The following is a 229,680-nucleotide window of genomic DNA, read 5'->3' as shown; positions in this document are numbered from 1 at the left end:
AATGCCCGGCCAAACGCTCGGCATCATCGCTCTGGGCGATCTGCCGCATGGATGGCAACCTGACGAACCCTTCACGCAAGCGTTGCACCCGCCCACCTTCCTGATCGACCGCAATGATCAGGTCAGGGCGCAAAGCACGTACCGAAGCGCACAGCTCCCGCACCTGACGCGGGTGGGCAATATTACGAGCAAAGATGATCAAACCAGCTACTTCAGGCTGGAGCAATAACCGACGATCCTCAGGCGTCAGCCCCGTGCCTTCGATATCGACCATCAAGGCCCCCTGCATACAAACTGTCATTACAAAATCCTCTAATCGAATATCAGAAACCCATTACGGGCGAAGCGGAGAAATCTCCGCTTTGCCCGAGTCTCTGGAATGCGTGCTGCCTGGTACACCGGGGCACATTTCCCGGTGTACTCACGCAATACGCACATCGAAAACGCAGGATATTGTCTCGGACCGAGCAGGGTGGAGCCTCGTCAGTCGACCAGTTGAGCGTCCTTCAACGCGGACAATGCCTGCTGCCAACGAGGCTGCTGACGATAGTCAGTCCGCGCAAACCCTTGCCCGCGCATGCCTGCGATGCGTGGCGAAGGTTTTACCTTCATGCGTTGTGCCGCACTCAGTGCCAGCTCCGCAGCCGCCCGATCATTGCAAACCAGCCCCATATCACAACCGGCGCTCAGTGCTGCTTCGATGCGGCTCGCCGCATCCCCGACAACATGTGCGCCGGCCATCGACAAATCGTCACTGAAGATCACCCCGTCAAAACCCAGCTCGCCACGCAGGATGTCCTGCAACCAGCGCCGCGAGAAGCCAGCCGGCTGGTTGTCGACCTGCGGGTAGATGACATGCGCCGGCATCACTGCCGCCAATTGCCCGCTCAGGCGGGTGAACGGCACCAGGTCGGCCTGGCGCAGCTGTTCGAGGCTGCGCTCATCGGTCGGGATGGCCACATGCGAGTCCGCTTCGGCCCAGCCATGCCCCGGGAAGTGCTTGCCACAAGCCGCCATGCCCGCCGCATTCATGCCACGGATGAACGCCCCGGCCAGTTGCGTGGCACGCAGCGGGTCACCCTCGAAGGCGCGGCTGCCCACCACGGCGCTGCGCTGGTGGTCCAAGTCGAGTACCGGGGCAAAGCTGAGGTCCAGGCCAACCGACAGCACCTCGGTCGCCATCAACCAACCGCACTGCTCGGCCAGGTACTCGGCGTTGTCATTGTCGGCCAGCGCTCGCATGGCCGGCAGGCGCACAAAGCCCTGGCGCAGGCGCTGCACCCGGCCGCCCTCCTGGTCCACCGCCAGGATCAGGTCGGGCCGGATGGCACGGATCGACGCGCACAGTTCACGCACCTGGCGCGGGCTGTCGATGTTGCGGGCAAAAATGATCAGGCCAGCCACTTCAGGTTGGCGCAGCAGGTGACGGTCTTCGGCGGTCAGCCATTTACCGGCGATATCCACCATTAGGGAGCCTTGCAGGCTGACAGTCATGGGTAATCCTTCATTGAAGACTGAGAGAAGCCCACTGGGGGCAGGCGGCCTGCTCGATGCGCACCGGGCAATGAGCCGGCACCTGCTCGAACAGGCTTAGCAAATCGATGTTGCGCAGGCGTATGCATCCATGGGACAGCGCTACGCCCAAGGGTTCCGTATCCGGGGTGCCGTGCAGGTAGATATAACGGCGGAAGGTGTCGACCGCACCCAGGCGGTTGACACCCGGCTCGCAGCCACTAAGCCAGAGGATGCGGGTGAGGATCCAGTCCCGGCCGGGGTATTGCGCATGCAAGGCCGGCGACCACACCTCGCCGGTCCAGCGCCGCCCGGCCAATACCGCATTCAGCGGCAAGCCCGCGCCGATCTTCGCTCGCACCTGGTGCAAGCCACACGGCGTGCAACCCGAGCCGTTGCGCTCGCCGGCGCCGTTGCGCGCCGTTGAAACCGGCAGGCGTACGCGCAGCTGGCCATCGGCGAAACCATAAAGGCGCTGATCGGCGAGGGAAATGTGCAGGAAGTCGAGGTCGGGCATGGGCGCTAGCTTAGCCGAAGCGCCCTGCCCCGCCCAGCCTTCAGGCCTTGGCGGTGGTGGCGCCTGCGCTGGTCTTGGTGCGCGGGCGCAGCTGCGCGGCGGCCATGGCGTCGTCGGTTACACCGCTATCGGCACGCATGCCCGCAGCCAGGAACGGCACCATCAGGCGCATTACCTGCTCGATCGAGGTATTGATGCCGAAATCGGTTTCGGCAATCGCCCGCAGGGCCTTGATACCAGACATGCTGAAGGCGGCAGCACCAAGCATGAAGTGCACGCGCCAGAACAGCTCCAGCGGCGGAATGCGCGGCGCGGCCTCGTTGACCAGCAGCATGTAGCGGCGGAACACCTTGCCGTACATGTCTTCCAGGTAACGCCGCAGGTGGCCCTGGCTCTGGCTGAAGGCCAGGCCCAGCAGGCGCATGAAGATCGACAGGTCGTTGTTGCTGCGCGGCTGCACGGCCAAAGCCTGCTCGACCAGCATTTCCAGCAGCTCCTCGAGGCTCGGCTTGTGCTCAGGCTTGGCCTGGCGCCGCTCCAGCTCACGTTCGAGGCTGGCGCAGAACGGCCCGAGGAAACGCGAGAACACTGCCTGGATCAGGGCCTTCTTGGAACCGAAATGATAGTTGACTGCCGCCAGGTTGACCCCGGCCTTGCTGGTAATCAGCCGCAACGAGGTTTCTGCGAACCCCCTTTCCGCGAACAGCTGCTCGGCAGCATCGAGAATGCGTTCAACGGTTTCCGATTGGGCCATGACTACTCCGACTACTCCGCCAGACAAACAGGTGTTTGAAACATACGTTTCAGCCCTGCTTCTGTCAAGGCTCGGTGACCGGCCGGTCGCCATTTAAAAGCGCCAGGAGGGCGGCTGCAAGCGCCATTGCTGCTGTTTATTGCAGGTTTTGGCTTGCAGCGCATCCAGTACTGTATATAATCCCAGTCACTGTACAAAAAGACAGAGCGCTCACCATGTTGAAACTGACGCCACGCCAAGCCGAAATTCTCGCGTTCATCAAGCGTTGCCTGGAAGACAACGGCTTCCCGCCGACGCGCGCCGAGATTGCTCAGGAGCTGGGCTTCAAGTCGCCCAACGCCGCCGAGGAACACCTCAAGGCCCTCGCCCGCAAGGGCGCGATCGAGATGACCCCGGGCGCCTCCCGTGGTATTCGCATCCCCGGCCTGGAAGCCAAGGCCGAAGAAAGCGGCCTGCCAATCATCGGCCGGGTTGCCGCCGGCGCGCCGATCCTTGCCGAACAGCACATCGAGCAATCCTGCAACATCAACCCCGACTTCTTCCACCCCCAGGCCGACTATCTGCTGCGCGTACACGGCATGAGCATGAAGGACGTCGGCATCTTCGATGGCGACCTGCTGGCGGTACACACCTGCCGCGAAGCCCGCAATGGCCAGATCGTCGTGGCCCGCATCGGCGACGAAGTCACCGTCAAGCGCTTCAAGCGCGAAGGCAGCAAGGTGTGGCTGCTTGCCGAAAACCCCGAATTCGCCCCCATCGAAGTCGACCTGAAAGAACAGGAGCTGGTGATCGAGGGCTTGAGCGTCGGCGTCATTCGCCGCTGATCCAGGAGGCGTCATGCAGCAGTTCATTCACGTACCCGAGCAAGCTCAGTTGCCATTGTTCGAAGCATTCCTCGCCCAGCCCGTACTGCCTGGCCTGAAAACCAGCGAAGTGGCGCGCAAGAGCAGCCAGCCCGAGCTGTTCAGCGAACTGTCGCTGCGCGGAGCCCCCGGGCATTGCCAAAGCCTGCTGGCACCCGTGCTGCGCGAACTGAGCGAAGAGGACGAGACCCGCTGGCTGACCCTGATCGCCCCGCCGTCAAGCCTGACCCAGGCCTGGCTGCGCGATGCCGGGCTCAACCGTGAACGCATCCTGCTGCTGCAACCTCGTGGCAATCAAAGCCCGCTTCAACTGGCCTGCGAAGCCTTGCGTCTGGGCCGCAGCCACACCGTCGTCAGCTGGCTGGGCAATGTCAACGCCACTGCGCGCCAGCAATTGCTGCGCGCTGCCAGTGCCGGAAACGCACAAAGCCTGAACATCCGCCTCGGCTGATGTTCAGGCTTTGCCTGTCACTGCATGAAACCTGATGCCCTGCTGCACGTCAGTGCAGCACTCGCGGCCCTTCATCACGCTCAAGCTCGCCATCCATCAGGCGACCGGCCATCTGTACGCCCACGCTGAGCATGGCCTTGGCCACTTCCACATGCTGACCCTGCAGGAACGCCTTGGCGTCTTCCGAGAAATCCAGGGTTACCAGAGAGCCCTCATCCTCGGCGCGACGCAGTTCGATGCGGCCATCAGGCAACTCGACAATTTCCAGAAACGACGTAGACATAAATGGCAGTTCTCCGCGAAAGGCCAGCATTGTACCAGCCGTAGCAGCTATCAGCACTCACTCAACGCGTCACGGAAACGTCTCACCAGGCCTTTGAGGTCGCTGCGCCAGCTTTCCAGTTCGGCATGCGACAGCGCCGGATGCTCGGGCTCATCGAGATTGACCGCCTGGATCAATGGCTGGGTAACGTCGGTTTTCGGCGTTTTTTTCGCGACCGGTGGTCGGAACAAATCGGCATAAGCACCAAGCATTTGTGCCAGCCAGGTTTCGCGCTGGCGGGCCAGCTCCAACAGCTCGGCCACTTCCGGGATGGCGATACCGTTCAGGGCGTCGTCAGCCAGTGCTTGCTCGACAGTTGCAACAACTGGCAGGCGGTAGAAGCCACCAATTTCATGACACAGGCCCAGCAGTGCGCCGTAGAGATGGAACAGCGCCGACTCGCGCTCGGCCTGGACCAGGCCCTGGGCATTCATGGCCTGGCTTTGTTCGGCCTTGGCCATGGACTCCAGGGCGAGGCCGGCAAAGAACAGTTTCTGATTGGTGCGGGTGTAGAGTTCCTGGGCCATTTCAGTGACCTCCCTAAGGCTGCAAGGCGGATAGCTGCATCATAAATGATTGGGGCCGCTTTGCGCCCCTTCGCGGGCTTGCCCGCTCCCACAGAATTGCATCAAGCCCAAGGCTTGCGCTGTACCTGTAGGAGCGGGCAAGCCCGCGAAGGGGCGCGAAGCGGCCCCAATTACAGCACTGACAGATCAGCGCTTGTCTTCAACCTTCCACGCATTGCCGTCGTAAAACGCCTTCCAGCCGGTCGGCTTGCCATCAACCTCGGACTGCACATACTGCTCCTTGGTCTTGCGGCTGTAGCGAATCACCGCCGGACGGCCTTCCGGGTCTTTCTGCGGCGCATCGCACAGGAAGTGGTACTTCGGATCGATCTCATGCTTGTGCGGCACGATCTCCAGCACCAGCGGTGCGCGGGTTTCGCGGTTCTTGGGGAACTGGCTGGCTGCCAGGAACAGCCCCGAAGCGCCATCACGCAGCACGTAGGTATCGTCGACCTTCTCGCACTTGAGCTCCGGCATGTCCACCTTGTCCATCTTCGGTGGCGCCGCCTCGCCGCTCTTGAGCAGTTTGCGAGTGTTCTTGCACGCCGGGTTGGTGCAACCGAAGAACTTGCCGAAGCGGCCAGTCTTCAACTGCATCTCGCTGCCACACTTGTCGCACTCCAGGCTCGGCCCTTCGTAACCCTTGATGCGGTAGTTGCCTTCCTCGATCTCGTAGCCAGCGCAATCCGGGTTGTTACCGCAGATGTGCAGCTTGTGCTTCTCGTCCAGCAGGTAGGCATCCATCGCCGTGGCGCAGATCGGGCAGCGGTGCTTGCCCAGCAACACGCGGGATTCCGATTCGCCCTCGTCGTCGGCGGCAATCTCGTCGCCCGGCACCAGGTTGACGGTGGCCTTGCAGCGCTCTTTCGGCGGCAGGCTGTAGCCCGAGCAACCGAGGAACACGCCGGTGGAGGCGGTGCGGATCATCATCGGCCGGCCACATTCCTTGCAAGGAATATTGGTCATGGTCGGTTGGTTGGCGCGCATGCCGTCTTCGCTGGACTCGGCGGTCTGCAGTTTCTTGCTGAAATCGCCATAGAACTCGTCGAGCACGTTCTTCCAGTCACGCTCGCCCTGGGCCACGTCGTCGAGGTTCTCTTCCATGTCGGCGGTAAAGCCGTAGTCCATCAGGTTGGAGAAGCTTTCGGACAGGCGCTCGGTGACGATGTCGCCCATCTTCTCGGAATAGAAGCGGCGGTTGTGCAGAGTCACATAGCCACGGTCCTGAATGGTCGAAATGATCGCCGCATAGGTCGACGGGCGACCGATGCCGCGCTTTTCCATTTCCTTGACCAGGCTAGCTTCGGTGAAGCGCGCCGGTGGCTTGGTGAAGTGCTGGCTCGGGTCGATCTGGATCAGCTTCAGCGCTTCGCCCTGGACCATTTCCGGCAACACGTCGTCTTCGCCAGGCTTGCTCTGTTGCGGCAGCACACGGGTGTAACCGTCGAACTTGAGGATACGGCCCTTGGCACGCAACTCGAAGTCGCCTGCAGCCACGGTGACGCTGGTGGACAGGTACTGCGCCGGCGGCATCTGGCAGGCCAGGAACTGGCGCCAGATCAGCTCATACAGGCGCTCGGCGTCACGCTCCATGCCACTGAGCTTGCTCGGGTGGGTGTTCACGTCGGAAGGACGAATCGCTTCGTGCGCCTCCTGGGCGCCTTCCTTGCTGCCGTACACCAGCGGTGCCTCGGGCAGGTACTGCTTGCCGAACTCGCGCTCGATGTAGCTGCGCGCCATATCCAGGGCGTCGGCCGACAGGTTGGTCGAGTCGGTACGCATGTAGGTGATGTAGCCGGCTTCGTACAAGCGCTGGGCCATCATCATGGTTTTCTTCACACCGAAGCCCAGGCGGTTGCTGGCGGCCTGCTGCAAGGTGGACGTAATGAACGGTGCCGACGGCTTGCTGCTGGTCGGGCGGTCTTCGCGCTTGACCACGCTGTAGCTGGAAGCCTTGAGCTTCTCCAGCGCGGCCATGGCCTGGGCTTCGTTCAGCGGTTTGAAGGCCTCACCCTTCTCGCGGGCCACTTCGAAACGCACCTTGGCGTTCTTGGCGGTGCCGAGGTCGGCGTGGATTTCCCAGTACTCTTCCGGGATGAACGCGCGGATTTCACGCTCGCGCTCCACCACCAGCTTCACCGCCACCGACTGTACACGGCCGGCGGACAGGCCACGGGCGATCTTGGCCCACAGCAGCGGCGAAACCATGTAGCCGACCACGCGGTCGAGGAAACGCCGCGCCTGCTGCGCGTTGACCCGGTCGATATCCAGCTCGCCCGGCTGCGAGAAGGCTTCCTGGATGGCCTTCTTGGTGATTTCGTTGAACACCACGCGCTTGTAGCGGGTGTCGTCGCCGCCGATGGCCTCGCGCAGGTGCCAGGCAATGGCTTCCCCTTCGCGGTCCAAGTCGGTTGCGAGATAGATGGTGTCGGCGTCCTTCGCCAGGCGGCGCAGCTCTTCGATCACCTTTTCCTTGCCAGGCAGGATCTCGTACTTGGCCTTCCAGCCGTGGTCGGGGTCGACGCCCATGCGTGCCACCAGCTGGCGGCGGGCCTTTTCCTTCGGCGACAGGGCCGGAGCCTCACCCGCGGCCTTGCCACGCTTGGCGGCTGGCTCTTTGCTGGCGCTGGCCGAACCGCTGGTGGGGAGGTCTCGGATATGGCCGATACTCGACTTCACCACGTACTGGTTGCCCAGGTACTTGTTGATGGTCTTGGCCTTGGCCGGGGATTCCACAATGACCAGCGATTTGCCCATGGATCGGAGTATTCCTGAATCTGAAGATGAAAAACGCGTCAGGTGCCAGACGCGGCACCGCTATATATAGTGGCAAAAGTGTGAGGTCAAGTTCGGACTATCACTCGTGCGACTTGCCCAGCAACCCGGGCAGCCCCTCTTCGGCCTTGACCAAAGCAAAGCGTGGCACCTGCTCGCCGTCAACCTCGACGGACTCCTGGAACATCGAAAGTGGCCGTACCCAGAAGCTGTAATCACCATACAGGCATTGGTAGAACACCATCCACTCTTCGCTCTCGGAGTGCCGCGCAACACTGAAGACACGGTACTCAGGCCCTTTGTAATGCCGGTATACGCCTGGTTGTATCTGCATGTTGCCCACCCTCTTGAATAAAACCTGTAAAAAACAAAACCGGGGCACAAGGCCCCGGTCGCTGTCCCGCTACGCGATCAGACGCGTTCGAAGACAGTGGTGATACCTTGGCCGAGGCCGACACACATGGTCGCCACCCCCAGGGTACCGCCATTCTGCTTCATGACATTGAGCAGGGTGCCGGAAATCCGCGCCCCGGAGCAACCAAACGGGTGGCCCAAGGCAATGGCGCCGCCGTGCAGGTTAACCTTCTCATCCATCTTGTCGAGTACTTTCAAGTCTTTGAGCACTGGCAGGGCCTGTGCAGCGAAGGCTTCGTTGAGCTCGATGAAGTCGATGTCGGCCATGGTCAGGCCAGCACGCTTGAGGGCTTTCTGGGTCGACGGCACCGGGCCGTAGCCCATGATTGCCGGGTCGACACCAGCTACCGCCATGGAACGGATGACCGCCAATGGCTGGATACCCAGGTCCATGGCGCGCTGGCCGGACATGACGATCATGCACGATGCACCGTCGGTGATCTGCGACGAGGTACCGGCAGTGACGGTACCGCCTTTCGGGTTGAACGCCGGCTTCAGCGATGCCAGGCCTTCGAGGGTGGTTTCCGGGCGAATGGTTTCGTCGAAATCGAACACCTTCAGGAAGCCGTTCTCGTCGTAGCCCTGCATCGGGATGATTTCATCCTTGAACTTGCCTTCTACCGTGGCCTTGTGGGCCAGCTGGTGCGAACGCAGGCCGAACAGGTCCTGCTGCTCACGGGTGATGCCGTGCATCTTGCCGAGCATTTCCGCGGTCAGGCCCATCATCCCGGAAGCCTTGGCAGCATGCAAGGACAGGTGCGGGTTGGGGTCGACGCCATGCATCATGCTGACGTGGCCCATGTGTTCCACGCCACCGACCACGAATACATCACCGTTGCCGGTCATGATCGCCTGGGCGGCGGTGTGCAGCGCGCTCATCGACGAGCCGCACAGGCGGCTGACGGTCTGCGCCGCGGAGGTGTGCGGGATCTGGGTCATCAGCGAGGCCATGCGGGCGATGTTCCAGCCCTGCTCGAGGGTCTGGTTGACGCAGCCCCAGATCACGTCCTCGACTTCTTTCGGGTCGACCTTGTCGTTGCGTTCCAACAGCTTGCTGATCAGGTGCGCCGACATGTCTTCGGCGCGGGTATTGCGGTGCATGCCACCCTTGGAGCGGCCCATCGGCGTGCGACCGAAGTCGACAATCACCACGTCTCTTGGATTCAGGCTCATATCAAATCTCTCGCTCTAGCTCGTTGACCGCTCAGTTGAAGAAGCGCTGGCCGTTCTTGGCCATTTCACGCAGCTTCGCGGTCGGGTGGTACAGCGGCCCCAGGTCGGCGTATTGATCGGCCAGGGCAACGAATTCGGCCACACCGATCGAGTCGATGTAGCGCAGCGCACCACCGCGGAAGGGAGGGAAGCCAATGCCGTAGACCAGGCCCATGTCGGCTTCGGCAGCGGTTTCGACGATGCCGTCTTCCAGGCAGCGCACGGTCTCCAGGCACAGCGGGATCATCATCCAGTTGATGATGTCTTCGTCGGTGACTTCACGCTGCTCGAAGACGATCGGCTTGAGCACGTCGAGCACGGTGGCGTCGGCGACCTTCTTCGGCTTGCCGCGCTTGTCGGTTTCGTAGGCGTAGAAGCCCTTGCCGTTCTTCTGGCCCAGGCGGTTGGCCTCGTAAAGTGCGTCAACGGCCGAGCGGCGCTCGTCCTTCATGCGGTCCGGGAAGCCTTCGGCCATCACGTCGCGGCCGTGGTGGCCGGTGTCGATGCCGACCACGTCCATCAGGTACGCCGGGCCCATCGGCCAGCCGAACTTTTCCATGACCTTGTCGATACGCACGAAGTCGACACCGGCGCTTACCAGCTTGGCGAAGCCGCCGAAGTACGGGAACAGCACGCGGTTGACCAGGAAGCCCGGGCAGTCGTTGACCACAATCGGGTTCTTGCCCATTTTCTTGGCGTAGGCCACGGTGGTGGCAACCGCCACTTCACTGGACTTCTCGCCACGGATGACTTCCACCAGCGGCATCATGTGCACCGGGTTGAAGAAGTGCATGCCGACGAAGTTTTCCGGGCGCTTGAGCGCCTTGGCCAGCAGATTGATGGAAATGGTCGAGGTGTTGGAAGCGAGGATCGCATCGTCCTTCACCTGGGCTTCCACTTCAGCCAGCACGGCCTGCTTGACTTTCGGGTTCTCGACCACGGCCTCGACGACGATGTCGACATTGGCGAAATCGCCATAGGACAGGGTCGGGCGAATGGCGTTGAGTGCCTCGGCCATCTTGGCCGGGGTCAGGCGGCCCTTCTCGACGCGATTGCCGAGCAGCTTGGAGGCCTCGTTCAGGCCCAGCTGGATGGCTTCCTCGCGGATATCCTTCATCAGGATCGGGGTGCCCTTGACCGCCGACTGATAGGCGATGCCGCCACCCATGATGCCGGCGCCGAGCACGGCGGCCTGCTTCACGTCGTGGGCGATTTCGTCATGCGCCTTGGCCTTGCGCTTGAGTTCCTGGTCGTTGAGGAACAGGCCGATCAGGCTCTCGGCAACCGAGGTCTTGGCCAGCTTGGCGAAGCCTGCGGCTTCGACTTCCAGGGCCTTGTCACGACCGAAGTTGGCAGCCTTCTGGATGGTCTTGATGGCTTCGACCGGGGCTGGGTAGTTAGGGCCGGCCTGGCCGGCGACGAAGCCCTTGGCAGTCTCGAAGGCCATCATCTGCTCGATGGCGTTGAGCTTGAGCTTTTCCAGCTTGGGCTGGCGCTTGGCCTTGTAGTCCAGCTCGCCACTGATGGCGCGTTTGACCAGGTCAAGGGCACCGGCCATCAGCAGTTCAGGCGCGACCACGGCGTCGACGGCACCCACTTTCAGGGCGTCCTCGGCACGGTTTTCCTTGCCGGCGGCGATCCATTCGATGGCGTTGTCCGAACCGATCAGGCGCGGCAGGCGCACGGTGCCGCCGAAGCCCGGGTAGATACCCAGCTTGACTTCCGGCAGGCCGATCTTGGCGCTGGTGGACATGACCCGGTAGTCGGCGGCCAGGCACATTTCCAGGCCGCCGCCCAGGGCGATGCCGTTGATGGCGGCGACGGTCGGCACTTCGAGGTCTTCGAAGGCGTTGAAAATGCGGTTGGCTTCCAGGTTGCCGGCGACCAGTTCGGCCTCGGGCAGCTTGAAGTTGTCGACGAACTCGGTGATGTCGGCGCCGACGATGAACACGTCCTTGCCACTGCTGACGATCACGCCCTTGACCGAGGCGTCGGCCTGGATGGCATCGACGGCCTGGCGCAGTTCGTTCAGGGTCAGGCGGTTGAACTTGTTGACGGACTCACCCTTGAGGTCGAACTTGAGCTCGACGATGCCACTTTCAAGAGCCTTAACCGTGATGGCTTTACCTTCGTAAATCATCAACTGATCTCCACGATATGGAAGCTGAACTGTACACGCCGATCGCTGCAGCAAAAGCAGGCCTAGCTGCCCTGCCCCAGGCACACCCGTCAGCGCGCTAGTCGGAAGTATGGCTTGGCGTCATGACATACAAACGCTCAATTCATACGCCCGTTTGATTTGGGTGTGCACACATTCTCCGAAAAGATCGGCGTTGTCAAATGCTCGCGAGCAAGGTGAAAACACGACTTTCCGGTCATTTTGTAGCGTCCCGGTACAAAACGTGATGACAGTGATTGCTGGCCATTCATGTCAGCGATTGACCATGAACCGCAGAAGAATGCTGCAGCTTTTGCCTTGCGCGGCGGCCTTGAACGGCTACACTGGCACTTGCTTGAATGCATACCCGGCCTGCCTGGCCTTTTCTGCGCAGCAGAACGCAAAGCGGCGACTTGGCACCCCACCCCTTCAGGGGTCGGCCAAGCCGCCGCTTTGTCGTTTAACGCCGTCAGGAGATGCGCCGTGCCTGTAGGAGCAGCCTTGCGCTGCGAAAGGGTCGACACATCCAGCCATCTGTATCCGGCATACGGGCCTCTTCGCAGCACAAGGCTGCTCCTACAGGCGTCACCAGTGAAGCAGAAGCTGGAGTTCAGGCCAGGGTTTCGAGGACGTGGGCAATATCCTGCAACACAGCGGTATCACCCCGCTCGGTCCAGTACAGCGCGATCATCCGGGCATCGGCCTCGACCTTGTAGACACTCGCCGGCAAGCGTGCCAAGGCCTCCATGAAGCGTGGGTCCTCGCAGGGTTCACGCCACTGGTTCCACCACACCCCCGGGGTGATCTGCCAGAAGCAGAAGCTGTCCTCATGCCCGCGGCGACGGGCCCGGTGGTATTGCGGGCACGGGCTTGGCGGCTGCTTTTCCAGCCAGTGCGGCCACTGCTGCGGCGCCAGCTGCATGGCCAAACCCATGCGCCGAGCCTCCAGGCGCAGCTTCATCTGCTCGCTCTGCTTGCGCGAGGTGCGCAGCCAGGAAAGCGGGCTGAGAATCAGCGCGAGGATTGACACCACCAGCAATACCGTCATATCAGTAGTTCCCATAAAACGTTGCAAATGAGCTGGTTAGCCATTTTTCACGGAAGACCCGCCCGAAAGCGACCATACTTCTTCTATCGCGATTGTCAGGAGTTCCGCTCATGTCCTACGAACATCTTCTGGTCGCCGTCGACCTGACCGAAGAATGCGACCCGGTGATCAAGCGCGCCATGGCGCTGGCCGCGCCGTCGAATGCCAAGGTTTCGCTGGTACACATCGTCGAGCCGATGGCCATGGCGTTCGGCGGCGACGTGCCGATGGACCTGTCGCAGCTGCAACAGCAGCAGTTCGACCAGGCCAAGGAACGCATGGACCGCCTGTTCAACAAATACCCGGACATCCACCGCGGCGACTCGCACCTGACCTATGGCCAGCCGCGCCAGGAAATCCACCAGCTGGCCAAGGACCAGAAGTGCGACCTGATCGTGGTCGGCAGCCATGGCCGTCATGGCCTGGCGTTGCTGCTGGGGTCCACGGCCAATGACGTGCTGCATGGGGCGCCCTGCGATGTACTGGCGGTGCGCTTGCAGAAGAAGGAATGATTCAACCGGTGCCGGCCCTTTCGCGGGTGAACCCGCTCCCACAGGTACTGCACCGTGCTCAACAGCGGTGCGGTCCTTGTGGGAGCGGGTTCACCCGCGAAGAGGCCGGGCCAGGCTAACGCCGATCAGCCTTCCAGCTCGGCCCAGCGCTCCACCAGCACATCCAGCTCACCCTGCAGCTTCTCGATCTTCGCCAGCACTGCCGACGTTTCCGCAATCGGCCGCTGATAGAAGCCCGCCGCATTCACTTCTTCCTGGGCCTCGGCCATGCGCTGCTCCAGCTCGTCGATCTGCCCCGGCAGCATTTCCAGCTCACGTTGCAGCTTGTAGCTGAGCTTCTTCTTCGAACCATCAGCCACCACTGCAACCTGCGCAGGCGCCGGCTTGGCCTCTACCTTCTCCACCACCGCGCTGTTGAGCTCGGACTTGCCGCCCTTGCTCTCGGTCACGCCCAGCAGCTTCGGTGAGCCCCCTTGGCGAATCCAGTCCTCGTAACCACCGACGTATTCACGCACCTTGCCCTCGCCTTCGAACACCAGGGTGCTGGTGACGACGTTGTCGAGGAAGGCCCGGTCGTGGCTGACCATCAGCACGGTGCCCTTGTAGTTGGACAGCACCTCCTCGAGCAGCTCGAGGGTTTCCACGTCCAGGTCGTTGGTCGGCTCGTCAAGCACCAGCAGGTTGGCCGGCTTGCTGAACAGCTTGGCCAGCAACAGCCGTGCCCGCTCGCCACCCGAGAGCGCCTTGACCGGCGTACGGGCACGCTGAGGGCTGAACAGGAAATCGCCCAGGTAGCTCAGCACATGGCGGTTCTGGCCGTCGATCTCGATGAAGTCCCGGCCTTCGGCCAGGTTGTCGATAACGGTCTTTTCCAGGTCGAGCTGGTGGCGCATCTGGTCGAAATAGGCCACTTCCAGCTTGGTGCCGCGCTCGACCTTGCCTGCGGTCGGCTCCAGGTCACCGAGCATCAGCTTTAGCAACGTGGTCTTGCCGGTACCATTCGCGCCCAGCAGGCCGATGCGGTCCTCACGCTGCAGAACCATGGAGAAGTCCTTGACCAGCACAGGCCCTTCCGGGTGATGGAAGCTGACGTTCTCCAGCACCATTACCTGCTTGCCAGACTTTTCCGCCGCCTCGATCTGGATATTGGCCTTGCCCTGGCGCTCGCGGCGTTCGCTGCGCTCCACGCGCAGGGCCTTCAGTGCGCGTACGCGGCCTTCGTTGCGGGTACGGCGGGCCTTGATGCCCTGGCGAATCCATACCTCTTCCTGGGCCAGACGCTTGTCGAACAACGCGTTGGCGGTTTCCTCGGCGGCCAGTGCGGCCTCCTTGTGCACCAGGAAGCTGGCATAGTCGCCGTTCCAGTCGATCAGGCCGCCGCGGTCCAGTTCCAGGATGCGGGTGGCCAGGTTCTGCAGGAACGAACGGTCGTGGGTGATGAACAATACCGCGCCATTGAAGCCGCGCAGGGCCTCTTCGAGCCAGGCGATGGCACCGATGTCCAGGTGGTTGGTCGGCTCGTCGAGCAGCAGCAGGTCGGGCTCCGACACCAGCGCCTGGGCCAGCAGCACGCGGCGGCGCCAGCCACCGGACAGTTCGGCCAGGGTCTTGTCGGCCGGCAGCTGCAGGCGGCTGAGGGTGCTTTCCACCACCTGCTGCAGGCGCCAGCCGTCACGGGCTTCCAGCTCGTGCTGGACGTGCATGAGTTTTTCCAGGTCTTCATCACCCTGGATGTTCAGGCTCAGGTGATGGAACTGCGCCAGCAGATCGCCCACACCATCCAGGCCTGCGGCCACCACGTCGAACACCGTGCGCTCGTCGGCCACCGGCAGCTCCTGCGGCAGCTCGCCGATCTTCAGGCCCGGGGCACGCCAGATTTCGCCGTCGTCGCCCTTCTGCTCGCCCTTGACCAGGCGCAGCATGCTCGACTTGCCGGTGCCGTTGCGGCCGATGATGCACACCCGCTCGCCACGAGCGATCTGCCAGGACACTTTGTCCAGCAGCGGCATGGCGCCGAATGCGAGGGACACATCGCTGAATTTGAGCAGGGTCATGTTGGTCTCCATAAATCGGGCGCGCATTCTACCTGACTTGGCCCTCGACGGCATCCGCCTGGCCATCCGGCAAGGGCTTTGCGACATCTGGTCGAACTTAATATCCCGATACAAGCACAGTGCTTTCACCCGCCGCCGGCAAACAGCTAAGCTAAGGCAATAGCTTCCAACAGTGCTGGCTCCGCCGTCACTTCCCCATGGTTCAACTGCCCGGACGTATCATGCGCAGCCGCCTGTTACATATTGCATCCTGCCTGCTGCTCACCGCCGCCACCTGCGCGGCGCAGGCCGCCGATCTTACCCTGCAACGCCAGTACTATGACGAGGCCAAGCGCGCGCTGGCCAAAGGCGACAAAGGCCCATACCTGCGCTATGCCCAGGCCCTCAGCGACTACCCGCTGACGCCCTACCTGGCCTACGACGAACTCACCGCCCGCCTGAAAACCGCGAGCAATCAGGAAATCGAAGGCTTCCTTGCCAAGCATGGCGACCTGCCCCAGGCCAACTGGATGAAACTGCGCTGGTTGCGCTGGCTGGCCGAACGCGGCGAATGGAACACTTTCGTCAAGTACTACGACCCCAAGCTCAACTTCACCGAACTGGACTGCCTCAACGGCCAGTACCAGCTCAGCCACGGCCTGCGCGCCGAGGGTTTTGCCACGGCCGACAAACTGTGGAACGTCGGCAAGTCGCAGCCGGCTACCTGCGACACACTGTTCGGCATGTGGGCGGCCGAGGGCCAACTGACCGAGGCCAAGCGCTGGCAACGCACCAAGCTGGCGGCCCAGGCGCGCAACTACGGCCTGGCCAACAACCTGGTCAAGACCCTGACCACCCTCGCGCCGCAGGGGCGCCTGCTGGTAGAGGTGGCGCAGAAACCCGAGCTGCTCAACCAGCCGTCGCGCTTCACCCCGGCCAACGAAGCCATGTCCGACGTGGTCAGCCTCGGCCTGCGCCGCCTTGCCCGACAGGACCCGGAGCGGGCCATGGCGCTGCTCGACGACTACGCCCAGCGCATGCACTTTTCACGCGACGAGAAGGTGGCCATCGCCCGCGAAATCGGCCTGACCCTGGCGCGCCGCTACGACCCGCGCGCGCTCGACCTGATGACCCGTTACGACCCCGAGCTGCGTGACAACACCGTCAGCGAATGGCGCCTGCGCCTGCTGCTGCGCCTGGGCCGCTGGGAAGACGCCTACGAGCTGACCCGCCGCCTGCCCCAGGACCTGGCCAACAGCAGCCGCTGGAAGTACTGGCAGGCGCGCAGCCTGGAGCTGGCACAGCCGAACAACCCACAGATCCCGCTGCTGTACAAGACCGTGGCGCGCGAGCGTGACTTCTACGGTTTCCTCGCTGCCGACCGGGCACAAACCCCTTACCAGCTGAACAACAAGCCGCTGGTGCTCAGCCCACAGCTGGTCAACAAAGTCCGCAACACCCCGGGCATCCGCCGTGCCCTGGAGTTCCACGCCCGTGGCCAGATCGTCGAAGGTCGCCGCGAGTGGTACCACGTCAGCCGCCACTTCAGCCGCGACGAAATGGTCGCCCAGGCGCGCCTGGGCTACGACCTGCGCTGGTACTTCCCGGCCATTCGCACCATCAGCCAGGCGCAGTACTGGGACGACCTGGACATCCGCTTCCCGATGGCCCACCGCGACACCCTGGTGCGCGAGGCCAAGGTCCGCGGCCTGCATTCAAGCTGGGTATTCGCCATTACCCGCCAGGAAAGTGCGTTCATGGAGGATGCCCGTTCCCCGGTCGGTGCCAGCGGCCTGATGCAGTTGATGCCGGCCACGGCCAAGGAAACCGCGCGCAAGTTCAGTATCCCGCTGGCATCACCGGCGCAGGTGCTCAACCCAGACAAGAACATCCAGCTGGGTGCGGCCTACCTGAGCCAGGTGCACAGCCAGTTCAACGGCAACCGGGTACTCGCTTCGGCAGCCTACAACGCCGGGCCCGGGCGCGTGCGGCAGTGGCTCAAAGGCGCCAAGCACCTGAGCTTCGATGTGTGGGTGGAGTCGATCCCGTTCGACGAAACGCGCCAGTATGTGCAGAACGTACTGTCGTATTCGGTGATCTATGGGCAGAAGCTGAACTCGCCGCAGCCGCTGGTGGATTGGCATGAGCGGTATTTCGATGACATGTGATTACTGGTGAGCCTGCGCCGGCCTCTTCGCGGGTAAACCCGCTCCCACAGATATTTCACCGGTCCTGAATGCGGTGCAGTATCTGTGGGAGCGGGTTTACCCGCGAAGAGGCCGGCACAGGCAACACAGCTACTCCAGGATTTCGACCTGCATCCCTACCTCCAACCACCCACTGCCATCCACCGCCAGGTTCTGCCCGAACAGCACATCCCCCTCCTTCTCACGAAAGGTCCTGAGCGTGGCCATCGGCTCGCGGTCCTCGGTACGCTCGCCGGTAGCCGGGTCGATGGTGGTAAAGATGCAGCGCACACTGGGCTTGAGCACGCGAAATTCCAGGCTGCCGATACGGATCCGCTTCCACCCATCTTCGGCAAACGGTTCGGCCCCCTGCACCACCAGGTTGGGCCGAAAACGAAGCACCTCCATTGGCCGGCCGATACGGCGGTCGAGTTCTTCCAGCGATCCCTGGTTGATCAGCAACAACGGGAAACCGTCGGGGAACGCCGCCCGGTCACTGTTGAAGCCATAGCCATTGGGCAGATAACGCGCGCGCTGCTCCGGGCAATACACCAGGCGCACGGCCTTGCCCAGCAACTGGCTGAGCCAGGCCGCCGCCGCATCGCCCGCATCCGGCACACGCAAGGTATCGCGCCAGATGGTCACGCCGCGCAGGGCGTCATCGGCAGGTGGCACAGGCACCCGCAACGGTGCCTGCCCAGGTGCTTCCAGCAGCAACTGGCCGCTGTCATCATCGCTTGCCTTGATCTGGCCTAGATGAGGCCAGGCGCGCTGGGTAAGGAAGCGTCCATTTTCTTCCTCCACCACCATCCAGCGCCGGTCGCCCTGCAACCCCAGCAACCCCACCGGTGAAGCCTGCAGGCGTTGCGCCTGCCCGGACTTCACCGGGTACCGATACAGCTCACTGAGAAACATCCCTGCCGCCTCGCGTCATGCCAAAACGCCAAGCTTATACCCGGCAGGGGCCGGGATCACGCAGTAGCGGCATCCAGCAACAGGCGTTGCTTGACCACGTCGACCAGGCGATCGGGCTGGAACTTGGACAGGAAGTTGTCGCAGCCCACCTTCTTCACCATGGATTCGTTGAAACTGCCCGACAGCGAGGTGTGCAACACCACGTACAGCCGGCGCAAACGGGCATCGCCACGGATCTCGGTGGTCAACCGGTAGCCGTCCATTTCCGGCATCTCGGCGTCGGTGAACACCATCAGCAGCTTCTCGCACACATCCTCACCAGCGTCGGCCCAACCCTTGAGCATGCGCAGCGCCTTCAGGCCATCACTGGCCACGTGCAGCTTCACGCCCAGCTGGGACAGGGTGTCGCGCAATTGCGCCAGGGCCACGCTGGAATCGTCCACCAGCAGCACTTCGCGGCCGCGGGCCCGGGCCAGCACCGGATCGGCGAGTTTGTCGCCGGAAACCCGGGCGTTGTAGGGCACGATCTCGGCCAGCACCTTCTCCACGTCGATCACTTCCACCAGCTTGTCATCGACCTTGGTGATGGCCGTCAGGTAATGCTGGCGCCCGGCGCTGGACGGCGGCGGCATGATCGCCTCCCAGTTCATGTTGACGATACGGTCGACACCGCCCACCAGGAAAGCCTGCACCGAGCGGTTGTATTCGGTGACGATGATGGTGCTGTCCGGCCCCGGCTGCAGCGGGCGCATGCCGATCGCCTGGGACAGGTCGATCACCGGCAGGGTCTGGCCGCGCAGGTTGACCACACCGCAGACGAAAGCGTGGCGCTGGGGCATCAGGGTCAACTTGGGCAGCTGCAGCACTTCCTGCACCTTGAACACGTTGATCGCGAACAACTGGCGGCCGGCCAGGCGAAACATCAGGATTTCCAGGCGGTTCTCACCCACCAGTTGCGTGCGTTGGTCTACTGTGTCGAGAATGCCAGCCATTGGAAAGCCCCCAGGCTTGAGTCGGAAAAAGTGAAATCATCCACCCTGTATCGGCGGCTTCACGCACACCTTGACCCTTGCGGGAAAATGCCGTGAAGGCAATTGATATCACTTTACCATCATGCTTTACTGCGGGAAGCGCGGGGTGATTCAGCGGGACAGCAAAAGTTCCCCACCTGAGGCCCTTATCAGGGAAACCCTTAGCTACAATCGGGTGCGACCTGATGTTCGCGATATCCTTTAGCCATTAATGTGACGCCATTCTCATTGCATGAATGGAGTCAGGCTTTTGCTAGCTATCGTTTTGGCGTGCCCGTCCCCTGTGCCAGCCCCACGCGCGGGGGCATCATGATGGACAGCGCCTTGTCGTTCGATAACGCCCTGCAGGGGTTCCTGCTGGATGCGCAGGTACTGCTGACCCAGGCTCAGGAATGCCTGCAGCATCTGGAACTGATCGACAACGACCCGGATGCTTGCCACTGCCTGGAAAATGCCCTCGACAACCTCGCTCGACAGGCCGCACATCTGGGCCTGCGCGAAGTCGCCCATTACACCACCGCCCTGCAGCAAACGCTGGCACCGGCCTGCCAGGTCGGTTGCCTGCAGCGCGAAGCCCTGCCCGCGGTAGGGGCCTGCCTGACCTTGCTGGCCTGGCAGCTGGAACTTGTAGACCCTTGCACCGGACGGCTCAACCTGGACATCGGCGAGCAGTTGGTGCTGCTGGGTGAACTGGCCAAGGCCGTGCAGCAAACGTTTGCACAACCTTGCACACCCTGCGACGAGCAAGGCAGCGTGTGCATTCACCCGCATTCCGAGACGGCAGGCAGCACGCACTCCGGCCGCTCATCTGCCACCTATTGAACTGGCGCAAAATGCAGCCGGGCACGTTCATTCAGGCCCATCCTGGCCGAACCTGGAAAATTCTCGAGGTTTTTCAGGTTGCGGGGGGCCAAGTTGAATCAACAGCGCACAAGTTCGATGGCAAGTGCATGTTGCGCGATCAAGCAAAGCGGCACTTTGCCACCCTCCCGCGCCCGCCTCGTCGGCGTTTCATGGCGTTAGCCGACCGCGACCGATGCACTGCGAAGTGGTAATATGCGCCCCCACAAACGCTTGCGGCCTGCAGCAAGGTCGCAAGATCACGTGTTTGAAAGAAAACGGCAAGTACTGCTCCAAAGCCTCTGACATGGATTGTGCAAGGCCTCCATCAGCAATACTTCAGTGGCTTCCCTACCTATGCTTCCACGCTTGAAGACTTCTTTGCTGTGCTGCTCCCGTACTACCCTGCTGCGCTGGGCGACTGTCGGGCTGTGCATTGCCTCGCTGGTCGCCAACCTGTTGCTGTACCTGGCCGATCAGGTGATCCCGGCCAGCCTGCTGGTGCTGCAACTGGCCGCCACTCTGGGCGCTACCGTGCACCTGGCCCTGGGTGCCAGGTCGATCAGCCTGCGCCCGGCGGAACTGGCCGAGCGCATGCTCAAAGTCCAGGAAGGCGAGCGCCAGCACCTGAGCCGGGAACTGCACGACGACATCGGCCAGTTGCTCACCGCCGCCAAGCTGCAGCTGCAGTGGCTGCAGAAGCGCATGCCCGACGAGCTGCAAGGCCACTGCGACGCCCTGCGCAGCACGCTGGATGACACCTTGGGCAACGTGCGCGATGTCTCCGCCCTGCTCAACCCGCGGCAGTTGGCCAGCCTGGGCCTGGAAGCCAGCCTGCGCGCACACCTGGTGCGCACCCTGGGCAACAGCGACGTTCACTGGAGCCTGGCCTGCAACCAGCGCCTGGGGGGCATCGACGAGGCCGTGGCCATGGCCGTGTTCCGCATTACCCAGGAAGCTGTGACCAACATGCTGCGCCACGCCCAGGCACGCAATCTGGTCATCCGCCTGCAGCGCACCCCCGAGGGGTTGGCGTTGTCGATCCAAGACGATGGCCGCGGCTTCGTGCCCGCCAGGCAACCGGCCGAAGCAGGCCAGCGGGGCTTGGCCGGTATGCAGGAGCGGGTAACCGCGTTGCAGGGCAGCCTGGACATTACCAGCCAGCTCGGGCTGGGCACGCACATCGAGGCGATGTTCCCATGGCCACCGCGCACCCAGCAACGCGCCAGGAGCACCGCAACCCATGACCTGTAGACTGCTGCTGGTAGACGACCACTCACTGATTCGCGCCGGTGTGCGCGCACTGGTGTGCGACATTCCCGGCTATGACGTGATCGGTGAAGCCGACGACGGCAGCCAGTTGCTCGAACAGGTGCGCACGCTGGCGCCGGACATCGTCTTGCTGGACATCTCCATGCGCTCGACCAGCGGCCTGGACGCCCTCACCCAACTGCGCGCCAGCGGCAGCACCTGCAAGGTGTTGATCCTGTCGATGCACACCGACCCGGACCTGATCATGCGGGCACTGGAGAGTGGCGCCCACGGCTACCTGCTCAAGGACACCAGCGCCACCGAGCTGGAACAGGCCCTGGCCGCGGTGCGCAACGGCGAGCGCTACCTCAGCCCAGCCGTCGCCCATACGGTCATCAACCAGGCGCTGCAGCACACCAGGCAGGGCAAGCAACCAGCTGGCGAGCGGCATAATCTCACGGCGCGACAGCTGGAGATCCTGCGCCTGATCGTGCGTGGCAAGTCCACCCGGGAAATCGCCACCGGCCTGGGCCTGTCGATCAAGACTGTGGAAACCCACCGCTCGCAGGTCATGAAACGCCTGCAAATCCATGACGTGGCCGGCCTGGTGCTGTTCGCCGTGCGCGAGAAAATCATCAGCCTGGACGACTGAGCAACGGAGACCCCTCCGGCAGGTGTAGCCGCAGTGCAGCGGGCTTGGCCTGGAAGCGTAACTTTTCGGCCTGCACTGGCTCGCCATCGAGGTTGATGTCCAGCCCCTGCGAGCACTTGATCTCCACCCAGGGCAACCTGGCCCTGACTAACAACCCGTTGCCAGCCAACAGCTCACGCAGCGCCCCAACCATCTCCTGTGGTGCCGGCAGGATGGCGATATCGAGCAAGCCGTCGTCCACCAGGGCCTCGGGGCACAGCATTTGCCCACCCCCGGCCTGGCGGCCATTGCCGATCCCCAGCGCCAGCAGGTCACCCTGCCAGTCGAAGCCTGGCCCTTGCAGCTCTACCGAGGCTGCCTGCAGTTCGCTGAAGCGCGACAACCCGGTGAACAGGTAGGCGGCCGCGCCCAGTACTTTCTTCAGGTCTTCGGAGGTATTGGCCGTGACCTGGCTGCCAAAACCGCCCGTGGCCATGTTGAGGAACAGCTGGTCACCAGCCTGGCCCAGGTCTATCGGCCGTGCGGGTATGTTCAGCAAGGCCAGGGCCGTGGCAGGCTCCAGGGGTATGCCGGCGGCCTTGGCAAAATCGTTGGCCGTGCCCAGCGGCAACAACGCCAGGCTGGCCTGGGTACCTGCCAGCCCCATGGCCTCGGCGACATCACGCAGCGTGCCATCCCCACCTCCGGCGACGATGTGGTCGTAGCCGGCGGCCAGCGCCTCGGTGACCAGCCGCTGGGCGTCACCGGCCTCCCAGGTGACCCGCACATCCAGCACCCAGCCGCTGTCGCGCAGATCATGCACGGCGCTGCGCAAGTCTTCATTCATCGCCTGCTTGCCATGCAGGATCAGCATTGCCTTGCCCGCTCGCATGTTTGTGCGCCTCCGTGAAGTGATCAACCCAGATCTCGACCCTCCGCAATCGCGGATCGTTGCATGCGCCCCAAAAAATAGCAGGCCAGCGCGATCAATTTTTGTGGGAGCGGCCTTGTGTCGCGATAGGGCCGCAGAGCGGCCCCGGCAATCTCCGCAGCGGAGCTGAAAATGTGGGGCCGCTTCGCGCCCCTATCGCGACACAAGGCCGCTCACACAAAATTGACCGTGTGGGCCGGACGTCAACCGACAAGCGTTGGCCGGTCTTTTCCCACACGCCTGGCAATGCACGGCTATGCTCAGCAAATACACTTTATTGCCACGGACGCGCCCCCGGCAGTGGTTCTACCACTGCTGCCCACGGGCGCGTCTTGCTATCCGCAGCCTTTAGCGAGGATTTCGGGTCATGCGCATTCTCTGGACACTGCCGTACCTGCCTTGGCCGACCACCAGCGGCAGCAAGACCCGGCAATACCACCTGATACGCGCACTGGCACAGCGGGGCCACCGGATTACCCTGCTGGTGCAATCGAAGATCCCCCTCGACGATGCCGCCCGCGAGGCCCTGGAACCGCTGCTCGAGCGCCTGATCGTGCTGCCCCGCCGCCCCCTGCACAGCCCGCTCAACCTGCTGGCCTCGCCGATCATCGCTTACCCCATGCGCGCAATTATCAATGGTCTGGCCCCTTGCCTGCGGCACCGCTTCGAGCAATTGCTGGACGAGCCCTGGGACGTGATCCAGATCGAGCACAGCTACAGTTTCCAGCCCTTCGAAAAAGCCCTGCAGGCACGCGGGCTGCCGTACATGCTCAGCGAGCACACCCTGGAATCAGTGATGGGGGGCGCCAACCACGATCGCCTACCGCTGTGGCTGCGCCCGCTCAACGCCTTCGACCGCTGGCGTTATCGACGCTGGGAACAGCGGGTATTGCACCAACCCACCGAACTGGTGGCAGTCAGCGCCCACGATGCCGAGCTGATAACGCAGATCAGCGGGCGCCCGGTGAACGTGGTGGTCAATGGCGTGGACTGTGATTTCTACCAGCACGTGCAACCGGCGCTGCACAGCCAGCGCCTGCTGTTCGTTGGCAACTTCGAGTATGGCGCCAACCTGGAGGCCATCGAATGGGCGCTGGAAGACATCATGCCGCAGGTATGGATGAGCAACCCGGCGGTACGCCTGGCGATTGCCGGGCATGCCATGCCGACGAGCTGGAAACTGCACTGGAACGACCCACGCATCGAATGGTTCGGCTACCGCCCCGACCTGCGTGAACTGCAGCGGCGCTCGGCACTGTTCTTCGCACCACTGCGCTATGCCGGTGGCTCCAAGGTGAAAATCCTCGAAGCGATGGCCGCCGGCTTGCCGGTAATCACCACCGGCAAGGGCGTTTCAGGCCTGGCCGCGAACAACGGTGAGCACTACCTGGGCAGTGAGGATGGCGACCAGTTGGCGCTGCTGATCACCCAGTTGCTCAACCAGCCCTGGCGCATGAGCCAGTTGAGCGACGCCGGCCGCCAGTTTGCCCGCCAGCGCCACGACTGGAGCGTGGCCGCCCAGCAACTGGAGAACGTGCACATGCGCCTGGCCCTGGCGGCACCGGTCGAGGCCGCGCCGCTGGCCAGTGCCTGGCTGGGCCGTTCAGCCAAGTAGTTCGCTGAAGGGAATGAAGGGCACGCTGTCACCCTGCTTCGGTGTACTGCCTTCACGCACTTCTACCAGCCCCTCGGCCCAGGCCGCACTGCGCAGTACGCCCGAACTCTGGTTCTTGTAGATACGCACTTGGCCTTGCTCGATGCGGGCGCGCAGGTACTCGCGGCGCGTGCCGGCCTTGGGCCAGTCAAAGCCGGCCGGCATGTCAAAGCGCAACGGCGTGACATCGGTCACGCCCTGACGCCGCAACAAGTACGGCCGGGTGAGCAGGCCGAAGGTGACCAGGGTCGAGGCCGGGTTACCCGGCAGGCCGATTACCGGCACGCCCTGGAAGTGGCCGAAGGTCAGCGGCTTGCCCGGTTTGATCGCCAGCTTCCACAAAGCCAGCTCGCCGGCTTCGCGCAGGGCGGCACCGAGGTAGTCGGCCTCACCCACCGAGACACCGCCGGTGGACAGGATCAGGTCGACATCGCCCAGTTCGGCCAGGCTGGTGCGGGTGCGTGCCAGGTCATCCGGCAGGATGCCCGCATCGACCACCTCGCAGCCCAGCCGCTGCAACCAGCTGACCAGCAGTCGGCGGTTACTGTTGTAGATCTGCCCCGGCCCCAGCGGCAGGCCAGGTTCGACCAGTTCGTCACCGGTGGACAACACCGCCACCCGCACCTTGCGCACCACATCCAGCCGGCCGTGGCCCAAGGTCGCGGCCAGGCCCAGCTCGATCGGCCCCAGCCGGGTGCCGGCGCTCATCACCTGTTCGCCCTTGCGGGTTTCCTGGCCCTGGGGACGAATGTTCTGCCCGGTCTTCAGCGCTTCGAGAAAGCGTACCCGCCCATCCTCCGCCACTTCGGTGTTTTCCTGCATTTCGACGCAGTCGGCACCTCCGGGCAGCGGCGCCCCGGTGAAGATGCGTGCGCAGGTACCCGGCTGCAGCGGCTGCGGCGCATGGCCGGCGAAAATCCGCTGGCTGACCGGCAGCGGTTCGCCCTGCCAGTCGGCCAGGCGCAGGGCGTAACCGTCCATGGCGCTGTTCGGCCAAGGCGGCAGGTCGAGCGAGGCCACCAGGTGGGTGGCCAGCACACGGCCTTCGGCCTCGGCTAGTGGCAGGTTCTCTGTGTCACGGATCGGTGCCGCTTCGGCCAATGCCAGCAACTGCTCCAGGGCCTGCTCTACCGGCATCAGCGGCCGGGCCTGGGTAACCTCAGCCACGGCTGTCGCAGGCCGCTGCCTGCTTCAGGTGCGGCACGAAGTTGCACGGGCGATGGCGGGCATCCAGCTGCTCGGCGAGGATACCGTCCCAACCGGTGCGCACCGCGTTGGTCGAACCCGGCAGGCAGCACACCAGGGTACCGTTGGCCAGCCCGGCCAGGGCGCGCGACTGAACGGTGGAGGTGCCGATGTCAGCCACGGAAATCTGCCGGAACAGCTCACCAAAGCCTTCTACCTGCTTGTCCAGCAGGCAGGCCACGGCCTCGGGCGTGCTGTCGCGGCCGGTAAAGCCGGTGCCGCCGGTGATCAGCACCACCTGCACGCTGTCATCGGCAATCCAGGTGGCGACCTGGGCGCGAATCTTGTACAGGTCGTCTTTCAGCAGCACGCGCTCGGCCAGGCGATGGCCAGCCGCGCTCAGGCGGTCGACGAACATCTGGCCGGAGGTATCGGTGTCGAAGGTGCGGGTGTCGCTGACTGTGAGCACGGCGATGTTCAGCGGCACGAAGGGGGTATCTGCCTTGGCTTTCATGGGGGTCCGTCACAAGAAGATGGGATGGCCGCAGTTATAACACAGCACGCGCCCATCACAGCTTGACGCCCGTGGCCCTTGCCCTCGATCAATGCCACAGGTTTGCCGCTATGCTGCACTGTAGACGGAACTTGCGTGGACGCCCTGCGTCTTAATGTCATCTAGCACCATCGCACTGGAGAAACACGATGATTCAACGGACCCTACCCGCCTTTCTGCTCGCCCTGGGCCTGGGCGCCCTCGCTGGCTGCGCATCGCCAACCGTCATTACCCTGAACGACGGTCGCGAAATCCAGGCCACCGACACACCGAAGTACGATGAAGACTCCGGTTTCTACGAATTCGAGCAGCTGGACGGCAAGCGCACGCGCCTGAACAAGGACCAGATCCGCACCGTCAAAGAGCTCTGATCGCAGCCTGTTTTTTGCAAAGGCCCTTTTAACAACAAGGGCTTGCGTGCAAAAAAAGTATGCAGTAGGATTTCCTTCATCGGAGTGTAGCGCAGCCAGGTAGCGCGTCTCGTTCGGGACGAGAAGGCCGCAGGTTCGAATCCTGTCTCTCCGACCAAATCCTCATCAAAAAGCCCGCCTTGTGCGGGCTTTTTGTTGTGCGTTGAAAAGTGCCCGGCCCCAGCGCGCCCCCCGTTGTGGGAGCGGCCTTGTGTCACGAAAGGGCTGCAAGGCAGCCCCCAGCAATTTGTGCAGGTCAGTGCGACACCTCGGCCTCCACCGGCACATACAGCAACTGCAGGCGTTCACTGCTCCATGCCCGGGTCTGGTTGGTCAGCGCCAGATTGTTGTTCAGCTTTTGCCCATAGCTTGGCACGATTTCCTTGAGCCTGGCCTGCCAGGCTGGCGACTGGATACGGTCCTTGAAGGTCTTTTCCAGCACGGTCAGCATGATCGGCGCCGCTGTCGAGGCCCCCGGCGAAGCTCCCAGCAACGCAGCGATGCTGCCGTCCTGCGCCGCCACCACTTCAGTACCGAACTGCAGCACACCGCCCAGGACCGGGTCCTTCTTGATCACCTGCACCCGCTGGCCGGCCTGCAGCAGCTTCCAGTCTTCGTTCTTGGCGTTGGGGAAGTACTCGCGCAGCGCGTTCATGCGGTCATCGAAACTGAGCATCAGCTGCCCCATCAGGTAGGTGCTGAGGTCGATGTTGTCGATACCGGCATTGACCATCGGTAGCACGTTGTGGCTGTTCAGCGAGGCGAACATGTCCAGCAGCGAGCCGTGCTTGAGGTACTTGGTGGAGAAGGTGGCGAACGGGCCGAACAGCAGCACCTGCTTGCCATCGATCATTCGCGTGTCCAGGTGCGGTACCGACATCGGCGGCGCGCCAACCGAGGCCTTGCCGTACAGCTTGGCCTGGTGGCGGGCGACCAGGTCGGGGTTGTCGGTCATCAGGAACTGACCACCGACCGGGAAGCCGGCATAGCCTTCGGCTTCAGGGATGCCCGACTTCTGCAGCAGCTTCAGCGCGCCACCACCGGCACCGATGAACACGAAGCGGGCGTTGACGGCCTTTTCCTCGCCGCCGTTGGCCAGATCGGCCACCCGCACATGCCAGGTGCCGTCGTCGTTGCGCACGATGTCACGCACCTCATGGCGCAGGTTCAGCGACACATTGGGGTTGCGGGTCATCGCCGCGAACAACTGGCGGGTGATTTCGCCAAAGTTCACGTCGGTACCGATGGCCATGCGCGTGGCGGCGACCTTCTGCCCCGGGTCACGGCCCTCCATCACCAACGGCGCCCACTTGCGGATCTGCTCGTGGTCTTCGGAGATTTCCATGCCGCGGAACAGCGAGCTGTGCTGCAGGGCGTCGACGCGCTTGTGCAGGAAGGCGACGTTGTCGTCACCCCAGACAAAACTCATGTGCGGCACGTTGTTGATGAACGACTTCGGGTTGCTCAGCACGCCCTGCTCGACCTGGTAGGCCCAGAACTGCTTGGAAACCTCGAACTGCTCGTTGACCCCCACGGCCTTGCTGATATCGATATTGCCGTCCTTGCCCACACTGGTGTAGTTCAACTCGCAGAACGCGGAGTGACCGGTGCCGGCGTTGTTCCAGGCATTGGAGCTTTCTTCGGCCACCTGGTCCAGGCGCTCGTAGACGTCGATCTTCCAGGAGGGCTCCAGCTCGGTGAGGTAGGTACCCAGGCTGGCACTCATGATGCCACCGCCGATCAGCAGCACGTCGACGGTCTTTTCCGGTTCCGCGGGTTTGGAGCAGCCGATGACGCCCAGGCAGAGGAACGTCAGCAGGAATTTCTTCATTGATGTTATCCAGTTGTTGTATACACGCGCGCCGCCTTGAGCAGGGAACGTGCCAACTGGGACTGGAGCAGTGAATACCGGGGGCGGGCGACGGGGTAGATGGCGGCAATCCGCCAGAGAGCATGGAATGAAGCAGTGGAAGTGGCGGGTTTCCCCAGTAGCCAACCTGGCGCCGCTCCCACAAGAGCCGCGTCAGGCGCTGAGGCGGGAGGTGACTTCACCCAGCTGCCCCGACAACCCATGCAGGCGCTGCCCCGCCTGTTCGGTATGCTGCACCGCCTGCTGGTTGGCCGTGGCGATGCGGGTGATTTCGATCAGGTTGCAGGAGATGTCCTCGGCCACGCTGGTCTGCTCTTCGGCCGCCGTGGCGATCTGCCGGTTCATGTCGCGGATCGCTTCCACTGCCAGGGTGATGCGCTGCAGCATCTGCCCGGCCTGCTGCACCTGCTCGGCACCCTCCTCGCTGCGCTGCTGGCCGCTTTCGATGGCCTTGACCGCCTCCACCGCCCCCGACTGCACCGCCTCGATGATCTGGTGGATCTCGGCGATCGACGCCGCCGTGCGCTGGGCCAGGCTGCGCACTTCATCGGCGACGACCGCAAAACCTCGCCCGGCCTCGCCGGCACGGGCCGCTTCGATGGCCGCGTTGAGCGCCAGCAGGTTGGTCTGCTCGGCAATGCCGCGGATCACTTCAAGGACTTTGCCAATGCGCGCGCTGTCATGCTCAAGGTCGCGAATCACCGCCGCCGTGCCGGCAATTTCGCGGTTGACCGCGCCGATGATGTCGATGGTCTGCTGCATCACCTGCTCGCCCGCCTGGGCACTGTGGTCGGCATCGTCCGCCGCGCGGGCGGCCTCGGCGGCGTGGCGGGCGACTTCCTGGGCGGTGGCGGACATCTCGTGCATGGCCGTGGCCACCTGGTCGGTGCGCTGAAACTGGTCGTGGGTACCACGGGCCATGTCGCCGGCGATGCTGCGCAGCTGGCCGCTGGCCCCTTCCAGTTCCTGGGCGTTGTCCTGCAGCCGGCCGACCGTGTCGGCGAGGAAATCGCGCAGGGTGTTGGCGGCCCGCGCCAGGCGGCCCAGTTCGTCCTCACGGCGGCTGTCTACCCGGGCGGCAAAGCGGCCCTGGCTCAGCTGCGCGACATACTCGATCAACTGGCGGATCGGTTCGATCAGGCTGCGGTTGACCAGCCACAGGCTGAGCAGCCCCACCAACACGGCCGAAGCCAGCATCACCAGCAGACCCAGCCATACCGTGCGCTCGGCACCGGCACTCAGGCTGGCGGCGTGCTGACGGGCTTCGGCACGCAGTTGCTCGACCAGTTCGCTCATCTGCTCGCTGACGGCGCGGTCCACGCCCTTGACCGCCTGGTCGCCGGCCACCGGGTCGCCGCCCGCCGCCAGGAATGCCTGGCGACCCTGCGCATAGGCCTGGCCCAACTGCCGGTGGCTGTCACGCAGTTGCTGCAGCGGCGCCTTGAGCCTGGCGTCGCTGCTGTCGATCAATTGCCCGAGCAGTTGCTGCACCTGCTGCTCGCGAGCCTGGAACTGCTGCCAGTACTTGTCCATGTCAGTCGGCTGGCGCCCGCGCAACAGCACATTCTTCCATTCCTGCACCTGGATCTTGAACTGCAGGTTGGCTTCGTCGATCAATTGCGAGGCCCGCAGCGGCCCATCGACCAACTCGGCATAGCCGCGCACGCTGGACGAAAGGAACTGGAAGCACACCAGGGCGATCAGCAACATCGCCACCAGACTGCCGCCGAGCAGGGAGAGAATTTGCACTCTGAGGGATTTACGCAACATCTTGGATCTCGGAAAGCAGGAGGAAGACCGGAGGGCCGCGCAAGCTGGCAACAAGGCGCAACGCAGCCCGATTGCGGGCAGGCCAAAAAAAGGCTGCCATCAAGCAATGGCAGCCAGGTCGAGCACTTACGCAACAGTTGAGCTAGATACTCTCAGGCAAATACTACAGAAATGTTACAAGGCCACTGCAAGCTACCCCGTGTTGAACTGCAAGGCCGCCAGCCGCGCATAAAGCGGGCTCTCTTCGATCAACTGGCGATGCGTCCCCACCGCCACCAGCCGGCCCTTGTCGATGACCGCGATACGGTCGGCATGCTGGACTGTAGCCAGACGATGGGCGATCACCAGTGTGGTGCGCCCGGCCATCAGGCTGGGCAGCGCCTGCTGGATCAGGTGTTCGCTTTGTGCGTCGAGTGCGCTGGTGGCTTCGTCCAGCAACAGGATCGGCGCATCGACCAGCAACGCACGGGCAATGGCCAGGCGCTGCCGCTGCCCGCCGGACAAGCCGATGCCGCCCTCGCCCAGCGGCGTCTGGTAGCCCTGCGGCAATTGCCGGATGAATGCGTCGGCATGGGCACCCCGGGCGGCTGCCTCGACCTCGGCCAGGGTCGCCTCGGGCCGGCCATAGCGGATGTTGGCCTCGACCGTGCCGCGAAACAGCGAGGGGTTCTGTGCCACCAGGGCGAACTGCTGGCGCAGGTGATCGGGGTCAAGTTCGGTGATCGCCTTGCCATCGAGAAGGATGCGCCCCTGCTGGGGGTCATAGAAGCGCAGTAACAAATCGAACAAGGTCGACTTGCCCGCCCCCGAGGGGCCCACCAGTGCCACGGTCTGCCCCGGCTCGATGGCCAGGCTGAGGCCATCGACAGCCGCCACCGAGGGCCGTGACGGATAGGCGAACACCAACTGCTGCAGCTCGATACGCCCACTGGCCCGCTGCTGCGGCAGCACCTGCGCCACGGCGGGCGGCAGGATTGCACTGCGCGCCGCCAACAGTTCGGCAATGCGCTCGGCGGCGCCCGCCGCCCTTTGCAACTCGCCGATTACCTCGCTGAGGGTGCCGAAGGCACTGCCGACGATCAGGCTGTAGAACACGAACGCGGCCAGTTCGCCCGCGGAAATGCGTCCGGCGATCACATCCATGCCGCCAACCCACAACATCACCCCCACCGCTCCCAGTACCAGCATGATCACCAGGGTGATAAGCCAGGCACGCTGGGCAATACGCTGCCGGGCCACGGCAAAAGCCGCTTCGACCGTACCGGCGAACAGCTCGCGGTCATGCGCCTGGTGGTTGTAGGCCTGCACGGTCTTGATCTGCCCGAGTGTCTCGGCCACATAGCTGCCCACATCGGCTACCCGGTCCTGGCTCTGCCGCGACAGGCTGCGTACCCGGCGGCCAAACAGCAGAATCGGCGCCAGCACCAGCGGCAGGGCCACCACCACGATGCTGGTGAGCTTGGGATTGGTGATAAACAGCAACACCACACCACCGATGACCATCAGCGCGTTGCGCAGGAACATCGACAGCGAAGAGCCGATTACCGATTGCAGCAAGGTGGTGTCGGCGGTCAGGCGCGACTGGATCTCGGAGCTGCGGTTGTCTTCGAAAAACCCGGGATGCAAGCCGATCAGGTGGTCGAACACGGCTCGACGGATATCGGCCACGCAGCGCTCGCCGATCCACGACACCAGGTAGAAGCGGCTGAAGGTACCCACCGCCAGGGCCAACACCAGCAGCAGGAACAGGCCGATGGTCTGGTTGAGCTGATGCGCGGAGCGGGTCATGAAGCCCTGGTCCACCAGCAGGCGAATGCCCTGGCCCATGGACAGGGTGATGGCGGCGGTGACTACCAGGGCCAGCAAGGCCAGCAGCATCTGGCGACGGTAAGGACGGACAAACTGCCAACCCAGGCGCAAGGCGCGGCGTTGACGTGGGGAAACCGATTCGGGCATGGCGCTGACCACAATGGTGGGAAACCGCAGCCTACCACTCATCCACGCCTGTGGAACCCTTGCAGGGTTGCTATAGCCTATCGGTCTAACCAGGCTATGGAGCTTTACTGCCGTTTCTGTTGGACTGTGCCTGCCGTGACCCTGCAGGCACTGTCACAGGCCAGTCACGGCACAGGGTTAACCTGCGCTTGAACCTGATGAGGAGACAATACATGAGCTTGCAGCATGGCAGCGACAACCAGAAGCCCCGGACCACACCACCTCCGCAGGTGTGCGGTTCGATCATCGATGCGAAGGGGCGCGAAGTACCGATCACCGAGCAGATGATCCAGCAGGCCTGCAAGGCCCTGGAAGAAAGCCGGGTAGAGCGCGTACGTAAAGGTTGATCGGCGAATTCCTTGCAACCCGGCGCTTGCGCCGGGTTTTTATTTGCCTGAATCCTGTACCGGCCCTTTCGCGGGTAAACCCGCTCCCACAGGGACAACACAAGCCTTGAGGTCAGCGGGCTACCTGTGGGAGCGGGTTTACCCGCGAAGAGGCCGGCACAGCTTTCAAAAGGCTGTCAGACCAACACCCCACCCAAGGCACTGACCAGCTGCGCCAACTGCGGCGACTCCCCGCGCAAGCGCACCGCCAGCCCCTCGATCTCGCGCCGTGGCGGGTACTGCTTGCGCAACTGGTCGAACGCTGCACGCTGCTGCTGCGGGTCGTCGCTGAGGCTGCGGCGGAAATCGGCATCGTCGCGGCGTGGGTCGTACACTGCGCGGCAAAGGGTGGCCAAGGCCCAGGCCGGGTCGGTGCTGGCATCCAGTTCGATCTGCGCCAGCGGCGGCCGGGGCAGCAGGTCGGCCAGTTGCACCTGTTCATCCACACCGAGGAAGCGGCACAGCGCCTGGTAGATCTGCGCCGTACCACGCTGGCGGCCGTCGAGGCTGTAGCCGGCAATGTGCGGCGAAGCCAATGTGCACAGGTCGGCCAGTTGCAGGTCGACCTGCGGCTCCCCCTCCCACACATCCAGCACCGCATGCAGGTCTTCGCGGTCCAGCAGCAGTTCGCGCAGGGCGGCGTTGTCCACTACAGGGCCACGGCTGGCGTTGACCAGCCAGGCACCGGGGCGCAACTGCGCCAGCTGCGCCTGGCCCAGCAGGTGCCAGGTCGGGTGCTCGCCGCCACGCTGCAAGGGGGTGTGCAGGCTGATGACATCGCACTGTTGCAGGATGGTCTCGAGGCTGACGTAGTCACCGCCCTCGGCGGCCTGGCGCAGCGGGTCGCATACCAGTACCTTCCAGCCAAGGCCGTGCAGCACCCGCACCAGGCGGCCACCCACCTCACCCGCGCCCACTACGCCATACACGCGCTCGGGCAGTGCCACGCCATCCAGCTCGGCCAGGGTCAGCAGGCTGCCCAGAACGTAATCGACCACGCCGCGGGCATTGCAGCCCGGTGCGCTGCTCCAGCGGATGCCGGCTTCGACAAAGTAGTTCAGGTCGAGGTGGTCGGTGCCGATGGTGCAGGTGCCGACGAAGCGCACGCGGCTGCCTTCGAGCAACTGGCGGTCGACCTTGGTCACCGAGCGCACCAGTAGAATGTCGGCGTCCCTTACGCTGGCGGCATCGAGGCTTCGGCCGGGGTAACGGCGGATTTCGCCGAAACCCTGGAAGAATGCATCGAGCAGCGGGATGTTCTCGTCGGCAACTATCAGCATGGCGCTCTCCTGTCTGGGGAACGCAGTGTAGGCGCAACGCCGGGCGTGTTCCAGAGCGGTTCAGTCGGCTTTCTTGCGGATCCAGTACAGGAAGGTACCGGCGTCTTCCTGCTGCTGCAGCAGTTCGTGGCCTAGGAAGTTGCAGAACTTGGGGATATCGCGGCGGGTCGAGGGGTCGGTGGCGATGACCTTGAGCAGGCCGCCAGCGGCCAGGTTGCGCACGTGCTGGTGCAGCATCATTACCGGTTCCGGGCAGTTCAGGCCGGTGGCGTCGAGGATGGCGTCAGGGGTGAAATCGGTCATGGGGGACTCCGCAAATGATCGCTATTGTCGCGCATCGCGCGACGTGGTCCAAGCACCGCCTGTGAAGACAAGCCCTGAGCTTGCTCTTGCTCTTGCTCTTGCTCTTGCTCTTGCTCTTGCTCTTGCTCTTGCTCTTGCTCTTGCTCTTGCTCTTGCTCTTGCTCTTGCTCTTGCTCTTGCTCTTGCTCTTGCTCTTGCTCTTGCTCTTGCTCTTGCTCTTGCTCTTGCTCTTGATCTTGATCTTCGCGACTTCAGGAGGCCGAGCAGAGGTTTTGCGGAGGGAGGTGACGGGCATGGATGCCCGTCAAGCGCTGAGGCCCCATGGATGGGGCCTGCAGCGCGTACTCCCGGGAGCAAGACCGGCGCGAGGGAACCCCGTAGCGTAGCGGAGGGGCCGGATGATGGGAGCGCAGCGTTTTTTGTCGCGTTTGACAAAAAGTGACTCGCCGTAAGGGCGAAAAGGTGAGTAAGCGTCGCCATCGTAAATGGACTATGCGCGAGATCAAGACCAGTACTTTTCCGCTCTTCGCTCTTCGCTCTTCGCTCTTCGCTCTTCGCTCTTCGCTCTTCGCTTTCAAGCGTGGGCATCAACAACAAGGTCAACATTCATTTTCGAAGGTGGCGCTTATTCACCTTTCCGCCCTTACGGCGGGTCACTTTTTGTCAAACGCGACAAAAAGTAACCAAAAAACGCTGGCTCCTATCATCCGGCCCCTACGCTGCGCTCCGGGGTTCCCTCGCTACGGGCCTGCTCCCGGGAGTACGCGCTGCAGGCCCCATCCATGGGGCCTCAGCGCTTGACGGGCATCCATGCCCGTCACCTCCCTCCGCAGTCCCTTCGCTCGGCCTCCTGAAGTCGCAATCGGCGGCGTCTGAACTATCGCGCGCTTAGAAGCAAAAGCCGAAGCAAGAGCAAGAGCAAGAGCAAGAGCAAGAGCAAGAGCAAAGCGGTTCGCTGTGCTAGCGCGGTTTCAAGTCCAACCGGCGCAGATGGCAGGTCACTTCCTCGCGGTCGTGATACAGCTGCTTGCAAGCAATCGACACCTTGATCTTGCGCGCCTTGAAGGTCGCCTCCATGCGGTCGAGCAGCCGGCGTACCTCGGCATAGCGCTGCTTCATCGGCAGCTTCAGGTTGACCACAGCTTCACGGCACAGCCCCTCGCCCAGCCAGGTCTCGATCAGCGAGGTGGTACGGGCCGGTTTCTCGACGATGTCGCACACCATCCAGTCCACCGGCTGCTTCGGTTGCCAGGTGAAACCATCGGCCATCAGGTGCTGAACCAACCCGGTGTCCATCAGGCTTTCGGCCATCGGCCCGTTGTCGATGGCGGTCACCAGCATGCCCCGGCGCACCAGCTGGTAGGTCCAGCCACCCGGCGAGGCTCCTAGGTCGACACCGGTCATGTCATCGCTCAGGCGCTGCTCCCACTGCTCGCGCGGGATGAACTGGTGCCAGGCCTCTTCCAGTTTGAGCGTCGAGCGGCTGGGCGCCTCGCGGGGGAATTTCAGGCGCGGGATGCCCATGGGCCACAGTGCACTGTTGTTGGCCGGGGCAACACCGGCAAATACCCGGCGGCCGCTGATGAAGGTGAGCAGCAGGCGTGGGCGGCTGGCGTCGTCGACCAGGCGGCCAGCCTTTTCCAGGGCCTTGCGCAGCGGCACCTCGAACTTGCGGCAGAAAGTGGACAGTTCCTTGCCTTCGTTGCTGTCCAGCACCTCCAGCCACAGGCTGCCGAACACCGGGAACCCGGCCAGATGCGCCAGCAGCACACTGATACGGTCGCTTTCCGGCAGTTCGACATAACCGCCACGGGCCCACTGCCGCGGGAAAATCAGCTGGTTGAAGCGCAGTTCCCCCATCAAGCGCTCGGCACCGCCCTCCTCGCTACAGACAAACTCGGCACTGGCACTCTGCGGTTTGCCTTTGGCATAGCCGGCAACGCCCAGGCGGGCGGCATGTTCGCTGATTTCGGCGCACACCTCACCCTCGAAACCGGGCCGGCAATGCATGAACAGGGTATTCATTTCTCACTCCACTACGGCTGGCGCGCCACAGGCGCCGGCAGGGCGGCGATGATAAAGGAAGATCGGAACCTGCGACACGCCCCGCCGGTCCAGAAAAGGGTCAGATGACGCAAAGCGGTCTAACCTGACCTTTCAGCCAGGTCCGTGCCGTGCGGATCGATACACAGCGGTGCCACCGGTAGATCTTGCCAGGCACCGGCGCAGAAGGAGTTGGCAATGCCCTCGCTCGATAGCCTGAATACCCTCAAATCCCTCAAGGTCGGCGACCAGACCTACCACTACTTCAGCCTCACCGAGGCCGCCCGCCAACTGGGCGACCTGCAGCGCCTGCCCATGTCGCTGAAGGTACTGCTGGAAAACCTGCTGCGCTGGGAGGACGGCAAGACTGTCACCGGCGACGACCTGCGCGCGCTCGCCCAATGGCTGGGCGAGCGACGCTCCGACCGCGAGATCCAGTACCGCCCGGCGCGGGTGCTGATGCAGGACTTTACCGGTGTGCCGGCCGTGGTCGACCTGGCCGCCATGCGCGCTGCCATGGCCAAGGCCGGCGGCGACCCGCAGAGGATCAACCCGCTTTCACCCGTGGACCTGGTGATCGACCATTCGGTGATGGTCGACCGCTACGGCACGCCGCAGGCCTTCAGCGAGAACGTCGACATCGAAATGCAGCGCAACGGCGAGCGCTATGCCTTCCTGCGCTGGGGCCAGAGCGCCTTTGACAACTTCCGCGTGGTACCGCCGGGTACTGGTATTTGCCACCAGGTCAACCTCGAATACCTCGGCCGCACCGTCTGGACCCGTGAGGCCGATGGCCGCACCTACGCCTTCCCCGACACCCTGGTCGGTACCGATTCGCATACCACCATGATCAATGGCCTGGGCGTGCTTGGCTGGGGCGTGGGCGGGATCGAAGCGGAGGCAGCCATGCTCGGCCAGCCGGTGTCGATGCTGATCCCTGAAGTGATCGGCTTCAAGCTGACCGGCAAGCTGCGCGAAGGCATCACCGCCACCGACCTGGTGCTGACGGTGACGCAGATGCTGCGCAAGAAGGGCGTGGTGGGCAAGTTCGTCGAGTTCTATGGCGACGGCCTGGCAGAGCTGCCCTTGGCCGACCGGGCAACCATCGCCAACATGGCCCCGGAATACGGTGCCACCTGCGGCTTCTTCCCCGTCGACCAAGTGACCCTGGACTACCTGCGCCTGTCCGGTCGCCCCGAGGCGACGGTGCAATTGGTTGAGCAGTACTGCAAAGCCCAGGGCTTGTGGCGGCAGCCGGGCCAGGAGCCACTGTTCAGCGACAGCCTGGCGCTGGACATGCAAGAGGTCGAGGCCAGCCTGGCCGGGCCCAAGCGGCCGCAGGACCGGGTAGCCCTGGGCCAGGTCAGCCAGGCCTTCGACCACTTCATCGAACTGCAACCCAAACCGCTGGCCAAAGAGGTCAGCCGCCTGGAAAGCGAAGGTGGCGGCGGCGTGGCGGTGGGCAACGCCGACCAGGCTGGGGAGATCGACTACAGCCATCAAGGCCAGACCCACACCCTGCGCGATGGTGCCGTGGTGATTGCCGCAATCACCTCGTGTACCAACACCTCCAACCCCAGCGTGATGATGGCCGCCGGGCTGGTGGCGAAAAAGGCCCTGGAGAAAGGCCTGCAACGCAAACCCTTGGTCAAGAGTTCGCTGGCGCCGGGCTCCAAGGTGGTCACCGACTACTTCAAGGCCGCCGGGCTAACCACCTATCTGGACCAATTGGGGTTCGATCTGGTCGGCTATGGCTGCACAACCTGCATCGGCAACTCCGGCCCGCTGGATGAAGCGATCGAAAAAGCCATCGGCAGCGCCGACCTCACCGTGGCTTCTGTGTTGTCGGGTAACCGCAACTTCGAAGGCCGCGTGCATCCGCTGGTCAAGACCAACTGGCTGGCCTCGCCGCCACTGGTGGTGGCCTATGCCCTGGCCGGCAGCGTACGCCTGGACCTGACCCGCGACCCTCTGGGCACTGGCAAGGATGGTCAACCGGTGTACCTGCGTGACATCTGGCCCAGCCAGCAGGAAATTGCCGCTGCCGTGGCCAAGGTAGACACGGCGATGTTCCACAAGGAATACGCCGAAGTGTTCGCCGGCGATGCACAGTGGCAGGCCATTGAGGTACCGCAGGCGGCCACCTACGTGTGGCAGGCCGATTCTACCTATATCCAGCATCCGCCGTTCTTCGACGACATCGGCGGGCCACCCCCGCAGGTCACCGACATCCAGGGTGCGCGGATCCTGGCACTACTGGGTGACTCGGTGACCACGGACCACATTTCCCCAGCTGGCAACATCAAGGCCGACAGCCCGGCCGGGCGCTACCTGCGTGAGCAGGGCGTCGAGCCCCACGACTTCAACTCCTACGGCTCACGGCGTGGCAACCATGAAGTGATGATGCGCGGCACCTTCGCCAACATCCGCATCCGCAACGAAATGCTGGCGGGCGAAGAAGGTGGCAACACCCTGCACGTGCCCAGTGGCGAGAAGCTGTCGATCTACGACGCGGCCATGCGCTACCAGCAGGAAGGCACGCCGCTGGTGGTGATCGCCGGCCAGGAATATGGCACCGGCTCGAGCCGCGACTGGGCCGCCAAAGGCACCAACCTGCTGGGGGTCAAAGCGGTACTGGCGGAAAGCTTCGAGCGCATTCACCGCTCCAACCTGGTAGGCATGGGCGTACTGCCGCTGCAGTTCAAGGCCGGGCATAACCGCAAGCAACTGGGACTGACCGGCAAGGAGAAGATCGATGTGCTGGGCTTGAACGGTACACAGATCCGCCCGGGCATGAGCCTGCCCTTGCGCATCACCCGCGAGGATGGGCAGCACGAGCAGATCGAGGTGCTGTGCCGGATCGATACCGTGAATGAAGTGGAGTACTTCAAGGCGGGGGGAATATTGCATTATGTGTTGCGGCAGCTGATTGCTGGTTGAGGCGCGTATGCTTGGGGCTGCTGTGCACGCCGATCGCCTGTAGGAGCGGCCTTGTGTCGCGATGGGGCGCGCAGCGGCCCCGCTGGATAGCGGCGGCGAAGCTGAAATTTGGGGCCGCTCTGCGGCCCATCGCGACACAAGGCCGCTCCTACAGACGACGCGTAGCGGCCCGTTTCCGTTTACCCGAAAAGGACCACTCGTGCCTCGCTTCCACCTGATCGCACTTTTACTCCTGGCACTCGGCTACACCCTCGCCCTGAGCCAGGGCAACCTCGGCATCACCACCCTGCCAACCTTTCTCGCCCTGCTTGCCAGCGCCCTGCTCGCTCGCCGCCCCCAGCGCTGGCAACAAGCCCTCGGCCACACGTTGTTCATCCTACTGGCCATAGCCCTGGCATTGCACTGGCTGCCCGGCTTCAACGCTGCCAAGGTCATCGACGGCGTTGTCCTCAGCCCTGGCGCCCTGCCTTTCACGATGTACCTGAACCTGGACAAACCCCTGATCGGCGCCTGGCTGCTGCTGGCCTGCCCTTGGCTGTTCCTGTGGCGCAGCCAGGGCCTGGCGACCAGCCTGCTGTACGCCCTGCCCCTGACACTGCTTGCCTGCCTGGGCGGCGCCTGGGCAATGGGCATGCTGGCCTGGGCCCCGAAATGGCCCGACCAAGCCTGGCTCTGGCTGCTGAACAACCTGCTGCTGGTAAGCCTGACCGAAGAACTGCTATTCCGCGGCTACATCCAGGCCGGCCTGCAACGGCTGCTGCGCCACCAAGGGCTGGCATTGTTCGCCGCCGCCTTGCTGTTCGGCCTGGCCCACCTGGGGGCCGGCTGGCAATGGGTGTACCTGGCAACCCTTGCCGGTATCGGCTACGGCCTGGCGTACCGCTGGGGCGGCGTGGCGGCGGCGGTGCTCTGCCATTTTGGCCTGAACCTGATGCATTTCACCCTGTTCAGCTATCCGATGCTGGCTCTTGGCTAGCCATTCGGTCATCATTCGATTTATCCGTCATTAAACAGCAGTAAAAACGAAATAATGACGCTAAATTGCTTGAACGTGCACGTTGGCTAATCCAGATCGACCGATGGCCAGTTGCCACAGATCAAGCACATTAATTATTCATTCAATAAAACCAGCGGCTTGCCGATATCAGTCGAAAGCCCTGCGGACTATCAACCCATGCGTAACAACCAGCCGATTACCCAGAGAGAACGGACTTTCCCTGCCCAGCAGCGGTTGATCTCCACCACCAATGCCAAAGGTGTGATCACTTACTGCAACGATGCCTTCATCGAGATCAGTGGTTTCACCCGCGAAGAACTGACCGGTGCGCCGCACAACCTGGTGCGCCACCCCGACGTGCCGCCAGCGGTGTTTGCTCACATGTGGCAAACCCTCAAGCAGGGCCAGCCATGGATGGGCATCGTCAAGAACCGCTGCAAGTCCGGCGACCATTACTGGGTCAACGCCTATGTCACGCCGATCTTCGACAACAACCAGGTGGTCGGCTTCGAATCGGTGCGGGTCAAGCCCACCGCCGAGCAGGTCCGCCGCGCCGAGGCGCTGTACAAGCGCATCAACCAGGGCAAGCCGCCGGTACCGCGCCGAGACAAGTGGCTACCGGTGCTGCAGGACTGGTTGCCGTTCATCCTGATCAGCCAGGTGGGCTTCCTGATCGGCAACTGGCTGGGCCATTCCTGGGGCTTCGCCCTGGCTGCCGGGCTTTCCGTACCGCTGGGCCTGCTGGGCCTGAGCTGGCAGCAGCGCGGCCTCAAGCGCCTGCTGCGCCTGGCCGAGCAAACCACCTCCGACCCGCTGATCGCGCAGATGTACACCGACAGCCGGGGCGTGCAGGCGCGCCTGGAAATGGCCATGCTCAGCCAGGACGCGCGCATGAAAACCTGCCTGACCCGCCTGCAGGACAGCGCCGAACACCTCAGCGAACAGGCGCGCCAGTCTGACGCGCTTGCGCACAAGAGCTCTTCGGGCCTGGAGCGCCAGCGGGTGGAGACCGAGCAGGTTGCCGCTGCGGTCAACCAGATGGCCGCCACCACCCAGGAAGTGGCCAACCACGTGCAGCGCACCGCCGATGCCACCCAGGAAGCCAACCGCCTGACCAGCCAGGGCCGGCAGATTGCCGGTGAAACCCGCGAGGCCATCGAGCGCCTGTCGGCGGCGGTGGGCGAAACCGGCCAGACGGTGACGCAACTGGCCAAGGACAGCGACGAGATTGGTGGCGTGGTCGATGTGATCAAGGGCATCGCCGACCAGACCAACCTGCTGGCGCTGAACGCGGCCATCGAAGCGGCACGTGCCGGTGAAATGGGCCGAGGCTTTGCCGTGGTGGCCGACGAAGTGCGCCAGCTGGCCCAGCGCACTGCCGAATCCACCGGGCAGATCCACGGCCTGATCGCCAAGCTGCAACAAACCGCCAGCAATGCCGTACTGACCATGGAAACCGGCCATCGCCAGGCGCAGGAAGGCGTAGACCGTGTGATGCAGGCCGACGAGGCGCTGGTGGGTATCAGTGAAGCGGTGGCCAACATTACCGACATGGCTACCCAGATTGCTGCAGCGACCGAAGAGCAGACTGCAGTGGCTGACGAGATCAGCCGCAACATCAGCACCATCGCCGACCTGGCCGACCAGACTGCCGAACAGGCCCAGCACTCGGCGCTGCTCAGCGAAGAGCTGACCAGTACGGCGGGTACCCAGTACTCGCTGGTGGAGCGGTTCAACCGCTAAGGCGGCTTCCACAGGTACGGCATGCACTTTATACCTGCGCCGTACCTGTGAGAGTAACTGTCTTGCTCAAAATCCAAAAGATTGCGCGATCACTGTGGGAGCGGGTTCACCCGCGAACACCGGCGAAGCCGGTGCCATCCAGCGCGCAGGCTTCTTCGCGGGTGAACCCGCTCCCACAGGGGGCCGCGCAAGCCGTCAGAGTGCATTCACGACAGTTGCTCATGCAACGAGCGCGTGAGCATTACCAATCCAGCTGCAAACAGCTCTCGAAGTAGCGTTCTTCCCCGCTCAGCGGGTCTGCAAAGCGCAGGCTCTGCGCCAGCAACTTCAGCGGCCGCTGGTAGTCGTCCTCGTCGTTGAGAAGCTGCGGATAGAACGGGTCATTGCAGATCCCCGCCCCCAGCGCCGCCATGTGCACGCGCAACTGATGGGTCTTGCCAGTTACCGGCGACAGCCCGTAACGCCAAAGCTCGCCATTCTTTTCCAGCACTTCGGCCAGGGTTTCGCTGTTGGCCTCCCCCTCTACCTCGTGCATGCGGAAAAACGGCTCGCCATGTACCAGGCGACTTTTGTGCACCAGCGGGAAATCGTGCTGCGGCATGGCCGCCGCAATTGCCTGGTAGCGCTTGTCGATGCGTCGTTCGGGGAACAGCCGCTGGTAGGCACTGCGGCTCTGCGGGTTGGCGGAAAACAGCACAAGCCCGGCGGTATGCCGGTCGATACGGTGCAACGGCACCAGATGCGGGTTGCCCAGGCGGCGGATCAGGCGGCGCAGCAAGGTCTGTTCGACGTATTCACCAGTCGGCGTCACAGGCAGGAAATGCGGCTTGTCGGCTACCACCAGGTGCTCATCCACATGCAGTATGGCCTCCTGCACCGGGATCGGCCGCTCGTTCGGCACCTCACGGAAGTAGTGCAATCGCATACCGCGCTTGTAAGGCAGTTCGGCAGAAACCGCCCGCCCTTCGGCATCAAGCACCCGGCCACGAGCAAAACGATCGAGCCACTGGGCGCGGTCGATGGCCTTGAAATGGTCACACAGGCAGTCGAGCACCGTCGCCCAGTTACCGGGGGGCAGGCACACCGTGCTGGCTTGCTGGCGGGCGGGGTCGAAAGGCGTGGTCATGGCAGGGCTCGAAACGTTCACGGCCGCGCATTATCCCCCAAGCCCGCGCCCTCAACCAGCCTGGGCAATGACCTCGCAGCGCTCCTTCAACCAGCGCAACACCTGCACCGGCTCCCAGCGCCCAGGGTCGTAGAGGGCATACAGCAACCCCTGATACCCCACCACATCCAGCCCGCGGTGATAGTCGGCACGCTGGAACAGGGCCTCGATCTCGGCGAAGCAGGTATTGAAGTGAACCTTGCCGAACGGCGTGCGGTCGTCGGTCACAAGGCCTTCGAGGCGCAGTTCCAGAACAGCGTCGGCAACCCGCTCGACGGGCATGCGGTTGACGCTGTACTTGAGTTGCTCGACATTGAGCATGGCTTCACCTCGACACTGTATTTATATACAGCATACGAATATCCCCTTGCCGCCGTCAATGCGCTTCATTGCAGGCCCGGCAGATAGCCGGTGCCTTTACGGATGGTCAACACCTGGCGCCGAGGGGCGCCGCGCGACACGGCCAGGTGCACCCAGTCATCGAATTCGAGGATCAGCTGGTCGAAGGGGATGGTGCTTTCGCTGATCCGTCGCACAACCTCGCGCGGGGTCACTTCAATCACCGTGAAATCAGCCGCCAGCCCCTGCAGATGCTTGCTCGTCAGCGCCCCGCCAATGCGCTGATTGACTGCGGGGCTGCGATAGCCACTGCTGACGATGACCGGTGCGCCGAACAGCGCGCGCACCTGCTCCAGTGCATTGCACAGCAACTGCAGGTTGGCACGCGCCTCGGCTGGAGGATTGTTGTCGAGCCCTTCCCTGGCGGCGAGCTGCGAAACAGTCATTTCATCGAGGGTGAAATGGGGGGTAATGCGCATGGCTGGATTCCTGATGACCGGTGAAGGATGCCGGCCTCAACGTGCCGGCAGCGGATCATCACAACGCTGCACACCGCATGGAGCAGGGACAGACCTCCCCTTGCGCAATTACTGCGCGAGAAACGCCACCACCTGTTCGGCATCGAACGGCCAGTGCAGCTCGGCGCCGTTGTCACAACGGCGCAGCACCGGAATGATCAGGCCATAGCGTTCGAACAGAGTTTCGTTCTCGGCAATGTCGACCAGTTCCACCAGCAGGCCATGATCGACGAAGGGCATCAGCACGGCCTCGGCCACTTCACACAGGTGGCAGCCGAGGGTGCCGAACAGTTGGCATTCAGGCAGCATGGGGGCAAGTCCGCTTTGGCAGGGAGAAACCTATTCTAGGTCCGTCCTGCCCACAGTGCACCTGACCTGGCTCAATCCTGGCTGGTGGCGCCGATACGGTGTAGCGACAGGTCCGCGCCCTGGAATTCCTGCTCATGGCTCAAGCGCAGCCCATGCAACGCGCGGATTGCACCATACACGGCAAAACCGCCGGCCAATGCCACCACCACGCCCATCAGGCTGCCCAGCAATTGGCTGACCAGGCTGACACCGCCCATGCCACCCAGCACCTCCTGGCCGAAGATGCCGCAGGCCATGCCACCCCATACGCCGCACAGGCCATGCAACGGCCACACACCCAGCACATCGTCGATCTTCCAGCGGTTCTGCGCCGCGGTGAAGGTCCAGACGAACAGCGCACCCGCCACCAGGCCGGTGGCCAGCGCACCAATCGGGTGCATCAGGTCGGAACCGGCACAAACCGCTACCAGCCCGGCCAGCGGCCCGTTATGCAGGAAGCCCGGGTCGTTACGCCCGGCCAGCAAAGCCGACAGGGTGCCACCGACCATGGCCATCAGCGAGTTGATCGCCACCAGGCCGCTGACACCTTGCAGGGTCTGGGCACTCATGACGTTGAAGCCGAACCAGCCGATGATCAGGATCCACGACCCCAATGCCAAAAAGGGAATGCTCGACGGGGCAAAAGCCACCAACCGGCCATCGCGGTAGCGCCCACGGCGCGCGCCCAGCAGCAACACCGCCGCCAGCGCCAGCCAGCCACCCATGGCATGCACCACCACCGAGCCGGCAAAATCATGGAACGGCGCGCCGAAGCGTGCCTGCAACCAAGCCTGGACGCCCAGGTTGCCGTTCCACACCACGCCCTCGAAGAACGGGTAGATGAACGCTACGATCAACGCCGTGGCACACAGCTGCGGCACAAATCGCGCCCGCTCTGCGATACCCCCGGAGATGATTGCCGGGATCGCCGCAGCGAAGGTCAGCAGGAAGAAGCACTTGACCAGCGCATAACCATGGTCGGCCGCCAACGCTGCCGCCGGCTGGAAGAAGCTGACCCCGTAGGCGATCCAGTAGCCGATGAAGAAGTACACCAATGCCGAAATAGCGAAGTCGCTGAGAATCTTCGACAAGGCGTTGACCTGGTTCTTGTGGCGTACAGTGCCCACTTCGAGAAACGCGAAGCCGGCATGCATGGCCAGCACCAGGATGGCGCCCATGAGAATGAACAGGGTGTTTGAACCGTGGACCAGAGAGTCCATCGCGCTGTGCATGTTTTCCATGAAATAGGCAGACCTGCTGAAAAAGGCACCAGGACAGTTCAAGAACCTGCATCCCTGCACCGAATCGGTGCCAGCTCCCTGCCCCGTTTCGGTGAACCGGGCGGAGCCTGCTTGGTTTTTTCTTGGGTTTGTCGTGGATTGAGTTAAGGTTTATCGGTATCCGCTGCGCTGACGCCCTGAATCGGCGCAATACCCGACCAGGGCGCCCCGCAACGTGGCAAAGCCTTAGCAAGGCCCATACCAGCGCCGGTACTTGAACCTTCCGCGCGTGCTATCACTCGAACTACCAACACTCATCGACAGGGAGATACCCATGGCCAGCAAATCGGCAAAGACTGCACAAGAGATATTGATGGCTGACTTCCAGGCACTGGTCCGCGACACCGAGAAGCTGCTGGCCGACACTGCCAACCTGGCAGGCGACCAGGCTGACGAGTTGCGTGAACAGATCCACGACCGCCTGACCCAGGCCCGCGAAACCCTGCAACTGACCCAGGACTCGGTGCGGGAACGCGGCCAGGCAGCATTGAGCAGTGCCGAACAGTACGTGCAGGAAAAACCGTGGCAGGCGATCGGCATTGCCGCTGGCGTCGGCCTGTTGATCGGCCTGCTGGCCAACCGGCGCTGAGGGGTTTCCATGGAGAACGACGCCAACGGCGCCAGCGCCTCGGGCAAGCGCCTGGGGGCGGCTGCCCTGGGGCTGCTGCACAGCCACATCGAACTGTTCGGCATCGAATTGCAGGAGCAGAAGGGCCGCACCTTGAGCCTGCTGCTGTTCGCCGGCCTCGCCCTGGTGTTCGCCCTGCTTCTGCTGACGGCGTTGTCCGGGCTGTTGCTGGTGCTGCTGTGGGATAGCTATCGCCTGGCCGGCATCATTGGCCTGTGCGTGTTCTACGGCATAGCCGCGCTGTATTGCGGCTTGCGCTTGAAGGCCGCGGTGTTCGACGAGTCGTCGCCCTTCGGCGCCACCCTCGAGGAACTTGCCAAGGACCGGGAGCGCCTGTTGCCATGAGCCTGCCAGAACTGCCAAACACCCGTAACCCGCGCGAACTGCGCAAGGCGCTGCTGCGCCTGCGCATGGAAATGCACCGCCAGGAAATCCGCCACGAATCCGCGCAGTTGCTTGAGCCACTGCGCCGCGTGCGCGGCATGGGCAGCTCGCTGCACGACGGGCTGGGCATCAAGCATGCGCCGCTGTGGGGGATTGGCGCCGTGGTGGCGCTGGGCTTCCTCACCGGCAAGGGCGTGCGCAGCGGCAACCTGGCGCGGCTGTTGCGCCTGGGCACCAGCCTGCTGCCGTTGCTGCGCCTGTACCTGCAAGGCAGCCGCCGCCCCTGACCATCGCGATCCTTGTAGGAGCAGCCTTGTGCTGCGAAGAGGCCGGGAGCGGCGAGGAATTTGTATCGATCAAACGGACCTCTTCGCAGCACAAGGCTGCTCCTACAGGATATGCTGCTGCCTTCGACCTACAGGAGACCGCGCCTTGGACTGGCACACCCTGCTCACCCGCGAACGCCTGGGCAAAGCCCTGTACAGCGCCGATGAACTCGGGCGCAGCCCCTTCCACAAAGACCACGACCGCATCATCTTCTCCGGTGCCTTTCGCCGCCTCGGGCGCAAGACCCAGGTGCACCCGGTTTCGAGCAACGACCATATCCATACACGCCTGACCCACTCGCTGGAAGTCAGCTGCGTCGGCCGCTCGCTGGGCATGCGCGTCGGCGAAACCCTGCGCGACAGCCTGCCGGACTGGTGCGCCCCCAGCGACCTGGGGATGATCGTGCAATCGGCCTGCCTGGCCCATGACATCGGCAACCCACCGTTCGGCCACTCTGGCGAAGACGCCATCCGGCACTGGTTCCAGCAGGCCGCCGGGCGTGGCTGGCTGGACGACATGAGCGACGACGAGCGCGCCGACTTCCTCAACTTCGAAGGTAACGCCCAAGGCTTTCGCGTACTCACCCAGCTGGAGTACCACCAGTTCGACGGCGGTACCCGGCTGACCTATGCCACCCTCGGCACTTACCTGAAATACCCGTGGAGCGCACGCCACGCCGACGCCCTGGGCTACAAGAAGCACAAGTTCGGCAGTTACCAGAGCGAACTGCCGCTGCTCGAGCAGATCGCCCGCAAGCTCGGCCTGCCGCAACTGGAACACCAACGCTGGGCGCGCCACCCGCTGGTCTACCTGATGGAGGCTGCAGATGACATCTGCTACGCGCTGATCGACCTGGAAGACGGCCTGGAAATGGAGCTGCTGCAATACGCCGAAGTCGAAGCACTGCTGCTCAACCTGGTCGGCGATGATCTGCCGGAAACCTACCGTCAGCTCGGCCCTGGCGATTCCCGGCGGCGCAAGCTGGCGATCCTGCGTGGCAAGGCCATCGAGCACCTGACCAATGCTGCCGCCCGTGCCTTCGTCGAGCAGCAGCAAGCCTTGCTGGCCGGGCAGCTGGCGGGCGACCTGGTCGAACACATGCACGGCCCGGCCAAGCGCTGCGTGCTGCAGGCCAAGGACATGGCACGCAACAAGATCTTCCAGGACAAGCGCAAGACCCTGCACGAGATCGGCGCCTACACCACGCTGGAAATCTTGCTGAACACCTTCTGCGGGGCTGCCCTCGAGCAGCACGGTGGACGCACGCCCTCATTCAAGAGCCGCCGGGTACTGGATCTGATCGGCAACAATGCCCCCGACCCACACGGCTCGCTGCACAGCGCCTTCCTGCGCATGATCGACTTCATCGCGGGGATGACCGACAGCTATGCCAGTGAAATGGCCCGGGAAATGACCGGGCGCTCCAGCCCGACCTGAGCCCTGCCGGTGCAGCCCGGACATCGCCCGTAGCTGCACCGCACATTGTGGGAAACTTCCTACATATACTGGCGATAAGTTAAACGGCACGAATAAAAGTAAATGAAAAGTTACCAATCACGCTTTGACAATGAATTAAACGCGCTTATTTCGTAGCCCGAATTGTTTTATCTTGTAAGCCATTTCCCATATAGGGCTAATAGCCCTTCCTCGCATGCCCGATGACTTTCAACTGCGATAAGGTGCCGCCTGTCACCCTCAATCGCCCGCAGGGAAGTTGAACATGCATTCCATATTTATCGTCGACGACCATCCCGTCATCCGCCTGGCCGTTCGTATGTTGCTGGAAAACCAGAATTACAAGATTGTCGGCGAGTCGGACAACGGCGTGGACGCCATGCAGATGATTCGCGAAGCCGCTCCAGACCTGGTCATCCTCGACATCAGTATCCCCAAACTGGACGGGCTGGAGGTGCTTGCCCGGTTCCAGGCCATGGCCTTGCCCCTGAAGGTACTGGTACTGACCGCGCAATCTCCCGCATTGTTTGCCGTACGCTGCATGCACTCGGGTGCTGCAGGCTATGTGTGCAAGCAGGAGGACCTGAGCGAACTGCTCAGTGCAGTAAAGGCCGTGCTGGCTGGTTACAACTATTTCCCCAGCCAGGCAATCAAGCATAACCAGGCGGTAGATGCCGACCTGCAACTTTTCCGTCAGGTGAATGACCGCGAACTGATGGTGCTGCAACTATTCGCCCAAGGCCGCAGCAACAAGGAAATTGCCAAAGGCATGTTCCTCAGCAGCAAGACCGTCAGTACCTACAAGAAGCGCCTCATGCACAAACTTCAGGTCAATACGCTGGTCGATCTGATTGAAATGGCCAAACGCAACGCGCTGGTCTGAGGGTAGTCATGGCGCACAGTATCGCTCGCCTACTGCTCACCCTGCTCCTGTTCAGCGGCGTGGCACAGGCTACCCATCACGAGGCTTCATCCTATACCTTGCTGGCACGCTCATCGGCCAGGCCGGCATTACCAGCGCTCACGGACGAACAACGGCAATGGCTCGAAGGCCGTCAGGAACTGGTGCTGGGTACCTCGGCACCAGACTACCCGCCGTTCGACATCACCAGTGGGGGCCGCGACTACCAGGGCCTTACCGCCGAGTACGCAAGCCTGATCGGCAAGGCCCTGCAGTTGCCCGTGCGGGTGCTGCGCTTTTCCAGCCGGCAAGCGGCGGTCGAGGCGCTCCGGCAGGGCGATATCGACCTCCTTGGCAGCTCCAACGGCTACGAAGCGGCCAGCGATGGCCTGGCCCTGTCGGCCCCCTATGCCATCGACCAACCGGTGCTGGTAACGCGCGAGGACGAAAGCCGGGCGCTGGACACGGGCCTGGGCGGCATGCGCCTGGGCATGCTCTACCATTACCTGCCCCGGCAGGAGGTGAACAGCGCCTACCCCAAGGCCGAGCTTCTGGCCTTCGGCTCGTCCAGCCAGGCCCTGAGTGCCGTGGCGTTCGGCCAGGCCGACGTGTTCATCGGTGATACCATTTCCACCCACTACCAGCTCAATCGCGGCCACCTGCCGCGCCTGCGCATGGCCAGTTTCGGCAAGCACGAGGCCATCGGCTTCGGTTTTGCCCTGCGCCGCGAGGACCGGGTCCTGATGGATCTGGTGAACGCCACCCTGGACAGACAGACCTCGGCCATACGCGCCAGCATCTTCAAGCGCTGGAGCGCTGGTAGCGACCTGCTGCTGACCGACCGCAAGCTGCAACTGACCGACACCGAAGAACAATGGCTGAAAGACCACCCGGTGATGCGCGTTGCAATCGATGACACCGCTGCACCGGTCTCCTATTTCGACGGCTCGGGGCATTTTCGCGGCATCACCGCCGACCTGCTCGAGCTCCTTCGCCTGCGCACCGGTTTGCGTTTCGAAGTGCAGCGCGCCAGCGGCCTTGCCGACATGATTGCCCGCCTCAAGGATGGCCGCGCCGATGTCATTGCTGCACTGGCCAGCGGCGGGATGAACGAAGACGACCTGCAAATCAGCCAACCCTACCTGGAAAGCGCCTATGTGCTGGTCAGCCGCAAGGACAAACAACCCTTCACCTCGCTGGAACAGCTGCAGGGTCATCGCATCGCCATTACCCGCTACAGTGCCATGGACGCCATGCTGTCGCGGCACTATCCGCAAATCGGCTGGGTCGAGACCGAAAGCTCGTTCTATTCCATGGCGTTGCTCAACAGTGGTGCCGTCGATGCGGTGATCACCACCTTGATCGACGCCAACCACGCCCTGGCTGGCAATCCCGAACTGGTCATCCGGGCCACCGTCGGCAGCGAACCCGCCACCTTCGCCATGGCCACCAGCGCCCCGTCACAAGCGCTGGTGTCGATCCTCGACAAGGCGCTGCTGAGCATCTCGCCGGAAGAACTCGGGGTCATCAACAACCGTTGGCGCGGCTTCAGCCTGCACGAGGATGGCAACGACCACGGCTACCGCCGGCTGGCGATACAGGTGGTACTGGGCACCGCCGTGCTGTTGCTGCTGGCCTTGTTGTGGAATGCCCGCCTGCGCCTGCAGATTCGCCAGCGGCAACGCGCCGAACGGGCGCTGAACGACCAGTTGGCGTTCATGCGCGCCCTCCTCAACGGCACGCCCCACCCCATGTACGTGCGTGATCGCGAGGGCCGACTGCAAAGCTGCAACTACAGCTACCTGGAAGCCGTGCAGGCCCGCTCCGAGGAGGTCATCGGCAAAAACCTGGAGGGGAGCCTGTTCGCCGATTACGAGCAGACCCGGCAGATCCACGCCGATTATCTGAAGGTGATGGCCGAAGGCTCGCCGCTGATCATGGACCGGCCACTTCGGATCCAGGGCCGGGAGATGACCATCTACCACTGGATTCTGCCGTACCGCGACTCACTGGGTGAGGTGCAGGGCATCATCGGTGGCTGGATCGACATCAGCGAGCGCCGCCATCTGGTCATGGAGCTGCGCCAGGCCAAGCAGCAGGCCGATGATGCGAACCGCGCCAAAAGCACGTTCCTGGCCACCATCAGCCACGAAATCCGCACCCCGATGAATGCCGTCATCGGCATGCTCGAGCTGGCAGTCAAGCGCGCCGACCAAGGCCGTGTAGACCGCTGTGCGCTGGAGCTGGCCCACCATTCGGCCAAGGACCTGCTGGGCCTGATCGGCGATATCCTCGACATTGTGCGCATCGAGTCCGGGCATTTGTCCCTCGCCCCGGAGGCCGTCGACCTGGCGGCCCTGGTCGAGTCGGTGGGGCGCATTTTCGAGGGCCAGGCCCGGCAGAAAGGCCTGGCCCTGGAGGTGATCATCGCACCGGCCGCCCGCTGCCATGCCATGCTCGACCCCCTGCGTTTCAAGCAAGTCCTGTCCAACCTGGTAAGCAACGCCATCAAGTTCACCGAGCATGGCCAGGTGCGCATATGCGTCGGCCTGGTGGACGACGGCAGCACTACCCCCGCAGTGCTGGAGCTGGAAGTGCGCGACAGTGGCATCGGTATCCACGCCGACGACCTGCAGCGCCTGTTCAATCCGTTCATCCAGGCCAACCCGCATAGCCAGAGCGCCCGTGCAGGTACCGGGCTGGGCCTGGCCATCTGTCGCAACCTCTGCGAGATGATGGGCGGCAGCCTGACCATAAAGAGCCTGGAGGATGTCGGCACCCAGGTGCGCCTGAAGATGCCGCTGCTGCGGGTTGACGCAGCAGCGCAGCCGGCCCCGCTGATCGAAAACCTCGACGTGCCCGACCCACGGCTGAGCGTGCTGGTGATCGACGACCACCCGGCCAACCTGCAACTGATGGCACAGCAGCTTGGCTACCTGGGGCTTGAGCACACCAGCGCCCAAGACGGTCGCGAAGGCCTGGCTACCTGGCGGGCGGGCGACTTCGATGTGCTGGTGCTCGACTGCAACATGCCGCACATGAACGGTTACCAGCTGGCCACTGCCGTACGTACCGAGGAACGCCATGGCAAGCGGCAGCGCTGCACCATTCTCGGCTACACCGCCAACGCACAGCCGGAGGTACGCCGCAAGTGCCTGAGCGCCGGCATGGACGACTGCCTGCTCAAGCCCATCAGCCTGGGCACGCTCAGCCAGCGTCTTGCCAATATCCGCCCACGCTGCCAGCAGAAACCGCGCCGCAAGCTCTACCACCTGGACGGCCTGGCCACGGTGGTCGGGCATGACCCGAACGATCGCCAGCGTTTCCTGCAGGCGTTGCAGCAGAGCCTGCAGGCCGACCTGGCCACCTTGATGGCATTGCATCCGCAGCATGACAGCGATGCCATTGCCGAACAGGCGCACAAGGTGCTCAGTGCCGCGCGGATGCTGGAAGCCCCCGAGCTGATGAAAGCTTGCGAAGCCCTCGAGGCAAGCGGCTTGCCTACCATCCAGTTACGCCTGCGGCGCCAGGCACTGGCGCGGCATATGTGCCGGGTAGAACGTGCCCTGGCCAGGGAACTGGCCACAGGTACCTGCACACAGGCAGGCAGCCAGGCGTGTTAACTGGTAGACTGCGCGGCGTTATTACCTAAGAGGATTGTTTCATGGCCACAAACCGCTCCCGTCGTCTGCGCAAGAAGCTGTGTGTCGACGAGTTTCAGGAATTGGGCTTCGAGCTGAACCTGGAATTCAAGGAAGATCTGGATGACCAGGCAATCGATGCTTTCCTCGACGCGTTCCTGGCAGAAGCCATGGACGCCAATGGCCTGGACTATGTAGGCGGTGACGATTTCGGCCTGGTGTGCTCGGTCAAACGCGGCTCGGTCAGCGAAGAACAGCGTGCAGCCGTTGAAGCCTGGCTCAAAGGCCGTAGCGAACTGACCAAGATCGAGGTCAGCCCGCTGCTGGACGCCTGGTACCCGGAAAAGCCGATCAACAAGGCCGAGTAATACCGGCCCGGCTCGATCGCTGAAAAGGCCACCCTCAGGGGTGGCCTTTTTTATTGGGGGTGCTTTTCCGTCGAACGTGGCGCATCGTCGCTGCGCTTGGGGCATAATGCGTATTCTTTCACCCTGGGGCCATCATTCCTTACAGCCCCAATGCCCTTTTCCCTCGCCGTAGGGTATTTATCGATCATGATCAAAACGCTTCGTCCCCTCGTTCTTGCCGGCCTGCTGTTGCCACTCGCCCTGCCCAGCCAGGCCGCCGCCGTCAACACCACGCTGCCTGCCAAGGTGCAGCAGGCCCTCAAGGCCAACAAGCTGCAGGATTCTGCCCTGTCGCTGGTGATGCTGCCCCTGGACGGCCCCGGCACACCGACCGTGTTCAATGCCGATGTCTCGGTCAACCCGGCCTCGACCATGAAACTGGTCACCACCTACGCCGCCCTCGAACTGCTCGGCCCGACCTTCCAGTGGAAAACCGAGTTCTACACCGACGGCACCCTGAGCAACGGTGTACTCAACGGTAACCTGTACCTCAAAGGTGGCGGCGACCCGAAACTGAACATGGAAAAGCTGTGGCTGCTGATGCGTGACCTGCGCGCCAATGGCGTGCGCACCATCACCGGCGACCTGGTGCTGGACCGCAGCCATTTCGTGCAGCCCAACCTGCCGCAGTTCAACGACGACGGCGGCGATGAGAACAAGCCGTTCCTGGTCAAGCCCGACTCGCTGCTGGTCAACCTCAAGGCCCTGCGTTTCGTGGCCCGCAACGATGGCGGCAAGGTAACCATCGCAGTCGAACCGCCGATTGCCAGCATCCGCATCGACAACCAGGTCAAGGCAGTAGCCTCCAGACAGTGCTCGGGTGACGTGCGCTACAACCCGGTGCAGCAGGCCGATGGCATCAGCGTAACGGTCAGTGGCCAGCTGGGTGACGGCTGCAACTCCCAGACCTATCTGTCGCTGCTCGACCACCAGACCTACGCCGCCGGTGCCGTGCGCGCGATCTGGAACGAGCTGGGTGGCAGCATCCAGGGTGGCGACCGCTTCGAGAACGTGCCCAAGGGCGCTCGCCTGCTGGCCCGAGCCTTCTCGCCAGACCTGGTGGAAGTGATCCGCGACATCAACAAGTACAGCAACAACACCATGGCCCAGCAGCTGTTCCTGAGCCTTGGCGCGCAGTTCCGCACCGATGCCGACGGTGACGACGCCCGCGCCGCCCAGCGTGTGGTGCGCCAGTGGCTGGCGAAGAAGGGCATTACCGCGCCGCACCTGGTAATGGAAAACGGTTCCGGCCTGTCGCGTGCCGAACGGGTCAGCACCCGGGAGATGGCCGCGATGCTGCAGGCTGCCTGGAAGAGCCCTTATGCTGCCGAGTTCATGAGCTCGATGCCGCTGGTGGGTATGGATGGCACCATGCGCAAGCGCCTGAAGCGTACCGCCATGACCGGCGAAGGGCACATCAAGACTGGCACGCTGAATACCGTGCGGGCAATTGCAGGCTTCAGCCGCGACAGCAACGGCCATACCTGGGCGGTGGCGGCGATCCTCAACGATCCGAAACCGTGGGGCGCCTCGCAGGTGCTCGACCAGGTGCTGCTGGACCTGTACCGCCAGCCGAAACTGGCCGGCAGTACTGCGGCCAACTGATCGTTAGCCGGTACCGGCCTCTTCGCGGCTAAAGCCGCTCCTACATGTACAGTGCAGGGTTCAAGACCTGTGATGTCCCTGTGGGAGCGGCTTTAGCCGCGAACGGGCCGGCATTGGCAACTGAAAGCTGTCAGGCCAACTCCCCCTCCACCCGGTCCCGCCCGGCCTGCTTGGCCGCATACACGCCTGCATCAGCCCGCAACAGCAAGGCATCGGCCCCTTCCCCCGGTCGCCAGCCCGCCACACCAAAACTCGCGGTCACCCTGCCCACGCCTTCCACCGGTACATTGCGCACCCCATGCCACAGCTCCAGCGCCAGCAGCCGCGCCTGCTCGGCATCGCTGCCCGGGCACAGCACCATGAATTCCTCGCCGCCCAACCGGCAGAAAACATCGGTACGGCGCAAACGCTGGCTGATACGCAGGCACAGGCTGCGCAGCACGCGATCGCCGACTGCGTGGCCAAAATGGTCGTTGATGCGCTTGAAGTGATCGATATCGAGCATGATGACCGCCAGTGCCTGGCCATCGCGCTGGGCCCGTTCCAGCTCGAGCTTGAGCCGCTCCTGGAAGTAACGGCGATTATGGATGCCGGTCAGTGAATCGGTCACCGACAGCGCGCGCAACTCTTCCTCCACACCCTTGAGGTCGGAGATATCGGTCAGGTAGCCATGCCACAACGTGCAGCCCTGCTCGCCCACCTCCGGTGTCGCCTCGCCACGCACCCAACGCAGCCCGGCACGCGGCAGGCAGACGCGATATTCTTCACGCCAGGGCGACAGGTGTTCGGCCGAGTAACGCACCGAGCGGCGCACGCGCTCGAGGTCATCCGGGTGGATGCGCTCGAACACCGCCGTGGCATCCTCGCGCAATTGCTGCAGATCGACTTCGTAGATGTCGTACAGGCCCTTGCTGGCGTACGGAAAACAGGAATGGCCGTTGCCATCCAGGCGGTACTGGTAGATGCCACCCGGCACCTCGGCACTGAGTTTTTCCAGAAGGCGGTCACGCGCCGCCAGCGCCTCATGCACCCGACGCCGTTCAGTGACATCGATGCAGATCGCCAGGTAACCGATCCATAACCCCTGTTCATCGAGCATGGCGGTGACCAGCATGTTGGCCACCAGTTGGCTGCCATCGGCGCGCAACAAGGTCCACTCCCCCGGCTCGGCTCCATGCTCCTGCACCGTTTCGGCAAACATGGCCTGGCCACCTGCAATCGGCCGGCCGAAACGCAGGCTCAAGGCATGGGCACGCAGGCTCAACTCCTCGGGCAACACCAGGTCCTCCAGGCGCAGCTTGCCGATCGCCTCGCAGGCCGGGTAACCGAGCATGCGCTCGGCACCGGCGTTGAAGGTGCTGACTACGCCCTTGAGGTTGGTGGCGATGATCGCCACCTGGGTTGCGGCATCCAGCACGCTGCGCAGCTGGTTGTGGGTACCACGCAGTGACTGCTCGCTGACCCGCAGCTCGGCGGTACGCTGCTCTACCAGGGCCAAGGCGCGCTGGCGCTGGCTGAACAGGCTGTAGAGCAACACACTGAGCAGCAGGCTCAACAAGCCGCCCAGCAGGCTTACCGCCAGCACCGCGGAGGAGCGGTTGGCGCGCACGAAGGCCAGGCTCGGCCGGATACTCAGCTGGAAGTGGTGGTCAGCCAGGTGCAACAACTGGTTGATGGCCAGCGGCAGAGGTGCAACCGGGTTCTGCGAATCGAACATCACCTCGGGGCCATGCAGCCCGGTGGGGTCGACGATACGCACCACCAGGTTATCGTCTGCCGTAACCGGGCGCCCGTCACTGACCAGTTCCCGCATGCTCAGCAGGGCCATCACATAGCCCATTGCCGCGCCGCGGGGGTTGGCATCGGAAAACACTGGCGCCACCATCAGCAGGCCACGCGCATCCGAGCTGGTATCGAACATGGGTAGTGGCTCGGACACCGCCATGCTGCCGGGCCCCAGCGCCCGCGCCAGTGCCGCCAAGGGCACTTCCTGGCCGGCGAGGTCCAGACCATGGGGCAGCCCGGGCAATTCACCCGACTGGGTATAGAGTACCGGGAAGTAATGGTCGCGCTGGGGGGATGGGTGCCACTGGCCTTGTTCATCCTGGTCGCGGATCACATAGCCCGGGCCGAAATGCACACTGGCCTGGCGCTCGAACTCGGCGCGTTGCGCGGCCTCGACACGCGGCGCCCAGGCGTAGGCCAGGGTCCGCTGCAGCAATGGCCGGGCGTAGCCGTCGAACTCGTGTGGGGTGATTTCGTTGGAAAAGCTGAAAAACCGCCGCAGCCCGTCCAGGCGCTGCTGCTGTTCGTCAAACCGCTCGGCGATCCGGCTGAAACGCTCGCTGGCCAGCAGCTCGAAGCGCTGGCGCAGTTGCTGCTTGTAGAAGGTTTGCGTGGCTAACGCCAGGACGGCCGTCAACAGGCCACCCACGACCAGGGCGACCAGGGCCACCGCCCAGGCGGACATTGCCTCAGTGCACAGGCCAAGCAACCGCGCACGCACGCCACCCTTTGACATACACCCATCTCGTCACGTCAGCGTCCTGCGGATTATCTTGCCCTGCCCTCAGTTATAGCTATTGGCCATTAGCCGCGCAATGTACCTCGTCGCCTCAACGAAGCTGCAGACGCCAGGCGCGATGGATACGGTTATTGCGCGCGAAGTCCGGGTCCAGGGTCTGGGCCGTGATCTCCTCCACCGCATAACGCGCCATCAGGTGCTCGTCCAACTGGAACTTGCGGAAGTTGTTGGAGAAATACAGCACGCCACCCGGCGCCAGGCGGGCCATGGCCAGGTCCAGCAGTTGCACGTGGTCACGCTGCACATCGAACACGCCTTCCATGCGCTTGGAGTTGGAGAAGGTCGGCGGGTCGATGAAGATCAGGTCATAGCTGTCGCGGTTGCCTTCCAGCCAGGCCATCACATCGCCTTGCTCCAGGCGGTTGCGCTCGGAGAAGCCATTGAGCGCTAGGTTGCGTCGCGCCCAGTCCAGGTAGGTTTTCGACAGGTCGACGCTGGTGGTGCTGCGCGCGCCGCCCTTGGCCGCATGCACGGTGGCCGTGGCGGTGTAGCAGAACAGGTTGAGGAAGCGCTTGCCGGCTGCTTCGCGCTGGATGCGCATGCGCATCGGGCGATGGTCCAGGAACAGGCCCGTGTCGAGGTAGTCGGTGAGGTTGACCAGCAGCTTTACGCCGCCTTCGTTCACTTCCTGGAAGCGGCCTTCGGTCGCCTGGCGCTCGTACTGGCGCGTGCCGCTCTGCCGCTCGCGACGCTTGAGCACCACACGCTGCGGCGAAATGCCCAGGGCCTGCGGGATGGCTGCCAGCGCGTCGAGCAGGCGTGCCTGGGCCTTGTCCGGGTCGACCGAACGTGGCGCGGCGTATTCCTGCACGTGCACCCAATCCTGGTACAGGTCGACCGCCAGGGCATATTCGGGCATGTCGGCATCGTACAGGCGGTAGCAATCGACCTGCTCGCGGCGGGCCCACTTGCCCAGTTGCTTGAGGTTTTTCTGCAGGCGGTTGGCGAACATCTGCGCCCCTTCCGACAGGCGCGCCGGCTCGCTGGCCGGTGCTGCCTGCTGGCGGGTTTCCGCGCCTTCAGGCTGCGCTTCGCGGCGCTCGCCGGTAACGAACTGGTCGGGCTGCACCTTGAACAGCAGCAGCTTGCACGGCAAGGCGCCGTTCCAGAACGCGTACTGCTTGTGGCTGCGAATGCCCATGCGCTTGCCCAGCTGCGGCGCGCCAGTGAATACCGCCGCCTCCCAGCCCATGCAGGCCTGGCGCAGGCGCTCGCCGAGGTTCTGGTAGAGGTACAGCAGGCTGGCTTCGTCACCCAGGCGCTCGCCATAAGGCGGGTTGCTGATGACCAGGCCTTTCTGGTTCTGGTCCGGGCGCGGCTCGAAGGTGCTGACTTCGCCCTGGTAGATCTTCACCCAGTCGCCCAGGCCGGCACGCTCGACGTTGTTGCGGCCTGGCTGGATCAACCGAGGGTCGGCCTCGTAGCCACGGATCCACAGTGGTGGCTTGGCCAGGCCGGCCTGTGCCCGCGCCTGCGCCTCGTCATGCACCTTGCGCCACAATGCCGGTACGTGGCCGAGCCAGGCACTGAAGCCCCAGCGCTCACGCTTGAGGTTGGGCGCGATATCGGCGGCGATCATCGCCGCTTCGACCAGGAAGGTACCCACACCGCACATGGGGTCGGCCAGCGCGCCACCTTCGGCAGCAATGCGCGGCCAGCCGGCGCGGATGAGTACCGCCGCCGCCAGGTTTTCCTTCAGCGGCGCGGCGCCTTGCTGCAGGCGGTAGCCACGCTGGTGCAGGCTGTGCCCGGAAAGGTCGAGCGAGAGAATGGCTTCGCCACGGTCCAGGCGCAGGTGCACGCGCACATCAGGGTCGATCTTTTCCACCGACGGGCGCAGGCCTTCACGGTTGCGCAGCTTGTCGACGATCGCGTCCTTGACCTTCAACGCACCGAAGTGGGTGTTGTCGATGCCCGAGCCATGGCCGCTGAACTCAACTGCCAGGGTGCCGTCGGCTGCCAGGTGATCGGCCCAGTCGACCGCGTGCACGCCGTCGTAGAGGTCGTCGGCGTTCTTCATGGAGAAGCGCTTGAGTACCAGCAGCACCCGGTTGGCCAAGCGTGACCAAAGGCACAGGCGGTAGGCGGTTTCGATGTCGGCGGCGCCGCGAATGGCCGAAGTGTGCTCGCGCACATCATCCAGGCCGAGGCTCCGCGCCTCTTCGGCAAGCAGGCCTTCCAGGCCTTTGGGGCAGGTGAGGTAAAGTTCGAAACGGTCCGACATGAGTAATCCAGCGCCTTGGGCTATTTGACTGACGGGGCGACGCATCGCCCCGCGATGTTTGCCCGCACTCCTTTCCAGCAGACGTGCGGGTGGCCCTTCCCGGCACGCGAACGTGCAATGAAAGGCCGGGCCGCCTGACCGATCTGTGCTTGGCCCAGTGGCAAAGACAGCTTAGATCATCAGGCAGTATGAAAAATTCTTGCGATACCAGGGCCGATATGACCCTTCGTCGCATTTCAAATTATTTCTGTCATCCGCAAGCAACGCTGGCGAAATGACGTCAATGATCGGCAAACCCTGATCATAGCGGGCTCAACGCTAAACAAGGTTGAGTCGCATTTATTTACTTATCCCCTCACCCTTGGAAAGGTTACGTGCTTATGACAAATCGATCATTCACACCGTGACTCGCATTCGATAGAACTGGTCTCAGGCCGCTTCGCAACGAGGTGGCACTTTCAGCTCGCCACGCCGGCAGCGAGCGCACACCGGCAGAAAGACTCTGCCCGGCCTCGGAGAGGCCGACGGGACATTACAGTCAACAAGTGAGGGCAACACCCTATGAGAAGACTTAAGCGTGATCCGTTGGAAAGAGCATATTCACGTGGCTACCAATACGGGGTCACCGGCAAATCCCGCGAACTTTGCCCCTTCAATCTTCCTTCTGTTCGCCAAGCCTGGATCAACGGCTGGCGTGAAGGTCGCGGTGATAACTGGGACGGAATGACTGGCACCGCTGGCATCCATAGACTCAACGAAAATCACGCCGTTGGCTGAACGAGGACACTGAATTCGATTCACCATGCACGCCCTATCCGGGCGGCGGGCGAAGGCCCAGGGGCCCCTTGATGGGGCCCTTTTTTATTGCCGATCAAACCCGTGGCATTGCCGCGATAGCGTCCACCGCCTCGCGAATCAGCGCCGGCCCTTTATAGATGAAGCCGGAGTAGATCTGCACCAGGCTCGCCCCGGCAGCGATCTTCTCGGCGGCATGGCGGCCTTCGGTAATGCCGCCAGCGGCAATGATCGGCAGCTTGCCGCCCAGCTCGCCCGCCAGCACCTTGACGATATGGGTGCTCTTTTCCAGCACCGGCGCACCCGACAGGCCACCCGCCTCGTCACCGTACGGCAGGCCTTCGACACCTTCACGCCCCAGCGTGGTGTTGGTGGCGATCACCGCATCCATGCCCGACTCCATCAGCGCGGCGGCCACCAGGGCGGTTTCTTCGTCGCTCATGTCCGGGGCAATCTTGATTGCCAGAGGTACGCGCTTGCCATGCGTGCCGGCCAGTTGCTCGCGGCGCACGGCCAGGGCATCGAGCAGCTGCTTGAGCGAATCGCCGAACTGCAGGCTGCGCAGGCCCGGGGTGTTGGGCGAACTGACGTTGACCGTGATGTAACTGGCCTCGGTGTACACCTTGTCCAGGCAGATCAGGTAGTCATCGACGGCACGCTCCACCGGGGTGTCGAAATTCTTGCCGATGTTGATGCCCAGCACACCGTTGTAACGCGCAGCCCGTACCCGGCCGAGCAGGTGATCAACGCCCAGGTTGTTGAAGCCCATGCGGTTGATGATGGCCGTTGCCTCCGGCAGGCGGAACAGCCGTGGCTTGGGGTTGCCCGGCTGCGGGCGCGGGGTGACGGTGCCGATTTCGACGAAGCCGAAGCCCAGCTGGGCGAAACCGTCGATGGCCGCACCGTTCTTGTCCAGGCCGGCCGCCAGGCCCACCGGGTTGGCGAAGTTCAAGCCCATGACCGTAACCGGCAAAGCCGCCGGCTGCTTGCACAGCATGCCGTTGAGGCCGAGACGGCCACCGGCACCGATCAGGTCCAGGGACAGGTCATGGGAGGTTTCCGGGGAAAGCTTGAACAGCAGCTGGCGGGCCAGGGTATACATGGGCGGGCAAGGCTCGGGGTGAATGAGGGGGCGATTATAGCCAGCGTGGGGCCGGCATGACAGCAAATCGTGGGGCTGCTGTCAGATGGCACATCGGTTGCACCGGAAAAGCCCACAGCCTTATCAGTACGGGCGAGGACCCTTGTGAACACTGCACCCCGAGCAACGCCCCTGGCCTGGGTCAACGGCAGCGACGCGCCGGAAAAGCCCAGCCTGAACATCGGCTACATGGCCCTGACCGACTGCGCCTCGGTGGTAGTCGCCGCCACCCAGGGCTTCGCCCAGCAGCACGGCCTTACCCTCAACCTCAAGCGCCAAGGCTCCTGGGCCGGGCTGCGCGACAAGCTGGTCAGCGGCGAACTGGATGCGGCGCACTGCCTGTATGGCCTGGTGTACGCCGTGCACCTGGGCATCGGCGGTGTACCGGCCAGCGCCATGGCCGTGCTCATGGGGCTGAACCAGAACGCCCAGGCCATAAACCTGTCCCCGGCCCTGCAGCGCAAAGGCGTGACCAACCCTGAAGCACTGGCGCGCCTGGTGCACCAGCATGGCGCACGCCTCACCTTCGCCCAAACCTTCCCCACCGGTACCCACGCCATGTGGCTGTATTACTGGCTGGCCAGCCAGGGCATCCACCCATTGCGCGACGTCGACAGCGTGGTGGTACCACCGGCGCAAATGGCTGCGCATATCCAGGCCGGGCGCATCGACGGTTTCTGCGTGGGCGAACCCTGGGCTGCCGATGCAGTGGCCACGGGCCAGGGCTTCACCCTGGCCACCAGCCAGTCGATCTGGCCGGACCACCCGGAAAAGGTCCTGGCCTGCGCCCGCGCCTTTGCCGAGCAATACCCCAACAGCGCCCGCGCGCTGATCAAGGCGGTACTCGCCGCCAGCCGCTTCATCGAGCAAAGCCCGGAAAACCGCCGCAGCACCGCGCAACTGCTCAGCAGCAGCGCCTACCTGGACACTCCGCTGGCAAGTATCGAGCCGCGACTGCTCGGCAGCTACCACGATGGCCTGGGCAACCACTGGCAAGACCCGCACGCCCTGCGCCTGCACGATCACGGCCGGGCCAACCTGCCGTACCTGTCCGACGGCATGTGGTTCATGACCCAGTTCCGCCGCTGGGGCTTGCTGCGCGATGACCCCGACTACCTCGGCGTGGCCCGCCAGGTCCAGCAGCTGGCACTGTATGGCGAGGCGGCCCAAAGCCTAGGCGTGGCCTGCCCCGAGCAGCCGATGCGCAGCAGCCTGCTGATCGATGGCAGCCGCTGGGACGGCAGCGACCCCTACGGCTATGCCCGCAGCTTCAGCCTGCATGCCCTGGGCGACCTGCCCGATGCCCGTGTCGGCGCGTGAGGGGGACCATTCATGTTGCGCATCCTGCTGATCGACGACACCCAGAGCAAACTCGGCCGCCTCAAGGCGGCCTTGAGCGAGGCCGGCTTCGAGGTCATCGAAGCCCCAGGCCTGACCATCGACCTGCCCGCCTGCGTCGAAACGGTGCGACCGGACGTGGTGCTTATCGATACCGACTCACCGGACCGCGATGTGATGGAACAGGTGGTCCTGGTCAGCCGTGACCAGCCACGGCCAATCGTGCTGTTCACCGACGAGCATGATCCCGGGGTGATGCGCCAGGCGATCCAGGCAGGGGTCAGCGCCTACATCGTCGAAGGCATTCATGCCGCGCGGCTGCAACCGATCCTGGATGTGGCCATGGCCCGCTTCGAAAGTGACCAGGCGCTGAAGGCGCAGCTGCTCGCACGGGACCAGCAACTGGCTGAACGCAAGCGCATCGAGCAGGCCAAGGGTTTGCTGATGAAGATGAAGGACTGTAACGAAGAACAGGCCTACACCCTGATGCGCCGCCAGGCCATGAGCCGGCAGCAGAAGCTGATCCAGGTGGCCGAGCAGATCATTGCCATGCACGAGATGCTGGGCTAGCAACCTGCTTCACGCGGTCCCCTGTAGGAGCGGCCTTGTGTCGCGATGGGCTGCGCAGCAGCCCCGGTAATCTCTGCCGCGAAGCTGAGATCCTGGGGCTGCTGCGCAGCCCATCGCGACACAAGGCCGCTCCTACAAGGGGACTGCAACTTCTCAGAGTTGGCCCATCTCTTGCTGAACAAATATCACCGGTAGCCAACGGCGGTTGCCCCACTTAATCCCCGACAAAGACGTCGCTCTCCCCTCCACGCACGTGGAGCGGGTAGCGGCGTCTTTTTCGTTCCGTTGCATTGCCGAGTGAGGTGTTCGATGAGTACCAGCTTCTGGAAATCCGGGCATGTGCCCACGCTGTTCGCCGCGTTCCTGTACTTCGACCTCAGCTTCATGGTCTGGTACCTGCTTGGCCCATTGGCGGTGCAGATTGCCGCCGATCTGCAGCTGAGTGCACAACAACGGGGCCTGATGGTGGCCACGCCGATCCTGGCCGGGGCGATCCTGCGCTTCGCCATGGGCGTGCTGGTTGACCGCCTGTCACCCAAGACCGCGGGGCTGATCGGCCAAGTGGTGGTCATCGTCGCCCTCGCCGCTGCCTGGCACCTGGGCGTGCACAGCTATGAACAAGCGCTGCTGCTGGGCGTGTTCCTCGGCTTTGCCGGCGCTTCGTTCGCTGTGTCACTGCCGCTGGCCTCGCAATGGTACCCGCCACAGCACCAAGGCAAAGCCATGGGCATTGCAGGTGCCGGCAACTCCGGCACAGTGTTCGCCGCCCTGCTGGCCCCCGCGCTGGCTGCGGGCTTTGGCTGGAACAACGTGTTCGGCTTCGCACTGATCCCGCTGTCGCTGGCGCTGTTGGTGTTCGCCCTGCTGGCACGCAATGCTCCGCAGCGGCCCAAGCCAAAAGCCATGGCCGATTACCTCAAGGCCCTGGGCGACCGTGACAGCTGGTGGTTCATGTTCTTCTACAGCGTCACCTTCGGCGGCTTCATCGGCCTGGCCAGCGCCCTGCCCGGCTATTTCAGTGACCAGTATGGCCTGAGCCCGGTCACCGCTGGCTACTACACCGCTGCCTGCGTGTTCGCCGGCAGCCTGATGCGCCCACTTGGCGGCGCCTTGGCTGACCGCTTCGGCGGCATCCGCACCCTGCTGGGCATGTATAGCGTGGCGGCCATCTGCATCGCCGCAGTCGGCTTCAACCTGCCTAGCGCCGCCGCCGCACTGGCCCTGTTCGTCAGCGCCATGCTCGGCCTGGGAGCCGGCAATGGCGCGGTGTTCCAACTGGTACCGCAACGCTTCCGCCAGGAGATCGGCGTGATGACCGGGCTGATCGGCATGGCCGGCGGCATCGGGGGCTTCCTGCTGGCCGCCGGGCTTGGCACCATCAAGCAGCACACCGGTGACTACCAGCTGGGGCTGTGGCTGTTCGCCAGCCTGGGCTTGCTGGCCTGGTTCGGCCTGCACGGCGTGAAACAGCGCTGGCGCACCACCTGGGGCTCGGCTGCGGTTACCGCGGCACGGGTCTGAGGCACAGCCATGAGCCTGCAACTGAACTTTGCCCAGGCCAGCGCCACCGGGCCGCGCGAGGAAAACCAGGACGCCCTGCGCCTGGTTACCCCGGCGCCGGAGCTGGCCGCCAGCAAAGGCTACCTGTTCGCCCTCGCCGACGGCGTCAGCCAATGTGCCGATGGCGGCCTGGCAGCCCGTGCCAGCCTGCAGGCGCTGGCCCTGGACTATTACGCCACCCCCGCGACCTGGAGCGTGGCCCAGGCACTGGACCGCCTGCTGCTGGCGCAAAACCGCTGGCTGCGCGCCCAAGGCAGTGGCCAGCCACTGCTGACCACCCTCAGCGCGCTGGTGCTGCGCGGCCGACGCTTTACCCTGGCCCACGTGGGTGACTGTCGCGTGTACCGCTGGCACGCCGGGCGCCTGCAATGCCTGAGCGAAGACCATGTATGGGACCAGCCCGGCATGCAGCATGTGCTGAAGCGCGCGCTGGGCCTGGACCAGCACCTGCTGGTGGATTATCTGGAAGGTGAGCTGCAGCCGGGCGAGAGTTTCCTGTTGTTGAGCGATGGCGTATGGGCCAGCCTGGGCGACCAGCACATCCAGGCGGTGCTGCGCGAGCAACCCGACCTGCAACTGGCCGTCGATACCCTGGTCGCCAGCGCGCACCTGAACGGTAGCCAGGACAACGCCAGTGCCTTGCTGGTGCAGGTCGAGCAATTGGGCACTGCCAACCTGGGCGACACCCTGGCGCAACTGCAGCAATGGCCGGTGCCCGGCCCATTGCGTGAAGGCCAGGTAATCGATGGCTGGCAAGCCGAAAAGCTGCTTTCGCAAAGCCGCCAGTCGCTGCTGTACCGGGTGCGCGATAGTCAGGGCCGAGCCTGGCTGCTGAAGACACTGCCACCCGCGCGCGAGCAGGAGCCCGGCGCGGCGCAAGGGCTGTTGCTGGAGGAATGGTTCCTGCGCCGGGTCGCTGGCCGGCACTTTCCCGAGCTGCACACCGCCAGCCAGCGCCAGCACCTGTACTACGTGATGCGCGAATACCCCGGCCAGAGCCTGGCGGCGCTGCTGGCCGAGCATGGCCCGCTGCCCATGCCGCAGTGGCTGGAGCTGGCCCGGCAACTGCTGCAGGCGGTCGGCGTATTGCACCGGCGCAACCTGCTGCACCGCGACATCAAGCCAGAGAACCTGCACCTGGGCAGCGATGGGCAGCTGCGCCTGCTGGACTTCGGCCTGGCCTACTGCCCGGGCTTGTCCGAAGACCCGCTGCACGAGTTGCCGGGCACACCGTCATACATTGCCCCGGAAGCGTTCGACGGCCAACCGCCCAGCCCACGCCAGGACCTGTATGCCGTGGGTGTGACGTTGTATCACCTGCTGACCGGGCATTACCCCTACGGCGAGGTGGAGGCCTTCCAGCGCCCACGCTTCGGCCAGCCGGTCAACGCCGCGCGCTACCGCCCTGACCTGCCGGAATGGCTGCAGCACAACCTGCAGCAGGCACTGGCAGCCGACCCGGCGCAGCGCTTCGAAACCGCCGAACACTGGCTACTGCTGCTCGAACGTGGCGACCGCCAGGAGCTGCCCACCCGGCCACGGCCGTTGCTGGAGCGCGAACCGTTGAAGGTCTGGCGCACCCTGGCCCTGCTGTCCTTGCTGTTCAACCTGATTTTGCTGCTCACCCTGCTCAAGGGCTGAACGCACCTTGCCGATGAGGAAACCCTGATGAATGCGAAAGTCTGGCTGGTTGGTGCTGGTCCTGGTGATCCGGAGCTGCTCACCCTCAAGGCTGTACGCGCCTTGCGGCAAGCCGCTGTGGTGATGATCGACGACCTGGTCAACCCGGCGGTGCTGGAGCACTGCCCACAGGCCCGTGTGATTGCCGTGGGCAAGCGCGGCGGCTGCCGCTCCACGCCGCAGGCGTTCATCCAGCGCCTGATGCTGCGCCATGCGCGGCAAGGGCGCTGCGTGGTCCGGCTCAAGGGCGGCGACCCGTGCATCTTCGGCCGCGGCGGTGAAGAGGCGCTGTGGTTGCAGGGGCATGGTATCGAGGTGGAAGTGGTCAACGGCATCACCGCCGGCCTGGCTGGCGCCACGCAATGCGGGATTTCCCTGACCTCACGGGGTGTGAGCCGGGGCGTGACGCTGGTCACGGCCCATACCCAGGACGACAGCGAACTTAACTGGGCGGCCTTGGCCCAGGGCGGGACGACGCTGGTGGTGTACATGGGCGTGGCCAGGCTGGAGCAGGTGCGCCAAGGGTTACTGGACGGGGGCATGGCACCGGCGACGCCGGTGGCGATGATCGAGAATGCCTCGTTGCCGCAGCAGCGGGAGTGCAGGAGCGATGTGCGGGGGATGGTCGAGGATGCGCGGGGGTTTGGCTTGCGTAGCCCGGCGATTTTGGTGATTGGGGAGGTGGTTGGGGAACAGCAGGCCCTGGGGCTGATCGCAGTCGCGGGCTGAACGCCATCCCTGTAGGAGCAGCCTTGCGCTGCGAAGAGGCCGGTAAGGGCAATGGTATTCTGTTGCTGTAATGGCCTCTTCGCAGCGCAAGGCTGCTCCTACAGGCATTGTGCAGGCTTTGAGACCGGATAAATCCCAGGCAAAGAAAAACCCGGCCGAGGCCGGGTTTTTCATGAGCTTCAAACCAATTACTTGGCCTGGGCTTCTACCTGAGCTTCAACGCGACGGTTGACAGCGCGGCCTTCTTCGGTGGCGTTGTCGGCAACCGGACGGGTTTCGCCGTAGCCAACCGAATCAACACGGCTGGATTCTACGCCGTACTGCTGGGTCAGGACCTGCTTGACAGCGTTGGCACGACGCTCGGACAGCTTCTGGTTGTAAGCGTCTGGGCCGACCGAGTCAGTGTGACCTTCCACGGTGGTGGTGGTCTGTGGGTACTGCTTCATGAAGTCAGCCAGGTTCTTGATGTCGCCGTAGCTGTTTGGCTTGACGACCGACTTGTCGAAGTCGAACTTGACGTCCAGCTCAACGCGAACGACTTCGGCAACAGCCGGGCAGCCATCAGCGTCAACGGTAACGTTGGCCGGGGTGTCAGGGCACTTGTCGACGTTGTCGCAAACGCCGTCGTTGTCGGAGTCGGAGCACACTTCGGCAACTGGGGCCGGAGCGACTTCAGCTTGCTTCGGGCTACCGCCGAAGTTCAGACCAACACCAACGGTCGGGCCCCACTCGGTGTTGCCGTTGTCGATGTTGTACATGGCTTCTACGCCAGCACGGGCGAAGAACATGTCGGTGATGTACCACTTGGCGCCAGCGCCAACGTTGGCGAAGGTGGAGTGGTCGCGGCCGCTACGAGTGGCCTGGCCCAGGCTCTCGTGAGCGAAACCGGCGGAAACGTACGGACGCAGAGCGTCGCCAACGGTACCGAAGTGGTAGGTAGCGTCGAGCTTGGCCTTGGAACCTTTGATGTCTTTGTTGAAGACTTCACCACGAGCGTTGTGGGTCTCGTTGTAGCCGAGGTCCAGGGAAACGTCGTCGGTCAGGAAGTAGCCCAGGCGAACACCAGGATTGGTGCCGTCGTTCTTGAAGTTACGTTCGCTGTCGTAGTACTGCTTGGTAACGTTGCCTTCGATCTCCACAGCGCCTTGGCCTTGAGCCAGAACGCCGAACGAAGTAGCAGCGACGAGCGAGCCAATGGCCAAGCCCAAGGTGTTTTTCAATTTCATCCGTTAAATCCCCATCTGGTGATAGTTAAGCAGTCCCACCACAAACAAGGGGGACAACTCGACGGCAAGTCTAGCAGAACTCGCCGGTTCGTTAGAGATATTTGCACGCCACTAAGTTTCATCGAGGCCGGCAAATTTCTCCCGAAGCTTGTCTAGCGCGCGCTTGTAGCGCATTTTTGTCGCGCTCAGGCCCATGTGCATGATGTCGGCAATTTCCTGAAATTCCAGCTCTGCGACAAAACGCAGCACCAGGATTTCCCGGTCAATCGGGTTCACATGCACCAGCCATTTGTCCAGCCCGCCTTTTTCTTCCGGCTTCGGAGCCTTGTCTTCGGACGCCTCTTCGACAGGGTCCAGACTCAAGGCATCCATCAACCGACGTTTACGGCGCTCCTTGCGGTACTGGGTAATGCATTCGTTGTAGGTGATGCTGTAGAGCCAGGTCTTGAACTTGGACTTACCCTCGAAGTTCTTCAGCCCGTACAGCACTTTCAACATGACTTCCTGACAGACATCGTCCGCGTCACGGTCGTTCCCCAGATAACGTGCACAGACGTTGAACAGGGTCCGTTGGTAGCGCCGCATGAGCTCCTCATAGGCGCGGGTAACGTGATACAGCTCTTCATGCGAACGCGCCACCAACTCTTCGTCGGTGAGCTCGCGGGGGTCATAACGCATGGGCGGCGAATGAACTTTATTCAAAACGGATCTGGCCGACAGTCAGGTCAATGTCGCCGCGCGACCCCGTGGGTCGATTTTCGCGGCGGCATACATTAACAGCTTTGTGCGGTTAGCGGCTATTGACTCGCTGCTCAAGCAACTCGCGGTTGGACAGCGACACCAGTTCGCCATCATCGGTCAGCAGCGTCGTCTTGACCGTGCCGATTTCCTCGATGTGCCCTTCGACCTCTCCAATTCGCACCTGCTGGCCCACCTGATACAGTTCGCGCACGTAGATGCCGGCCAGGATCTGCCCGGCGATTTCGCGGCTACCCAGGCCCATTGCCAGCGCAACGGCCAGACCAACGGTAATCAGCCCGATCACGATCACATGGTTCAGCAGGTCGGTTTTCACCTCCAGCTGGCTGATGGCCACCGAGATGCTGATAATGATCACCAGGCCCTGGGTGATACGCCCCAGGCCTGCCGAGTACTCCAGGCCGATGCCTTCGGCAGCGCCGCGTACCAGGCCGTTGGCCACCTGGGCCAGCAGCACGCCGGCCAGCAGCACCAGGGCTGCGCCGAACACCTTCGGCAGGTAAAGGGCAAGCATGTCGAGGGTTGCCGAAACCCGCTCCAGGCCCAGCGACTCTGCGGCCGAGACCAGGAAGATGAGCAGCACGAACCAGTAGACGATCTTGCCGATCAGGGTGGAGATGGGTACCTGGATGCCGACCCGGCCGAGCATCTTGGTCAGGCCGGTGCCGGCCATCAGGCGGTCCAGGCCGAACTTGGCCAGCAGTTTGGACAGCAGCGTGTCGAGCAGCTTGGCCACCACGAAACCGAGCAGCACCACGACCAGCGCGCCGAACAGGTTGGGGATGAAGTTCGCTACCTTGGTCCAAAGGGCAGTCATGGCGGTGACCAGGCTCTGGGTCCAGAGATCGAGTTCCATATTCAATCGGCCTTATCTGCTTTGCTGCCGTTGGCAGCGTTGCGGGAAGAGTGTCGACGCACCGGCGCAACATGCGCCGCGCCATTGTTCACGGCGATCAGCAGCGCCTGGCTCCAGCGGCCAAGCAGGCTGAACAGATCGCCCGCGCCAACCTGGCGGTTGGCGGTTTTCAGCACGCGACCCAGGCAAGCGGCGTCGTCCCGGTCGTCCCGGTCATTGCCGGATGGGGACGTCTTGAGCAGGTCGCGCAGGGATTCTTCAAACGGATCGTGCATGGGCACCTCGCGCAGTGTCAGTCAGAGACGAGATGGCCGGTCGATGGGTCACACATCGCATTGGGACGAGTGTTTCAAAATGAATGCGCGTCGGCTTCTTCGCGGGCACGCCCGCTCCCACCGGGATCCCACAGAACCTGAAGGCTGTGGTGTCCCTGTGGGAGCGGGCGTGCCCGCGAAGAGGCCAGAGCAGGTCAATCGACATCTATACCCACCGCAACCGCCGAAACAGCCACCACTGCCCCACCGCAAGCCCCAGCACGACGATGCAGGCGAACAGGAAACCATAGGGGTTTTCCGCCCCGGGGATGCCGCCGACATTGATGCCCAGCAGCCCGGTGATGAAGCTCATGGGCAGGAAGATGCAGGTGATGATGCCGAAGCGGTACATGGTGCGGTTCATGCGCTCGCTACGCCGGCGATCCTGGCTTTCCAGCACCAGCGCGGCACGTTCGCGGGTCAGTTCCAGCTCTTCGAGATAGCGGATGAGGCTGTTGTTCAGCTCGTTCCAGTAATCGGCATCGGCATCGGCGAACCAGCTCCATTTGCTGCGCGACAACTGGGCGTAGATCTCCCGCTGCGGGGCAAGAAAACGCCGCAGACCGGCGGCACGCCGGCGGATCTGCTGCAGGCTGCCGTTCTCCGGGGTATACCGTTCGTCGGATTCAACCTTTTCTTCCTCAATGTCGGCCAGTTCGGACAGGTCGCTGACCAGACCCTGAACCTTTTCGGTGAGCAGTTCGCCCATCAGCAGCAACAGCTCGGAAGCCGATTTCGGGCCCCTGCCCTCTTCGAGCTGCTGGAGAATCTCGTCACTGGCGCGCAACGGCCGCAGGCGCAGCGAGATGACCCGCTGCGCCTCGGCAAAGATACGCACCGAGACCATGTCTTCCGGCTCTGCACCCGGGTTGAGGTTGACCCCACGCAGGAACAGCAACAACTGTTCATCGGCCATGGGCAGCAGGCGCGGCCGGGTGTTTTCTTCCAGCAGCAGCTCGCAGGCGAACGCGCTCAGGCCGCTGTCATGCAGCAGCCAGGTGCGGGTTTGCGGATGGCTGCGATCCCAGTGCAGCCACAGGCTTTGCTCGGGTTGCAGCTGCAGGTCGTCCAGCTCGGTACGGGCAATCGAGCGCGCGCCACCTTTGCCATCGAGCACCAGGGCGTGCACCAGCCCCCACTGCGCGTTGTCTTCCTCGAACATCAAAGCTCCATCAGCGCGGGCGGCGCCTTACTCAGGCATTTTCAACGGGCTTGGCGACACCAGCACGCCATTGTTGTCGGCATACACATACTCGCCCGGGCGGAAGGTCACCCCGGCGAAGGTCACTGGCACGTTGAGGTCGCCGATGCCGCGCTTGTCGGTCTTCATCGGGTGGCTGGCCAGGGCCTGCACGCCGACGTCGGTCTGGATCAGCACGTCGACGTCGCGCACGCAGCCGTAGATCACCAGGCCTTCCCAACCGTTCCTGGCGGCCTTCTCGGCGAGCATGTCGCCGAGCAGTGCGCGGCGCAGCGAGCCACCACCATCGACGACCAGGACCTTGCCCTTGCCATCGAGCTCGACCTGCTCCTTGACCAGCGAGTTGTCTTCGAAGCACTTGATGGTGACGATCTGGCCGCCGAACGAATCGCGGCCGCCGAAATTGCTGAACATCGGTTCCAGCACCTGCACCAGGTCCGGGTAGGCATCACACAGGTCGGGCGTAACGTAATGCTGCATGGGAAGCTCCTGTCAGTCACAACGAAAGCGGATATCGGCCAAGGCTACACCGTAGAGCCCATTGCAGTCATCCGGGACCAAGCAGTCAGTTGTGTTTTGCCTGTACCGGCCCTTTCGCGGGCACGCCCGCTCCCACAGGGTTTTCACTGCACCCGAGCCCTGTGCAATTCCTGTGGGAGCGGGTTTACCCGCGAAGAGGCCAGCACAGGCGCAACCCATTCAACCGACGGGCACAGGCTCCGCCACCACCGTGGATTCATGCACCGGCACCAGCGGATCCCGCAGCCAACGCTCCACCAGCGGCCACACCTGCACCTGCGCGGCCTTGCTCACCAGCATGTCGACATGCCCGAAAGCGTCGAAGCCTTCCTCGAGCCCCAGCCGCAGAAACTGCTTGCGCTCACCGCCGAATTGCTCGAACAGCTTGCGGCAGGCCCACACCGGGTCCTGGAAGTCCCCCGCACCAGCCACGGCCAGCAGCGGCACATCCACCTTGGCCAGCCCCGCCCACCAGTCGCTCTGTTTATCGCCAAAGCGCCCGAACAGGCCATGCCAGCGCATGCTTTCCAGGGCCAGGCCGATCGGCTCATCCTCCGGCCCACGTTTGAAACGCGGCCCGGAAATCTGCCCCCAGCGCTTGAGCAGCAGCTTGGCCCCCCAGGCCAGCGGTGGCACCTTCAGCGGCCAGTACACGCGGCTGATCTGGGTACCGAACAGCGCCACGCTGGCCACCTGTTCGGCAGCCAGAAAACCACCGCCCAGCGCTGCCGCCAGGGTCGTGCCGCCCAGGGAATGGCCGACCCAGTGCGGCGTCTGGCCCGACTGCTCGCGCACGAACGCGGCAATCAGCGGCAGGTCATCGCGGGCATAGGCGGCAACGCTGTTGTGCTTCCAGTCATGGTTGCGCGGCGACAGGCCATGGCCGCGCATTTCCGGGATCCACACATCGAAGCCGGCGCGGGCGAGATAGGCGCCCAGGCCAACCCCTTTGGGGGAATACCAGAAGCGGCGGTTGGAGAAGCTGCCGTGCAGGAGAATGACCGGTACGCCCTGGGCCTGACCCTGATCGGCCAGCCCCAGGCGGGTGACAGCCAGCTCGACGCTGGGGTCAGGGCTGTTGCCGGCCTTGATCCGATATACGTCTTCGCTGAGGTCGCCGCGGCGTTCGGCACTGAGCAGGGCCACGGGGAATAGAGTGCTGCTGCTTTGCATAAGGTTGCTTGGTGCACAAAAAAGGGCGGGATCCATTGCTGGAGCTCGCCCTGGAAAAAACCAGGCGGGGGTACGCCAGACGTACCCCCGCGTTTTACTGCATCAGACCGCGCCCTGGCCTTCCGCCAGGTAGAACCAGGTTTCGAGTACCGAATCCGGGTTCAGCGACACGCTGTCGATACCCTGCTCCATCAGCCACTTGGCCAGGTCCGGGTGGTCCGACGGGCCCTGGCCGCAGATGCCGATGTACTTGCCAGCCTTGTTGCACGCGGCAATGGCGTTGGCCAGCAGCTTCTTCACCGCAGGGTTACGCTCGTCGAACAGGTGGGCGATGATGCCCGAGTCACGGTCCAGGCCCAGGGTCAGCTGGGTCAGGTCGTTGGAGCCGATCGAGAAGCCGTCGAAGTACTCCAGGAACTCTTCGGCGAGGATGGCGTTGGACGGCAGTTCGCACATCATGATCACGCGCAGGCCGTTGTCGCCACGTGCCAGGCCGTTTTCGGCGAGCAGATCGACAACCTGGCTGGCTTCACCCAGGGTACGCACGAACGGCACCATGATCTCGACGTTGGTCAGGCCCATCTCGTTGCGCACGCGCTTGAGCGCACGGCACTCGAGCTCGAAGCAGTCACGGAACGATTCGCTGATGTAACGCGAAGCGCCACGGAAGCCGAGCATCGGGTTCTCTTCTTCCGGCTCGTACAGCTTGCCGCCGATCAGGTTGGCGTACTCGTTGGACTTGAAGTCCGACAGGCGCACGATGACCTTTTTCGGGTAGAAGGCCGCAGCCAGGGTGCTGATGCCCTCGACCAGCTTCTCGACATAGAAGCCTACCGGGTCGTTGTAGCCGGCGATGCGCTTGTCGACGCTGTCCTTCAGGTCGGCTGGCAGGCCGGCGTAGTTCAGCAGCGCCTTGGGGTGCACGCCGATCATGCGGTTGATGATGAACTCCAGGCGCGCCAGGCCGACACCGGCGTTGGGCAGCTGGGCGAAATCGAAGGCACGGTCCGGGTTGCCGACGTTCATCATGATCTTGAATGGCAGGTCGGGCATGGCGTCGACCGAGTTCTGCTTCACATCGAAGCCCAGCTCGCCCTCGAAGATGAAGCCGGTATCGCCTTCGGCACAGGACACAGTCACACCCTGGCCGTCTTTCAGCACCTGGGTGGCGTTGCCGCAACCGACCACGGCCGGAATGCCCAGCTCACGGGCGATGATCGCCGCGTGGCAGGTACGCCCGCCACGGTTGGTGACGATGGCGCTGGCGCGCTTCATCACCGGTTCCCAGTCCGGGTCGGTCATGTCGGAGACCAGCACGTCGCCCGGCTGGACCTTGTCCATTTCCGATACGTCGTTGATCACGCGGACCTTGCCGGCGCCGATGCGCTGGCCAATGGCGCGGCCTTCGACCAGAACGGTGCCCTTCTCTTTCAGCAGGTAGCGTTCCATGACGTTGGCGCTGGAGCGGCTCTTCACCGTCTCGGGGCGCGCCTGGACGATGTACAGCTTGCCGTCGTCACCGTCCTTGGCCCATTCGATGTCCATCGGGCGCTGGTAGTGCTGCTCGATGATCATGGCCTGCTTGGCCAGCTCGCTGACCTCGGCATCGGTCAGGCAGAAGCGCGCGCGCTCGGCGCGGTCCACTTCGACGGTCTTGACCGAGCGGCCGGCCTTGGCTTCTTCGCCATAGACCATCTTGATTGCCTTGCTGCCCAGGTTGCGGCGCAGGATGGCCGGGCGGCCTGCCTGCAGAGTGTTCTTGTGCACGTAGAATTCGTCAGGGTTGACCGCACCCTGCACCACGGTTTCGCCCAGGCCGTAGGCGCCGGTGATGAACACCACGTCGCGGAAGCCCGACTCGGTGTCGAGGGTGAACATGACGCCGGCGGTGCCGGTTTCGGAGCGGACCATGCGCTGCACGCCGGCGGACAGGGCCACCAGCTTGTGGTCGAAGCCCTGGTGCACGCGGTAGGCGATGGCACGGTCGTTGAACAGCGAGGCGAACACTTCCTTGGCCGCGCGGATCACGTTGTCGACGCCGCGGATGTTGAGGAAGGTTTCCTGCTGGCCGGCGAACGAGGCGTCCGGCAGGTCTTCGGCGGTGGCAGAGGAACGCACGGCAACGGCCATGTTGTCGTTGCCGGCAGCCATTTCGGCGAAGGCCGTACGGATTTCCGAATCCAGACGTGCCGGGAAGTCGGCTTCCATGACCCACTGGCGAATCTGCGCGCCGGTCTTGGTCAGGGCGTTGATGTCATCCACATCGAGTGCGTCGAGCGCGGCATGGATACGGTCGTTGAGACCACTCTGTTCGAGAAAATCGCGGTACGCCTGCGCCGTAGTGGCAAAGCCGCCCGGCACCGATACACCAGCACCTGCGAGGTTGCTGATCATCTCGCCCAGGGATGCGTTCTTGCCCCCCACATGCTCCACATCATGGACGCCGAGCTTATCGAGGGAAACTACGTACTCTACCAAGGTGATCTCTCCACTAACTGTGTTGGAAAAGCTCAAGGGCGCCCGCCTGCCTTCGTTGACTTGGCCGGACGCTTGTGGCCTGTACCTGGAAAATAAGTGAGAATGCCGACAGCCGCATTCGGCAAACCGAACTTATCATATCCAAGAAACGTCATCAGCTTAAGGCCCAGATCGCAAATGAAACGAACCGCGTTCTTCATCTCCGACGGCACCGGCATCACCGCCGAAACCCTGGGCCAGAGTCTGCTCGCTCAATTCGAGAGCATTCCGTTCAATAAATTCACCCGTCCCTACATCGATTCGCCGGAAAAGGCGCGGACCATGGTCCAGCAAATCAACGCTGCGGCCGAGCGCGATGGTGTACGCCCGATCATCTTCGATACCATCGTCAATCAGGACATCCGTGAGATCCTGGCTACCTCGAATGGCTTCATGATCGACATCTTTTCTTCGTTTTTGTCCCCACTTGAACAGGAATTGACTGCCCATTCGTCGTATTCCGTCGGCAAGTCGCACTCCATTGGCGGCAATTCCAACTACATGGAACGCATCGAGGCGGTGAATTTCGCCCTGGACAATGACGATGGCGCACGCACCCACTACTACGACAAGGCCGACCTGATCCTGGTAGGCGTATCGCGCTGCGGCAAGACCCCCACCTGCCTGTACATGGCCATGCAGTTCGGCATCCGCGCCGCCAACTACCCGCTGACCGAGGACGACATGGAGCGCCTGCAGCTGCCGGCGGTGCTGAAAAAGCACCACAACAAGCTGTTCGGCCTGACCATCGACCCCGACCGCCTCACCGCCATCCGCCACGAGCGCAAACCCAACAGCCGCTATTCCAGCTTTGCCCAGTGCGAGTTCGAAGTGCGAGAAGTGGAGAGCCTGTTCCGCCGGGAGAACATTCCCAACATCAATTCCACGCATTTTTCGGTGGAAGAGATTTCGGCGAAGATCCTGGTGGAGAAAGGGGTGGAGCGCAGGTTCAAGTAAGCCTGTACCGGCCTCTTCGCGGGTAAACCCGCTCCTACAGGGGCCTCACTACACTCAAGCCTTGTGATAGCAGCACTGGAATAAAAAAGCCCCGGCATCACTGCCGGGGCTTTTCATTTCAGCTCATGGCTCAGGACGGCACCACCGCCGCCTGCCCGCTCATGGCCAGGTCGACCAGCTCGCGGTTGGCCACCGCGTACATCGCATAATCGGTACCCGTTGCATTGCGCAGGTCATCCAGCATGGCGCGCCAGCGCTCCACCATCCCCCGGTGCTGCTCGGCCCACAGCGCCACGCGGGCGTCCATGTCTTCCGGTGCATCGGCCATCTGCAGTACCGAGATGGTGATCGCCCGCTGCTGCAGGTCGATGTCGTCGCGGAACGCCTCGCGGGCCAGCGCCTGCCAGTTGTTCTCCACCGGCAGGTTGCTGATTTCCTGCAGGTACCAGGTCAGGTCCAGTGCGCTGCCCACGGCGAAGAACGCCTTGGCCACCTGCGCCGGGTCATGGCCGGTAACATCCGACGCCTCGATGATCGGCAACAGGGTGTACAGGTGGGTAGTGCCAGCCACCATGCGCGCCAGCAACTCCGGCACACCAGCCTCAACGAAGCCCTGGTAGCGCACCATCCAGCGCTCGCGGGTCGGGCCTTCGAGCAACTCGTCGAGCTTGAGCCCCAGTTGCGCGATCTTCGGCCCGAAGTGCGCGGTGTCGCGCCCGGCGTCCTGCTCGTTGCGGCGGCTGCGCAGGAACCAGCGGGTGGCACGACGGCCCAAGCGCATCAGCTCGTCCATCAGGGTCAGCTGGATTTCCGCCGGCACCTGGTAGTCCAGAGCCTCGATCTGACGGAACCAGTGCGGCAGGTGGAAGATGTCGCGCACGATCACGTAGGCCCCGGCCACGTTGGCCGGGCTCATGCCGGTCGACTCCTTCAGGCGCTGGACGAAGGTGATGCCCATGTTGTTGACCAGGTCGTTGGCGATCTGGGTGCTGACGATCTCGCGCTTCAGGCGGTGGCGGCGCATGGACTCGGCGAACTTGCTGACCAGCGACGGCGGGAAGGCGGTTTCCATGTCGCGGGTCAGGTAGTCATCGTCCGGCACCAGCGACTTGAGCAGCTGTTCCTTGAGGTCGATCTTGCTGTACGAGATCAGCACCGACAGCTCGGCGCGGGTCAGGCCCTGACCGGCGGCCAGGCGCTCGGCCAACTGCTCTTCGGACGGCAGGAACTCGATGGCACGGTCCAGCTTGCCTCGGGCCTCCAAGTCAGCCATCAGGCGCTTGTACTCGGCAATCCGCTCGCGGGCGCGGCGGGCCGCCAGCGACAGCGCCTGGGTCTGCTTGTAGTTGTTGCCCAGCACCAGCCCGGCCACTTCGTCGGTCATGCTGCCCAGCAGCTGGTTGCGCTGCTTCTCGGTCATGTCGCCACCCTGCACCACTTCGTTGAGCAGGATCTTGATGTTGACCTCGTGGTCGGAGCAGTCCACGCCGCCGGCGTTGTCGATGAAGTCGGTGTTGGTGGCGCCGCCATGCAGGCCGAACTCGACCCGGCCAAGCTGGGTCATGCCCAGGTTGCCGCCCTCGCCCACCACCTTGCAGCGCAGCTCGTTGCCATTGACCCGCAGCGCGTCGTTGGCCTTGTCGCCGACATCGGCGTGGCTCTCGGTGCTGGCCTTGACGTAGGTACCGATGCCACCGTTCCACAGCAGGTCTACCGGTGCCTTGAGCAGCGCATTGAGCAGCTCGGTCGGGGTCAGGCGATCGGCTTCGATGGCGAAGCGCTCTTTCATCTGCGGGCTGATGGCGATGCTCTTGGCACTGCGCGGGAAGATACCGCCGCCTTCGGACATGATGCTGGTGTCGTAGTCGCTCCAGGCCGAGCGCGGCAGGTCGAACAGGCGCTTGCGCTCGGCAAAGCTGGAAGCAGGCTCCGGGTTCGGGTCGATGAAGATGTGCAGGTGGTTGAACGCCGCCACCAGTTGCAGCTTGTCGGACATCAGCAGGCCGTTGCCGAACACGTCGCCGGCCATGTCGCCGACGCCAATGACGGTGATCGGGTCTTCCTGCACATTGATGCCGCGCTCGCGGAAGTGGCGCTGCACGCCCACCCAGGCGCCGCGCGCGGTAATGCCCATCTTCTTGTGGTCGTAACCGGCCGAGCCGCCCGAGGCGAAGGCGTCGCCCAGCCAGAAGCCGTAGTCGATGGCGATGCCGTTGGCGATGTCCGAGAAGGTCGCGGTGCCCTTGTCGGCCGCCACCACCAGGTACGGGTCGTCATCGTCATGGCGTACCACGTTGGCCGGCGGCACCACGCCACCGTCCTTGAGGTTGTCGGTGATGTCGAGCAGGCCGGAAATGAAGATGCGGTAGCACGCCACGCCTTCGGCGGCGATCTCGTCACGGCTGCCGCCCAGCGGCAGGCGGCGCGGCAGGAAGCCGCCCTTGGCGCCGACCGGCACGATCACCGAGTTCTTCACCTGCTGGGCTTTCACCAGGCCCAGCACTTCGGTGCGGAAGTCTTCCTCGCGGTCGGACCAGCGCAGGCCGCCGCGGGCGACGTTGCCAAAGCGCAGGTGCACGCCTTCGACCCGTGGCGAGTAGACGAAGATCTCGAACTTGGGCACTGGTTTAGGCAGTTCGGGGATCAGCTTGGGGTTGAACTTGAAGCTGAAGTACGACTTGTTGTGGCCGTTGGCGTCCGGCTGGTAGAAGTTGGTGCGCAGGGTGGCCTTGATCAGGTCCAGGTAGCGACGCAGGATGCGGTCTTCGTTGAGCACCTGCACGTCGTCCAGCGCGGTCAGGATAGCTTGCTCCAGGCGCAGTTGCTTGTCATCCAGGTCTTCCTGGGTGAGTTTGCGCGCCAGGTAGAAGCGGGTCTTGAACAACCGGGTCAGCTCGCGGGCGATGTCGGTGTGGTTGTTCAGGGTACTGGCGATGTAGCCCAGGTCGAAGCCCAGGCGAATCTGCTTCAGGTAACGGGCGTAGGCGCGCAGCAGCGCCACGTCGCGCCATGGCAGGCCGGCGGTCAGCACCAGACGGTTGAAGGCGTCGTTCTCGGCATCGCCGCGGACGATGTGGATGAAGGCATCCTGCAGGGTGTCGTTGAGCTGCTGGATGTCCAGGCTCAGGCCTTCGCTGTAGGTGAAGGCGAAGTCGTGGATCCAGTAGCTGCGGCCACTGGCATGGCGCAGGCGGTACGGGAACTCGCCGAGTACGCGCAGGCCAAGGTTCTCCAGGATCGGCAGCACGTCGGACAGCGCCAGCGGCGTGTCGGCGTGGTACAGCTTGCAGTGCAGGGTGCGTTCCCCGACCTGGGTCAATGGCTGGTAGAAGCTCATCGCCAGCGGCTTGCTTTCCGACAGGTTCAGCACGTGCTGCAGGTCGACCACCGCCGAGTGCGCGGCGAAGCGCTCGCGGTAGCCGGCCGGGAAACCTTTGGGGAAGTCGGCGAGGATGTTGGTGCCCTGGGCTTCGCCGAAGTTCTCGATCACCAGTGCCGAGTAGTCGTCATGCCACGAACGGCAGGCCTGGATCACTTCGCGTTCCAGCTGCTGCGGGTCGATGTCGATGCGGTTTTTCGGGTCTACCCGCAAAATCAGCTGCACACGGGCCAGCACCGATTCGGAGAAGAAGGTCCAGAACTCGCAGTCGCTGGCCTTCAGGCGCTCCATCAGCACCTGCTGGATCTTCTGCCGCACTTCGGTGGAGTAGATTTCCCGCGGCACATAGGCCAGGCAGTAGCAGAAGCGGCCGTACGGGTCCTTGCGCAGGAACACGCGGATCTTGTTGCGTTCCTGGATCTGCACGATCGACATGACGGTGCTGAACAGCTCGTCGACCGGGGTCTGGAACAGGTCGTCGCGCGGCAGTACTTCCAGTACCTGGGCCAGTTCCTTGCCCAGGTGGGCCTTGGGATCGAAGCCCGACCGGCGCTCGACTTCGGTGACCTTCTGCCGGATATAAGGGATGGCATGCACGCTTTCACCGTACACCGACGAGGTGTACAGGCCCATGAAGCGGTGCTCCTTGATCACCTTGCCATTGGCGTCCAGCTGGCGGATCGACACGTAGTCCGGGTAGGCCGGGCGGTGTACGCGGCTTGGCAGCGCGGCCTTGGCGAACGACAGCAGCAGCGGTTCGTTGAGGTAGGCCACGGCGTAGTCTTCGATGCGCAGCTCGTCGCTCGTCAGGCCCACGCGCAGGCGGCGCGGCAGGCCGAGGAACGACTGCTCGTCGTAGACCATCTGGCCGCCATCGGCGTCGCCCTTGACGGTGAATTCTTCATAGCCCAGGAAGGTGAAGTGGTTGTCCAGCAGCCACTCGAGGAAAGCCTTGACCTCGCCCTTTTCGTTCTGCGCCGGGCCAAAGGCGGTCTGCTCCACCTCCGCAACCACTTCACGCAGCTTGGCCTTCATCGGTTCGAAGTCGGCCACCACCACCCGCACCTCGGCCAGCACCTGCTCGATCTCGCGGGCCAGTACCGTCAGCTCGGCGGCGTTGGCGCAACGGTCGATCTCCAGGTACATCAGCGACTCATGGCGTACGCCCTCGCCCTGGGTGCCCTTGGGTAGCAGTTCAAGCAGCTCGCCCTTGGCGCCGCGGCGCACGCTGAGCACGGTGGTCTGCAGGGTGTGGATGCTGTAGCCGCGGCGGTTGAGCTCGGTGCGTACCGAGTCGACCAGGAACGGCAGGTCGTGGTGCAGCACTTCGACCACGCTGTGGGTCGATTGCCAGCCATTACGCTCGTAATCGGGGTTGTACACCCGTACTTGCGGGTATTCGGGGTCGAAACGCTCGATGATGCGCCAGGCTGACAGGGTGCAGCCGGCCAGGTCGGAAAGCCTGCGTTGGGTGAGTTCGTCCAGAGAGATGATGCCGAAGAACTGCTCGGCGAACAGCGCGACTTGTGGTAGGGACTGTTCGCTGATGTGCTGCGCCAGGGCCGCTTGCAGTTGATGCTGGAAGTCGGCTTTGCTGGCTGCGGTGAAGAACGCCATCTGTGGTACTCCGCTTGGGCTTTGTAATAATTGAAGCGTCGCTGCGTGCGCCGTCTACGGATCAACGATAGCCAACCCGTGGCAAGGCGGACGGTAAAACCAGGCGTTGAACGTGCGCAGGCACGCCCAGGGCTCGCCGAAGCTTAACGACTGATCGGTCATCAAGGCTTGCAGCGCTGCGACAATTTCGGTCAAGGGGCGGTAACTTTACGTTTATGCCTGTCGGCAAGACTGTCAGAATTCCCTTCCGTTTCCTTTGATCCGAGCCTTGTCCATGCAAATCAATACTGCCCTGCTGTTCGCCACCCCTTGCGATGACGAGGAAGACAACATGGCGACCCTGTGCTGCCACAGCGACAAGGGTCAGATGTTCCTGCTGACCCGCTACCCGGACGAAGACACCGTCGACCTGACCCTGGATGACGAGCCGTCGACGCTGGATGGCCTGAAAGTGACCCTGAGCGCCAAGCGCCTGCTGATCGAAGTGGCGGCCGGCGACCGGGATGCGCTGAAGGGGGATGAGGTGCTGGAGATCAACCTGACCAGCGAGCTGAGTGACATGGATGAAGTGAAGCAAACCCTGGAGAACATCCTGGCCGGGACCGGCACCTTCGTCTGCGAACTCTGAGCCATACAGAAATCCAAACGCTTGCGCGATCCCTGTAGGAGCGGCCTTGTGTCGCGATGGGTCGCAACGCGGCCCCAGCAATGTATGCCGTGACGCCGAGATTCTGGGGCCGCTTTGCGGCCCATCGCGACACAAGGCCGCTCCTACAAAGGCCGCGCCAGGCTTCAGATCAGTGCCGCCTGCATCTCCCGGGCCTGTTGCCGCAACGCCTGGCAAAACGGCTCCACCGCCGCCGACGCCGGCCGGTGGTCCGGCCTGATCAGCATCACCTGATACGGCACCGACACCCGCAACCGCCGGATCGGTAACCCGCCCTGCGCCGCCTCCAGGCCGCTCAGCGGGTTGATGATCGCCACCCCCAGGCCTTGCCTGACCATGGCGCACACCGAGGCAGCACTGGTGGTCTCGATGACCGTGCGGCGGTTCACCCCTGCCGCGCGAAAGTGCTGGTCCAGGCGCTGCCGGTAAGTGTCCAGGCTGGCCAGGTTAATGAAGTCGACCCCGTGGAAATCGCTCAGCTCCAGCTCGGCCCTGGCCTGCAACGGGTGCCCGTCGGGCAGCACGCACACCATGTTGGCGCTGAACAGCAATTCGCCGTAGGCGCCACGCGGTATCTGTTCTACCTCGGTCAGGCCCAGGTCATGCTGCTGGGCAACCAGCGACTCCTCCAGCAACGGCGACTCCTGCGCCAGGATACTCACGCTCACGCCCCGGTGCTGCTGGTGAAAGCGCTGGCAAGCCTTGGGCAGCAAAGTCTGGGAAAACAGCGGCAGGCAGGTAATGGCCAGCCGGCCCTGCTCGAAATTGCGGATGGCCTGGGCAAAGCGGTCGATGCGCTCCAGCCCTACGTAGGCCCGCTCAACCTCCTCGATCAACAGCAGCGCCTGGGCCGTCGCCACCAGGCGGCCACCTTCGCGCTCGAACAGGTTCAGCCCGGTTACCTGCTCCAGCCGCGCCAGTTCGCGGCTGACGGTGGGCTGCGAGGTGAACAGCAGGCGCGCCGCACCGGTGACGCTGCCAGCGGCCATGATGGCGCGGAACACTTCGATATGGCGGACGGACAGTTTCACGGGCAACACCTGGCAAGTCGGTAATGGTCATATCAGATATGAATGGCTGACAGAAAAATAGCTATTTTTCTGAATTCCTGCTTCGGCTCATTCTCGTGGCTTTCCTTATATGAGTAGCGCCACCATGACTGCACCCTTCACTCTTCTGGCCGAGGCTGTCCGCCAGCACGGCTCGCCGCTGTGGGCCTACGACGCCAGCACCATCGCCGAGCGTGTCGAACAGCTGAAGGTGTTCGACACCGTGCGCTTCGCCCAGAAGGCCAACCCCAACCTGCATGTGCTGCGCCTGATGCGCGCCCACGGCCTGGTGCTTGACGCAGTGTCGCTGGGCGAAATGGAGCGGGCTTTTGCCGCGGGCGCCAGCGTGGAAGGCGACCCTGCCGGCGTGGTGCTGACCTGCGACGCGCTGGACCGGCCGACCCTGGAGCGGGTGGTGGCCTCGAAGATCGAAGTCAACGCCGGTTCCATCGACATGCTGCGCCAACTGGGTGAACGCTCGCCCGGCCATCGCGTGTGGATCCGCATCAACCCCGGCTTCGGCCATGGCCACAGCCGCAAGACCAACACCGGCGGCGAGAACAGCAAGCACGGCATCTGGCACGAAGAGCTGGGCGAAGCGCTGGCCTGCGTGAAAACCCATGGCCTGCACCTGGTAGGGGTGCACATGCACATCGGCTCGGGGGTGGATTACCAGCACCTGGAGCAAGTGGCCCGCTCGATGATCGAGCTGATCGGCCGCCTGGGCGTGGACATTGAGGCGTTCTCCATTGGCGGCGGGCTTTCCACCCCGTACCGCAGCAGCGACAAGCCGGTCGACCTGCAACGCTACGCCCGGACCTGGGCCGTGGCCCGCAAGGAAATCGAAGCGATGCTGGGCCACCCCGTGCGCATGGAGATCGAGCCAGGGCGCTTCCTGGTGGCAGAATCGGGCTACCTGGTGGCCGAGGTACGCGCCGTGAAGCAGGTGGGCCGCAACACCTTCGTCATGATCGACGCCGGTTTCAACGACCTGATGCGCCCGGCGATGTACGGGGCCTATCACCGCATGACCCTGCTCGACGCCGACGGCCAGCCGGTGGACCGCCCACGGCAGCCGACCGTGGTGGCCGGGCCGCTGTGCGAGTCGGGTGATGTGTTCACCCAGGATGACCAGGAACTGACCCCGCACGACCTGCCCCAGGCGCAGGTGGGTGACCTGCTGGTGATCCACGACGCCGGGGCCTATGGCGCGTCGATGTCATCGAACTACAACAGCCGGCCGTTGCTGCCGGAGTTCCTGATCGAGGATGGAGCGTTACGGATGATTCGCCGCAGGCAGACGGTGCAGGACTTGCTGGGCCTGGAGGCGGGCATCTAGATACCGTTTTTCAGGCAGATTGCCCAGCGCGTTGGACTGCGCTGCCGCGTAGAGAACTGAATTCGCAAGCGGTACGCGTACCCTGTGGGAGCGGCTTTAGCCGCGAAGAATCCAACGCGGTGCATGGCACCGGCTATGCCGGTGTTCGCGGCTAAAGCCCACAGGTACGGCGCCGGGCTCGAGGGCAGTGCCTACTTGTGGGAGCGGTTTTACCCGCGAAAGGGCCGGCCCGGGCAACACATCAGCTGATGCCCTGCCCCACCGTCCATTGCCCCGCCCCACACAATCCGGGTACCCTTTTTCTTCCTCCCGGCCTCCCCGGCCATACACCGCCCAGGCATGACTCCATGATCATTCGCCAAAGTATCGCTGCAGACCACCCGCAACTGCTCGATATCTGGCTGCGCGCCGTGCGCGCCACGCACCACTTTCTGCAAGCGTCCGACATCGACGCACTGCTGCCGCAATTGCGCGACGTCTACTTCCAGGCCGTCGAGCTATGGGTCGCGGTTGACACCGAAGACCGCCCGCTGGGCTTCATCGGCTTCAATGGCAACCACGTGGAAATGCTCTTCGTCGCCCCCGAGCGCCACGGCCAGGGCATAGGCCGCGCGCTGCTGGATTTCGGCCGCCAGAAGCGCAGCGCGATGAGCGTCGATGTCAACGAGCAGAACCCGCAGGCGGTGGGGTTCTACCGGCACTACGGTTTCATCCAGACCGGCCGCTCAGCGCTGGATGGCGAAGGCCGACCGTTCCCCTTGCTGCATATGAGCTTGCCTGCCCAGGCTTGATTTTCGGGCGACTTTGCGCCCCTGCTGCTGATACAAATTCGCGAGACAGACCAAAGGTATGAACCCGACGCGTTATACCACCGTGGCAAAGGACTTGATGGAAGGCATCGCCAGCGGCCGCTACCCGGTGGGCAGCCTGCTGCCGACCGAGTTCGAACTGTGCGACCTGTACGATGTGAGCCGACACACGGTGCGCGCGGCGATCAACCAGTTGCTCAACCAAGGGCTGGTATCGCGGCGCAAGCGCGTAGGCACCCGGGTGGAGGCCAGCAGCCCGCGCGGTGGCTACTCGCAGTCACTGGCCAGCGTGGCGGACCTGGCGCACCTGGCGGAAACCCAGCAACGGGAAATCCAGGACGTGCGCCACTTCGTCGCCGACCTGAGCGAGGCGGCGCGGCTGGGGCTGGTTCCGGGCGAGCACTACTTCTGCGTGTCGAGCATCCGTGTCGACCGCGTGCACAACGCGGCGCCGCTGTGCTGGACCGATGTGTACGCGCAGCGCGACCATGCCGAGGTCATCGAGTTGGCCCGCGAGCACCCCGACCAGCTGATTGCGGGGCTGATCGAGCAGCACTATGGCCGGGCGATCGCGGTGGTCGACCAGCAGGTGCGGGCAGTGTTGCTGAGCGCGGAAATGGCCCGGGTGCTGAAGGCCGAGGCAGGCTCACCGGGGCTGAAGATCATTCGCCATTACCGCGAGGAAAACGGCGACCTGATGGCGGTTTCCGAGACGGTGCACCCGGATGATCGCTTTACCCTGGTTAGCCAGATGCGCCGGGATCGGTCGCCTGGCTGATCAAACCAGCGCCATGCTCGATATCCCAAAACTTGCGCGATCCCTGTAGGAGCGGCCTTGTGTCGCGATAGGGCTGCGCAGCAGCCCCAGAATTTCCGCGCAGGTGCACAAATTGCCGGGGCTGCTGCGCAGCCCTATCGCGACACAAGGCCGCTCCTACAGGGATCGCGCATGTGGCCAGGTTTACCTCACATGTCCAACACCCGCTCAGCCTCCGCCAACTGCTGCCCCCGCACCGTGGTCACCCGATGGTCTCGCGCCAGCAAGGCATAGATCGTCGGCAGCACGAACAATGTAAACAAGGTCCCCACCAGCATCCCGCACACGATCACTACCCCCAGGCCAAAGCGGCTGTTGGCCCCGGCACCGCTGGCAAACAGCAGTGGCAGCACGCCGAAGGTCATCGCCGCCGTGGTCATCAGCACCGGCCGCAGGCGTATCTGCGCGGCGCGGACGATGGCGGTGGCACGGTCGAGGTTGTCACGCACCTGGATCTCGTTGGCGAACTCCACCATCAGGATGCCGTGCTTGCTGATCAGGCCGATCAGGGTCACCAGGCCGATCTGCGTGTAGATGTTCAGCGTGGCCCAGCCCAGCGCCAGCGGCAGCAGCGCACCGCAGATCGACAGCGGCACGGTCACCAGGATGATCAGCGGGTCCACCAGGCTTTCGTACTGCGCGGCCAGCACCAGGTAGATCACCACCAGGGCGGCGAGAAACGCCCACATCAGGGCAAAGCCCTCCTGCACGTACTGGCGCGACTCCGATTGCCAGTCATGGCTGAAGCCAGGTGGCAGTTCGGCGGCAAGCTGTTCGAGAAATGCCACGGCATTACCCATCGACACACCGGGCGCCGGGATCGCCTGCAGGGTACTGGCGTTCTGCTGGTCGAACTGCAGCAAGCGGTTGGGCGCCACTTCGATGTCCAGGTGCACCACCGTGGCCAGCGGCACCAGGCTGCCGTTTTCGGCGCGCACGTACTGGCGGTTCAGCGCTGCCGGCGTCAGGCGCTGGTCCTGGATGCTTTGCGGGATCACGTCGTAGGAGCGCCCGAACAGGGCGAAGCGGTTGAGGTACTGTTCACCCACCAGCACACCCAGCGACTCGCCGATGGCCTGCATGCTGATGCCCAGGCTGGCCGCCTTGGCGCGGTCGATGCGCACCTTGACCACCGGGTTGTTGTAGTCGAGGTCGCTGTCCACCACGCTGAACAGGCCGCTGTCGCGGGCGCGCTGCTTGATCATCTCCATGGTCTGGTACAGCTCGGGGTAGTCCTGTGCGCTGCGCAACACCATCTGCACCGGCAAGCCACCGCTGGAACCCGGCAGCGAGGCCACCTGGAAGGCGAAGATGCTGCTGCCCTCGATGTCCGCCACGGCCTGCTGCAACTGCGCCTGCACCTGCGCGGCGGAACGCTCGCGGGCCTGCCAGGCGCTGAGGTTGATGCCGCCGAAACTGGCGGCCGGGCCGTCGGTGCCGTTGATGATCCAGGTGTCGGTGGTTTCGGCGAGGGACTTCATCACCTGGTCCAGCTTCAGGGCAAAGCGCTCCACATAATCCAGGCTGGCATGCTGCGGCGACTTGATGGCCGTCAGCACCGCCGCCTGGTCCTCGGGCGGGGCCAATTCGCGCTGCGGCAGCAGGTACAGCCAAGGCAGGCTCAGGCACACCAGAAGCGCCACACCACCACTGATCCAGCGATGCGACAGGGTGTAGGCGAGTACTCGCCCATAGGCCCCGGTCAGCATACCGAACAGGCGGTCGGCCATGTTGGCCATGGCGCCATGCTGCTGGCCGGGTTGCAACAACAGCGAACTCATTACCGGCGACAGGGTGAGCGCGACGATGCCGGACACGATCACCGCCCCCGCCAGGGTCAGGGCAAACTCACGGAACAGCGTGCCGGTCAGCCCGCCCATCAAGCCGATCGGCGCGTATACGGCGGCCAGGGTCAGGGTCATGGCGATCACCGGCCCGGCGATTTCCCGCGCCCCGGCCAGCGCCGCGGCAATCGGCGACATGCCCTCTTCGATATGACGGTGCACGTTCTCCACCACCACGATGGCATCGTCCACCACCAGGCCGATGGCCAGCACCATCGCCAGCAAGGTCAGCAGGTTCAGGCTAAAGCCGAACAGCAGCATCAAGCCCGCCGCACCGAGCATCGACAGCGGGATGGCCACCACCGCGATCACCACGCTGCGCAGCGAACCCAGACACAGCCAGATGACCAGCACCACGATCACCATGGCCTCCACCAGCGTGCGCAGCACCTCGTCGATCGAGGCGTCGATGAAGCGTGCGGTTTCATAGGCCAGCGCCACCTCCACCCCGGGTGGCAGGGTCTGGCGGATCTGCGGCAGCAGCTGGCGAATACCCTCGACGATCACCAGCGGGTTGCCGGTCGGGGTGGGGAACAGCCCCAGGTGCACGGCGGGCTTGCCGTCCATGGTGGCGCTGGTCTGGGTGGCCGCCGCGCTCAGCTCGACGGTGCCGACATCGCGCAGGCGCACCAGGTCGGTGCCATCGTTGCGGATGATCAGCTCGCGGAAGTCCTCGACCCGGGTCAGGTCGGTGTCCACCTGGATATCGGCCAGCACGTACTGCCCACGCACCTGCCCCGGCGTCGCCTGGTAGTTGTTGGCACGCACCGCCTGTGCCACGTCGGCGGCCGTCACCCCGCGCCCGGCCATCTGTTCGCTGTCCAGCCAAAGGCGCATGGCCAGGCGCTGCCCGCCGAACGACTGCACCTTGGCCACACCGTCGATGCCGGAGAACTGCGGTTCCACCACCCGCGACAGGTAATCGCTCAGTTCGGGTATCGACAAGGTTTCGCTGGCAAAGCCCACGTAGGCCACCGCCGTGGAGTCACCTGCCGACAGCTCCACCACCGGGTCGTAGGCCTTTTCCGGCAGGCGATAGCGCACCTGGTTGACCTTGGCCATGGCCTCGGCAAGCGCCTGGGTCGAATCGCGGTTGAGCACCATGCGCAAGGTGATCAGGCTGTGCCCCTGCTGCGACGACGAGGACAGGTAGTCGATGCCTTCGACCGACGACACCGCCTGGGTGATCGGCTGGGTCACGAAGCCTTGCATCAGCTCGGCAGAGGCGCCCGGGTACTCGGTGCTGATGGTGATGGTGGAAGTTTCCAGCAGCGGGTACTGGCGGATCGGCAGCTTGCCCATGGCAAACAGCCCCAACAGGATGATCAGGCTGCTGACCACCAGCGCCAGCACCGGGCGGCGGACAAAGAGGTCGGTGAACTTCACGATTCCCGCCCTCCCTGGCTGGCCTGCAGACTGTCCTGAGCCACTGGCTCGACCGGCATGCCGTCGCTCAGTTTCAACTGGCCGGAAACCACCACCTGGTCACCGGGTGCCAGGCCTGAGGTGATCTCCACCCGCCCCTGCCAGCGCTCACCGGTAGTCACCCGCACCCGGCTGACCCGGGTGCCCTGTTCAGGGTCCCGGGTAGCGACGAACACCGTCTGCCCGTAGGCGGTGTAGGTGATCGCGGTTTCCGGCACGGCCAGCACGCTTGACGGCTGCGCGGCATTCAGGCGCACGCCGGCGTACATACCCGGCTGCAACTGCCCGCCCAGGTTCGGCAAGGCCGCCTGCACCTGCACCAGGCGCGCCTTGCTCACCACCGGGTCCACCGCGACCACCCGGGCCTGGAAGTCCTGCCCGCGCACCGCATCCACCGTCAGCGCCAGCAGTTGCCCCACGTGCACTTCGGGGGCGGCTTGTTCGCCCAAGGAAAAATTGACGTGCAGCTGGCTGATGTCGGCCAGGCTGGCGATGGTCTCACCGGCACTCAGGTACTGGCCCTGATGCACCCGGCGAATGCCGAGCTTGCCGGCAAACGGCGCGCGAATTGCCTTCTGCGCGATCAGCGCCTCGACATGCAGCAGCTCACCGCTGGCCACGTCCACGGCGGTGGCCGCATTGTCGAGCAACTCCTGTGACACGGCGTTCACCGCGCGCAGCTTGCGGCTGCGCTGCAGCACCACTTCGGCATTGCGCAGCCTGGCGCGCAACTGCACGCGCTGGGCCTGCTCCGGGGCATCGTTCAGCTGTACCAGCAATTGCCCTGCACTCACCCATTGCCCCGACTCGAAGGCGATGCGGGTGATGCGCCCCGCCGTCTCGGCCGCCACCTGTACCTGGTTGACCGCCTCCAGCTCCCCCGAAGCAAAGTTCTGCCGTGCCAGCTGCACTTGCTCGGCCGTGGCCAGCGCCACCTTGGTCGCCGGCCATGCCGCCGCAGCCGGCGGCGCCGAGCCACTTCCGACCAATGCATAGGCAGCGGCCAGCACACCTGCAACAGCGCCAGCCCAGGCCAGTAACGTCCTTTTGTTCATGCAGTGCTCCGATCATCAGGGAAAGCGGTTGCGGGGAAGATCGGGCAGGACTATAAGAGCTCGAGTTAACTTGAGGTCAACAGGCATGGCAGCGGACAACACACGGATGCTAACGGTAGGGGAAGTGGCCAAACGCAGCGGCGTGGCGGTTTCTGCGCTGCACTTCTACGAGACCAAGGGGCTGATCGCCAGCGTCCGTACGGCGGGTAACCAGCGCCGCTATCCTTCACTGGTGTTGCGTACGCTGGCCATCATCAAGGTGGCGCAGCGCACGGGTATTCCGCTTGACGAGATCAAGCAGGCCTTCAGCCGCTATGCGCCCAACAGCAAGCTCACGGCAGCGCAATGGGGCGAGATGTCGACCGCCTGGCGCGAAGACCTGAACGCCCGCATTCGTACTCTGGAAGCGTTGCGCGACAGCCTGGACAACTGCATCGGTTGCGGCTGCCTGTCGCTGGAAGATTGCCCACTGCGCAACCCCGAGGATGTGCTGGGCAAGGAAGGTACCGGGCCGCGGATTCTGGAGAAGAAGGCCCGATAAGGCATGCACTCCACTTTGTAGGAGCAGCCTTGTGCTGCGAAGAGGCCGGTACAGGCAACAGATACGCATTGTCATTACTGGCCTCTTCGCAGCACAAGGCTGCTCCTACAATTACCCGCTAAATCGATGAGCCATCTATTCCCATGGCTCAGTCGCCTTTGCCCAGCACATACCGGTCGAAATGCTCGATGTGCTCGTCCAGGTTGTCCTCGAGCATCATCCGGTACTGCTCGCAGAAATACTTCAACAGCTCCTCCCGCGCGGCAGCCAGTTCCGCACTGGTCTTGAAACTGCGGGCGCTCATCCAGGCATTGAAGCGCGAGGCGCCGAAGGTCAGTGAGGCGCTGACCTTGCCCAGGTCTTCGATTTTCTCGATCTGCTGGTTCGCCAGTTCGATATGCGCATCCGCGCGGTCGTAAAAAGCCTGATCGGTAGCTTGTGTCATTGCGGTTTACCTTGTTGCTGCATTCAAATTAGGCACAGCGCCGTTTTACAGCGAAAGCTCACGACGTGAAACCGGCAATTCGTCTTCATGAGAGCCCAGCGTCCTGTTTCCCGGCCATGCGCGCCAACAGCAATTTGATGCACACCAGCAGCGGCGCTGCCACGGCAAACAGCAACGCCACAGCGATGAACGCCGTGTCGAAGGCGATCACCGCCCCTTGCCCCGTCACTGCCTGCGACAACAGGCTCATGGCCACTCGTCCAGCAGCCGGCGGGTCAATACCCTCAAGCCGCAACATCGACGTCACCGAATCAAGCCGTTCATTCACCGCCGTCGCGCCCGTGCTCACATGCGCACCAAGCGTCTGGGCATTGAGCACGCCATGCTGGTCGAGCAGCGTCTGCAACCCTGCCACCCCCAAAAGCCCACCCACCTGCCGCCCGGTATTGAAAAGGCCGATACCACTGGCCAGGCTGTGCCGGCCCAGCCTGCCAAAGGCAATCAGAGTCAGCGACAGAAACAGCAACCCCAGCCCGGCACCGCGCAGCATGACCGCCGCCATCATGTCGTGCATGCCACTCTCGCGGGTCGAGCCCGAAAGCATCCACATCGCCGCCATGATTGCCAGGATGCCAAACGGCACAGTGGCAAAAGGCGCGATACCACGCACCTGGATCAGGTACGCCACCCCCAGCAGCACGGCGATGAACACCACGCCACTGGGTAGAAGCAACAGGCCGGCGTCGGTGGCGGTGAAACCCAGCATGGACAAGGCAAAAGCCGGTATCACAAAGGCGCTGCCGAACAATGCCGCGCCAGCAACGAAGCTGACAATGAAGGCGAAGGTGAAATCACTCGACCGGAACAGACTGAAGTCCAGCAACCCCTGCCCATTACCCGTCAGTTGCTGGCCAAGCAACAGCAACAACGCCGCGCCACCGACCACACCGGCCCAGCACATGTGTGCTGTCTCGAACCAATCCCAGCGGCTGCCCTGGGTCAGGAGGTAGGTCAGGCACAGCAACGCGGTGGCCGCCAGTACCCAGCCCGGCCAATCGAAGCACCGCCGGCCTGGCAGGCCATGGGCAGGCAGCTCGACCAGCAGCAACAGGCCGGTCGCCGCCAAGGTCAGCGGCGCAACGCTGAGAAATATCCAGGTCCAATCCTGGCTATCGATCAACCACCCCTGCATCGACGGCGTGAGTGCCGCTGGCGCGACCACCGCGCCAATGGCGAACAAGCCTTGCAAGACCGGCTGCTGCCGCCGCGGGCAGGCAAGAAAGATCAGTGTCTGCCCCGCCACCAGCAATACACCGCCTGCCAGGCCTTGGCAGGCGCGCAAAGCCACCAGTAGCTCGATGCTCACCAATTGCGCCGCACCGACACAGGCCAACCCCATGGCCAGGGTCGCTCCGATGATCACCGCGCGCGGTGGCAGCCTGCCCAGCAGCCAGGGCGCGAACAGGAACCCTGCCAATTTGCAGGCGGTGTAAGCAACGTCCAGCCAGGCGAATTCATCCGGCGTGGCATGGGTATCGCCCATGATGTCGTTGCGCCCTATCGCCAGCACGCTGCTGGCGATGGCGTCGGTGAGCGCAGCCAGTACGATGCCAGCAACCAGCAGCCACCCTTTAAGCCACCTGACGCCCACCTTCCGGGTGCTCACGAGCCACCTCCGACCTCGATCCGCACTCGCGCCGACAGCCCCGGCACGATGCGCCCGGGCAACGGGTTGTGGGCCAGGCGAATCTTCACCGGCACCCGCTGCACCACACGCACGAAATTGCCCGTTGCGTTGTCCGGCGGCAACAGGCTGAACGCCGCGCCGCTGCCAGGTGCGAAGCTGTCTACCACGCCTTCGAGGCTGTCCTGCGGGTAGCCATCCAGGGTGACCCGTGCCCGCTGCCCAGGCTGGATTTGCTCCAGTTGGGTTTCCTTGAAGTTGGCCACGATCCATACCCCGTCGACCGTGACCAGATCGAGCAAGGCAGCACCCGGCATAACGAATCGTCCGACCCGTACCTGGCGATTACCAATCACTCCGGCAACCGGCGCCCGCACCACGGTATGTTCAAGCTCGATCAGCGCCAGGTCGCGCGCGGCCCTGGCCTGGGCGATAGCCGCCACGGCCGCCTCGCGCTGGGCATCCAGCACGGCGATACGCTGACGCTGAGCATCGAGTGTCGCCGCCGCAGCCTTCAGCGCGGCCTCGGCGCTGCTTCGGGCGGCGTCGGTCTGATCGACCAAGGCCTGGCTGATTGCACTGTACTGAATCAGCTTGCGGCTGCGCTCGTGGGTTTTGCTGGCCAGCTGCCGCTCGGCCTGGGCCGACTGGCGCTGCGCCTCGGCCTGGCGGACCTGCGCCTGCTGCAGGCGTGTCTGAGCGTCGACATCGCCAAGACGCGCCTCGGCAGCCTTCAGGTTGGCCTGCGCCTGGGCCAGGTGCGCACGGTAGTCGCGGTCATCGATACGGAACAACACGTCACCGGCTCTGACCTGCTGATTGTCCCCGACCTCCACCGCCGTCACGTAACCCGACACCTTGGCCGCCAGCGACGTTACATCTCCACGCACATAGGCGTTGTCGGTAAAGGCGGCGTCAGCAGAGCGCAACGTCAGCCAGCCCACAGCCAGCAACAGTATCGCTGCCACGCACAGCACGACGCCCACTATCTTCATCCGTGCAGGCTGCGGCATCACCGCCGCGCGGGCCTGCTCAGGTTCATGTGTGTTCATGATGCGTTGTCCTGTATTCGGCCCTGGTGGCATGGCACTGCCAACAGGGCCGAAGGCCTACTTCTCGCTCGGCGTGACCAGTACCGTCTCATTGCTGTCGAGCACGAACACGGCCATCAGCTTGGCCGGCTTGCTGTCGCTGGCGTTGGCACTGACGCCATGGAAAGCGCCCGGTGCCTCGTACCAGTTTTCGCCAGGTTTGTAGACCTTGGCTGGCTCGCCATTGACGCTGCTGCGCACTTCGCCTTCCAGCACCGTGGCATAGATGAATGCGGATTTCGGATGCCGATGCGCGGGCGACGCGGCCCCGGGGGCGTAGTCGACGATCACTCCGCGCATGCTTTTGCCTGGCACGTTGGGCAGTGGTCTGTCGAAGACCACGGTGACTTTGCTGACTGGCCGCTCGGCGGCGATTACCGGGGTTATGGCCAGCACGGTGAACGCGGCGGCCAGGAGGGGGCGGCTGAACATGGTGATGCTCCTTCGGTTCGGGATAGGGGTTGAATCGCTCACTGGCGAGCCAGCCAGTCTTCGAAGCGGATCTTGCCAAGCCGCGCGCCGCTGCCGGGAGTCAGCGACTTGTCATCGAGCTCGGCACCGAAATAGCGGGCGTGCACATCCGGCACCACCTTGCGTGTATCGCCACGCAGGCGCAGGAAGCGGCGCACCATTTCATCCAGTGGCGCGGCCTCTGGCCCGGCGACCTCCAGCGTGCCGAGCACGGGTGGCGCCAACGCCACATCGATCAGCGCCGCGACCACGTCATCCGCGGCCAAAGGCTGGAACAGCGCCGGCGACAGGCGAATCTCCTCTCCCACCGTCCCTGCCTGGGCAATGCCTTCGACGAACTCGAAGAACTGCGTGGCGCGCAGAATGGTGTACGGCAGCGCGGACTGCCTGATCAGCGCCTCCTGGGCGACCTTGGCCCGGAAGTAGCCATTTTCCGGCAATCGCTCGCTGCCCACGATAGACAACGCGACATGATGCTTGACCCCTGCAGCTTTCTCGGCTGCCAGCAGGTTGCGGGTGGACGTCTCGAAGAAATCGAGCACTGCCTGGTCCTCCCAGGAGGGGGCATTCGCCACATCCACAACCACATCCGCACCGTTCATCGCCTCTGCCAATCCCTCGCGGGTGATGCTGTTCACCCCCGTGCTCGGCGCTGCCGCAACGGCATCGTGGCCGCGCTCGCGCAGGCCATCGACAAGCTTCGAACCAATGAGGCCAGTGCCTCCGATCACCACGATTTTCATTGGGGCTGTCTCCACGTTCACGACTGCAACCATTGCCGTCGTGGTGGTTCAAGCATGCGCCGCCGCCCTGTGCAGAGTCCTTGCGCACCGGCTGGATTTGCCTCCAGGCTTGCTTGAATTTCCGTCCAAACTGTTCAATCCACGCCCTGGCATGTGCAGCCAGCTTTGCGCTGCCGTATCATCGGCCCATACCACTGAACAGTCGCCTCGGACACGAAGCCTAGGGCGTGCGAGGGGATGTCACGTGCCATTCGAGTTTGACGACTATGTGCTCGACGAACAGCGCAGGGAGCTGACCCTGTGCGGGAAGGCCGTGGCCATCGGCCCGCAGGTGTTCGACCTGCTCTTGCAACTGGTCAGTCACCGCGACCAGGTGCTGGGGCGTGACGAGTTGTTGGCGCGCGTGTGGAACGGCAAGATCGTCTCGGAATCGACCATCACCAGCCATATCAATGCCGTGCGCAAAGCCATCGGCGATTCCGGTGAAGAGCAGCGCCTGGTACGCACGATCGCGCGCAAGGGCTACCGCTTCGTCGGCCTGGTCCGCGAGCCTTCCAGCAGCGCGGCACAGGCCCCATCCGAACCTGTTCCCGTCGCCTGTGGGCCCGCCCTGCCCGATAAACCGTCGATCACCGTGCTGCCCTTCCAGAACCTCAGTGGTGACCCTGAACAGGACTATTTCGCCGACGGGATGGTCGAGGACATCATCGCCGCCCTGTCCCGCATTCGCTGGCTGTTCGTCATCGCCCGCAACTCGAGCTTCACCTTCAAAGGCCAGCGCATCGATGTGCAGCAGGTTGGCCAGGCACTGGGCGTGCGCTATGTGCTCGAAGGCAGCGTGCGCAAGGCTGGCAAGCGGCTACGCATCACCGGCCAGCTGATCGACGCCACCAGCGGCGAGCATCTGTGGGCCGAGCGTTTCGAGGGGCGGCTAGACGACCTGTTCGAGTTGCAGGACCAGGTGACCGAAAGCGTGGTGGGCGCCATCGCCCCGCAGCTGGAACGGGCGGAGATCGAACGGGCCAAGCGCAAGCCCACCGGCAACCTGTGCGCCTACGATTACTACCTGCGCGGCACGGCCAAGCTGCATAACGGTACCCGCGACGCCATCGCCCAGGCTCTACCGCTGTACTACCAAGCCATCGAACTGGACCCTGAGTTCGCTTCGGCCTATGGCATGGCGGCGTGGTGCTACTTCTGGCGCAAGCTCAATGGCTGGATGGATGATCGCGCCCAGGAAATCACCGAAGGTGCCCGGCTTGCGCGCCTGGCAGTGGAACTGGGGCGTGACGATGCCGTGGCGTTGACCCGCGGCGGCCATGCCCTGGGGCATCTGACGGGTGACCTGGACGGCGCGATAGCGCTGCTTGACCGGGCACGCCTGCTCAACTCCAACCTGGCGCCGGCCTGGTACCTGGGCGGGATACTCAGGGCGTTACGCGGCGAGACACAGACCGCCATCGACAATCTCAAGCACGCCACACGGCTGAGCCCACTGGACCCGGAGATGTTTCGCATGCAGGTGGGCATGGCGTTGGCGCATTTCTTTGCCGGGCGGCTGGATGAGGCTGTGGAGTGGGCGGAAAAGTCGCTGGGGAATCTGCCCAGCCTGCTGGCAGCGGTGGCCCTGCTAGCGGCCAGCCATGCACTGAGTGGGCGGATGGACAGCGCGCACCGGGCGATGGAGCGCTTGCGGGCACAAGACCCAGGGTTAAGGGTGTCGACCTTGCGCCAGTGGCTGCCGATTTACCGCGATGAGGATCTGGCCCGATTTGCCGAAGGGTTGAGGTTGGCGGGGTTACCGGCTTGATCGGGGATGCATGAAACCCTGGCCTGGATTGCCTTCGTTTGAGTACCGAAGCTCCAGCTACAAATTTGTACCCGCCACCAGTGAACCTGGATTGAGGCGCACAGTCTTAGCCGAGCCCTAAATTCGGCCTTGCCGCCGCCATTCACCAGAGCCATTCACCCCATGCGCCACGCAGTCCGTCGCTCCCCCTTTGTCTCGCTCTGCCTCATTCCTTTTTTCCACCTGTTCGCCAACCCCGCCCATGCCAGCGGGGAAAGGCAACTGGTCGCAGCCATCAACGACTATCGCACCCAGCCACAACGCTGCGAGCGGCGCATTATCCGGGGCTCGACGCCGCTGGTGCTGAAGCCGAAACTGGCGTTGCCGGTCGGCTACGGCGGGGCATTGCGGGAAGGATTGAAGGCTGCGGGGTATCAGGCGGTGAAGGTGCGGGCCATCCGTCTGGTCGGCGCACAAGATGCCGAGGAGGCCTTCGACATGCTGCGCAGCGACTACTGCACGGCCCTGCTCGATAGCCAATATGCCGATATCGGCGTCAGTCGCTCACGCAACGAGTGGCGGGTGCTGCTGGCTCGGCCCCTGCTCGATGCCCAGCTTAGCGATGGGCGATCGGCAAGCAAAGCGTTGCTGGCACAGGTGAACGCTGCACGGGCGAAACCACGCCTGTGTGGTCGCAAGCGCTTTGCCGCTGCACGCCCGCTGGCCTGGAACACCGCCCTGGGAACGGCGGCGCAGCGCCACAGCCGGGCGATGGCCAACGACAATTTCTTTGCGCACCGCGACCTCGACGGTGATCTACCTGCGGATCGGGCATGGGATGCCGGCTACCGTGGGCGGCAGATCGGCGAGAACATTGCCGCCGGCCAAGGGTCACCGAGCAAGGCGATGGCAGGCTGGCTGGCCAGCCCCGGGCATTGCGCCAACCTGATGAACCCGATGTTTACCCAGGTGGGTGCGGCCTTTGCCGAGAACTCGCGTAGCGATAACGGCGTGTACTGGACGATGCTGTTCGGCGCGCCCTGACTGACTCAGGCTGCAGACCCCGAACGAGCCGCCATTCAGACTTGCAGGCCACCCCGCGGCCAGCCGCAGACGCCGGGGGTGGCCTGACGGATGCCCTACAGCACTTCGAACAGCCCTGCCGCGCCCATCCCGCCGCCAACACACATGGTCACCACCACGTACTTCACCCCGCGCCGCCTGCCCTCCAGAAGCGCATGCCCGACCATCCGTGCACCGCTCATGCCGTAGGGGTGGCCGATGGCAATGGCACCGCCATTGACGTTCAGCTTCGCAGGGTCTATCTGCAAACGCTTGGCACAGTACAGTACCTGGCAGGCGAACGCTTCGTTCAGCTCCCACAGACCGATGTCGTCCACGTTCAGGCCATGCTGGTGCAGCAACCTGGGCACCGCCAGCACCGGGCCGATACCCATTTCCTCAGGAGCCAGACCGGCCACGGCGATACCACGATACAGCCCCAGCGGCGCCTTGCCCGACCTTGCGGCCAGTGCGCCTTCCATCAGCACGCAGGCACTGGCGCCATCAGACAGCTGGCTGGCATTGCCGGCCGTCACGCAGCCGCCTTCGACAACTGGCTTCAGCCCTTGCAGGTCTGCCAGGGTGGTCGCCGGCCGGTTACCTTCGTCCTGGCTGAGGCAGACTTCCTCATGGCTCACTGCACCGGACAGCTTGTCGACCACCTTCCTGCGTGCCGAGACGGGCACGATTTCATCGGCAAACAACCCCGCCGCCTGCGCCGCTGCAGTGCGTTGCTGCGACTGCAAGGCGTAGGCGTCCTGCGCTTCCCGGCTGATGCCATAGCGGCGGGCGACAAACTCGGCGGTTTGCAGCATCGGCATGTAGGCGTGTTCGCTCATTCGCAGCACGGCAGGGTCATAGGCCTCGCTGGCCAGCTGGTTGTGCACCTGCTGGACCAGGCTGATCTGCTCCTGGCCGGCGCCGATGGTCACCTGCATACCATCGACAATGATCTGCTTGGCCGCTGTAGCGATGGCCATCAGGCCCGACGCACACTGGCGGTCGAGGGTCTGCCCGCTGACCGATTGCGGCAAGCCGGCAGCCAGCGCCGACAGTCGGCCAGGGTTGATCGCGGCGGTACCACTCTGCATGGCGGTACCCAGCACCAGATCCTCCACCTGCGCCGGCTCGATACCAGCCCGCTCGACGGCTGCCCGAATGGCGACGGCAGTCATGCTGGGGGTTTTCAGGTCGTTGAAGGCGCCACGCATGGCTTTGCCGATGGGTGTGCGGGCAGTGGCTACGATCACGGCGTCTTTCATGGTCGAAATTCCTCGGGGAGTAAAGGCTGCAGTTCGCTCAACACCTGCCGCAAGCGGGCAGGCACCGGGACCGGGCGTCGGCCCTGCCGGTCGACGAATACATGGACGAAGCGTCCGGTGGCGCAAGCCAGGGATTGGCCCTGGATGAATACGGCCAACTGGTACTGCACCGAGGTGTTGCCCAGCCGGCTTACCGCCAGGCCCACCTCGATGCCCTGCGGAAACGCTACAGGCGACTGGTAGTCGCAGGCCGAACTGACCACCAGCGCAATCACCGCGCCATGGTGGATATCCAGTCCGCCCTGCTCGATCAGCAGGCGGTTCACGGCGCTGTCGAAAAAGCCGTAATAGACCACGTTGTTCACGTGCCCGTAGGCGTCATTGTCATGCCAGCGGGTGGCGATTGGCGTGTAGTGCCGGTAGTAGTCACGTTGCCGATGCACACTCATCAGTAGGCAGCCTCGTAGATGGCCAGTGCATCGGCCTGGGTGACTTCACGCGGGTTGTTGACCAGCAGGCGCTGCTGTTGCATGGCATCTTCTGCCAGTTGCGGCAGGCGATGGCGCGGAACATCGGCATCACGCAGCCGCCCAGGCAAACCGCAGCGGGCGCCCAGCGCGGCCAGTTCCTCGACGAACTGATCAGCCTGCCGGTACAGGTCGCCAGGCTGCAACCGTGCGCCCAACAAGGGCACCGCCAGCTGGGCATAGTCCGTCACCGTCACGGGCAGGTTGAAACGCAGCACATGCGGCAACACCAATGCATTGGACAGGCCATGGGGAATGTGGAAGTGCCCACCCAACGGATAAGCCAGCGCGTGCACCGCCGCCACCGGGGCATTGGCAAACGCCTGGCCGGCCAGGCAGGCGCCCAGCAGCATGGCCTGACGCGCATCCAGATTGCCGCCATTGTGCACGGCCTGATCCAGGTTTTCCGCCAGCAGCCGCAGCGCCTCGCGCGCCAGCAGGCTCGACAGCGGGTTGCGCTTGAGGCGGCTGGTATAGGCTTCGATGGCATGCACCATGGCATCGATACCGGTTGCGGCGGTTACTGCCGGGGGCAGGCCGAGCGTGCAGACGGCATCGAGTACCGCCAGGTCCGGCAGCAGCAGCGGCGAGACGATGCCCATCTTGCTGGTGGCGCCGGTGGTGACGATGGCGATCGGCGTCACCTCCGAACCGGTGCCGGCCGTGGTCGGCACCTGGATCAACGGCAGGCGTCGGCCCTTGGCCTTGTCCATGCCATAGAGTTCGGCAAGCGGCTGGTTGCAGTCGCGGTGGGCCAGCAGCGCGACCAGCTTGGCAACATCCATCGAACTGCCGCCGCCAAAGCCCACCACCAGGTCGGCACCGATATGCCGGGCCCGCTGGGTGGCTGCCAGTACACAAGCTTCGCTGGGGTCGGCGGTAACCTCGCTGAAGATCGCCACGCCGACCTTGGCCGTCGTGAATCCCGGTAGCAGATCATCGAGCATGCCCAGGCGGGCGATACCGGGGTCACTGACGATCAGCACGCGCCGTGCGCCGCGCTCGCGGCACAGAGTGGCAAGGCGCTGCACCGCGCCCGCTTCGCAGAGGATCTGCCCGGTAGTGGCAAAGCTGAAAGGCTGCATCTGGCTCTCCTTGTCGTCGTTGGCCCTGCGTCAGAAGGCGAAGTCACTCGCTGGCAGTGCCATGAGGCAATCTGCACCGCCCAGCAGGGCTTCGCGGTGCGCGGTGGCGCGGGGCAGGACGCGTCGCCAGTAGAACTGCGCCGCGTGCAGCTTGGCCCGGTAGAAATCAGTTTCGGCACTGCCGCCAGCCAGCGCCGTCTCGGCGCGCACGGCCGCCTGCAGCCAAAACGCTGCGAGCAGCACATAGGCCGAGTAGGCCAGGAAGTCCACCGAGACCGCGCCCATTTCCTGAGGGTCACGCTGGCAAGCCTCGACTACATGGCCTGCCAGCACACGCCATTCCTCCAGGCGCTGCCCGACCGCTGTCGCCATGGCATGCAGACCACCACCGACACCAGCCGCCTCGACATTCAGGGCCAGTTCATCGACCAGCAAGTTCAGCTCGGCCCCGCCGTCGCCCAGCAGCTTGCGGCGCACCAGGTCGAGAGCCTGGATGCCGTTGGTGCCTTCATAGAGCTGGGTGATGCGGCTGTCGCGCATCAACTGCTCCATGCCCCACTCGCGGATATAGCCGTGTCCGCCATATAGCTGCACGCCAAGGCTGGCGACCTCCTGCCCGACATCGGTGAAAAACGCCTTGACGATCGGAATCAGCAGTGCAGCCCGCCGGGTTGCGCCCTTGCGTGCCTGATCGCTTGCCGCTGCGTGCTCCAGGTCGAGCTGCCGGGCGGTATAGATGGCCAGCATTCGGCAGCCCTCGGTGAGGGTTTTCTGGGTCAGCAGCATGCGTCGCACATCCGGGTGGACGATGATCGGATCGGCCGGCCTGTCCGCCGCCGCCGGGCCGGTCAGCGCGCGCGATTGCAAGCGCTCGCGTGCATAGGCCAGCCCCCCCTGGAAGGCCGCTTCGGCAATGCCCAGCCCTTGCAGGCCGACTTGGAAACGGGCGTCGTTCATCATGGTAAACATGCACGCCAGGCCTTGGTTGGCCTCGCCTACCAGCCATCCCTGGGCACCGTCGAAATTCATCACGCAAGTCGAGGCGCCCTTGATGCCCATCTTGTGCTCCAGCGCGCCACAGCCCAACGCGTTGCGTTCGCCGCCCGGCAGCAGCTTGGGCACCAGGAACAGGCTGATGCCCCGCACCCCGGCCGGCGCATCGGGCAGGCGTGCAAGTACCAGATGAACGATATTGTCGGTCAGGTCCTGTTCGCCGCCACTGATGAAGATCTTGCTGCCTGTGATGCGATAGGAACCGTCGACCTGCGGCTGGGCACGGGTGCGCAGCAAGGCCAGGTCGGTGCCGGCCTGCGGCTCGGTGAGGCACATGGTGCCGGCCCACTCGCCACTGACCATGCGCGCCAGATAGGACTGCTGCAGCGCCGGGCTGCCATGGCGATGCAAAGCCAGCACGGCACCTTCGGTGAGGCCGGAGTAGATGCGGAACGACAACGACGCGGCCATCAGCATTTCGTGGAAGCTGGCCGAGGCCATTTGCGGCAGGCCCTGCCCGCCGTAAGCCTGCGGCCCGGTCATGCTGGCCCAGCCATGGGCCACGTATTGCCGGTAGGCGTCGCGGAAACCATCGGGCGTGATGACCTCCCCATCAGCCAACTGGCAGCCCTGCTCGTCACTGTTGCGGTTGAGCGGAGCGACTACCTCGCCGGTAAAGCGCGCGGCCTCTTCCAGTATGCCGTCGAGTGTGTCGCGGTCCAGTTCGATACCCAGCTGCTGACAATGGGCGGCAACGTCGAACAGCTCGTGCAGCACGAAGCGCATGTCGCGCAAGGGAGCCTGGTAGTTCATGCCTGAACCTCCGCCTGCTGCTCGAAACGCTTGCCGTTGGCCACCAGCGTGCAGAGCAGAGCGGCCGGGCGCCAGTGCTCGCCCAGTACGCTTTGCAGGTATTCCAGCCGAGCCAGGACGAATGCTGCACCCTGGTCATCGGCCCAGCGCATCGGGCCACCTGTGGCCGCAGGGAAGCCATAGCCGTTGAGCCACACCCGGTCGATGTCGGCGCTGCTGGCAGCGATGCCTTCCTGCAGAATCTTCGCGCCCTCGTTGACCAGCGCCAGCAGGCAGCGCTCGACGATTTCCTCGGCGCTGATGCCCCGGCGTCGGTAACCCAGGTCGTTGGAAATCTTGAGCACCAGGGCGTCGACCTCGGGGTCATGCTCGGCCTGGCGGCTGCCAGGTGCATAACGGTAATAGCCCTTCCCTGTCTTCTGACCCAGCCGGCCCAGATCACACAGCGCATTATCCACTTGCACCAGCGGATCGTGCATGCCCTGCCTGGCCAGCTGGCGGGCACGCCATTCCAGGTCGATACCGACCACGTCGTACATGCGGAACGGGCCCATCGCAAAACCGAACTGTTGCAGCACCGCATCCACTTGGTGCGGCAGTGCGCCTTCGAGCAGCAACTTGCGCGCTTCGGCCACATAACTGCGCAGCATGCGGTTGCCGATGAAACCGGGGCAATTGCCGGCCACTACCGCCACCTTGCCCAGGCGCTCGCCCAGCGCCAGGGCGGTATGGAGCACCGCCTGGTCGGTGTGCGCGCCGCGCACTATCTCGAGCAGCTTCATGACATGCGCGGGGCTGAAGAAATGCAGGCCCAGTACGTGCGACGGTCGCCGGGTCACCGCCGCGATCGCGTCGATGTCCAGCGCCGAGGTATTGCTGGCCAGGATCGCCTCCGGTTTGAGGTGCTGGTCCAGGGCCCGGAAGATTTCCTGTTTCAGTTCAAGGCTTTCATACACTGCCTCGATCACCAGATCGGCCTGGGCCAGCGCGGCGTAGCCATCCACCGCCTGCACTCGCGCCAGGCAGGCTTCGGCCTCGGCCTGGGTGACACGCTGCTTCTCCACCTGCTGGGTCAAGGCCTGGCTGACCATGCTCAGGCCAGCGTCCAGGGCTGATGCGTTGCTGTCGAGCCACAGCACCGACAGCCCGGCACTGGCGAGGCTGATGACAATGCCGCGGCCCATGGTACCTGCGCCTATCACGGCCACCTGGTTGATCGGAAAGGGGGTATTCACGCGCAACGCTCCTGCTTGTTGTAGGTATGAGGACAGGCATCACCCTAAGCAGGCCGCAGGTATTTTTGAAATTTCAATTTCGTATGCCATATATTCTGCCCATGAATATTTCCAACTTCGATCTGAACCTGCTGCGGGTCTTCGACATGTTGCTGCGCGAGCAGAACGTCTCACGGGCGGCTGAACGCCTGGCCCTGACCCAGCCCACTGTCAGCAACGCCCTGGCGCGGTTGCGCGACCAGCTGGGCGACCCGCTGCTGGTTCGTGTGGGCCGGCGCATGCGCCCTACGCCACGGGCGTTGGCGCTGGAAGGGCCGATTCGAGCGGCGCTGCAACAAATCGAGCAGACCCTGGCCAATGGCGATGCCTTCGAGCCACAGCGCAGCCACCGTCAGCTGCGCATCGCCCTCACCGACTTCGTCGAACAGTTGTGCATGCCACCGCTGCTGGCACGCCTGCAGGTACTGGCCCCGCACTTGCGCATCGATGTGGTGCACCTGGCTCCCAACCTGCCGGCCGAAGCGCTGGACCGCGGCGACCTCGACCTGGTACTGGGGCGCTTCGATGAGGTGCCGGCACGTTTCAGCCGCCGCCCCTGGAGGCGTGAAACCCTGCAAGTCGCGCTGCGCCAGAAGCATCCGCAACTGGCGCCGGACCAGGCACTGGATCTTCAGGCGTTTCTTGGTTTGCGGCATATCTGGGTACACGGTGGCCAGACCCGCGGCATGGTCGACCAATGGCTGGCCGAACAAGGCCTGACCCGGAAAATTGCCTACACCACCCCCAACTACCTTCAAGCAGCGCATCTGGCCGCCGCCACCGAGATGTGCGTGGTGCTGCCGCGGCAACTTGCGCAGCAGTTCGCCAAGTTGCTGCCCTTGGCGGTGCATGAACTGCCCTTCGCCCTGGAGCCGTTCGAGCTGGAACTGGTGCACCTGACCCATCGTCGGCACGACCCCGCCCTGGCCTGGCTGGTGGAGCAGATTCTGGAGCTTCCGCCTGCCTGAGGGCCATCAGCAAATGCGATGGCAACCATGCCGCTCTGGTATTGGCTGGTGCCCGAATCCGTCCCCTACAGTGGTCCGCCACCATAACAACAAGGACACACCATGCGCTTCCCACTGTCGATGCTGGCGCTCGCCCTGCTGGCGCCCCTCCCGAGCCTGGCCACTACGGCGGCAAAGGATGCCACCCCGGCCACCCAGGCCAGCAACCAGCAATGGCTGCAACGCCTGCCTTTCGATGACCACGGGGATTTCGAAGCGGCCCGGCGCGGGCTGCTTGAACGCTTCGACGGGCCGGTCGCGACCGCCGATGGCAAGACTGTGTGGGACCTGGGTCAGTATCGTTTTCTCGACCCGACGCAGGCCCCGGCCACGGTAAACCCGAGCCTGTGGCGCATCGCCCAGCTGAACACCATCGCCGGCCTGTTCAAGGTCACCGAAGGCATCTACCAGGTCCGCGGCCTGGACTTGGCCAACATGACCATCGTTGAAGGCCAGGACGGGCTGATCGTGCTCGATCCGCTGCTGGCCGTCGAAACCGCAAAGGCCGGCCTTGAACTGTATTTTCGGCACCGCCCGCGCAAGCCGGTGACCACGCTGATCTACACCCACCCGCACATCGACCATTTCGGCGGCGCGCGCGGGGTGATCGACGAGGCGGACGTAAAGGCCGGCAAGGTCCAAGTCATTGCACCCGAAGGCTTCTTCGAGCATGCCATCGGCGAAAACGTGCTGGCCGGCCCGGCCATGAAACGCCGCGCCCAGTACATGTACGGTGCCCCGCTGCCCCGCGGGCCACGCGGCCAAGTGGATGCCGGCCTGGGCAAAGGGGTGCCGGCCAACGCCACCGTCAGCCTGATAGCGCCGACGCTGGAAATCAGCCAGCCGCTGCAACGCATGACCCTCAGCGGCGTGGACGTAGAGTTCCAGTTGACCCCTGGCACCGAAGCGCCAGCGGAGATGAACATCTACTTCCCTGGGCTCAAGGCTCTGTGCATGGCCGAGAATGCCACCCACGTGCAGCACAATGTTCTGACCCTGCGCGGTGCGCTGGTACGCGACCCGAAAGTCTGGGCGCACTACCTGGACCAATCGCTGTTGCGTTACGGCGACCAGGCCGAGGTAGTGTTCGCCCAGCATCACTGGCCGACCTGGGGCGGGCCGGCAATCCGCGAGTACCTGGCCGACCAGCGCGACATGTATGCCTTCATCGATAGCCAGACCTTGCGCCTGATCAACCAGGGCCAGACACCAATGGAAATCGCCCAGAGCCTGGCCAACCTTCCGCCGCGCCTGGCCAGCAAGTGGTACAGCCGCGACTACTATGGCTCGCTAAGCCATAACGTACGTGCGGTCTACCAACGCTACATGGGCTTTTACGATGGCAACCCGGCCAACCTCGACCCACTGCCGCCGCAAGCTGCCGGCAAGCGCTACGTGGCGGCAATGGGTGGCGCCGATCAGGTGCTGGCCCAGGCACGCCAAGCCTTTGCCGAAGGTGACTACCGCTGGGTCGCGCAGCTGGTGAACCATCTGGTATTCGCCGAACCAGACAATACCGCAGCGCGCGAACTGCAGGCCGATGCGCTGGAACAGCTGGGTTACCAGAGCGAGAACGCTACCTGGCGCAACGCCTACCTCAGCGGCGCCCAGGAGCTGCGCGGTGGAATAGCCGCCGCCACCGGCAGTGGCGGCAATGCCGACGACATGGTGCGGGCACTGACCCCAAGCCTGTTCTTCGATTACCTTGGGGTACGGGTGGATGCCTTCAAGGCGGCGGAGAGCGACCTGAGCATCAACTGGCGCTTCACCGACCTGGGTGAAGACTATGCCCTGACCCTGCGCAACGGCGTGCTCACCCATCGCGACCTGGCTCGTCACGCCCAGGCCGATGTGCAGGTGAGCATGAGCAAACAGACATTGGACCGCATTGCCCTGAAGCAGACCGGGTTCCTCAAGGAGGCCACGCTGGGCGAGATCTCCATCGAAGGTGAGCGGGTGAAGTTCCTGCGTTTCATGGGCGGCCTGGAGAACGCCGATTCCCGTTTCAACATCGTGACCCCCTGAGCGCCGGCATCTTCGCCGGCAAGCCCGCTCTCACAGGTACCGCAATGGCGTCTGGATTCACATCGTATCTGTGGGAGGGGTTTCAGCCCCCGTTCGCCAACCGGTACAACCCTGCCAGCGCCATCAGGCACACCGCGCTACCCAGTGCCATTACCGGCAGAATCGCAGGCTGACCGCGCTCGGCCCGCAACATCGCCAGCCCCTCGCTGTAGCGCCGCCCCTGGCGGGTCAACAGCGTCAGCGTTGCGAAGCCGACTACTGCCGCCAGCGCCAGGTCGCCCTGTCGCAAAGCCAACCCCGCGACCGCCACCAGCGCCAACCAGGTACGCCGCCAAGCCAGTTCGGTGCGTTCGGCCTGCAAGCCCGGATCAGGCATGCCAGCGCGGCCATAACACGACAGCGGCCATCAACGCCGCGATCAGGCAACCCAGCGCCAACAGCGGCACCAGCGCCGGCAGCGGCAATGGCCGGAGCTGACGCAAGGCACGCTCCACCCGCAGCCAGCGCAGGCAGGCGCCGGCGCTCAGCAACATGCTCAGCAACATCAGGCTGCCGACAAGCCAGAGCCGAAGCGGCGCCTGCAGGGCCTGGCCGGCAAAGGTCTCGATGGCAATGCCACCTCCCAGCAACGCCAGCGCGGTACGGATCCAGGCCAGGAACGTACGCTCGTTGGCCAAGGTGAAGCGAGGGTCGGGCGCCTCGCCCTGCCCCAGCAGACGCCGAGCCCAGTCCGGCCGTGGTTCAAAGGCGTCCATCAGCGCACGCCAAAGCTGCGCAGGGCGCCAGGAGAAAAATACGAAAGGCTGGTGCGAACATTGAAGTCGAACGGGCGACGTTGCTGGTTGATCAGCCCCGACGCATGGTAGCGGCCACTCTTGAGGTCATAGGTGACCTCCATTGCGTTGACCGCCACCTCGCCGCCTGGGTGGTAGAAGCTGTGGGCCTGTGATGTACGCCACAGATGGCCGCCAGCATCGTAGCTGTCGGTTTCGAGAATGGCCCAGGTGTCTTCGTCCACATAGAAGCGTCGCTTGGCGTAGATGTGCTGTGCGCCGGGCTTCAGCGTCGCCTCCACCACCCACACCCGGTGCAGCTCGTAGCGTGTGGGCGCCGGATTGACATGACCAGGCCTGATCAGCTCGGCATAGCGCAGCTCGGGCGATGCCAGGCGGTAGCTGTTGTACGGCACGTGCAGGGCCTGCTTGCCCAGCAGCTTCCACTGGTAACGGTCGGGGGCGCCATTGAACATGTCGCGGCTGTCGGCAGTACGCAGGCCTGCGGTGCCTGGCCCCGTGGTGTCGTAGGCGATGTTCGGCGCGCGCCGCACACGCCGCTGACTGGCACTGTAGACCCAGGACAAGCGGGGCTCGGCTACCTGGTCAAGGGTTTCGTGAACCACCATGGCATCACCGGCAAGCCGTGATGGTGCCGTCATGCGGTAGGTGAAGTAATACAACACATTGCTTGCACCCAGCCCACCCAGGCCTTCCGGGCGGGCTACATCCTGGCGCGCGCTCATCAGCACGAAGCGGCCGTTCTTGAACGGTGTGACGCTGTCGGACATCTGAATGTAACTGGCATTGCGGTGCCGGGTCAGATGGTTCCAGATCACCTCCAGCCCGTTGTCCGGCCGGGGAAACGCAATCACTCCATTGAACCCGCGCAGGCCGTTGCCCTGGTCATCCAGCTGCGCCTGCGCTGCATTGCGGGCGGCCGAGGCGGCGACGCCGGCAGGCACCGCGACACTGCGATGGGTGGGGTAGACCGGCAGTTCGAAGGTGTGCGGGAAGCGCTTGAGCAAGGCTACCTGGCCGTCGGAAAGCTGGCCCTGGTAACGCCGATAGTTGGCCGCCGTGATCCGGTACAGCGGCTGCTCGGCGGCATACGGATCCAGCGGCGTGCCGTTGTCACCCAGGCGCTGCTGGGCGACGCTCAACCCGCCTTGCCAGGCCGGGATACGGCCGTCCGGGCTGGCCGCGCGTTCGGCGCCCACAGGGGTCAGGTTGTCTGGCAGGCCTGTCGCAGCCAGTGCGCCGCTGGCCCAGAACAGGCCGATCATCACCATTCGCATATTCATCATCATGCCCTCAGAAGGTGACGCCCAGGCTCAGCGAGACAAAGTCCCGGTCACCACGGGTGCCATAGTCGCCATCGATAAAGTCGGTGTACGACAGGCTCAGGCTGTAGGTACTGGCAAGCGTCGCATCCAGCCCGATGCTCATGGCCTTGGAGCCTTCGCTGAAAGCCGAGCCTTCCACCGGGCCTGTACCGTGCACATCGTGCGACCAGGACAGGTTCGGCCGCAGGTCGAAGCCGGCGATCACGTTGGGGTAGGTCAAGGTCGCGCGTAACCGGTAGCCCCAGGAGAACGGGGTCATGAAGCCTTGGTCGTTACAGTGCTCTGGCGTTTTGGAAATCGCCCGGCAGACGCTGTTGTCCGCCAGCTCGCCACTGTTGAAGGTACCCGAGCGGCCGTAGCGCGGGCCTCCGCCGCCCTCCAGCCCACCGACGTAGGTGGCCCCGGCCTCGCCCACCAGTAGCATCTGGTTGGCCCCCAGTACCTGACTGAAGGCATGTACGGCGGTCACCTGAAGCTGGGTCACCTCCTTGCGCCGGTAGCCGTCGAACAGGGTGCTGGCGCTTTCTGGCCGCAGCCCGTCGCCCAGCAAAGGCGAACGTCCCTCGACGTTGAGCAGCGACTGGATGATGTCGGTACCGTTGAGTTGCATGGGCATATTCGGCCGGTAACTCAGCTCACCCTGCAGGGCCGTACCGCTGCGCAGGGTGGTGGCGAACGACAACCCGTACATGCGGATGTCCTCGGGGTACTGCACACGGTACTGGGAGGTACCCAGGCGCAATGCACCGACCAGCGACTGACCGGCAGCGGAGCCGAGGAACCCGGCGCAACCGGCCGGGCCGATACCCAGGTTGGCGCACAACTGGGGGGCGAAGCGGCTGTTGTCGAAATAAGGGCTGCTGACCGTCCCCAGATAAGGCGTGCGGCTGTGATAGTTGGCTGCGTAGGCACCGAACTCGGTATCCAGCGCCGCCACGTACCAGCGCAACGACACACCCCACTGCCCGCCGTCGCGGGCATCCTGGTCACTGCCCCGGGGTATGCGCACGCCTTCGCTGGTCAGGTTCACGCCAAACGGTGCAAGGCCGGCCACGGCAGCCGGGTTGCCAAGCAACCTGGCTCCCACGTCCAGGCCATCGCAACCATCGGGCAGGAAATCGTTGTTGGAGAAGAACGTGCCACAGTTGTCGAGCTGGGTCTGGTCCCAGTCCAACTGGTAGAAGCCATCGACCGACAACGCCTCGGTCAGGTTCTGCGTGAAGTAGAACAGGTTCACCGGCACCAGCGCGTCCTTCACCTCGGAACCTGGGCGGCGCAGCGCCGCCAGGTTGAAGGGGTTGATGACGTTCAGCCCGCCCTGGATGAAGGTGCTCTCGCCCCAGTTCACTACCTGCTTGCCCAGCCTTGCCGAGCCTGGCTGGCCATCGATGTCGTAGAGGTAGTAGCCAAAGGCGTCGAGCAGCTGGGTACCTGCGGTCTTGGCCGAGCGCTTGCGGTTGTTGTCCTCGACCTGCTTGAAGCGCTGGTCATGGTCGCGCAGCGCCGTGTCGTACCAGTAGGTGCCACGCAGGAACACACCCAGGTTGGCATGTTTGAGTTCCAGATCATGGGTACCTTTGAACACTGCCGAAAATACATCACCCGAGGCAAAGTTCAGGCGGCCGTCATCACTGTTTGCACTATTGTGCAAAGCCGGGTCCGGGTTGGCAGTGGAAATGCTGGTGCCAAACGAAAACGCTGAATCAAACTGTCCTTCAAACTCTCCCAGATTAAATTGAACAGCCAGGGCAGGCACAGAAAAAAGTGCAGACGACGCAAGCAGCGACAATGGTCCCGAAAGACCAGAAGCACGAAATGCCATCACTCTTAACCTCTTATTGTGTTTATTCGAGAGTGAGTTGCGAGTTAGCGCCGAAACACGGCGCAAAGGCTTGTGTAAAAGGGGCTGGGTAAATAAGTGAAAGTTTCTGTTATCCTCGATCCGGTGTTCCCCGATACTAAGTAGGCCACTAGAGCTGAACAAATAACGTCTCTCGATAGTTGCCATACCACTTCGGCATAGCCTGAGAATTGCCATGACTTTGAAACAGCTGCGTTACCTGATTGCCATTGTCGAAGCCGGCAGCTTCTCCAACGCCGCGCGCCACGCGTTCATTGCCCAGCCAGCATTGAGCCGTCAGATAGGACTGCTGGAAAGCGAGCTGGAAATGCAGTTGCTGGCGCGCCAGCATGACGGCATCGAGCTGACCGACGCAGGGCGCCAGCTGTACGAAGTGGCACGCTCGGTGATACAGAAGCTTGATTCGGTGAAGGACGAACTCAAATCCAGCCGCGGCAACCCCAAGGGCCACGTGGCCATCTCGATTCCGGCCACGGCTTCGGCGCTGTTGTTGCCAGCCATCATCACCCAGGCGCAGGCGCGCTTTCCTGGTATCAAGCTCACCGTATGGGACGGCCTTAGCCGCGAAGGCGGCCAGGCGATCGAGTTGGGCAAGGTGGATTTCGGTGTGGTGCCCAATGCCGAGGAGCTGGCGCACATTGTCGCCGAGCCCGTGTTCTCCGAAGACCTGTACTGGGTCGGCCTGCCTGCGCATGGTCCGGACGATTCACCGATCACCCTGGCCGAGGCCGCGTCGAGCCGGCTGGTAATGCCGCCGCGCAGCCTGCACCTGCGCAGGCGCATCGAGCAGGCGGCCATGGAAACCGGCGTGGCCCTGGATTCAAGCTATGAACAGCAGTCTGCGCCCGGCATAGCCAGCCTGGTACGCGCCGGCCTGGCGGCGACCATCAGCAACTGGCCGCCATTGCTGGACCTGGCCGCCCCGGCCAGCGCGCGGCTGATCGTGGAGCCGCGCATCACTCGTACGATTGCCCTGGCCCATTCGCAACACAAGCCATTGTCGTTCGCCGCCGCCTGCATGCGCGACCTGGTGCGCGGGCTGCTCGTGGATGCGGTGCGCAGCGAGCGCTGGAAAGGCACCCTGATAGAGCGTGCCCCCCTCCCCCAGCAGAGCCTCTGAACGCAGCGCAGGTCAGGCCCGGGCCAGCGCAGCCGTGCCCACCTGAAGCAGCCGTTGGCGGGTTTTCTGAGGGTCCATCCATACCAACCCTGTCAACCCGGCAATGACCAGCACCGCCCCGCATACCAGGAAGCCCTGGCCATACCCTGCCGGGTGGTCGGCTCCGGCGCCCTGCACCAGAAACCCCGTGACTACGGGTGCCGCCAGCCCGGCCAGCGAAGCGATACCATTGCCGATAGCCAGGATGCCGCCACGCTGACCGCTGGGCGTGAACTCCGCCAGCATGGCTGGCCCCACCGAGTACATGACCAGCGCCAGCCCGCCACTGAAAGTCAGGCTGATGATTCGCTCGACATTCCCCAGGCCCGGCAGGAACAATGCCGCCGACAACAACCCGCTGGCAATCAGGCACAGGGACACGAAGGCTCCGCGCGACCAGCGTGTCGCCACCCCGGCGCGCATCATGCGCTGCGACAGCCAGGCCATGAACAGGCTCAGCGGCGTGGTCACCACCACGAAAAGCACGAACACCCGACCGGTCATGATCGGGTCGATGCCCAACCCGGTTTCCAGATAACTCGGCACCCACGTCAAGGTCAGGGCCAGCGACCAATTGGCGGCGAAGTGGCACAGGTAATTGCCCAGCACGGTGCGGTCGCCGAGCAGACGGCGGTAGGCGATGTGCGCCTGTTCTTCCCTGGGCTGGCCGGGGCGGCTGCGGTCAAGAGTACCCTCGCGCCCCAATGCCCACCACAGCACGCACCACGCCGCACCGATCAAGGCCAGCACGATGAAGTTCATGCGCCAGCCATAGTGCACGCTGATCCATGGAATCATTGCGCCTGCCACCAGCAGCCCAAGTGCACTACCGGTATGCAACAGCGCCACCGGCAGGTTGCGCCGGTCGTTGGGGAACCACTTGTACAAGGCATGGGTTGCCACCGGTGACGCCGGCCCTTCGCCGATGCCCAGCAGCACCCGGCAAGCGACAATAGCCCACAGGGAGGTGACGAACAGCATGGGCAACTGGATCAGCGCCCAGAACGCGCCCATGCCCAACAGCAGGGTGCGGGTCGGCCGGCGGTTGGCCATGAAGCCACCGACCACTGCAGAGATGGCGAAGAACCAGTGCAGCGCGCCGCCCACCAGGCCGAACTCGGCCGGGGACAAACCCAGTTCCCTGGACATGGGTACCGCTACAAGGCCGATGACCACCTTGTCCAGGAAGTTCACCAGCATAAGCAGTGCCAGCAGTACCGCTATCATCCAGGCCGTGCCTGCACGCGCGCGGGAGTCAGTATGAGTCATGTCGATCTCTCTTATTGTTCTTGTGGGAGAGCCCGGCCACTCGAGGCCGGGCGTGCAGTTTCACTGCTCGGGCATGAGCACGCCCTTGGCAATGGTGTTGCGCTGGATTTCGCTGGTCCCGGTAAGAATGCGCATCATACGGGTCGCACGGAAGATCCACTCCACCGGGTTGCCCCGCAACAGCCCGGCACCCCCATGAATCTGCACCGCGCGGTCGGCGATACGGAAGGCCGTTTCCGATACGAACAGCTTGCACATCGGCGCCTGGGTGCGGATATCGCCACCGGCGTCATTCACCGCGGCAGTGGCATAGACCATGCTGCGTGCCGCATGCAGTTCGGTGGCCATGTCGGCGATCATGTGATTGATCGACTGGAACATCGCGATCGGCTGGCCAAACTGCTTGCGAGTGCGGGCGTAGTCGACCGTCAGGTTCAGCGCCAGGCCCGCCATGCCCAGCATGGTTGGGCAATGCAGCAGACGATTAAGCGTGATGCGCCCCATTGCCAGCTTGAAGCCCTGCCCCTCCTCGCCAATGCGGTTGGCCACCGGCACTCGTACCTCATCGAGAAGGATGTCGCCATGGGCGCCGCCACCGGACATGACCGAGTAATCGCTTTCCACCCGCACGCCCGGCGCATCCAGCTCGACAAAGAATGCCGAGATCCCCTGGGCGCCACGCCCGGGGCCGGTGACCGCGAGCAGTATTGCGATATCGGCATAAGGCGCCCCGGAAATGTAGCGCTTGGCCCCGCTCAGCACGTAATGCTCGCCGTCGCGCCGAGCGGTAGTCCTGATCGCCGTGGCATCGGACCCGGCTTCACTTTCGGTCAGCGCGAAGCACACGGCCTTTTCGGCTCGGCACACCGGCTGCAGGAAAGCCTCGACCTGGGCCGGGCTGGCCACCTTGAACAGGTGGCCGATACGCGGCGGCCCGGAAAGCTCGCCGAGAATGTGCGGCGCCAGCATAGAGCCCGTCAGCACTGTGGCCTCCTTCACCGCACACAGGTCGGACACGCTCAATCCTGCACCACCAATCGTTTCGGGCAGCATGATGTTGTAGAAGCCCTGCTCGCACGAGCGTTGCCACACCTGCTGCAGCACCTCACGCGGGTGCGGTTCGGCCCAGCTGAGGCCGGCGCGTTGCTCCAGGGGCAGGATTTCGTTGCGAACGAAGCCGCCGATGGCCTCGATGATCTGTTTGGCCTTTTCGCTTGGCTGGTACATGGCAATTCCTCAAGTCAGATGCGGCGTTCGCTGTTTTGCCAGTAGGCGTCTCGAATCAGGCGGCGCACCACCTTGCCGTTGGGGTTCTTCGGCAGCTCGCTGACGAAGTCCACACCGCGCGGTTTCTTGAACCCGGCAAGAGCCTGGGCGCAATGCTCGATCACCTCGTGCTCCTGCAGCTGCATGCCAGGCTTGAGCACGATCACTGCCCGCACCGCTTCGCCCCACTGTTCGTCGGGCACGCCTACCACGGCAGCCTCGAACACTTGCGGCAAGCTGTAGAGCACCTGCTCGACTTCGCTGGGGTAGATGTTGAAGCCACCGGAAATGATCATTTCCTTCTTGCGGTCGACGATAAACACGTAGCCCTGCTGGTCCACCGTGGCCAGGTCGCCGGTGAGGTAGTAGCCATCACGCATAACCTCGGCGGTGAGATGCGGTGCGCGCCAGTAGCCCTGCATGATGTCCGGTCCCTTGACCACGATCTCGCCCACCTCGCCTGGCTGGACATCGCGGAAATCGTCGTTCACCACACGCAGGTCGGTCTCGAAGTAGCATCGTCCGCACGAGGCCAGCCGGCGGTAGTCGCCGCCTTCGCACAGGTGGTCCTGCTCGGTCAGCACCGTCACCAGCGAGCAGGTTTCGCCAGCGCCGTAGCCCTGGGCCAGAATCGGCCCGAACACTTCGATAGCACGCTTGACCAGCGCTGGCGCCATTGGCGCTGCGCCATACATAACCAGGCGCAGGCTGCTCAGGTCATAGCGCTCGACCCCGGGAAAATTGACCAGACGGTTGATCATGGCCGGCACCAGGAACAACCGGGTCACGCCCTCGCGCTGGATGGTCTCGAGCAGCAACTGGTCATCGTAGCGTTCCAGCAACAGGCTGCAGGCACCCACCGCCAGAAGCGGCATCAGCTGCATGCCGCTGGCATGGGTGATGGGGCCGACATGGGCCATGATGTCGCCTGGGCCGGCACGCCGGGTGGGGCTGGCGATGCTCTTGCGGATCAGCGCCTTGCGGTTGCCGACGCTAAGCATTGCTGCCTTGAGCACACCGGAACTGCCCGAGGTGTAGTGCAATACGGCCAGTGCATCGTCAGGCAGATCGCAACTGACCGGCTGGCTGCTGCCTTGGGCCAGCAATGCGCCGTAGCCGATATCGCCACCCTGCTCGCCGAGGGTAACGATCAGGCGTAGCGCAGGCACCTCATGCCTGCGCGCCAGCAAGGCCTCGGCAGCTTGCGGGTCGGCGATCAGCGCGACGCTGCAGGCGTCATTCAGTACCTGGATCACTTCATCCAGCGCCAGGCGTGCATTGACCGGGACCTTGACCAGGCCGGCCTTGTAGAAAGCCACCTCGGCCTCCACCAGCTCTACCCGGTTGGGAGCCAGGATCGCGACATGTTCGCCGCTGGTGATGCCATTGGCCAACAAGGCCGAGGCCAACTGATTGGTCCGCTGTTCAAGCTGCGCGAAGGTGAGGCGGGTGTGGCGGTCGATCACCGCCAAGCGCTCAGGCCAGTATCTTGCACTTCGACTGGTTAGGGTTGCGAGGTTCACGTTGTTGTTCTCGTCGCGGTTTAAGACCCGGTCGATGCTAAACAGCGTGCGGTCGCAGCAAGTAATACCAGTTACGTATGCGGGCTATAACGGTTTGCACTGGACCACATCGCATGAGCGGCAGTGGTGATGACACATCGCTTGCAAATGACACCTTGTGTCATTAATATCAATTTTGTGTCCTGATAGCGCTTCGCGCCAATCAGCCTTTATAGGCCCTTCATGCAGGTACAGCCCATGACGACCACCATGCAGACCCCCAAGGATCAGCTCGTCAAACTCGCCCAGCAGCAGATGCTGACGGCGCTGGCCGACAACACCTACACTCCTCGCCAGAAACTCGCCCTTACCTGCCGCATCCTGTTCGACGGCGGCCACGATTCGGGCCTGGCCGGGCAGATCACCGCCCGCGCCGAGCAGCCTGGCACCTACTACACGCAACAACTCGGCCTGGGCTTCGACGAGATCGCCGCTTCCAACCTGCTGGTGGTCGACGAAGACCTCACCGTGCTGCAAGGCCGCGGCATGGCCAACCCGGCCAACCGCTTCCATAGCTGGCTGTACCGCGCACGCCCCGACGTCAACTGCATCATCCACACCCACCCACTGCACAGCGCCGCCCTGTCGATGCTGGAAGTGCCACTGGCGATCTCGCACATGGACCTGTGCCCGCTGTTCGACGACTGCGCGTTCCTCAAGGAATGGCCCGGCGTACCGGTGGGCAACGAAGAAGGTGAAATCATTTCCAGGGCGATCGGCGACAAGCGCGCGATCCTGCTTTCCCACCACGGTTTGCTGATCGCCGGCCGCTCGATCGAGGAAGCCTGCGTCCTTGCCATGCTGTTCGAGCGCGCGGCAAAGATGCAGCTGCTGGCCATGGGCGCCGGTGAAATTCGCCCCATCCAGGATGCCCTGGGCAAGGAAGCCCACGACTGGATCTCCACCCCCAAACGTCATGGTGCCGCGTTCAGCTATTACGCGCGCCGTGCCTTGCGTGCCCATGGCGACTGCCTGGGCTGACTGAAGCTGTACTCTTTCCCCAACAACGGCAAAGGTGCCTGGTTATGTCTACACCTGTAATTCGCGGCGTTATCGGCTACACCATCACTCCCTTCACGGCAGACGGCGCGCTCGACCTGGATGCCCTGGGCCTGTCCATCGACCGCCTGATAGAAGACGGCGTGCACGCCATCGCACCGCTGGGCAGCACCGGCGAAGGCGCCTACCTGTCCGACAGCGAATGGGAAACGGTGGTGCGCTTCAGCCAGGCACGCATCGCCGGCCGCGTGCCCAGCGTGGTCAGCGTCTCCGACCTGACTACCGCACGCACCGTGCAGCGCGCCCGCCTGGCACAGGCCTGCGGCGCCACGGCGGTGATGGTGCTGCCCATCTCCTACTGGAAGCTCACCGAAGCCGAAGTGGTCGCCCACTACAAGGCGGTGGGCGCGGCCATCGACATTCCGATCATGCTCTACAACAACCCGGGCACCAGCGGCACCGACCTGTCGGTGGAGCTGATCCTGCGCATCCTCGGCGAAGTGCCCAATGTGACCATGGTCAAGGAAAGCACCGGCGACATCCAGCGCATGCACCGCCTGTTCAAGGCCACCGATGGCCAGGTGGCCTTCTACAACGGTTGCAACCCGCTCACCCTGGAAGCCCTGGTGGCCGGTGCCACCGGCTGGTGCACCGCCGCGCCCAACCTGATCCCGGCGCTGAACCTGGCGCTGTGGGACGCGGTGCAGCAAGGCAACCTGGCCGAAGCTCGCGCGTTGTTCTACCGGCAGTACGAACTGCTGGAATACATCACCCGCCGTGGCCTGCCCACCACCATCAAGGCCGGTTTGAAACTGCTCGGCCAGGATGTCGGCGCTCCACGCCTGCCCCTGCAACCGCTGGATGCGCAAGGCAGCGACTACCTGAAGAGCATGCTGGTAGAGCTGGCCGACTGACCGTGACAACTGCCCGGCGGCGTCTTGCTGCCGGGCTTCATCCTGGCAACGTTGCTCGCCCTTGGCCAGACTCGACCTGGCGCAACACCTTTGCCAGTTTCGCCACGGCCATCGCCAGTTCGCCAGGGGTATGCGCCGCAAACCCCATCAGCAATCCCGCCTCCCCTTTCGTCGACGCATACAGGCCACTTAGCCCCAGCAGGTCTATGCCAGCGGCCTGCGCCGCCTTCACGACCTGCTCTTCAGGCATCGGCCTGGTGAAAACACAAGGCATCTGCATGCCGCCTGCGGGCACACGCGCGACAAGAAAGTCCGACAGCTGTGCCTGCACCAATGCCGCCAGGGCATCGCGGCGCTCCGCATAGATCGCCCGCATCAAGCGCACATGGGCGCCGAAGTGCCCGCCTTCGATGAACCTGGCCAAGGTCAGTTGTGCCAGCGAAGCCGTATGCCCGTCCTGCAAGGTTCGCGCAGCGGTCATCGGCTCGACCAGTTGCGGCGGCAAGACCATGTAGGCAATGCGCAAGCCGGCGAACAGGGACTTGGTGAACGTGCCGATGTAAACCGTACGGTCGTGGGCATCCAGGCCTTGCACGCACGCGGTGGGTTTGCCGGCATAGTGAAACTCGCTGTCGTAATCGTCCTCGATGATCCAGGCGCGTTGTTGCCGGGCCCACTCGATCACCGCCAGACGCCGGTCCAGAGACAGGGTCACACCAGTAGGGAACTGATGCGAAGGGGTCAGGAAAACAGCCCTGGCATGGGGAGCCAGCCGTGTTATCTGCGCGACCTGCATGCCGTCCGTGTCCACGGCCACGGCGATGCAATGCAGGCCAGCAGCACCCAGCGCCTTCCTGACCCCATGGTAGGCCGGGTCTTCGATAACCACCTGGTCGCCCGCGTCGGCCAATACGTGAGCACACAGGCTGAACGCCTGCTGTGAACTGGTAAGGATGAGCACGCGGTCAGCCGTGGCCTGTGCGCCACGTTCAAGATTGACGTAATCGGCAATAGCCCGCCGCAGTGGCTCGGTACCTTGCGCGCTACTGGGCTGCAATGCCTGGGAGCCATGTTCCTTGAACACCTGCCGTTGCAGCTTTTCCCAGGCCTGCAACGGGAAGTTGCGGGTTTCCGCCACCCCCGGCGCAAACGGCCGAGAAACGAAGAAATTGTGCACTCCGCCCTCCTGGCACAGCGCCTGGCCACGACGGCTGATTGCCGGCGGTTCGTCCGGGGCTTTCACCTTGCGGCCCCGGGGCTGGGCCGGCAGGTGCTGCGCACGGGGTGAAACGAAGCTGCCACTGCCCACCCGGCGCTCTATGAAGCCTTCGGCGTGCAGCTGGCCATATGCAGCCTCGACCGTATCCCGTGACACAGCCAGCGAGGCCGCCAGCGCACGGGAGGCGGGCAACGCCTTGCCCACGGGCAACGCCCCTTCGAGAACAAGCTGGCGTATCGCACGCTGGATTCTTACGTGCAAGGGCAGTGACGCGCGCTCTGGGTCGCCGATCCAGGCTTTCACCGACTCCAGTTGTGCATGCTTGAACATTGGTATGGCCATGTGTGGAAAAGTGGTGGGGCTATACCGGCCATTCTAGCGCTATAAAAACCAGCCTTTCCAACCCTATGCGCCAGAACGACCGAGGCCTCGATGAACACGCCCGCACACACTGTTCCAACCCCGCTACGGCTGACAGACATCCTTCACCCCGTTGTGGCGGGGATCGTTTCGGTAATAGTCAATTATGGCGGCACCTTCATTCTGGTGTTCCAGGCCGCCAAGCTGGCCGGGCTGAGCCCGGCGCTGACCTCCTCGTGGGTCTGGTCAGTGTCGATCGGCGTCGGGCTCAGTGGCCTGGTCCTGTCCTGGTACAGCCGCGAGCCGGTGATCACCGCCTGGTCCACGCCGGCCGCTGCGTTCCTGGTCACAGCGCTGGCCAGCGTGCCCTACAGCGACGCCATCGGTGCCTACCTGCTGTCGGCAGCCGGCTTCGTGATGCTGGGAGTGACCGGTTACTTCGAGCGCCTGGTGCGGGCCATCCCGGGCGGAATTGCCGCCGGCCTGCTGGCGGGTATCCTGTTGCAATTCGGCATCGGTGCATTCGGCGGCCTGTCGGTCGACCCCGCCCTGGCCGGGCTGTTGATCGCGGCCTATGTAACATTCAAACGCTTTACCGCCCGCTATGCCGTAGTAGGCATTCTGCTGCTAGGCCTGGGCTACCTGCTACTGCAGGGCCAGGTGGACCTGACAGCGCTCAGGCTGGAATTCGCCACACCGTTGTTCACCGCGCCCACCTTCTCCCTCAACGCCGCCCTGAGCGTGGCCCTGCCGTTGTTCCTTATCACCCTTACCGGTCAGTACATGCCAGGCATGCTGGTGCTGCGCAACGATGGCTTCAAGACCAGCGCCAATCCGATCGTGGCAGTCACTGGCCTGGGGTCGTTGCTGATGGCACCGTTCGGGTCGCACGCCTTCAACATCGCTGCCATCACCGCCGCTATCTGCACTGGCCAGGAAGCCCACGAAGACCCGGGCAAACGCTGGGTCGCGGGCATCGCTGCCGGCGTCTGCTACATCCTCGTAGGGGTATTCGGGGTCACCCTGGCCAGTGTTTTCATGGCCCTGCCGGCCACCTTCATCACCACGCTGGCCGGCCTTGCACTGCTGGGCACCATCGGCGCCAGCCTGGCCAACGCAATGGCAGATGCCCGTTCACGCGAAGCGGCACTGATCACATTCCTGGCCGCGGCAGCCAACATCAACCTGTTTGGCATTGGCGGGGCATTCTGGGGGCTGGTCATTGGCTTGCTGGCCTATGCCGTACTGAACGGCCGCCTACCCGGTTTCTGCCACTTCTCCCGGTAAGCGGGCTTTCCACCATCCTGCCGTGCGCCAGGTGCGCACGCCGTACAACAGGTATCGACATGCCCAAAGCTGGCCCCAAGCTTCTTACCCAAATTGCTGCCGTACACTTCGTCAGCCATGTGCACATCATGCTTATCCCGGCGCTGCTACCCGTGCTCCCCGACTTGCTGGGGGTAGGGTTCGTCGAACTCGGCGCAGCCCTGGCCGTGTTCAATATCGTCTCCGCCCTGGTGCAGGCACCGCTAGGCTATGCCGTCGACCACTACGGTGCGCGCAAGGTGCTCAAGGCGGGCTTGCTGCTGGGCAGCATCAGTTTCCTGCTGGTTGCTGTCAGCCCCAGCTACATCCTGCTGTTGGTGGCGATGGCCATGGCCGGCCTGGCCAATGGCGTGTACCACCCGGCCGACTACGCGCTGCTGGCCAACGGCATCGAACAAGGCCGCCTGGGGCGGGCGTTCTCGATCCATACCTTTGCCGGTTTCCTCGGCTCGGCGGTAACGCCAGCGATATTTCTCGGCATCGCTTCACTGTTCGGCACGCAGGCTGCCCTGATGGCGGGCGCGGCGGCGGGGGTTGCCGCCTTGCTGTTGATATCGGTTCCAGGCAGTGGAATCCACCACGTTGCCAAGCCTGGCAAAGGCGGCGCTGGCCACACTGCAGCAGGTCGCGCGCGACTGTTCACGCCCATGCTCGGGCTGCTGACGGTCCTGTTCATCTTGCTCAACCTGAGCACCAGTGCCATCGAGAAGTTCTCCGTGGCCGCCCTGGTCCAGGGCCAAGACCTGACCCTGGCCTGGGCCAACACGGCACTCACGGCCTTTCTGCTCAGCAGTGCTGCAGGTGTACTGTGCGGTGGGGCCTTGGCTGACCGGACCCGGCGTCACGGCCTGGTGGCGGCCTCGGCCTTTGCCCTGGCTGCCGCGTTGACAACGCTGGTGGCCCTCGGGCTGCTTCGGGGCTGGGGCTTGGTGGTGGTTCTCGGTGCCATTGGCTTGCTGACCGGGATCATCGCCCCGTCGAGGGACATGCTGGTGAAGGCGGCGGCACCGAGCGGCGCCGAGGGCAAAGCGTTCGGGCTGGTCTCGACCGGCTTCAGCATCGGCGGTGCCCTCGGGCCGGTGGCGTTTGGCTGGATGCTCGACCAACGCCTGCCTCATGGCATCTTCGTGGCATCGATCGTGTTCATGCTGCTGACGGTGCTGCTGACCTTGGCACAGGAAGCCTACCTGGCCAGGAAGCACCGACAGCCTGTCTAGCCCCAGGGCTGCTTTGCAGCCCTTTCGCAATGCAAGGCAGACCCTGCAGAACAGCACATGGCCATTGATTCATCTGCGCACTGGCTACTCAGGCGACCGGATTGGCATGCACCACCCGCCCACCTGCCCCCGGCCGATTGACGAACAACACATCCAGCACACTGCCGTGCAACCCCTTCAACGCATTCCAGTTCGCTGATGCATGCACGTACCTGTCTCGCAACAATCGCTGCTCATCCTCGGTCAACCCAGGCTGTTCGCATTCACCCAGGGCAAACGCATGCAACTTGCGGCTGATGCCCAGCAGTTCATCCGGCAGCCGGTGCTCGACCTGCCCGTCCAGTTGCGCAAACGGCACACCAGCGCGCACCGCCAGCTCCCGCATGATGCTCAGGTACACCCGCGACAGCTGCCCCGCCACTTCCCGTTCGCGGTACACCGCCGCATACACCTGTTTCTGCGCCTCGCTAGGCAGGCCACCGGCAATCGGAACCTCCCAGGCCAGCACACGCGGCCTGGGCGCGCCCATTTCGCCAAACGACGACGCCAGCAACGCACTGACTGTGGCATGCACACGCGTGTGCTCGGCGCGCATTCTCAGCGGCACCCGCTGAGAATGCGGTTTGCACAGCAGCACCTGCTCCTGCGTGGTATCCGGGTAACCACCGCCAATGTTCGAGTGCACGCCTGGCAACACGATGTCATGGCCGCTGCGTACCAGCGGGAAGTTGTGCCGCTGCTCGTCCCCCGCCACCAGTTGCACCATTTGCCGGGCAATGCCCGCGCCCAGGCCCAGGCGCAAGCCACCATGGCGGTCGTCGGCAGGATCGAAGTCGCCCTGCAGCGGCGCGATAATCGCAGCAACCGTGTCGAACAGGCCGATGAAGTTGATCACGATGCCACAGGGCACAGCCAACAGGCTGCTGCCGCCATCATGCAGCAGGTTGGCCAGATGACGCACAGCCGCAGCGCCGCGGCTGAAACCGAACAAGTCGAACTCGACCCGCTCGAGCCTTGCCTGTGGGTGCGCCTGGCACCAGTCCCGCAATTGCCCGGCAATCCCCGCCAAGGCCTCGGTGACCCGCGCCTCGGCCCCTCTACGCCCACACCCGGTGGCCGAGGCATAGGCATGATCCGCCTCCCCCGCCAGGGTGCCCACGCCCTCGACATAGCGCTTCAGAAACGCCATGGTCCCATCAGCATTGGCTCCCAGCGTCGGGTACAGTGCATGCAACAGGGCCACATTGCTCAAGGCATTGGCATAACTGCCCCCCTTGTTCCCCAGTGCATCCACCGGCATCACATTGCTCAGGTTGTTACCGGTGCCATCGAAGAACACGCCAAAACGCAGGGTGATCGGCGTGATGCGTGCAGTGCTACAGCTGTTCAGGTCCATCGTCGTGCTTCCTGCTTGTACCAAAAGCACAAGCAGGCGCCAGCACGCTGCTGCGGAACATCAGCCAATGGCCAGCGATACACAGGACATTTCCGGACCTGCATGGCCCCCGGCAAGGATAAATTTCCCTACCGCCATTGGTCGCCACCCCCCCGGATGGATTAAAGTATCACCCCTTGCCAGGGCAGCTGCTTCCAGCCGCCTGCGGCCCCATACCAGGAACCGTCACCGATGGAACACCGTGAAGCGCTGATCGCGCTGCGCACCTTTCTTTCTTCACAGATCCTAGGCCAGGAGAAACTGGTCGAGCGGCTGTTGATCGTGCTCCTGGCAGACGGCCACATGCTGGTCGAAGGCGCGCCGGGCCTGGCCAAGACCAAGGCCATCAAAGAGCTCGCCGAAGGCATCGAGGCGCAGTTCCATCGCATCCAGTTCACCCCCGACCTGCTCCCGGCCGACATCACCGGCACCGAAATCTACCGCCCGGAAACCGGCAGCTTCGTGTTCCAGCAGGGGCCGATCTTCCACAACCTGGTGCTGGCCGACGAAATCAACCGCGCCCCGGCCAAGGTGCAGTCCGCACTGCTCGAAGCCATGGCCGAGCGCCAGGTCAGCGTGGGCCGCAGCACCTACGACCTGTCGCCGCTGTTCCTGGTCATGGCCACACAGAACCCGATCGAGCAGGAAGGCACCTACCCGCTGCCCGAAGCCCAGCTCGACCGTTTCCTGATGCACGTGAAAATCGGCTTCCCCGACGCTGCGGTAGAGCGGCGCATCCTGTTGCAGGCCCGTGGTGAAGCCCTGGGCGGCGAGACCAAGCCCGAGCGCCGGGTCAGCCAGCAGGCGATCTTCGCCGCCCGCAAGGAAATCCTCGGCCTGTACATGGCCGACGCGGTGGAGGAATACCTGGTGCAGCTGGTGATGGCCACCCGCACTCCGGCCAAGTTCGACGCCGAACTGGCCGACTGGATCGCCTACGGCGCCAGCCCGCGTGGTTCCATTTCGCTGGACCGCTGCGCGCGCGCCCACGCCTGGCTGGCCGGGCGCGATTTCGTCAGCCCCGAAGACATCCAGGCGGTGCTGTTCGACGTGCTGCGCCACCGCATCATCCTCTCGTTCGAGGCCGAGGCGGCAGGGATCGACCAGGACCGCGTGGTCCAGCGCATCCTCGACGTCGTCGCCGTTGCCTGAGCCCATGCCCACTGCATCGCTGGCCGAACCCGGCATCCGCATCGGCCTTGCCGAGCTGATCGACATGCGCCACCGCGTGCGCGAAATCCAGCTGTTTTCCCGGCCCGGCCAGCGCAGCCCGCTGGTGGGCTTGCACCACTCCAAGCTGCGCGGGCGCGGCGTGGACTTCGACCAGGTGCGCGTCTACCAGGCTGGCGACGATGTGCGCAACATCGACTGGCGGGTTACCGCGCGTACCCAGGAGCCGCATACCAAGCTGTTCCACGAAGAGCGCGAACGGCCCATCTTCATTCTTGTCGAGCAGAGCCAACGGCTGTTCTTCGGCTCGGGGCTGATGTTCAAGTCGGTGCTGGCCGCCCAGGCTGCAGCGCTGTTCGGCTGGGCCGCGCTGGGCCATAACGACCGCATTGGCGGGTTGGTGTTCGGCGACAACGAGCACCACGAAATCAAGCCCCGGCGCAGCAAACAGAGCCTGCTGCAACTGCTCAACCGCCTGGCCAAGGTCAACCAGGCGCTGCACACCGAGGCCACGCCCGGTGCCGACAGCCTCGGCCTGGCCCTGCGCCGCGCCCGCGAAGTGCTGCGCCCCGGCAGCCTGGCCATCGTGATCTGCGATGAGCGCTCGCTCACCGCACAGGTGGAGCAGCACCTGGCCATGCTCTCGCGCCATTGCGACCTGCTGTTGATGCCGGTGTCCGACCCGCTCGACCATGCCCTGCCCGCCGCCGGCCTGCTGCGCTTCGCCCAGCGCAGCGCGCAGCTGGAGCTCGACACCCTGGACGCCAACCTGCGCCAGGCCTACCGCCAGCAGGCCGAAGCGCGTATCGAGCGCTGGGAGCTGATGGCGCAAAAGCTGCGCGTGCTGCTGATGCCACTGAGCACCCAAAGCGACATGATCGAGCAGCTGCGCGAATACCTGAACGCCCAGCGGCCACGGAGCGCGTCATGAAGAGCAGCGGCCAATGAACCCGCTTGATCAACTGCAGCCGCTGATCGCCCCCGCGCCGATCGGCCTTTGGCCACCGGCACCCGGCTGGTGGCTGCTGTTGGCCGTACTGCCGCTGCTGGCCTGGGGCCTGTGGCGGCTGCGCCACTGGCGCCCGGGCAAACGCCGCATCGTGCGTGCCGAACAACCCTTGGACCCGGTGCGCGTGGAAGCGCTGGCAGAACTGGCGCGCCTGCCGCGCCCCTACGACGGCGCCCCGGCCGGGGCGTGGCTGCAACAGATCAACGCCCTGCTCAAGCGCTTGTGCCGCAGCCACTACCCAGGCGCCAACAGCCATACCCTCAACGGCCGCCAGTGGCTGGCGTTTCTCGACAACCGCTGCCCGGCCGCCGGCCTGACCCGCTGGATGGTACTGGTAGAGGGCGCCTACAAACCCGAGTGCAAGCTCGACGACAAGGCCATCGCCGGGCTCAGCCAAGCCGTCGAAACCTGGATTCGCAAGCATGTTTGAACTGGCCTGGCCGTGGGTCTTCGCCCTGTTGCCGCTGCCGTGGCTGGCGCGCCTGGTGCTGCCGGCAGCCGACAGCGGCGAACCGGTGCTCAAGGTGGGCTTCCTCGACGAACTGGAAGGCCTGGCCGGGCGCCGCGCGCGGCTCAACCTGCCAACCTGGCGCCAGCAGGCGCCCTTCGTCGTCATCTGGCTGTTGCTGCTGTGCGCCGCCGCCCGCCCGCAATGGCTGGGCGAGCCAGTGCCAGTGGCTGCCAGCGGCCGCGACCTGCTGGTGGCGGTGGATGTGTCCGGGTCGATGGACTTCCCCGACATGCAGTGGCAGAACGAAGAAATCAGCCGCCTCGACCTGGTCAAGGCGCTGCTCGGCGACTTCCTGCAGGACCGCGAAGGCGACCGCGTGGGCCTGATCCTGTTCGGCAGCCAGGCCTACCTGCAGGCCCCGCTCACCTTCGACCGGCGCACGGTGCGTACCTTCCTCGACGAGGCGCAGATCGGCATCGCCGGCAAGAACACCGCCATCGGAGACGCCATTGGCCTGGCGGTCAAGCGCCTGCGTCAACGCCCGGCACAAAGCCGGGTGCTGGTGCTGATCACCGACGGTGCCAACAACGGCGGGCAGATCCACCCGCTGACCGCCGCCCGCCTGGCCGCCCAGGAAGGCGTGCGCATCTACACCATCGGCATCGGCGCCAACCCCGAAGCCAGCGGCACCCCTGGCCTGCTCGGCCTGAACCCGAGCCTGGACCTGGACGAAGCCTCGCTCAAGGAAATTGCCGACATCACCCACGGTACCTACTTCCGCGCCCATGACGGCGCCGAACTGGACGCCATCGGCGACACCCTTGACCAGCTCGAACCGGTGGCCCAGCAACCGACCCAGGCGCGCACGGCCAAGGCCCTGTATGCCTGGCCTCTGGCCCTTGCCCTGCTGCTGAGCGTGCTGCTGGTGCTGGCCGTGCAATGGCCGGACAACCTGCTGCACCGCCTGCTGCGCAAGCCGCGCTTCCTGCAACCGCACCCGGAATGGCGCCAGCGCCTGAAGCGCCTGCGCCTGAGGAGGCGGCGATGATCGAACTGTGGCCCGAATGGTTGCGCCCGCTCTGGCTGCTGGCCGTACCCCTGCTCGCCTGGCTGCTGTACAAACTGTGGCACCGGCGCAAGCGCGCCGGGCGCTGGCAGATGATTCTGCCGCCGGCGTTCCATGGCGTCCTGCTCGGCGGTGGCAGCGGCAGCACCAGCAAGCTGCCGTGGGTGGCGCTGGGCCTGGCCTGGGTGCTGGTGATCCTGGCGCTGCTCGGGCCCAGTTGGCAGCGCGTGGAAGAAAGCCGCCAGCGCCCGGCCGACCCGCTGGTGATCCTGCTCGAACTGACCCCGCAGATGCTCGCCGAGGACAGCCCGCCCAACCGCCTGGAGCAGGCGCGGCGCAAGATCCTCGACCTGCTGGAGCACCGCCGCGACAGCCAGACCGCGCTGGTGGTCTACGCTGGCTCCGCACACACCCTGATGCCGCTGTCCGATGACTTGGCCACCAGCCGCAACCTGCTCGAGGCGGTCGACCCATCGATCATGCCCAAGCCCGGCCAGCGCGCCGACCTGGCCGTGCAAAAAGGCCTCGCCCTGCTTGCCCAGAGCGGCCTGGGCCAGGGCCGCCTGCTGCTGATCGGCTCGTCGCTCAGCGCCCCGGAGCGCGAAGGCATCGCCCAGGCCCTCGGCCGCCAGGGCCCGAGCCTGCTGATGCTGGGCATCGGCAGCAGCGAAGGCGCACCGGTGCGCCAGGCCAATGGCGAATACCTGAAGGACGACCAGGGCGGCATCCTGTTGCCACGCCTGGACAGCGCCAGCCTCAAGGGCTTCATCAACGGCACCGGCGGGCGCTACCGGCATGCTCGCATCGACGACCTCGACCTGCGAGGCCTGGGCCTGTTCGACAGCCCGCGCACCGGGCGCAATGATGGCCAGACCCTGCAACTGGACAGCTGGGCCGACCAGGGGTACTGGCTGCTGCTGCCGCTGTTGCTGCTGGCCGCCTGTGCCGGCCGACGCGGCTGGCTGTTCTGCCTGCCGCTGCTGCTGGCCCTGCCCCAGCCCAGCCAGGCCTTCGAGTTCAACGACCTGTGGCTGCGCCCCGACCAGCAAGGCCAGCGCCTGCTGGAGCAGAACCGCCCGGCCAGTGCCGCGCGCCATTTCCAGGACCCGCAATGGCGCGGCATGGCCCTGTACCAGGCCGGCGACTATGCCGGCGCTGCCGAAGCCTTTTCCCAAGGCGACACCGCCGCCGCACACTACAATCGAGGCAATGCCCTGGCCCGCGGCGGTGAGCTGGAAGCTGCGCTGGACGCCTACGAACAAGCCCTGGAACGCCAGCCCGACCTGCAAGCGGCGCTGGACAACCAGGCACTGGTGCAGCAACTGCTGCAACAGCGCGAGGCCACTGCCGAGGAACAACCGGCCAGCAGCGATACCCAAGGCACGCCCGGCAGCGAAACCGAAGGCAACAGCAGCTCGGCCAGCAGCCCGGCCCAGGGCACGCCCGGCAACGACGAACAGGCCAGCGCCGAACAGCCCGGCGAAGGCAGCAGCAACAGCCAGGTAACGCCCGGCAACCAAGCGGGCGCGGACGACAGCGTCACCCAGCCGCCGCAGCGCCCGGTATCGACCAGCCTTGATACCGAACAGCGCCAGGCCCTGGAACAATGGCTGCGGGAGATCCCCGACAACCCCGCGGAGCTGCTGCGGCGCAAATTCTGGTATGAACAGCAATTGCATCAGGAAACCTCACGATGAGTCGCTTCGGCGTCTTTCTCCTCTGTCTGCTGTGGGCCGTGCTGGCCCAGGCCGAACCGTTGCTGCGTGCCAGCGTCGACCGTACCCGCCTGGAAGCCGGCGAAAGCCTGGAACTGACCCTGGAAAGCCAGGACGTCACCCAGTTCGGCAAGCCCGACCTGCGCGCGCTGGAGGGTGACTTCGAAGTGCGCGGCACGCGCCAGCTGAACAGCCTGCACAGCCTCGACGGCGAAACCCGCGCCAGTACCCGCTGGATCATCACCCTGCTGCCGCGGCGCAGCGGCAGCCTGCGCATCCCCGAACTGCAACTGGGCCAGTCGCACAGCCAGGCCATCGAACTGCAAGTGCTGCAGGCCGATGCCAGCCGCCAGGACAGTGCCTCACAGGTGTTCATCGAAGCCACGCTCGACAGCAGCGAGGTCTACGTCCAGGCCCAGGCCGTGCTCACCCTGCGCATCTACCATTCAGTGGCACTGTACGACGACAGCAGCCTCAGCCCGCTGCAACTGGAAAACGCCAAGGTCGAACCGCTGGGTGAATCGCGCACCTATGAAAAGGAAATCAACGGCGTCCGCCACGGCGTGATCGAAACCCGCTATGCCGTGTATGCCCAGCAAAGCGGCACCCTCGACATCCCACCGTTGACTTTCACCGCCACCGCCGCCGCCAGCCAGGACGAGGCCCCGCAAGCCAACGGCACGGCCCGGGCCGGCCACCAGGTGCAGGTCAGTTCGTTGCCATTGCGCCTGGCCGTACGGCCGATTCCGGCGGCCTGGCCTGCTGGCGTGCCCTGGCTACCGGCCCGCAGCCTGACACTTGAAGAGCACTGGAACCCCGACCCTGGCAACCAGCAGGTGCAGATTGGCGACTCGCTGACCCGCAACATCACCCTGCGTGCCGAAGGCTTGTCCAGCACCCAGCTGCCACCGCTGCCAGCCACCGAAATCACCGGCCTGCGCCGGTACCCCGACCAGCCATTGCTGCGCAACGAAATCAGCGAACGAGGGATGATTGCCAACCGCGAAGAGCGCGAAGCCTTGGTGCCGACCCACAGCGGCGCGCTGGCCCTGCCGGCGCTGGAAGTGGCCTGGTGGAATACCCGAGAAGACCACCTGGAGCACAGCAGCCTGCCGGCGCGCACGCTGAATGTGCAGGACAACCCGGCGCTGAGCGCCGACACCCCGGTCGGCGACAACAGCAGTGCCAGCAGCTTGCTGTGGCCCTGGCAGCTGGCCACCCTGGTGTTCGCCCTCACCACCGTGCTGGGCTTTGCCCTGTGGTGGCGCGCCCGCTCGCAGCCAGCGGTGCTGCGTGCCGCGCAGGCCGGGCCGAGCCCGCGCACCTTGCTGGATGATCTCAAGCGCGCGTGCCAGGCCAACGACCCACAGGCAACCCGCCAGGCGCTGGACGCCTGGGCCCGCCAGCAGCCGGAGACCCTGGCCGAGATGGCGGCGCGGTTCGTGCCGTTGTCGGATGCACTGGATGGGTTGAACGGGGCGCTGTATAGCGAGAGCGGGCAGTATTGGCAGGGTGAAGATTTGTGGCGGGCGATCGGTACGATTCCCCCGGCTGAGCAGGTATTGCTGCCGACCGGCGAGAACGGCAGCCTGCCGCCGCTATATCCCAAGTAAGTGGTTGCCTGTGCGGGCCTCTTCGCGGGCATGCCCGCTCCCACAATGACCGCGCCGGCCTGTAGGAGCAGCCTTGTGCTGCTAAGAGGCCATGACTGCCACAGACAGTCTTTTGTCATACCGGCCTCTTCGCAGCACAAGGCTGCTCCTACAGTCATTGGCTGCTTACACGCCCACTGTGGGAGTGGGCGTGCCCGCGAACACCGGCGCAGCCGGTGCCACCGTAAGATATTTCTGAACCTGCAACCCAATGCTTCAGGATCAACCCGCTTAGGAATTATCCTACGCGCGCTGCCGAACTATCGCTGTTGTCGGGGAAACACCTCACAGATAACGTTTCCGGGTCGCTTCGGTGACCGGGTGTGAGAACCCGACGATAAGCAAATTTCCGCCAGCTTTCATGGCGGCCGCGCGCGGGCAGACTTCGGTCTGGCCGAGTTTTCCTTTGCTTCCTCGGTTTCTCACCCCGCGTACGGCTGCCACCTAAACCCGTGAGAAGGTTGCGGTGGTGGCATTCTCTGATCAAGCAAAGGGTTTGAATCATGAAAAAGATCGTCCCCGATCCACCCGTAAAACTAACGGCCCGCCCCTTCTACACCATCAACCAGGACACCCCCTCGGTTGACGCCCTGATCCACACCCTCCAGCTGATGGCCGGCATCGAAGACTCGCTGGACGAATACATCTGCGCCAATGCCGGCGAGCCCGGCATCAACATGCTGGTCAACGCGGTGCATCACGTACAGATGACCAAGGCCCTGGCCGAGTTGCTGTTGCACCGGCAAACCGGGGATATCACCTGGCACTGACTACACAGCCCCAAGACATGCGCGGCCCCTGTAGGAGCGGCCTTGTGTCGCGAAAGGGGCGCAAAGCGCCCCCACGATCTCCGCTCCACCACAAAATCGCCGGGGCCGCCTTGCGGCCCTTTCGCGACACAAGGCCGCTCCTACAGAGACCGTGGTGGGAAAGAGGGCTTCATCAACCTGTGAGCAACTGTTTAACTGGCTGACGGCTCAGATGAACCGCTGCCCCTCGAACGGGCTCCAGCCCTGTTGTCCTTTGGTCTGCTTCAGGTAGTAGGCACGGTTGGTCAGGAAGCTGTACAGAAACGCAAACGCCATGCTGATGCCGTTATCCACCGGGCGCGGGATTTCGCTACCCGTCGCGATCTCGTAGTAGCTCAGAAGAACGCCGATGGCGATCATGATGGCCAGCATGACCAGGTTCTTCTTCCACAGTCCCAGCACGAACCAGTAGATCGGGCCGAAGAAAAAGGCGATGAAGTTGTTGTTGATCAGCAGCTTCTTACCAAATGGCAAGGCGCGGAAAGCGGCTTTGTAGGGCTCGGAGGTGGGTGCGCCGTACTGATCGAAGAAAGCGAAACGCTCCCGCCATTTTGGCTTGAGGTTATCTGGGGTTGATTGGGTTTGTGGGATGCCTTCCATTGGTGACTCCTGTGATCGTCGTCCGTGAGTGTCGAATAGCCATGATCATGGCCGGCTCGGAGGGTAAATCAGCATGCCTTTGAGGGCAAGCTTGATACCTCCCGCAAAGCGAGAGCCAAGTCACAGAACGCTCAAGGCTTCCAGATCGGCGCGATCAGAAATTCGTTGTTCACCAATTGATGTCGGTCAGGCGACCCAGCGGGTGGTCGTAGTGCAGGTGTACGCGGGTGCCGCCGGTGGCGCTGATGTCGGTCAGCGTACCGTCAGGCGTGCGGGTGAAATGCAGGAAGTGACCGAGAACGTTCTCGATGCGTTGCAGCGGCACTTCGCTGTTGGTGCCTGGCACTTCGCCGAAGTAGAAGAACAGGTTGTCCCGCGTTTGCAGGATGTAGTGGCCGCCCTCGGTGCACACCAGGTACACCTGCTCGTGCGGGTTGCGCTGGCCGTATTTGCCCTAAAAATATTTGGCTCCGCCAGCACTTTGGCAGAGCCAGTCAATTTTAACTGTTAAAGATCACGCCATCAAAGTCGTACAACAAAAAATTTACGCAGAAAATAACTCTCGGGAAAACTCGACGGCACAGGCATCTAATCCTTAAACTGCACCCCGCGCACCAAGCCATTCTCGAAAACAGACTTGACGCGAGCAGTCACCACAATCGTAGGGCTGTCCTCTTCAGCCCTAACGACATCACTAGAAAGCACCGCCTCATTATCCAAAACTATCTTACTGAACCACCTCGGGCCATCTGGCATATAGCTAAGTAACGGCTCACTAACAGATTCTTTAAAGTTAAAGGCCGGTGATTTACCTATAACATTGAATATCTTGTAACCAGTATAGGAAGCCTCACCTATCAGTAGATCCGCATCCACAAACTGAACACCAGAAATACTTTCTCTCCTCATTAGTTCGTAGAGCCGCGGCGAAATCAAATTGGGCCCGTCACTGAAAAAAAATCATAGCTAAGGAGCTTGGAAGTACTGACCCTTTTCGGCCCCTCGAAACAGACTCTTATATCCTTGCTTACAACCACGCACTCTTTGAAAATCCCAGAATCCTCACCAGACAACATCTTTGTCTTCAGCCAATAACTTTCAGGATAGTCATCTGAAATAGAAAGTATAAAATTTTTAGCCACAAGTCGCTCCCCGAACAGAGTTTTTATTCAGCATCGTTTTACCTGCACGCAGACCTTTTCTCTCATCAACCATGACTCCGTGAATAGCCTTCTGGTAGTCCGCTTTGGTCCAGCCATTTTTCTTGCCGTATTCGTGAATAATATCCAGTTTCTTCTCTACAGCCGAATTATATTGCGCGTGAGAGCCACGATGCACCGTTCGCACCGGATGGTTCTCCTTATACTTAGGCAGATAAATAATATTGGACAGCTTATGAATATTCACCTCGCCCGCCTGCCATGTCGCTGATCACCTGGCCATCCAGGTTCAGCTGGTGCAGGTGCCCGCTGCCGTAGTACAGGTGGTTGACCTTGCGGCCATCCGGCAGGGTCAGCGTAGTCAGGTTGCCGAGCGGATCGTACTCGTAGCCGAGCGTGCCGTCGGGGGTGATTTCTTTGGTCAGCCGCCCCAGCAGGTCGTAGGTGTACTCTGGCTTCTACTCAGTCACCCCGAGCTGTATGTTATTCCATCCAACTATAAACGATTCATATAGAAAATCACGCACAAGTAAATTATCAGCTTTCAGTTACCCAATAGCACTGAACCTGACCAGCAATTTATTGCTTTCAATCTTGCGCACCAATACCTCTGAGACAATAGGGTCGATCCAGATCACACCTGCCACAAAGAAAAGGTCCAGCGAACCAGTCTTTGCCTCATCAATACACATCTTCTTTACGCCTCGGACCTTGTAATCAGCCGCCAGCTCACCGGCCTTAATCTTACTCATAACCAAAGACTTACCAGAGTACTCCGATAGCCCGTAGTCAAAGCATGCGCACCTGTCATTAGCGTGAATAAAATAATACTTTTTGACCGTTGGCTTTCCATTAGAGTGCTTTACATCTGCGGGGGAAAACTGCAGGTTAGTATTTAGCCCCCCAAGAACATCCTTAAACTCCTGGGATACAAAAAAAGCACCGGAAGTTGTCAAGAAAAAATCAGACCCAAGAGCGCGAACCTTTTTATCCAAAACCACAGAAACCGACACACCAATCAAGGAGAGACTCATCCCTATCTGATAATAATCAGATAGAGGTGGGTGGAACACTACATCTCCATCTGTATAGCCACCTTCCACTACTTCATGACACATTGAATAATAGTTCATTTTTCCTCCTAGCATGTCGAGCGGGTGCCTTTTGGCCTAGGATCTCTACTTTGTAATCGAATAGTATCTGACCCGAGACTCATACGCATACTACGCTCAACAGCTCCAATTTTTCTGAGCAACTCTTTATCAGAGGCTGCTGCTATATTACCAATTTTTTGCTCCGCTATCATCAAGCGGCTTCGCGCAGTATCATAATATGACCCCAAGTGCCCGCCACTGTGCAATGGCTTACCTGAGGCTAATGACTCAGCCGAAGTCGTAGGTAACGGCGAACCATTACTTGCGCCATTCGGATTATATAACCCCCGCTTCATAGCCTCTTGAATTAGACTAGATTTATTGACAACGTTAGTGGGAATGAGATGGTGTGCGGCATACCCTGGCGGGACCGTGTTTCCGGCTTTGGCCATGGCTGCAGCAAGAAGCTTACTAGGCGAAAGACCAGCAGGATCCAACCAAGATATAGGGTTCGGAGCATATGCATATAGATTATCCCCACCTAAAATCCCCGACGGGTCTTGTGCGATAAACCGTCCTACTTCAGGCTCATAAAATCTAAACAGATTATAATGAAAGCCTGTTTCATCATCGAAATATTGACCTTGGAACCGTAGATTCTGGTCAACATTATTAACTATAAATTTGTCAGTCCACCCCCAGCACCGATATGAGACTTGCCAGACTATTTCGCCATTACTATCCGTCAGTTCCAGCGGCAACCCCATATGGTCAGTATGGAAGTAATAGACCTTCTGCTCTTCCCCTTCCAGTTGATCGACCCGTGCCAACGGTGCATAGCTACCCGGCTCGTACAGGTACAAGATGTTTTGCCCCGGCGTTTCTTCGCGCAGCATCCGCAAGCCTTGCCAGAGGAAGCGCTTCTGTTCGACATTGCCGTTGATTTCCGCCTGCTTGGCTATTCGCCGCCCCAAGCTGTCGTAACGGTAGTGCCCGGTACTCTCCAACTTGCCGTTGACCAGCGTCTCCGCCCACACCAACCGATTCTCGCAGTCATAGCTAAAGTTCTGCAGCTTGCTATGCCCCGAGCGCTTCTCGATCAGGTTGCCCCACGGGTCGTAGCGGTACTCCTGGTCCCGCCAGTGTGTGATGCGGTTGTCCCTGGACTTGGCAAATTGCCGGGCATTGAAATCCAGGCGGTTGCCCGCAGGGTCGTAACGAAACTCTTCGCTGCCAACCAGCGAGCCCGTATCGCGGCTGCGCAACTGGCCGTTCGCTTCGTACTCGTACTTGATCTCGCCACGCAGCTTGTCGAGCGTACGCACCAGTTCACCTGCCGGGTCGTATTGGTAACGGCGGTGAATCGGGTTGTACGCATGCTCCACCAGCAATTTGGTATTGATACCGGTGTTGTGCACCTGCGAGAGCTTGTCGGCGGGCAGCATCGAGGCGTATTGCCACGCCTTGCGCCCCATCGCGTCATAACCGAAACAACTGGTGAGCTTGCCCTGGGTCCGGTAAACCTCGCGGTGCAGGTCATCACGCTCCATGTCGCTGATCACCTGACCGTCCAGGTTCAGTTGGTGCAGATACCCACTGCCGTAGTACAGGTGGTTAACCTTGCGGCCATCCGGCAGGGTCAGCGTAGTCAGATTGCCGAGCGGGTCGTATTCGTAGCCGAGCGTGCCGTCGGAGGTGATTTCTTTGATCAGCCGGCCCAGCAAATCGTAGGTGTACTCCAGCTTTTCTTCGCTGATCCCTAGCTGCTTGCCGATTCCGGTCGGCTGCCGCTCGATGCTCAGCAACCGGTCGCTGTCGTCGTACGCGAAGGTCTGGCTCGCATCGCGGTTGATCTTGGCGACCAACCGGCCAATGCTGTCACGCTCGAACAGCATATGCCGCTCCGGCCGCTCGGCATTTTCGCCATAGCCAATCTCATCCAGCCGGGTCAGATGGCCGCCGAGGTTGTAGCTGAAACGCCGGGTCAGGTTATCCACCCGCACTTCTTCAGTCAGCCGGTCCGAGGCGTCATAGGCAAAGCGGTACGTGGCGTTGTTCTCGTTCACCAACCCGGTCAGGCGCCAGGCCTTGTCGTACTCGTAACGAACCACACCTCCTTTCGGGTCCTGGCGGTTACTCGGCAAACCACGGGAAGTGCGTAGCAGGCGGGTGATCTGGCCTTTGCCATCGGTGTGGTCGAGCACCTGACCAAGGTCGTTGTAGGTGAAAGTTTCCGCCGTGCCGTCGGGATGGCTGATGCGCAGCACCTCACCGTCGGGCTTGCGCTCCAGCGTGGTGGTCTGGTTCAGCGCATCGGTTACCGCGACGAGGTGCTGGCGTTCGTCGTAGCGGTACCAGGTGTTCTTGCCCGAACAATCCTGGTAACGCTCGAGCTGGGCCAGCGTGTTCCACCACAGGTACTTGGACTTGTAGGTCGCGTCGATGATGGTGTGCGGCAGGCCGTCGTCGCTGTTCAGGTATTCGGTCATTTGACCCAGGGCATCGAATTCGGCGAGCAGGTTGCCCTTTTCGTCGTAGCGCGCACGCCAGGTGCTGCCATCCGGGTAACTGACCTGGGTCACCAGCGTGGTCAGGTGGTGATATTCGTAGGTGGTCTTGCGGCCCAGCGGGTCGGTCTCTTCGAGCAGACGGGAGAATTCGTCGTACTTGAATTGCAGGCGGTTACCGTCCGCCAAGGTCAGGTCGACCATGTTGCCATTGTCGTCCAGCTCGGTGGCGTAGCGTTCGCCGCCGTAGTCGCGGCTGGCGATCACCCGGTGGTCGGGGTTGTACTGCACTTCCAATTCACGGCCGAGCACATCGGTGGCCCAGCTGGTGCGGGCGTCGAGGTCGTAGCGGAAGTGGAAGCGTTCGCCATCGGTGGTCCAGTGCTCGACCACGCGCGGCTGGCCGCCGAGGGTTTCCCAACGGTAATGGCAGCCCAGGCCCAGCGCGTTGCTGTGGGTTACCATCAGGCCTTCGGCGTAGCTGAAACTGCGCACGGTGTGGCCGTTGCGGTTGATCACCGCGCTCAGCTGGCCGTGTTCATCGTAGCGGTACTGGGTGAGCGTTTCGACCGCCTGGTCGTTCACCACGCGCTTGATGTCGGTCAGGCGGCCCAGCGGGTGGTCGTAGTGCAGGTGCACGCGGGTACCGCCGGTGGCGCTGATGTCGGTCAGCGTACCGTCAGGCGTGCGGGTGAAATGCAGGAAGTGACCGAGAACGTTCTCGATGCGTTGCAGCGGCACTTCGGTGTTGGTGTCTGGCACTTCGCCGAAGTAGAAGAACAGGTTGTCCCGCGTTTGCAGGATGTAGTGGCCGCCCTCGGTGCACACCAGGTACACCTGTTCGTGCGGGTTGTAGATGCGCTGGCCCGGTTGCAGGGTCACGAACGGAACTTTGCGGCCCTGGTTGTCGGTGAGGTAAATGAATGAGCCCCGCCGACGCAGGCTTTGCTCCCAGGGCAGCATCCAGCCGCGCCCGAGCACGCTGTCGACGGTAAGGTCGCTGGCGTAGAAACGTGACCACTCGATCGGCATCAAGCCCGGGAGGCTGAAGTCAATTTCATCGGGGATCAGTTTGCGACCGGTGGTGAGGTCGACCGGGTTGCCAACCAGTCCACCCAACACCCTGCGTGCCACAGGTTCGACCATGTAGCGGGCGGCCACTTCGCCAGCAATGAAGCCGGCCGTGAATTTCAGGGCGCAAGGTAGGGCGGCCTTCATACCGGCCTGGGTACCCATCTTGAGCACATTCGCAAGGCCACTGGCTGCGCCAGCAATCGCCATCAGCACATCCACGGTGGTGCGCAGCCACTCCGGCACTTCGTCATCCACTGGCAGGTAGCGGTAAGTGCCACCGCCAATGAAGACGTTGTTCGAACCCCCGGAAATGGTCGCGCCGCAGGTCAGCTTGTCGCCCTTGCGCGCCGCCGCGACGCCATTGATGAAGACATTGGTCGAGCCTTCGGCGATCTGCACCGGGCCGGGGTGCTTGTCGCAGGCACCGATGCTTTTCTCGACGCGGGCGGCCTTGCGGCTATTTATGAAGACGTTGGGCGAGGCCGTCAGTATCGTCCCTGAGGGGGATGAGAACAGACTGCCCAGTGCCTCGCCGGCAGCGGTCAGCAAGCTGCCCCCGAGACCTGCCGCGATGCCGGCCAGCAAAGCCACGCCTAACCCGCAGGTGAAGGTGGCGATGGCCACCGTGGCCACCAGTGCGATACCCAGGGCAGCGCCCAGCAGGAAGCCGCCCAATGCGCCGGTGTGTGAAATCTCGTCGCCAAACCTGGCCGCTTCGAACATGAGGGGTTACTCCTGTTCGGCCAAGTTGTGCAACGCGAATGAACGACAAGACTGAAGCAGCGAGCGCTCGGTCAGATCCTTGATCATTGTTGCGTCCTTGAGGCTTGAAACCCAAGGACGCTAGGAAAACGCCGTTAGGCCGTCAATGAACAAGGCGTTCAGTGCGCGGACCTGCTTGTAGGAAAGCACTTACCCGCCAGGAGCGACTGCCTTGCCGCATAGGCTTGGGTTACCATACCGCCCTTGCGCAACACCCATCACCCAAGCCAAGCCCCCGCTTGCTCGACTCGACACCAACAGGTCATCCATGCGTCTGTTTCATACCTCCGACTGGCACCTGGGCCAAAGCCTGCACGGCCAGGAACGCGACTTCGAACACGCCTGCTTCCTCGACTGGCTGCTCGGCCAGCTGCGCCTGCGCCAGCCGGATGCGCTGCTGATCGCCGGCGATATCTTCGACACGGTCAACCCGCCGGTCAAAGCCCAGGAACGTCTCTACGACTTCATCGTCCAGGCCCACGAGCAACAGCCGAAGCTGGACATCGTGATGATCGCCGGCAACCACGACTCCGGCTCGCGCATCGAGCTGCCCGCGGCACTGATGCGCCGCCTGCGCACCCATGCCCTGGGCCGTGTGCACTGGCTGGACGAGGGCCAGCTGGATGCCGAGCGCCTGCTGATTCCGCTGACCAACGGCCGTGGCAAGGTCGCCGCCTGGTGCCTGGCCCTGCCCTTCCTGCGCCCGGCCGAGGTGACCGGCCCGCAACTGGGTGACGACTACCTGCAAGGCATTACCCAGGTGCACCAGCAACTGATCGCCGCCGCGCAAAAGAAGCGCAAGAAGGACCAGGCGCTGATCGCCATCAGCCACGCGCACATGGCCGGTGGCGCGGTGTCGGAGGACTCCGAACGCAGCCTGATCATCGGCAACGCCGAAGCGCTGCCAGCCAAGCTGTTCGACAAGGCCATCAGCTACGTCGCCCTGGGCCACCTGCACAAGCCGCAGAAGGTCAACCGCGAAGAACGCATCCGCTACAGCGGCTCGCCGATCCCGCTGTCGTTCGCCGAAATCAACTACCCGCACCAAGTGCTGGAAGTGGAGCTGGACGGCACTGGCCTGGTCAGCGTCGAACCGCGCCCGGTACCGCGCGCCGTGGCCCTGCAACGGGTCGGCCCGGCACCATTGGGCGAACTGCTGGAGCAGTTGGCCGAGCTGCCAGTGATCGACCTGCTCGAAGACCCCAACCGCCAGCCCTGGCTGGAGGTGCGGGTAATACTGGATGAGCCGCAACCCGACCTGCGCCAGCAGATCGAAACCGCACTGCAAGGCAAGGCCGTGCGCTTGATCCGCATCAGTGCCGAATACGCCAGCCGCAACAATGCCGAAGACGATGACCTGGCCTTTGTCGAACTGGCCCAGATGACCCCGCAGGACCTGTTCAGCCGCGCCTGGGAGCAGGCCTATGGCAACCCCGCCGACGAACAGGCGCTGGCCGACTTCGCCCTGCTGTTGCAGGACGTGCAGCAGGAAGAGGAACAGCCATGAAGATTCTCGCCATCCGCCTGAAGAACCTGGCATCCCTGGCCGGCCCGGTCGATATCGATTTCACCGCCGAACCGCTGGCCAGCGCCGGCCTGTTCGCCATCACCGGGCCTACCGGGGCGGGCAAAAGTACCCTGCTCGACGCCCTGTGCCTGGCGTTGTTCGGCACCGTGCCACGGCTGAACGACATTGGCCGCGAGGCCAAGGTGCCGGATGCAGACGGTGAAATCCCTACCTCCGACCCGCGCAACCTGCTGCGCCGCGGCACCGGCAGCGGCTTTGCCGAAGTCGATTTCGTCGGCATCGATGGCCGCCGCTACCGCGCCCGCTGGGAAGCCAACCGCGCCCGCGACAAGGCCAACGGCAAGCTGCAGCACAGCCGCCAGAGCCTCTACGACCTGGACAGCGAGCAGGTACTGGGCAGCGGCAAGAACGAGTACAAACAACTGGTCGAAGCCCGCCTGGGCCTGAACTTCGAACAGTTCACCCGCGCGGTGATGCTGGCCCAGAGCGAATTCGGCGCCTTCCTCAAGGCCGACGACAAAGAACGCAGCGAGCTGCTGGAAAAGCTCACCAACACCGCCATCTACACCCGCCTGGGCCAGCGGGCCTTCAGCAAGGCACGCGAAGCCGGCGAGGCCCACAATGCCCTGAAGGACCGTGCCAGCCACTTGCTGCCGATGGCCGCCGAAGCGCGCGCCGAGCTCGACCAGCGCCTGGAGCAGGCGCAACAGCAGTTCAAGGCCGACCAGGCTGGCGAGCGCCAGCTGGAACAGCAACGCAACTGGCTGAACGAGCAGCGCCAGTTGCAGGCCCAGCATGCCGAAGCCGGCACCGCGCTGCAGGCCGCCGAACAGGACTGGCAACAACTGGCTGACCAGCGCCTGGACCTGGTGCGCCTGGAGCGCCTGGCCCCGCAGCGTCACCAGTTCCACCGCCAGCAGACACTGACCGCGCAACTGGCACCGCTGGCAGCGAAGATCGCCGAACAACAGCAGCAGCAAGCCGAGCTGCAAGTGCGCACCAGCGAGCTCGAACAGGCACTGGACGCCGCGCGTCAGGCGCTTGCCGATAGCCAGGCCCAACACAGCGAGAACGCCCCTCGCCTGCGCCAGGCCTTTGCCGCCCAGGACAACCTGGCCCGCCTGGAGCAGGAGCTGGCAGCACAGCGCAGCGCCGGTCAGCAGGCCGAGCAGCAGGTCGCCGAAGGCCAACAGCACCTGCAGCAGCTGGAAGACAACCAGCAGCGCAGCCTGCAGCAACTGGCGCAGATCGACACCGCGCTCGCCGACAGCCAGCATCTGGCGGACCTGGCCAATGCCTGGCACGCCTACCTGCCGCAACTGAAGCAAGTGATGCTGATCGGTGGCCGCCTGGCCAAGGGCCGTGAAGAGCTGCCCGGCCTACAGGCCCAGGCCAGCCAGGCCAATGCGCACTTGCAGGCCGAGCGCGATGCCTTCGAGCTGCTGTTCCGCGAAGCCAAGGCCGAACCCCAGGCCCTGGCAGAACAGATCGACCTGCTGGGTGGCATGCTGCAGGACAACCGCAAGCAGCAGCGCGCCGTGGAAGAGCTGTCACGTCTGCATGGCCGTGAACTGGAACTGCGCCAGCAGCTGGAGGCCGTACGCGTGCGTCAGCAGCAGGCCATGCAGCAGCGCCAGCAACTGATTACCGAAGGCACCGCCGCCAAGGCCGAGCTGGAAGCCGCCGAGCAAGCGCTCAACCTCACCCGCCAGTTGCTGGAACGCCAGCGCCTGGCACGTAACACCAGCGTCGAAGAGTTGCGCGGCCAGTTGCGCGACGGCGAACCCTGCCCGGTGTGCGGCAGCGCCGAGCACCCGTTCCACCAGCCTGACGCGCTGCTGCAAAGCCTGGGTCGCCATGACCAGGCCGAGGAAGACGCCGCGCAGAAGCAGGTCGAAACCCTCAACAGCAAGCTTGTGGAGCTGCGCACCCAGCTGGGCGTGGTCAACGCCCAGCTCAAGGATTACCAGCAGCAACAGCAGCAACTGGGCGAGCAGCTACAACCGCTGGTGGCCCAGGTGCAGGCGCACAGCCTGTGGCCCGCCCTGGCCCCGCAGGACGACAATGCCCGCAGTGCCTGGCTCGACAGCCAGCTGCGGCGCCTGGACGAAGAAATCGGCCAGGACGAGAAACGCCAGAGCGCCCTGCTCGCCCTGCAAAAAGATGCAGCCCGTCTCAACCAGCAATTGCAGGCCGCCCAGCAGGCGCAACAGCAGGCCCAGCGCCACCTGGAGCAACAGCACCAGGCCCTGGCCAGCGACGAGCAGCAGTTGCAGCAAGGCCTTGAGGACCTTGCCGGCGTGTTGCCCGAAGAGGCCCTCAAGGCCTTGAACGACGACCCGGCCAATGCCTTCCTCGCCCTGGACCAGCAGATCGCCCTGCGCCTGCAGCAACTGGAGCAGCGCAAGGAGGAACAGGAAGAACAGCAAGCCCGCCAGGCCCAGCTGGACAAGCTGCGCGACCAGCAACAGGCGCGCGTGCAGACCCTGCAGCAGTTGCAGCAGAAGCTTGCCGCCCTCGACGAGCAGCGCCAACAGGCCCAGGCTTCGCTCAGCGAACTGCTGGGCGAGCACGCCAGCGCCGAAGCCTGGCAACAGCACATGGACACCGCGCTGGAGCAGGCCCGCGCCCTCGATGCCGACACTGCCCAGCGCCTGCAGGACTTGCGTACCCAAGGCGTGCAACTGGCCAGCGAACTCAAGGCCAACACCCAGCAGCAGCAGGCGCTGGACGCCGAGTGCCAGCAGTTGCAGGGCCAGATCGCCCAGTGGCGCGCAGAACACCCGGAACTGGACGACGCCGGCCTGGATCGCCTGCTGGGCATGGAGGACGCGCAGGTAAATGAGCTGCGCCAGCGCCTGCAAGGCGCCGAAAAGGCCATCGAACAGGACCGCGTGCTGCTGCAGGAACGTGAACAACGCCTGCAGCAACATGCCGCGCAAATGACTGTGGACACCTCGGCCGACGCCTTGGAACAGGCCCTGACCGAACTGCGCGAACGCCTGGCCGGCCATGAGCAGCAATGCGCCGAACTGCGTGCACAGCAGGCCGATGACCAGCGTCGCCAACAGGCGCACCAGGCGCTGGCGGCGGAAATCGAACAGGCCCACCAGCAGTGGCAACGCTGGGCTCGCCTGAACGCCCTGATCGGCTCGGCCTCTGGCGATGTGTTCCGCAAGATCGCCCAGGGCTACAACCTCGACCTGCTGCTGCACCACGCCAACGCCCAGCTGCGCCAGCTGGCCCGCCGTTACCGCCTCAAGCGCGGCGGCAGCGCCCTCGGCCTGCTGGTGCTGGACACCGAGATGGGTGACGAACTGCGTTCGGTGCACTCGCTGTCTGGCGGGGAAACCTTCCTGGTGTCGCTGGCCCTGGCCCTGGGCCTGGCCTCGATGGCCTCCAGCACGCTGCGCATCGAATCGCTGTTCATCGATGAAGGCTTCGGCAGCCTCGACCCCGAGTCGCTGCAACTGGCCATGGACGCCCTCGACGGCTTGCAGGCCCAGGGCCGCAAGGTGGCGGTGATTTCCCACGTGCAGGAAATGCACGAACGCATCCCGGTGCAGATCCAGGTGCGCCGCCAAGGCAATGGCCTGAGTGACGTGGAGGTGTGCGGGTGATCCTCTACTCGTTCCGCCGCTGCCCCTGGGCCATGCGCGCGCGCCTGGCCCTGCGCTATGCGGGGTGCGAGGTGGAGATTCGCGAGGTAGCGATGAAGAACAAGCCGGCAGAACTGCTGGCCTTGTCACCCAAGGGCACGGTGCCGGTACTGGATACCGGTGCCGGGGTGCTCGAAGAAAGCCTGGACATCATGCGCTGGGCGCTGGCGCAAAACGACCCCCAGGACTGGCGGCTGCAGGCCGACCCTGCGGCGGCGCAGCAGGCTGAAACACTGATTGCGCGCAACGACAGCACGTTCAAGGCGCAGGTGAACCTGTACAAGTATGCCGAGCGCTACCCCGAGCATACCCGCGAGCATTACCGCCAGCAGGCCGAGGCCTGGCTGGCGGAGCTCGAAGGCCTGCTGGCAGGCAGGCCCTACTTGCTGGCCACGCACCCGAGCATTGCCGATGCCGCGTTGCTACCTCTGATGCGCCAGTTTGCCGGGGTCGAACCGCAGTGGTTCGCCGAGGCGGCTTATCCGCGGGTGCGGAGCTGGCTGGAGGGGTGGTTGGCTTCGGAGCTGTTCAGGTCAGTCATGGCCAGGTAGCTTCACGCGATCCCTTGTAGGAGCGGCCTTGTGTCGCGATAGGGGCGCGCAGCGGCCCCAGGTTTTTGCGTCACAGCAGAAATTGCCGGGGCCGCTCTGCGGCCCTTTCGCGACACAAGGCCGCTCCTACAGGGACCGAGTCAGCTTCAATGGGTGTGCTTGCCACTCAATGCCGCATGGAAATTGGCACTCTGGCGCAGGTACTGTTCGGTGTAGCTATGGGTAGCGGACGCCTTGCCGCTGCTGTCGGCATGGGCATGCGCTGGCAATACGACCGAAGCGGAAATGGCGGATGCGGCAATGACCGGGAAGAGATTGAAGTTCATCTGGGCTGACCTCGACGGCGGTGGTTTGACGTTGGCCCGTTTGGGCCTTGGGTCAAACTTACGCCGCCGAAGCCGCAGGCAAAAATTCATTGCGCCAGTATCGACTATCACGCCGATCGATATCACTCGATGAACTTCAGGTCCGACGGCGCATCCTGCTTCAGCGTCTGCACCGTCTCCAACAGCTTGCCGCTGCGCGGATCGCGGCGTATCACTACGATCTGGTTGCTCTTCTGGTTGGCCACCAGCAGGAAGTTGTCACTCGGGTCGAGGGCGAACTCGCGGGGATGATCCCCCTCCACCGAACGGCGCTGCAGGAACGTCAGCTGGCCATCCTGCTTGCCCACGCTGAACACCACGATCTCGTTGGCCGTGCCTCGGTTGCTCACATACAGGAAGCGCCCGTCTGCCGACAGGTGCAAGCCACCTGCCGCTTTCGCCGCAGCTTCCTTGCTCTCGGTCAGGGGCAGGCGCTGGCGTTCGACCAGGTTGCCCTCCTGCACGTCGAACATCACCACTTCGGCACTCATTTCCAAGGTCAGGTAGGCGTGCCGACCCTTGGCGTCGAACAACAGGTGGCGCGGCCCGCTGCCCGGCGGCAGGTCCACCGACGCGGGGATCGCCGGCGTCAACGGGTGGTCTGCGCTGGCACCGTCGTAGCGGTAGATGAACACCTTGTCGGCACCCAGGTCGCTGGCATACAGGTGGCGGCCGTCCGGTGACAGCACCAGCGAATGCACATGGGCGCTAGCCTGGCGCTCGGGGTTGACCCCGCTCGCCTTGTGCCGGGCCTGTTGCACCACCGGCTTGAGCTTGCCGTCCTTGGCCACCGGGACTACCACCAGGCTGCCGCCGGGATCGGGCTTGACCGCGTAGTTGGCGACGAACAGATAACGCTGGTCCTGGCTGAGGCTGGCGTGGGTAGGCTCGTCACCTTGGCTGGGCACCTGGTTGATGGGCTTGATTTCGCCTTTTGCACTGACGCTGAAGCTGCTGGCATGGCCGTTCGGGGTTTCATTGACCGCGAACAGCTGGCGTTGATCGGCCGACAATACCAGCCACGAAGGGCTGACACTCTCCACCACCTGCTGCGGCGACGGGTCGATATGACCGGTCTTTTCGTCGAACCCGTAGCGGTAGATGCCCTGGCTGGCGCCATCGGTGTAACTGCCCACCAGCAAGGTGGCGGCGTGGGCATGGATGGTCAGGCTCATCAGGCTAGCGGTCAGCAGGCTCGTCCAGATCCGATTCATCTTCGTCATCATCCGGGGCGCGAAAGGCACTCATACAGACTAGCCGATGCGCGCCGTCGGCATCGTCGAGTTGCCACTCGTCACCCACGGCGATGGCAGCAGTGATCTGCTCGGGGGTGAAGGTCCAGCGGCGGAGCTGGCGGCCGTCCATGCATTCGATGGTGAGGCCGGATTCATCGGAGGTGAAGTCGAAGGCGTGCAGGCCGTCGATCAGGAGCATGTCGCAGGACTGCAGGGCGGTGGCGAGGGGGGACATGGGGGTACCAATCTGAAATGAGTTGGCATTATAGCCTTGGGGCTGCCTTGCAGCCCATTCGCAGCACAAGGCTGCTCCTACAGGGGGACCGCGAACCTTCTGTAGGAGCAGCCTTGTGCTGCGAATGGGCCGCAAAGCGGCCCCCGGCAATTCAATGAGCGAAAATGGAGCCCCCCTCCTTGCCCACCATCTTCTCAGGCTTGATCAGGAACCTTGCCAGCGCCGGCAGCAGCCACAGCGCACCGAACATGTTCCACAGCAGCATGAAGGTCAGCATCAACCCCATGTCCGCCTGGAACTTGATCGCCGAGAAAATCCAGGTGCACACGCCGATGGCCAGGCACAAGCCGGTGAACAGCACTGCCTTGCCGGTCGAGCGCAGGGTCTCGTAATACGCCTCCTGCAACGGCAACCCGGCGCGCAGGAAGCTTTCCAGCCGGCTGTAGATGTAGATGCCATAGTCCACGCCAATGCCCACACCCAGCGCCACCACCGGCAAGGTCGCCACCTTGACCCCGATGCCCATGTAGGCCATCAGCGCGTTGCCCAGCACCGAGGTCAGCACCAGCGGCAGGACGATGCACAGGGTGGCGGCGAACGAGCGGAAGGTAATCAGGCACATCACCGCCACGCAGATGTACACCAGGATCAGGATGGTCAGCTCGGCCGACTTGATCACCTCGTTGGTCGCCGCTTCGATCCCGGCATTGCCCGCCGCCAGCAGGAACTGCAGGCCTTCCTTGTTGTGGCTGTCGGCAAACGCCTTGGCCACGGCAGTGACCCGCTCCAGGGTTTCGGCCTTGTGGTCGTTAAGGAACACCAGCACCGGCGCCAGCGAGCAGTCGCCGTTGTACAAGCCGTCGGCGCGGGCGATGGAGTTGTTGAGGATGTCCGGGTTGCGCGACAGGGTTTCCCATTTCAGGCTGCCCTCGTTCATGCCCTTGATCACCTGCTTGGACACGGTCACGAGGGAAATTGCCGACTGCACGCCCGGGGTGTTCTGCATGGTCCACATCAGCTCGTCGATCGGCGCCATGGTCGAGTGGATCGAGCAGCTTTCCGGCGGGGTCTTGACCATGATCACCAGCACGTCGGAACTGGTCGAGTAGTTGCTGATGATGAAGTTGTTGTCCTGGTTGTAGCGCGAGTCGGGGCGCAGCTCCGGCGCGCCCTGGTCGAGGTCGCCGATCTTCAGGTTCTGGCTGTACCACAGGCCACCGGCGAAGGCGACCAGCGCCAGGGCCACCGACACCGGCGCCACCTTGGCACTGGCGAAGTTCGACAACAGGCGCCAGAACGGGTGCTCGCGGGTGGCGTCCTGCTTGCTGCGCTCGACGGCCTTCTTGCTGATGCCGACGTACGAGATCGCTACCGGCAGCAGGATGAGGTTGGTGAACACGATCACCGCCACACCGATGGAAGCACCGATGGCCAGTTCACGAATCACGCCGATGTCGATAATCAGCAGGGTGATGAAGCCCACGGCGTCGGCGAGGATGGCGATCATCCCCGGCAGGAACAGCTGGCGGAAGGTGCGCCGGGCGGCGGTCAGGGCGTTGTCGGCGTCACTCGACTGCAGGGCGATACCGTTGATCTTCTGCACCCCGTGGGAAATGCCGATGGCGAAGATCAGGAACGGCACCAGCATCGAGTACGGGTCCAGGCCAAAGCCCACTGCATGCATCAGGCCCAACTGCCAGACCACTGCCACCAGGGTAGTGATGAGCACGGCGATGGTGCTGCGGATGCACCAGGTGAACCAGTACAGCAGCACCCAGGTGATGGCCAGGGCGACGCCGAAGAACATCGCCACCATCACCAGGCCGTCGATCAGGTCGCCGACCTTCTTGGCGAAGCCGACGATGTGCACCTTCACGTTGGGGTTCTGCGCCTGGAACTTGTCACGGATCTTTTCTTCAAGCTGGTGCGAGAACTGCTGGTAGTCCAGCTTCACCTGCTTGCCTGGGTCCTGCGGGTCGGGGTAGCTCTCCAGCAGTGGCACATCGACGATGCTGGACTTGAAGTTGTTGCCCACCAGTCGCCCCACCTGGCCAGACTTGAGCACGTTGTCGCGCAGGGTGTCGAGGCTGTCCTGCGAGCCGTTGTAGGTGTTGGGAATCACCTCGCCACCCGAGAAGCCTTCCTCGGTGACCTCGCTCCAGCGCACGCTGGGGCTCCACAGCGACTTCAACCCGGCACGGTCGACGCCAGGGATGTAGAACACTTCGTCATGGATCTGCCGCAGGGTCTCCATGTAGTCCTTGTCGAAGATGTCGCCATTCACGGCCTCCACCGAAATGCGCACGGTGTTGCCGAGGTTGGCCAGGTCGTTGCGGTGCTCCATCATCTGCTCGATGAACGGGTGCTGCAGCGGGATCATCTTCTCGAAGCTGGTGGACGGGCGAATCTGCGTGGCCTGCCAGAACAGGAAGATGCTGACCAGCACGCACAGGGCGATGACCACGGGGCGATTGTTGAAGATCAGGCGTTCGAGCAACGTGGCCTTGTCCTGGTGATGCGGGTGCATGGTGATGCTCTCCCTGCTGGTCATGGACGCACCTCCTGGTCAGCACCCTGCGGGTCAGCCAGGTGCACGCCACCCTGCCCTACCAGCAGCAGGCCGCCATCGGCCAGGCCGCTGACGCCGGCCAGGGCAATTCGGTCGGCGCGGTTGTAGACACTGAAGGTCTGGCCGTCATCGGTACTGCGCAGCACGCTGCCGCCATTGCCGACCAGCACCAGGCTACCGTCCTCGACAAGCGTAGCGCCTGCCAGGCCGAATTCGAGGGTGCCACGTGCGGCCTTGAGCTCGATCGGTTGCCAGCTGTCACCGAAATCGGTGGAGCGGAACAGGTTGCCGCGCAGGCCGTAGGCCAGCAATGTGCGCGGCTGTGCAGTGCCGATCACGCCGAACAGCGAGCCCTCGTAGGGGCCTTGAACCTTGGCCCAGGTCTGGCCGTTGTCGGCTGAGCGGAACATGCCGCCCTGCTCGCCGACAATGAACAGGCCCGCGTCACGCACCTGGGCGATACCGTTCAGGTGCAGCTGGTCGGGGTTGTCCAGGCGCTCGGCCACGTCCTGCCAGTGCTGGCCGCCGTCGGTGGTTTCCAGCAAGGCGCCGTAGGCACCTACGGCAAAGCCGTGCCGGGCGTCGAGGAAGGCGACATCGAGCAAGGGTGCTTCGCGGGGCAGGTCTTCGAACTGCTTGCTCCAGGTGGCACCACCATCGCTGCTGGCGAGCACCAGCGCATCGTGGCCGACGGCCCAGCCGCGCTTGTCGTCGAGGAAGAACACCGCGGTCAGCAGTTGCCGGGTGGGCACCCGCGCCTGGGTCCAGGTTCTGCCCTGGTCGTCGGAGAACAGGATATGACCGCGATCGCCCACTACCACCAGGCGCTTACCGGCATGGGTGGCGTCGATCAGCAGGCTTTGGCTGGCCTTGGCCGATTCGGTGGAATATTCGTCGGCGGAAGCGGCTTGCACGCTGTCAGCCCACACGCCGAGCCCCAGCGCCAGTACCGCGCTGGCTGCCAATGGCCAGGCAAAGCGCCTGTTCTGTTCCCTCATGACTGTCCCCCTGTTGTGTTCTTGTCTGGTGGGTCAATGCACTGCAGGTACTGCGAAAAGCCTGATCTAGAGGCCCGCAATAGCTTGAGGGGATCGTAGCGGGGATATTTGCGGGAACACAACGGGCGGGGTGTTATGTTTTGTTGTCGGCTCCAAAAGCTTCGCGGGTAAACCCGCTCCCACAGGTCCTGCACAGCCCATGAAAGCGGTGCAGTACCTGTGGGAGCGGGTTTACCCGCGAAGAGGTCGGTTCAGGCTACGGAAAACTCAAGCCAGGCTCTTGCTCACCACTTCATACACATCACTGGACAACTCACCAGAAGCCAGAATCCGCTCCAGCTCGCCCTTCATCAGGGCCTGACGCGCATCGTCATACTTGCGCCAGCGGGTCAGCGGTGCCAGTTGCCGCGAAGCGATCTGCGGGTTCAGCGCATTCAGCTCGATCACCAGGTCCGCCAGGAAGCGGTAGCCGGAGCCATCCGCCGCATGGAAGTTGACCAGGTTCTGCCCGGCAAAGGCGCCGATCAACGCACGTACCTTGTTCGGGTTCTTCAGGGTGAACGCCGGGTGCTGCATCAGCGCCTTGACCCGCGCCAGCCCGCCCGGCAGCGTACTGGCCGCCTGCACGCTGAACCACTGGTCCATGACCAGCGGGTTGTCCTTGAAGTGCTCGGCAAAGGCTTCCAGCGCCTTGGCCCGCTCGGCCTCGAACGGCGAGTTGACCAGCACGGCCAGGGCGGTAAGGCGCTCGGTCATGTTGTCACAGTGCTCGAACTGCTCCAAAGTCGCCTGCAGCACCTGCGGCTTGCCGCTCTGCATCAGGTACGACAGCGCGATGTTCTGCAGGCTGCGGCGAGCGAAATGCTCGGCCGAGGCCACGTAGGCGGTGCTGCGCGACACTTCGCGGTTGGCCTGGTAGCGCGCCCACAGGGCGTCGAACAGCTGCTCGGCGATCTGCTGGCGGGCGAACTCGCGGGCAGCGTGGATGGCGTCCACGTCGGCCACCTGGCTGATCTCGGTGAGGTAGGCCTCACCCGGCAGCGAGAGCATTTCGGCAACCATGGCCGGGTCCAGCGACTCGTTGCCGAGCACGGTGCCCAGGGCGGTGATCAGGCGCTGGTCGAGCTTCAGTGCCTCGCCGCGCTGATGCTGGCCGATCAGCTCCTGCAGCACCTGCACCGACAACTGCTGCCCCGCCTCCCAGCGGTTGAAGCCGTCGCTGTCGTGCTGCATCAGGAACATCAGCTGGTCGCGGTCGTAGGGGAAGCTCAGCTTGACCGGTGCACTGAAGCCACGCAGAAGCGACGGCAGCGGCTTGGCCTGGATACCCTGGAAGGTGAAGGTCTGCTCGGCCTCGGTCACCGACAGCACGCGGCTGGTGCCCTGCGCCGTATCTTCGCCGGCCAGTTGCAGCGGCAGGTCGTTGCCTGCAGCATCCAGCAGGCCAAGCTCCACCGGGATCACGAACGGCAGCTTTTCGGCCTTGTCCGGGGTCTGCGGGCAGCTTTGGCGGAAGGTCAGGCTGTAGGTTTGCGCGGCCGCGTCATAGGCCTCGCTGACTTCCAGGCGCGGGGTGCCGGCCTGGTTGTACCAGCGCTTGAACTGGGTGAAGTCGACGCCGTTGGCGTCTTCCATGGCCTTGATGAAATCGTCGGTGGTCACCGCCTGGCCATCGTGGCGTTCGAAGTACAGGTCGCTGCCCTTGCGGAAGCCGTCGACGCCCAGCAGGGTACGAACCATGCGCACCACTTCGGCGCCCTTCTCGTACACGGTCAGGGTGTAGAAGTTGGAGATCTCGATGAAGCTGTCCGGGCGCACCGGGTGGGCCATGGGGCCAGCGTCTTCGGCGAACTGGTGAGTACGCAGGTAGGCCACGTCTTCGATGCGCTTGACCGTGCGCGAGTTCATGTCGGCGCTGAACTCGGCATCTCGGAACACCGTGAAGCCTTCCTTCAGCGACAGCTGGAACCAGTCACGGCAGGTGACGCGGTTGCCCGACCAGTTGTGGAAATACTCGTGGGCGACCACGCCTTCGACGCGCTGGTGGGCGGCATCGGTGGCGGTTTCGGCACGGGCCAGCACACAGCTGGAGTTGAAGATGTTCAGGCCCTTGTTTTCCATGGCGCCCATGTTGAAGTCGTTGACCGCGACGATCATGAAGATGTCCAGGTCGTACTCGCGGCCATAGACTTCTTCGTCCCAGCGCATGGACTTCTTCAGGCTGACCATGGCGTGGTCGCACTTGTCGATGTTTTCGGGCTCGACATAGATGCGCAGGGTCACGTCACGGCCGGACTGGCGGGTGAAGCTGTCCTCGACGCACCACAGGTCACCGGCCACCAGGGCGAACAGGTAGGCCGGCTTCATGAACGGGTCTTCCCAGGTCGCCCAGTGGCGACCATCGTCTGCCGGCCCGCTGCCGATCGGGTTGCCGTTCGACAGCAATACCGGGTAGCGATGCTGCTCGGCGATCACCGTGGTGGTGAAGGTGCTCATCACATCCGGACGATCGAGGTAGTAGGTGATCTTGCGGAAGCCTTCGGCCTCGCACTGGGTGCAGAACATCTTGCCCGACTTGTACAAGCCTTCCAGCGCGGTGTTGCTCTCGGGGTGGATCTTCACGCTGGTGTCGAGGGTGAAATGCTCGGCCTTGGGCTGCAGGGTCAGGCTGTCGGCGTCGAGCTGGTAGTCGCCCGGCTGGAGTTCCTGGTCATCCAGCGAGGCGCGCAGCAGCTCCAGCTGCTGGCCATCGAGTACCAGTGGCGGCAGGCCGGCACCGCGTGCCGGGTTGCGGCGCATGACCAGTTGCGCGTGAACCAGGGTATGGTCCTCGAACAGCTCGAAGGTCAGGTGCGTCTCGTCGATCAGGTACTCGGGCGCCTGGTAATCCTTGAGGTAGATCACTTGCGGTTGTTCGGTACGCATGTGCAGGTCCTTTTTACTGGAGCACGGCCAACTGGTAGGCCGTGTACTTGCGAATATTGATCACACCGGTGTCGAAGATCAGGTACTGGCCCTTGATGCCCAGCAGCGTGCCTTCCACTACCGGGTCCTTGTCGAGGTTGAAGCTGACGATCTTCGATGGGTAGGCCTCGACCGGGTACTTCATCTGCACCACTTCGGCGTCGGCCAGCGGCTGGATCGCCTGCAGGCCGAAGCGCCCCTGCAGCTCGCGCAGGCCACCGGCACAGGCGTCGAAGACCTGTTCACGAATGGCCACCAGGTCGAGCTCCTCGGCATCGCCCTTGAGCAGGGCGCGCCAGTTGGTGCGGTCCGGCACCTGGCTGCGCAGCAAGTCTTCGACCAGGCCGGACTGCTGGCGGGTGGCCACGCGCACGATCGGCAGGGCCTGGGTGGCGCCCTGGTCGAGCCAGCGGGTGGGCAGCTGGGTGGCGCGGGTGATACCGACCTTGATCCCCGACGAGTTGGCCAGGTAGACCACATGGTCGGTCATGCAGAACTGTTCGCCCCACGACGGTTCGCGGCAGGTGCCGGCGTCGTAGTGGCACTTTTCCGGGGCCATGATGCACACGTCGCACTGGGCCAGTTTGGTCATGCACGGGTAGCAGTAACCCTGGCTGAAGCTAGTCTTGGTGCGCTTGCCACAATGGCTGCAGTGAATGGCGCCAAGGTACTCAAGGCGCAGGCGCTGGCCGATAAACGGGTTGACCGGCACCTGCGTGTCATCAAGGCGAAAGCTGTACTGCACCACTGGCGCCTGCAGGCTTACCGCCATCTTGCTCAACGAGCCACGAGCGAGTTCGATCAATGTACCGAGTCCGACTTGAACAGAATGTTGGCGATCGGCGCGGACTTCGAGGCGCACTCCTGCGGGCCCATGTAGCCGGTACGCTGGTCTTCGGGCAGGTTTTTCATCTCCCAGGCGATTACCGCCTGCAGCGACAGCTCTTTCTGCTCGGCAGTGAGCTTGCGGCCATCCGACCATTTGCCGATTTCCACAGCCAGTTTCAGGCTCTCGTAGATTTCCGGGGTGATGTTTTCGATCATTTGCGCGAAAGTGGACATAGTGTCTCCTGATTCAAGCCGACAGTTTACGCCGGGCAAGCGCCCCACCCAAGAGCCCGGTCAGGCATCCGATGAGCAGCCCGCCGACGTGGGCAGCGTTGGCGATCTGGCCAAGGCCCAGGGTGTCGATCACGCCGCTCAGGCACACCACCAGCCAGATCAGCATCATCACCAGCACGCCCTTGGGCAGGTTGAAGTAACGGTCGGGTGCCAGCCACTGGTACAGCCAGATGTGCCCGAGCAGGCCGTACAGCACGCCGGACAGGCCACCGAACAGGCTCGGCCCGCTGCTGTAGTGCTGGGCCAGGTTGGACACCAGGCTGAACAGCAGGGTCAGGCCCAGCAGCGCCCACGGGCCCTGGCGCAATTCGATGCGTTTGCCCAGCTCCCAGTACCACAGGCTGTTCATGGCCAGGTGCAGCACGCCGAAATGCAGCAGCATGGGCGATACCAGGCGCCACCACTGGCCTTGGTCCAGGCTTTGCGCCAGCGGGCTGAAGTACAGGTAGTCGCCCTGGACGCGGAAATCGAGGAAGGTGAACCAGCTGATGGTGGTGAAATTGTCGCCAAGGCCGGTGAGGCCGGCGACGATGAAGCACAGCAGCAGGGTGATAGTGGTGACTTTGCAGGCTTTGGCCTGTTCTGCCAGGGAGGGTTGTGTGGGGCTATTCGCGGGTAAACCCGCTCCCACAGGGTCCTGTGCAAGTTCGAGGTCGGCGTTGCCGTCGGGGTAGCGCTGGTAGAGTTCGCGGACGTCCGCTGCCAGGGTGTCGGGGGCCCAGAGCACCTGGGCATCGCCCTCCTCGCTGACCCGGTGCGGCACCTGCAGGCGCTGCAGCAGGTGAACGAAGCCGCTGAGGTCGACCGACAGCGGCAGGCGCATCACTTCGATAATGTTCATTGGTTGGCCTGTGGGCGGTCGACGTCGACCCAGACGAACTTGTGCGGGTCGATGCGGGTTTCATCATCCAGCCGGTAGGCTGCCAGCTTGCCATAGAGCACGGCGCTGTAGTCCAGGCAGGCCAGGTTGGCGCGGATCGGCGCCGGGCGGCCGCTGCGCCAGTAATGGCCGACGAACAGCATGGGCTCGTCTTCGGCATAGCGCAGCAAGGCGTTCTTCTGGCTATGACTGAGCGGGGTGCTGGCCACTTCCGCGGGCAGGGCGTCTGGCTGGAACACGATGTCGCCGTAGGTTTGCGGGTCTTCTTCCCAGAACTTGGTACGGAAGAAGGCACGGGTCAGGCCGTCGCCACCGGTGAGGGTCAGGCCGTCCGGCAGGCGCATGTCGGTGCCGCGCAGCAGGCGGTTGCACACGGTGGCAGCAAAGCTGCCGTTCACCGCCGAGGCCTGGATGAAGTGTTCGTCGATGCGCCCGTCGGGGTACTGCTGGCGCAGCGGCTCGATCAGCCGCGGGTCCCAGCAGGCATGCACCAGGCGGAAACGCCCGGCGTCGACGAACAGCGGCAATTCGTAGAACCAGTTGACGAAGTCGTGCCAGTCAGCGGGGTGGTGGGCAAATTGGGTCAGGGTTTCGTCGATCAGCCGGGCGTGGCGTGGCGTATGCTCGCGCACAAAGGCCTTGCCGCTGCCAGGCAGTGCCGGGGTGACCCAGCCCAGCGCGTTGTACTCGTGGTTGCCCATGATGCAGAACGCCTGGCCGGCCTCGACCATGTCGTGGACGATGTGCAGCGCCTCGCGGATGCGTGGCCCGCGGTCGACGATGTCGCCAAGGAACAGCGCCTGGCGCCGCGGGTGGCGCCACACGCCTGCCACACGCTTGTAACCGAGGGCGTCGAGCAGGCGTTCAAGGGTCAGCGCACAACCGTGCACGTCACCGATGATGTCGAAACTACGCGCCGGATCGAGCATCAGTCGTCCCTGCTTCCCAGCCGGCTGCCCCAGCCGAGCTTGGTGCGGCAGACCTCGTAGTAATTGTGGTCCAGTGGGTGGATCAGGCGCAGCTTCTGCGGTTTCTTGCTCACCGTGATGGTGTCGCCGGGGGCGCAGGTGAAGTGGTTCTGGCCGTCACAGGATACCTGCGGGTAGATCTGCAGGTCCTTGGACACCACGATCTTCAGTTCGCTGTTGCCGTCGACCACGATCGGCCGGCCCGACAGGGTGTGCGGATACATCGGCACGATAACGATGGCATCGAGCTTGGGGTGCATGATCGGGCCGCCGGCCGACAGCGCGTAGGCGGTGGAGCCGGTGGGGGTGGCGACGATCAGGCCGTCGGCCTTCTGGCTGCAGACGAACTGGCCATCGATGTAGATCTCGAACTCGATCATGCGCGTGGACTTGCCCGGGTGCAGCACCACATCGTTCAGCGCATCACCCTGGCCGATGGCTTCGTTGTGGCGGCGTACCTCGGCCTGCAGCAGGAAGCGGTTTTCCACCAGGTAGTGGCCGTCGAGCACTTCGGCGACCTTCTCTTCCAGCTCGTCGGGGCGGATGTCGGTGAGGAAGCCCAGGTTGCCACGGTTGATGCCCAGTACCGGAATGTTGTGCCGGGCCAGGGCGCGGGCGGCGCCCAGCAGGCTGCCGTCGCCGCCGACCACGATGACCAGGTCACAGACCTCGCCCAGCAGCTTGCGGGTGGAAGTTTGCAGGCCATGGCCAGGCAACACTTCGGCGATGGTGTCCTCGAGGATCACGTGCAGGTGGCGCTCGATAAGAAATTTTTTCAGTCGGCGAATGGTGTCGAGCACCTGGGAGCTGCCAAGGCGGCCAATGATACCGATATTGCGAAATTGCTCCATGGGGCTCCTGCGAGGCTCTGCGGCGGGTGACTATGCCGCGATTATGGGCGAAACCACCGGGTAGCGGCAAACCGGCTATGCTCGCAGGATGATGCCATTCGACCTGCTCCACGACCTGCCCCGGCAGCTACGCCGCCCCAACGTGCGCGACCTGGCCTGGGCCCTGCTGTCGCCCCCGTTGCTCAGCACCCCGCCCTGCCCCCAGCGCCACCCGCTGGCGGGCAGCCTGTGGGCGGACCAGCCACAGCGCCTGGCAGACTGGCTGCGGGCGCTGGATGACGATGACCGCCCATTGCGCGACTGGCTGGCGCAGCTGGGTAGCCGGCGCCTGGGGCACTACTACGAACGGCTGTGGCAATTCGCCCTGGGCCAGGCCCCGGGCATCGAACTGCTGGCGGCCAACCTGGCGATTCGCGAAGGCGGGCGCACCCTGGGCGAGCTGGATGTGGTGCTGCGCGACCGCGATGGTGTGCACCACCTGGAACTGGCCATCAAGCTGTACCTGGGTCCGGAACACCCCGGGCACGACCCCGACGCCTGGCTAGGGCCAGGCTGCCATGACCGACTGGGAAGCAAACTGGCGCACCTGGCACGGCACCAGTTGCCCATGTCGGCGGGGGCACACAGCCGCGAGGTGCTGGCCCGGCTGGGGGTGGAGCAGGTGCAGGCGCATGTGTGGCTGGGTGGCTATCTGTTCTACCCGTGGCCCGGGCATGCGCAGCCACCACAGGGCGCCAACCCGCAGCACTTGCGCGGGCGCTGGTTGCGGCGGCGGGACTGGGTCATGGGCGAAGGTGAGCAATGGCAGCCGCTGCAACGGCATGCCTGGCTGGCGCCGGCGCGGGTCGAGGCGCATGAGTGCTGGGCGGTGGAGCAGTTTGCGGCGTGGCTGCATGTGCTGGAACGGCAGGCTCCGGCGCAGTTGCTGGTGAGGTTGGAGCAAGAGGCTGACGGGGCGTGGCAGGAGGCCGAGCGGGTGTTTCTGGTGGCTGACAGTTGGCCATTTACACCCGAGGCATGATGCAGGCTGTTCCGGCCTCTTCGCGGGCTTGCCCGCTCCCACAGGTACTGCACAGGTCTCTGGCTCAGCGCTGTGCCTGTGGGAGATTGCCCAGCCCTTTGGGCTGCGCTTTCGCGCAGAGAACCAATATCGCTCGTCTGACGCGTCCTTTGTAGGAGCAGCCTTGTGCTGCGAAGAGGCCAGTACAGCCAATAGACAGGCTTTGTCAGCCCCGGCCTCTTCGCAGCACAAGGCTGCTCCTACAGAACCTCGCCGAACCAATGATTCATGTGTTGTTCTGTGGGAGCGGGTTCACCCGCGAAAGGGCCGGTGCAGACAACACAATTTTCACAGACCTGGCGCAAAGATTTGTTACCCCGTAGCCACTACAGTACTTCCTGAGCGCCGGCAAGAGCGCTATTCCGACCTGATGACGAGGACCGATCATGGTTTCATCCACCCCCACGACCCATTACGCGCGCCTGTCCATCGCCCTGCACTGGCTGATGCTGGTGCTGCTGGCCGCTGTCTACGCCCTAATCGAACTGCGTGGCCTGTTCCCCAAGGACAGCGTCGAACGCAACCTGATGAAGGACCTGCACTTCATGCTCGGGCTCAGCGTGTTCGTGCTGGTCTGGTTGCGCCTGGCCATCCGCCTGAGCCGCCCGACTCCACCCATCGTGCCCAAGCCTGCGGCCTGGCAGACCGGCCTCGCGCACCTGATGCACCTGGCGTTGTACCTGCTGATGATCATCCTGCCGCTGGCCGGCTGGCTGATCCTCAGCGCCGCAGACAAACCAGTGCCGTTCTTCGGCCTGGAGCTACCGCACCTGATCGGCCCGAACCCGGACCAGGCCAAGTTCATCAAAGGCTGGCATGAACGCATCGGCAGCTGGGGCTACTGGCTGATTGGCCTGCACGCGCTGGCCGGGCTCTATCACCACTATGTGCAGCGCGACAACACGCTGCTGCGCATGCTGCCCTACAAGTAACCGCGCCGGCCCTGCAGGCCGCCGGTGTGCACCACGATCAGGCGGGTGCCGGGCGCGAAAAGCCCGGCCTCGACCTGCTCACGCAGGGCCAGCAGAGCCTTGCCGGTGTAGAGGGCTTCGAGCGGCACGCCTGTGTGCCGCTCGCAATCAGCGATGAACGCCAGCAGATCAGCGTCGAATTTGCCGAAACCGCCACGGCAGGCGTCGTGCAGCTGGTAGCCATGCGCGCCGGCCAGTGCTGCTACCGCCTCCGGCACGCCATGGTCCCTGGGTACCGCCAATGCACCATGCACCACATGTGCGCCCGCCTCGGCCATTACCAGACCGGCCAAGGTAGTCCCCGTTCCGGTAGCCAGCCACCAGGCGTCGTAGCCCGACCAGCCCAGCGCCGCGATCTGCGCCCGTGCCTGCTGCATGATCAGCGCGCAACCCTGTGCACCGGCAAGCCCGCCTCCCCCTTCGGGGATGCAGTGCCAACCCGGGTAGCGTGCCTGCCAAGGGTCCCAGAAACCCGCTTGGTTTCGTGCGCGATAGCCGCCATAGCCCAGCCAGTGCAGTTCCATGCCCAGCGTCTGCAGGTCACGCACGGTTGGCGTGTCCTGGGCGTGACCACGCAGCAGGCCGGCAGTGGCGAAGCCGAAGCGCTTGCCAGCAGCGGCCAGGGCGTGCAGGTGGTTGGAATGGTTGCCGCCGAGGCTGATCAGGCCCGGGGCGTTGCTGGCGCTGGCCTGTTGCAGGTGATGGCGTAGCTTGAACCATTTGTTGCCGCTGATCAGCGGATCGATCAGGTCCAGGCGCAGGATGGCGGCTTCTACCTGGGCTTGTTGCAGCCAGGGCAGGATCAGGGGCTGCAGGGGGGGGAGGTCAAAGTGCATCGCGCGAGTTTACCAGTGAAAGCCTGGGGGCTGCTTTTGCGTCCCTGTGGGAGCGGGTTCACCCGCGAACACCGGCGCAGCCGGTGCCATACACCGCGCAGCCTTATTCGCGGGTGAACCCGCTCCCACAGGGCCGCAAAGCGGCCCCGGCAATCTCAGAGCTCAGCCGCCAATCTCGAACCCTGGTTGATCGCCCGCTTGGCATCCAGCTCGGCCGCCACATCGGCCCCACCAATCAGGTGCACCGACTGCCCCGCTGCCACCAGCCCGTCCTGCAGTTCGCGCAGCGGTTCCTGCCCGGCACAGATCACCACGTTGTCCACCGCCAGCACCTGCGGCTCGCCATCGGCCACGCGAATGTGCAAGCCGGCATCGTCGATACCCAGGTACTCGACGCTGTTGAGCATCTGCACCCGCTTGTTCTTCAACCCGGTGCGGTGAATCCAGCCGGTGGTTTTGCCCAGGCCGTCACCCACCTTGGATTTCTTGCGCTGCAACAGGTACACCTGCCGCGCCGGGGCATGCGGCTCGGCCTTGATCCCGGCCACGCCACCACGTGCCTGCAGATGGGTATCGATGCCCCACTCCTTCCAGAACGCCTCACGGTCCTGACTGGTGGCCACGCCCTGGTGCACCAGGTATTCGGAAACGTCGAAACCGATGCCACCCGCACCAATCACCGCGACAGCCTTGCCCACCGGCTTGCGCTCGAGCAGCACGTCGAGGTAGCTGAGCACCTTGGCATGCTCGACACCGGGGATGGCCGGCGTGCGCGGGGCGATGCCGGTGGCCAGGATGATCTCGTCATAGCCACCGTCCACCAGGGCCTGCACATTGACCCGGGTGTTCAGGCGCAAGTCCACGCCCGTGCTTTTGACCTTGTTGCGGAAGTAACGCAGGGTTTCATGGAACTCTTCCTTTCCCGGTACCCGCTTGGCCACATTGAACTGCCCGCCGATCTCGCTGGCGGCATCGAACAGGGTCACCGCGTGGCCGCGCTCGGCCGCCACCGTGGCTGCCGCCAGGCCGGCCGGGCCTGCGCCGACCACGGCAATGCGCTTCACGGTGCGCACAGGCAGGTAGTTGAGCTCGGTCTCGTGGCAGGCACGCGGGTTGACCAGGCAACTGGTCAGCTTGCCGCCGAAAGTATGGTCCAGGCAGGCCTGGTTGCAGCCGATGCAGGTGTTGATCTCGTCGCCGCGACCAGCAGCGGCCTTGTTGACGAAGTCCGGGTCTGCCAGGAACGGACGTGCCATCGAGACCATGTCGGCATCGCCTTCGGCCAGCACCGCCTCGGCCACCTCCGGAGTATTGATGCGGTTGGTGGTGATCAGCGGAATGTTCACCACGCCGCGCAACTTGGCGGTGACCTTGCTGAATGCCGCGCGCGGCACCTTGGTGGCAATGGTCGGTATACGCGCTTCGTGCCAGCCGATACCGGTATTGATCAAGGTCGCGCCGGCCTGCTCGATGGCCTTGGCCAGCAGCTCGATTTCATCCCAGGTGCTGCCGCCCTCGATGAGATCGAGCATCGACAGGCGGAAGATGATGATGAAGTTCGGCCCGACCGCGCCGCGCACCCGGCTGACGATCTCCACCGCCAGGCGCATGCGGTTTTCATAACTGCCACCCCAGCGGTCGGTGCGGTGGTTGGTGTGGGCGGCGAGGAACTGGTTGATGAAGTAGCCTTCCGAACCCATGATCTCGACGCCGTCGTAACCGGCGCGCTGGGCCAGCACCGCGCAATTGACGAAGTCGGCGATCTGCTTCTCGATACCCGCCTCGTCCAGTTCCTTGGGTTTGAACGGGTTGATTGGCGCCTGGATCGCGCTGGGCGCCACCTGGCGCGGGCTGTAGGCGTAGCGCCCGGCATGCAGGATCTGCAGGCAGATCTTGCCGCCGGCAGCGTGTACCGCCTCGGTGACGATGCGGTGCTTGTCGGCTTCTTCCTCGGTGCTGAGCTTGGCCGCCCCGGAATACACTCCGCCCTCATCGTTGGGCGCGATGCCGCCAGTAACCATCAGGCCGACGCCACCGCGGGCGCGCTCGGCAAAGTACGCCGCCATGCGCTCGAAGCCGCCCGGGCGCTCTTCGAGGCCGGTGTGCATCGAGCCCATCAGGGTGCGGTTGCGCAAGGTGGTGAAGCCCAGGTCCAGCGGTGCGAGCAGGTGCGGGTAGCGGTCGGCGGCCATGGAAAGGTCCCCAGGTGGCGTATTCACGGAATGCGGGTGCCTCACCGGCTGGCGGACCCCGTCGTTTGTCTGCCTGCGACATTAAACAGACGTTTGAACGGGCTCAATGATCGAAACTGACAAGTTATTGATCCTCGCGCACAGCGCGACTACCCTAGGAAACTCTTGTTTCCAAGGCGCTGTCCTGCTTCATGCGAAAACTCCTGGCAAGCGCCCTGGCGCTGGTGATGATCGCCGCCCTCTGCGGCTACGGTTTCTGGACCCAGCAGCGCCCGGAAGGCCATTACCTGTCCGACCTGCGCATCGAACTGGCGCTGAACCATGGCGTGCCAGGCGAGCATGGCAACCTGCTCGGCGTCGAACCGCTGCTCTACCCGGGTGACTACCAGAACCTGCAACGCCTGCACCGCAAGCTCTCGGCCTATCTGGAACAGGCCCGTACCCAAGGGCTGGTCGGCCCGCGCACGGTGGTGGTGCTACCCGAGCACATCGGCACCTGGCTGTGGGCGCGTGGCGAAAAGAACGAGCTTTATCAAGTCACGCAAAGCCGCGAAGCCCTGCAATGGCTGGAACTGAGCAACCCGCTGCGCTATGGCCTGGCCATGCTCCGTGCCGACGGGGACGACTGGCGCGCCGACGCGCACCTGCGCATGAAAGCCGAGCAGATGGCTGCGGACTACCAGCAACTGTTCGGTGGCCTGGCCAAGGAATTCAATGTCACTCTGGTGGCCGGCTCCATCGTGTTGCCCGCCCCCTACGTGAAACAGGGCGTGCTGCATGCCGGCAGCGGCCCGCTGTTCAACAGCAGCGTAGTGTTCGCCGGCGACGGCTCGCTGCTGGGCCAACCGCAACGCCAGCAGTTCCCCGACAGCGAAATGCGCCGCTATGTACATGATGGCCGCCAGCACCCGTTGCAGGTATTGCAAACCCCTGCCGGGCGCCTGGGCGTGCTGGTGGGTAGCGACAGCTGGTACCCGGAAAACCACCAGCAACTGGCCCAACAGGCAGTACAACTGATCGCCAACCCGGTGTTCCTCAGCGGCAAGGGCAGCTGGCAAGCGCCCTGGCGCGGCAATCGCCACCAGGATGCCAGCGCCGGGCTGCCCTTGCGGCGCGGCGAAGTCAGCGAACAGGCTGCATGGCAGCGACTGACCCAATCGGCCGGAACCAGCGTCAGCAGCATGAGCGTGTTCATGCGTGGGCAGTTCTGGGAACAAGGCAGCGACGGCCAGGGCTTTGCCCGCCAGGCGGGTGAATTGCTGGCAGGCACCCCCAGCCCTGGCGCCCGCTTGCTGAACCTGTGGTTGTAAGCCCATGGCCCGCCCCCGCGTGCGTCTGGGTGACCTGTCGGTTGGTTTTGTCCAGCCGCTGACCGAGGCCCTGCGTGAACTGGGCCACGACCCCGAGCCGCTGCTGCACCGCTATGGCCTGGACGCGGCACGCCTGGGCGAAGCCGGTGCGCGCTTGTCGATCCCGCGCTATATGCACCTGGGGCACGCTGCCATCGAGCTGTGCGGCGAGGCCGCGCTGGGCCTGCACATGGGGCGCCTGAGCCGCCTGGCGCATGCCGGCCTGGCCGGGGTCACCGCTGCCCAGGCACCGAACCTGGGCGAGGCGGCACGTACCCTTTTGCGCTTCGAACCGCTGTACGCCGCCAACTACCGCGGCCACTCCAGTTTTCAGGAAGATGCCCAGGGCGCCTGGCTGCGCTTCTACTCCATCAGCCCCTACAACACCTACAACCGCTTTGTCGTCGATTCCCTGCTCGCGGGCTGGTTGGCCCAGTTGAGCGACCTTGCCGGCAGACCGGTGCAGGCCGAACGCCTGGAAATCGAATTTGCCGCCCCCGCCTACGCCGAGCGTTACCAGCCGTTGTGCGGCACACCTGTGCAATTTGCCGCCGAACGCAATCAATTGCGCCTGAGCCGCGCCACGCTGCAGTTGGCCAACCCCCGACATTGCCCAAGCACCTGGCAGCACCTGTTGCAATTGTGCGAGGCGGAGATGCTGCAACGCACGCGCGTACGCAGCCTGGGTGAGCGCATCACGCACTTGCTGGGCCCGTTGCTCAATGGTGGCCGCGAACCAGACCTTGAAGAAGTGGCGCTGCACCTGCAACTGCCGACCTGGACCTTGCGCCGCAAACTGGCCGAGGAAGGCACGCGCTTTCGCGACCTGCTCAGCGAAACACGGCGCGACCTGGCCGAGACCTATATCCGCGATACGGAGTTGGCCTTTGGCGAGATTGCCTATCTGCTGGGGTTTGCGTCGGCCGAGGCCTTCCAGCGCGCGTTCAAGCGCTGGACGGGCCTTACGCCGGGGGAGTTTCGCCGCAGCCAGCGGCGGGTGGGCTAGAGCTCGGTAGCGTCGTCTGCCGGTTCCGGGGTGTCCAGTTCATAAGCCTGGAATTCGAGAAGTTCTTCCTGGTATTCGTCCATAGCCCTAAGCCCTCTTCACTCATTTTTCCTGGTAACTGTCGCCTCACCCTAGGCAGGAAGGATGAAGAAATCATGACAAGCTTATGAGTGGTAAACGTAGCAGGGGTTCAGGAAGTTATCGCGGTGCGTCTGTAACAGGGATGGATTGCCTGCACCGGCCTCTTCGCGGGTAAACCCGCTCCCACAGGTACTGCGCAGTTTTCGACATCTGCGCAGTACCTGTGGGAGCGGGTTTACCCGCGAAGAGGCCGGTACAGGCAAGCTATCAAAGGGCGGGGGAAGCGGTCTCGGCGGTTTCGGCAGGCTGGGCTTCCTGCTGCACCTCGATCGGTGCCGCCTCCGCTGGCGGCGCCACTGGCTGCGAGCCCTGGCTGTCATCCAGCACCGGCGCTGCTACCGCCTCGCTGGCCGGGGCTACAGGGGCCGGGGCTGGCGCCGCTTCAACCAAAGGCGCCGCCACCGGGGCCGGAGCCATCGGCGCTGCGGCGGCCTGCTCCGGCAGCCCCAAGGCAGCCGCTGGCGCGTCGACCTTCGGCGCGGGCTCCTCGACCTTGGCCTTGCTCTCCCGTTTAGGCTTGGGCTTTGGCAAGTAGCTTTCAACCAGGGCGAAATAGCGATCATAGAACTGCGCCGCTGTCACAGTCTCGCTGGCCACCTTGACCATCGAGTCGTCGCTGGAGCCGATCGGCATCGAAACCGACCCCAGTACACCAACGCCCAGGCTGGCGGAAGTGTTGGACTTTTTCAGGGCGTAGCGGTCCTGCAGGGCGTTGGCGAACATGGTCGAACGCTGCTCGTCGCTCACATCCGGCGCACAGGTGACGTTGAAACTGATCTGCAGGTGGTTCTCGCTGTTCTGCTGGAAGCTCTTGTTGCCCACCACCTGGTTGGCGCCGCTGCTGGTGATGATGTAGCCCTGGCTGAGCAAGGCGCGTCGGGCGGCCTCGCAGGAGCCGGCATCGCTCACCGGGAAGCTGCGCGAGAAGGTGCCCGAGTCATCGAAGTTCTCGTGCTCGTAGACGGCGGCTTTTTTCGAGGAACAACCGGTCACGCCCGCCAGCACCAGGGCCAGCCCGAGCGCACCAAAGACGGAAGATCTGGTCATTGCGAATTCCGGGTAAGTCAAGAAGGTGCCTATTGTGCAACACAGCAGGCAGGCACAGGAACCGCTGATCGGTGAAGAGTCTGTCAGGTTCGTGTAAATCTGGGTCAAGGGCGGCAATTGCCAGACGCAAAAACGAAAAAAGCGACCCTAAGGTCGCTTTCTCGTGGCTTCGAGACGTTCAAGGGGCCTCGAGGCGAAGATGGCGCAGCGGACGGGACTCGAACCCGCGACCCCCGGCGTGACAGGCCGGTATTCTAACCGACTGAACTACCGCTGCGTATCATTCAGGCTTGCGCCCGATTGAAACCTGGGTCTACCCTTCCGGCGCGATGGCCTCAGGGCATGCACAAAAAAAGCGATAACGTGATCGCTTCTCTTGTGTTTGCTTCAAGGTGTTCAAGGGACCTTGAAACGAAGATGGCGCAGCGGACGGGACTCGAACCCGCGACCCCCGGCGTGACAGGCCGGTATTCTAACCGACTGAACTACCGCTGCGTATCGCTCAGGCTTTCGCCCGATTGAAACTGGGATCAGCCCAAGGCGTTTGCCTTGTGGCTTCAGACCGGTGCCAGGCACCCATCTGATACTGAAAAATGGCGCAGCGGACGGGACTCGAACCCGCGACCCCCGGCGTGACAGGCCGGTATTCTAACCGACTGAACTACCGCTGCGCAGTGCGTTCCTCTCTGGCTATCGGTTTCTTGCGAAACCTGAAGCACCAGGAACATCTCAGGAAGTGGTGGGTGATGACGGGATCGAACCGCCGACCCTCTGCTTGTAAGGCAGATGCTCTCCCGGCTGAGCTAATCACCCTCGCGATGTTGCTTGTTGCGTTTGCTTCGCTGAGGCCGCGAAATTTACGCAGGTGGCGAAGCTAAGTCAATAGCCCCATTGAATTTTTTTCAGAAAAGCGCAAAAGCGGTGCGGTTGCCTGTGGCGGCCTCTTCGCGGGTAAACCCGCTCCCACAGGTACCGCACAGGTCTTGAGAACTGCGCTGCACCTGTGGGAGCGGGCGTGCCCGCGAAGGGGCCGGTACAGGATATGCACAAGGCTCAGGTGTAGATCATCTTGCGGGTCATGCCGCCATCGACCACGAACTCCTGGCCGGTGACGAACGCCGCTTGCCGAGACAACAGCCAGGCAACCATGGCCGCCACGTCCTCCACCGTCCCTACCCTGCCCGTCGGGTGCTGGGCATGGTCCGCCTCGGTCAACGGCTCGGCACGGCGCTGCGACGGATCACGGGCATCGATCCAGCCCGGGCTCACCGCATTGACGCGAATCTCCGGGCCCAGGCTCATGGCCAAGGCATGGGTCAAGGCCACCAGCCCGCCCTTGCTCGCTGCGTAGGCCTCGGTATCGGGTTCGGATTGCCGCGCCCGGGTGGAGGTGAGATTGACGATCGCCCCATTGTGCGCACGCAGGTACGGCGCACAATGCTTGGCCAGCAGCATCGGGCCGTTGAGGTTGACCGCCAGCACCCGGTTCCACTGCGCCAGGCTCAGGCTTTCCAGGGTCTGGTTGTGCGGGTTGGCGATGGCCGCATTGCACACCAGCGCGTCCAGGCGACCAAACTGCCCCAGCACCTCCGACACCCCGGCGCTGACCTGGGCCTCGTCGGCAACGTCCATGGTGATGAACCAGGCATTGTCACCCAGCGCCTTGGCCGCCTTTGCGCCGCGCTGGCGGTCGAGGTCGCTGAGCACCACCTGCCAGCCTTCGCAGATCAACCAGGCGGCAATACCCAGGCCGATGCCGCGTGCGGCACCGGTCACCAGGGCTACCCGGCCGTTATGGCCGGGCGTACCGCCGCGGATTTCAATCACAGTGCAGCCAACCCGCGCGCCAGGTCGGCCTGCAGGTCGGCCACATCTTCCAGGCCCACGGCAACCCGGATCAGGCTGTCACGGATACCCGCGGCTTCACGCTCCTGCGGCGTCAGGCGACCGTGGGAGGTGGTGGCCGGGTGGGCGATGGTGGTCTTGCTGTCACCCAGGTTGGTGGTGATGGAAATCACCCGGGTAGCGTCGATGAAGCGCCAGGCGCCTTCTTTGCCACCCTTGACCTCGAAGCTGACCACCGCACCGAAGCCACTCATCTGGCGCTTGGCCAGTTCGTGCTGCGGGTGGCTCGGCAGGCCGGCGTAATGCACCTTCTCCACGCCCTCCTGCTGCTCCAGCCATTCGGCCAGCAGCTGGGCGCTTTCGCAGTGCGCACGCATGCGCAGGCGCAGGGTTTCCAGGCCCTTGGTGAAGATCCAGGCGTTGAACGGGCTGAGGGTGGGGCCTGCGGTACGCAGGAAGCCCACCACTTCTTTCATCTGCTCGGCACGGCCGGCAACCACGCCACCCATGCAGCGGCCCTGGCCGTCGATGAACTTGGTGGCCGAGTGGAACACGATGTCGGCACCCAGCTTCAGCGGCTGCTGCAGCGCCGGGGTGCTGAAGCAGTTGTCCACCACCAGCATGGCGCCGTGGGCATGGGCGATTTCGCTGAGCGCGGTGATATCGACCAGCTCTGCCAGCGGGTTGGACGGCGATTCGACGATCAGCAGCTTGGTATTGGCCTTGATGGCCTTTTCCCAGCCGGCGAGGTCGACCAGTGGCACGTAGTCCACCTGCACGCCAAAGCGCTTGAAGTACTTCTCGAACAGGCTGATGGTCGAGCCGAACACGCTCTGCGAAACCAGCACATGGTCACCGGCACTGCACAGCGACATCACCACGGCGAGGATCGCCGCCATGCCGGTGGAGGTGCCCACGGCCTGCTCGGCGCCTTCCATGGCCGCCAGGCGCTCCTCGAAGGCACGCACCGACGGGTTGGTGTAGCGCGAATAGACGTTGCCCGGCGTTTCGCCTGCAAAGCGCGCGGCCGCATCGGCAGCCGTGCGGAACACATAGCTGGAGGTCAGGAACAGCGCTTCGCTGTGCTCGGCCTCCGGTGTACGGTTTTGACCGGCGCGCACCGCCAGGGTGTCGAAACCGACACCCTCGAGGTCACTGTCCAGTCGTCCGGCATCCCATTGATCCGTCATGCCGTCGCTCCCGAAATCAGTTGTTGTAGAGGTCGATGATCGCACTGACCGCCTGGTTCTTGGCCTTGGCCAGGTCGTTACGAGCCTGCTCGATGCGGTCGAGGTAGGCTTCGTCGATATCGCCAGTGACATACTCACCGTTGAACACCGCACAATCGAACTGATCGATCTTGATCTTGCCGCCACCGACCGAGTCGATCAGGTCCGGCAGGTCCTGGTAGACCAGCCAGTCGGCGCCAATCAACTCGGCCACCTGTTCGGTGGTACGGTTGTGGGCGATCAGTTCGTGAACACTCGGCATGTCGATGCCGTAGACGTTGGGGTAGCGCACGGCAGGAGCTGCGGAGCAGAAGTAGACGTTCTTGGCGCCGGCTTCGCGGGCCATCTGGATGATCTGCTTGCAGGTGGTGCCGCGCACGATCGAGTCGTCCACCAGCATCACGTTCTTGCCGCGGAACTCCAGTTCGATGGCATTGAGCTTCTGGCGTACCGATTTCTTGCGCGCGGCCTGGCCTGGCATGATGAAGGTACGGCCGATGTAGCGGTTCTTGACGAAACCTTCGCGGAACTTCACGCCCAGACGGTTGGCCAGCTCCAGGGCCGCGGTGCGGCTGGTGTCCGGGATCGGGATGACCACGTCGATGTCATGCTCGGGACGTTCGCGCATGATCTTGTCGGCCAGTTTTTCACCCATGCGCAGACGGGCCTTGTACACCGACACGCCATCCATGATCGAGTCCGGGCGGGCCAGGTAGACATGCTCGAAGATGCACGGCTGCAGCTTTGGTGCTTCGGCGCACTGCTTGGTGTACAGCTGGCCTTCTTCGGTGATGTATACCGCTTCGCCCGGCGCCAGGTCGCGGATCAGGGTGAAGCCGAGCACGTCCAGGGCCACGCTTTCCGAGGCGATCATGTATTCCACGCCTTCGTCGGTGTGACGCTGGCCGAACACCACCGGGCGGATGCCGTTGGGGTCACGGAAGCCGACGATGCCGTAGCCGGTGATCATTGCCACCACGGCGTAACCGCCAACGCAGCGGCTGTGCACGTGGGAAACCGCGGCGAACACGTCTTCTTCGGTCGGCTGCAGCTTGCCACGCACCGCCAGCTCATGGGCGAACACGTTCAGCAGTACTTCCGAGTCGGAGTTGGTGTTGACGTGGCGCAGGTCGGACTCGTAGATCTCCTTGGCCAGCTGCTCGACGTTGGTCAGGTTGCCGTTGTGTGCCAGGGTGATGCCATACGGCGAGTTGACGTAGAACGGCTGCGCCTCGGCCGAGGTCGAGCTGCCCGCCGTCGGGTAGCGCACGTGGCCGATACCGATGCTGCCGACCAGGCGCTGCATGTGGCGCTGCTGGAACACGTCGCGCACCAGGCCATTATCCTTGCGCAGAAACAACCGGCCGTCATGGCTGGTCACGATACCGGCAGCGTCCTGGCCGCGGTGCTGGAGGACCGTAAGCGCGTCATACAGCGCCTGATTGACGTTCGACTTACCGACGATACCGACGATGCCACACATGCGACGCAACCCCTACTTTGACGAAACTTGAGTGAATAGTGCTCAGGGCTTTGCCGGCCCGAGCAACTGTTCCTTGAACGGAAGATCAGCTGGAGTGCCGATCAGCCCACTGGGTGTCCACTGGCCGGTAAAACCCAGGATCAGGTTTTTCGACCAGTCGGCGACCAAGAGAAATTGTGGTATCAGGCGTGATTCCTGCCACCAGGTGTCTTGTTGAACCGGCCCCAGGCTGATGAGCCCGATGGCCACCACCACCAGCAAGGCCCCGCGCGCGGCGCCGAAGGCCATGCCCAGGAAACGATCGGTGCCGGACAACCCGGTCACGCGAATCAGCTCGCCGATGAGGAAGTTGATCATGGCCCCCACCAGCAAGGTGGCGACGAAAAGAATGGCGCAGCCGGCGATGACGCGCATCGACGGCGTCTGGATGTAGCTTTCAAGATACACCGAGAGCGAACCGCCGAACATCCAGGCAACCGCACCGGCAATGATCCAGATGAGCAAGGACAAGGCTTCCTTGACGAAGCCGCGCTTGAGACTGATCAGTGTGGAGACGGCGATGATCGCGATGATCGCCCAATCAACCAAGGTAAATGCCACGGTGCTGCCTGCAGACGTTTGAGGCGGCGCATTTTAACAGAGCGGCGGGGGCTTGGGTAAGCGGAATGTCAGGTGATTAGCGCTACCCGGGCTTACGCGATCTTTGTGGGGCCTTGTGTCGCGAAAGGGCCGCAAAGCGGCCCCGGCGATTCTGGCTGTGTCGTTGAGATCTTGGGGCCGCTTCGCGGCCCTTCCGCGACACAAGGCCGCTCCCACATGGACCGCGCCGCTGCAAGACCTATACAGAACCCGCGAATGAGCGGCAAAGCCGCCCTCCGGGTTATCAGCTGCGCTCAGGCTGGAAGCGCACCACGAAGCCCTTGAGGCTGTTCTGGCGGTTGATGGCGTCGCGCACGCGCTCGGCCTCGGCCCGCTCGATCAGCGGCCCCACGTACACGCGGTTCATGCCACCCGCCGAGCGGATATAGGCGTTGTAACCCTGGCTACGCAAGGTTTGCTGCAGCTTTTCGGCCCCGGCACGGTTGGACAGGCTGGCCAACTGGATCGACCAGCTGACCGGCAGGCCATTGACGTCGATCTTCGATGGCGCCGTCGGCGCGGCCGGCTTGGCTGCCGGCTGAGGCTCGACCTTGGCCACAGGCGCCTGCGGCTTGGCAGGCTGAGGCTGGGGCTGAGGCTGGGGCTGCACCTGCACTTGAGGCTGGGTCTGCGGTGACGGTGCAATCGGCTGGCTGGGCGTGCTCGCCGGCGCGGTGGACTCGTCCACCACCACCGGTGCCTGTTGCGGCTCTTGCGCAATGGCCTGCGGCTCCGGCACGGCGACCGGCTCCACCTTCACTTCCGGCAGGCTTGGCATGGCCGGTGCCTGCGGGGCATCGACGCGCACCTGACGCATCTCGTCCTCGCGGGTGAACAGCATCGGCAGGAAAATCACCGCCAGCGCCACCAGCACCAACGCACCCACCATGCGCTGTTTCATCCCTTTATCCAGCACTGCCATCTACTCCACCCTCCTGGGCGTGCCGCTCCAGCCATTCCAGTGCCTGGGCAACACAGAAAAACGAACCGAACAGCAAGATCTGGTCATCCGCCGTTGCCTGCGCGCATTGCCCTTCAAGGGCAGCATCGACGCTGGCATAAGACTTCACCGCGGCGCCGACGTTCGTCAAGGCCGTGGCCAGCTCCTCAGCCGGGCGGCTGCGCGGGGTATCCAGTGGCGCCACTGCCCAGTCGTCGACCAGCCCCTGCAGCGGCGCGACAACACCGTCCAGGTCCTTGTCGGCGAGCAGGCCGAACACCGCCAGGCGGCGCCCCTTCAGCGGCCGGGCCGCCAGGCGCCGGGCCAGGTACTCCGCGGCGTGCGGGTTGTGCCCGACATCCAGCAACAGTTCCAACTGCTTGCCCTGCCAGATCAGCTGGCGACGGTCGAGGCGCCCCGTGATTCGGGTATCCAGCAGCGCCTGGCGAATCTGCCCGGCGTCCCAGGGCAGCCCCATCAGCAGGTAGGCCTGCAGGGCCAGCGTGGCGTTTTCCATGGGCAGGTCGAGCAAAGGCAGGCCAAGCAGCTCTACCGGCGCTCCATCAGCCGCAGTACCCCGCCAGTTCCAGCTGCCATCGGCAATGGCCAGGTCGAAGTCACGACCACGCAGGAACAGCGGCGCAGCCAGTTCGGCGGCCTTGTCCAGCAGCGGCTGAGGCGGATCCAGGTCACCGCACAGTGCCGGCTTGCCCTGACGGAAGATGCCTGCCTTCTCGAAGGCCACCAGCTCGCGGGTATCACCCAGGTAATCGACATGATCGACGCCGATGCTGGTCACCAGGGCCAGGTCGGCATCCACCACGTTCACGGTGTCCAGGCGGCCACCAAGCCCCACTTCCAGTACCACGGCATCCAGCTGCGACTGGTAGAACAACCAGAACGCGGCCAGAGTGCCCATCTCGAAGTAGGTCAGGGAAATTTCGCCCCGCGCCGCCTCGACGGCGGCGAAGGCTTCGCACAGGCGCTCATCGCTGGCCTCTTGGCCATCGATCAGCACCCGCTCGTTGTAACGCAACAGGTGCGGCGAGCTGTACACGCCAACCTTCAACCCCTGGGCACGCAGCAGCGAGGCCACGAAGGCACAGGTCGAGCCCTTGCCGTTGGTGCCGGTTACCGTCACCACACGTGGCGCCAGCTTGCCCAGCGCCAGCCGGGCAAGCACCTTCTGCGACCGCTCCAGACCCATGTCGATGGCCGAGGGGTGCAACTGCTCGAGGTAGGCGAGCCATTCGCCCAGGGATCGTTGTTTCATCACGCGACGGCAGCCGCCTCACGCGCTTGCTCCGGGGTTTCCTGGCCGGTCATCTGCGCCAGCAGGCGGGCCAGACGCGGGCGCAGCTCGCCACGAGAGATGATCAGGTCGATGGCGCCGTGCTCCAGCAGGAACTCACTGCGCTGGAAGCCTTCCGGCAGCTTCTCGCGCACGGTCTGCTCGATCACGCGCGGGCCGGCGAAGCCGATCAGTGCCTTCGGCTCGCCGACGATCACGTCACCGAGCATGGCCAGGCTGGCGGAGACACCACCGTACACAGGGTCGGTCAGTACCGAGATGAACGGGATGCCTTCTTCGCGCAGGCGCGCCAGCACGGCCGAGGTCTTGGCCATCTGCATCAGCGAGATCAGCGCTTCCTGCATGCGTGCACCGCCCGAGGCGGAGAAGCAGACCATCGGGCAGCGGTGCTCCAGGGCATAGTTGGCCGCGCGCACGAAGCGCTCGCCGACGATGGCACCCATGGAGCCGCCCATGAACGAGAACTCGAAGGCGCTGACCACGATCGGCATGCCCATCAGGGTGCCGCTCATGGAGATCAGGGCGTCCTTCTCGCCGGTTTGCTTCTGCGCGCCAGCCAGGCGGTCCTTGTACTTCTTGCCATCACGGAACTTCAGGCGGTCGACCGGCTCCAGGTCGGCGCCCAGTTCGGCACGGCCATCGGCGTCGAGGAAGATGTCGATGCGCGCACGTGCGCCGATGCGCATGTGGTGGTTGCACTTGGGGCAGACATCCAGGGTCTTTTCCAGCTCCGGACGATACAGCACGGCCTCGCAGGCCGGGCATTTGTGCCACAGGCCTTCAGGCACCGAGCTCTTCTTCACCTCGGAACGCATGATCGAAGGGATCAGTTTGTCGACTAACCAGTTGCTCATGCTTTCTTTCTCCAGTATTGGCAGGCGTGGTCCGGTGTCCCCGGCCCTACCCTGCCCTTGAGCTCAAAATCTTTTATGAAACGATGATGGACCGGCCGCCGGGACTACCAGCGCGCCACCCCACCGCTAATGTGTTGTGTTGCCGCCACAGGCGCAGGCGGCTGCCCCGCAGGGCTGCGAAAGCTATGGACGATGGCGCGCAGCCAGCCGTCACATCTGCCATCACGCCTGTTTCACCGCACGCATGAAGGCCTCGATCTTCGCCGCGTCCTTGATGCCCTTGGCTTGCTCCACGCCGCCACTGACATCCACCGCGTACGGCCGCACCTGGGCGATGGCCTGGCCGACATTGTCGGCAGACAGCCCGCCCGCCAGGATGATCGGCTTGCTCAGGCGCGCAGGCACCAGCGACCAGTCGAACGCTTCACCGGTGCCTCCGGGTACGCCCGGCACGTAGGTGTCCAGCAGAATGCCGCGGGCACCAGCGTAAACCCGGCAGGCCGCCTCCAGGTCGTCGCCCGGGCGTACGCGCAGGGCCTTGATCCAGGGGCGGTGGTAGCCTTCGCAGTCCTGTGGGGTTTCGTCGCCGTGGAACTGTAGCAGGTCCAGCGGAACCACTTCGAGGATCTCGTTCAGCTCGCAGCGCGAAGCATTGACGAACAAACCGACCGTGGTCACGAACGGCGGCAGCTCGGCAATGATCGCCCGCGCCTGGCGCACGTCCACGGCGCGTGGGCTCTTGGCATAGAAGACGAAGCCGATGGCATCGGCCCCCGCTTCGGCAGCGGCCAGTGCGTCTTCGATGCGGGTAATCCCGCAGATCTTGCTGCGAACATTGCTCATGGACAGCGAACCCTGCTTGTTACGGTGAAAGGCCGGATGTTAGCAAATGACTTTTCGCCCGTCAGTCTGCCAATGCTTCGTAACCGGTCAAAAAGTGTGGACCGATGTAACGCTTGGGCAGCGCGTACTCCTCGGGGTACTCCACCTGTACCAGGTAGAGGCCGTATGGGTGCGCCGTGACCCCACCTTCGCGGCGGTTGCGCCCTTCCAGCACCTCACGCGCCCAGGTGACCGGGCGCTCTCCGGCACCGATGGTCATCAGTACACCGGCAATGTTACGCACCATGTGGTGCAGGAAAGCCGTGGCGCGCACGTCCAGCACGATCATCTGGCCATGGCGGGTGACGCGCAGATGGTAGATGTGCTTGATCGGCGACTTGGCCTGGCACTGGCTGGCGCGGAAGGCACTGAAGTCATGGGTACCAAGCAGGTACTGCGCGGCTTCGGCCATGCGTTCGACATCCAGCGGGCGGTGGTTCCAGGTGACTTCCTCGGCCAGGTGGGCCGGGCGGATCGGGTCGTTGTAGATGACGTAGCGGTAACGCCGGGCGCAGGCCTTGAAGCGGGCATGGAAGTCGGCCGGCATCGGCCGCGACCAGACCACGCTGATGTCATGGGGCAGGTTGAAGTTGGTGCCCATGGTCCAGGCGCGCTCATCGCGCACGGCGCGGGTGTCGAAGTGCACGATCTGCCCGCAGCCATGCACACCGGCGTCGGTGCGCCCGGCGCAGATTACCGAGATCGGCTCGTTGGCCACCTTGGACAGCGCCTGCTCCAGGGCCTGCTGGACACTGGGCACGCCACTGGCCTGGCGCTGCCAGCCACGGTAGCGCGCGCCTTTGTATTCCACGCCCAGGGCGATGCGGGAGTAGCCTTCGGCCGCAGACTCGGCGGCGGCGGTGTCGATGATGTCCAAGAGCATGAAACCTGTGGGGGTGTACGGAATGGCGGGGATTATAACGACAACGGCAGCCGTGTAGGGCTGCCGTTGAATATGCACCGCATTTGAGGGCCTCTTCGCGGGCTCGCCCGCTCCCACAGGTTACTCACAAGGTCGAAAATGTGTGGAGATCCTGCGGGAGCGGGCAAGCCCGCGAAGAGGCCGGCCCTGCTTACATCAGACCAACCGGGAGAGCATGTCCTCGGCCTCCTGACGCTGGCTGTCGTCGCCATCCTTGACCACTTCATCGAGGATGTCGCGTGCGCCCTGGTTGTCGCCCATGTCGATATAGGCGCGGGCCAGGTCAAGCTTGGTGGCCACTTCGTCGCTACCGGAGAAAAAGTCGAAGTCCAGGTCGTCCAGTGGCTCGGGCTCGGGCTGGGCAGCCGCATCCTCGCTGGTGAAATGCGGCTCCAACGACGGCGATTCGAGGCTCTGCGACAGCTTGTCCAGTTCGGCGTTGACGTCGTCCAACTCCGAGGCAAAGCTCTTGGCTGCCGGCGAATCGTCTTCCAGCGACAGCGAAAGGTCGAAGTCGGATGGCAGATCGAACTCGGAAAGCGGGTCGAACGCTGGCTCGCTGTCGAAGGCAGCCAGCTCGGCAGCGACATCCACCGGGGTTTCGTCGACCGCAGCCGGGGCGGCCGGGGCAACCGGCTCGCTGATGTCGAGGTCGAAGTCGGACAGGTCCACAGCGGGCTGTGGCTCGGCCTGTGCCAGCATGGCCTCGAATTCGGCGTCAGCGTCGGCCTGTAGCTCGGCGTCCACCGCAAACGGCTCGTCTTCGGGCTGAGCCGATTCCAGCAGGGGTTCATCCAGTACCGGCTCTTCGACTACAGGTTGCTGGGCCACAGATTCGTCCAGCAGCGGCGCTGCCAGCGGGTCTTGCTCGGGCAGGTCGTCACCCAGGCTCAGGTCGAAGGCACTGTCCAGGTCCTGCTCGTCCAGGCCCGGCGCATCGAGGGTCGGCACTTCATCGAAGGCATCCAGCTCAGCATCCAGATCAACTTCGGGTTCGAGCGCTGCTTCAGGTTCCGCCAGGGCAACGGCCTCTGGTTCAATCGCCACCTCTGGCTCGACCGCCGGCACTTCCTCCGGCGCCACGTCGGCAACCACTGGCGTATCAGGCTGATCCTGCAACAGCTCCTGCACGTACTGCTCATCCATCTCGGCAGCCAGGGCCGCCGCGCCCAGGCCGACAGCGGCCAGGCCGAGCATGGCCGGGTAGCGCTCTTTCAGCCCGGCAACCGCTTCACTGTTCTGCTCACTGGCCGGCAACTTGCGCTCCTGCTCGACGAACGCGCTCTGGTCACCCTGGCGGGCGTACACATCCATCAGTTTCAGGCGCAGGTCGTCACGCTGCGGCGCGGCGGCCACGGCAGGTTCCAACAGGTCGGTAGCGCGGTTCAGGCGGCCTTCGGCCACGCATTGCTCGACTTCCGCCAGCAGCGCAGCATGCGGGTCGGCTTGCGGTTCAGGTTGCGCTTCGAAGGCGGGTGCCGCCGTTTTTTCCGCGGCGGTGGCGGCGGCAGCCGAAGCGGCGACCACGGCCGGCGACAGGGTCACGCTCGGCGCCGAGACTTCTACGCCATCGAAGCTTGCGCTATCGCTGTCAAAGCCTGCGCCCTGCTCTTCTTCCAGCGCCCGCGCCATGCGCAGGTGTTTTTCAGCCTCCTGCTGGGCCTTGCGCTTGCGCGCCAGCAACAGCAGCAGAAGCAGCAGTACGAGGAAGGCGCTACCGGCAATCAGCCCGAGCAGCAGCGGGTTGCCCATGATTTCGTCGATCACGCTGTCAGGCTGACCGGCAGGTGCGGCCTCGGCGGCGGGCACCGGCTTGGGTGCGGTATCGACGGCGGCAGGCGCAGGCTTGGCGACCGGTTCGGCCGGTGCAGCCGCCCCCTGGGCTTCAAGGCGGGCCAACTGGTTGTTCTTCAACTCGATCAGACGCTGCAGCTTGTCCAGCTGGCTCTGCAGGTCGGCCATGCGGCTCTTGAGCTCTTCGTTGTCGCGACGACTGGTGTCCAGGCTTTCCTGGGCCACCGCCAGCTTGTCATTGAGGGCCTTGGCCTGGTCGGCACCGGCCTGGTTGCCCGGGCTGACCAGGCGCAGGTTGTCGCCCTGGGCGATACGCGCCGGAGCTGCCTCGGCAGCACCGCGGCGGGTGGCGTCCAGCTGGCGGGCTCGCGGGCCCAGGCGACGGCCTTCACGCCAGGCAGCATACTGCTCGGCCACCTCAGCGGTCGCCTCTCCCTGCGGGATATTCTGGATCTGCTGCTGGTCGGGCAGGCGCAATACCTGGCCAACCTTCAGCTGGTTGATGTTGTTGCCGATGAAAGCGTCCGGGTTCAGGGCCTGGATCGCGATCATGGTCTGCTGGATCGAGCCGCCCTGGGTATTGCGCGCAGCAATCTGCCACAGGGTGTCCCGGCGCTGGGTGGTATAGCTGCCGGCAACGGTCACCGCTGGCACGACATTGCCTGCCGCAGGCTTGTCGCCCTGGGCCTTGGCCTGGTCGAGCAGCACGCTGTAGTCACGCAGCAGGCGGCCCTGCGGCCACATCACCTGGACCAGGAACTTTACCACCGGCTCAGGCAGCGGCTGGCTGGAGGTAACACGCAGCACGCTCTTGCCGTTGGGGTTGATCACCGGCGTGAAGGTTAGGTCTTCGAGGTAGGTTGGGAATGCCACCCCGGCCTTGCTGAAATCTTCCGGCGGCGCCAGGCTCGGTGCCACTTCGGCAGCGGTGAGGTCGCGCACGTCGAGCAGTTCGATCTCGGCGTCCAGGGGCTGGTTCTGTGCCGATTTGAGGGTCAGTTCCCCCAGACCCAGGGCATTCGCCATGCCCGACGACAGCGCCGATGCTGCAGCCATGGCCAGAACCAGTTTGCGAATTCGAAGCATGACCTCTTCCCTTGTATGAAGCGTCCTGAAACCTGCATGCAGAGCAGGACAATAGTGCTCGCCAGTATCTTTTACGGCATGTGTTTAATCAACAATTGCGCCACTTGCACAGCATTGAGCGCGGCGCCTTTGCGCACGTTGTCGGTGGTCAGCCAGAGGTTGAGCTGCTGGTCTTCATCAACACCATGCCGTACACGACCAACATAGACCACGTCCTGGCCTACTGCGTCGCCTACCGGAGTCGGATAATCGTCGCGCTCCACCAGTTCGACGCTGTCAGCCGCCTCGAGGGCCTGGTTGACCGCCTCCAGGTCGACCGGGCGACGGCTCTGTACCGCCACACTGAAGCTATCGCCGAAAAATACCGGGACTTGAACGCAGCTCACGGAAATCTTCAGTTCAGGCAGGCCCAGCAGCACACGCAGCTCGTCGACCAGGCGGCGCTCCAGAGCGGTGTGGCCTTGCTCATCGGCGGCACCGACCTGCGCCAACATGTTGAACGCCACCTGGCGATCGAAGAAGCGCGGCTCCAGGGGCCGGGCATTGAGCAGCTCGGCAGTTTGCCGGGCGAGTTCGGTGACAGCTTCCCGACCTTGTGCGGACACCGCCAGCGCGGCCATCACCTGCACCCGTTCGATATCCAGCAGGCGCTTGAGCGGTGCCAGAGCAACGGCCAGGGCAACCGCGGCCGAGCACGGGCTGACGATGCGCGCGGGCAATGCCAGGTCAACCAGGCGTTCGGCGTTGGCTTCGGGCACCAGGGCCAGGGCGTCGTCCAGACCAGCGGACAGGTCGATGACCGTGCAACCTGCCTGCAGCGCCTTGCTGGCAAAGCTTCGGCTGACTGCGGCGCCTGCGGCGAAGAAGGCCAGCTTGACCTGGGCGAAGTCGAAGCTGTCCACTTCACGCACCTTCAGCTTCTTGCCGGCGAACATCACGCTGCTGCCCGCCGATTCCATGCTGGCCAGCAGGTGCAGGGTGGCAACCGGGAAATCCAGCTCTTCGAGGATCTGCACCAGGGCTTCACCGACGCTGCCGGTGGCGCCGACGACGGCGATGTCCAAAGGGTGTGTCATGGAAGGGATCCTTTTGCAGAAAACGGCGGGGGCGGCACTTTACTTGGATTGTAGGCATTTGTCTTTGTTGGCCCTATGTTGGGCATGACGGGTCCCGCATTTGATGCGTGATGGCGGCTATGGGCTTGTCGCGAGATATTTGGCGCCTGCGAGATCGAGCGCCGCCCGCGCGGCGCTTCGCAGCGCAAGGCTGCTCCTACCGTTTGTTTCGGGCCAGTAAAGCCTGTACCAGTGCACGCGACCGCCTTGTTTGCCCGGAAAGATATCGACGCGTATGCCAGGGGGCTGCGTATCGAACTCACAGGAATAACTGGCCCGAAACAAACGGTAGGAGCAGCCTTGCGCTGCGAAGCGCCGCGCGGGCGGCGCTCGATCTCACAGGCGCTGAAAATGCCGTGGCGAGCACCTTGCAGCCAAAATGCTTTTTCAGACCTAAAAAAACCCGCGCTGTCGCCAGCGCGGGTTTTCGGTCAGACCGGAGCGATCAACGCTCCAGCAGAATCCGCAGCATGCGGCGCAGCGGCTCGGCCGCGCCCCACAGCAGCTGGTCACCTACGGTGAACGCGCCCAGGTACTGGGACCCCATGTTCAGCTTGCGCAGGCGGCCAACCGGGATGTTCAGGGTGCCGGTAACCTTGGTCGGGCTCAGCTCCTGCATGCTGATTTCACGCTGGTTAGGTACCAGCTTCACCCAAGGGTTGTGCTGGCTGATCATGCCTTCGATGTCGGCCAGCGGCACGTCCTTGTTCAGCTTGATGGTCAGCGCCTGGCTGTGGCAACGCATGGCGCCGATGCGCACGCAGATGCCGTCGACCGGGATCGGGCTCTTGAAGCGGCCGAGGATCTTGTTGGTCTCGGCCTGGGCCTTCCACTCTTCACGGCTCTGGCCGTTCGGCAGTTCCTTGTCGATCCACGGGATCAGGCTGCCAGCCAGCGGCACGCCGAAGTTCTCGGTCGGGAACGCTTCGCTGCGCATGGTCTCGGCAACCTTGCGGTCGATGTCGAGGATGGCGCTGGCCGGGTTGGCCAGGTCATCGGCGACGGCAGCATGGGTAGCACCCATCTGCTTGATCAGCTCGCGCATGTTCTGCGCACCGGCACCCGAGGCCGCCTGGTAGGTCATGGCGCTCATCCACTCGACCAGGCCGGCTTCGAACAGGCCACCCAGGCCCATCAGCATCAGGCTGACGGTGCAATTGCCGCCGATGTAGTTCTTGGTACCCGCGTCCAGCTGCTGGTCGATGACCTTGCGGTTGACCGGGTCGAGGATGATCACCGCATCATCCTGCATGCGCAGGGACGAGGCGGCGTCGATCCAGTAACCCTGCCAGCCGGCTTCACGCAGCTTGGGGAAGACCTCGTTGGTGTAGTCGCCGCCCTGGCAGGTCAGGATAACGTCGAGGGTCTTGAGTTCTTCGATCGAATAAGCATCCTTGAGCGGAGCTGTATCCTTGCCCACGTTCGGGCCCTGGCCGCCAACATTGGAGGTGGTGAAGAACACCGGCTCGATGAGGTCGAAATCCTGCTCCTCCAGCATCCGCTGCATGAGCACGGAACCGACCATACCGCGCCAACCGATCAGACCTACACGTTTCATCGCAACTACACCTTTGCTAAAAGTGGGCCGCCACCGGGAATTTTGGGTGGCGGGCCAGAGAGATTACAGATTCCGCAGCGCTGCGACTACTGCGTCGCCCATTTCCTGCGTACCAACTTTGCGGCAGCCTTCCGAGAAGATGTCGCCGGTGCGCAGCCCCTGGTCCAGGACCAGGCTCACAGCCTTCTCGATCGCCTCGGCGGCAGCCGACTGATTGAAGCTGTAACGCAGCATCATCGACACCGACAGGATGGTCGCCAGCGGGTTGGCGATGCCAAGGCCTGCGATGTCCGGTGCCGAGCCGTGGCACGGCTCGTACATGCCCTTGTTGTCGGCATCCAGCGACGCCGAAGGCAGCATGCCGATGGAACCGGTCAGCATGGAAGCTTCATCCGACAGAATGTCACCGAACATGTTGTCGGTCACCATCACATCGAACTGCTTGGGCGCACGCACCAGCTGCATGGCGGCGTTGTCGACGTACATGTGGCTCAGTTCAACATCCGGGTAGTCCTTGGCCACGTCCTCGACCACTTCACGCCACAGCTGGCTGGAAGCCAGGACGTTGGCCTTGTCCACCGAGCACAGCTTCTTGCCGCGCACGCGGGCCATGTCGAAACCGACACGGGCAATGCGGCGCACTTCGCTTTCGCTGTACGGCAGGGTGTCGTAGGCCTGGCGCTCGCCGCCTTCCAGCTCGCGCTGGCCACGCGGGGCACCGAAGTAGATACCGCCGGTCAGCTCACGGACAATGAGGATGTCCAGGCCGGAAACGATCTCTGGCTTGAGCGACGAGGCATCGGCCAGTTGCGGGTAGAGGATGGCCGGGCGCAGGTTGGCGAACAGGCCCAGTTGCGAACGGATTTTCAGCAGGCCGCGCTCGGGGCGAATGTCACGCTCGATCTTGTCCCACTTCGGCCCGCCCACGGCGCCCAGCAGCACGGCATCGGCCTTGCGCGCACGCTCCAGGGTCTCGTCGGCCAGCGGCACGCCGTGCTTGTCGATGGCGGCGCCACCGATCACATCGTGCTCCAGGCTGAAGCCGAGCTGGAACTTGTCGTTGGCCACCTCCAGCACCTTGACCGCCTCGGCCATGATTTCCGGGCCGATACCGTCACCTGGGAGAATCAGAATCTGCTTGCTCATGCTTTCCTCTATCCAATCACGCGGTGCGGCCAAGCGGGCCCCACCGAAAAGTTCTTAACGCTCGGCCCACAACACCAGCACATCGGTGCTGAACGAACCATCGGCCTCGATCTGGTAATACTGCCGTACTTCTTCACCCATGGCTTGCTGCAATTGGCGAATTGCCACGCGCATTGGCTCGGGGGTGCGCATGCGCTCGACCCAGCTGGAAAACTCCAGGCGCAGCGGCTGGCGAGTGTGGCTGCGCACATGCAGGCCAGCCTCGCTGACCTGGCGTTGCCATTCGGCAGCGGAATAATCGCGCACGTGGCTGGTGTCGCGCAGTACTTCGACCGTTTGCAGGTAGGTGTCGAGCAGCGGGCTGCCCGGCGACATGACGTCGATGAACGCCGCCACGCCACCCGGCTTGAGCACTCGGCGCACTTCGCGCAGGGCCAGGCCCAGGTCGCTCCAATGGTGGGCCGAGTAGCGGCTGAAGACGAAGTCGAACGAGGCGTCGGCGAACGGCAGGCGTTCGGCGGCACCGCGTTCGGTGGTGATATTGGCCAGGCCGCGCTCGGCGGCGGCACTGGCGACCACGTCGAGCATGGCTTGCGAGAGGTCGTAGGCGACCACTTCGGCAACCAGAGGGGCGACATGGAAACTGACATGACCGGCGCCGCAGCCAAGGTCGAGCACGCGGGCATGGCCCCGCCCTGCCAGCGCGTCTTGCAGCAGGCCGAATTCACTGCCTTGGGCGTGCACGGCGCTGCTGAGATAGGCGCTGGCCTGTTCGCCGAACTGGCGTTGGACCACATCGGTGTGCTGGGTGCTGGTCATGTCTCGATCCTTTTGGTCTTTCTGCTGCCTGTACCGGCCCTTTCGCGGGTAAACCCGCTCCCACAGGACCTCTACAGGTTTCGAATCCTGCGCTGTACCCGTGGGAGCGGGCGTGCCCGCGAAGAGGCCGGTACTGTCACCTGCAAACTTCAGGCATCACGGAACAGCCAAGGCTGCCCGGCGCGGTGCTTGCCCTCGAAGGCCTTGATCGCATCGCTGTCCTGCAGGGTCAGGCCGATGTCGTCGAGGCCGTTGAGCAAGCAGTGCTTGCGGAACGCATCGATCTCGAAGTGCAGCACCTTGCCATCCGGACGGGTCACCGCCTGCGCCTGCAGGTCGATGGTCAGCTGATAGCCCGGGATGGCTTCGACCTGCTTGAACAACTCGTCGACTTCCTCGTCGCTGAGGATGATCGGCAGCAAGCCGTTCTTGAAGCTGTTGTTGAAGAAGATGTCGGCAAAGCTCGGCGCGATCACGCTGCGGAAGCCGTACTCGTCCAGCGCCCATGGGGCGTGCTCACGGCTGGAGCCGCAACCGAAGTTCTCCCGCGCCAGCAACACGCTGGCACCCTGGTAGCGTTCGTGGTTGAGCACGAACTCCTTGTTCAGCGGGCGCTTGCTGTTGTCCTGGTAAGGCTGGCCCACGTCCAGGTAACGCCACTCGTCGAACAGGTTGGGGCCGAAGCCGGTGCGCTTGATCGACTTAAGGAACTGCTTGGGGATGATCTGGTCGGTGTCGACGTTGGCACGGTCCAACGGCGCGACGAGGCCAGTGTGCTGGGTAAAGGCTTTCATGCTGCGCTCCCTTGGATCAACTCGCGGACATCGATGAAGTGGCCGGTCACCGCGGCGGCGGCGGCCATGGCCGGGCTGACCAGGTGGGTACGGCCACCGGCACCCTGACGGCCTTCGAAGTTGCGGTTGGAGGTAGACGCGCAATGCTCGCCGCTCTCCAGGCGGTCCGGGTTCATCGCCAGGCACATCGAGCAGCCTGGCTCACGCCATTCGAAACCGGCCTCGAGGAAGATCTTGTCCAGGCCTTCGCGCTCGGCCTGGGCCTTGACCAAGCCCGAGCCCGGCACCACCAGCGCCTGCTTGACGTTGGCAGCGACCTTGCGGCCCTTGGCGATTTCGGCGGCAGCGCGCAGGTCTTCGATACGCGAGTTGGTGCACGAACCGATGAAGACGCGGTCGAGCTTGATATCGGTGATCGCCTGGTTGGCGGCGAGGCCCATGTACTTGAGGGCACGCTCGATCGAACCACGCTTGATCAGGTCAGGCTCGGCAGCCGGGTCCGGCACGCGCTGGTCGACAGCGAGGACCATCTCCGGCGAAGTGCCCCAGCTGACCTGCGGCTTGATTTGCGCAGCGTCGAGCTCGACCACGGTGTCGAACACCGCGTCAGCGTCGGAGACCAGGCCTTTCCAGGCTTCGACCGCCTGCTTCCACTGCTCGCCCTTCGGCGCGTACGGGCGGCCTTCGACATAGGCAACAGTGGTGTCGTCCACCGCCACCAGGCCTACGCGGGCACCGGCTTCGATGGACATGTTGCAGATGGTCATGCGGCCTTCCATCGACAATTCGCGGATGGCGCTGCCAGCAAATTCCATGGCGTGGCCGTTACCACCGGCGGTACCGATCTTGCCGATCACGGCCAGGACGATGTCCTTGGCGGTTACGCCGGCAGGCAACTGGCCTTCCACGCGCACCAGCATGTTCTTCATCTTCTTGGCGACCAGGCACTGGGTAGCAAGCACGTGCTCCACTTCGGAGGTGCCGATGCCGTGGGCCAGGGCACCGAAGGCACCGTGGGTAGAGGTGTGCGAGTCACCGCAGACCACAGTCATGCCAGGCAAGGTGGCACCCTGCTCCGGGCTGATGACGTGGACGATGCCTTGACGCTCGTCATTCATCTTGAATTCGACGATGCCGTATTCGTCACAGTTCTCGTCGAGGGTCTGCACCTGCAGGCGCGACACCTGGTCGACGATGGCCTCGATACCGCCCTTGCGCTCTGGCGTGGTCGGCACGTTGTGGTCAGGCGTGGCGATGTTGGCGTCGATGCGCCAAGGTTTGCGGTTGGCCAGGCGCAGGCCTTCGAAGGCCTGGGGCGACGTCACTTCGTGGATGATGTGACGGTCGATGTAGATCAAGGACGAGCCGTCATCACGGCGCTTGACCTCATGGGCTTCCCAGAGTTTGTCGTAGAGCGTTTTGCCAGCCATCAGACTGTTCCTCATCAGCGTCTTTCTATGCCAAAGACCCCTTGGCTTGTGCGGTCGATGCTAGGGGGTTAGATTGAATAACTCAAATTCATAATTTTTATGCTTTGGATAACCAACAGGAATTCGACTTCATGGATCTGGCCAACCTTAGCGCCTTCATCGCGATTGCCGAAACCGGTAGTTTTTCCGGGGCGGCCGACCGCCTGTTCCTGACTCAACCGGCCGTCAGCAAACGCATCGCCGGACTGGAACAACAACTGGATGTGCGCCTGTTCGACCGGCTGGGCCGCGAGGTGACCCTGACCGAGGCGGGCCGCGCCCTGCTTCCCCGCGCCTACCAGATCCTCAACGTCCTCGATGATACCCGGCGCGCGCTGACCAATTTGACCGGGGAAGTGAGTGGTCGGCTGACCCTTGCCACCAGCCATCATATCGGCTTGCACCGCCTACCCCCGCTGCTGCGGGCCTTCACCCGGGAATACCCTGCAGTGGCGCTGGATATTCAGTTCATGGATTCGGAAGCGGCCTACGACGAGATCCTCCATGGCCGCGCGGAGATTGCCGTTATCACCTTGGCACCCGAGCCGCACCACCTGGTCAAGGCCGTGCCGGTATGGGACGACGCCCTGGACTTCGTCGCCGCTCCCGAGCACCCGCTGGCCAACAACCAAGCGGTCAGCCTGGCCGACGTCGCCCGCCACCCGGCCGTGTTCCCCGGCGGCAACACTTTTACCCACCACATTGTTCAGCGCCTGTTCGAAAGCCAGGGCCTGACGCCGAACATCGCCATGAGCACCAACTATCTGGAAACCATCAAGATGATGGTGTCAATCGGCCTGGCCTGGAGCGTGCTGCCGCGCACCATGCTCGACGAACAGGTTGCACCCATCGCCTTGCCGGGCATACAGCTGTCTCGCCAGCTAGGCTACATTTTGCACACGGAGCGTACGCTTTCGAACGCGGCCAGGGCATTCATGGCCCTGCTCGACAGCCACGCGGGGCCCGCCTGACCGGTCGTCAGCCCGGTATTGCCACCTCCAAGGACGCGTCATACGCCAAAGGTCTGGTACCGATGCCCAAATCAGCGAATCGCTTTTTGCGCCTGCCGCGCATACCAGCGGCCGACCCTCAGGAGTCGGAACAGGCCTGGCAGAACGCCCCACAGTTGCTGGCCGCACTCAACGGCGCACGGCTGGGTGCCTGGCTATGGGATATCGACAGCGGCCGGGTGAGCTGGTCACGGGGCACCCAGGCCCTGTTCGGCTTCGACCCGCAGCGCCCGCTCCCCGCAGATATCGACTACCTCGACCTGCTGCCGGAGGAAGACCGTGCGCGCACACGCCAGGTGTTCCAGGCAGTGTTCAACGGCGAACCGGTGGAACAGGCCATGCGCCACCGTATCCGCTGGCCGGACGGCAGCCTGCACTGGCTGGAGATCAACGGCAGCCTGACCCACGACCCGAACGGCCGGCCGCAGATGATCGGGGTGATCCGTGAAATCACCCGCCAGCGCGAGCGGGAAACGGCGTTGATCAATTCGGAAAAACGCTTCGCCACCCTGTTCCACCTCAGCCCCAATGCCATTTTGCTCACCCGACGCCACGACGGCATGATATTCGAGGTCAACCAGCACTTCGAAGACATGTTCGGCTGGCCCGGTAGCCAGGTGATCGGCAAGACCAGCCTGGAGCTTGGCCTGTGGGCAAACCCCGAACAGCGCCACCAGTTGCTGGAGTCGACCCGCAGCAACACTGGCCCTTTGATAATGGAAGTACAGTTCCGCGCTACCAGCGGCAAGGTGCATGACGGCATCCTCTGTACCCAGGGCATCGAACTGGAGGGCGGAACCTTCCTGCTCAGCACCTTTATCGACACCACCGAGCGCAAACGTGCCGAGCAGGCCTTGAAGGACAGCCAGGAGCGCCTGGACCTGGCCCTGGATTCGGCACAGCTGGGCACCTGGGACTGGCATATTCCCAGCGGCATGCTGTACGGTTCGGCGCGCGCCGCACAGCTGCACGGCCTGCCGCCCATCCCGTTTCACGAATCGTTCGACGCGTTTTTCGAAGGGGTCCCGGAGCAAGAGCGCAATTCGATGCGCCAGGCCTACCGTAGCCTGCGCGAAGGACCTGCCGGCAACTACCAGATCACCTACCGGGTACAGCTGGAAAACGGCATTTCGCGCTACATCGAAAGCCGCGCCCGGCTGTACCGCGACGAGCAGGGCAACCCGCTGCGCATGGCAGGCACTTTGCTCGACATCACCGACCAGGTGGAGCGCGAACAGCGCCTGAGCGCTTCGGAAGAGAAGTTCGCCAGCCTGTTCCAGGTCAGCCCCGACCCAATCTGTGTCACCCGCCAGGACACCGGGCAGTTCATCGAGATCAATCCGGCGTTCACCCAGACCTTCGGCTGGAGCACCGAGCAGGTGATCGGCCGCACCGCCGAGGAAATCGGCCTGTGGGCGGAGTCCATCGAGCGCGCGCAACGCATAGAGCGGGTAATCCGCGAACAGGCCCTGAGCAACGTCGCCGTAGTGGTCAACCACCGCAATGGGGCACCGCTGACCTGCGTGATTTCCAGCCGCCTGATCACCGTCGATGACCAGCCTTGCAGTGTTACCACCCTGCGCGACATCACCCAGCAGCAGCGCGCCGAGGCGGCGCTGAAGTCCAGCGAGGAGAAGTTTGCCAAGGCCTTCCACTCCAGCCCTGACGCCATCACCATCACCGAACGCTACAGCGGTCGCTACCTGGAAATCAACGACGGTTTCTGCCGCCTGACCGGCTACAACGCCGCCGACGTGGTCGGCCGCACGGTGTACGAGATCGGCATCTGGGCCGACGACAAGCAGCGCAGCGCCCTGCTGGCCGAGTTGCGCGAGCGTGGCCGGGTGCATCATCGCGAGATGCTCGGGCGCAACAAGCGCGGTGACATCCTCACTGTGGAGGTGTCGGTGGAGCCGATCACCCTCAATGAGGTGGACTGCCTGCTGGTGACCGCCCGCGATGTCAGCCAGCTGAAAAACGCCCAGGCACAGATTCGCCACCTGGCCTACCACGACCCGCTGACCAACCTGCCCAACCGCGCCCTGCTGATGGACCGCCTGAGCCAGCAGATCGCCCTGCTCAGGCGCCACAACCTGCGCGGCGCCCTGCTGTTCCTCGACCTCGACCACTTCAAGCACATCAACGACTCGCTGGGCCACCCGGTGGGCGACACGGTGCTGAAGATCATCACAGCGCGGCTGGAAGCCAGTGTGCGCCTGGAAGACACCGTGGCGCGCCTGGGTGGCGATGAGTTCGTGGTATTGCTCAGCGGCCTGGAAGGCAGCCGCGAGCTGGTCGAAGAGAAAGTCCGCGGGCTGGCCGATACCCTGCGCGAACTGCTGGCCGAGCCGATGTCGCTGGATGGCCAGCGCCTGCAGGTAACACCCAGCATCGGCGTGGCGCTGATCCCTGACCACGGCGCCACCCCGGCCGACCTGCTCAAGCGTGCCGATATCGCCCTGTACCGTGCCAAGGATTCCGGGCGCAACACCACCCAGCTGTTTCATACCACCATGCAGAAAGCTGCCAGCGAGCGCCTGCGCATGGAGAACGACCTGCGCCTGGCCTTGGCCCGCGGCGAGTTGGCGCTGCACTTCCAGCCGCAGGTGGATGCGCGCGACAACCGCATCGTCGGTGCCGAGGTGCTGCTGCGCTGGCATCATCCGCAACTGGGTCAGCAGCCACCGGCGCAATTCATTCAGGTGCTGGAAGAAAGCGGCCTGATCCTGGAGGTTGGCAGCTGGATCCTCGACGAAGCTTGCGATGCCTGCGCGCGCATGCTCGGCGACGGGCTGATCGACGCCGATGATTTCAGCTTGTGCGTGAACATCAGCCCACGGCAGTTCCGCCAGAACGACTTTGTCGGGCGGGTGCTGCGCAGCCTGGACGATTACCGCCTGCCACGGCGAATGCTGACGCTGGAAATTACCGAAGGCATCGTCATCCAGAACCTGGAGGACACCATCTGCAAGATGCGCGAGCTGAAGCGCTACGGGGTGAGCTTTGCCATGGATGACTTCGGCACCGGTTATTCCTCGCTGACCTACCTGAAACGCCTGCCAGTGGATGCGCTGAAGATCGACCAGACCTTCGTGCGCGATGCGCCGGAAGACCCCAACGACGCCGAAATCGTCCGCGCCATCGTCGCCATGGCTCGCAGCCTGGAGTTGACGGTGATTGCCGAAGGGGTGGAGCTGACCGAACAGCTGGAGTTCCTTGAACGGCTGGGGTGCCACCTGTACCAGGGGTACTTGCACAGCCGGCCGCTGCCGTTGCCGGAGTTCCGGCAGATGTTGCTGGAGGCGCCGGCGGATTACTGAAACCGATGCAGATGCGATTCCTGTGGGAGCCGGCCTTCAGGCGATCACAATAAAAAGGGCACCCCTGGGGGTAATGCCAGTCAGTTAAGACTGACGCTTTGAGCTTTAGCCCGTAGGCCGCAAAATCCGATGCTTGGAAACGAGCATCGGATTTTTTATGCGCCTGTCACAAGCCCTCTCCCTCACTCACGAAATGGCATCGCGGCCACATGCCCTCGAGGGGCTGGGGGCGTTGCTCGATCCTGATCTTGTGCAACAAGCTTTTGAGACGGCAGGTGTCGCGACCATTCGCAAGCGACGCCTCCCGCTTGAGAGCCTGGTGTGGTGCATCATCGGCATGGCGCTGTTCCGCCGTATGTCGGCTTGGGATGTCGTAAACCACATGGACATCATGCTGCCGGGCAAGAGGCCTCTGGTGGCCCCCAGTGCTGTTGTACAAGGGCGGCAGCGACTGGGCAGTGAAGCTGTACGTGAAGTTTTCACGCTCACTCAGCGGCGGTGGCACGAAGAAACCAAGCACCCGCACTGGTTGGGCTTGACGCTGCTTGGTGTGGACGGTGTTGTCTGGAGTACGCCTGACACAGCTGAAAACCGTGCGTTTTACGGGGGCGCTACCAATCAGCATGGGGATGGCGGTTTTCCTCAGGTTAGGATGGTCTGCCAGATGGAGCTGACCAGCCACTTACTGATAAACAGCACTTTCGAGAGCTACCACAGTAGTGAAATGAAGCTGGCAGAGCAGCTGATCGCGACCACGCCGAACCACTCGCTGACCCTGTTCGATAAAGGTTTCTATTCGTTGGGCTTGCTGCACCACTGGCAGTCACAAGGTGAGCATCGACACTGGCTGATCCCTGTGAAAAAGGGCACTCAGTACGAGGTGGAACACACGCTAGGACGCAACGATGCCGTGGTCGTCCTGCGCACATCGCCCCAGGCCCGCAAGCAATGGCCAGGCTTGCCGCTGGAAATGCGGGCACGACTGCTGAGCAAAACAATCAAAGGAAAGGTTGTGAGTGTCTTGACCTCAATGACCGATGCGCAGCGCTTCCCTGGCGATGAGATCGTTGATCTTTACAGTCAGCGCTGGGAAATCGAGCTGGGTTATCGGGAGATCAAACAAGGACTTCTGGGGGGCGAATACACCCTGAGAAGCAAGACGCCGGAGATGATTGCGCAAGAGCTGTGGGGCGTGCTGTTGGGCTACAACCTATTGCGTTATCAGATGGTGCAGATGTCGAGACAGTGCCCAGGCGTGTACCCATGCGAGATGAGCTTTACCGCTTGTAGCTGGGCGATTCTGGGCTTGCTGCATGGCACGTCATTAAACCATCCCGGCAACTTGCCAGGTTTTTTGGCAGATCTGCAGGCGTCAGCGGCTCAGTATGTCCTACCCCATCGGCGACCCGATCGATGGTTCCCCAGAGTGGTGAAGCAGCGCCCTGCAAAATATCCGACCCGAAAATGAAAATGCCAGTCAGCTTAACTGACTGGCATTACCCCTGGGGGTGCCCTTTTTCACATCTACACGATCAGTTCAGCGCTGGCTTGTCGCCGTTGATCGGAATGCGCTTGGCCTTGGCCTCTTCAGGCACGATGCGCAGCAGGTCGATGCTGAGCAGGCCATTGGCCAGGCCGGCGGCCTTGACTTCGATATGGTCGGCCAGGCGGAACGACAGCTTGAAGGCGCGTTGCGCGATACCCTGATGCAGGTAGGTCACTTCAGCAGGGCCATTGTCGCGCTTGCCACCGGTCACGGTCAGGACACCTTTTTCAACCTGCAGGTCGAGGTCCTCTTCCTGGAAACCGGCTGCAGCAACCACGATACGGTAGTGGTCATCGCCATGCTTTTCCACATTGTAGGGCGGGTAGCTGCTACCGGCCTCGTTACGTGCCGCGGATTCGAACAGGTCGTTGAAACGGTCGAAACCAACGGAATGGCGGAACAGTGGAGCGAGAGAGAAAGCGGTAGTCATGGTCATGAACTCCTGAGATTCAGCAAGTAAGTCATTACGCGACCCGACTTCGGCATCGCGTACTCAAGAGATATGGCCGAGGGAAATGCTTTCAAGGGGGGAGCAGAAAAAATCTGGATTCCTGCGTTGGGCTTGATGGCCTCTTCGCGGGTAAACCCGCTCCCACAGGGAGCTCACACATTCCAAAACCTGCGCCGAACCTGTGGGAGCGGGTTTACCCGCGAAAGGGCCGGATCAGGCAACACAAGCCTCCAAGGAAACCGCCTCAACCCCCAGCAACCGGCTGATCCGCGCACAGTCATCCTCCCGCCGCAATTCGGCAAACAGCACAACCGCTTCGGGATAACTGCGGGTCAGCATCGCCAGCCACTGCTTCATCCGCCCCGGTGCATAGCGCGGCGACAACTTGGCCTGGGCCTGGCGCCAGAATTCGCGCAGCAATGGTAGCAGGTCGTCCCAGCTCATCGGCTGGTACTCCCGCCCGTCACGCGCCGCGGCAATCTGCAGCCCAAGATCGGGGCGCGAAACCAGCCCACGGCCCAGCATGATATCTTCGGCGCCACTGACCTCACGACAACGCCGCCAGTCATCCACGGTCCAGATCTCGCCGTTGGCGAACACTGGCACCTTGACCACATCCTGCACCCGCGCCACCCACTCCCAGTGGGCCGGGGGCTTGTAGCCCTCGACCTTCGTCCGCGCATGCACCACCAGGTGCGCCGAACCGCCTTCGGCCAGCGCCGTGGCACACTCCAGCGCGCCATCGGGGCTGTCGAAACCCAGGCGCATCTTCGAGGTGACCGGGATATGTGCGGGCACGGCACGGCGCACTTCACGCACAATGGCGTGCAGCAGCTCCGGCTCCTTGAGCAGCACCGCTCCACCGCGCGACTTGTTCACGGTCTTGGCCGGGCAACCGAAGTTCAGGTCTATCACCGGCGCGCCCAACTGGCAGGTCAGCGCGGCGTTTTCCGCCAGGCACACAGGGTCCGACCCCAACAACTGCACGCGCATTGGTACCCCTGCAGCGGTCCGTGCGCCATTGCGCAACTCGGGCGCCAGCTTGTCGAACGAGGAAGGCGGCAGCAGGCGGTCGCACACGCGAATGAACTCGGTGACGCACCAGTCGATACCGCCCACGCGGGTCAGCACGTCGCGCAGGATGTTGTCGACCAGCCCCTCCATGGGGGCCAGGGCAATTTGCATGTCGGGGTCTCGGTGGAAAAAGCCGGCAGTCTAACAAAAATTGCCGGTGTTTCAGGCGCCGATCAGCGCCGGGCCGTAACCGTCGAGGAACTCCGCCGGCATGCGCCTGGGCTTGCCGCTGGACAGCTCGATGCAGGCAAAGGTGGTCTGGGCGCGCAGCAAAGTCACGCCGTCGCGCGGGCGCTTGAGCTGGAAGCGCCGGGTCATGCGCAGGCGCTGGTCCCAGTTGATGATCCAGGTGGCCAGTTGCAACTCGTCATCCTCGTAGGCAGCGGCCAGGTAGTCGATTTCGTGGCGCACCACGGCCATGGCCCGGTCCAGTCGGCGATATTCGGCCAAGTCCAGGCCCAGGCGTTGGGAATGGCGCCAGGCGCAGCGCTCCAGCCAGGTAACGTAGACCGCGTTGTTGGCGTGGCCGAGGCCGTCGATATCCTCGTTGCCGACGCGCAGGTCGATGACGAAGGGTGTTGCCAGGTCCCAGCTCATGTTCGCTTCCTTGGAGCAAAAGTGGATTTAGCAGGGACCGCCCAGGGAAAGTCCAGCCCTTCTGCACTTGCCTGCGGGGCTACGCGGTCCCTGTAGGAGCGGCCTTGTGTCGCGATGGGGCGCGCAGCGGCCCCAAAAATCTCAGTCCCGACACAGATTGCCGGGGCTGCTGCGCAGCCCATCGCGACACAAGGCCGCTCCTACAGGCACCGCGCCAGCCCGGGCCAGCAGCTCCAGCACCGCTTCACTCAGGCGCGGGTCGGACAGCACGCGCTGGTGGCCACCCGCCTCCAGCAGCATCAGACGGCTATCGAACCAGGCCTTGTGGATAACCCGGGCCTCATCGGCTGCGACCAAGGCATCATCGGCGGCATGCACCACCAGCCCGGGCAACTCCAACTGGTAACCCGTCACATCCAGCCGCGCAATCTGCATGCCCACATCCCGCTCCACCTGGCGAATGAATGCAGCCCGCGCCCGCGCCGGCAGCCCCAGACGATGGGCAAAGCCACGCAGTACGCCCAATAGCCGCGCCGGGGCAGCGACGCTGACCGCTGCCTCGGTACGCAGCCCCATCTGCAAGGCCAGCAATACACTGGCGCCGCCCATGGAATGGCCAATAACCGCGCGCAGCGGCGGCAGCTCGGCGGCAGCTTCCAGCAGCGCTCGGGCAAACAACACCACATTTGCCTGTTCGCCAGGCGAACGGCCATGCCCCGGCCCCTCCAGCGACACCACCGTGTGCCCCGCCTGGACCAAGGTTTCGATCAACGCGGCAAACTGGGTCGGGCGCCCCTCCCAGCCGTGCATCATCAGCACGGTCGGCCCCTTGCCCCAGCGCAAGGCCGACAAGCCGAAGCGCAAAGTGATGCGCTCGGCGCTGGCCAGCACGGGCAACTCCCAATCCCGTGGCGGCAGGTTGCGAGGGGTCATGAAGGCACGGCGCATCTTGCCCGCGACATGCTCGGGGGCCAGGCGGCCCAAGGTGCCATTGACACCACGAATCCAGCTCAGGGTAGTCATCGCCATGCTCCAGGCTCAAAGCACCGCCGATTTGGCGGCGCGCAGAATACGATCGGACAGTTCGCTGGTGCCCAGGGCACGGGCAAGCGCCAGGCCACCAACCATCAGGGCCAGGTCGGCCAATGCCTTGTCGGCGTCCTCGGGGCGGTCGACCATGGCGGCTGCCATCAACTCGATGTGCTCGGCCAGAACCTCGCGGAAGGCCTCTGGCAGGCGCTGCATCTCGCCCAGCGAATTGGGCAGCGGGCAGGCATGCACTTCGGCATCACGGTGCTTGCGCGACAGATAGAAAGCACTGGCCAACGCCCGCCGCCCGGCACCATCGAGGCTGGGGTCGATCTGCGCGAGCAAGGCGCGACGCTCGCCCAGCAACTGGCGGAACGCTTCGAGCATCAACTCGTCCTTGCTGTCGAAGTGGGCGTAGAAACCACCGACGGTCAGGCCTGCCGCACCCATGACCTGGCTGACGCTGGGCTCGGCCGGGCCGTGCTGGATCAACGCACTTCGCGCCGCCTCGAGAATGCGCTCGCGGGTTCTGCTCTTCTTGTCGCTCATCAGGCCACTCGCCGATCAAAATATGATGATCGAAATATTATTCTCATAATATTTTTTGGCAAGCAAAATCTGCAGCCGCCTGTCGGTCGCGAAATCTTGAGTAGGGGAGAAAAACAAAAGGCCCATTCAATAATCGAATGAGCCTTCAAAGTCCCGCAAAACGCGGGTAAACGTGGCGTCCCCTAGGGGACTCGAACCCCTGTTACCGCCGTGAAAGGGCGGTGTCCTAGGCCACTAGACGAAGGGGACGTAACCTTCGTGCCGATCCGCTTACGCGAACCGCGGCAGAAATGGTGGAGCTAAGCGGGATCGAACCGCTGACCTCCTGCATGCCATGCAGGCGCTCTCCCAGCTGAGCTATAGCCCCGAAACAAAAGGCTCATCAGTAATCGACGAGCCTTTAAAGCCCTGCAAAACGCAGGAAAAGTGGCGTCCCCTAGGGGACTCGAACCCCTGTTACCGCCGTGAAAGGGCGGTGTCCTAGGCCACTAGACGAAGGGGACGTAACCTTCGTGCCGATCCGCTTTCGCGAACCGCGGCAAATTGGTGGAGCTAAGCGGGATCGAACCGCTGACCTCCTGCATGCCATGCAGGCGCTCTCCCAGCTGAGCTATAGCCCCGGATTTCTAGCCTCTCGGCCCAGCGACATCCTGAAACATCGCTTGTGCAAAACTGGCGTCCCCTAGGGGACTCGAACCCCTGTTACCGCCGTGAAAGGGCGGTGTCCTAGGCCACTAGACGAAGGGGACGAACCTTCTTACCTTCAAGACCCGGTTGCTGGACCCGGTCTTGCCCGACAGCCTTGGCTGCCAGGCGGAATTTGGTGGAGCTAAGCGGGATCGAACCGCTGACCTCCTGCATGCCATGCAGGCGCTCTCCCAGCTGAGCTATAGCCCCACAATGTCGCTTTGAACCGAAGCGCTGGCTGGGTGCCTGGCGTTTCGTTTTCGTTCATCGCTGTGGACGGGGCGCATATTAAGATCGGATTGCAGGGCTGTCAAACGAATTTTTCAAAATATTCAAAAAATTTTTCACAGATAACAATCACTTACCGCCCTCCCCTTGCCAAAACCGAACAGTGAGCCCTGTGGGAGCGGGTTTACCCGCGAATGCGACGGAAAACGCACCATCGTATTCGCGGGTGAACCCGCTCCCACAAGTTCGGCTTATGGCCTCGGGACCACTGTCAGGCGATGGAGGCCAGCAGCTTTTCCCACTCTTTGTTTTCTTTCTTCGACACACCCCCCAGCAGGTCCAGGGCCTGGCGCAGGCGGTAGCGGGTCAGGTCCGGGCCAAGGATTTCCATCGCGTCCAGTACCGAAACCGAGCTGGCCTGGCCGGTAATGGCGGCAAACATCAGCGGCATGGCATCACGCAGCTTCAGCTCCAGCGCCTCGACCACCGCCTGGATGCAACCGGTGATGCGCTCTTTTTCCCACTGACGCAGGCTTTCGAGCTTCCACAGGATCAGCTGGATCACCTGGCGTACCTGGTCGGCCGACAGCTTCTTGCTTTCGAACAACTTGGCGTCCAGCTTCAGCGCGCCTTCGAAGAAGAACCCGCCCAGCGGGGCAACCTGGCTGAAGGTTTCCACCCGGCCTTGCACGTGCGGGGCGATCTTCATCATGTAGTCGCTGTTGAACGCCCACTTCTGCAAGCGCGCGGCGAACTCCTCGACCGGCAGTTCGCGCAGCCACTGGCCGTTCAGCCAGGACAGCTTCTCGATGTCGAAGATCGGGCCGCCCAGCGAGATACGCGACAGATCGAAGTGCTCGACCATCTCGGCCAGCGAGAACTTCTCGCGCTCGTCCGGCATCGACCAGCCCATGCGGCCCAGGTAGTTGAGCATCGCCTCGGGCATGAAGCCCATGCGCTCGTAGAAAGTCACCGAGGTCGGGTTCTTGCGCTTGGACAGCTTGGACTTGTCCGGGTTACGCAGCAGCGGCATGTAGCACAGCTTGGGCTGTTCCCAGCCGAAGTATTCGTACAGCTTGATCAGCTTGGGTGCCGATGGCAGCCACTCTTCGCCGCGCAGCACGTGGGTGATGCCCATCAGATGGTCGTCGACCACGTTGGCCAGGAAGTACGTCGGCAGGCCGTCGTTCTTCATCAGCACCTGCATGTCCATGCGGTCCCACGGGATTTCGACATCGCCACGCAGCATGTCCGGTACCACGCACACGCCTTCGCTCGGCACTTTCATGCGGATAACGTGCGGCTCGCCAGCGTCCAGGCGGCGCTGCACTTCCTCGGCGCTCAGCAACAGCGCGCGGCCGTCGTAGCGCGGGGTTTCGCCACGGGCTTGCTGCTCGGCGCGCATCTGCTCCAGCTCTTCGGCGGTGCAGAAGCAGTAGAAGGCATGGCCGGCGTCAACCAGCTCCTTGGCGTACCTGGCGTAGATTTCGCCACGCTCGCTCTGCCGGTAAGGGCCGTGCGGGCCGCCGACGTCCGGACCTTCGTTCCATTCGATGCCGAGCCAGCGCAGGGCATCGAAGATCTGCTGCTCCGACTCGCGCGTGGAGCGCAGCTGGTCGGTGTCTTCGATGCGCAGGATGAACTCACCGCCGTGCTGCTTGGCAAAGCAGTAGTTGAACAGGGCGATGTAGGCAGTGCCGACATGGGGGTCGCCGGTAGGCGATGGCGCGATACGCGTGCGTACGGTGGTCATGGAGAGTCTCGAACGAAAGATGAAACAAAGGCGGGATGTTAGCAGGAGGCAGGCATTGGGCTCCAGCAATGGCGCGAACGTCACTTGTCGACTGGCCATGTGCCGCTGTTAAATTTATTTACATTTCTGGAACGATAGTCCTCATGCCTGCCCAACTCAAACGCCGCCTGCTGGTCTTCTTCACCTTGGTGGCCGTCATCGCCCTCGCCTTCCTGGGCCACTGGTACTTCAAGGGCCGCTTCTACGAAAGCACCGACAACGCCTACGTACAGGGCGAGATCACCCGCATTTCCAGCCAGTTGGGCGCACGCATCGACGAGGTGCGGGTCGAGGACAACCAGCACGTCAGGAAAGGCGACCTGCTGGTGCGCCTGGAGGCCGCCGACTTCGAACTGGCCGTGCAACGCGCCCGTGCCGCCCTGGCTACCCGCGAAGCCGAGCAGGTGCAGGCGCAAAGCCGCCTGACCCAGCAAGCCAGCCTGATCGCCGCCGGCCAGGCCCAGGTGGCGGCCAACCAGGCTACATTTGACCGCTCGCGCCTGGACCTGAGCCGTGCCGAGAAGCTGCGCAAACCAGGTTTCGTATCGGAAGAACGGGTCACCACCCTGTCCGCGGACAGCCATGTCGCCGGCTCGCAGGTCGACAAGGCCCGTGCCGACCTGCAAAGCCAGCGCCAGCAAGTCAACGCATTGACCGCCGAACTCAAGCGCCTCGACGCGCAGATCGCCAACGCCCGCGCCGACCTGGCACAAGCCGAACTGAACCTGACCCGCTGCGAAATCCGCGCACCGATCAGCGGCAGCATCGGCCAGCGCAACGCGCGCAATGGCCAGGTGGTACAGGCCGGTGCCTACCTGCTGTCGATCGTGCCGGATGAAGACATCTGGGTGCAGGCCAATTTCAAGGAGACCCAAATCGGCCGCATGCAGCCCGGCCAGCGTGCCGAGCTGCTGTTCGACAGCTACCCCGACACACCGATAGAAGGCCGGGTCGACAGCCTTTTCGCCGCCTCCGGCGCGCAGTTCAGCCTGCTACCGCCCGACAACGCCACCGGCAACTTCACCAAGGTGGTGCAGCGCATTCCGGTCAAGCTGACCTTCCGCGCTGACAACCCGCTGCACGGGCGGATCCGCCCTGGCATGTCGGTGACCGCCACCGTCGACCTGCGCAGCGAAGACGAAGGCCACAATGGCCGGTGACCAGCTGCTCAGGCCCACCGCGGAGCCGACCAGGCGGGACTGGATCGCGGTAATGAGCGTGATGCTCGGCGCCTTCATGGCGGTGCTGGACATCCAGATCACCAACTCGTCGCTCAAGGACATCCAGGGCGCACTGTCGGCGACGCTGGAGGAAGGCTCGTGGATTTCCACCTCTTACCTGGTCGCGGAAATCATCATGATCCCGCTCACCGCCTGGCTGGTGCAGCTGCTGTCGGCGCGGCGCCTGGCCGTGTGGGTATCCGGCGGCTTCCTGTTGTCGTCGCTGTTGTGTTCGATGGCCTGGAACCTGGAGAGCATGATCCTGTTCCGCGCCCTGCAAGGTTTTACCGGCGGTGCGCTGATCCCGCTGGCCTTCACCCTGACCCTGATCAAGCTGCCCGAACACCACCGCGCCAAGGGCATGGCCATGTTCGCCATGACCGCCACCTTCGCCCCCTCCATCGGCCCCACCTTGGGCGGCTGGCTGACCGAGAACTGGGGCTGGGAGTACATTTTCTACATCAATATCCCACCGGGCCTGGTGATGATCGCCGGCCTGCTGTACGGGCTGGAAAAGAAGGACGCGCACTGGGAACTGCTGAAAAGCACCGATTACGCCGGCATCGTCACCCTGGGCCTGGGGCTTGGCTGCCTGCAGGTGTTCCTGGAGGAAGGCCACCGCAAGGACTGGCTGGAATCGCAGCTGATCGTCGGCCTGGGCAGCATCGCCCTGGTCAGCCTGATCACCTTCGTCATCCTGCAGTTTTCCAAGCCACACCCGCTGATTAACCTGCGCATCCTCGGCAACCGCAACTTTGGCCTGTCGAGCATCGCCAGCCTTGGCATGGGGGTGGGCTTGTACGGGTCGATCTACCTGCTGCCGCTGTACCTGGCGCAGGTGCAGGGCTACAACGCCTTGCAGATCGGCGAGGTGATCATGTGGATGGGTATCCCGCAGCTGTTCCTGATCCCGTTGGTGCCGCAACTGATGAAAGTGGTGTCGCCCAAGGTGTTGTGTGCCCTGGGGTTCTGCCTGTTCGGCGCCGCCAGTTTCGGCTCGGGGGTGCTCAACCCGGATTTTGCAGGGCCGCAGTTCAACCATATCCAGATCATCCGTGCCATCGGCCAGCCAATGATCATGGTGACCATTTCGCTGATCGCCACGGCGTATATACAGCCGCAGGATGCGGGTTCGGCGTCGAGCCTGTTCAATATCCTGCGTAACCTGGGCGGTGCGATCGGCATTGCGCTGCTGGCCACGCTGCTGGATGCACGGACCAAGGTGTATTTCGATTACCTGAGGGAGGCAGTGGTGCCGAGCAACCCGCAGGTGGCGGAACGGTTGGCGCAACTGGCGGAGCGGCTGGGCAATGACAATGCGGCGCTGGGCAAGTTGAGCGAGATCACTCACCAGCAGGCGTTGATCATGGCCTATAACGATGCGTTCCACTTTGTGGGGATCGGGTTGGCGGTGAGCATGGTGGCGATGTTGTTGACCCGCAAGTTGCCGGAGGGGCTGAAGGCTGGGGAGGCCCACTGAATGGGTTGTCGCCTGAGCCGGCCTCTTCGCGGGTAAACCCGCTCCCACAGGTACTGCGCAGAGCTCAAGGATTACAACGATCCTGTGGGAGCGGGTTTACCCGCGAAGAGGCCAGTGCAGGCAGTAAAGAAATCAGCTGGTGATCAACCGCTCGCGCAGCTGGGCAATCTCGTCGCGCAATTGCGCCGCGGCCTCGAACTCCAGGTCGCGGGCGAACTGCATCATCTTCTCTTCCAGCTGCTTGATGCGCTTGGTGATCTCGCCCGGCGTACGCAACTCGGCCTCGTAACGGGCGCTCTCCTCCGCAGCCTTGGCCATGCCCTTGCGCTTTTTGCTGCGCGCGCCGGGCACGGTGGCGCCTTCCATGATATCGGTGATGTCCTTGACCACACCTTTGGGCACGATGCCATTGGCCAGGTTGAATGCGATCTGCTTCTCGCGACGACGCTCGGTCTCGTCGATGGCGCGCTGCATGGAACCGGTGATGTTGTCGGCATACAGAATGGCCCGGCCATTGAGGTTACGCGCAGCACGGCCGATGGTCTGGATCAGTGAGCGCTCGGAGCGCAGGAAACCTTCCTTGTCGGCATCGAGGATCGCCACCAGCGACACCTCGGGCATGTCCAGGCCCTCACGCAGCAGGTTGATGCCCACCAGCACGTCGAAGGTACCCAGGCGCAGGTCGCGGATGATCTCCACCCGCTCGACGGTGTCGATGTCCGAGTGCAGGTAACGCACCCGCACGTCGTGGTCGGCCAGGTAGTCGGTAAGGTCTTCGGCCATGCGCTTGGTCAGCGTGGTGGCCAGCACCCGCTCGCCCTGTGCCACGCGCTTGCGGATTTCCGACAGCAGGTCATCCACCTGGGTAAGCGCCGGGCGTACTTCCACCTGTGGGTCGACCAGGCCGGTGGGTCGCACCACCTGCTCTACCACGCGCCCGGCGTGCTCGGCCTCATAGGGACCCGGGGTGGCGGATACGAAGATGGTCTGCGGGCTGACGTCCTCCCACTCGTCGAAACGCATCGGCCGGTTGTCCAGCGCCGAAGGCAGGCGGAAGCCGTATTCGACCAGGGTTTCCTTGCGCGAGCGGTCGCCTTTGTACATGGCGCCGACCTGCGGAACGCTGACGTGGGATTCATCGATCACCAGCAGCGCATCGGGCGGCAGGTAGTCGTACAGGGTGGGCGGCGGCGCCCCGGCCGGGCGCCCGGACAGGTAGCGCGAGTAGTTCTCGATGCCGTTGCAGTAGCCCAGCTCCAGGATCATCTCCAGATCGAAGCGGGTGCGTTGCTCCAGGCGCTGGGCCTCGACCAGCTTGTTGGCCTTCTGTAGGTACTCCAGGCGGTCCTTGAGCTCTTCCTTGATGCCTTCCACCGCCTCCAGCAGGGTTTCCCGCGGGGTGACGTAGTGGCTCTTGGGGTAGAAGGTGAAACGCGGCAGCTTGCGGAAGACCTCGCCAGTCAGTGGGTCGAAGGCGGCGATGTTCTCCACCTCGTCATCGAACAGTTCGATGCGGATGGCCTCGAGGTCCGATTCGGCCGGGAAGATGTCGATCACATCGCCGCGCACGCGGAAGGTGGCGCGGGCAAAGTCCATCTCGTTGCGGGTGTATTGCAGGTCGGCCAGGCGGCGCAGCAGCGCGCGCTGGTCGAGCTTGTCGCCGCGGTCCACGTGCAGGACCATTTTCAGGTAGGTCTCGGGGCTGCCCAGGCCGTAGATGCACGACACGGTGGTGACGATGATCGCGTCACGCCGCTCCAGCAATGCCTTGGTCGCTGACAGGCGCATCTGCTCGATGTGGTCGTTGATCGAAGCGTCCTTCTCGATGAAGGTGTCGGACGACGGTACGTAGGCTTCAGGCTGGTAGTAGTCGTAGTAGGAAACGAAGTACTCCACCGCATTGGTGGGGAAGAACGCCTTGAATTCGCCATAAAGCTGCGCGGCCAGGGTCTTGTTCGGCGCAAGCACCAGGGTAGGCCGCTGCACCTGCTGAATGACGTTGGCGATGCTGAAGGTCTTGCCCGACCCAGTCACCCCGAGCAGCGTCTGGTGCGACAGCCCCGCCTCGATGCCTTCGACCATCTGGCGGATGGCCTCGGGCTGGTCGCCGGCCGGCTGGAAACGGGTGACGAGCTGGAACTCGGACATGACGGACCTCGCGGTGTTGCAGCAACTGTAAATTTAGCCAGTAGTCTATACCCAAATGCGCCCGCCGGGGGGCGCTTTCAAGGCACAGCTGTGAGCGCCTGTTACGGTGGACCGGGCAATTAGACCAATGGTCGAAAAATATTTGCGCAAATGACCTGAAAAGCGATGCCGGACTGTCGCGGTGACCGGTCGGTATCACTATACTGACTCCCCGTTTGTGCACCGCTTCAGTGCATTCGGGCTGGAGCGTGTACGTCCTATCACACTCCAATCAGAGCCAAGGTAACAATGAGCCTGTTTTCCGCTGTCGAGCTGGCACCCCGCGACCCTATTCTGGGCCTCAACGAAGCATTCAACGCCGACCCACGTACCGACAAGGTCAACCTGGGCGTGGGCGTGTACTGCAATGAGGAAGGCCGCATTCCGCTGCTGCGCGCCGTGATCGAAGCCGAGACCCAGCGTGCCGCCCAGCACGCCTCGCGCGGCTACCTGCCGATCGACGGTATCGCCACCTACGACCAGGCTGTACAAAAGCTGCTGTTCGGCGCCGAGTCGCCACTGCTGGCCGCTGGCCGCGTGGTTACCGTGCAGGCCGTCGGCGGTACCGGCGCACTGAAGATTGGCGCCGACTTCCTCAAGCGTGTGTCGCCAAACGCCGTGGTTGCCATCAGCGACCCGAGCTGGGAAAACCACCGTGCGCTGTTCGAATCGGCCGGCTTCCCGGTGCAGAACTACCGCTACTACGACGCGCCGACCAACGACGTCAACCGCGCCGGCATGCTCGAAGACCTGAACAACCTGCCGTCCGGCTCGATCGTGGTGCTGCATGCCTGCTGCCACAACCCGACTGGCGTCGACCTGAGCCTGGACGACTGGAAGAACGTCCTGGAAGTGGTCAAGGCCAAGGGCCACGTGCCATTCCTCGACATGGCCTACCAGGGCTTCGGTGACGGCATCGCCGAAGACGCCTTCGCCGTGCGCCTGTTCGCCGAGTCGGGCCTGGAGTTCTTCGTGTCCAGCTCGTTCTCCAAGTCGTTCTCGCTGTACGGCGAGCGCGTCGGTGCGCTGTCGATCGTCACCGCCTCCAAGGACGAGAGCACCCGCGTGCTGTCGCAGGTCAAGCGCGTGATCCGCACCACCTACTCCAACCCGCCGACCCACGGTGCAACCATCGTTGCCACCGTGCTGAACAGCGCCGAACTGCGCCAGATGTGGGAAACCGAGCTGGCCGAAATGCGCGAGCGCATCCACGGCATGCGCAAGCAGATGGTTTCGCTGCTGGCCGAATATGGCGCCAACCGCGACTTCAGCTTCGTTGGCCGCCAGGTTGGCATGTTCTCGTACTCGGGCCTGACCGTCGAACAGGTCGCCCGCCTGAAGAACGAGTTCGGCATCTATGCGCTGGACACCGGCCGCATCGCCGTGGCCGCGCTGAACCAGAGCAACATCCACGTAGTGACCAAAGCTATCGTGCAGGTGCTGTAACTCATTGTTTTGCCTAGGGGTGGCTTGACTTCCCCTGGGCAATCAGTAAGATACGCACAGATTCCGCGATAGCTCAGTCGGTAGAGCAAATGACTGTTAATCATTGGGTCCCTGGTTCGAGTCCAGGTCGCGGAGCCAAAATTTGAAAACCTCCAGATGCGCAAGCACTGGAGGTTTTTTGTTGCACTTATCCCCTCATGCCAGCGCACGGCTGCTGTATCGTCCGAGATCCCTCGACGAGCACAGGCAAGCATGAAAGCCAACGATTTCACCCAGAACGCTCAGCAAGCGGTAGCAATCGCCGCCAACCAGGCCCTCCTGGCAAGCCGACAAGCAACGTTCGCCGTGGGTGGCTGCATCATCGAAAATGCCACTGGCAAGGTACTGATCGCCCTGCACAACCGCGTGCTGGAGCCCTCTGCCAGCCAGGCGCAACCCGCATTCAGGCTTCACGACCCAACGGGGCATGGTGAGCGCCGGCTGGTCGACTGGTATTTCGACAACCAGCAGCGCCTTGCCCTGCCGCCCACGCATGAACTGACCGTCATCACCACGCTCGACCCCTGCGCCATGTGCGCAGGCGCCTTGCTGACTGCCGGCTTCAATGTTGCGGTAAGTGCGCTCGACACCTTTGCCGGCATCAATCATGACGGCCGTTTCGAATTCCCCGGCCTGCCGGCCGCACTTCGTCTGCGCGCGCAAGCCACGTGGGGCTACTATGCTGTCGGCAGCCCTTTTGATCGCGACTATGCCGGGCCGCCGCAAGGGCCGGTCTACGCTGGCGAACGCATCGACGCCGCAACGATGTGCCTTACCCGTTCGTTGTTCGAGGCCAGCGTGAACCACGTGCACGACGAAAGCAGCAACGCCGGCCTTCCGCCATCTGCCCTGAAAGACCCGATCACCCTACCCAACCGGAGCCTGGTACGCCAGGCCCTGGCGGGCTTGAGCCCATGGAGCCTGCGCAGCAAAAGTGCAGACCCTCGCCTGCCCGGGATCGAACTGGCCGAGCCATTGGTCGACACAGCTCTCGCGGCAGATACGTGCAATGCCGTAGCCTTGCTGGACCCATTCGGCAATCTGCTGGCCTGCCTGGGCGGTGACGAAACGCGCTCCCCCATTCGCACTGCGTTCATGGAGACCACTCGCAGCTACGCCGCGTTGCGCTGGAACCTGATGAACCATGACGACCCACTGGTCCGCGACGAAGCACACCAGCATCTCACCCACCCCCGTTTCTGCACATTCGTCCTGCTCCGTTTTCCGGACCCGGCCGGCAGCGAGGCGGTCATGACCCTTGGCGCCTATGGCTCCACCATGGAACGGCACACCGCGCCGTCCTTCCCCTCAAGCCTGCAATATGTATTGCTGCCAACAGCCTGCACTGCCAAGGACGTTGCTCGACTGGCGCAAAATCTGCCGCCGTTCTACACCAGCAACGCGCAGGTCGCGCCTTGCCAGGTACTGGACCCGGACCTGATGCAGGAAGTTACAACCCGGCTGGGGCAGGCTCAGCGCTCCGAGCCTGCTGCCGGATAGGGCAATGTGACCGCACTGCCTTCATCCACCAGGCTCCAGACCAGCAACTTGGCTGACTGCTTCTGACTGGCGTTGCGTGACACGCTGTGCACGGTACCCGGGGCTTCGTACCAGTATTCACCGGCCTTGTAGGTTTTCTCCGGCTCGTTATCGAGCTTCGATACCACTGCCCCTTCCAGTACGTAGGCCATCACTGCGCCCGGGTGCTGATGCGCGGGTGACGCCTGGCCGGGGGCGTAGCTGACGGTGAGCATCACGGCGCTCTTGCCGGGGGCGTTCGAGGGTTGTTGCTGCTGCAGGACCTTGACCTGGTCGGCAGCGTCGCCGTGCGCCCAGGCAGGGGTTTGAGCGGCGAACAGGGCAAGAAGGATGATGCTAAAGAGTTTCATGGGGGCTTCTCCTGGATGGCAATTGCCTGCAGGTTAGGCCTGTGGGGCAGAGAGACAAATGACCAATTCGGGGAAAAACCAAGAGGCCGATCATTGCCTGTGCCGTCCTCTTCGCGGGCTTGCCCGCTCCCACAGGTACGGCGCAGCCCCTGAAGCCTCCAGAAAACCCTGTGGGATCGGGCGATCCCGCGAAAAGGCCGGTGCAGGCACCAGATATCTCAGCTGCTACGCCCGATCGGATAAAACTCACCGTGGCTCCAGACCCCAAGCCACTCTTCCCCGTCGATCTCACGCGGCACCGCCAGCTCTACCAACCGGTAGAACACATTGCGATGAATCAGCCCCTCGAGGTTGCTGCGCATCAGCACATACGGCGATGGCTCCTGCGTGACCGGGTCGATCACCACGCGCAGCGGGTTGGCCGGCCCGGCTTCGACCTGGTCCTCGACATTGCTGGTGAAGCGCAGCACCTGCTGCTCACCCTCACCTTCCACATCCAACGCCACAGCCACGAACGGCGCATCGTCGACGCGGATGCCCACCTTCTCTACCGGGGTAATCAGGAAGTAGTCATCGCCATCGCGGCGGATGATGGTGGAAAACAGCCGCACCATCGGCTTGCGACCGATCGGCGTTCCCAGGTAATACCAAGTGCCATCACGGGCGATGCGCATGTCGATGTCACCGCAGAAGTCTGGGTTCCACAGATGCACCGGCGGCAGGCCCTTGGCCTTGGGAATCTGCGCCAGAAGATCATTGGCCTTGCCGGAATCGCTCATCACGCTTGCCTCATTCACTCACACCCAGAAGGCTACGAGCGTACTCGCGCATCGGCGCGCCAAGCAAATCCTCCGGGGTTTTATCGTGGAACGTCAACAAACCGCCACGGCTCTTGATACGTGCAGTGTCGATCAGGTATCGGGTGCTGGTTTCGATGAGCATCATCTGCACCACGCCGGTGTCCCAGCCCAGGCGGTCGACCGCTTGTTCGTCATACCACTCGTCGCCATTGCCGATACGGTCGTCGGTGCGCGCGAAGCGGGTGTACAGCACGTAGTCGGCACCCACAGAACGCGCCTGGGCGATGGCCTCTTCCAGGCCCAGTGGCCCTTGGGCGCGACGTACCAGCGGGAAATATTCGACGAAGCTCTTGTAGGCCTGCTCGGCCACCGCGTTCTGCCGCGGCACCGGTCCCTTGCCCGGAGGCACGAACGCGCCCTGGCCGATGAAGATGAACGAATCGGGCTGCAGGCGGATCGACAGGGTGCGACGGGTATCGCTGTGGTCCAGCAGACCGGCATCGCTCATGTGATAACGGACGCCCTCGCCCATATCGCTGACATTCATGCAACCGCCCAACGCCATCAGCGCCAGCAGCAAAACCAGGCTACGCATCTTTCCTCCAGTGGCCGGCGACGAAAAACCGGCGAATAGCTGGCGGATGCAGCTTTTGCGCCAGCTTCAGCCGCCAATCACCTTCATCACCATCACATCGCCGGAGAACGCCAGGTCCTGCTTGTCTGCCAAGGCCTTTACCAGCAAGCGCTGCAGCGCCGGCAGCGCCTGATGGCGCGGTTTTTCCAGAAGGTCGCCGACGAAATGGCGATTGCCCGACGACAGGCAGCCATGCAGCCAGCCCGTGGAGGACAGGCGCAGCCGCGAGCAGGTGCGGCAGAACGGTACGCTTTCGTTGGCGATCACGCCGAAGTGGCCTTTGCCGGGCACCTGATAACGCAAGGCAGTGGCGTCCAGCGGCGCATCGACCTGAACGTAGGCATGCTTGCCAGCAATCAGTGCGAGCAGTTGGTCGAGGCCGACGAACTGCTGCAGGAAGACGTTTTGGTCACGGGCCAGGTGGCCCATGCGCATGAGCTCGATGAAGCGCAGTTCGAAGCCGCGCTCAAGGCAGTAATCCAGCAGCGGCAGCACCTGATCGAGGTTGTGCCCGCGCATCGGCACCATGTTCACCTTGATCTGCATGCCCATGGCGCTGGCCAGCTCCATGCCCGCCAGCACGCTGGCCAGGTCGCCGCCCCGGGCAATACGGCGGAACGCCTGAGGGTCGAGGGTGTCGAGGGAAACGTTCAATCGGCGGATACCTGCCGCCTGCAACTGGGGCAACTTGCGCGCCAGCAACTGGCCATTGGTAGTCATCGAGATATCGTCAAGGTCGAGCTTGGCCACGGCGGCCAGGAAAGCATCCAGGCGCGGACTGACCAATGGCTCACCGCCGGTGATGCGCAAGCGTTCGATGCCGGCGGCTTCGATCAGGTAGGCCACGCCACGAGCCAGGGCCTCCGCCGACAGTTCGTCCTGTGCTGCCACCAGGCGCTTGCCGTCTGGCACGCAGTAGGTGCAGGCATAGTTACAGGCAGCCGTCAGGCTGACGCGCAGGTTGCGAAAACGCCTGCCTTGACGATCGACGATCATGAATGACTCCGGCATGGATGATGGGGGCTGGCAAAACCTGACTCATAAATCAGGTTTTTGCAAGCCCTGCACATCGCCGAAATAGGTAGGAGCAGCCTTGTGCTGCGAAAGGGCCGGTACAGCCATGCAGATGTGTGCTGGCTGTACCGGCCCTTTCGCAGCACAAGGCTGCTCCTACAGGTACTGCGTATTGCCTGAACGCGGATGCTTCAGTTCGAAGGTTCCGGGTCGCGCTTGCGCTTGTTGCCCATGCGCACGCCAATGTCCATCAGGAACTGGAAGAAGCCTTCCTGGTCCTCCAGCACATTGCTCCAGAACGGCGAGTGGTACAGCGCCACGGCGCCGTGCACCAGCGCCCAGGCGGCGCAATAGTGGAAATACGGCGGCACGTCCTCGAGCTTGCCTTCGCTGATACGGCCCTTGATCAGCTGGGTCAGGCGGTCGAAGTTGGAGGCACGTATGCTGTGCAGCTGTTCGACCATTTCCGGTACCTGGTTGCCCTTGACCACCTTTTCTTCCAGGCGGTCGAACAGCCGGTAACGCTGCGGATCGCGCATGCGGAACTCGAAGTAGGCTCGCGACAGGGCTTCCTTGTCGCGATCGACGTCGGCCGAATGCAACAGCGCGTTCAGGTCGCGCTCGTAGTCGAGCATCAGGCGCAGGTAGATTTCCGCCTTGGACTTGAAGTGCTTGTAGATCGTGCCTTTGCCGATGCCCACGGCGTCGGCGATCATCTCGACGGTGACGCTGTCTTCCCCCTGTTCGAGAAACAGCTTGAGCGCGGTGTCGAGGATTTCCTGTTCGCGACGGCGAAACTCACGGACCTTACGAGGTTCTTTCTGCATAGGAAGGACTGGATGACAATCGAAGCGGTTTATTATGCCTAACTTGCAAGAAATTGCACGGATCATCCAAGCATGTCTGTGTTTCACGATGCTTATGGCCATGCGCTGCGGGAGGAATGGAACGTGGGCGTATTCCAAATTTGTTTAAAAATCGATCAATATGCACTGGCACTGCGCCAAAGCTGACTAATACTTGAAGTGTTGGCGCGGCGCATCCCCCCCAAGTGGCGCGCCGATAAAGGTGCTCAGGGACCGCGTACCTTTGTTTTACTCCTAATGGTCTTAACCCGGATTCCCCCCCCAGAACCCGGGTTTTTTTTGGGTGTTTCGAGGGGAAATGAAGCCGGGGGTTCAGGTTTGGGGTTGGTGGGGATTGCATGAGGAACACCAGGCGCCCGCCAACCCTTCGAGTCAGGCCACCCGCGCCAACGGGAACAAGCGCTTGAAATTGGCAGTGGTCTGTTCGGCCAACTGCTCATAACTGGCCCCGCGCAACGAAGCCACGTACTCCGCCACCTCACGCACATACTGCGGCAAATTCGGCTTGCCGCGATACGGAATCGGCGCCAGGTACGGCGAATCCGTTTCCACCAGCAAACGATCGACCGGCACCTGCCGCGCCACTTCACGCAGGGCATCGGCATTGCGGAAGGTAACGATGCCAGACAACGAAATGTAATACCCCAGGTCCAGCGCCGCCTTGGCCATGTCCCAGTCTTCGGTGAAGCAGTGCAGCACGCCGGCCTGCGGCAGGTTGGCCTCGCGCAGCAGCGCCAGGGTATCGGCACGCGCCGCACGGGTATGCACGATCACCGGCTTGCCGGTCTGCCGCGAGGCCTCCAGGTGCAGGCGGAACGAGGCTTGCTGCAACTCGGCTGCTTCCGGCTCGTAGTGGTAATCCAGCCCGGTTTCACCAATCGCCACCACATGCGGGTGAGCCAGCTCGCGCAGCAGCCATTCCAGCGCCGGCGTTTCGCCCGGCGCCAGGTCCAGCGGGTGCACGCCCACAGAGCAATCGACATCGGCGTAACGCTCGCTCAGCGCCTTCACCGCACCAGCATTCTCGGCACTGACGCCAATACACAGGAAATGCCCGACCCCGCGCTCACGCGCCGCCTGCAGGGCAGCATCGAGGGAGCCCTGGTGGGCGCTCAGGTCAAGACGGTCGAGGTGGCAATGGGAATCTACGAGCATGGGATAACGACACACATGAAAAAATGAAAATCAGCGGGCGCCCGGCAACTGCAGCCAATGGGCCAGCAGCGATTCAAGCAGCAGGGCGCGGTTGAGATTGGCCTTGCCCAGCACCTTCTGGCGCTGCTCCAGGATCCATGCCTGCACCTCCAGCACCTTGGTCTGGCGGCTCTTCTGCGCCAGGTACTGCACCACCTTGCGCATATCGGCCAAGCCTAGCCCTTCCTCGTCCTGGGTCAATTGGTAGCGCAGGATCAGGTGCGCCCAATCGCAGAACCAGTCGAACAGCAGCAACAGCGGTACACCGTTCCAGGCATCGGCCAGCTGACTGGGCGATTGCTGCTGCTTGAGCAGCTTCTTCACCCCGTCGGTGACCAGCGCACGCTGCTCTCGCACGCCTTGCGCCTGCAAGCTGACCGCCATCAGCGGCGAACCGGCAGCCAGGGTCAGCAACTCGTCGCGCTCGGTCTCGTCACTGTCGGGCAGCGCACCGGCCAGCCAGGCTTGGCTCTGGGCCAGGCTGGGCTGCGGGCAGGCGACCTGCTGGCAACGGCTCTTGATGGTCGGCAACAGGCGGCTGGGCTGGTGGGTGACCAGCAGCAACACGGTGTCGCCGGAGGGCTCTTCGAGGCTCTTGAGCAGGGCGTTGGAGGCGTTGACGTTCATCGCCTCCACCGGCTCGATCAGTACCACCTTGCGCCCACCCAGCTGCGCGGTCTGCACCACGAAGGCCACCAGCTCGCGTACCTGATCTACCTTGATAGGCTTGTCAGCTTCTTCGGGCTCGAGTACGAAGTTGTCCGGGTGGCTGCCGGCCTTGAGCAGCAGACAGGACTTGCACGCGCCACAGGCCTCCAGGCCCTGGGGCTGCTGGCACAGCAGGCGGGCCATCAGGCGCTCGGCCAAGGCCCGCTTGCCGATACCCTGCGGCCCATGCAGCAGGTAGGCGTGAGCGTGCTGGCTGCGGCCGGCCAGTTGCTGCCAGAGGGCCTGCTGCCAGGGATAGGCCTCAGCCACGGCAACGCTCCACGATGCCTGGTAGCAACGCATCGATGGAGCGCTGCACGGCCTCCAGAGGCTGGGCGGCATCCAGCAGGGTATAGCGCTGTGGTTCGCGGCCGGCGCGCTGCAGGTAGGCCTGGCGCACTGCTTCGAAGAACGCCTGGCCTTCCTGCTCGAAACGGTCCAGGCGGCCGCGGGCGGCGGCACGGGCCAGGCCCACTTCGACCGGCAGATCGAAGACCAGAGTCAGGTCCGGGCGCAGGTCGCCCTGGACGAATTGCTCCAGGATGGCGATACGCTCGACTGGCAAACCACGCCCGCCGCCCTGGTAGGCGTATGTCGCATCGGTAAACCTGTCACACAAGACTACGGCCCCGCGGGCCAGCGCCGGCCGGATCACCTGCGCCAGGTGCTGGGCACGCGCAGCGAACACCAGCAACAGCTCGGTGTCGGCCGCCATGCTTTCATCGCTGGGCGCCAGCAGCAGCTCTCGCACCTTTTCGGCCAGCGGCGTGCCGCCGGGCTCACGGGTCAGCACTACGTCCAGGCCCTGCTCGCACAGGCGCGCAGCCAGGTAGTCGCGGTTGGTGCTCTTGCCCGCACCTTCCGGGCCTTCCAAAGTAATAAACAAGCCGCTCACAGGCAGTCCTTAATGTTGTTCGTCAGGCATCGGCCGTTCGGCCGCTTGCGCGCCGCCGGCAGGGGCGTCCTGCACAGGCGACTGGTCGGGCGCTGGCTGCGCGGTAGACTCGTCGGCAGGGGCTTCGGGATGTTCGGCCTCGTCGGTACCTGATTGTGGTTGTGGCTCTGGCTGCGATTGCGGCGCGGGGCTCGAGCGGTAGTCCGCACGGCGCTTGAGCTGGAACTCGCGCACCGCCGAGTTGTGGTCGTCGAGGTCGTCGGAAAACACGTGGCTGCCATCGCCACGGGCAACGAAATACAGGCTGGTGCCATCGGACGGGTTGAGCGCCGCGTGAATCGCTTCGCGACCTACCATGGCGATCGGGGTCGGCGGCAGGCCGGTGATGGTGTAGGTGTTGTAGGGCGTCGGCTCGCGCAGGTCGGCGCGGGTGATCTTGCCGTTGTAGCGCTCACCCATGCCGTAGATCACCGTCGGGTCGGTCTGCAGCATCATGCCCAGGCGCAGGCGCCGCACGAAAACGCCGGCGATCTGCCCGCGCTCCTGGGGAATGCCGGTCTCCTTCTCTACCAGCGAAGCCATGATCAGCGCCTGGTACGGGTCGCGGTATGGCAGGTCGGTGGTGCGCTCGGCCCACTCCTTGGCCAACACTTCGTCCAGGCGCATATAGGCCTGCTGCAGCAACTCGACGTCGCTCATGCCGCGCACGAAGCGGTAGGTGTCCGGGAAGAAGCGCCCTTCGGGGAACACTCCGGTATGGCCGAGCTTGTCCATCACTTCCGAATCGGACAGCCCGTCCAGGGTGTGCTTGATCTTTTCATGCTTGGCCACGGCCGCGCGCACCTGGCGGAAGGTCCAGCCTTCGACCAGGGTGAGGTTGTACTGCACCACGTCGGCCCGACGCCAGGCATCGAACAGCTGCTCCACGGTCATGCCGGGGGTCAGGCGATACTCACCGGTGTGCAGAGGGGTGCCGGCCATGTTGAAACGCCAGTACAGGCGCAACCAGACGGCGTCGTCGAGCAACCCTTCGTTCTGCATGCGATAGAACATGCGGTTGGGGGTGGTGCCATTGGGCACGTCCAGCAGGCGCTCCTGCGTCACGTGCAGAGGCTGCTCCAGGACCGAGTTGACCTTCCAGGCCGACCAGCCCACGGCAAGGCCGGCGAGGATCAAGCCCATTTCCAGCAGCAGCAGGAATTTACGTCTCACGAATTCAGGTTTCCAGTAACGTACGGGCAACGGCCTGCAGTTTACGGGTGAGCGGGCCCGGCGACCAGTTTAGCTCGGCAACGCCTCGCACGGGCCAGACACCGTAGACGCTGTTGCAGACAAATACTTCATCTGCCGGCTCCAGAGCGTCGAACGGCAGGTCGCAGACCTGCACCGGGATGCCCTGCAGCACTGCCTGTTCCAGCAACGCGCCCCGCATCACGCCAGCGACGCCACAGCGGCTGAGGTCAGCCGTGAACAGCGCGCCATCGCGCACCAGGAACAGATTGCTGTACACACCTTCGATCACCCTGCCCTGCCCATCACGCATCAGGCCTTCGGCATGTTCGCTATCCTGCCATTCGGCACGGGCCAGCACCTGCTCCAGGCGGTTGAGGTGTTTGAGGCCGGCCAGCAGCGGTTGTTCCCCAAGCCGGGTCTGGCACGGAAACAGTCGCACGCCCTGCTCGGCATTGTCGACAGGATAGCTGGGCAACGGGCTGCCCTGCAGAATACGCCGCGGCGCGGCACCGGCAACCGGTGCATAACCGCGCTGGCTGTCACCACGAGTAAGGATGAGTTTGGCTACGCCATCACCGAGCTGGCTGGCATAGCGCAGGAGTTCGTCGCGTACCAGCGCCAGGTCGGTACTGATCGCCAGGCGCTGGCAACCCAGCGCAAGGCGTGCGAGGTGGCCGTCCAGCAAGCGGGGCCGGCCGTCGCGCACGGCGATGGTCTCGAATAGCCCATCGCCGTAGGCCAGGCCGCGGTTCTGCAGGTTGACTGCAGCCGCCGGCTGGCCATCGATCCAGCTTTGCATCAACCGGCGAACCGGCGGAATACCAGCGAACCGTTGGTACCGCCAAAGCCGAACGAGTTGGACAGCACCACATCGATCGGCATGCTGCGCGCCTGGTGCGGCACGAAGTCGAGGTCGCAGCCTTCGTCCGGCTCGTCCAGGTTGATGGTGGGCGGAGCCATCTGGCTGTTGATTGCCAGCACGCTGAAGATCGCTTCTACGGCACCGGCGGCGCCCAACAGGTGGCCGGTCATCGACTTGGTCGAGCTGACCGCCAGCTTGTAGGCATGCTCACCGAAGACGCGCTTGATCGCCGCCACTTCGGCCACGTCGCCAGCAGGGGTCGAGGTGCCATGGGCGTTGATGTAACTGACCTCTTCCGGCTGGATGCCGGCATCGCGCAAGGCGTTGGCCATGCAACGGGCAGCGCCTTCACCAGTGTCGGGCGGCGAAGTCATGTGGTAAGCGTCACCGCTCATGCCGAACCCGACCAGTTCGGCATAGATGGTCGCGCCGCGGGCCTTGGCATGTTCCAGTTCTTCGAGCACCAGGGCACCAGCACCGTCGGACAGCACGAAGCCGTCACGGCCCTTGTCCCACGGGCGGCTGGCCCGGGTCGGCTCGTCGTTGCGAGTGGACAGTGCACGGGAGGCACCGAAGCCGCCCATGCCCAGGCCGCAGGCGGCCATTTCGGCGCCGCCAGCGATCATCACGTCGGCTTCACCGTAGGCAATGTTGCGCGCAGCCATGCCGATGCAGTGGGTACCAGTGGTGCAGGCAGTGGCGATGGCGTAGTTCGGCCCTTGCAGCCCCAAGTGGATCGACAGGAAGCCGGAGATCATGTTGATGATCGAGCCAGGCACGAAGAAAGGCGAAATACGACGCGGCCCCGAATCGTGCAGGGTGCGGCTGGTTTCTTCGATGTTGGTCAGGCCGCCGATACCCGAGCCCATGGCCACGCCAATACGCTGGCGGTTGGCGTCGGTGACTTCCAGGCCGGCATTACGCACTGCCTGGAACCCGGCCGCCAGGCCGTACTGGATGAACAGGTCGAGCTTGCGGGCCTCTTTGGCCGACAGGTATTGCTCGACCTCGAAGCCTTTCACCGAGCCGCCAAAACGGGTGGAGTAGGCAGACAGATCCGTGTGTTCGATCGGACCGATGCCACTGCGGCCAGCCAGAATGCCCTGCCAGGTGCTCGGTACATCAGTACCCAGTGGCGACAGCATACCCATACCGGTGACCACGACGCGTCTACGCGACACAGTACTCTCCTTTTCTAATGACAGAGTTTCTTGCCATTGCATTCAAGCGATGGAATGAAATGGCAACAAGCTCTTGATACCCGGTGAACGAGACCAACCTGCAAAACGCAGGGTGCTCGCAAAGAAAAAACCGCACGCCGGCAAAGGCAGTGCGGTTTTTCCCGACAAGAAGCGTCGACTACAGCGTCTTAGGCCTGGTGGGCTTTGACGTAGTCTACGGCAGCTTGAACGGTAGTGATCTTCTCGGCTTCTTCGTCAGGGATTTCGGTCTCGAATTCCTCTTCCAGAGCCATCACCAGCTCAACGGTGTCAAGCGAATCGGCACCCAGGTCATCGACGAAGGACTTCTCGAGAGTCACTTCCTCTTCCTTGACGCCCAGTTGCTCGGCGACGATTTTCTTGACGCGTTCTTCGATGGTGCTCATACCTAGTTTTCACTCCTAATGGACATATGTCAGGCAGCTGGCCGGTGGCTAATTTTATAGAAAGACGTTCGCTTTTCAAGCTAAACACGCCTTCACACCAACCCCCACACCCACTGCCTGGAATCTGGTTGCAGCTTTATAACGGATTTTAGGCTCGCAGTATGACTCTTTTTTTACGAAATCCGTCACATTGAGTTGCAGTGTTACATGTACATCCCGCCGTTAACCGGCACGGTAGCGCCGGTTACGTAGGCTGCGCCGTCGGATGCCAGGAACGAAACGACCTTGGCAATTTCGTCGGCCTGGCCCAGGCGGCCCAGCGGGATCTGGGTCTGCAGCGCTTCACGCTGCGCTTCTGGCAGCTCGCGGGTCATGTCGGTGTCGATGAAGCCCGGGGTCACCGAGTTGACGGTGATGCCACGCGAGCCCACTTCACGCGCCAGGGCGCGGCTAAAGCCTTCCAGGCCGGCCTTGGCGGCCGCGTAGTTGGCCTGGCCGGCGTTGCCCATGGCACCGACGACCGAGCCGATGCTGATGATACGGCCCCAACGTGCCTTGGTCATTCCACGCAGCACGCCCTTGGACAGACGGTAGAGGCTGTTAAGGTTGGTCTCGATCACGTCGAACCACTCGTCGTCCTTCATGCGCAGCATGAGGTTGTCACGGGTGATACCGGCGTTGTTGACCAGGATGGCCGGTGCGCCGAACTGCTCGCCGATGGCGGCCAGCACAGCTTCAACCGATTCGGCGCTGGTCACGTTCAGCTCCATGCCGGTACCGGTGATGCCGTGCTCTTTCAGCGTGGCAGCAATGCGCTCGGCGCCGGAAGCCGAAGTGGCGGTGCCGATCACGGTCGCGCCCTGGCGGCCCAGCTCGAGGGCGATGGCCTGGCCAATGCCACGGCTGGCGCCGGTGACCAGTGCAACTTTACCTTGCAGGCTCATGCAAGCTTCTCCAAATCAGGCCAGTGCCGCGCGGGTGGCGGCGACGGCGTCAGGGGTATTGAGGTTGTAGGTGGTCACGCCATCGGCGCAACGCTTGTTCAGGCCGGCCAGGACCTTGCCCGGGCCGCACTCGACCAGGTTGACCGCACCGTTAGCGGCCAGGGTCTGCACGCATTCGACCCAGCGCACTGGCTGGTACAGCTGCGCCAGCAGGTCGTGCTTGAGGGCATTAAGGTCAGCGGCAACGGCAGCGGTGACGTTCTGCACCACGGGAATTTGCGGGGCGTGCCACTCGATGGCGTTGACCGACTCGGCAAAGCGCTCGGCAGCCGGCTTCATCAGCGCGCAGTGCGACGGCACGCTGACCGCCAGCGGCAGGGCGCGCTTGGCACCCTTTGCCTTGCACAGCTCGATGGCGCGATCGACGGCGGCCTTGTTGCCGGCGATGACCACCTGGCCTGGCGAGTTGAAGTTGACAGCGCTGACCACCTGGTCTTCGGCCGCTTCGGCGCAGATTTCCACGACCACGGCGTCGTCCAGGCCGAGAATGGCGGCCATGGCGCCATGGCCGGCGGGCACGGCTTCCTGCATCAGCTGGCCACGGCGCTCGACCAGGCGCACGGCATCTTTCAGGCTCAGGCTGCCGGCGGCAACCAGGGCGCTGTATTCACCCAGGCTGTGACCGGAGACGAAGGCCGGCTTGGCACCACCCTCCTCCAGCCACAGGCGCCACAGCGCGATGGAGGCGGTGAGAATGGCCGGCTGGGTCTTGTCGGTCTGGTTGAGTTGCTCTTCCGGGCCTTCCTGGACCAGCTTCCACAGGTCGTAACCGAGTGCCTCGGACGCTTCCTTGAAGGTTTCGATGATCACTGGCTTCTCGGCGCCGAGCTCGGCGAGCATGCCCAGCGACTGGGAACCTTGACCGGGAAAGACGAATGCGAGAGATGCAGACATTGAACAAGCCCTTATGATCTTGTCGTCGGATAGGGTGCGCCGGACATTAGCCAGACGCGGAATCTGAAAACTTGGATGGAGACGCGGACCAAGCGGTCACATTTAAGCACTTCAGCGGCGATATGCCTAAGGTCTTTATTCCTTCAGCACCGGCCCTTTCGCGGGTAAACCCGCCCCCACAGGAGCACCACAGACCTGAAGGTTATGGGGCACCTGTGGGAGCGGGTTTACCCGCGAAGAGGCCGGCCAGGCTACAACAGCAAATCTTCCAGCCGCCCATGCAAGCGCTGCGGCAGGTTTTCCTGGATCTCGATCAACGCCCGCTGGATGGCACTCTGGAAGCCCTGCACCCCCGCCGAGCCATGGCTCTTGATGACGATGCCCTGCAACCCCAGGAAACTCGCGCCATTGTGCCGCGCCGGGGCCAGGTCGGCCTGCAGGCGTTTGAGCAACGGCATGGCTACAGCCCCGGCTGCCCGCGACAACACGCCACCCTTGAACAACTGCTCGATGCGCGCACCGATCATCGTCGCCAGCCCCTCGCTCGACTTGAGCAGGATGTTGCCGACAAACCCGTCGCACACCACCACATCGGCTTCGCCGCGATACAACCCGTCACCTTCGACGAAGCCTATGTAGTTGAGCCCGCGGGCGTTCTGCAACAGGCTGGCCGCCAGCTTGACCTGCTGGTTGCCCTTGATGTCCTCGGTACCGATGTTCAGCAGCGCCACGCGCGGCCGCTGCACACCCAGGGCCTGGGCCGCCACCGAGCCCATCACGGCGAACTGGTAGAGGTTCTCGGCGCTGCAGTCGACGTTGGCACCAAGGTCGAGCAACTGGCAGTAAGCGGCCTGGGTCGGGATCGCCGCCACCATGGCCGGCCGGTCGATACCTGGCAGTGTCTTGAGCACGAAACGCGAGAGCGCCATCAGCGCCCCGGTATTGCCGGCGCTGACGCAGGCCTGGGCCTTGCCGTCGCGCACCAGTTCGAGGGCGATGCGCATCGACGAGTCCGGCTTGCCGCGCAGCGCCTGGGATGGCCGCTCGTCCATACCGATCACCTCGCTGGCGGCCACGATTTGCAGGCGCGCGCGATCCGCAGCCGCAAGGCCGCTGACAAGATCTTCGAGGAGAGAGGGTTGACCGACGAGGGTCAGGTGCAGCGAGGGGGTAGCCGAAAGGCAGGCAATGCTAGCCTGGACAATGCTGCGGGGACCGAAGTCCCCGCCCATTGCGTCGATCGCGATGATCTGAGCGGACAAGGATTACTCGTCAGCGCCCTTGTCGACCACTTTGCGACCACGGTATACGCCTTCTGGCGAAACGTGGTGACGCAGGTGTACTTCACCGGTGGTTTTCTCTACCGACAGCGCGTTTTCCGACAGGGCGTCGTGCGAACGGCGCATGTCACGGGCAGAGCGGGATTTTTTGTTCTGCTGAACAGCCATAATTGATTAACTCCTAAACGTTTGGGTCACGCTTTAACTGCGCCAAAACACTGAACGGGTTGGACCGCGATACCTCGTCCTTGCTCGATTCGGGCTCGTCTGCGCCCGCCGGCTGCTGGCATTCTTCCGGATGATGAGCAGGCACGATTGGCAAGGCGAGCAGAAGCTCCTCCTCGATCAATGCCTGCAGATCCAAAGGATCTTCGCCCAGTTCCAGCACGTCATAGCCTTTCGGCAACGACTGGGTATTCGCACCCTCCTTCACCACGGCGTATGTACATTCGCTGTGGATCGGCAGGGTGACCAGCTCAAGACAACGCTGGCAAACCATCTTGACCTCGACGTCCAGCTCGCTGTGGATAACCACCACGTGCTGTTCATCTCGTTCAAAATCGAACTTCGCCTGCACCGTACCGACATTGTCGGAAAGCGGGTCGCAGAGTCTTTCCAAATCAGCGAGCTGCAGCGAACCGTTAAGGGTTACGCCACGATCGGCTAATTTGCGCGGGTCAACGTGAGGTGGAATCGGGTCATTCAACATAGGCGCAGCATTCTAGGGATGCCCCCCGCCCCTGTCAAAGGAAATTCGGCGGCATCGTGCGTGATAGAATTTGTTCAACCGATTCAGGAGTCTACCATGCTTCCTCTATTACTGGCTTCCAGCTCTGCCTACCGCCGCGAACTGCTTGCACGCCTGCGCCTGCCCTTCACCTGGGCAAGCCCCGATATAGACGAGCGACGCCTGGATGACGAACCGGCAGTGGAGCTGGTGCGGCGGCTGGCCAGACAAAAAGCCGAGGCCCTGGCAGGCAGCCACCCCGGGCACCTGATCATTGGTTCGGACCAGGTTGCGGTGCTGGGCGAGCAGGTACTGGGCAAGCCGCACACCTTCGAGCGGGCTTGCGAGCAACTGCTGGAGTGCAGCGGGCAGCAGGTGAGCTTCCTGACCGGGCTGGCGTTGCTGAACAGCGCCACCGGGCACTGCCAGGTGGACTGCGTGCCGTTTACCGTGACCCTGCGCGAACTGGACCGGCAGCGGGTGGAGCGCTATGTGGCGGCGGAACAGCCACTGGACTGCGCTGGCAGCTTCAAGGCCGAGGGCCTGGGAGTGAGCCTGTTCCAGAGCACGCACGGGTGCGATGCGACCAGCCTGATCGGGCTGCCGCTGATTAGATTGGTGGATATGTTGACCAGGGAAGGGGTGGTTATCCCGTAGTTCGCCTCAAGACTTTTTGCGCCTGACAGATCGAGCGCCGCCCGCGCGGCGCTTCGCAGCACAAGGCTGCTCCTACATCTGTTTCGGGCCAGTAACGCCTGCACCAATGCGCGCGACCGCCTTGTTTGTCCGGCACGATATCGAGGTGGACGCCAAGGGGCCGCGCGCCTTTGCCTCAGGAATAATTGGCCCGAAACAGATGTAGGAGCAGCCTTGTGCTGCGAAGCGCCGCGCGGGCGGCGCTCGATCTCACAAACACCGCAAAACGGGCGACGAACCCTCAGCGCAACTGCGGCCCCTGGAAGCCCATCCACATCGCCAAGCGCTCAGCCACGCTGGCGCCAACGCGCTTGGAGAAGCGATCGAGCGCCGACTCCTGCACGGTGAAGTCCACCAACTCCTTCTCGCCCACGATCTCGCGCGCCACATAGCTGGCACTGCCCAGCCCATCCACCAGGCCCAACTCCTTGGCCTGCTCGCCCGACCAGACCAGGCCACTGAAGAGCTCCGGATGCTCCTTGTCCTTCAGGCGCTCACCCCGCCCCTGCTTGACCATGGCAATGAACTGCTGGTGCGTGGTATTCAGTACGCCCTGCCAGAACTCGGTCTCTTCCGGCTTCTGCGGCGAGAACGGATCGAGGAAGGCCTTGTGCTCGCCTGCAGTGTAGGTACGCCGCTCCACACCCAGTTTCTCCATGGTGCCGACAAAGCCATAACCGGCCGCCGTCACACCAATCGAGCCCACCAGACTGGCCTTGTCGGCATAGATCTCGTCCGCCGCACTGGCGATGTAGTAGGCACCGGAAGCGCCAAGGTCGGCGATGACCGCATACAGCTTGATGGCCGGGTATTCGGCCCGCAGACGGCGGATTTCGTCATACACGTAACCCGACTGCACCGGGCTGCCTCCCGGGCTGTTGATGCGCATCACCACAGCCTTGGTCTTGCTGTCCTTGAACGCCTCGCGCAGGCTCTTGACGATATTGTCAGCGCTGGCTGGCTCCTGGTCGGCAATCACCCCGCGCACCTCGACCAGCGCGGTATGGCTGGCACTGCGCGACGCCGCCTTGTCCATGTCCATCAACGGCGTGAACAGGATCAGGATGCCGAACAGGTAGACGAAGGTCAGCAACTTGAAGAAGATCCCCCAGCGTCGCGCCCGGCGCTGCTCCTGAACGCCTGCCAGCAGGGTCTTTTCCAGCAGTTTCCAGCTCTTGCGCTCTTCGCGCTCCTCGGGTTCGGCCTCGGGGGCTTTCCATTCGTCTGCCATGCTTACCTACCTTGGAAATGGAATTGCGGAACCACCCAGCCACTCACGCAACTGGGAAAAATGATCGATGCACACCTGCGGACCAAACTCGGCCAGTGCCTGCAGCGACATGGCACCATAGCCCACGGCCACCGAATGCATGCCGGCATTGCTGGCCATCTGCAGATCGAATGCCGAATCGCCAACCATCAGCGCACGCCCTGCTTCGACACCGCAATGCCCGAGAATTTCCTCGAGCATCAGCGGGTGCGGCTTGCCGCGAGTTTCGTCGGCGGCGCGAGTGATGTCGAAGAACTGCTCCCAGCCATTGGCCTTGAGCACCCGGTCCAGCCCGCGACGCGCCTTGCCGGTGGCCACCGCCAGGCGGTAACCCTCGGCACGGAAGGCATCCAGCGACTCGACCACGCCCTCGAACAGCGGCGAGGGCTGCTGGTCCAGAGCCATGTAGATATCGGCATAGTGCTGACGAAAACTTTCGACCTGAGCAGGCGCCAGGTGCGGATACAGGGTGTGGATCGCCTCGCCCAGAGCCAGGCCGATGATGCCCTTGACCGCATCCTCGCTGCTTTGCGCCTCACCGGCACGCTCGGCGGCGGCGTTCATGGCCTCGACGATACGTCCGATCGAGTCGGCCAACGTGCCGTCCCAGTCGAAGATCAGTAGCTCATAGCCTTTTTTCATGGATCAGGACGCACTCAGACGTTCAACGGTTTTCGCCCAGACTTCATCCACCGGCGCCTCGAGCTTCAGCTCGCCACCGTCGGGCAGCGGCACGGTCAGTGCGTAGGCATGCAGGAACAGGCGCTTGCCGCCCAAGTCGCGAATTTCACGACTGAAGTCTTCGTCGCCGTACTTGCTGTCGCCAGCGATCATATGCCCGGCATGCAGGGTGTGCACACGGATCTGGTGGGTACGGCCAGTGATCGGGCGCGCCTCGACAATGGTGGCGAACTCGCCGAAGCGGCGCAGCACGCGGAACAGGGTCAGCGCCTCCTTGCCCTCGTCGTTCACCTCGACCATGCGCTCGCCGGAGCGCAGGTTGCTCTTGAGCAACGGCGCGCTGACCTGCTTCTTCGAGGTCGGCCAGTGGCCGCGCACCAGCGCCATGTAACGCTTGTCGACACCGTCGCCGCGCAGCGCGGCGTGCAGGTGGCGCAGCATGCTGCGCTTCTTGGCGATCATCAGCAGGCCGGAGGTGTCGCGGTCCAGGCGGTGCACCAGCTCCAGTTCCTTGGCGTCCGGGCGCAACTGGCGCAGCGCCTCGATCACGCCGAAGCTCAGGCCGCTGCCGCCATGCACGGCGATGCCGGCCGGCTTGTTCATCACGATCAGCGCCTTGTCTTCATAGACAATGGCCGCCTCCAGGCGCTGCAACAGGCCCTGGGCCACCGGCGCGGGCTCGTCACGCTCCGGCAGACGGACGGGCGGTACCCGCACGATGTCGCCGGCCTGGATCTTGTACTCCGGCTTGACGCGGCCCTTGTTGACCCGTACTTCACCCTTGCGCAGGATGCGGTACACCAAGGTCTTGGGCACGCCCTTGAGGGCCGTGATGAGGAAATTGTCGATGCGTTGGCCGGCAAGCTCCGGCGCGACTTCGATCAGCTGAACGCCGGAAGTCGGAGGGGTATTGGTCGTCATGGCGGGATCATAACAATTTTTTATGGAATTGAAGCACTTAATCATTGCTGCTATAGTCGCGAACGCCGCCAAAAGCGGCAGGCCAGCGGCACCAGGCTCCGAGCCGGTCCCTGACCAACGCAATTCTCCAGGACGCGAGGCCGTCCTACGGGGTTTTCGCCAGTTTACCGAATTGCCTGGAATCGCCACCAGCGCTGTGTAGAGAAGACCGAAAAAAAACGACAAGTGCGGTGTTTCACCTGCTTACCCGATTCTTTTCGCTGCACCTCTGCCCGCCCCGTCGCTTCCACGCAACGCCCGGCGAATGCTTCGGAAATACCTGCCTTGGACATGAATGGCGCCAGCGCAGAACCTGCGCTGGCGAAAAATGCAACCCGTTGCGGATTCAGCGCGCGGCAGCACCCGAATTATCAGGGATACGTGCAGGGTGGAGATGCACAGCCGTCTGACCGTGTAGCACCGCGTCCGGCCCACCAGCCCACTGAACGGCTGGCGAGCGGATAAGGTCCTGAACAGATGCCTCCGGGCGTCCACGGCTGACGGTTGATTCCTCCTCCTGACTGAGTGCACAAGGCCCGCTTGGTTGATTCGGATTCCAATTCGAAGCCACCGGGGCCTTGTTGGCACCGCAGCAAACAGGACGCGTCGTCGCGACAACGGCAGGCTGGGCAACCGGCTGGTGCCGAACGTTGCTCGACACGGGGGTGGCCCGGCCACCCTTTGCGCACCTTGGCACCGACCATGAGACGTCGTGTGTGCCGAACGCCGTTTCCGGCAGCCCGGAAACCGACGGTACAACATGAAAAGAATGCTGATTAACGCGACTCAACCCGAAGAGTTGCGTGTAGCCCTGGTGGACGGCCAACGTCTCTACGACCTGGACATCGAGTCCGGCGCGCGCGAGCAGAAAAAGGCCAACATCTACAAAGGCAAGATCACCCGCATCGAACCCAGCCTCGAAGCCGCCTTCGTCGATTTCGGTTCCGAACGTCACGGCTTCCTGCCGCTGAAAGAAATCTCCCGCGAATACTTCAAGAAAGCCCCCGAAGGGCGGGTCAACATCAAGGAAGTACTGAGCGAAGGCCAGGAAGTCATCGTCCAGGTCGAGAAGGAAGAGCGTGGCAACAAAGGCGCCGCCCTCACCACCTTCATCAGCCTGGCCGGCCGCTACCTGGTACTGATGCCGAACAACCCGCGCGCCGGCGGCATCTCCCGCCGCATCGAAGGCGAAGAGCGCAACGAACTGCGTGAAGCCCTGAATGGCCTGACCGTGCCGGGCGACATGGGCCTGATCGTGCGCACTGCCGGCCTTGGCCGCAGCAGCGAAGAAATGCAGTGGGACCTCGACTACCTGCTGCAACTGTGGACCGCCATCAAGGAAGCGTCCCAGGACCGCGCCGCGCCATTCCTGATCTACCAGGAAAGCAACGTCATCATCCGCGCCATCCGCGACTATCTGCGCCAGGACATCGGCGAAGTGCTGATCGACAGCATCGATGCCCAGGAAGAAGCCCTGACCTTCATCCGCCAGGTCATGCCGCAGTACGCCAGCAAGGTGAAGCTGTACGAAGACAGCGTGCCGCTGTTCAACCGCTTCCAGATCGAAAGCCAGATCGAGACCGCCTTCCAGCGCGTGGTCGACCTGCCGTCCGGCGGTTCGATCGTGATCGACCCGACCGAAGCCCTGGTGTCGATCGACATCAACTCGGCGCGCGCCACCAAAGGCAGCGACATCGAAGAAACCGCCCTGCAGACCAACCTGGAAGCGGCCGAGGAAATCGCCCGCCAGCTGCGCCTGCGTGACATCGGCGGCCTGATCGTCATCGACTTCATCGACATGACCCCGGCGAAAAACCAGCGCGCCGTCGAAGAACGTGTTCGCGAGTGCCTGGAAGCCGACCGCGCCCGCGTCCAGGTCGGCCGCATCTCGCGCTTCGGCCTGCTGGAAATGTCCCGTCAGCGCCTGCGCCCTTCGCTGGGCGAAAGCAGCGGCATCGTCTGCCCGCGCTGCTCCGGCACCGGCATCATCCGTGACGTCGAATCGCTGTCGCTGGCCATCCTGCGCCTGATCGAAGAAGAGGCCCTGAAGGACCGCACCGCCGAAGTTCGCGCCCAGGTGCCGATCCCGGTGGCTGCCTTCCTGCTCAACGAGAAGCGCAACTCGATCACCAAGATCGAACTGCGTACCCGTGCGCGCATCATCATCCTGCCGAACGATCACCTGGAAACCCCGCACTTCGAAGTCCAGCGCCTGCGCGACGACAACCCGGAAGTGCTGAGCAACCAGTCCAGCTACGAGATCGCCGCCGCCGAAGCCGAAGAAGCGCCGCAGCCGACCGCCACCCGCACCCTGGTTCGCCAGGAAGCCGCAGTCAAGACCGCCCCGGCCCGCGCCAACGCGCCGGTACCGGCCACTGTCGAAGAACCGCAGCCAGCCGCACCGGTCGCCCCTGCCCCGGTCGCTCCGGAGCCAAGCCTGTTCAAGGGCCTGGTGAAGTCGCTGGTAAGCCTGTTCGCCGGCAAGGAAGAGCCTGCCGCAGCGCCGGTTGTCACTGCCACCGAGAAGCCGGCCGCCGAGCGCAGCCCACGCAACGAAGAACGCCGCAACGGCCGCCAGCAAAGCCGCAACCGCAACGGCCGCCGCGACGAAGAGCGCAAGCCGCGTGAAGAGCGTGCCGAGCGTGCTCCTCGTGAAGAACGTGCCCCGCGCGAAGAGCGTGCACCACGTGAAGAGCGCGCCCCACGCGAAGAGCGTGCACCGCGTGAAGAACGTGCTCCACGCGAAGAGCGTGCTCCACGCCAGCCACGCGAAGACCGCCGCGGCAACCGTGGCGAAGAGCGCGTGCGCGAACTGCGCGAGCCACTGGACGCCACCCCTGCCGAGCGTGAAGAACGTCAGCCGCGCGAGGAACGTGTAGCCCGTGAAGAACGTGCCCCACGTGAAGAGCGTGCACCTCGCGAGGAACGCGCACCTCGTGAAGAACGTGCTCCACGTGAAGAACGCGCACCTCGCGAAGAACGCGCTCCACGCGAAGAACGTGCTCCTCGTGAAGAACGTGCCCCTCGTGAAGAACGTGCCCCACGCGAAGAACGTGCCCCTCGCCCACCACGCGAAGAGCGTCAGCCACGCGTAGCCGAAGAAGCCGCCGAGCAGGCTGCCGAGCTGGCCGAAGAGCAACTGCCGAACGAAGAGCTGCTGCAGGACGAACAGGAAGGCACCGATGGCGAGCGCCCGCGCCGCCGCTCCCGTGGCCAGCGTCGTCGCAGCAACCGTCGTGAGCGTCAGCGCAACGCCAACGGCGAGCTGATCGATGGCAGCGAGGAAGAAGGCAGCGAAGAGCAGCCACAACAGCACCAGGCCACCGAGCTGGGTGCCGAACTGGCCGCCGGCCTGGCCGTGACTGCCGCTGTCGCCAGCAGCAACATCAGTGCCGACGCCGAAGCCCAGGCCAACCAGCAGGCCGAGCTTGCCACCGCCGAAGTCGCCGCCGTAGCGGAAACCGATAACAGCGAAGTCGCCCAGCCGGTCGAGCAGGCAGAGAAGGTCGAACAGGTCGAAGCTGCTGCCGAGGCTGAACAAGTGTCTGTGGCTCCGGTGGTCGAGCAGCCGGTCAGCGAGCCTGTGGCCGTGGTCGAGGCAACTGCCGAGCCAGTGGTCGAAGTCGCTCCGCAGCCAGTGGTCGACGAAGCACCGGTCGAAGCGCCTGCCGTCGAGGCCGGTGAAATCGAGCAGGCCCCGGCCGTGATCGAAGCCGCTCCGGTTGCCGAGCAACCTGCCCCGGTTGTCGAAGCCCAGGCAGAAGTGGTGGCCGAGCCTGCCCCAGTGGCCGTCGAGCCTGCACCGGTCGAAGCCCCTGCGGCGGTGGAACCTGCCACTGTCATGCTGGCCAACGGCCGTGCGCCGAACGACCCGCGTGAAGTGCGTCGCCGCAAGCGTGAGGCCGAGGCTGCCGCCAAGGCCGCACAGGAAGCTGCTGCAGCCACCGAGGAGCCAGCCCTGGAAGCCAGCGATGAGCAAAAGCCTCATCACGGTTGATAGCCAAGGCTGAATGAAAAAGCCCCGCCAGTTCGCACTGGCGGGGCTTTTTCTTGGCTGGGCGTTTTTCCTGTACCGGCCTCTTCGCGGGTAAACCCACAGGGCCCACCACCCCAGGCCCTATGAAGCCCCTGTGGGAGCGGATTCAGCCGCGAAAGGGCCAGCCCAGGCACTGAATCAGTAGAGGTTAGGCTCCATCTCCAGCTCGACCCCGAACCGCTCGAGGATATCGGCCTGGATCCGCCGCGCCAGTGCATGCATCTGCGCCCCGCTCGCCTGGCCGTAGTTGACCAGCACCAGCGACTGCAAACGATGCACCCCGGCATCCCCCTCGCGGTGGCCCTTCCAGCCTGCCTGCTCGATCAACCAGCCTGCCGCCAGCTTCATCTGGCCATCGGCTTGGGGATAAGCCACTACCCCTGGGTTCTGCGCACGAATACGCTCGACCAGTTCCGCCGAGACCACCGGGTTCTTGAAGAAGCTCCCGGCATTACCCAGCTCTGCCGGGTCTGGCAGCTTCTCGCGGCGAATGCTGCAGATCGCCTCGCTGATCGCCTGCGCGGTCGGCTCGGTCACGCCCTGTTCCGCCAGGCGCTGGCGCACCGGGCCGTAGTCCAGGTGGGCCTGCAGCGTACGGCTCAAGGCAAAGCGCACACGCAGGATCAACCAACGCCCAGGGTTGCGCTTGAACAGGCTGTCGCGATACCCGAAGGCACATTCAGCCAGGCCGAAGTCACGCAACTCGCCGGTCTCGCGGTCCAGGGCGGTCAGGCCGACGAACATGTCCTTGATCTCCACGCCATAGGCGCCCACGTTCTGCATCGGCGCGGCGCCAACGGTGCCGGGAATCAGGCTGAGGTTTTCCAGCCCGCAATACCCCTGCGCCAGTGCCCACTGCACAAACGGGTGCCACGGCTCACCGGCCTCGGCCTCGACCACGATACGTTCACCATCGTCGCTGAGCACGCGCCGACCACGGCTGGCCATATGCAGCACCAGCGCATCGATATCGCGGGTCAGCAGCAAGTTGCTGCCACCGCCAATCACCAGCACCGGCACGCCGCCTTGCTGTGCCTGGGCCAGCGCCAGGCGCACCTCCTGGTCATCATGTGCCTGGGTGAAATACCGCGCCTTCACGTCGATGCCAAAGGTGTTGTACGGCTTGAGCGATACCTGCTCCTGCCACTGCACTGTCATAGCCGCCCCTTGATTTCCAGGACCAGCGCCTGGCACGCCGCTTCAACCAGGTCGAGCACCTGCTCGAAGCCGTCGGCGCCACCGTAGTACGGGTCTGGCACTTCATCCAGCGCTGTGCCATAGCGGCGCAGGAACAGGTCGAGCTCCCCCACTGCCGTGTGCGGGCGCATCGCACGCAAATGGCCAAGGTTGCTCTCGTCCATGGCCAGGATCAGGTCATATTCGGCAAAGTGCGCCGCCTTGACCTGCTGAGCGCGTTGCTGCGAAAGGTCATAGCCACGCGCCAGCGCTGCCTTGCAGGTGCGGCTGTCAGGCGCCTTGCCGACGTGCCAGTCGCCGGTGCCGGCCGAGGCCACATGCACCCGGTCGGCAAGCCCGGCAGCCT

At 63.7% G+C, this 229,680-nt stretch carries 192 protein-coding genes, 12 tRNA genes and 3 pseudogenes (2 of these 207 cut by a window edge); 67 read left to right on the top strand and 140 right to left on the bottom strand.

All coding sequences use genetic code 11. The features are described from left to right. The 4 genes from nagZ (M1D87_RS08490) to M1D87_RS08475 all read right to left on the bottom strand — a co-directional run. Positions 1-289, bottom strand: the 5' end (the start) of a protein-coding gene (gene nagZ / locus M1D87_RS08490; protein WP_183596690.1) for a beta-N-acetylhexosaminidase. Its footprint begins 710 nt before the window's first position; 289 of the gene's 999 nt are visible here — the first part of the coding sequence; it begins with the start codon at positions 287-289; its stop codon lies beyond the left edge, outside the window. 194 nt (positions 290-483) lie between these two features. Continuing rightward, a complete protein-coding gene (nagZ, locus tag M1D87_RS08485; RefSeq protein WP_183596693.1) occupies positions 484-1,482 on the bottom strand; it encodes a beta-N-acetylhexosaminidase in 999 nt (332 codons plus the stop codon). 22 nt (positions 1,483-1,504) lie between these two features. Beyond that, positions 1,505-2,029: a L,D-transpeptidase gene (locus M1D87_RS08480; protein WP_013971719.1), complete on the bottom strand. Its 525-nt coding sequence runs from the start codon at positions 2,027-2,029 to the stop codon at positions 1,505-1,507. A gap of 40 nt (positions 2,030-2,069) precedes the next feature. Continuing rightward, positions 2,070-2,783, bottom strand: a complete 714-nt coding sequence (locus M1D87_RS08475) for a TetR/AcrR family transcriptional regulator (RefSeq protein ID WP_013971718.1) — start codon at positions 2,781-2,783, stop codon at positions 2,070-2,072. A gap of 215 nt (positions 2,784-2,998) precedes the next feature. Between M1D87_RS08475 and lexA the strand changes: the two genes are divergently transcribed. Both lexA and sulA read left to right on the top strand, forming a co-directional pair. Next, positions 2,999-3,607 (top strand): transcriptional repressor LexA, encoded by a 609-nt coding sequence (gene lexA, locus M1D87_RS08470; RefSeq protein WP_004376420.1) that lies wholly within the window; start codon positions 2,999-3,001, stop codon positions 3,605-3,607. Between the two features lie 13 nt (positions 3,608-3,620). After that, complete coding sequence (gene sulA, locus M1D87_RS08465) at positions 3,621-4,097, top strand: SOS-induced cell division inhibitor SulA (RefSeq protein WP_061551569.1); 477 nt, start codon at positions 3,621-3,623, stop codon at positions 4,095-4,097. Positions 4,098-4,146: 49 nt separating this feature from the next. On the opposite strand, the gene M1D87_RS08460 is transcribed toward sulA, so the two are convergent. From M1D87_RS08460 to M1D87_RS08430, 7 genes are all read right to left on the bottom strand, one after another. After that, complete coding sequence (locus M1D87_RS08460; RefSeq protein WP_004376430.1) at positions 4,147-4,380, bottom strand: hypothetical protein; 234 nt, start codon at positions 4,378-4,380, stop codon at positions 4,147-4,149. Positions 4,381-4,430: 50 nt separating this feature from the next. Further along, positions 4,431-4,946, bottom strand: coding sequence for a DUF6586 family protein (locus M1D87_RS08455; RefSeq protein WP_004376432.1), 516 nt, complete (start codon positions 4,944-4,946; stop codon positions 4,431-4,433). Between the two features lie 186 nt (positions 4,947-5,132). Then, on the bottom strand, positions 5,133-7,742 hold the full coding sequence (gene topA, locus M1D87_RS08450) for a type I DNA topoisomerase (protein ID WP_015269531.1): 2,610 nt from the start codon (positions 7,740-7,742) through the stop codon (positions 5,133-5,135). Between the two features lie 100 nt (positions 7,743-7,842). Next, complete coding sequence (locus tag M1D87_RS08445) at positions 7,843-8,094, bottom strand: DUF1653 domain-containing protein (RefSeq protein WP_023661154.1); 252 nt, start codon at positions 8,092-8,094, stop codon at positions 7,843-7,845. Between the two features lie 77 nt (positions 8,095-8,171). After that, positions 8,172-9,347 (bottom strand): acetyl-CoA C-acyltransferase FadA, encoded by a 1,176-nt coding sequence (fadA, locus tag M1D87_RS08440; protein WP_013971712.1) that lies wholly within the window; start codon positions 9,345-9,347, stop codon positions 8,172-8,174. A 31-nt stretch (positions 9,348-9,378) separates the two neighbouring features. Further along, on the bottom strand, positions 9,379-11,526 hold the full coding sequence (gene fadB, locus M1D87_RS08435) for a fatty acid oxidation complex subunit alpha FadB (protein WP_039614129.1): 2,148 nt from the start codon (positions 11,524-11,526) through the stop codon (positions 9,379-9,381). A 628-nt stretch (positions 11,527-12,154) separates the two neighbouring features. Next, the gene (locus tag M1D87_RS08430; RefSeq protein ID WP_123085238.1) at positions 12,155-12,592 is read right to left on the bottom strand and encodes a hypothetical protein; all 438 of its coding nucleotides are present in this window, start codon (positions 12,590-12,592) and stop codon (positions 12,155-12,157) included. Positions 12,593-12,702: 110 nt separating this feature from the next. On the opposite strand from M1D87_RS08430, the gene M1D87_RS08425 reads away from it, so the two are divergent. Next, entirely contained in the window at positions 12,703-13,143 is a 441-nt protein-coding gene (locus M1D87_RS08425) for a universal stress protein (protein WP_013971709.1), read from the top strand. A gap of 125 nt (positions 13,144-13,268) precedes the next feature. On the opposite strand, the gene M1D87_RS08420 is transcribed toward M1D87_RS08425, so the two are convergent. Continuing rightward, entirely contained in the window at positions 13,269-15,197 is a 1,929-nt protein-coding gene (locus M1D87_RS08420) for an ATP-binding cassette domain-containing protein (protein ID WP_024086579.1), read from the bottom strand. A gap of 221 nt (positions 15,198-15,418) precedes the next feature. Here M1D87_RS08420 and M1D87_RS08415 point away from each other — a divergent pair, with 221 nt between their 5' ends. Beyond that, positions 15,419-17,344, top strand: coding sequence for a transglycosylase SLT domain-containing protein (locus M1D87_RS08415; protein WP_061302839.1), 1,926 nt, complete (start codon positions 15,419-15,421; stop codon positions 17,342-17,344). 129 nt (positions 17,345-17,473) lie between these two features. Here M1D87_RS08415 and M1D87_RS08410 read toward each other — a convergent pair whose 3' ends face one another. Continuing rightward, complete coding sequence (locus tag M1D87_RS08410) at positions 17,474-18,277, bottom strand: MOSC domain-containing protein (protein ID WP_123085239.1); 804 nt, start codon at positions 18,275-18,277, stop codon at positions 17,474-17,476. 56 nt (positions 18,278-18,333) lie between these two features. Further along, on the bottom strand, positions 18,334-19,269 hold the full coding sequence (locus M1D87_RS08405) for a chemotaxis protein CheV (protein WP_013971705.1): 936 nt from the start codon (positions 19,267-19,269) through the stop codon (positions 18,334-18,336). 351 nt (positions 19,270-19,620) lie between these two features. Between M1D87_RS08405 and M1D87_RS08400 the strand changes: the two genes are divergently transcribed. The 3 genes from M1D87_RS08400 to M1D87_RS08390 all read left to right on the top strand — a co-directional run bounded on the left by M1D87_RS08400 (position 19,621) and on the right by M1D87_RS08390 (position 22,051). Next, positions 19,621-20,130 carry a histidine kinase gene (locus M1D87_RS08400; RefSeq protein ID WP_123085243.1) on the top strand — a complete coding sequence of 170 codons (510 nt, stop codon included), beginning with the start codon at positions 19,621-19,623 and terminating at the stop codon, positions 20,128-20,130. A gap of 375 nt (positions 20,131-20,505) precedes the next feature. Continuing rightward, the gene (locus M1D87_RS08395; protein WP_039614124.1) at positions 20,506-21,402 is read left to right on the top strand and encodes a sensor histidine kinase; all 897 of its coding nucleotides are present in this window, start codon (positions 20,506-20,508) and stop codon (positions 21,400-21,402) included. Then, a complete protein-coding gene (locus tag M1D87_RS08390) occupies positions 21,392-22,051 on the top strand; it encodes a response regulator (RefSeq protein ID WP_003260654.1) in 660 nt (219 codons plus the stop codon). Before M1D87_RS08395 ends, M1D87_RS08390 begins: the two co-directional genes overlap by 11 nt. Here the strand turns inward: M1D87_RS08390 and yegS are convergent. Continuing rightward, a complete protein-coding gene (yegS, locus tag M1D87_RS08385) occupies positions 22,035-22,922 on the bottom strand; it encodes a lipid kinase YegS (RefSeq protein ID WP_039614122.1) in 888 nt (295 codons plus the stop codon). The two genes, M1D87_RS08390 and yegS, sit on opposite strands and share 17 nt — an antisense overlap. A gap of 406 nt (positions 22,923-23,328) precedes the next feature. Here yegS and M1D87_RS08380 point away from each other — a divergent pair, with 406 nt between their 5' ends. After that, positions 23,329-24,576: a glycosyltransferase family 4 protein gene (locus tag M1D87_RS08380; protein ID WP_123085241.1), complete on the top strand. Its 1,248-nt coding sequence runs from the start codon at positions 23,329-23,331 to the stop codon at positions 24,574-24,576. On the opposite strand, the gene M1D87_RS08375 is transcribed toward M1D87_RS08380, so the two are convergent. Together M1D87_RS08375 and moaB are read right to left on the bottom strand one after the other, a co-directional pair. Continuing rightward, entirely contained in the window at positions 24,565-25,752 is a 1,188-nt protein-coding gene (locus M1D87_RS08375; RefSeq protein ID WP_061551580.1) for a molybdopterin molybdotransferase MoeA, read from the bottom strand. The genes M1D87_RS08380 and M1D87_RS08375 overlap by 12 nt on opposite strands. Before the next feature lie 22 nt (positions 25,753-25,774). Continuing rightward, entirely contained in the window at positions 25,775-26,314 is a 540-nt protein-coding gene (moaB, locus tag M1D87_RS08370) for a molybdenum cofactor biosynthesis protein B (protein WP_013971698.1), read from the bottom strand. A 188-nt stretch (positions 26,315-26,502) separates the two neighbouring features. Here moaB and M1D87_RS08365 point away from each other — a divergent pair, with 188 nt between their 5' ends. Both M1D87_RS08365 and M1D87_RS08360 read left to right on the top strand, forming a co-directional pair. Then, positions 26,503-26,724 carry a YgdI/YgdR family lipoprotein gene (locus M1D87_RS08365; protein WP_013971697.1) on the top strand — a complete coding sequence of 74 codons (222 nt, stop codon included), beginning with the start codon at positions 26,503-26,505 and terminating at the stop codon, positions 26,722-26,724. 80 nt (positions 26,725-26,804) lie between these two features. After that, positions 26,805-26,881: transfer RNA gene (locus M1D87_RS08360), tRNA-Pro, on the top strand. A 138-nt stretch (positions 26,882-27,019) separates the two neighbouring features. Here the strand turns inward: M1D87_RS08360 and mqo are convergent. The 4 genes and pseudogenes from mqo to M1D87_RS08340 all read right to left on the bottom strand — a co-directional run bounded on the left by mqo (position 27,020) and on the right by M1D87_RS08340 (position 32,359). After that, entirely contained in the window at positions 27,020-28,594 is a 1,575-nt protein-coding gene (gene mqo / locus M1D87_RS08355; RefSeq protein WP_039614119.1) for a malate dehydrogenase (quinone), read from the bottom strand. A gap of 192 nt (positions 28,595-28,786) precedes the next feature. Next, positions 28,787-29,491 carry a methyl-accepting chemotaxis protein gene (locus M1D87_RS08350; protein WP_371053073.1) on the bottom strand — a complete coding sequence of 235 codons (705 nt, stop codon included), beginning with the start codon at positions 29,489-29,491 and terminating at the stop codon, positions 28,787-28,789. A 228-nt stretch (positions 29,492-29,719) separates the two neighbouring features. Continuing rightward, positions 29,720-29,830 (bottom strand): annotated as a pseudogene (locus tag M1D87_RS08345) (hypothetical protein); the annotation flags it as partial. Between the two features lie 765 nt (positions 29,831-30,595). Further along, entirely contained in the window at positions 30,596-32,359 is a 1,764-nt protein-coding gene (locus M1D87_RS08340; RefSeq protein WP_123085244.1) for an ABC transporter transmembrane domain-containing protein, read from the bottom strand. Between the two features lie 212 nt (positions 32,360-32,571). Between M1D87_RS08340 and M1D87_RS08335 the strand changes: the two genes are divergently transcribed. Then, a complete protein-coding gene (locus M1D87_RS08335; protein ID WP_013971693.1) occupies positions 32,572-32,745 on the top strand; it encodes a PA1571 family protein in 174 nt (57 codons plus the stop codon). A 176-nt stretch (positions 32,746-32,921) separates the two neighbouring features. Here the strand turns inward: M1D87_RS08335 and pdxB are convergent, their stop codons facing one another. From pdxB to rlmM, 4 genes are all read right to left on the bottom strand, one after another. Next, positions 32,922-34,064 (bottom strand): 4-phosphoerythronate dehydrogenase PdxB, encoded by a 1,143-nt coding sequence (pdxB, locus tag M1D87_RS08330; protein WP_123085242.1) that lies wholly within the window; start codon positions 34,062-34,064, stop codon positions 32,922-32,924. A 60-nt stretch (positions 34,065-34,124) separates the two neighbouring features. Beyond that, a complete protein-coding gene (tusA, locus tag M1D87_RS08325) occupies positions 34,125-34,367 on the bottom strand; it encodes a sulfurtransferase TusA (protein ID WP_003248727.1) in 243 nt (80 codons plus the stop codon). Further along, on the bottom strand, positions 34,348-34,662 hold the full coding sequence (locus tag M1D87_RS08320; protein WP_461241469.1) for a hypothetical protein: 315 nt from the start codon (positions 34,660-34,662) through the stop codon (positions 34,348-34,350). The genes tusA and M1D87_RS08320 overlap by 20 nt, the downstream gene beginning before the upstream one ends. A 665-nt stretch (positions 34,663-35,327) precedes the next feature. Continuing rightward, on the bottom strand, positions 35,328-36,392 hold the full coding sequence (gene rlmM / locus M1D87_RS08315) for a 23S rRNA (cytidine(2498)-2'-O)-methyltransferase RlmM (protein WP_123085917.1): 1,065 nt from the start codon (positions 36,390-36,392) through the stop codon (positions 35,328-35,330). 216 nt (positions 36,393-36,608) lie between these two features. Between rlmM and acnA the strand changes: the two genes are divergently transcribed. The 3 genes from acnA (at position 36,609) to M1D87_RS08300 (ending at position 42,090) form a co-directional block, all read left to right on the top strand. Next, a complete protein-coding gene (acnA, locus tag M1D87_RS08310) occupies positions 36,609-39,350 on the top strand; it encodes an aconitate hydratase AcnA (protein ID WP_421091694.1) in 2,742 nt (913 codons plus the stop codon). 199 nt (positions 39,351-39,549) lie between these two features. After that, positions 39,550-40,326, top strand: coding sequence for a CPBP family intramembrane glutamic endopeptidase (locus tag M1D87_RS08305; protein ID WP_123085918.1), 777 nt, complete (start codon positions 39,550-39,552; stop codon positions 40,324-40,326). A gap of 198 nt (positions 40,327-40,524) precedes the next feature. Beyond that, entirely contained in the window at positions 40,525-42,090 is a 1,566-nt protein-coding gene (locus tag M1D87_RS08300; protein WP_123085919.1) for a methyl-accepting chemotaxis protein, read from the top strand. Between the two features lie 241 nt (positions 42,091-42,331). On the opposite strand, the gene M1D87_RS08295 is transcribed toward M1D87_RS08300, so the two are convergent. From M1D87_RS08295 to M1D87_RS08275, 5 genes are all read right to left on the bottom strand, one after another. Beyond that, positions 42,332-43,216: a pseudouridine synthase gene (locus M1D87_RS08295; protein ID WP_015269509.1), complete on the bottom strand. Its 885-nt coding sequence runs from the start codon at positions 43,214-43,216 to the stop codon at positions 42,332-42,334. A 51-nt stretch (positions 43,217-43,267) separates the two neighbouring features. Continuing rightward, positions 43,268-43,576, bottom strand: coding sequence for a transcriptional regulator (locus tag M1D87_RS08290; RefSeq protein ID WP_421091695.1), 309 nt, complete (start codon positions 43,574-43,576; stop codon positions 43,268-43,270). A 65-nt stretch (positions 43,577-43,641) separates the two neighbouring features. Next, positions 43,642-44,073, bottom strand: a complete 432-nt coding sequence (locus M1D87_RS08285) for a D-Ala-D-Ala carboxypeptidase family metallohydrolase (protein ID WP_123085920.1) — start codon at positions 44,071-44,073, stop codon at positions 43,642-43,644. A 108-nt stretch (positions 44,074-44,181) separates the two neighbouring features. Continuing rightward, on the bottom strand, positions 44,182-44,421 hold the full coding sequence (locus M1D87_RS08280; protein ID WP_004376101.1) for a glutaredoxin family protein: 240 nt from the start codon (positions 44,419-44,421) through the stop codon (positions 44,182-44,184). Between the two features lie 71 nt (positions 44,422-44,492). Further along, positions 44,493-45,701: an ammonium transporter gene (locus tag M1D87_RS08275; RefSeq protein ID WP_015269506.1), complete on the bottom strand. Its 1,209-nt coding sequence runs from the start codon at positions 45,699-45,701 to the stop codon at positions 44,493-44,495. 313 nt (positions 45,702-46,014) lie between these two features. Between M1D87_RS08275 and M1D87_RS08270 the strand changes: the two genes are divergently transcribed. From M1D87_RS08270 to dacB, 8 genes are all read left to right on the top strand, one after another. Further along, positions 46,015-46,329, top strand: a complete 315-nt coding sequence (locus tag M1D87_RS08270; protein WP_013971684.1) for an ElaB/YgaM/YqjD family protein — start codon at positions 46,015-46,017, stop codon at positions 46,327-46,329. Between the two features lie 9 nt (positions 46,330-46,338). After that, on the top strand, positions 46,339-46,713 hold the full coding sequence (locus M1D87_RS08265; RefSeq protein ID WP_013971683.1) for a phage holin family protein: 375 nt from the start codon (positions 46,339-46,341) through the stop codon (positions 46,711-46,713). Then, the gene (locus M1D87_RS08260; protein ID WP_013971682.1) at positions 46,710-47,039 is read left to right on the top strand and encodes a hypothetical protein; all 330 of its coding nucleotides are present in this window, start codon (positions 46,710-46,712) and stop codon (positions 47,037-47,039) included. The genes M1D87_RS08265 and M1D87_RS08260 overlap by 4 nt, the downstream gene beginning before the upstream one ends. Before the next feature lie 145 nt (positions 47,040-47,184). Further along, complete coding sequence (locus tag M1D87_RS08255) at positions 47,185-48,516, top strand: deoxyguanosinetriphosphate triphosphohydrolase (protein ID WP_421091696.1); 1,332 nt, start codon at positions 47,185-47,187, stop codon at positions 48,514-48,516. Between the two features lie 283 nt (positions 48,517-48,799). Beyond that, positions 48,800-49,417 (top strand): response regulator transcription factor, encoded by a 618-nt coding sequence (locus M1D87_RS08250; RefSeq protein WP_015269505.1) that lies wholly within the window; start codon positions 48,800-48,802, stop codon positions 49,415-49,417. Between the two features lie 8 nt (positions 49,418-49,425). After that, positions 49,426-53,058: an ATP-binding protein gene (locus M1D87_RS08245; RefSeq protein ID WP_123085921.1), complete on the top strand. Its 3,633-nt coding sequence runs from the start codon at positions 49,426-49,428 to the stop codon at positions 53,056-53,058. 41 nt (positions 53,059-53,099) lie between these two features. Next, positions 53,100-53,444, top strand: a complete 345-nt coding sequence (locus M1D87_RS08240) for a YggL family protein (protein WP_004376110.1) — start codon at positions 53,100-53,102, stop codon at positions 53,442-53,444. A 186-nt stretch (positions 53,445-53,630) separates the two neighbouring features. Beyond that, positions 53,631-55,088, top strand: a complete 1,458-nt coding sequence (gene dacB, locus M1D87_RS08235) for a D-alanyl-D-alanine carboxypeptidase/D-alanyl-D-alanine endopeptidase (protein WP_013971678.1) — start codon at positions 53,631-53,633, stop codon at positions 55,086-55,088. A gap of 130 nt (positions 55,089-55,218) precedes the next feature. Here the strand turns inward: dacB and M1D87_RS08230 are convergent, their stop codons facing one another. Further along, entirely contained in the window at positions 55,219-57,609 is a 2,391-nt protein-coding gene (locus tag M1D87_RS08230; RefSeq protein ID WP_123084835.1) for a sensor domain-containing diguanylate cyclase, read from the bottom strand. Between the two features lie 94 nt (positions 57,610-57,703). Beyond that, positions 57,704-59,896 carry a bifunctional 23S rRNA (guanine(2069)-N(7))-methyltransferase RlmK/23S rRNA (guanine(2445)-N(2))-methyltransferase RlmL gene (gene rlmKL, locus M1D87_RS08225; RefSeq protein WP_409279840.1) on the bottom strand — a complete coding sequence of 731 codons (2,193 nt, stop codon included), beginning with the start codon at positions 59,894-59,896 and terminating at the stop codon, positions 57,704-57,706. A gap of 561 nt (positions 59,897-60,457) precedes the next feature. Between rlmKL and rmf the strand changes: the two genes are divergently transcribed. Beyond that, positions 60,458-60,673 (top strand): ribosome modulation factor, encoded by a 216-nt coding sequence (rmf, locus tag M1D87_RS08220; protein WP_003248687.1) that lies wholly within the window; start codon positions 60,458-60,460, stop codon positions 60,671-60,673. Between the two features lie 94 nt (positions 60,674-60,767). On the opposite strand, the gene M1D87_RS08215 is transcribed toward rmf, so the two are convergent. After that, positions 60,768-61,793, bottom strand: a complete 1,026-nt coding sequence (locus tag M1D87_RS08215) for a quinone-dependent dihydroorotate dehydrogenase (RefSeq protein WP_061552295.1) — start codon at positions 61,791-61,793, stop codon at positions 60,768-60,770. Positions 61,794-61,937: 144 nt separating this feature from the next. Between M1D87_RS08215 and M1D87_RS08210 the strand changes: the two genes are divergently transcribed. From M1D87_RS08210 to cobA, 5 genes are all read left to right on the top strand, one after another. Then, positions 61,938-63,152 carry a CmpA/NrtA family ABC transporter substrate-binding protein gene (locus M1D87_RS08210; RefSeq protein ID WP_039614903.1) on the top strand — a complete coding sequence of 405 codons (1,215 nt, stop codon included), beginning with the start codon at positions 61,938-61,940 and terminating at the stop codon, positions 63,150-63,152. Positions 63,153-63,164: 12 nt separating this feature from the next. Beyond that, positions 63,165-63,740, top strand: coding sequence for an ANTAR domain-containing response regulator (locus M1D87_RS08205; protein ID WP_013971673.1), 576 nt, complete (start codon positions 63,165-63,167; stop codon positions 63,738-63,740). A 309-nt stretch (positions 63,741-64,049) separates the two neighbouring features. Continuing rightward, on the top strand, positions 64,050-65,261 hold the full coding sequence (locus M1D87_RS08200; protein ID WP_013971672.1) for a nitrate/nitrite transporter: 1,212 nt from the start codon (positions 64,050-64,052) through the stop codon (positions 65,259-65,261). A 9-nt stretch (positions 65,262-65,270) separates the two neighbouring features. After that, positions 65,271-66,941: a bifunctional protein-serine/threonine kinase/phosphatase gene (locus M1D87_RS08195; protein ID WP_039614901.1), complete on the top strand. Its 1,671-nt coding sequence runs from the start codon at positions 65,271-65,273 to the stop codon at positions 66,939-66,941. A gap of 27 nt (positions 66,942-66,968) precedes the next feature. Continuing rightward, complete coding sequence (gene cobA, locus M1D87_RS08190; protein ID WP_096009974.1) at positions 66,969-67,709, top strand: uroporphyrinogen-III C-methyltransferase; 741 nt, start codon at positions 66,969-66,971, stop codon at positions 67,707-67,709. Between the two features lie 188 nt (positions 67,710-67,897). Here the strand turns inward: cobA and M1D87_RS08185 are convergent, their stop codons facing one another. The 8 genes from M1D87_RS08185 to ppsA form a co-directional block, all read right to left on the bottom strand. Further along, positions 67,898-68,935: an OmpA family protein gene (locus M1D87_RS08185; protein WP_004376136.1), complete on the bottom strand. Its 1,038-nt coding sequence runs from the start codon at positions 68,933-68,935 to the stop codon at positions 67,898-67,900. Between the two features lie 111 nt (positions 68,936-69,046). Beyond that, positions 69,047-69,613 carry an RNA polymerase sigma factor SigX gene (gene sigX, locus M1D87_RS08180; protein WP_003248665.1) on the bottom strand — a complete coding sequence of 189 codons (567 nt, stop codon included), beginning with the start codon at positions 69,611-69,613 and terminating at the stop codon, positions 69,047-69,049. A gap of 112 nt (positions 69,614-69,725) precedes the next feature. Beyond that, on the bottom strand, positions 69,726-70,550 hold the full coding sequence (locus tag M1D87_RS08175; protein ID WP_004376138.1) for a mechanosensitive ion channel family protein: 825 nt from the start codon (positions 70,548-70,550) through the stop codon (positions 69,726-69,728). A 2-nt stretch (positions 70,551-70,552) separates the two neighbouring features. Continuing rightward, complete coding sequence (locus M1D87_RS08170; protein ID WP_123084832.1) at positions 70,553-70,825, bottom strand: CrfX protein; 273 nt, start codon at positions 70,823-70,825, stop codon at positions 70,553-70,555. A 205-nt stretch (positions 70,826-71,030) separates the two neighbouring features. Next, the gene (locus M1D87_RS08165; protein ID WP_013971669.1) at positions 71,031-72,026 is read right to left on the bottom strand and encodes a zinc transporter ZntB; all 996 of its coding nucleotides are present in this window, start codon (positions 72,024-72,026) and stop codon (positions 71,031-71,033) included. A gap of 27 nt (positions 72,027-72,053) precedes the next feature. Beyond that, complete coding sequence (gene rraA, locus M1D87_RS08160) at positions 72,054-72,545, bottom strand: ribonuclease E activity regulator RraA (RefSeq protein WP_013971668.1); 492 nt, start codon at positions 72,543-72,545, stop codon at positions 72,054-72,056. Positions 72,546-72,764: 219 nt separating this feature from the next. Beyond that, positions 72,765-73,757 carry an alpha/beta fold hydrolase gene (locus M1D87_RS08155; RefSeq protein ID WP_024086558.1) on the bottom strand — a complete coding sequence of 331 codons (993 nt, stop codon included), beginning with the start codon at positions 73,755-73,757 and terminating at the stop codon, positions 72,765-72,767. 102 nt (positions 73,758-73,859) lie between these two features. Next, entirely contained in the window at positions 73,860-76,235 is a 2,376-nt protein-coding gene (ppsA, locus tag M1D87_RS08150; RefSeq protein ID WP_015269493.1) for a phosphoenolpyruvate synthase, read from the bottom strand. A 177-nt stretch (positions 76,236-76,412) separates the two neighbouring features. Here ppsA and ppsR point away from each other — a divergent pair, with 177 nt between their 5' ends. Next, positions 76,413-77,231, top strand: a complete 819-nt coding sequence (gene ppsR, locus M1D87_RS08145; protein WP_009684026.1) for a posphoenolpyruvate synthetase regulatory kinase/phosphorylase PpsR — start codon at positions 76,413-76,415, stop codon at positions 77,229-77,231. A gap of 130 nt (positions 77,232-77,361) precedes the next feature. Here the strand turns inward: ppsR and M1D87_RS08140 are convergent, their stop codons facing one another. Beyond that, positions 77,362-82,227, bottom strand: a complete 4,866-nt coding sequence (locus M1D87_RS08140) for an NAD-glutamate dehydrogenase (RefSeq protein WP_421091697.1) — start codon at positions 82,225-82,227, stop codon at positions 77,362-77,364. A gap of 274 nt (positions 82,228-82,501) precedes the next feature. Between M1D87_RS08140 and M1D87_RS08135 the strand changes: the two genes are divergently transcribed. After that, on the top strand, positions 82,502-82,855 hold the full coding sequence (locus M1D87_RS08135) for a hypothetical protein (RefSeq protein ID WP_031324624.1): 354 nt from the start codon (positions 82,502-82,504) through the stop codon (positions 82,853-82,855). Between the two features lie 164 nt (positions 82,856-83,019). Here M1D87_RS08135 and M1D87_RS08130 read toward each other — a convergent pair whose 3' ends face one another. Further along, positions 83,020-83,925 (bottom strand): LysR family transcriptional regulator, encoded by a 906-nt coding sequence (locus M1D87_RS08130; RefSeq protein ID WP_123084831.1) that lies wholly within the window; start codon positions 83,923-83,925, stop codon positions 83,020-83,022. 124 nt (positions 83,926-84,049) lie between these two features. Between M1D87_RS08130 and lysA the strand changes: the two genes are divergently transcribed. The 3 genes from lysA to M1D87_RS08115 all read left to right on the top strand — a co-directional run bounded on the left by lysA (position 84,050) and on the right by M1D87_RS08115 (position 86,869). Next, positions 84,050-85,282 (top strand): diaminopimelate decarboxylase, encoded by a 1,233-nt coding sequence (gene lysA / locus M1D87_RS08125; protein ID WP_182328512.1) that lies wholly within the window; start codon positions 84,050-84,052, stop codon positions 85,280-85,282. A 347-nt stretch (positions 85,283-85,629) separates the two neighbouring features. Next, positions 85,630-86,073 carry an acetyltransferase gene (locus tag M1D87_RS08120; RefSeq protein WP_023661733.1) on the top strand — a complete coding sequence of 148 codons (444 nt, stop codon included), beginning with the start codon at positions 85,630-85,632 and terminating at the stop codon, positions 86,071-86,073. A gap of 58 nt (positions 86,074-86,131) precedes the next feature. Beyond that, complete coding sequence (locus tag M1D87_RS08115) at positions 86,132-86,869, top strand: GntR family transcriptional regulator (RefSeq protein WP_123084829.1); 738 nt, start codon at positions 86,132-86,134, stop codon at positions 86,867-86,869. Positions 86,870-87,057: 188 nt separating this feature from the next. Here M1D87_RS08115 and M1D87_RS08110 read toward each other — a convergent pair whose 3' ends face one another. Both M1D87_RS08110 and M1D87_RS08105 read right to left on the bottom strand, forming a co-directional pair. Beyond that, positions 87,058-90,138, bottom strand: a complete 3,081-nt coding sequence (locus tag M1D87_RS08110) for a MexW/MexI family multidrug efflux RND transporter permease subunit (protein ID WP_123084828.1) — start codon at positions 90,136-90,138, stop codon at positions 87,058-87,060. Beyond that, entirely contained in the window at positions 90,135-91,232 is a 1,098-nt protein-coding gene (locus M1D87_RS08105) for an efflux RND transporter periplasmic adaptor subunit (RefSeq protein WP_039614511.1), read from the bottom strand. The genes M1D87_RS08110 and M1D87_RS08105 overlap by 4 nt, the downstream gene beginning before the upstream one ends. Before the next feature lie 85 nt (positions 91,233-91,317). Between M1D87_RS08105 and soxR the strand changes: the two genes are divergently transcribed. Beyond that, positions 91,318-91,773, top strand: a complete 456-nt coding sequence (soxR, locus tag M1D87_RS08100; RefSeq protein WP_039614512.1) for a redox-sensitive transcriptional activator SoxR — start codon at positions 91,318-91,320, stop codon at positions 91,771-91,773. Between the two features lie 148 nt (positions 91,774-91,921). Here the strand turns inward: soxR and M1D87_RS08095 are convergent, their stop codons facing one another. From M1D87_RS08095 to M1D87_RS08075, 5 genes are all read right to left on the bottom strand, one after another. Further along, on the bottom strand, positions 91,922-92,218 hold the full coding sequence (locus M1D87_RS08095; protein ID WP_015269483.1) for a DUF3144 domain-containing protein: 297 nt from the start codon (positions 92,216-92,218) through the stop codon (positions 91,922-91,924). Between the two features lie 85 nt (positions 92,219-92,303). Continuing rightward, complete coding sequence (locus M1D87_RS08090; protein WP_123084827.1) at positions 92,304-93,884, bottom strand: MFS transporter; 1,581 nt, start codon at positions 93,882-93,884, stop codon at positions 92,304-92,306. After that, positions 93,881-94,954 carry an HlyD family secretion protein gene (locus M1D87_RS08085; RefSeq protein WP_039614514.1) on the bottom strand — a complete coding sequence of 358 codons (1,074 nt, stop codon included), beginning with the start codon at positions 94,952-94,954 and terminating at the stop codon, positions 93,881-93,883. Before M1D87_RS08085 ends, M1D87_RS08090 begins: the two co-directional genes overlap by 4 nt. 57 nt (positions 94,955-95,011) lie before the next feature. Continuing rightward, positions 95,012-95,425, bottom strand: a complete 414-nt coding sequence (locus M1D87_RS08080) for a cupin domain-containing protein (RefSeq protein WP_003260184.1) — start codon at positions 95,423-95,425, stop codon at positions 95,012-95,014. Positions 95,426-95,463: 38 nt separating this feature from the next. Beyond that, entirely contained in the window at positions 95,464-96,207 is a 744-nt protein-coding gene (locus tag M1D87_RS08075; RefSeq protein ID WP_123084826.1) for an SDR family oxidoreductase, read from the bottom strand. A gap of 244 nt (positions 96,208-96,451) precedes the next feature. On the opposite strand from M1D87_RS08075, the gene M1D87_RS08070 reads away from it, so the two are divergent. Continuing rightward, on the top strand, positions 96,452-98,017 hold the full coding sequence (locus M1D87_RS08070) for a winged helix-turn-helix domain-containing tetratricopeptide repeat protein (RefSeq protein ID WP_085721105.1): 1,566 nt from the start codon (positions 96,452-96,454) through the stop codon (positions 98,015-98,017). A gap of 162 nt (positions 98,018-98,179) precedes the next feature. Next, a complete protein-coding gene (locus tag M1D87_RS08065) occupies positions 98,180-99,040 on the top strand; it encodes a CAP domain-containing protein (RefSeq protein WP_085721104.1) in 861 nt (286 codons plus the stop codon). A gap of 95 nt (positions 99,041-99,135) precedes the next feature. Here M1D87_RS08065 and M1D87_RS08060 read toward each other — a convergent pair whose 3' ends face one another. Genes M1D87_RS08060 through M1D87_RS08040 form a run of 5 tightly spaced genes read right to left on the bottom strand, consistent with a single transcriptional unit; the run spans position 99,136 to position 104,973 of the window. Beyond that, a complete protein-coding gene (locus M1D87_RS08060; protein ID WP_123084824.1) occupies positions 99,136-100,320 on the bottom strand; it encodes an acetyl-CoA C-acyltransferase in 1,185 nt (394 codons plus the stop codon). After that, positions 100,317-100,769, bottom strand: a complete 453-nt coding sequence (locus M1D87_RS08055) for an acyl-CoA thioesterase (protein ID WP_003260181.1) — start codon at positions 100,767-100,769, stop codon at positions 100,317-100,319. Before M1D87_RS08055 ends, M1D87_RS08060 begins: the two co-directional genes overlap by 4 nt. After that, complete coding sequence (locus tag M1D87_RS08050) at positions 100,769-101,932, bottom strand: iron-containing alcohol dehydrogenase (RefSeq protein WP_031325707.1); 1,164 nt, start codon at positions 101,930-101,932, stop codon at positions 100,769-100,771. The genes M1D87_RS08055 and M1D87_RS08050 overlap by 1 nt, the downstream gene beginning before the upstream one ends. A gap of 30 nt (positions 101,933-101,962) precedes the next feature. Beyond that, a complete protein-coding gene (locus M1D87_RS08045; RefSeq protein WP_123084823.1) occupies positions 101,963-103,738 on the bottom strand; it encodes an acyl-CoA dehydrogenase C-terminal domain-containing protein in 1,776 nt (591 codons plus the stop codon). After that, positions 103,735-104,973, bottom strand: coding sequence for a 3-hydroxyacyl-CoA dehydrogenase (locus M1D87_RS08040; protein ID WP_123084822.1), 1,239 nt, complete (start codon positions 104,971-104,973; stop codon positions 103,735-103,737). Before M1D87_RS08040 ends, M1D87_RS08045 begins: the two co-directional genes overlap by 4 nt. An 83-nt stretch (positions 104,974-105,056) precedes the next feature. On the opposite strand from M1D87_RS08040, the gene M1D87_RS08035 reads away from it, so the two are divergent. Further along, positions 105,057-105,980, top strand: coding sequence for a LysR family transcriptional regulator (locus M1D87_RS08035; protein WP_123084821.1), 924 nt, complete (start codon positions 105,057-105,059; stop codon positions 105,978-105,980). Between the two features lie 102 nt (positions 105,981-106,082). Next, a complete protein-coding gene (locus tag M1D87_RS08030; RefSeq protein WP_123084820.1) occupies positions 106,083-108,044 on the top strand; it encodes an alkyl/aryl-sulfatase in 1,962 nt (653 codons plus the stop codon). An 82-nt stretch (positions 108,045-108,126) separates the two neighbouring features. On the opposite strand, the gene M1D87_RS08025 is transcribed toward M1D87_RS08030, so the two are convergent. The 4 genes from M1D87_RS08025 to M1D87_RS08010 are packed head-to-tail and all read right to left on the bottom strand — an operon-like array spanning position 108,127 to position 111,985. Then, complete coding sequence (locus tag M1D87_RS08025; RefSeq protein ID WP_039614524.1) at positions 108,127-108,420, bottom strand: DUF202 domain-containing protein; 294 nt, start codon at positions 108,418-108,420, stop codon at positions 108,127-108,129. Continuing rightward, positions 108,413-108,799 carry a YidH family protein gene (locus tag M1D87_RS08020; protein WP_061305941.1) on the bottom strand — a complete coding sequence of 129 codons (387 nt, stop codon included), beginning with the start codon at positions 108,797-108,799 and terminating at the stop codon, positions 108,413-108,415. The genes M1D87_RS08025 and M1D87_RS08020 overlap by 8 nt, the downstream gene beginning before the upstream one ends. Further along, entirely contained in the window at positions 108,799-110,109 is a 1,311-nt protein-coding gene (locus M1D87_RS08015) for a DUF1329 domain-containing protein (RefSeq protein ID WP_082810638.1), read from the bottom strand. The genes M1D87_RS08020 and M1D87_RS08015 overlap by 1 nt, the downstream gene beginning before the upstream one ends. Before the next feature lie 22 nt (positions 110,110-110,131). After that, positions 110,132-111,985, bottom strand: coding sequence for a DUF1302 domain-containing protein (locus tag M1D87_RS08010; RefSeq protein WP_039614527.1), 1,854 nt, complete (start codon positions 111,983-111,985; stop codon positions 110,132-110,134). Between the two features lie 214 nt (positions 111,986-112,199). Here M1D87_RS08010 and M1D87_RS08005 point away from each other — a divergent pair, with 214 nt between their 5' ends. Beyond that, entirely contained in the window at positions 112,200-113,144 is a 945-nt protein-coding gene (locus M1D87_RS08005; protein WP_023663061.1) for a LysR family transcriptional regulator, read from the top strand. Positions 113,145-113,156: 12 nt separating this feature from the next. Here M1D87_RS08005 and M1D87_RS08000 read toward each other — a convergent pair whose 3' ends face one another. The 3 genes from M1D87_RS08000 to M1D87_RS07990 all read right to left on the bottom strand — a co-directional run bounded on the left by M1D87_RS08000 (position 113,157) and on the right by M1D87_RS07990 (position 117,241). After that, positions 113,157-114,410, bottom strand: a complete 1,254-nt coding sequence (locus M1D87_RS08000) for an MFS transporter (RefSeq protein ID WP_039614528.1) — start codon at positions 114,408-114,410, stop codon at positions 113,157-113,159. Between the two features lie 102 nt (positions 114,411-114,512). Beyond that, a complete protein-coding gene (locus tag M1D87_RS07995; protein WP_039614529.1) occupies positions 114,513-115,679 on the bottom strand; it encodes an acyl-CoA dehydrogenase family protein in 1,167 nt (388 codons plus the stop codon). A gap of 14 nt (positions 115,680-115,693) precedes the next feature. Next, the gene (locus tag M1D87_RS07990; RefSeq protein ID WP_123084819.1) at positions 115,694-117,241 is read right to left on the bottom strand and encodes an AMP-binding protein; all 1,548 of its coding nucleotides are present in this window, start codon (positions 117,239-117,241) and stop codon (positions 115,694-115,696) included. 237 nt (positions 117,242-117,478) lie between these two features. Here M1D87_RS07990 and M1D87_RS07985 point away from each other — a divergent pair, with 237 nt between their 5' ends. Both M1D87_RS07985 and M1D87_RS07980 read left to right on the top strand, forming a co-directional pair. Beyond that, complete coding sequence (locus M1D87_RS07985; protein WP_123084818.1) at positions 117,479-118,261, top strand: aldolase; 783 nt, start codon at positions 117,479-117,481, stop codon at positions 118,259-118,261. 44 nt (positions 118,262-118,305) lie between these two features. Next, positions 118,306-119,193, top strand: a complete 888-nt coding sequence (locus M1D87_RS07980; RefSeq protein WP_047932983.1) for a dihydrodipicolinate synthase family protein — start codon at positions 118,306-118,308, stop codon at positions 119,191-119,193. A 37-nt stretch (positions 119,194-119,230) separates the two neighbouring features. On the opposite strand, the gene pdxR is transcribed toward M1D87_RS07980, so the two are convergent. Continuing rightward, positions 119,231-120,742: a MocR-like pyridoxine biosynthesis transcription factor PdxR gene (pdxR, locus tag M1D87_RS07975; RefSeq protein WP_123084817.1), complete on the bottom strand. Its 1,512-nt coding sequence runs from the start codon at positions 120,740-120,742 to the stop codon at positions 119,231-119,233. 102 nt (positions 120,743-120,844) lie between these two features. On the opposite strand from pdxR, the gene M1D87_RS07970 reads away from it, so the two are divergent. Then, the gene (locus M1D87_RS07970) at positions 120,845-122,059 is read left to right on the top strand and encodes a benzoate/H(+) symporter BenE family transporter (protein WP_123084816.1); all 1,215 of its coding nucleotides are present in this window, start codon (positions 120,845-120,847) and stop codon (positions 122,057-122,059) included. Positions 122,060-122,118: 59 nt separating this feature from the next. Further along, the gene (locus tag M1D87_RS07965; RefSeq protein WP_421091698.1) at positions 122,119-123,315 is read left to right on the top strand and encodes an MFS transporter; all 1,197 of its coding nucleotides are present in this window, start codon (positions 122,119-122,121) and stop codon (positions 123,313-123,315) included. A gap of 88 nt (positions 123,316-123,403) precedes the next feature. On the opposite strand, the gene M1D87_RS07960 is transcribed toward M1D87_RS07965, so the two are convergent. Further along, entirely contained in the window at positions 123,404-124,711 is a 1,308-nt protein-coding gene (locus M1D87_RS07960) for a DUF2235 domain-containing protein (RefSeq protein WP_421091699.1), read from the bottom strand. Between the two features lie 231 nt (positions 124,712-124,942). Here M1D87_RS07960 and M1D87_RS07955 point away from each other — a divergent pair, with 231 nt between their 5' ends. The 7 genes from M1D87_RS07955 (at position 124,943) to M1D87_RS07925 (ending at position 132,583) form a co-directional block, all read left to right on the top strand. After that, the gene (locus M1D87_RS07955; RefSeq protein ID WP_013971644.1) at positions 124,943-125,902 is read left to right on the top strand and encodes an AAA family ATPase; all 960 of its coding nucleotides are present in this window, start codon (positions 124,943-124,945) and stop codon (positions 125,900-125,902) included. A gap of 4 nt (positions 125,903-125,906) precedes the next feature. Continuing rightward, positions 125,907-126,851 carry a DUF58 domain-containing protein gene (locus tag M1D87_RS07950; RefSeq protein ID WP_013971643.1) on the top strand — a complete coding sequence of 315 codons (945 nt, stop codon included), beginning with the start codon at positions 125,907-125,909 and terminating at the stop codon, positions 126,849-126,851. A gap of 13 nt (positions 126,852-126,864) precedes the next feature. Next, entirely contained in the window at positions 126,865-127,359 is a 495-nt protein-coding gene (locus tag M1D87_RS07945; RefSeq protein WP_061302897.1) for a DUF4381 domain-containing protein, read from the top strand. After that, positions 127,352-128,428, top strand: coding sequence for a vWA domain-containing protein (locus M1D87_RS07940; protein ID WP_015269460.1), 1,077 nt, complete (start codon positions 127,352-127,354; stop codon positions 128,426-128,428). The genes M1D87_RS07945 and M1D87_RS07940 overlap by 8 nt, the downstream gene beginning before the upstream one ends. Then, positions 128,425-130,143 (top strand): tetratricopeptide repeat protein, encoded by a 1,719-nt coding sequence (locus M1D87_RS07935; protein WP_421091700.1) that lies wholly within the window; start codon positions 128,425-128,427, stop codon positions 130,141-130,143. Before M1D87_RS07940 ends, M1D87_RS07935 begins: the two co-directional genes overlap by 4 nt. Beyond that, the gene (locus M1D87_RS07930) at positions 130,140-131,774 is read left to right on the top strand and encodes a BatD family protein (RefSeq protein WP_015269458.1); all 1,635 of its coding nucleotides are present in this window, start codon (positions 130,140-130,142) and stop codon (positions 131,772-131,774) included. The genes M1D87_RS07935 and M1D87_RS07930 overlap by 4 nt, the downstream gene beginning before the upstream one ends. A gap of 542 nt (positions 131,775-132,316) precedes the next feature. Next, the gene (locus tag M1D87_RS07925) at positions 132,317-132,583 is read left to right on the top strand and encodes a hypothetical protein (protein ID WP_123084813.1); all 267 of its coding nucleotides are present in this window, start codon (positions 132,317-132,319) and stop codon (positions 132,581-132,583) included. Between the two features lie 207 nt (positions 132,584-132,790). Here the strand turns inward: M1D87_RS07925 and M1D87_RS07920 are convergent, their stop codons facing one another. The 7 genes and pseudogenes from M1D87_RS07920 to M1D87_RS07890 form a co-directional block, all read right to left on the bottom strand. Beyond that, positions 132,791-133,222, bottom strand: a complete 432-nt coding sequence (locus M1D87_RS07920; protein ID WP_123084812.1) for a DUF2628 domain-containing protein — start codon at positions 133,220-133,222, stop codon at positions 132,791-132,793. Between the two features lie 178 nt (positions 133,223-133,400). Further along, positions 133,401-133,667: pseudogene (locus M1D87_RS07915) on the bottom strand (hypothetical protein); the annotation flags it as partial. A gap of 143 nt (positions 133,668-133,810) precedes the next feature. Beyond that, entirely contained in the window at positions 133,811-134,098 is a 288-nt protein-coding gene (locus M1D87_RS07910; RefSeq protein WP_259677088.1) for a hypothetical protein, read from the bottom strand. Positions 134,099-134,356: 258 nt separating this feature from the next. After that, positions 134,357-134,629, bottom strand: coding sequence for an AHH domain-containing protein (locus M1D87_RS07905; RefSeq protein ID WP_123084811.1), 273 nt, complete (start codon positions 134,627-134,629; stop codon positions 134,357-134,359). Between the two features lie 13 nt (positions 134,630-134,642). Continuing rightward, positions 134,643-134,840: pseudogene (locus tag M1D87_RS07900) on the bottom strand (hypothetical protein); the annotation flags it as partial. Positions 134,841-134,930: 90 nt separating this feature from the next. Then, the gene (locus tag M1D87_RS07895; RefSeq protein WP_148043858.1) at positions 134,931-135,515 is read right to left on the bottom strand and encodes an imm11 family protein; all 585 of its coding nucleotides are present in this window, start codon (positions 135,513-135,515) and stop codon (positions 134,931-134,933) included. An 8-nt stretch (positions 135,516-135,523) separates the two neighbouring features. Further along, positions 135,524-139,780 carry an RHS repeat-associated core domain-containing protein gene (locus M1D87_RS07890; protein ID WP_421091701.1) on the bottom strand — a complete coding sequence of 1,419 codons (4,257 nt, stop codon included), beginning with the start codon at positions 139,778-139,780 and terminating at the stop codon, positions 135,524-135,526. Positions 139,781-140,087: 307 nt separating this feature from the next. Here M1D87_RS07890 and M1D87_RS07885 point away from each other — a divergent pair, with 307 nt between their 5' ends. From M1D87_RS07885 to M1D87_RS07875, 3 genes are read left to right on the top strand one after another with little or no spacing between them, the layout of a single operon-like run. Beyond that, complete coding sequence (locus M1D87_RS07885; RefSeq protein WP_123084808.1) at positions 140,088-141,326, top strand: exonuclease SbcCD subunit D C-terminal domain-containing protein; 1,239 nt, start codon at positions 140,088-140,090, stop codon at positions 141,324-141,326. Beyond that, entirely contained in the window at positions 141,323-144,967 is a 3,645-nt protein-coding gene (locus M1D87_RS07880; protein ID WP_421091702.1) for an AAA family ATPase, read from the top strand. Before M1D87_RS07885 ends, M1D87_RS07880 begins: the two co-directional genes overlap by 4 nt. Next, on the top strand, positions 144,964-145,557 hold the full coding sequence (locus M1D87_RS07875) for a glutathione S-transferase (RefSeq protein ID WP_061552326.1): 594 nt from the start codon (positions 144,964-144,966) through the stop codon (positions 145,555-145,557). The genes M1D87_RS07880 and M1D87_RS07875 overlap by 4 nt, the downstream gene beginning before the upstream one ends. A gap of 146 nt (positions 145,558-145,703) precedes the next feature. Here the strand turns inward: M1D87_RS07875 and M1D87_RS07870 are convergent, their stop codons facing one another. From M1D87_RS07870 to M1D87_RS07820, 11 genes are all read right to left on the bottom strand, one after another. Further along, the gene (locus tag M1D87_RS07870) at positions 145,704-145,883 is read right to left on the bottom strand and encodes a hypothetical protein (protein WP_039614541.1); all 180 of its coding nucleotides are present in this window, start codon (positions 145,881-145,883) and stop codon (positions 145,704-145,706) included. Positions 145,884-146,005: 122 nt separating this feature from the next. Next, positions 146,006-147,136, bottom strand: a complete 1,131-nt coding sequence (locus tag M1D87_RS07865; RefSeq protein WP_259677087.1) for a lactonase family protein — start codon at positions 147,134-147,136, stop codon at positions 146,006-146,008. Next, complete coding sequence (locus M1D87_RS07860) at positions 147,102-147,392, bottom strand: DUF5629 family protein (RefSeq protein WP_013971631.1); 291 nt, start codon at positions 147,390-147,392, stop codon at positions 147,102-147,104. Before M1D87_RS07860 ends, M1D87_RS07865 begins: the two co-directional genes overlap by 35 nt. Before the next feature lie 151 nt (positions 147,393-147,543). Then, a complete protein-coding gene (locus M1D87_RS07855; protein WP_024086538.1) occupies positions 147,544-149,919 on the bottom strand; it encodes an efflux RND transporter permease subunit in 2,376 nt (791 codons plus the stop codon). Between the two features lie 20 nt (positions 149,920-149,939). Continuing rightward, entirely contained in the window at positions 149,940-150,959 is a 1,020-nt protein-coding gene (locus tag M1D87_RS07850) for a WD40/YVTN/BNR-like repeat-containing protein (RefSeq protein ID WP_123084805.1), read from the bottom strand. A gap of 267 nt (positions 150,960-151,226) precedes the next feature. Then, positions 151,227-153,884 carry an aminopeptidase N gene (pepN, locus tag M1D87_RS07845; protein WP_123084804.1) on the bottom strand — a complete coding sequence of 886 codons (2,658 nt, stop codon included), beginning with the start codon at positions 153,882-153,884 and terminating at the stop codon, positions 151,227-151,229. A gap of 13 nt (positions 153,885-153,897) precedes the next feature. Beyond that, a complete protein-coding gene (locus tag M1D87_RS07840; protein WP_123084803.1) occupies positions 153,898-154,728 on the bottom strand; it encodes a DUF2797 domain-containing protein in 831 nt (276 codons plus the stop codon). Further along, a complete protein-coding gene (locus M1D87_RS07835) occupies positions 154,725-154,985 on the bottom strand; it encodes a YeaC family protein (RefSeq protein WP_003260154.1) in 261 nt (86 codons plus the stop codon). Before M1D87_RS07835 ends, M1D87_RS07840 begins: the two co-directional genes overlap by 4 nt. 13 nt (positions 154,986-154,998) lie before the next feature. Beyond that, complete coding sequence (locus M1D87_RS07830) at positions 154,999-155,886, bottom strand: rhomboid family intramembrane serine protease (RefSeq protein WP_023662506.1); 888 nt, start codon at positions 155,884-155,886, stop codon at positions 154,999-155,001. Then, positions 155,883-156,854, bottom strand: coding sequence for a metallophosphoesterase (locus M1D87_RS07825; protein ID WP_013971625.1), 972 nt, complete (start codon positions 156,852-156,854; stop codon positions 155,883-155,885). The genes M1D87_RS07830 and M1D87_RS07825 overlap by 4 nt, the downstream gene beginning before the upstream one ends. Further along, positions 156,854-157,744, bottom strand: coding sequence for an NAD(+) kinase (locus M1D87_RS07820; RefSeq protein WP_013971624.1), 891 nt, complete (start codon positions 157,742-157,744; stop codon positions 156,854-156,856). Before M1D87_RS07820 ends, M1D87_RS07825 begins: the two co-directional genes overlap by 1 nt. Positions 157,745-157,832: 88 nt before the next feature. On the opposite strand from M1D87_RS07820, the gene M1D87_RS07815 reads away from it, so the two are divergent. Together M1D87_RS07815 and cybB are read left to right on the top strand one after the other, a co-directional pair. Further along, positions 157,833-158,765, top strand: coding sequence for a DUF1853 family protein (locus M1D87_RS07815; protein ID WP_123084802.1), 933 nt, complete (start codon positions 157,833-157,835; stop codon positions 158,763-158,765). A 425-nt stretch (positions 158,766-159,190) separates the two neighbouring features. After that, positions 159,191-159,736, top strand: a complete 546-nt coding sequence (gene cybB, locus M1D87_RS07810; protein ID WP_013971622.1) for a cytochrome b561 — start codon at positions 159,191-159,193, stop codon at positions 159,734-159,736. Here the strand turns inward: cybB and M1D87_RS07805 are convergent. Both M1D87_RS07805 and M1D87_RS07800 read right to left on the bottom strand, forming a co-directional pair. Then, a complete protein-coding gene (locus M1D87_RS07805; RefSeq protein WP_123084801.1) occupies positions 159,727-160,611 on the bottom strand; it encodes a 1-aminocyclopropane-1-carboxylate deaminase/D-cysteine desulfhydrase in 885 nt (294 codons plus the stop codon). The genes cybB and M1D87_RS07805 overlap by 10 nt on opposite strands. Positions 160,612-160,766: 155 nt before the next feature. Further along, positions 160,767-162,803, bottom strand: coding sequence for an NADPH-dependent 2,4-dienoyl-CoA reductase (locus M1D87_RS07800; protein WP_123084800.1), 2,037 nt, complete (start codon positions 162,801-162,803; stop codon positions 160,767-160,769). A gap of 191 nt (positions 162,804-162,994) precedes the next feature. On the opposite strand from M1D87_RS07800, the gene M1D87_RS07795 reads away from it, so the two are divergent. Together M1D87_RS07795 and M1D87_RS07790 are read left to right on the top strand one after the other, a co-directional pair. Further along, the gene (locus tag M1D87_RS07795; protein WP_024086535.1) at positions 162,995-164,113 is read left to right on the top strand and encodes a nitrilase-related carbon-nitrogen hydrolase; all 1,119 of its coding nucleotides are present in this window, start codon (positions 162,995-162,997) and stop codon (positions 164,111-164,113) included. A gap of 4 nt (positions 164,114-164,117) precedes the next feature. Beyond that, on the top strand, positions 164,118-165,158 hold the full coding sequence (locus tag M1D87_RS07790) for an AraC family transcriptional regulator (protein ID WP_123084799.1): 1,041 nt from the start codon (positions 164,118-164,120) through the stop codon (positions 165,156-165,158). A 348-nt stretch (positions 165,159-165,506) separates the two neighbouring features. Here the strand turns inward: M1D87_RS07790 and M1D87_RS07785 are convergent, their stop codons facing one another. The 21 genes from M1D87_RS07785 to leuC all read right to left on the bottom strand — a co-directional run bounded on the left by M1D87_RS07785 (position 165,507) and on the right by leuC (position 186,194). Further along, complete coding sequence (locus tag M1D87_RS07785) at positions 165,507-166,346, bottom strand: DUF2242 domain-containing protein (protein ID WP_123084798.1); 840 nt, start codon at positions 166,344-166,346, stop codon at positions 165,507-165,509. Between the two features lie 200 nt (positions 166,347-166,546). Continuing rightward, positions 166,547-166,623 (bottom strand) — tRNA-Asp (locus M1D87_RS07780). Between the two features lie 141 nt (positions 166,624-166,764). Then, positions 166,765-166,841, bottom strand: a tRNA-Asp gene (locus M1D87_RS07775). A 99-nt stretch (positions 166,842-166,940) separates the two neighbouring features. After that, positions 166,941-167,017: transfer RNA gene (locus M1D87_RS07770), tRNA-Asp, on the bottom strand. Positions 167,018-167,083: 66 nt separating this feature from the next. Then, positions 167,084-167,159 (bottom strand) — tRNA-Val (locus M1D87_RS07765). Between the two features lie 240 nt (positions 167,160-167,399). Beyond that, the gene (locus M1D87_RS07760; RefSeq protein ID WP_013971614.1) at positions 167,400-168,173 is read right to left on the bottom strand and encodes an SDR family oxidoreductase; all 774 of its coding nucleotides are present in this window, start codon (positions 168,171-168,173) and stop codon (positions 167,400-167,402) included. Further along, a complete protein-coding gene (locus M1D87_RS07755) occupies positions 168,170-169,381 on the bottom strand; it encodes an O-succinylhomoserine sulfhydrylase (RefSeq protein ID WP_003258500.1) in 1,212 nt (403 codons plus the stop codon). The genes M1D87_RS07760 and M1D87_RS07755 overlap by 4 nt, the downstream gene beginning before the upstream one ends. Positions 169,382-169,397: 16 nt before the next feature. Beyond that, on the bottom strand, positions 169,398-170,903 hold the full coding sequence (purF, locus tag M1D87_RS07750) for an amidophosphoribosyltransferase (RefSeq protein WP_013971613.1): 1,506 nt from the start codon (positions 170,901-170,903) through the stop codon (positions 169,398-169,400). Positions 170,904-170,945: 42 nt separating this feature from the next. Continuing rightward, a complete protein-coding gene (locus M1D87_RS07745) occupies positions 170,946-171,503 on the bottom strand; it encodes a CvpA family protein (RefSeq protein WP_013971612.1) in 558 nt (185 codons plus the stop codon). A 283-nt stretch (positions 171,504-171,786) separates the two neighbouring features. Beyond that, entirely contained in the window at positions 171,787-172,464 is a 678-nt protein-coding gene (locus M1D87_RS07740) for an SPOR domain-containing protein (protein WP_123084796.1), read from the bottom strand. Then, a complete protein-coding gene (gene folC, locus M1D87_RS07735) occupies positions 172,448-173,755 on the bottom strand; it encodes a bifunctional tetrahydrofolate synthase/dihydrofolate synthase (protein ID WP_039614553.1) in 1,308 nt (435 codons plus the stop codon). Before folC ends, M1D87_RS07740 begins: the two co-directional genes overlap by 17 nt. Next, positions 173,755-174,648 (bottom strand): acetyl-CoA carboxylase, carboxyltransferase subunit beta, encoded by an 894-nt coding sequence (gene accD / locus M1D87_RS07730; protein WP_013971609.1) that lies wholly within the window; start codon positions 174,646-174,648, stop codon positions 173,755-173,757. The genes folC and accD overlap by 1 nt, the downstream gene beginning before the upstream one ends. 222 nt (positions 174,649-174,870) lie before the next feature. After that, complete coding sequence (locus M1D87_RS07725; RefSeq protein ID WP_123084795.1) at positions 174,871-175,491, bottom strand: phosphoribosylanthranilate isomerase; 621 nt, start codon at positions 175,489-175,491, stop codon at positions 174,871-174,873. 61 nt (positions 175,492-175,552) lie between these two features. After that, positions 175,553-176,413 carry a tRNA pseudouridine(38-40) synthase TruA gene (truA, locus tag M1D87_RS07720; RefSeq protein WP_025338241.1) on the bottom strand — a complete coding sequence of 287 codons (861 nt, stop codon included), beginning with the start codon at positions 176,411-176,413 and terminating at the stop codon, positions 175,553-175,555. A gap of 195 nt (positions 176,414-176,608) precedes the next feature. Next, the gene (locus tag M1D87_RS07715; RefSeq protein ID WP_123084793.1) at positions 176,609-179,332 is read right to left on the bottom strand and encodes a FimV/HubP family polar landmark protein; all 2,724 of its coding nucleotides are present in this window, start codon (positions 179,330-179,332) and stop codon (positions 176,609-176,611) included. A gap of 71 nt (positions 179,333-179,403) precedes the next feature. Next, positions 179,404-180,408: an aspartate-semialdehyde dehydrogenase gene (locus tag M1D87_RS07710; protein ID WP_421091703.1), complete on the bottom strand. Its 1,005-nt coding sequence runs from the start codon at positions 180,406-180,408 to the stop codon at positions 179,404-179,406. 484 nt (positions 180,409-180,892) lie between these two features. After that, on the bottom strand, positions 180,893-182,005 hold the full coding sequence (gene asd, locus M1D87_RS07705; protein ID WP_003260268.1) for an aspartate-semialdehyde dehydrogenase: 1,113 nt from the start codon (positions 182,003-182,005) through the stop codon (positions 180,893-180,895). Between the two features lie 63 nt (positions 182,006-182,068). Then, the gene (gene leuB, locus M1D87_RS07700) at positions 182,069-183,151 is read right to left on the bottom strand and encodes a 3-isopropylmalate dehydrogenase (RefSeq protein ID WP_061552346.1); all 1,083 of its coding nucleotides are present in this window, start codon (positions 183,149-183,151) and stop codon (positions 182,069-182,071) included. A gap of 54 nt (positions 183,152-183,205) precedes the next feature. After that, positions 183,206-183,970: a class I SAM-dependent methyltransferase gene (locus tag M1D87_RS07695; RefSeq protein WP_015269432.1), complete on the bottom strand. Its 765-nt coding sequence runs from the start codon at positions 183,968-183,970 to the stop codon at positions 183,206-183,208. Between the two features lie 149 nt (positions 183,971-184,119). Continuing rightward, on the bottom strand, positions 184,120-184,764 hold the full coding sequence (gene leuD, locus M1D87_RS07690; RefSeq protein ID WP_015269431.1) for a 3-isopropylmalate dehydratase small subunit: 645 nt from the start codon (positions 184,762-184,764) through the stop codon (positions 184,120-184,122). Next, the gene (gene leuC / locus M1D87_RS07685; protein WP_013971600.1) at positions 184,761-186,194 is read right to left on the bottom strand and encodes a 3-isopropylmalate dehydratase large subunit; all 1,434 of its coding nucleotides are present in this window, start codon (positions 186,192-186,194) and stop codon (positions 184,761-184,763) included. Before leuC ends, leuD begins: the two co-directional genes overlap by 4 nt. A 131-nt stretch (positions 186,195-186,325) precedes the next feature. Here leuC and M1D87_RS07680 point away from each other — a divergent pair, with 131 nt between their 5' ends. The 3 genes from M1D87_RS07680 to M1D87_RS07670 all read left to right on the top strand — a co-directional run bounded on the left by M1D87_RS07680 (position 186,326) and on the right by M1D87_RS07670 (position 192,031). Further along, on the top strand, positions 186,326-187,204 hold the full coding sequence (locus M1D87_RS07680) for a LysR family transcriptional regulator (RefSeq protein WP_003260272.1): 879 nt from the start codon (positions 186,326-186,328) through the stop codon (positions 187,202-187,204). Between the two features lie 62 nt (positions 187,205-187,266). Next, complete coding sequence (locus tag M1D87_RS07675) at positions 187,267-190,563, top strand: PAS domain S-box protein (RefSeq protein WP_123084791.1); 3,297 nt, start codon at positions 187,267-187,269, stop codon at positions 190,561-190,563. Positions 190,564-190,720: 157 nt separating this feature from the next. Then, the gene (locus M1D87_RS07670) at positions 190,721-192,031 is read left to right on the top strand and encodes an IS4 family transposase (RefSeq protein ID WP_461241458.1); all 1,311 of its coding nucleotides are present in this window, start codon (positions 190,721-190,723) and stop codon (positions 192,029-192,031) included. A 64-nt stretch (positions 192,032-192,095) separates the two neighbouring features. Here M1D87_RS07670 and M1D87_RS07665 read toward each other — a convergent pair whose 3' ends face one another. From M1D87_RS07665 to gltX, 12 genes are all read right to left on the bottom strand, one after another. After that, positions 192,096-192,539, bottom strand: coding sequence for an Hsp20 family protein (locus M1D87_RS07665; RefSeq protein WP_003260273.1), 444 nt, complete (start codon positions 192,537-192,539; stop codon positions 192,096-192,098). Between the two features lie 234 nt (positions 192,540-192,773). After that, on the bottom strand, positions 192,774-193,745 hold the full coding sequence (locus tag M1D87_RS07660) for a tRNA dihydrouridine synthase (RefSeq protein ID WP_421091823.1): 972 nt from the start codon (positions 193,743-193,745) through the stop codon (positions 192,774-192,776). A gap of 51 nt (positions 193,746-193,796) precedes the next feature. Beyond that, positions 193,797-194,231: an acyl-CoA thioesterase gene (locus tag M1D87_RS07655; RefSeq protein WP_123083923.1), complete on the bottom strand. Its 435-nt coding sequence runs from the start codon at positions 194,229-194,231 to the stop codon at positions 193,797-193,799. A gap of 141 nt (positions 194,232-194,372) precedes the next feature. After that, positions 194,373-195,254 carry an alpha/beta fold hydrolase gene (locus tag M1D87_RS07650; protein ID WP_061552351.1) on the bottom strand — a complete coding sequence of 294 codons (882 nt, stop codon included), beginning with the start codon at positions 195,252-195,254 and terminating at the stop codon, positions 194,373-194,375. A 15-nt stretch (positions 195,255-195,269) separates the two neighbouring features. Beyond that, positions 195,270-195,809, bottom strand: coding sequence for a TetR/AcrR family transcriptional regulator (locus M1D87_RS07645; RefSeq protein ID WP_013971594.1), 540 nt, complete (start codon positions 195,807-195,809; stop codon positions 195,270-195,272). 173 nt (positions 195,810-195,982) lie between these two features. After that, positions 195,983-196,058 (bottom strand) — tRNA-Glu (locus M1D87_RS07640). A gap of 42 nt (positions 196,059-196,100) precedes the next feature. Beyond that, a tRNA-Ala gene (locus M1D87_RS07635) sits at positions 196,101-196,176 on the bottom strand. Positions 196,177-196,236: 60 nt separating this feature from the next. Continuing rightward, positions 196,237-196,312: transfer RNA gene (locus M1D87_RS07630), tRNA-Glu, on the bottom strand. Between the two features lie 41 nt (positions 196,313-196,353). Then, a tRNA-Ala gene (locus M1D87_RS07625) sits at positions 196,354-196,429 on the bottom strand. 53 nt (positions 196,430-196,482) lie between these two features. Continuing rightward, positions 196,483-196,558: transfer RNA gene (locus M1D87_RS07620), tRNA-Glu, on the bottom strand. Positions 196,559-196,630: 72 nt separating this feature from the next. After that, a tRNA-Ala gene (locus M1D87_RS07615) sits at positions 196,631-196,706 on the bottom strand. 289 nt (positions 196,707-196,995) lie between these two features. After that, entirely contained in the window at positions 196,996-198,477 is a 1,482-nt protein-coding gene (gene gltX, locus M1D87_RS07610) for a glutamate--tRNA ligase (RefSeq protein WP_025338230.1), read from the bottom strand. A 143-nt stretch (positions 198,478-198,620) separates the two neighbouring features. Between gltX and M1D87_RS07605 the strand changes: the two genes are divergently transcribed. Both M1D87_RS07605 and M1D87_RS07600 read left to right on the top strand, forming a co-directional pair. After that, positions 198,621-199,676, top strand: coding sequence for an HlyD family secretion protein (locus M1D87_RS07605; protein WP_039615460.1), 1,056 nt, complete (start codon positions 198,621-198,623; stop codon positions 199,674-199,676). Further along, on the top strand, positions 199,666-201,216 hold the full coding sequence (locus M1D87_RS07600) for an MDR family MFS transporter (protein ID WP_123083921.1): 1,551 nt from the start codon (positions 199,666-199,668) through the stop codon (positions 201,214-201,216). The genes M1D87_RS07605 and M1D87_RS07600 overlap by 11 nt, the downstream gene beginning before the upstream one ends. Positions 201,217-201,348: 132 nt before the next feature. Here M1D87_RS07600 and uvrB read toward each other — a convergent pair whose 3' ends face one another. After that, complete coding sequence (uvrB, locus tag M1D87_RS07595) at positions 201,349-203,364, bottom strand: excinuclease ABC subunit UvrB (protein WP_096009994.1); 2,016 nt, start codon at positions 203,362-203,364, stop codon at positions 201,349-201,351. Positions 203,365-203,652: 288 nt separating this feature from the next. On the opposite strand from uvrB, the gene M1D87_RS07590 reads away from it, so the two are divergent. From M1D87_RS07590 to M1D87_RS07580, 3 genes are all read left to right on the top strand, one after another. After that, the gene (locus M1D87_RS07590) at positions 203,653-204,849 is read left to right on the top strand and encodes an amino acid aminotransferase (RefSeq protein ID WP_075044142.1); all 1,197 of its coding nucleotides are present in this window, start codon (positions 203,653-203,655) and stop codon (positions 204,847-204,849) included. Between the two features lie 62 nt (positions 204,850-204,911). Next, positions 204,912-204,987: transfer RNA gene (locus M1D87_RS07585), tRNA-Asn, on the top strand. A 114-nt stretch (positions 204,988-205,101) separates the two neighbouring features. Then, positions 205,102-206,388 carry a cytidine/deoxycytidylate deaminase family protein gene (locus M1D87_RS07580; RefSeq protein WP_123083919.1) on the top strand — a complete coding sequence of 429 codons (1,287 nt, stop codon included), beginning with the start codon at positions 205,102-205,104 and terminating at the stop codon, positions 206,386-206,388. Here M1D87_RS07580 and M1D87_RS07575 read toward each other — a convergent pair. The 17 genes from M1D87_RS07575 to M1D87_RS07495 all read right to left on the bottom strand — a co-directional run bounded on the left by M1D87_RS07575 (position 206,361) and on the right by M1D87_RS07495 (position 220,476). After that, positions 206,361-206,777, bottom strand: coding sequence for a cupin domain-containing protein (locus M1D87_RS07575; RefSeq protein WP_061302922.1), 417 nt, complete (start codon positions 206,775-206,777; stop codon positions 206,361-206,363). The genes M1D87_RS07580 and M1D87_RS07575 overlap by 28 nt on opposite strands. A 218-nt stretch (positions 206,778-206,995) precedes the next feature. Then, positions 206,996-207,556 carry a DUF1285 domain-containing protein gene (locus M1D87_RS07570; protein ID WP_123083918.1) on the bottom strand — a complete coding sequence of 187 codons (561 nt, stop codon included), beginning with the start codon at positions 207,554-207,556 and terminating at the stop codon, positions 206,996-206,998. A gap of 10 nt (positions 207,557-207,566) precedes the next feature. Beyond that, on the bottom strand, positions 207,567-208,172 hold the full coding sequence (locus M1D87_RS07565) for a DUF4823 domain-containing protein (RefSeq protein WP_013971585.1): 606 nt from the start codon (positions 208,170-208,172) through the stop codon (positions 207,567-207,569). 66 nt (positions 208,173-208,238) lie between these two features. Further along, positions 208,239-209,207 carry a GTP 3',8-cyclase MoaA gene (locus M1D87_RS07560; RefSeq protein WP_096009997.1) on the bottom strand — a complete coding sequence of 323 codons (969 nt, stop codon included), beginning with the start codon at positions 209,205-209,207 and terminating at the stop codon, positions 208,239-208,241. Positions 209,208-209,416: 209 nt separating this feature from the next. Further along, positions 209,417-210,052, bottom strand: coding sequence for a TetR/AcrR family transcriptional regulator (locus M1D87_RS07555; protein ID WP_003260720.1), 636 nt, complete (start codon positions 210,050-210,052; stop codon positions 209,417-209,419). Positions 210,053-210,463: 411 nt separating this feature from the next. Further along, the gene (locus M1D87_RS07550) at positions 210,464-211,246 is read right to left on the bottom strand and encodes a TatD family hydrolase (protein ID WP_013971582.1); all 783 of its coding nucleotides are present in this window, start codon (positions 211,244-211,246) and stop codon (positions 210,464-210,466) included. A gap of 30 nt (positions 211,247-211,276) precedes the next feature. Beyond that, positions 211,277-212,263 carry a DNA polymerase III subunit delta' gene (locus M1D87_RS07545; protein ID WP_085721718.1) on the bottom strand — a complete coding sequence of 329 codons (987 nt, stop codon included), beginning with the start codon at positions 212,261-212,263 and terminating at the stop codon, positions 211,277-211,279. After that, positions 212,256-212,888: a dTMP kinase gene (tmk, locus tag M1D87_RS07540; RefSeq protein WP_023661450.1), complete on the bottom strand. Its 633-nt coding sequence runs from the start codon at positions 212,886-212,888 to the stop codon at positions 212,256-212,258. Before tmk ends, M1D87_RS07545 begins: the two co-directional genes overlap by 8 nt. Positions 212,889-212,897: 9 nt before the next feature. Continuing rightward, positions 212,898-214,100 (bottom strand): endolytic transglycosylase MltG, encoded by a 1,203-nt coding sequence (gene mltG / locus M1D87_RS07535; RefSeq protein ID WP_123083917.1) that lies wholly within the window; start codon positions 214,098-214,100, stop codon positions 212,898-212,900. Positions 214,101-214,104: 4 nt separating this feature from the next. After that, positions 214,105-214,920, bottom strand: a complete 816-nt coding sequence (gene pabC / locus M1D87_RS07530; protein ID WP_123083916.1) for an aminodeoxychorismate lyase — start codon at positions 214,918-214,920, stop codon at positions 214,105-214,107. Then, a complete protein-coding gene (fabF, locus tag M1D87_RS07525) occupies positions 214,920-216,164 on the bottom strand; it encodes a beta-ketoacyl-ACP synthase II (RefSeq protein WP_015269411.1) in 1,245 nt (414 codons plus the stop codon). The genes pabC and fabF overlap by 1 nt, the downstream gene beginning before the upstream one ends. Before the next feature lie 188 nt (positions 216,165-216,352). Beyond that, positions 216,353-216,589 (bottom strand): acyl carrier protein, encoded by a 237-nt coding sequence (gene acpP / locus M1D87_RS07520; protein ID WP_013971576.1) that lies wholly within the window; start codon positions 216,587-216,589, stop codon positions 216,353-216,355. Positions 216,590-216,792: 203 nt separating this feature from the next. Further along, positions 216,793-217,533, bottom strand: coding sequence for a 3-oxoacyl-ACP reductase FabG (gene fabG / locus M1D87_RS07515; protein WP_123083915.1), 741 nt, complete (start codon positions 217,531-217,533; stop codon positions 216,793-216,795). Between the two features lie 15 nt (positions 217,534-217,548). Continuing rightward, positions 217,549-218,487: an ACP S-malonyltransferase gene (gene fabD, locus M1D87_RS07510; RefSeq protein WP_082044744.1), complete on the bottom strand. Its 939-nt coding sequence runs from the start codon at positions 218,485-218,487 to the stop codon at positions 217,549-217,551. 251 nt (positions 218,488-218,738) lie between these two features. After that, positions 218,739-219,749 carry a phosphate acyltransferase PlsX gene (plsX, locus tag M1D87_RS07505; RefSeq protein WP_421091824.1) on the bottom strand — a complete coding sequence of 337 codons (1,011 nt, stop codon included), beginning with the start codon at positions 219,747-219,749 and terminating at the stop codon, positions 218,739-218,741. 3 nt (positions 219,750-219,752) lie between these two features. Further along, positions 219,753-219,935, bottom strand: coding sequence for a 50S ribosomal protein L32 (rpmF, locus tag M1D87_RS07500; protein ID WP_003247154.1), 183 nt, complete (start codon positions 219,933-219,935; stop codon positions 219,753-219,755). Between the two features lie 13 nt (positions 219,936-219,948). Next, complete coding sequence (locus M1D87_RS07495; RefSeq protein ID WP_012313431.1) at positions 219,949-220,476, bottom strand: YceD family protein; 528 nt, start codon at positions 220,474-220,476, stop codon at positions 219,949-219,951. Between the two features lie 96 nt (positions 220,477-220,572). Between M1D87_RS07495 and M1D87_RS07490 the strand changes: the two genes are divergently transcribed. Beyond that, entirely contained in the window at positions 220,573-221,151 is a 579-nt protein-coding gene (locus tag M1D87_RS07490; RefSeq protein ID WP_061552360.1) for a Maf family protein, read from the top strand. A 280-nt stretch (positions 221,152-221,431) separates the two neighbouring features. Here the strand turns inward: M1D87_RS07490 and sppA are convergent, their stop codons facing one another. The 3 genes from sppA to rluC are packed head-to-tail and all read right to left on the bottom strand — an operon-like array spanning position 221,432 to position 224,062. Further along, the gene (gene sppA / locus M1D87_RS07485; protein ID WP_013971572.1) at positions 221,432-222,421 is read right to left on the bottom strand and encodes a signal peptide peptidase SppA; all 990 of its coding nucleotides are present in this window, start codon (positions 222,419-222,421) and stop codon (positions 221,432-221,434) included. Positions 222,422-222,427: 6 nt separating this feature from the next. Continuing rightward, entirely contained in the window at positions 222,428-223,102 is a 675-nt protein-coding gene (locus M1D87_RS07480) for an HAD family hydrolase (protein ID WP_039614721.1), read from the bottom strand. Positions 223,103-223,105: 3 nt separating this feature from the next. Further along, positions 223,106-224,062: a 23S rRNA pseudouridine(955/2504/2580) synthase RluC gene (gene rluC, locus M1D87_RS07475; protein ID WP_013971570.1), complete on the bottom strand. Its 957-nt coding sequence runs from the start codon at positions 224,060-224,062 to the stop codon at positions 223,106-223,108. 799 nt (positions 224,063-224,861) lie between these two features. On the opposite strand from rluC, the gene rne reads away from it, so the two are divergent. Continuing rightward, a complete protein-coding gene (gene rne, locus M1D87_RS07470; protein WP_123083913.1) occupies positions 224,862-228,098 on the top strand; it encodes a ribonuclease E in 3,237 nt (1,078 codons plus the stop codon). A 177-nt stretch (positions 228,099-228,275) separates the two neighbouring features. On the opposite strand, the gene murB is transcribed toward rne, so the two are convergent. After that, a complete protein-coding gene (murB, locus tag M1D87_RS07465) occupies positions 228,276-229,295 on the bottom strand; it encodes a UDP-N-acetylmuramate dehydrogenase (RefSeq protein WP_123083912.1) in 1,020 nt (339 codons plus the stop codon). Then, a protein-coding gene (locus tag M1D87_RS07460) for a low molecular weight protein-tyrosine-phosphatase (RefSeq protein ID WP_061302945.1) crosses the window boundary here: on the bottom strand, positions 229,292-229,680 show its 3' portion. The gene runs 76 nt beyond the window's last position; 389 of the gene's 465 nt are visible here — the last part of the coding sequence; its start codon lies off the right edge, out of view; the stop codon is at positions 229,292-229,294. The genes murB and M1D87_RS07460 overlap by 4 nt, the downstream gene beginning before the upstream one ends.

This window comes from Pseudomonas sp. SA233, from assembly GCF_054792385.1.
Note: the sequence above shows the minus strand (reverse complement) of the source record. Positions and strands in the feature narration are given on the sequence as shown.

What these genes read in the sequence shown, in the direction of transcription:
- gltX (WP_025338230.1), bottom strand. Translation starts at nt 198,477, where the DNA reads ATGACCACCGTACGCACGCGTATCGCGCCATCGCCTACCGGCGACCCC.
- M1D87_RS08285 (WP_123085920.1), bottom strand. Translation starts at nt 44,073, where the DNA reads ATGCGCATTACCCCCCATTTCACCCTCGATGAAATGACTGTTTCGCAG.
- M1D87_RS07940 (WP_015269460.1), top strand. Translation starts at nt 127,352, where the DNA reads ATGTTTGAACTGGCCTGGCCGTGGGTCTTCGCCCTGTTGCCGCTGCCG.
- M1D87_RS07970 (WP_123084816.1), top strand. Translation starts at nt 120,845, where the DNA reads ATGAACACGCCCGCACACACTGTTCCAACCCCGCTACGGCTGACAGAC.
- M1D87_RS08250 (WP_015269505.1), top strand. Translation starts at nt 48,800, where the DNA reads ATGCATTCCATATTTATCGTCGACGACCATCCCGTCATCCGCCTGGCC.
- M1D87_RS07715 (WP_123084793.1), bottom strand. Translation starts at nt 179,332, where the DNA reads ATGCTTCGAATTCGCAAACTGGTTCTGGCCATGGCTGCAGCATCGGCG.
- M1D87_RS08015 (WP_082810638.1), bottom strand. Translation starts at nt 110,109, where the DNA reads ATGGTGATGATCGGCCTGTTCTGGGCCAGCGGCGCACTGGCTGCGACA.
- uvrB (WP_096009994.1), bottom strand. Translation starts at nt 203,364, where the DNA reads ATGTCCGAGTTCCAGCTCGTCACCCGTTTCCAGCCGGCCGGCGACCAG.
- yegS (WP_039614122.1), bottom strand. Translation starts at nt 22,922, where the DNA reads ATGCGAGCGGGCAAGGCAATGCTGATCCTGCATGGCAAGCAGGCGATG.
- M1D87_RS08055 (WP_003260181.1), bottom strand. Translation starts at nt 100,769, where the DNA reads ATGAGTGTGCATCGGCAACGTGACTACTACCGGCACTACACGCCAATC.
- M1D87_RS08420 (WP_024086579.1), bottom strand. Translation starts at nt 15,197, where the DNA reads ATGACCCTGCTCAAATTCAGCGATGTGTCCCTCGCATTCGGCGCCATG.
- acnA (WP_421091694.1), top strand. Translation starts at nt 36,609, where the DNA reads ATGCCCTCGCTCGATAGCCTGAATACCCTCAAATCCCTCAAGGTCGGC.
- M1D87_RS07920 (WP_123084812.1), bottom strand. Translation starts at nt 133,222, where the DNA reads ATGGAAGGCATCCCACAAACCCAATCAACCCCAGATAACCTCAAGCCA.
- M1D87_RS08205 (WP_013971673.1), top strand. Translation starts at nt 63,165, where the DNA reads ATGTTGCGCATCCTGCTGATCGACGACACCCAGAGCAAACTCGGCCGC.
- M1D87_RS08080 (WP_003260184.1), bottom strand. Translation starts at nt 95,425, where the DNA reads ATGTTCAGCCGCCCCCTCCTGGCCGCCGCGTTCACCGTGCTGGCCATA.
- M1D87_RS08245 (WP_123085921.1), top strand. Translation starts at nt 49,426, where the DNA reads ATGGCGCACAGTATCGCTCGCCTACTGCTCACCCTGCTCCTGTTCAGC.
- M1D87_RS08415 (WP_061302839.1), top strand. Translation starts at nt 15,419, where the DNA reads ATGCGCAGCCGCCTGTTACATATTGCATCCTGCCTGCTGCTCACCGCC.
- M1D87_RS07755 (WP_003258500.1), bottom strand. Translation starts at nt 169,381, where the DNA reads ATGACGGATCAATGGGATGCCGGACGACTGGACAGTGACCTCGAGGGT.
- rlmM (WP_123085917.1), bottom strand. Translation starts at nt 36,392, where the DNA reads ATGAATACCCTGTTCATGCATTGCCGGCCCGGTTTCGAGGGTGAGGTG.
- M1D87_RS07925 (WP_123084813.1), top strand. Translation starts at nt 132,317, where the DNA reads ATGAAAAAGATCGTCCCCGATCCACCCGTAAAACTAACGGCCCGCCCC.
- M1D87_RS07820 (WP_013971624.1), bottom strand. Translation starts at nt 157,744, where the DNA reads ATGGAGCAATTTCGCAATATCGGTATCATTGGCCGCCTTGGCAGCTCC.
- M1D87_RS08065 (WP_085721104.1), top strand. Translation starts at nt 98,180, where the DNA reads ATGCGCCACGCAGTCCGTCGCTCCCCCTTTGTCTCGCTCTGCCTCATT.
- M1D87_RS08105 (WP_039614511.1), bottom strand. Translation starts at nt 91,232, where the DNA reads ATGAACAAAAGGACGTTACTGGCCTGGGCTGGCGCTGTTGCAGGTGTG.
- M1D87_RS07560 (WP_096009997.1), bottom strand. Translation starts at nt 209,207, where the DNA reads ATGATCGTCGATCGTCAAGGCAGGCGTTTTCGCAACCTGCGCGTCAGC.
- M1D87_RS08395 (WP_039614124.1), top strand. Translation starts at nt 20,506, where the DNA reads ATGCTTCCACGCTTGAAGACTTCTTTGCTGTGCTGCTCCCGTACTACC.
- tusA (WP_003248727.1), bottom strand. Translation starts at nt 34,367, where the DNA reads ATGACCGATTTCACCCCTGACGCCATCCTCGACGCCACCGGCCTGAAC.
- M1D87_RS08010 (WP_039614527.1), bottom strand. Translation starts at nt 111,985, where the DNA reads ATGGCATTTCGTGCTTCTGGTCTTTCGGGACCATTGTCGCTGCTTGCG.
- M1D87_RS07565 (WP_013971585.1), bottom strand. Translation starts at nt 208,172, where the DNA reads ATGCGTAGCCTGGTTTTGCTGCTGGCGCTGATGGCGTTGGGCGGTTGC.
- M1D87_RS08085 (WP_039614514.1), bottom strand. Translation starts at nt 94,954, where the DNA reads ATGAACACACATGAACCTGAGCAGGCCCGCGCGGCGGTGATGCCGCAG.
- pdxB (WP_123085242.1), bottom strand. Translation starts at nt 34,064, where the DNA reads ATGCTGATAGTTGCCGACGAGAACATCCCGCTGCTCGATGCATTCTTC.
- rlmKL (WP_409279840.1), bottom strand. Translation starts at nt 59,896, where the DNA reads ATGTCGGACCGTTTCGAACTTTACCTCACCTGCCCCAAAGGCCTGGAA.
- M1D87_RS08480 (WP_013971719.1), bottom strand. Translation starts at nt 2,029, where the DNA reads ATGCCCGACCTCGACTTCCTGCACATTTCCCTCGCCGATCAGCGCCTT.
- M1D87_RS08170 (WP_123084832.1), bottom strand. Translation starts at nt 70,825, where the DNA reads ATGCACGATCCGTTTGAAGAATCCCTGCGCGACCTGCTCAAGACGTCC.
- M1D87_RS08230 (WP_123084835.1), bottom strand. Translation starts at nt 57,609, where the DNA reads ATGTCAAAGGGTGGCGTGCGTGCGCGGTTGCTTGGCCTGTGCACTGAG.
- cybB (WP_013971622.1), top strand. Translation starts at nt 159,191, where the DNA reads ATGGTTTCATCCACCCCCACGACCCATTACGCGCGCCTGTCCATCGCC.
- M1D87_RS07480 (WP_039614721.1), bottom strand. Translation starts at nt 223,102, where the DNA reads ATGAAAAAAGGCTATGAGCTACTGATCTTCGACTGGGACGGCACGTTG.
- rraA (WP_013971668.1), bottom strand. Translation starts at nt 72,545, where the DNA reads ATGCAGCATTACGTTACGCCCGACCTGTGTGATGCCTACCCGGACCTG.
- M1D87_RS07815 (WP_123084802.1), top strand. Translation starts at nt 157,833, where the DNA reads ATGATGCCATTCGACCTGCTCCACGACCTGCCCCGGCAGCTACGCCGC.
- M1D87_RS08120 (WP_023661733.1), top strand. Translation starts at nt 85,630, where the DNA reads ATGATCATTCGCCAAAGTATCGCTGCAGACCACCCGCAACTGCTCGAT.
- murB (WP_123083912.1), bottom strand. Translation starts at nt 229,295, where the DNA reads ATGACAGTGCAGTGGCAGGAGCAGGTATCGCTCAAGCCGTACAACACC.
- M1D87_RS08000 (WP_039614528.1), bottom strand. Translation starts at nt 114,410, where the DNA reads ATGATAGCGGTACTGCTGGCACTGCTTATGCTGGTGAACTTCCTGGAC.
- M1D87_RS07985 (WP_123084818.1), top strand. Translation starts at nt 117,479, where the DNA reads ATGACGACCACCATGCAGACCCCCAAGGATCAGCTCGTCAAACTCGCC.
- folC (WP_039614553.1), bottom strand. Translation starts at nt 173,755, where the DNA reads ATGAAACAACGATCCCTGGGCGAATGGCTCGCCTACCTCGAGCAGTTG.
- pdxR (WP_123084817.1), bottom strand. Translation starts at nt 120,742, where the DNA reads ATGTTCAAGCATGCACAACTGGAGTCGGTGAAAGCCTGGATCGGCGAC.
- M1D87_RS07950 (WP_013971643.1), top strand. Translation starts at nt 125,907, where the DNA reads ATGCCCACTGCATCGCTGGCCGAACCCGGCATCCGCATCGGCCTTGCC.
- M1D87_RS08320 (WP_461241469.1), bottom strand. Translation starts at nt 34,662, where the DNA reads ATGCCCGTCACCTCCCTCCGCAAAACCTCTGCTCGGCCTCCTGAAGTC.
- M1D87_RS07710 (WP_421091703.1), bottom strand. Translation starts at nt 180,408, where the DNA reads ATGACACACCCTTTGGACATCGCCGTCGTCGGCGCCACCGGCAGCGTC.
- M1D87_RS07835 (WP_003260154.1), bottom strand. Translation starts at nt 154,985, where the DNA reads ATGTCCACTTTCGCGCAAATGATCGAAAACATCACCCCGGAAATCTAC.
- M1D87_RS08375 (WP_061551580.1), bottom strand. Translation starts at nt 25,752, where the DNA reads ATGCCGGTAGAGCAGGCCCTGGAGCAGTTGCTGGCATTGGCCGAAGCG.
- M1D87_RS07655 (WP_123083923.1), bottom strand. Translation starts at nt 194,231, where the DNA reads ATGAGCTGGGACCTGGCAACACCCTTCGTCATCGACCTGCGCGTCGGC.
- M1D87_RS07670 (WP_461241458.1), top strand. Translation starts at nt 190,721, where the DNA reads ATGCGCCTGTCACAAGCCCTCTCCCTCACTCACGAAATGGCATCGCGG.
- accD (WP_013971609.1), bottom strand. Translation starts at nt 174,648, where the DNA reads ATGAGCAACTGGTTAGTCGACAAACTGATCCCTTCGATCATGCGTTCC.
- rne (WP_123083913.1), top strand. Translation starts at nt 224,862, where the DNA reads ATGAAAAGAATGCTGATTAACGCGACTCAACCCGAAGAGTTGCGTGTA.
- fabD (WP_082044744.1), bottom strand. Translation starts at nt 218,487, where the DNA reads ATGTCTGCATCTCTCGCATTCGTCTTTCCCGGTCAAGGTTCCCAGTCG.
- M1D87_RS08005 (WP_023663061.1), top strand. Translation starts at nt 112,200, where the DNA reads ATGACTTTGAAACAGCTGCGTTACCTGATTGCCATTGTCGAAGCCGGC.
- M1D87_RS08215 (WP_061552295.1), bottom strand. Translation starts at nt 61,793, where the DNA reads ATGTATACCCTGGCCCGCCAGCTGCTGTTCAAGCTTTCCCCGGAAACC.
- M1D87_RS08445 (WP_023661154.1), bottom strand. Translation starts at nt 8,094, where the DNA reads ATGCAGATACAACCAGGCGTATACCGGCATTACAAAGGGCCTGAGTAC.
- M1D87_RS07945 (WP_061302897.1), top strand. Translation starts at nt 126,865, where the DNA reads ATGAACCCGCTTGATCAACTGCAGCCGCTGATCGCCCCCGCGCCGATC.
- M1D87_RS07660 (WP_421091823.1), bottom strand. Translation starts at nt 193,745, where the DNA reads ATGCAAATTGCCCTGGCCCCCATGGAGGGGCTGGTCGACAACATCCTG.
- M1D87_RS07855 (WP_024086538.1), bottom strand. Translation starts at nt 149,919, where the DNA reads ATGCACCCGCATCACCAGGACAAGGCCACGTTGCTCGAACGCCTGATC.
- M1D87_RS07995 (WP_039614529.1), bottom strand. Translation starts at nt 115,679, where the DNA reads ATGTACCAGCCAAGCGAAAAGGCCAAACAGATCATCGAGGCCATCGGC.
- soxR (WP_039614512.1), top strand. Translation starts at nt 91,318, where the DNA reads ATGGCAGCGGACAACACACGGATGCTAACGGTAGGGGAAGTGGCCAAA.
- fadB (WP_039614129.1), bottom strand. Translation starts at nt 11,526, where the DNA reads ATGATTTACGAAGGTAAAGCCATCACGGTTAAGGCTCTTGAAAGTGGC.
- M1D87_RS07935 (WP_421091700.1), top strand. Translation starts at nt 128,425, where the DNA reads ATGATCGAACTGTGGCCCGAATGGTTGCGCCCGCTCTGGCTGCTGGCC.
- fabG (WP_123083915.1), bottom strand. Translation starts at nt 217,533, where the DNA reads ATGAGCCTGCAAGGTAAAGTTGCACTGGTCACCGGCGCCAGCCGTGGC.
- sulA (WP_061551569.1), top strand. Translation starts at nt 3,621, where the DNA reads ATGCAGCAGTTCATTCACGTACCCGAGCAAGCTCAGTTGCCATTGTTC.
- M1D87_RS07805 (WP_123084801.1), bottom strand. Translation starts at nt 160,611, where the DNA reads ATGCACTTTGACCTCCCCCCCCTGCAGCCCCTGATCCTGCCCTGGCTG.
- moaB (WP_013971698.1), bottom strand. Translation starts at nt 26,314, where the DNA reads ATGAAAGCCAAGGCAGATACCCCCTTCGTGCCGCTGAACATCGCCGTG.
- M1D87_RS07880 (WP_421091702.1), top strand. Translation starts at nt 141,323, where the DNA reads ATGAAGATTCTCGCCATCCGCCTGAAGAACCTGGCATCCCTGGCCGGC.
- cobA (WP_096009974.1), top strand. Translation starts at nt 66,969, where the DNA reads ATGAATGCGAAAGTCTGGCTGGTTGGTGCTGGTCCTGGTGATCCGGAG.
- M1D87_RS07490 (WP_061552360.1), top strand. Translation starts at nt 220,573, where the DNA reads ATGCTTCCTCTATTACTGGCTTCCAGCTCTGCCTACCGCCGCGAACTG.
- M1D87_RS08475 (WP_013971718.1), bottom strand. Translation starts at nt 2,783, where the DNA reads ATGGCCCAATCGGAAACCGTTGAACGCATTCTCGATGCTGCCGAGCAG.
- M1D87_RS07550 (WP_013971582.1), bottom strand. Translation starts at nt 211,246, where the DNA reads ATGCTCGTAGATTCCCATTGCCACCTCGACCGTCTTGACCTGAGCGCC.
- M1D87_RS07825 (WP_013971625.1), bottom strand. Translation starts at nt 156,854, where the DNA reads ATGCTCGATCCGGCGCGTAGTTTCGACATCATCGGTGACGTGCACGGT.
- lysA (WP_182328512.1), top strand. Translation starts at nt 84,050, where the DNA reads ATGACTGCACCCTTCACTCTTCTGGCCGAGGCTGTCCGCCAGCACGGC.
- M1D87_RS08175 (WP_004376138.1), bottom strand. Translation starts at nt 70,550, where the DNA reads ATGGAACTCGATCTCTGGACCCAGAGCCTGGTCACCGCCATGACTGCC.
- M1D87_RS08265 (WP_013971683.1), top strand. Translation starts at nt 46,339, where the DNA reads ATGGAGAACGACGCCAACGGCGCCAGCGCCTCGGGCAAGCGCCTGGGG.
- M1D87_RS08335 (WP_013971693.1), top strand. Translation starts at nt 32,572, where the DNA reads ATGAGCTTGCAGCATGGCAGCGACAACCAGAAGCCCCGGACCACACCA.
- M1D87_RS07645 (WP_013971594.1), bottom strand. Translation starts at nt 195,809, where the DNA reads ATGAGCGACAAGAAGAGCAGAACCCGCGAGCGCATTCTCGAGGCGGCG.
- M1D87_RS08380 (WP_123085241.1), top strand. Translation starts at nt 23,329, where the DNA reads ATGCGCATTCTCTGGACACTGCCGTACCTGCCTTGGCCGACCACCAGC.
- M1D87_RS07850 (WP_123084805.1), bottom strand. Translation starts at nt 150,959, where the DNA reads ATGAGGGAACAGAACAGGCGCTTTGCCTGGCCATTGGCAGCCAGCGCG.
- M1D87_RS07960 (WP_421091699.1), bottom strand. Translation starts at nt 124,711, where the DNA reads ATGGACCTGAACAGCTGTAGCACTGCACGCATCACGCCGATCACCCTG.
- M1D87_RS07965 (WP_421091698.1), top strand. Translation starts at nt 122,119, where the DNA reads ATGCCCAAAGCTGGCCCCAAGCTTCTTACCCAAATTGCTGCCGTACAC.
- M1D87_RS08195 (WP_039614901.1), top strand. Translation starts at nt 65,271, where the DNA reads ATGAGCCTGCAACTGAACTTTGCCCAGGCCAGCGCCACCGGGCCGCGC.
- M1D87_RS07605 (WP_039615460.1), top strand. Translation starts at nt 198,621, where the DNA reads ATGCCTGCCCAACTCAAACGCCGCCTGCTGGTCTTCTTCACCTTGGTG.
- M1D87_RS07885 (WP_123084808.1), top strand. Translation starts at nt 140,088, where the DNA reads ATGCGTCTGTTTCATACCTCCGACTGGCACCTGGGCCAAAGCCTGCAC.
- M1D87_RS07575 (WP_061302922.1), bottom strand. Translation starts at nt 206,777, where the DNA reads ATGAAACTCTTTAGCATCATCCTTCTTGCCCTGTTCGCCGCTCAAACC.
- M1D87_RS07800 (WP_123084800.1), bottom strand. Translation starts at nt 162,803, where the DNA reads ATGGCCGCCGACCGCTACCCGCACCTGCTCGCACCGCTGGACCTGGGC.
- M1D87_RS07980 (WP_047932983.1), top strand. Translation starts at nt 118,306, where the DNA reads ATGTCTACACCTGTAATTCGCGGCGTTATCGGCTACACCATCACTCCC.
- M1D87_RS08365 (WP_013971697.1), top strand. Translation starts at nt 26,503, where the DNA reads ATGATTCAACGGACCCTACCCGCCTTTCTGCTCGCCCTGGGCCTGGGC.
- M1D87_RS07570 (WP_123083918.1), bottom strand. Translation starts at nt 207,556, where the DNA reads ATGAGCGATTCCGGCAAGGCCAATGATCTTCTGGCGCAGATTCCCAAG.
- M1D87_RS07795 (WP_024086535.1), top strand. Translation starts at nt 162,995, where the DNA reads ATGCGAAAACTCCTGGCAAGCGCCCTGGCGCTGGTGATGATCGCCGCC.
- M1D87_RS08135 (WP_031324624.1), top strand. Translation starts at nt 82,502, where the DNA reads ATGCAAATCAATACTGCCCTGCTGTTCGCCACCCCTTGCGATGACGAG.
- M1D87_RS07830 (WP_023662506.1), bottom strand. Translation starts at nt 155,886, where the DNA reads ATGAACATTATCGAAGTGATGCGCCTGCCGCTGTCGGTCGACCTCAGC.
- M1D87_RS07665 (WP_003260273.1), bottom strand. Translation starts at nt 192,539, where the DNA reads ATGACTACCGCTTTCTCTCTCGCTCCACTGTTCCGCCATTCCGTTGGT.
- M1D87_RS08050 (WP_031325707.1), bottom strand. Translation starts at nt 101,932, where the DNA reads ATGCAGCCTTTCAGCTTTGCCACTACCGGGCAGATCCTCTGCGAAGCG.
- M1D87_RS08455 (WP_004376432.1), bottom strand. Translation starts at nt 4,946, where the DNA reads ATGGCCCAGGAACTCTACACCCGCACCAATCAGAAACTGTTCTTTGCC.
- M1D87_RS07740 (WP_123084796.1), bottom strand. Translation starts at nt 172,464, where the DNA reads ATGGCAGTGCTGGATAAAGGGATGAAACAGCGCATGGTGGGTGCGTTG.
- M1D87_RS07495 (WP_012313431.1), bottom strand. Translation starts at nt 220,476, where the DNA reads ATGTTGAATGACCCGATTCCACCTCACGTTGACCCGCGCAAATTAGCC.
- M1D87_RS07600 (WP_123083921.1), top strand. Translation starts at nt 199,666, where the DNA reads ATGGCCGGTGACCAGCTGCTCAGGCCCACCGCGGAGCCGACCAGGCGG.
- M1D87_RS08165 (WP_013971669.1), bottom strand. Translation starts at nt 72,026, where the DNA reads ATGTTCGAGGAAGACAACGCGCAGTGGGGGCTGGTGCACGCCCTGGTG.
- truA (WP_025338241.1), bottom strand. Translation starts at nt 176,413, where the DNA reads ATGCTCTTGGACATCATCGACACCGCCGCCGCCGAGTCTGCGGCCGAA.
- rmf (WP_003248687.1), top strand. Translation starts at nt 60,458, where the DNA reads ATGAGAAGACTTAAGCGTGATCCGTTGGAAAGAGCATATTCACGTGGC.
- M1D87_RS08185 (WP_004376136.1), bottom strand. Translation starts at nt 68,935, where the DNA reads ATGAAATTGAAAAACACCTTGGGCTTGGCCATTGGCTCGCTCGTCGCT.
- M1D87_RS07895 (WP_148043858.1), bottom strand. Translation starts at nt 135,515, where the DNA reads ATGAACTATTATTCAATGTGTCATGAAGTAGTGGAAGGTGGCTATACA.
- leuB (WP_061552346.1), bottom strand. Translation starts at nt 183,151, where the DNA reads ATGAGCAAGCAGATTCTGATTCTCCCAGGTGACGGTATCGGCCCGGAA.
- M1D87_RS08430 (WP_123085238.1), bottom strand. Translation starts at nt 12,592, where the DNA reads ATGACGGTATTGCTGGTGGTGTCAATCCTCGCGCTGATTCTCAGCCCG.
- M1D87_RS08095 (WP_015269483.1), bottom strand. Translation starts at nt 92,218, where the DNA reads ATGACACAAGCTACCGATCAGGCTTTTTACGACCGCGCGGATGCGCAT.
- M1D87_RS08035 (WP_123084821.1), top strand. Translation starts at nt 105,057, where the DNA reads ATGCCATATATTCTGCCCATGAATATTTCCAACTTCGATCTGAACCTG.
- topA (WP_015269531.1), bottom strand. Translation starts at nt 7,742, where the DNA reads ATGGGCAAATCGCTGGTCATTGTGGAATCCCCGGCCAAGGCCAAGACC.
- M1D87_RS08115 (WP_123084829.1), top strand. Translation starts at nt 86,132, where the DNA reads ATGAACCCGACGCGTTATACCACCGTGGCAAAGGACTTGATGGAAGGC.
- M1D87_RS08275 (WP_015269506.1), bottom strand. Translation starts at nt 45,701, where the DNA reads ATGGAAAACATGCACAGCGCGATGGACTCTCTGGTCCACGGTTCAAAC.
- M1D87_RS08030 (WP_123084820.1), top strand. Translation starts at nt 106,083, where the DNA reads ATGCGCTTCCCACTGTCGATGCTGGCGCTCGCCCTGCTGGCGCCCCTC.
- M1D87_RS07555 (WP_003260720.1), bottom strand. Translation starts at nt 210,052, where the DNA reads ATGCAGAAAGAACCTCGTAAGGTCCGTGAGTTTCGCCGTCGCGAACAG.
- rluC (WP_013971570.1), bottom strand. Translation starts at nt 224,062, where the DNA reads ATGACGACCAATACCCCTCCGACTTCCGGCGTTCAGCTGATCGAAGTC.
- M1D87_RS08400 (WP_123085243.1), top strand. Translation starts at nt 19,621, where the DNA reads ATGGACAGCGCCTTGTCGTTCGATAACGCCCTGCAGGGGTTCCTGCTG.
- M1D87_RS08260 (WP_013971682.1), top strand. Translation starts at nt 46,710, where the DNA reads ATGAGCCTGCCAGAACTGCCAAACACCCGTAACCCGCGCGAACTGCGC.
- M1D87_RS08410 (WP_123085239.1), bottom strand. Translation starts at nt 18,277, where the DNA reads ATGTTTCTCAGTGAGCTGTATCGGTACCCGGTGAAGTCCGGGCAGGCG.
- leuD (WP_015269431.1), bottom strand. Translation starts at nt 184,764, where the DNA reads ATGAAAGCCTTTACCCAGCACACTGGCCTCGTCGCGCCGTTGGACCGT.
- M1D87_RS08270 (WP_013971684.1), top strand. Translation starts at nt 46,015, where the DNA reads ATGGCCAGCAAATCGGCAAAGACTGCACAAGAGATATTGATGGCTGAC.
- M1D87_RS07590 (WP_075044142.1), top strand. Translation starts at nt 203,653, where the DNA reads ATGAGCCTGTTTTCCGCTGTCGAGCTGGCACCCCGCGACCCTATTCTG.
- M1D87_RS08045 (WP_123084823.1), bottom strand. Translation starts at nt 103,738, where the DNA reads ATGAACTACCAGGCTCCCTTGCGCGACATGCGCTTCGTGCTGCACGAG.
- pabC (WP_123083916.1), bottom strand. Translation starts at nt 214,920, where the DNA reads ATGCAAAGCTGGATCGATGGCCAGCCGGCGGCTGCAGTCAACCTGCAG.
- pepN (WP_123084804.1), bottom strand. Translation starts at nt 153,884, where the DNA reads ATGCGTACCGAACAACCGCAAGTGATCTACCTCAAGGATTACCAGGCG.
- M1D87_RS08300 (WP_123085919.1), top strand. Translation starts at nt 40,525, where the DNA reads ATGCGTAACAACCAGCCGATTACCCAGAGAGAACGGACTTTCCCTGCC.
- M1D87_RS07695 (WP_015269432.1), bottom strand. Translation starts at nt 183,970, where the DNA reads ATGACCAGCACCCAGCACACCGATGTGGTCCAACGCCAGTTCGGCGAA.
- M1D87_RS08060 (WP_123084824.1), bottom strand. Translation starts at nt 100,320, where the DNA reads ATGAAAGACGCCGTGATCGTAGCCACTGCCCGCACACCCATCGGCAAA.
- M1D87_RS07870 (WP_039614541.1), bottom strand. Translation starts at nt 145,883, where the DNA reads ATGAACTTCAATCTCTTCCCGGTCATTGCCGCATCCGCCATTTCCGCT.
- M1D87_RS07680 (WP_003260272.1), top strand. Translation starts at nt 186,326, where the DNA reads ATGGATCTGGCCAACCTTAGCGCCTTCATCGCGATTGCCGAAACCGGT.
- purF (WP_013971613.1), bottom strand. Translation starts at nt 170,903, where the DNA reads ATGTGTGGCATCGTCGGTATCGTCGGTAAGTCGAACGTCAATCAGGCG.
- M1D87_RS08200 (WP_013971672.1), top strand. Translation starts at nt 64,050, where the DNA reads ATGAGTACCAGCTTCTGGAAATCCGGGCATGTGCCCACGCTGTTCGCC.
- M1D87_RS08075 (WP_123084826.1), bottom strand. Translation starts at nt 96,207, where the DNA reads ATGAAAATCGTGGTGATCGGAGGCACTGGCCTCATTGGTTCGAAGCTT.
- sppA (WP_013971572.1), bottom strand. Translation starts at nt 222,421, where the DNA reads ATGGCAGACGAATGGAAAGCCCCCGAGGCCGAACCCGAGGAGCGCGAA.
- lexA (WP_004376420.1), top strand. Translation starts at nt 2,999, where the DNA reads ATGTTGAAACTGACGCCACGCCAAGCCGAAATTCTCGCGTTCATCAAG.
- M1D87_RS08155 (WP_024086558.1), bottom strand. Translation starts at nt 73,757, where the DNA reads ATGCAAAGCAGCAGCACTCTATTCCCCGTGGCCCTGCTCAGTGCCGAA.
- dacB (WP_013971678.1), top strand. Translation starts at nt 53,631, where the DNA reads ATGATCAAAACGCTTCGTCCCCTCGTTCTTGCCGGCCTGCTGTTGCCA.
- M1D87_RS07955 (WP_013971644.1), top strand. Translation starts at nt 124,943, where the DNA reads ATGGAACACCGTGAAGCGCTGATCGCGCTGCGCACCTTTCTTTCTTCA.
- M1D87_RS07790 (WP_123084799.1), top strand. Translation starts at nt 164,118, where the DNA reads ATGGCCCGCCCCCGCGTGCGTCTGGGTGACCTGTCGGTTGGTTTTGTC.
- M1D87_RS08240 (WP_004376110.1), top strand. Translation starts at nt 53,100, where the DNA reads ATGGCCACAAACCGCTCCCGTCGTCTGCGCAAGAAGCTGTGTGTCGAC.
- M1D87_RS07725 (WP_123084795.1), bottom strand. Translation starts at nt 175,491, where the DNA reads ATGAGCAATGTTCGCAGCAAGATCTGCGGGATTACCCGCATCGAAGAC.
- fadA (WP_013971712.1), bottom strand. Translation starts at nt 9,347, where the DNA reads ATGAGCCTGAATCCAAGAGACGTGGTGATTGTCGACTTCGGTCGCACG.
- M1D87_RS07890 (WP_421091701.1), bottom strand. Translation starts at nt 139,780, where the DNA reads ATGTTCGAAGCGGCCAGGTTTGGCGACGAGATTTCACACACCGGCGCA.
- M1D87_RS07650 (WP_061552351.1), bottom strand. Translation starts at nt 195,254, where the DNA reads ATGACTACCCTGAGCTGGATTCGTGGTGTCAATGGCACCTTGGGCCGC.
- acpP (WP_013971576.1), bottom strand. Translation starts at nt 216,589, where the DNA reads ATGAGCACCATCGAAGAACGCGTCAAGAAAATCGTCGCCGAGCAACTG.
- M1D87_RS08140 (WP_421091697.1), bottom strand. Translation starts at nt 82,227, where the DNA reads ATGGCGTTCTTCACCGCAGCCAGCAAAGCCGACTTCCAGCATCAACTG.
- M1D87_RS08340 (WP_123085244.1), bottom strand. Translation starts at nt 32,359, where the DNA reads ATGCCCGAATCGGTTTCCCCACGTCAACGCCGCGCCTTGCGCCTGGGT.
- ppsR (WP_009684026.1), top strand. Translation starts at nt 76,413, where the DNA reads ATGAAACGAACCGCGTTCTTCATCTCCGACGGCACCGGCATCACCGCC.
- M1D87_RS07675 (WP_123084791.1), top strand. Translation starts at nt 187,267, where the DNA reads ATGCCCAAATCAGCGAATCGCTTTTTGCGCCTGCCGCGCATACCAGCG.
- M1D87_RS08425 (WP_013971709.1), top strand. Translation starts at nt 12,703, where the DNA reads ATGTCCTACGAACATCTTCTGGTCGCCGTCGACCTGACCGAAGAATGC.
- sigX (WP_003248665.1), bottom strand. Translation starts at nt 69,613, where the DNA reads ATGCGTTATGACCCCCGCGAGCTCACCGACGAAGAGTTGGTGGCGCGT.
- M1D87_RS07865 (WP_259677087.1), bottom strand. Translation starts at nt 147,136, where the DNA reads ATGAATCGGATCTGGACGAGCCTGCTGACCGCTAGCCTGATGAGCCTG.
- asd (WP_003260268.1), bottom strand. Translation starts at nt 182,005, where the DNA reads ATGAAACGTGTAGGTCTGATCGGTTGGCGCGGTATGGTCGGTTCCGTG.
- M1D87_RS08295 (WP_015269509.1), bottom strand. Translation starts at nt 43,216, where the DNA reads ATGACCACGCCTTTCGACCCCGCCCGCCAGCAAGCCAGCACGGTGTGC.
- M1D87_RS08025 (WP_039614524.1), bottom strand. Translation starts at nt 108,420, where the DNA reads ATGCCTGATCCGGGCTTGCAGGCCGAACGCACCGAACTGGCTTGGCGG.
- M1D87_RS07860 (WP_013971631.1), bottom strand. Translation starts at nt 147,392, where the DNA reads ATGTCCCCCCTCGCCACCGCCCTGCAGTCCTGCGACATGCTCCTGATC.
- M1D87_RS08280 (WP_004376101.1), bottom strand. Translation starts at nt 44,421, where the DNA reads ATGCTGCCTGAATGCCAACTGTTCGGCACCCTCGGCTGCCACCTGTGT.
- M1D87_RS08020 (WP_061305941.1), bottom strand. Translation starts at nt 108,799, where the DNA reads ATGGACGCCTTTGAACCACGGCCGGACTGGGCTCGGCGTCTGCTGGGG.
- M1D87_RS07580 (WP_123083919.1), top strand. Translation starts at nt 205,102, where the DNA reads ATGAAAGCCAACGATTTCACCCAGAACGCTCAGCAAGCGGTAGCAATC.
- mqo (WP_039614119.1), bottom strand. Translation starts at nt 28,594, where the DNA reads ATGAAGAAATTCCTGCTGACGTTCCTCTGCCTGGGCGTCATCGGCTGC.
- M1D87_RS08350 (WP_371053073.1), bottom strand. Translation starts at nt 29,491, where the DNA reads ATGTCCGCCACCGCCCAGGAAGTCGCCCGCCACGCCGCCGAGGCCGCC.
- M1D87_RS08390 (WP_003260654.1), top strand. Translation starts at nt 21,392, where the DNA reads ATGACCTGTAGACTGCTGCTGGTAGACGACCACTCACTGATTCGCGCC.
- M1D87_RS08460 (WP_004376430.1), bottom strand. Translation starts at nt 4,380, where the DNA reads ATGTCTACGTCGTTTCTGGAAATTGTCGAGTTGCCTGATGGCCGCATC.
- M1D87_RS08290 (WP_421091695.1), bottom strand. Translation starts at nt 43,576, where the DNA reads ATGCTCAATGTCGAGCAACTCAAGTACAGCGTCAACCGCATGCCCGTC.
- rpmF (WP_003247154.1), bottom strand. Translation starts at nt 219,935, where the DNA reads ATGGCTGTTCAGCAGAACAAAAAATCCCGCTCTGCCCGTGACATGCGC.
- leuC (WP_013971600.1), bottom strand. Translation starts at nt 186,194, where the DNA reads ATGGCTGGCAAAACGCTCTACGACAAACTCTGGGAAGCCCATGAGGTC.
- M1D87_RS07785 (WP_123084798.1), bottom strand. Translation starts at nt 166,346, where the DNA reads ATGACCAGATCTTCCGTCTTTGGTGCGCTCGGGCTGGCCCTGGTGCTG.
- M1D87_RS07930 (WP_015269458.1), top strand. Translation starts at nt 130,140, where the DNA reads ATGAGTCGCTTCGGCGTCTTTCTCCTCTGTCTGCTGTGGGCCGTGCTG.
- M1D87_RS08405 (WP_013971705.1), bottom strand. Translation starts at nt 19,269, where the DNA reads ATGGCTGGCATTCTCGACACAGTAGACCAACGCACGCAACTGGTGGGT.